Raw genomic sequence first — 230,686 nt, forward strand, 5'->3', positions numbered from 1 at the left:
GCACCAATAGCAACAGCTAAAGCCATCATAAAAGAGGCAATGCTTAAGAAAAGTTTTGTATTATGATTTATATTCATTTATACTTCCTAATTTTTTGCGGAAGTATATCAAAAGTTGGTTAATAAAAATTTAATAAAAATTTAGTCTTTTTTCTCTTTTTTATTAGAAAATCCAGCACCTTTTTTCTCTTTTTTTTGTAAATCCAATTGTTCAATTAATGCTTTATAATCAATTCCTTCTTGATTCATTTTAGCAAAACAAGCTGCAACAGTTGCAATTGCATTTGGTACTTCTTTTTTCTTTTTATATGCTTGGATATTTTTTTCACTTACTTTTATTAAAGCAGTAAACTTTGGAATGGTAAGTTCTGCATCAAGCAGTAGTTTTTTAAACTCAATAAATGTCATTAATTCTTCCCTAAATAGTTAATAAGGTATTATACAAGTAAATTATTTAAAACAAATAAAATTTTTGAAAATTTATATATATAAAGGTTATAAAATATAGATATAAATAAATAGACCAAATTGGTCTATTTATTTACTTTACATCAACTTCCCAGAAAAAGTCAATCCACTCTTTTGCTTCTCTAACTGTATAATCTGGTTGTAATACAGCTGTAGTTTTATAAAAAATTGTAGCTAATTTAAATTCAACAGTTGGAAATTTTTCTCTTAAAACTTTTAAAATTTCTCTCATTGTTTCACCTGAATCAACAATATCATCAATAACTAAAACTCTTTTTGCATGAGATACATCAGGAATATTAAAAATATTAAATGTATCAAGTTTTAATTCACCTTCATAATGAATAGAATTTAAAGAATATAAATTTCTCATATTTAAAGCTTGTGCCATTAAGTGAGATAATGTTAAACCACCTCTTGCAACTGCAAGTAAAATATCTGGTTCATAATCTCTACAACTATCAACTAGTTTTTGAGTATCTTTTTTAAACTCTTCATAACTATAATAAAACTTTTCCAATTTTTTAACCTTGTAAAATAAATACTAATAAACTAATTAGTGTAATTGTAAGAATTCCTATATTTAAATCACTAAATTCTCTTTTTGTTAATTTAATAATTGTATACACTAAAAATCCTGCTGCAATTCCATTTGTAATAGAGAATGTTAAAGGCATTAGAATAACAATAAAAAACGCCCCTGCACTTGTTGCTAAATCAACTTTTTCAAAGTTAATTTTACCAAGTTCTGTAAACATTAAAACCCCAACAACTACTAAAACAGGATAAATTGCATTTGAAGGAATTGCTTTAAATAAAGGTAACATAAATAAAGTACAAACAAAGAACATTGCAGTAAATACAGCAGTTAAACCTGTTCTTCCACCCTCTTCAACACCACTTGCACTTTCAATAAAGGCAGTTGTAGTTGAAACACCAAGTAAACTTCCTGCTGATGTAGCAATTGCATCTGCTTCAAGTGTTTTTTGTAAAGATTTATCCTCTTTAGTTCCATTTTGGAACATATCTGCTCTTGCACCTATACCTGTTAATGTTCCTAAAGTATCAAACATATCTGTAATTAAAAATGTAATAATAACAGGAAGTAAAGATAAAGATAAAGCACTTATAATATCTAGTTTGAAAGCAATTGGAGCGATTGAAGCTGGTGCAGATAAGTAGTTAGTTGGAAAAGGACTTATACCAGACATCCAAGCAACGAAAGAAGTAATAGCAATAGAAAATACAAAAGCACCTTTCAATCTATAAGCATAAAATACAAAAGATAAAACTAAACCTAATACCCCTAATAATACAGTAGGTTGAGAGAAATCACCAAGTTTTACAAAAGTTGCATCACTTGCTGCTATCATTCCCATTTGTTTTAAACCAATAAAGGCAATAAAAGTACCAATACCTGCTGATATTGCTCTTCTTAAATTCATAGGAATTGAAGTCATAATCCAAACTCTAAAGTTTGTAAAAGACAAAATAACAAAAAGTAATCCAGAAAGAAAAACTATACCTAATGCAGTTTCCCAAGGTATCTTCATACCTAAAACTAACCCATAAGAAAAATATGCATTTAACCCCATACCAACACTCATTGCAATTGGAGTGTTTGCCCAAAGACCAGAAAAAAGTGTAGCTAAAATTGTGATAAGAGCAGTAGCAGTAACAACTGCATCCATAGGTAATCCTGCGTCAGCTAAGATAAAACCATTTACAGGAACTATATACATCATTGTCAAAAAAGTAGTAAATCCAGCAGTAAACTCTGTTTTGACATTTGTGTTATGCTCTTTTAATTTGAAGAGGTTCATAACCAATATCCTTAAAAAATGAAATAAAGGCGAAATTATACTATAATTTTTGTAAATAATTTATAAATTAAAGAAGTTATTAAGCCAGTAATAAACGAAAAAATAGTAAAAAGCCCTTTAATAGAACTTTAGAAAGAAATAAAAAATAATGAATATAACAAACACATGTGTAACTTGTATTATAGGTCAAATTGAAAAAGCAACAAAACTTTTAAATTTAAATGAAACATTAGCTACTGAAATTATGAAAGAGGTAAAGCAAAAAGCTTTAAATTTTGATTTTTCTAAAACTCCACCTTATGTGGCAAAGGAAGTTTATGAATTATTAGCACAAAAAACAAATCTAAAAGATCCACTTGAAGATTTAAAACAAGCTTCAATTAAAAATGCTTTAAACTATCAAGAGATTATAAACAAAGAGATAAAAAGTTCACAAGATAAACTTTTTACAGCAATAAAAGGTGCAGTTGCAGGAAATGTAATTGATTTTGCAGTAACAAGAGAGTTTAGTTTAGAAGAAGAAATAAATTCTATTTTTCATACAGATTTTTCAATAAATGATTATAATATTTTCAAAGAAAAACTTCAAAGCTCTAATAGTTTATTGATTTTATCAGATAATGCAGGAGAAAATGTATTTGATAAAATTTTAATAAAAACTATAAAAGAGTTATATCCCCAAATACAAATAACTTATGCCACAAGGGGAAAAGCAATAATCAATGATATTACAATAAAAGAGGCTTTACAAATTGGTATTGATAAATATTGTAGCGTAATTAGTTCAGGAGTTGATACTCCAGGACTTGAAAAATCACAAGCTTCTAAAGAATTTATGCAAATTTTTAATAAAGCACCTTTAATTTTATCAAAAGGCATGGGTAATTTTGAGTGTTTAGAAAGCTATAATGATAATAGAATTTTCTTTTTATATAAAGTAAAATGTGAAGTTGTAGCAGATAAAATTGGTCAAACAGTAGGAGAAATTATTTTAAAAAGAGGCTAAACTAACTACTTAGTTAGTTTAGCCAAGATTTTTATTCCCTCTTTTGTTTTTTCAAAATCACAATTTGTGAAGTTGAATCTTGCTTCATTACTTTTCTTTTCATCAAAATAGAAAACTTCAGCAGGAACAAAAGCAACATTTTGTTCTAATGCTTTTTTTGCTAAAGCCATACTATCTTCTATATTGTTGAACTTTCCATAAATGAACATTCCACCTTTAGGTCTTTTAAATTGGAAATTTGGAAGGTATTTTTCCATACAATCAGCCATATAATTCATTCTTTTTTTATAATTTTTTGCATTTTTATTTATATGCTTAAATATGTTGTTCTCTTCAAGATAAGCATCTAAAAGCATTTGATTAAATGTTGATGTATGTAAGTCTAGTGACTCTTTTACGGCTAAAATATTACCAATTAACTCTTTATTGGCTCTTATCCAACCAACTCTAAGTCCTGGTGCAACAATTTTAGAAAAAGTACCTAAATGATAAGATTTTTCACTATAAAATTTACAGATTGGCTTTTTAATTTTACCTTGAAAGTTTAACAGACTATAAGCTGCATCTTCTATCAAAAAGGCATCTTTTTTTTCTAAAATATTAGCAATTTTTTCTCTTTGCTTTTTTGTATATGTGTATGTTGAAGGGTTTTGGTAATCACTAACACAATAAAAAATCTCATCTTTATTAATAATATTCTCTAATTGTTCTATTGTTTTAAAATCTTTAATATCTTTTTTTAATATTTTAAAAGCAGATAAAGCTCCAATATATGAAGGACTTTCCACTACTAAATTATTTGCATGTAGACTTTTAAGAATAATATCAAAAGCTTGCTGACTTCCTGTTGTAATTAAGATTTCCTCTTTAGTTGTAGGCAAAGCATAGATGTTTGTATAAAAGTTGGCTATCTTTTCTCTTAAACTATCTAAACCTTGTGATTTACTATATTGCAAAGAGTTTTTTTGTTTAAATACCTTCTTAGATGCTTTTTTTAATTGTTTTAATGGAAATAAATCTTCATTTGGTAATCCCCCAGCAAATGAGATTGTATTTTCATTTATAGCATCCAAAATCTCTCTAATATAAGACCTTTTCATTTTTTTCCCTCGATTTTTATTACAAAGCAGATTATATACAAATAAAAAAGATTATTCTTTATCTTAAATTGCAAAATATTTGTCCTATATTGCTTTTTTGGGTATAATTCTTTTATGAAAAAAGATACAAAACAACAAAGAGCAAATATAGTTAATAAAACTTTATTTTATATATATAAAAATATTGATACAAATATTTCTTTAGAAGAATTAGCTAAATTAAATAGTGTATCAAAATACCATTTTCATAGGATTTTTAAAGAAGAAACCAAACAAAATCTTTTTGATTTTATTACTTCAATTAGATTACAAAAAGCTGCAAATTTACTTATAACTAATCAATATTCAACTATTAGTGAAATTGCAAATATGTGTGGGTATTCTTCTCACTCCTCTTTTATAAAAGCTTTTAAACAAAAATTTTCATATACCCCTACTGCATGGAGAAAATCTGGTCATAAGGAGTATTCTAAAAATCTTATAGGTGAACATAGAAGATTTGATAAAATAGATATAAAAATTGAAGTTTCAAAGGAGAGATTTTGCGCATATATTAGGCATAAAGGCTATGATAAATCAATTAGTAAAACTTGGCAAAAACTAAAAGCTTTAGCATATGAATATAATTTAAAAGAGTATAAAGAAATAGCTTTACACCATGATAATCCTACAATTACACCTTTAAATGAGTGCAATTATGTAGCAGCAATTGAAGTTCCTAAAGATTTTAAATCTAATATTTCCACTTTAGAAATACCCAAAACTTTATGTGCTGTATTTAAATTAAAAGGGGTTTATGGAGATGTTTTAGCCTTTTTAAGATATGTGTATCACTATTGGCTTCCAAGTTCTGGATATGAAGCTACAACTTTACCTTCATATGTTATTTATCATAAAAATCATTTTTTAAATGAAGATAATCAATTTGATTTAACTTTTTATCTTCCTGTAAAAGTTATATACTAATCTTTATATTGTTGTTGTATTTTTAAAAATTCATCTAAATTATCAAAAAATATATCTACAAGTTCTGGGTCAAATTGTTTTGCTTTTTCTTCTTTTATAAACTCTAAAATTTTATCAATTTCCCACGCTTGTTTATAGCATCTTTTACTTGCTAACGCATCAAAAACATCACAAAGGGAAGTAATTCTTCCAAAAATATGTATTTGATTTTCTTTTAGTCCCCTTGGGTACCCCATTCCATCCCATCTTTCATGGTGTTCATAGGCAATAGATGCAGCTGCTTTTAAAATCTGTCTATTAGAATTTTTAAGCATTTCATAGCCAAGATTTGTATGCTCTTTCATTTTTTCAAACTCTTTAGGAGTTAATTTTCCGGGCTTTTTTAAAATACTATCTTCTATGGCAATTTTTCCTATATCATGCACAGGAGAAGCAAGTTTTAATAATTCGCACTCTTTTCTTGGTAAACCATAAAGCTTAGCCATCAAAAAAGAGTATTCAGCAACTCTTTTAACATGATTTCCTGTTTCATCAGAACGACCTTCACAAATAGTACCCATAGTATAAAGAACTTCTTTTTGAGTATCTATTATCTCTTTATTTAAATAAATTATCTCACTCACATCATGTTTTATACTAATATATTCAATTATTTCATTGTTAATATCCACTATTGGAATAATAGTAGTATCCATATAGTAATTTTTACCAGCTTTATTTCTATTTTTTAAAATACCTCTCCAAATATTTTTATTTTTAAGTTCACTCCACATTTTTTTATATACAACGGAAGAGACTTCTTCATCTCGCACACATTTAAAAGTGCTTCCTAATAGTTCTTCTTTACTAAACCCAGAAACTTGGCAAAACTTATCATTTACATAAGTTATTACTCCTTTTGTATCTGTTCTTGAAAAAGAAGTGCTAACATCAATTGCTTTTTCAAACTCTTTTATTAAATGAACTTTTTCATCTAAGCCTTTTGAAGTAGTATCTAATTTATCTTTTAATAGCTCTTTATAACTCTCTATTTCAGTTATATCATGTCTAATTCCTAAATATTCAATAACTTCATTATTTTGATTTAAAACAGGAATTATAGTTGCATCAACAATATATACACTTCCATCTTTTGCTTTATTTTTAACTATACCTTTCCAAACTTCTTTTTTATCTTTTATAGTTGTCCACATCTCTTTAAAGATTTCTTTTGGCATCTCTTCATGTCTTAAAATATTATGTTGTTTACCTAGAAGTTCAGGAAGTGTATATTGTGAGATTTTACAAAATTGTTCATTTGCATAGATAATTCTTCCCTTTTTATCAGCTTTAGAAAGAATTGTAGAATTATCAACTGCTATTTTATAGTGTTGTAAAATAGAATTTACAAATTTTATTTCATACTTATTTGAAATTCTTTTTATACATGAATCAAAAATTTCTTTAAACTCTTTTTTATTTATCGGATATTGAATATAGTATCTAATTCTTAATTTTATAGCCTTAACTAAATCCTTTTTTTTATCAAGCTTTGACACTAAGACAAAGATTTGGTCTTCATTGATTTTTCTCATTTTTTCAACCATCTTAGGGCCATCGTCATCAGACATTAAAAAGTTAGTTAAAACTATATCAAAATGGCTTTTTTTATATAATTTATATGCTTCTTTTTTTGATTTGGACACAATTATATTATCTAATTGATATTGCTCTTTTAAAAGCTTAGAAATTGAGGTTATACAAGTGTCATCATTGCATACAAAAAGTATAGATAATTTATTATTTAAATTATTTTTCATTGAAAGTGCCATTTTATAGTTAAGTTTAGATTATTTTATTTAATTCATAAAATAATAATTATATATACTTAAACTTAATTTTTTTTTAAAACTCCGTTTCAAAAATATATGAAGCTATCTCTTCTAAAGTTTTTTTATCATAAGAAAGGTTAGGCATTAAACCATATTTTTTCACTTGGTCAAGCATTAATGAGCCTTGTTCATTAGGGTTATATACCCACTGGCTCATATATTTAATAAACTCTTGTTTATCAAAAAAAGCCTCTTTATACCTTTTTCTTATTAGATTAATAGAAGGTGCAGAGATGCTTTCTCCTATTTTATGGCAAGTTTCACAATTACCACTAAAGAGTAAAGAGGGATATGAAGATGCAAAAAGGTTGTAACTTAATAAAATAATAATTAAAAATTGTTTCATAAACTAATTATATCAAAATCTAAAAATTTACTTTTTGATTAAAATCAAACTTATTTAACTTTAAGTTTTCTTTTCATATGATTACATATTCATATGTACATACTTAAAAGGATACAAATGGCAGAAAATTGTTGTGACCACTCAAAAGAAGTAGAAAAACTAAAACCTACATTGATTTGTGAGGAAACGTTATATGATGTTGCAGAACTTTTTAAAGCTTTTGCAGATACAACAAGAATAAAGATAATTGCTGTATTAAAAGAAGATGAGTTATGTGTAGGAGCAATTAGTGAATTAATAAATGTAAGTCAATCTGCTGTTTCTCATCAACTAAGAGTATTAAAAAACTCAAAAATTGTAAAACATAAAAGAGTAGGCAAACAAATATTTTATTGCCTTGATGATGAACATATTAAAAAAATATATGATATGGGATTAGAGCATATAATAAAAGGATAATTATGCAAAAAGTCAAATTACAAAATCTAGATTGTGCAAATTGTGCAGGAAAAATTGAAAAAGCATTAAATAAGATGAAGGAATTAAATAATGTTAAATTAAATTTTTCAACATCTACACTTAGCTTTGAAACTTCTATTGAAGATAAAAATCTTTTAAATAAAATAGAAAAAGAGATACAAAAAATAGAAAAAGAAGTAGTTATATTAAAAGAAGAACAAAAAATACAAAGAACATTTTGGCAGTTGCTTGATAAAAAACTTTTACTTATTACATTAGTTGCTATTGCTCTTACTTTTATTTCTTATAACTATATTTCAAATACAACATTACAATTTATAACTTATTTAATAGCTTATTTTTTAGTTGGTTGGGATGTTTTATATAAAGCTGTTAAAAATATAGCAAATGGTAAAGTTTTTGATGAACATTTTTTAATGGGAATAGCTACAATTGGTGCATTTGTTTTAGGAGAATATGTAGAAGGTATAGCTGTAATGATATTTTATCAAGTGGGTGAAATGTTTCAAGCAGTTGCTGTAAATAATTCAAGGGATAGTATAAATGCCTTACTTGATATAAAACCAGAATATGCCAATGTAAAAGAAAATGATACTATTATTCAAAAAGCACCTGAAGAGGTAAAACTAGAAGATATAATACTTGTAAAAGTTGGTGAAAAAGTTCCTGTTGATGGAGTTATAATTTCAGATAATTCTTCCTTTGATACAAGTGCTATTACAGGGGAATTTAAACCAAAAACTCTAAATAAAGATGATGAAGTTTTAAGTGGCTATATAAATCTATCAAAAGCTTGCTATATAAAAGTATCTTCACTTTATAAAGACTCAACTGTTGCTAAAATTATTGAATTAATTGAAAATGCTTCATCAAAAAAAGCAAAAGCTGAAAAATTTATTACAAAATTTGCAACAGTTTATACACCAATAGTTGTAGTTTTAGCTGTTCTTTTAGCAATACTTCCTCCACTTTTAATTGAAGGTGCTATTTTTAGAGATTGGGTTGAAAGAGCTTTAATTTTCTTAGTTATTTCTTGTCCTTGTGCTTTAGTTGTATCTGTTCCTTTATCTTTTTTTAGTGCAATAGGTGCTGTTTCAAAAAGAGGAGTTTTAGTAAAAGGAGCAAACTATATTGAAAAACTAACAGAAATTAGAAATATTATTTTTGATAAAACTGGAACTTTAACTCATGGAGTTTTTGAAGTAACAAAAATAGAAAGTTTTGAAAATAAAACAGATGAACTTTTAAAGTTTGCAGCATATGCAGAAAGTTTTTCAACTCATCCAATTGCAAAATCAATTGTAAAAGCTTATAAACAAGAAATAGATTCTCAAAAAATAACAGCACATGAAGAGTTAAGTGGACTTGGAGTTAAAGCAGTTATTGAAAATAAAGAGATTTTAGTTGGAAATGATAGATTACTTAAAAAGTTTAATATACAACTAAAAGATATAAAAGAGAATCTTAATGTGGTATATATTGCTATAAATGGTGTTTTTGCAGGATATATTGTAGTAAGTGATATTATAAAAGTTGAAGCAAAAGAAGTAATAACTGAACTTAAAAAGCTTAATATAGAAAAAATCTATATGCTTACAGGAGATAAAAAAGAAGTAGCTTTAGATGTTGCAAATACTATAGGAATAGATGAAGTAAAATATGAACTATTACCTCAAGATAAATTAACAAATTTTGAAGAGATAAAAAAACAAACAAATAAAGTAACAGCTTTTGTAGGTGATGGTATAAATGATGCTCCAGCACTTGCAAACTCAGATGTAGGCTTTGCAATGGGTGGAGTTGGAAGTGATATAGCTGTAAAATCTGCTGATGTTGTTATTTTAAATGATAATATTACTTGTATAAGTGATGCTATAAAAATTGCAAAAAAGACAAAAGTTATTGTATATCAAAATATTATTTTTATTATGGCTATTAAAGTTGGATTTTTAATACTTGGGGCAGGAGCTATGATAAGTATGAAAGAAGCAATTTTTGCAGATGTAGGAGTTGCCTTACTTGCTATTTTTAACTCTATGAGAATTTTAAAAACTATAAAAGATAAACCTAAAATTTGTAAAGATGATTCTTGTAATACAAGCTCTTTTAAACCAACTTTTAAAGAAGAAACTACAACTTGTTGTAGTGAAGGTTCTTGTTGTTCTAAAAGCTAGGAGGTTTCCTAGTTTTTAGCTACTTTTATTGTAAATAATGCTCCATTATCTACATTTTTCACATTTATATATCCATTCATATTTCTTTCTATAATATTTTTTGACATATAAAGCCCTATTCCTGTACCTTGTGTTTTATATCTAGTTGTAAAATATGGATCAAAAATTTTATCAATAATATTTTCTTTTATTCCCCCTGCATTATCGTGTATTTTTACAATAGCATAATTTTCTCCATTTTTTATCTCAATATTTATCTTAGGATTTTCTATTTGCCGTTCAAGTAAAATATCTTTTGCATTACTTAAAATATTTAATATAACTTGAGAATATTCATTTTTATATCCAAATACATTAATATCTTCTTTTATATCAAAAGATACTTCTATTCCATGATATTTTAAAGAAGATTCAACTATAAAATAAGCTTCTTGACAAGCTTTTTGGATACTAAATTCTTCTTTTTCTCCTTGAGGTTTAAAAAAGTTTTGAAAGTCACTTATGGTTTGAGACATATATGAAGTTAATTTATTTGCTTCTTTTATTTTTGTATCTAAATACTCTTTTGTAAATTTATTAAAATCATATGTAACTTTCATATTCATATGAATAGCTGAAATTTGAGCTAAAGGTTGTCTCCATTGGTGGGCAATATTACCTATCATTTCCCCCATAGAAGCTAATTTACTTTGTTGGATTAAAAGTTGTTCTTGTTCTAATCTTTTACTTATTTCTTCTTGAATTTTAATCTCTAGATTATCAATCATATTATTTATCATACTTTTTAATTCATTTAAGGCTTTATTATTTGTATGTTCACTTAATCTAGTTCCTAAATTTCCACCTTTAATATTTTGTAAAACCTTTGTGGCATTTTTAATTAAGGCTTCATTTTGTTCTATGTTTCTTTGAATATTTGCTACATTTTGATTTATCATTGTAGTCATTTGATAAAATTCATCTTTTGTATTTAATTTTATCTCTTCAACTTTTTTCTTTCTATGATTTAAGTAATTAAAAAAATCACTTAAACCTTTTTGAACTATATAAATTGAATTTATTATATTACTAGTAATAAACCATCCAACCACAATTGCAAAAAGTAAAATAATTACCAAAGAAGCGATAATTTCAATTTTAATTTCTTTTGATTTTAAAACTGCTTCATTATAAGCAAGAGTTGCATTATTTAAAGATTTACTTTGCATTTCTAAAAGAGTATTTACAAGTAGATGAAACTGCATTCTACTTGAAGTGGTTACATTTACATAAGCACCCTCTTCAAACTCCTCTTTTAAATATTTTTTTGTATCTTCTATTAAATTTTTATAATTTTTCCACATTTGTACTAATTGAATATTTGAAGAAGAAAAAGTTTCAAACTCTTTATCAAGTTTAGTTATAAGTATATTTAAATTTTTTTCAATATCAACTCTAATTTGACCATTAGGAGCCATCACTAAAGATTGTGAAATCTCTCTTAATCTATATAAAGGAGTAATTATTCTATCTTGTAGGGATAAAACTGTTTGAGATTTACTATGAACTACTTTTAAAGTCTCTTTATTTTGTTCACTTATATTTATAGATTTATAACCTAATACTGCAATAGAGGCACATAAAATAAAAAATAAAACCCCCAATTTAAACTTTATATTTGTTTTTTTAATTAGTTTCATTTTCTGCTCTTTTTGGTTTTACTGCTTTTTTCAAATATTCATCATACTTTTTATTTCCCCTTAAAGACCAATGATCTTTTGTAAGTTCTATTTCCCATAAAGGAATAATCCCTCCTTTATATGGTTTAAAAATTACTTCTTTATTTACTGCAAATACTTTATTTAGTGAAGGGACTCTTAAAGTATAAGCTTCTTGCTTTGCCCTAAAAAGAATATTTTTTACAACCTCTTCATACTCTTGTGTACCAATTTTTGTAATAAAAAACTTTTCAATATATTTTTGCATTATTTTATCTTCTTTTATAGTTGACCAAACACTATTTGCTTCATAAATAAAAAAGACTGTCCAAGGGTTTTGGTAATACCAATCATCATCTCCCCAAATAAGTAAATCCCATTTTTGAGTATTTTTATTACTATTTGTTGTTAATAATTGCTTATAAATATCTTTTTCACTATTTGTAATTGTATAATGAAACTTTACTGCATATTTTTTTAATTGAAACTCTATTCCTTTAAATAAAAACATAAATCTATCTTGGGTAAAAACCTCTAAAGTTAATCCATTTAACAAATTGGCTAACTCTTTAGGGGTAAAATTTGTATCAGATATTGGATATTTTTTAGCAATTTTTTCAACTATTTTATAATTAATTGAAGTTGTAAAAGCAGAGATTTTACCTTCATTTTTATATACAAATTTCAATAAATTCTCTTGATTTAAAGCTTGATTTAAAGCCTGCCTTACTCTTTTATCTTGAAGTTTATTATTTCCATTTATTAAATTAAAAAAGATTACAAAATTATCTGTTGATTTAGAAATTATTAATTTTGAATAATCAGATAATAAAACCTCTAGTTTTTTATTAAATGGAATTGGCATTAAATCAAGTTTTCCTTCTTTTTTTGTTATATCTTCTATTGCTTCATTTATATTTAATTGTGTATAAACTGTAATTGAATTTATTTTTGGAAACTGTTTATTCCAATAATATGGGTTAGCAATTAGTTCTAGTTTTTCTGTTTGTTTATCTCCTATTGCAAACCCCTCTTTTAAAATATAAGGTCCCATACCAAAAGCACCTGCTGCTTTATTTGCAGTTCCTGTCTCTTTTCCCACAGGATTATATTTTTGAATATACTCTTTTGTATAAAAATATACCCTTGCTAAATCGGTTAAAAACATCTCATATTTTTCTTTTAAGACAAATTTTAATCTATATTCATCTAGTTTAATAATCTCAAAATCTATCTTATCAATATTTGTATACAAAAAAGGATTCTTTCTAAAAAACTCTAAATTATAAATAGCATCATCAATAGTAAAAGGCTCTCCATTTTGAAACTTTAGATTTTCTCTTAAAGTAAAAATATATGTATAATCATCTACTCTTTTATGAGATTTTGCCAAATCATAAACCCAGCCTTGGTCATTGTCATAAGACCTAATAAGACCTGAATTTGTAGATTTTGCAATATATGAATAGGGAATGGAAGGTAAAAAAATATTTATATGAGAGTTTGGTAGAAGTTTAGGGGCAACTCTACTTAAAGAGTCATCTTCCCTAAATTCAAATTTTGAAACAATATTACTATTTGAACTAACAAAAGAAAAAAATAAGCTTAGAAAAAATATTAATTTATACAAGTTTATACCCTACCCCAGATAGATTAAAAATCAAATCTGTTGGAAGTTTTTTTCTAAGATTTCGAACAAGTGAGCGAAGTGCACTATCTGTCATAATATCATCACCCCAAACCTTATCTTGTAATTCTTCATAAGTTACAACTCTATTTTGATTTGCTATTAATACTTCAAAAAACAACATCTCTTTTTTATTTAATATTAAAGCTTCATCTTTATATTTTAACTCTTTTTTATCATAGTCATAACTATAATTTTTATTAACTTTTAGAAATATCTTTTTATTTATAGTTAAAATTTCTACACATTTTTCTAAAACTTCAAATAAAACTTCAAGCTCAATTGGTTTAACAATATACTTTTCCATATGTAATTCAACAGCTTCCAACAGATATTTTTTATCTGTATGGGCTGTTATCATAACTATTGGAATTTCTCTATTTGTTTGTCTTATTTTTTTAACAAACTCTATTCCATTTATAATAGGCATATGAATATCACTTAAAATAATATCTGGATTTTTCTGTTTATAAAGTTCTAAAGCCTCTTTGCCATTTGAAGCTTGAAAAACCTCTTTTACATAATAGCTTAGACTATCAGCAATATTTTCTCTTATACCTACTTCATCTTCTGCATAAAGAATTGTTAAACCTTTTAATTTTTCTAAAACTTCTTTTTGCATAAAGACTCCTTTTTTTGATTATAACAAATTTTTAATGTTTTGTTTTAACCAAACCATCTGAAGAGTTAGATTTTAAATATCTTAGAAGATAAGAAGCTTCTTCCTCATCAAGTTTTGCAAATCCTTTCATAGTACCAAAAATAGCTTCCCATTCCATCATAGTATGATGATTTACTTCAGGACCAGCATGACATTGAGTACACATTTCAAAGTAAAACTCTTCATGCTCACTCCAAATATCTCCTAAGTCAGCAGAAACTAACTCTTTTGAAAGTGTTCCAATTAACTCTACTTGCTCATCTTTTTTATTTACTTTAAAACCATTATCAATTTTCGCAATTAAAAGGTCTTTTGTTTTAGTGTTATAAACCTCATCACCAAAAATATACCCTTTAATTGAAACTTTTACTTCTTTACCTAAATCTTTTACTATTAAAAGAGGAACTCCCACATAAACTTTTGCAGATTTTCCATCTTCACCTTTTAATATTGTATCTTGATATATAAAACTATCTTGTGCATTTACTTGGGCAAAAATCCCAAGTAAAGCTAAGATTGCTATTGATTTTTTAACTAAATTTCTCATCTTAAGCTCCTATAATTTTTGGTGGTTGATACGCTAAGTTTGGCCTAACTGTCCCAGCTTTTCTTATACTTACTAATACTGTATTAGCAGTTGTTGCTTGTGCCATTTGTGATGTAGGTCTTGATGAAGTAAGTACATTTACTTGCCCTGAATTACATCTTGTAATATCTTTTTGATTATCTTCAGGAGAGTACCAAGCACCCTCTTCTATTGCAACAACACCTTCTCTAATTGTATTTGTAATTACAACTCCAGCAAGTAAACTTCCTCTATCATTGTAAACTTCAACAATTTCTCCATCTCTGATATTAAATTTTTTAGCATCATTAGGATTAATTCTAATTGGCTCTCTACCTTGTACTTTGTGTACATTTTGTACCCAAGTGTTATCCAATTGAGAATGAATTCTATATGTTGGATGAGGAGATACTAAATGTAATGGATATTTTTTCACTAACTTTTTATTTCCTAACCACTCTGCTGGTTCAAACCACATAGGATGACCTTTAAAATCTTTATATCCAAAGCTTGCAAATTTATCTGAATAGATTTGAATTTTTCCTGTTTCAGTTTTTAAAGGATTTGCAATAGGATCTTTTCTAAAGGCTTCATGTCTTACAAAGTTTTTAGCATCTTCTGGAATTTCATATTTAATTACACCTTTTTCCCAAAACTCTTCAAAAGAAATACCCATCTCTCTTTTTGCATATGATCTTTTATATAATCTTTCTAACCACTCTTTTACACTTCTATCTCTTGAATATCTTTTTGCTTTTCCAAATTTTTCAGCTAATAGTGTAAAAATTTCATAGTCATCTTTTGATTCATATCTTGGTTTTACTATTTGTTTCATTGCATAAATTCTATCATTTGAATAAGACATACCAGAAGCTATATCATCTCTTTCCATAGTTGTAGTTGCAGGTAATACAATATCTGCCATTTTTGCAGTGGGAGTCCACCAAGGCTCAACTACTACTAAAGTATCTAATGTTCTTAAAGCTTTAATTAACTCATTTACATCAGGTTGATGACCAATAGGTGAACCTCCCGCACTTAACATAAACTCAACTTTTGGATAAACTATCTCTTTACCTTTGTAAGTTACTGTTTGACCTGGTTTATTAATTAAATCACTCATTCTTGAAGCAGGAATTGCAATTTTTACATTATCTCCACCACCTTGGCTCATTCCACCAACAGTAGCTTTACCTGAACTTGCATCTCCTCCACCTTCGTAGTGCATAGAAAATCCAAAACCACCACCTGGTAATCCAACTTGACCAATCATAGAAGCTAAAGTAATAATACACCAATCAACTTGCTCTCCATGATGTGCTCTTTGTAAAGCCCAGTTTCCAGCAATAAATGTTCTATTTGATACCATAATATCAGCTAATTGTTTAATAGTTTTTGCTGGAACTTCTGTTAATTTTTCTGCCCATTGAGGAGTTTTTTCAACACCATCTGTTTTACCTAAAAGGTAAGGTAAAAATTTATCAAAACCATAAGTATATTTATCAATAAAAGCTTTATCATATTTTTTTGATTTATATAAGTAGTTCATCATAGCAAGCATCATTGCCACATCACTACCTGGTCTTATTTTTATCCAATCAGCCTTGAACTCTTGAGCACTCATAGTATAAATAGGGTCAATAGAGATAACTTTAATCCCTGCTTTTTTATACTCTTCATAAGCATCATAACATCTATGATTTGGTACAGAATATCCTGCTCTATTTGTTTTATATAAATCAGCACCCCATAAAATCATAACTTTTGTATTTTTAATAATTTGCTCATGTGCTGTTTGAATAGAATAAACTTCCATATCTCCAACAATTGAAGGGTTTACTTGCCCTGCTGCACCATTACTATACTCACCTGAAGTTCTAACAGCTCCACCAATAATATTAAAAAATCTTCCAGCTAAAGCATTTGGTTTAAAAGCTCCTGGATGAGCCCACCCTCCATAAGAAGCATTATAAAGTGCTTGATTTCCACCATTTGCTTGTGCTTTTTTAATAGCTTTAGCTACTAAATCAATAGCAGTATCCCAAGATACTCTTACAAACTCCTCTTTTCCTCTTAAGTCACCTCTACCTTTTCCTTCAAGGTAACTTTTTCTTACAACTGGATATTTTACCCTTGAGTTTGAGCTATTTCTATCTGCTAAGCTTTTTACCATTACAGTTGGATTTGCATCTGAATCTAATTGAGATGAAATATCTACAATTTTTCCATCCCTAACATGAGCATAAAAAGCTCCAAAGTGTGAAGCACTTGGGATTTTTTTAGTTCTTGTTGCAAACTCTTTTGCTAATACTCCTGAAACACTACCACTTCCTACAACAGCTGCTGATGCAACTGCACCAACTTTAAGAAAATCTCTTCTTGAATTGTTCATGGTTTATCCTTTTTTTCATTTATATTGAAAGTCTAACAACAAAAAATCGAAAAAAAATCGAATAATTATATTATTTGACATATTTTTTAAAAGATTTTGCAAATATAAAATTTCTAAAGTTGGTATAATAAAAAGATGAATAATAAAATTTTAAACGAAGCAAATAAACTTATTAAAGAAGATGGGTTATATAACACTTTTATAAATGATATTAAGTTATATAAAACACAAAGTTTTTGTCCAAGAGGACCACTTATATATGATGTCTGTTTAGTTTTAGTTCTACAAGGAACTAAAATAGGTTATTTAAAAAATAATACTTTTACATATAATAATAAAAAATATTTAGTAGTTCCTACAACTTTACCTTTTGAATGTGAGACTATTGCTTCTAAACAAGAGCCTTATATTTGTATGCTTATTTCTATAAATAAAGAACTTATGTATGAAATAATAGATTTAATAGGAAACCAAAAGAAAAATAAGAAGTATGAGCTTGCTGTTTTTAGTGATGATGTTACTTTAGAAATAGAAGATATTACATATAGACTTTTAAAGACTTTACAAAATAAACAAGACAGTGAAATCTTAGGCACAAATCTTTTAAAAGAACTTTTTTATAGAGTAGCAAAATCCAAAAATGCTTGTTTTTTATATAATATGTTCTTAAATGATAAAAATGAAGCAAAAATTGCTAGAAGTATAAGATATATACATAAAAACTATAATGAAAAACTAGACCTTAATAATTTGGCAAAAAAAGTAGATATGAGTATCTCTTCTTATCATAATTATTTTAAAAAATCTACTTCTTATACACCTTTACAATATATTAAAAATATTAGATTAAATAAAGCAAAAGAGTTGCTTTTAAAAAATTATCAAGTAAATGATTGTGCCTATGAGATTGGGTATGAAAGTGTTTCTCAATTTAGTAGGGATTTTAAAAGCTATTTTGGAAAGCCACCCAAAGAGATTAAATCTCTTTAGGCTTTAAAGCTAAAGTCAAAATTTGCTCAACTTTATCTAAAGTTAAATTACCTTTTTCTCCAAGAGCTGTCATATTGTGATTTTTAAGAGCAGTTGTAATTTTACTAATTACCTCTTTATCCCCATTTATATAATCATTTAAATTTGTAGAAATCCCTACACTATTATATAACTCTTCAATTTTATCTATTACTTTATTTGCATCATCTATATTTAATATATTTTTTCCCATTTGTAAAAGTTTTTCTTTTTTATCTTCAAACATTACTTTAAAAAGCTGTGGTTGAACTATTGCTAAACTTCTTCCATGATCTATTCCATAAAAAGCAGTTAATTCATGCCCTATCATATGTGTTGCCCAATCTTGTGGCACACCAGCACCAATAAAACCATTTAAAGCCTGATTTGCTAAAAGCATCAAATCTTCATGCCAAGAGTACTCTTTTCTTTTATCCCAAGTTTGCATTAACTTTACTAAACCTTTTAGTATTGTTTCACTATATCCATCATGAATTGGCGAATTATTTGGATATGTTATATATTGTTCACATGTATGAACAAAAGCATCAACAACCCCATTTGCAAGTTGTCTATCATCTAAAGTAGCCATTACACTAGGATCTAATACTGCAAATTTAGGGAAAATAAAAGGTGAAAAGAAATATCTTTTTTCATTTGTAGCTTTTTTTGATACTACTGTTCCACTATTTGATTCACTTCCTGTTGCAGGTAGTGTTAAAATAGCTCCAAGAGTAACTGCAGCTTTTGGTTGAGAAGTCCCATCTAAAAAATCCCAACCATCACCCTCATATAAACTAGCAGCAGCAAGATATTTACAACCATCAATAACAGACCCTCCACCAACAGCTAAAATAAAATCTATATTTTTCTCTCTTACTATTTCAACAGCTTTATTCATTGTTTCAACTGTTGGATTTGGCTCAACTCCACTAAATTCAAAAAATGTATAATCTTTTAAAACTTTTACCACTTGTTCATAAACACCATTTTTCTTAATTGAACCACCACCATAAACAAATAATACTTTAGAATCTTTTGGAATATAATTTGTGATTGACTCAATTTTTCCTTCACCAAACTCAATAATAGTTGGATTATGATATGTATATGTCATAGTTTATCCTTTTAAAAATTTTCTATTATTATATAGATAAAAGATGTATTTGCAAATAGCAAATCTTATAAATTATATGTATTTTTCTACAAATTTTAAAATTCGATTTTTTTTCTACAATTTTAATTTATACTTCCCAAACATAAAAAATAAATCTAATAATAAAAGTTAAGTTTATTTTAAAACATACAAAGGATAACAAATGAAAACTCTAAAAATTTCTTTAGTTACAGCTCTTGCTTTAAGTGCTTTTAGTGTAAGTTTAAGTGCTGATACTTTAGAAGAAGCCTTAAAAAATGGAAAAGTAAGTGGTGATGTAAGTATTACTTATGAAAGTAGAAAACAAGATAAAGAGATTTCTGCATATTATTCAGATACTGCTTATAGTGTTGGTTCTATTGGATTAAATTATAAAAGTGCTCAGTTTTATAATTTTAGTGTAAATCTTGGAGTTAGAGGATATAAAACTATATTTGAAGATGATAAAAATTTTAGAACTAATCATGGAAAAGGTGATGCAAGTGAAAGATTTTATAAAGATGGAAAAAATAAAAGTGTAGATTTTGAAACTGCTTATTTAGCATATGATTTAGAAAATTTACATATTAAAGCTGGTAGACAATTTATTTCAACTGAGTGGATTAATAAAACACAAGATGCAATAAGTTTATATTATGATTTAAAAAATACAAATATTGAAGCTATTTGGACAAATAGACATGGTAGAGTTTATGCAAGGGATTATAGACCTATGACTGAGGTTAATAAAGGAAATGGAGGTTTATATAAACTTGGAATTACACATAACCTTACTAATTCATTTGCTATTAAAGCTTATGGTTTAACAGCCCCATCACTTAAAGATATTTATGGAGGAAAAATTACATATAAATCTTCTATAAATGAAGTAAAATTTGGTTCAATGATACACTATGCTTCTACAAACGAAGATGAAAAAAATGTAGAAGATAGCAATATTTTAGAACTAAAAGCTTTTGCTAGTTTAGGTGGATACACTGCAACTTTAGGATATGTACAAATTGATAAAGATGCTGCTTTTAATCATATTGCAGGAGAGACGATTATTCCTTTTGAAGAAGGGGATCAAATGTTTTTAAAAGATGCTAAAACTACATATGCAATGCTTAGTAAATCTTTTGGAGATGTATCTTTAACTGCTTTATATGGAATTACTGATTATGAAAATAAATATGATAAAGACGAGTTTAACTTATGGGTTGATTATAAAGTTAATAAAAACCTTACTTTAAATCTAGGGTATGCCCTTACAAATGAAGACTCAAAAGATGCAAATACTACTGATTTAAATCAGTTAAATGCAACTTTAGTTTATAGTTTTTAACACTTACTCCCTTTTTTAGGGAGTATAAAACTGCCTCTGAAATTTTGTCTGCTTTTGTTTAGTGTTTTCAAATCTTGTGAATTTATTTGAAAACTATAGAGATAGTTTTATATTTCTTAAAAAAATTACTTTTTAGACCCAGTCCTTTTTTTATAATTTGAAAATAAACTTAATTTTAAATATTAGTTTAAATCAAATTAAAGGAAAACAATGAAAACTATCAAATTAAGCCTAATTGCTGCTTTAACATTAGGAACATGTTCATTTGCAAGTGCTGATTCTCTTTTAGAAGCCTTACAAAATGGAAAAGTAAGTGGTGATGTAAGTGTTACTTATGAAACAAGAGATTTTGATAAAAAAGTAGGTACTTATTATCAAGATACAGCTTATAGCGTTGGTTCATTTGCTTTAAAATATGAAACTGGAACTTGGAATAACTTAAGTCTTACTACTAAATTTAGAGCTTATAAAACTCTATTTGAAGACCATAAAAACTTAAGAACTTGGAAAGGTAAAGGTGATGCTAGTGAAAGGTTCTATAAAACAGGAGATGAAAAAGATATAGATGCAGAAGAGTTTTTTGTAAAGTATCAATATGAAAATATTACTGCAAAATTTGGTAGACAATTTATTGTTTCAGATTGGTTTGCAAAAACTCATGATGCTATTAAAATAGATGCAGTTTTTGATAATACTTCAATTGAAGCAATTTGGTCTAAAAAAATTGGTAGAGTTTATGCAAGAGAATATAGACCAATGGAAAATATCAATGAAAGCAAAGGTGCTTATAAATTAGGTATTTCTCATAAATTCAATGAAAATATTAAAGCTACAATATATGATATATATTTACCTGATGACCATTATAAACTTGGTGGAAGAGTTGATTTAAATTATAAAGATTTTAACTTTAGGGCTGATTATGTTCAACAAAAAATGCATAAAGATTTAAATAAAGATGATACTGATTTCTTGCATTTAAAAGCAAGTGTAAATATTCTTGGGTTTAATGCAGCTATTGGATATGCAAAAGTTGGTGATGATGATACACACTTTATTGGATATGGAGCTACAGGAGAATCATTATGTCCTTTTGAAGAAGGAGATGCTTTTTATTATAGAAATGCACAAACATACTATGCAAGTTTAAGTAAATCATTTGGTAATTTAGATGCAACACTACTTTATGGTATTTTTAATAACTATAAAACAGATTCAAATAAAGAGTTTGATGCTGAAGAGACTACTTTATGGTTAGGATATAAAATATCTGATAATTTAAAAGCAAATGTTGGATATACATATTTTAATACAGATGATGTAAATGGATATGTTGGGTCTGATATGAACCAATTAAATGCAACATTAGTTTATAGTTTCTAATTTATACTCCCTTTTTTAGGGAGTATAAAACTGCCTCTGAAATTTTGTCTGCTTTTGTTTAGTGTTTTCAAATTTTGCGAATTTATTTGAAAACTATAGAGGTAGTTTTATGCTTCTTTAAAATATTGAAAAATTAGGATTATAGAGATTATAAATAGTACTATTTTTATAAGTTTTAAATATAAAGCCGTATCTATTTTTCTTTTTACTTTAATACCTAAATATAAAGAAAAAGAGATAAGTAAAATCGAAGCAAAAGAAAAAGTTAATTGTTCAGTATTAAAATTTCCATTAATTGAAAAAAGCACTATTTGAATAATTTTTCCAAGTAAAAAAGATAGATTCATAGCTTGAATTAATTCAGCTTTAGTATATTTTGCTTCAAGGGCATATATCATTAATATTGGACCAATTACATTTGTAAGTCCACCCATAAGCCCTGCAAATAAAGAAAATCCTACAAAAGTTGATTTTGGATGGGTTTTAAAAGTAGGAATAGTTAAATTTATCTTATTTGCAAAAAGATAAAAAAGAATTACAAAAGCCAATAAAAGTTTAAAAATATTTGAATCACTAAAAATAAGTATTTGTGTACCTATTGCACTTCCTAGCATTACAAGTAAAGCCAAGGGTAAAAAACGCTTAAAAGCACTTATTGTATTACCTTCACTTAAAAAACTTACTAAGTTTACTACCAAAGTTGGAATAAGAGTAAGAACTATTGCTGTTTGAATATCAGTAAAAAGTGCTATTAATGGTGTAGGAATTATTGCAAATCCAAAACCTGCAACTCCATGAACAAAAGAAGCAATTAGAAGTATTATAGAGACTAATACTATAAATTCTAAATCCACAATATGCCTTTTTAAAAAAGTTTAAAACACTAACATAATAAAACTTTAGTTTTAAAAAAAGTAAAAGTTTAATTGTAATTTAGTAATTTTTTCTTTAAAAATGTGTTACAATTCATTCCTGACAACTGTCAGGTAAAAAAGGAGTAGAGTTTGACAAAAGAAAAAATAAAAAAAGCAGCTTTAAAAAACTTTGCTATAAATGGATATGAAGCTACCTCTTTAGCAAAAATAGCTCAAGAAGTAGGAATAAAAAAACAATCTATTTCAACATACTTTTCTCAAAAAGAAGAGTTATACTTTGCTGTTTTTCAAGAAATGACAAATGACTATATAACTTATTTAGAAAAAGTAGTAAAACAAATAAGTACAAAACCAGCAGATATAAAAATAAAAACTTTAGTTTATAAAATATATGAATTTGCTGTTACTTATCCTTTATACAATATGTTTTTTAATAGAGCCTTACATTTTTCACCAACCTTTTTACAAGAAAAGATTAAAAATGAAATTCAAAAAATGGAAACTTTATCTTCAAAAATTTATAAAGAAACCTTTAATGAAGGAATTAAAACAGGTCTAATTAAAAAGCAAGAACTTGAAAGTTTAGTGGCTGCTTTTTATTGTTTAATTGATGGAATTTCTATACAAATGTTAATTTATGAAAAAGAAGAATTTCATAAAAGACTTGAAAGTATCTGGAATATTTTTTGGGAAGGAATAAAAAAATGAAAATAAAACTTATAACAACAAAACAAGAGTTAGAAAAAGCTTTTGAAATTAGAAAAAAAGTTTTTGTAGAAGATCAAAAAGTATCTATGAAAGAAGAGTTTGATAAATATGAAACAAGCTGTGAACATATACTTGCTTTTATTGATAATTTAGCCATAGCAACTGCTAGATTAAGAGTAGTTGATAATATAGCAAAACTTGAGAGAATTTGCGTTTTACCTTTATATAGAAAAGATGGTATTGGCAAAAAACTAATTTATGCTTTAGAAGAAATTGCATTAGAAAAACAGCTTAAAAAAGCAAAATTACATGCGCAAACAAATGCCCAAAGCTTTTATGAAAAATTAGGTTATAAAGCAGAAGGAAAAGTTTTTTTTGAAGCAGGAATTGAACATATTTTAATGATTAAAGAGTTAAAAAGTGAAAAAATATAGAAAAGTTTTTTTTTATAATATTGGTATTTTTATACTTGCTTGTGGCTGTATGCTAACAATAAAATCAAATTTTGGAGCAGGACCTTTTGATGCACTATTGGTTGGATTATATAAAACCTTTGGATTAACTATTGGAAGCTGGGAGATTGTTTTAGGGCTTATTTTAGTTTTATTAAATGCCCTAGGAAGTAAATCACGCCCTGAATACTTTGCTCTTGTAACTTCTCTTATTACAGGAGTATGTATAGACTTTTGGATATTTACAGCAGGAGTTTTTATAGAACCACAAAGTTTAGCTTTTCAAACTATATGCTTTTTTATAGGATTAGTATTGATGTGTTTAGGTGTTGCTTTAAATATACAAGCAGATTTTGCTCCAAATCCAATGGATAGGTCAATGATAGTATTATCAAAACTAATAAATTGTAGTTTTTCTATCTCAAGGGCAATTTTAAGTTCTATTTTTGTAATTTTTGCTTTTATTTTTAATGGACCAATTTTAATAGGTACTTTAATAGTTGCAATATTTGCAGGCATAATAATAAAGTTTTTTATTCAATATGTACATAAATTTGATTTAAAATATTTTAGTTGATTAAAAAGGAGTTACTTTAAAAAAGTGGCTCCGAATACTGGATTCGAACCAGTGGCCAAGTGATTAACAGTCACCTACTCTACCGCTGAGCTAATTCGGAACGCAAAAATAGATTTAAATAAGTGGCTCCGAATACTGGATTCGAACCAGTGGCCAAGTGATTAACAGTCACCTACTCTACCGCTGAGCTAATTCGGAACTTATTTAAAAAAGTATTCATTAAAGAAATGGCTCCGAATACTGGATTCGAACCAGTGGCCAAGTGATTAACAGTCACCTACTCTACCGCTGAGCTAATTCGGAATATGTTATTTCCTTTAATGGGCTGGAATTATAGTAAAAATTTGCACTTTTGTCAAGTAAATATCGAGATTTTTACAAAATTTTATAAAATTTTAATCCACTACTATCAATTATAGAAATTTTACCTTCTTTTAAGAGATTTTCTAACTCTTTTTTTGAATTTTCATCATACATATTTTCAATATCTTCAAAAGTTAAAGGACGCCTACTTAACATAGAAATTATCTCTTCTTTTGTGAAACTTTGAAGTAATTTTGGTCTATTTTTATAAGCAATATTTACATTTATACCTTTAAAAGAGTTTGCAATACTTTCTAATGTTTCAAAACTAACAGGTTGCACTTTATATGCAGGTGGTCTATCTATTGTTCCTATATCTACTCTTGTGGGATTAATTTTTTTAATAGCTTCATATAATAAAGCTATCTCTTCTTTATTATCATTTAAATCTTTTACAAAAAGAACTTCTAAAATAAAATCATTTTTAAACTTTTTAGAAAACTCCATCATAGCAGGAACTATTTTATCAATTTCAATACTTTTATGAACCCTATCTAGTTTTTTAAAGCATTTCTCACTTACACAGTCTAAAGATAATTTAACCATATGAAGTTTTAATAAGGCATCAAAAACCTCTTTTTTATAAATAGTACTACCATTTGATAAAATAAGTGTTTTTGTATTAAGTTTTAGCAGCTCTTGTATTAATTCATCCAATTTGGGATATAAAGTTGGTTCTCCATTTGCAGTTAGTGTTATAACATCAATTTTAGGATGCTTTTCAAAGCTTTTTTTAACTTCATTTATTATCTCTTCAACACTTGGGTATTCACTCATTTTATCCATAGTTTTAGCAGGTTTTAATTCACAATATAAACAATCAAAATTACACTGTTTTTTACTAACTGATAAATCTATTCCTAAAGAAATACCAAATCTTCTTGAAGGAATTGGACCAAAAATTATTGAATTTGACATTGATTTTTTTCCTTTTAAATAAAAAAAGAGAAGATCAAACGACCTTCTCTTTTTATTTTTTCTAATTTTTAATAGATTTAAGCTTTTTTTGAAACTCTATGACATTCATTTACAAAGTGTTTTGCATTTTCAACTGGTACATCAGGTAAAATACCATGACCTAGATTAAAAATATGTCTTTTTCCACCCATTATTTCTTGTATTTTTTCAATACAAGCTGTTGTTTTTTCTTTTGAGTATAATCTACAAGGTTCCATATTCCCTTGTAATACATATTTATCTCCAAGTTTTTCTTTTGCCAATGCCATTGGAGTTGACCAATCAACACCAAATACATCAAAATTTCCATAAATATCATCTAAATATTGTCCAATACCTTTAGGGAACATAATAACAGGAATTTCTGGATATTTTTCTTTTAAATATTCTGCAATTTCAACCATATATTTCCATGAGAACTCAAAATATGCATTTTTTTCTAAAGCTGCTGCCCATGAATCAAAAATTTGAACAACATCAGCACCTGCAAGAATTTGATTTTCCATATAATGTTTTACAACTTCAGTAACTTTTGCAAGTAATTTATGCATAAGTTCTGGATTTGAATAGATAAGTTTTTTACAAATATTATATGTTTTAGTTCCTTGTCCTTCAATCATATATGTTGCAAGTGTCCAAGGTGCTCCTGTAAATCCAATAAGAGCCTTATCTTCAGGTAGTTTTTCTTTTAATAGTTTAATTGTTTCATAAACATAAGTTAATTTATCAGCTGCTTCTTTTCCACCTAAAAGTGCATCAATATCAGCCTCAGTTTTAATAGGATCTTTAAAAATAGGTCCTTCACCTTTTACAAACTCTAGGTGCATTCCCATCTCATTTGGTACAACTAAAATATCACTAAATAAAATAGCCGCATCCACTCCAACTATATCAAGTGGTTGAATTGTAACTTCACAAGCCATCTGTGGATTATGACATAAATTTAAAAAGTTTCCAGCTTTCGCTCTAACTTCCATATATTCTGGTAAATATCTTCCTGCTTGTCTCATCATCCAAACTGGAGTATAAGGTGTCTCTTTCCCAAAACAAGCATCAACAAAAATTTTTGACATTTATAAACCTTTTTATTTTTTTCCAACTTTTCCTAAGAAGAAAAGTCCTATTGATAAAGCTGTAACAGCTAAAGCGAAATATAACATCTCTAAAGCCGTTGTATATTCTGTGTGTAAAACTCTTTGAAAAAAGTTTACAACAAGTACCATTACTATAACTTTTGCAATTTTGTCTTTTAATTGATCTAATGTTTTAATTGATAGAATTTTTTGATCATCTAAAGCATGTTGATTACAATCTATGGGAGAGATAAAAAGCTCATACACTCCAAAAGAGAAAATTAGCATAACAACAGCAATTAAATATAAATCAACTGCTCCAATAATACCACTTACAATATCTTCATGGTAGTTTTCAGGATGAGCTCCTGTTGTAATAGTAGTATATGTAAACTTAGCAACTTCAAAAATATCCATACTTGCAACAATAAAAAGAACTAATGCTCCAAGTAATCCAAAAATAACAGCCAAGATTACAAGAAATCTTGACTGCCACATTGCGCTTTCAAAAAGCTTTTCAATCATTAGTTATTATTCTCCATTTCAATCCATTTTAAAGCAATTCTAACAGAATTAGTTGCTGCTCCAACTCTTACTTGATCCGCAACATTAAAATAGTGTACTATATTATCAGCATAAACATCTTTTCTAATTCTACCAACATAAGTAATATCTGTATCAGTAGCAATAATTGGCATAGGATATTGTTTATTTTCTAAATCATCAATAACTTCTACATTTTCAAAGTTATTTAATGCTTCTCTTACTTTTTCAACATCAACTACAACATTATCTTCAAAAGTAACAGTAATTGATTCACTATGACTTCTTAATACAGGAACTCTTACACAAGTTGCTGCAATTTGCATTTTTTTATTCATAATTTTTTGAGTCTCATTTACCATTTTCATCTCTTCTTTAGTGAATCCATTTGGTTGAGCAACATCAATTTGAGGAATAACATTTAAAGCAATTTGATGTGCAAATGCTTCTTTTTCACTCTCTTCTAATTTAAAAGCAAAAAAAGCTTGCATTTGTTTTACAAGTTCTTCCATACCAGCTTTTCCAGCACCACTTACAGCTTGGTAAGTTGATACATCAACTCTTTTAATTCCATATAATTCATCAAGAGGTTTTAAAGATAATACCATTTGAATAGTAGAACAATTTGGATTTGCAATAATTCCCGTTTCTTTCCATTTAGCAATCTCTTCTGGATTAACTTCTGGTACTACTAAAGGAATATTTGGCTCCATTCTAAAATGACTTGTATTATCAATTACAACAGCTCCTGCTTCAACTGCATATTTAGCAAATTTTGCAGAAATACTTCCACCTGCACTAAAAAAAGCAATTTCAACTTCATTTTCTTCAAAAGAAGTTTCAGTTAATTCTAATACTTTATACTCTTTATTTTTATATTCAATTGTTGTTCCAGCACTTTTAGCACTTGCTAAAGGTACTATATTATTTACAGGGAAATCATATGCTTCCATAACTCTAAATAGTTCTTCTCCAACTGCACCTGTTGCTCCAACAACAGCAACATTAAATTTTCTCATTATTCATTTTCTCCATTTTCTAATAAGTTTGAGTTTGTATTTTCTTCATCTAAAGAAGTATTTTCTACTAAATTTGTATCATCAATTATACCAGCTAAATCTGTTGCTGATTCAATATCTAATTCATCATCTTCTTCTTTTGGACACTTAGCAATTGATACAACTTTATCACCTTTATCAACATTTACTATAATTACCCCAGAAGTATTTCTTCCAGCTTTTCTAATAGTTTGCATATCAACTCTAATCATTTTTCCAATTGAAGTTAAAGCCATAAGGTCTTGTGATTCATCAACAATAACAGAACCTACGATATTTCCAGTTTTTTGATGTAATTTCATAGCAATAACACCAGAACCAGCTCTATTTGTAAGTCTATATTCATCTACTGTTGTTCTTTTTCCAATACCTTTTTCAGATACAGTTAATAACTCTTGCTCTTCATTTATAATAACATCAGCATCAACAACAAAATCAGAGTCATGTTTAAACTTAATACCTCTAACTCCCCTTGTACTTCTACCTTGTTCTCTTGTTTTTTCAATTTCAAATCTAATACATTGACCTAAACTTGTAAAAATCATAAAGTATTGTGCACCAGGAATTGTAATTTTTGCTGTAACTATCTCATCAGTATCATCAAGAACAATAGCTCTTACTCCATTACTTCTTATATTACTAAATTCAGCCAATGAAGTTCTTTTTACAATACCATTTCTAGTAAAGAATGCTAAAGATTTAGTTTCATCAAAATCAGTAGTTGGAATAATAGCCATAATTTTTTCTTCAGCTCTTAAGTTGATTAAATTAACTACTGCTTTTCCTTTAGCTGTTCTACTACCTTCAGGAATTTTATATACTTTTAACCAATATAATTGTCCCATATTTGTAACAAACATTAAAGTATCATGCGTATTTGTAACAAAGAATCTTTCAATAAAATCATCATCATGTGTAGTAACTGCTATCTTACCTTTACCACCTCTTCTTTGTTTTTCATATGATTTAATTGGAACTCTTTTTACATATCCATTATGAGTAATAGTAACAACCATTGGCTCATTTGGAATTAAATCTTCAATATCAATTTCATCATATGAATCTTCAATTTCTGTTCTTCTTGCATCAGAATATTTATCTTTAATTTCAGTAATCTCTTCAGTAATTATTTCATTTAATTTTTCTTCAGATCTTAAAATAGCTTCTAATTCAGCAATTAAAATTAATAACTCTTGATATTCTGCTTCAAGTTTATCCCTTTGAAGACCTGTTAATCTTCCAAGTCTCATATCTAATATAGCTTGAGACTGAATAGGAGATAATTCAAATCTACTTTGAAGTTTTTCTTTTGCATCAGTATCATTTGAAGAAGATCTAATAATTTTTACAACTTCATCAATATTATCAACAGCAATTTTTAAACCTTCTAAAATATGCGCTCTAGCTTTTGCTTTTTCTAAATCAAAAATTGTTCTTCTAATAATTACAGTTTTTCTATGAGATAAGAAAAGAGTTATTAATTCTGGAAGATTAAATACTTTTGGTTCTTTATTATGAACTGCAAGTAAGATAATCCCAAAAGTTGTCTCCATTGGAGTTGACTTATAAAGATTGTTTAATACAATTTCACTCATTGCATCTTTTTTAAGTTCAATAACAACTCTAATACCTTCTCTATCAGACTCATCTCTAACTTCAGCAATTCCATCAATATGCTTATCTTTTGCTAAAGTGGCAATTTGTTCAATAAGTCTAGCTTTATTAACTTGGTAAGGTAATTCATCTAATACAATAACTTCTTTTTTACCTCTAGTTTCAATATGGTGCTTTGCCCTTATCTTAACTCTTCCTCTTCCTGTTTTATATGCTTCAATAATTCCTCTTCTTCCAAAGATAATTCCACCAGTAGGGAAATCAGGTCCTTGAACAAATTCCATTAACTCTTCAGCAGTAGCTTCAGGATTTTCAATCATATGTAAAACTGCATCAAGTAATTCTCCTAAGTTATGAGGAGGAATTTTTGTAGCCATACCAACAGCAATACCTTCACTTCCATTTAATAAAAGTGTTGGAACTCTTGTAGGTAAAACAGCAGGCTCTTTTAAAGTGTCATCATAGTTAGCAACAAAATTTACAGTATCTTTGTCAATATCTCTTAATATCTCTTCAGAGATTCTAGTCATTCTAGCCTCTGTATACCTCATCGCAGCCGCATTATCTCCATCAACAGAACCAAAGTTTCCTTGTCCATCAACAAGAGGTGCTCTCATTGAAAAGTTTTGAGCCATCCTAACTAAAGCATCATATACAGAGCTATCTCCATGTGGGTGATACTTACCTATAACATCCCCTACAATCCTTGCAGATTTTTTATAAGGAGATCTTGCACTCATATTTAAATCATGCATTGCATAAAGAATTCTTCTATGAACAGGCTTTAATCCATCTTTTGCATCAGGTAATGCCCGTCCAATAATAACACTCATTGAATAGTCTAAGTAAGAAGCTTTAACGCTATCTTCTATGTTAATATCTATAATATCTTGATTTTCGAAAAGGTTTTCCATAAAAAAACGCCTTTATTTTATAAAATTGATATATTTTAGCTAAAAAGGCCTTAGTATTAGTTAATATGAGAATTTAAGCTAGGAATAAAAAAGGGATTGAAAAAAATTCAATCCCTTTTTTAATAGTTTTAGTTATTTTTATAGTCCATTATCATACTATAAATTTCATCTTTAATTTTAAGCTTTTCTTTTTTCTTTTTTTCTATCTCAAATTGATCAGCCAAAGATTTTTCCATTTCAACAATTTCATCATCTAATTCATTATGTTTTTCAAAGATTTTATGAAAGTGAGCATTTTCTTGCTTTAATTTTGTGATAACATCTCTGTGTTCATGAAACATTTTTCATCCTTTAATTTGAGTTATAACACAATTATAACAGTTAATTTCTTAGAATAGATTTTTTATTTAAAGAAAGTATTAAAAAAGTAGATTTTTAATTTTTAGGGTAATAAAACTACCCTAAAAATAATAGATTTATGTTCTATAATCTGCGTTTATTTCCACATATTTATAACCTAAGTCACAACCATATGCAGTAAAGTTATAAGTTCCCACACCTAAATCACAAACAATTTTAAATTTATCATTTTGTAAAACTGATGCAGCTTTTGCTTCTTGTTCTTTATCAAAGAAGATTTCACCCTCTTTATATACAATTACATCATTATATGAAATAATTAACTTATCTTCATCACAAGTTATTCTACTTGCTCCTATTGTTGAAGCAATTCTTCCAAAGTTTGGATCTTCACCAAAAAGTGCAGTTTTAACTAAAAGTGAATTTGATAAAGCTTTTGCAGCTTTTTGTGCTTCTTCATAAGTTGCTGCATTTTTTACTTCAAAAGCAACTGCTTTTTTTGCACCTTCACCATCAGCTACCATTAACATAGCCATATCATGCATAACCATTCTTAAAGCTTCAAAAAATGCTTCTTTATTATAAGCATTTGATTTTTTATTTGTTAAAAGCAAAACTGTATCATTTGTTGAAGTATCACCATCTACTGAAATAGCATTGAAAGTTGTTTGGCTATTTAATTTTAAAGCCTCTTTCATATCTTCTTTAGGAACAGCAGCATCTGTACAAATAAAACAAAGCATTGTTGCTAAATTTGGGTTTATCATACCTGCACCTTTTGCAACAGAACCTATTTTAAATGAACTTCCATCTTCAAGTTTTACTTCATACATAGAAGTTTTAGAATAAGCATCAGTTGTCATAATTGCTTTTGATAAATTTTCACCATTTTTTGCACTTAAATTAAATGTTTTTGCACCATTTACAATTTTTTCAACTGGAAGTGGATTTGCAATAACACCCGTACTACTCATAATAGGATTTGTTAATTCAAAAGGTAAAGAAGCAAAAACAGTATTTATATTTTCTATTCCTTTTTTACCAGTTAGTGCATTTGCATTTTTTGAATTAATTAAAACAAAATTTGTTTTAAAATCCTTTTCATACATTAAATAGTGTTTTAAAGGTGCAGCTTGAAACTTATTTTCTGTAAAAATAGCTTCAACATCACATAAAGTATCACTATAAATAAAACCTAAATCTAAAGCATTATTTGCTTTTAATCCAGCATGAATCCCATCACAAAAAAATCCATCTATTTGGTCAATATAACCTTTTATTGGCAAAATAGTAAACATCTTATAAATCCTTTGGTTTTTGACTATACGCAAGTATTCTTTTAGATTTTGAAATCCCTTTTTGATTCCCTACTAAAAGCAATTTACAATTTGCTCTAATTATTGTTGTTCCTTTAGGCATTTGGATAAATTTGCCATTTGCTTCAGTAATACCAATAATAGAAACTTTCATTCTATCCCTTAAGTGTAAATCTTGAATTTGTTTATCAACAGCCCAAGATTCTTCACTAACAAAAGCCTCTTCCATATCAATAGGAGTATCTTTTTTATATAAAAATTCATCAAGTACATTTTCCATATCAGGCCTAATAGCCATTGCACTAACTCTTTTAGCCATTAACGATGGAGGAGCAACCACTTTATCTGCTCCAAGTTTTTTTAATCTTACTTTATCATTTTGTGTTTCAGCATTTGAAATAATTAAATATGGACTTCTTCCAAGCTCTTTTTCATATAATCTTACTGATGCAATAAGTGTAATGTTATCTGAAATATTTTTTGATAAAGAAATAGCTCCTTTTGCTGAACTTAAATGAGATTTTAAAAAAGCAATCTCTTTATAAGGTTCTTCTTTTACAAAATATGGATAATTGTGTTCTTTTGCAATTTGTTCCATATCTTCTCTTGAATCAACCACCACAAAAGGTATATGATTTTCTCTAAACTGTTTAGCCAATTGAGAAGTATATTCATTGTGGTGAAATATAACAAAATGTCTTCTAAGCCTAGCAATTTTATAAAGCATATTTCTTTCCTTAATTAACTTGAAAAGTGTTCCATTTGATATTGTATTAATCAAAATCCCCACTGAGAAAGTAAGTACTGCAAACCCTGATAACATCAATGTAACAGTAAATACAATACCTGCATTACTAAAGTTCCCCTCATTTAAAGCACCAAATCCAGTTGTTGTAAATGTATATGCAGATTGAAAAATTGCATGCATTATTGAATAATCTTCAATATATACATATCCAAATGTACCTATCATTAAAATTATTTGAATTAAAATAAGTGGTAGTCTAAAAGGTTTTAATTGAGAATAAATTAAAGGGTTTAAGTCGTATTCAGGCTTGCTTGACCGTATTTCCCAGCCAAGAGCTTTTTTTGTTTTTTTAAAGAAGCTCATGAAAGCACTTTTCTAAGCGCCTTCTTATGAGTGTTTTTTAAGAGTTCTTAACTCTTTAGCTGAGATTCTGATTTTTTGAGTTGTACCATCTTCTAAAGTAACTCTAACTGTTCTTAAGTTTGGTAAAAATCTTCTTTTAGTTCTATTTTTAGCGTGGCTTACGTTGTTACCAACCATTGCCCCTTTTCCTGAAATTGCACATCTTCTTGCCATATCGTTTTCCTTCTTAATTTTTAGTGAAAAATATTCGCGTATTATATCTTATTATTCTTAACCTTTATTTAAAAATCTAAGAATTTATACACTTTGTATTAGGGTGTGCATTTTTTCTAAACTTTTATCTAAAGTAAACTCTTCTGCTGCTTGTTTATTTTGTTTTTTAATTAGTTTTAAATCTTCTTTTCTTCCAAGTAAAGCATCTACTTTAAAAACTGTACTTCCATCACTTGGAGTATTCATTGTTGAAAAAACATCAACAACTTCCCTTGCACTAGAGTAAGAAGAGATAAAAACAGCACATTTAGCAAACATTGCTTTTAAAATATTTGTAGCAAAAGCACTGCTATGTGTTGGCAAAATAAAAATATCAGCTAAATAATATAGTTTATCAAGCTGTTTATAATCTTCTAAAAATAGTATTTTATCTTTTATTGCAAGTTTTGAAACTTGAAATTTTAAAGCTGTTATTTGTTTATTATCACCTGCAATAATAACTTGTATATTTTTATAATTTATATTGCTAATTATATCAATAAACTCTTTTATTCCTGAAGTTTTAAAATTCTTTGCTGTAAAAAATATAATTTTATTTTCACTATTAATTTTTAAATCTAAATATAATTGTTTTTTTATCTCTTTTTCTTTATACAAAGGCATATTAATTGAAGGATAAAGTACTTCAATTTTATTATCAAAATGGGGAAATTTTTCTATAATTTTATTTTTACTAAAGTATGAATTTACAATAGTAAACTTTGAGTTTTCTATTTTTTTTATATCTTTATCTTCTAATTTTCCGCTATGAAAATATATTTGAGCATAATTGTCTTTTTTAAAAGTCAATTTTTCTATTAAAGTCTTTTTTTTAATTACTTTGATATTTTCCTTTTTCAATAAAGCTTCAATTAGATTTGTTTTACTTTTAAAATCAATAGTTATTAGTTTCATTATGTACCTAAAAATTTTTATTAATTTTAGCAAATTTTTTTAAAATCACTATAAAATAAAAGTTTCATTTAGTTTAAAATATTCTTATGTTAAAATCCAGCCTTATAAATAAAAAAGGATTTCTTATATGAAAAAAGTGATTGCAGAAGAGTTTCAATCTCATCTTGAAACAATTAATAATGTAATAAATAGTATGCAAGAAAAACTTGAAGCTGCATCACAACTTGCAGTTGAGACATTAAAAAATGGAAATAAAATATTAATCTGTGGAAATGGTGGAAGTGCAGCAGATGCTCAACATATTGCTGCTGAATTAACTGGAAGATATAAAACAGAAAGAAGAGGACTTCCAGGTATTGCTCTTACAACTGATACAAGTGCCTTAACTGCTATTGGAAATGATTATGGTTATGATAGAGTTTTTGATAGACAAGTTGAAGCTTTAGCAAATAAAGGTGATTTACTAATAGGTATTAGTACAAGTGGAAATAGTAAAAATGTTATAAATGCCTTAAAAGTTGCAAAAGAACTTGGTTGCAAAACACTTGGATTAACAGGAAGAGATGGGGGAGAGATGAATAATATATGTGATATAAATCTTGTAGTTCCTTCAAATAATACACCAAGAATTCAAGAAATGCATATTCTTTTTGGTCATACTATTTGCCAAATTATTGATAATGAACTAAGTTAATTATCAATAACTTTTAAAACATCATTAGAAGTTATAAGCTTCATACAATTATGATGTTTTAAGGGGCAACTTCTTTTCATACAGGGTGCACACTCTAAATTTTTAGTAATTATTTTGCCTTTTTCATTATTCCATTGATTTGTTTCACTAAACTTTGTAGGTCCAAAAATAGCTATAGTTTTAACTTTATAAGCTGCTGCCACATGCATAGGTCCACTATCATTTGTAATAAATAAATCAAGTCCAGCAATTTTTTCTATAAGTTCAGGAATTGTAGTTTTCCCTGCAAGATTTTCATAATTTAAAATACCATTTTTAATTAACTCTTCTTCAATATCTTTAGCAATATCAGTCTCCATGGGACCTCCAAAAATCACTATATTATATTTTGAAGAAAGGGAAATGGCAACTTTAGCAAACTCATTTGGATACCATCTTTTTGCACTTCCATAAGTAGCTCCTGGATTTATACCTAAAGTTGGTTTTAAATAAGTAAAAGGTTTGAAATATAGCTTTAAATCCCCTGCTTTATTATTTAAGTTTAATACTTTATTTACAAAATCATTATATCTTAAAACTAAATGTATCTCTTCTTTTACTAATCTTCTATAATTAAACTTTTTTTTAGCTTTTATAAAAAACATCATAAACTTTGAAGAAAAACTTCTTCTAAAAGAGATAGCTAAATCAACTTTTCCCACTTCTTTTGCAATTTTTATAAGATTTAAATATCTATTATTTTGTTTTTTACTATTATCAATTATTACTTTAGTTACATTTTTAAAGCCTTTAAAAGCTTGTGTTGAAACATAAGAACCAAGAAGAATAATCTTAGCATTTGGGTATGTTTTTATTATATTTTCAATTGCAGGAGTTGTCATTATGGCATCTCCTAACCAAGTAGGTATTTCTATAAATATTGTTTCAATTTTCACTATTAATCATCTCTTTATATGCATAAAATTGTGGTAATTTTACTATTTTACCATCTCTATTATCAACTAAACCATAACCAGGAGCTATTAGTTGATGCCAATAAACTCTATTTATTTTTTTACTCTCTTTTGCTATTTTATGATATTGCATCATATATTTTGTATATAACTCATTTGATACACACTCTTTTTGGCTTGTGGGAGCATAAGGAGCAGTATCTAATATAGGCCAGTTTACTTCAGTAATATATACCTCATCACTGCATTTTGGTGAAAGTTTTACTAAACTATAAAGTAAATCTATTTTATTTTTTGTATCAAAAAAAGCATATTGAGTATTATAAGGGCTTCCCCTTCTATCCACATATAATAGTGAACTTACTTTATCATATTTAATATTTTCTAAATTAAACATCGCTCTTGCATTATAATAATATTCAAAATCTATAACACTAGGCCCTAAAAGTTTTAATTTTGGAAATTTTTCATCTCTTAAAGTTTGTGCTACTTTATAAAAGTCTAAATACTCTTTTACACTAAAAAATCCCCATTTAGCTCTATTTATAGTTGTTGCAATTTGATATTCATCTACTAAAGTATCAAATTTTTTAAAAATAGTATTTAAACTATTTTTTAATAAAGTTGGATTTTCTATATGTTCTCTATCTTGCATAATATTTATTAAAATATTTTTTGAAGAGTTTATGGTAAAACTTTTTGCAAAGTTTACATATAAATCAATATTTTTTATATCCCATAAAGGAACTCTAATAAGTAGGTTTTTAACTCCTAACTCTTCTATTAACTCTTGTTGAGTATTTCCTTTATCTAAATTTACACCTATTGCATAAAAATCTTTGTTTAAAATCTCTTTTTTACCTTTAAAGAACTTCATAACTAAAATTGCAAAAGGTAAAATAAAAAGTGAAGTAAAAAATAGTTTTATATAATCAAAAATATGCTTTTTTCTCATAGCTTTTTTATAAGCTTTATCTTTAATTACATGGGGTTGGTCAGAATAATTATCCCAAATAAATGGTTCTTTATTCATTTTAAAGCCTTGTAAAAGGACGCTTGCCAAGTTCAGCTCTTTTTACATCCTTTTCATACATTTTCATAAATTTTGCCCATTGTCTTTTTATTTTATATTTAGTGTAGCCTTTAAAATTACGATATAACCAAAATTTAAATCCCATTCTTTTTGAACCAAGCCCATCAACTATAATTATTTTATATTTATCTTTTTGTATTTCTTGACAAAAAAGATTTGTTAAACTTGTATCAACAAAAAGTATAAGATTTTTTTCTAAATATTGTTTTAGCTCTTCTATTAATTTTTTTTGTTCTTTTAATGTTAATATTTTATTTGCAACCATATATCTAAATGATTTAGTAGGCTTTCCATCATAATTCAAAGCTCTATCAAAAACAAGACCTTCTCCTAAATTTGTACTAATAAAACCATAACAATCTGTAATATGAGATAAATCAGTTTTTTTTCTTTTTAAATCATTTATATAAATATATTCTAATTTATTTTGATTATTATGATTACCTTGAGTATATAAAATCTTTATAACTTTACTATTATCCAAAGGATGCAAATAACAAGCTCTCTCACCTCCCTTTGCAATTAATAAACTCTCATTTAATTGTATTTGTGACAATTAGACTCCTCTTTTAATACCTTTGCATTAATAGCTGTTGAAAGTAAAACATTTTTACAGTTTTCTAAAGCTTGCTGTGTATTAATATATGTATAAATAATAGAAGGCTTTTCTAAATATATTTTAAAATTTAAGTTTCTATATTTTTTTATATCTCTTTTTGTTAGCTCATCTTTTCTTAATAAAATTGTTTTAGCTTTTGCATCTAAATGAATCTTCCAATAAACTTTTGGAATATAGTTTAAAATTTTTTTCCAGTTTGTTCTTATTTTAGTTTTTTTATCTAAAAAAGATATATTTTCAAGCAAATAATCATTAAAAAATCTATCTATAAAAACAACTTTTTTTCTTAAATATGTATTATATACCAAATAAGGATAATAAAAAAGTCCAGATAAAATTGCTAAAGAATAATATATATCATCATGTTGATCTTTTAGTGGTTTTTCTTTTAGTTTTCTTTTTAATATTGTTTTTGTTATAGGATAAGTAAGATTATAAAGAAAAGACCTTCTTACTATTTTTTTAAATCTTTTATATAAAAACTCTTTTTCATTTATATCAATTGAGTTTGTTAAAAGAGTAGTTTTCCCTACTCCATCAGGACCTATTACAGGAAAAATTTTAAGCTTTTTATACTTTTCTACGATTTTCAAATAGTTTTTTTTATCTATTTCATTAATTAATGAAGGTTCACATAAATAAATATAAACTCTATTTTGAGTTTCCATATCTTTATCATATATATCTACTTTTACAAGTTCAAACTCATCCCTATAAATAGTAAAACAATATGAATTTTTACTACATTTTTTAAAAATAGTTTTTAAAACTATATTTAAATTCTGTTTTTCAATTAAAAATTTATTTTCACTCTCTTCAATATTTTTAGCAATAAGATTTTTACTTTTAAGTTTTTCTAAAACTAATAAATTTAATTCTTCAAAATTATTACAATATTTCATCAACTAATTTTTCTAACCTTTTTTCAATTTTATAATAAAGTTCTTTTGTATAATTATTAGGTATACAATAGTTATTTTGATTTATTTCTTCACTTATAGTTCCCCATCTTTTTGCACTTGCAAAAAGAGAATCTCCAAAAAATGAAATAGTTTTTATATTAACTGCTCCTGCAAGATGCATAGGTCCTGTTGAAGTACTTATAAAAATCTCAAAATTTGATAATAATTTACAAAAATCTATAAGTGATAGTTTTGATTCATATAAAATTGCATCAAAATCAATTTTTTCTTTAATATATTCTAAACTTTTATAATCATCTGGACCAAAAGTAAAAACTATTTTTAAACCTTTTTTATTACTTATTGCTTTTGCTAAATTAATATAATCATCAAGGGTTAAATTTCCATCACTACTTCCTCCAAATCCAGCATGAAAAACAATATATTTAAAATCCTCATTTATTTGAAACTGTTGTTTAAAAATATTTAAAATTTCTAGTTTTTCTTTAGAAGAAAAATTTAAAAGAGGTCTTTTAAAATCTAATGAAATATCTGGTTTAAAATATTTTAATAAATCTAAGTTATACTCAAATTCCCTTTTTTTTACTTGACTTCTTCTTTGAGTTACTCTTTTATTTGAAAAAATTTGTGCAATTTTTGTTGCTGGAGCAATTCTTGTTTTAACTCCTGCTAACATCAAAGCTATTGCAAGTTTTGTATCAGTAAAAGCACTTATACTAACATCAATTTTTTTTTCTTTTATTTTTTTAGCTAAAGTAAAAACACTATCTTCATATAAAATTACATCATCAATAAAATCTAGTTTTTTTGAAAATTCATAATTTACTTTTGAAACTAATACAATAATTTTGGTATCTACTAATTGCTGTTTTGCTATTTTAATCATTGGCAAAGTTAATACATAATCACCAATTTTATCATGCCTAGTAATAAGTAAATTCACTAGTTTTTACCTCTTATTTTTCTTTTAAACTCTACAAAATTTTTTAATTTTTTATCACATTTTTTTAAAATATCAATGGCTTTTTTTTCTTCTACTTGGGCTAAAGAAGCATACTCTTTTGCAATAATATTTAAACTATCTTCATCTAACCAAAGCTTTGCAAAATTATCTAACCCTACTTCTAAAGAAATGGGTTTAAACTGCATTCTATTAATATCAACGATAGAAAAATCATAACTATCTTCTTTTTTTATTACTAAAATATTTCCAGCAGAATAATCTTTATGATAAACATTATTTTTATGTAAGTTATAAGTGAATTGTACAAATTTTTTAATAATAATTTCTCTATGTTTAAAATCTAAATCTCTTAAAGGTTCCCTAATTGTAAAGTTATAATCTAGTTTCTCACTAATAAAAAAACTTTGTTTAAATAAAAAGTTTTTATAAAATTCTATATAACCAATTGGTTTTGGAGTATTTATTCCTAAAGCTGTTAGCTTTATGGCATTTTCATATGATTTTTTAGCTTTTGAATCTCTAAAATATGCATAAACAATTTGATTAACTATATTTGGTATTTTAAATGCTTTAACAACAGTTCGAATACCTTTATACTCAATTACTTTTAATTCATTTCTTGCTTTATGAATAGTATTTGAGTTTTCTTGAAAAAACTCTTTTATATTTATTAAGAACTCTTTTATATTTTTATACTCATTATTTAGTTCAAATTTAATACTCAATTTTTTCCTTAATATTATAATAGATATATTTTATCAAAAGATTGTATATGTTCCTATTAAACTTAGTTGTTTATGACTTTTTAATAATATTTTAAATAATATGCTTGCCTAATTTTTCTTTTTTAAGGGGCCTAATGAAAAACTTTATATCTAAATTTAGTTATAACATTATTTTAGCTGTTATTATTACTTTGCTTTTTATTTGTGTAGAACAAACATACAGAGTATATAATGATATTTTATCATTTAATTTAAATATAAAAAGTATAATTGAACAATTTATAATTAACTTGCTACTTGTATCAATTGTAAAAACAAGAGCAATTTTTATTGTATATTTTATTTTATCTTTATTTGTTTGGTTTCAAATTGCACACTTTGCATATTTTGGAACATGGATTTTTCCTTTAGAATACTACTTATTCTTTACAAAATTTAAAGAGACATATGATACATTTAGAACAGTAACAGAAATTGCGATTTTACCTACGATTATGATTGCTGTACTTATTATTTGTATTTACTTTTTATTAAAATTCAGTGATGAAAAAAGATTAAAAATACCTTTTTTATCTATTATTCTAATTGCTTTTATAATTTTTTTACCAGCAAGAGTTTATATAAAAAATACAAAACAAGGTAATAGACCAAATGTAGAGTATTATGCATTAAAAAATACATTTACAACTTTAGGATATTTATTTGGTAATATTATTCCAAAAAAAATATCAGGACATAGTGGACTAGAACAACCAATAACAGACACACCAGATTTAGTTTTAAAAAATCCAGATATAAATGTTATTATGATTATGGGAGAATCTTTACATAGGGATTATATGTCTTTATTTGGATATAATGTAAATACTACACCTTTTTTAAATTCTTTAAAAAATAACGAAAATTTCATATATAAAAAAGGAATTTCTTCAGGAGTAGTAACAGATGTGGGAATTCCTTCATTTTTTAATATTATAAAAGAACCAGATGGTGTTCCTCAAATAATTTCAACAAATACATGCTTATTTAAGATGGCTAAAAATAATGGATTTGAAACTTATTTTTATAGTGCACAAGCACAAGGACAACTTGCACAGTTAAAAAGTTATTTGTGTACAAAATGGATTGATAAATATGAAGATGGAACAACTATTACAAAAGATATAGATACTCCAACAAAAGATCAATTTTTAGTTGATAAAATTGATTCAGTTGATTTTGAAAAACCAACATTTTTAACATTACATTATCGTTCAGCACATACACCTTTTAAAGAAACATATCCAAAAGAATTTGAAGTTTTTACAAAAGAAAATTCAAATAAAGATACATTACAAAATACTATTGAATATCAAAATGCAGTATATTATATTGATTATATATTATCTGAAATTGTAAAAAAAGTTCAAATGAAAACAAAAAGACCAACATTTTTTGTTTTAACTTCTGACCATGCTACAAACTTAGGGGATAAGGATAGAAATGGACATGGTAGATTAGACTATGATTCAGTTTATCAAGTACCATTTTTTGTATATGGCATAAATAATGCAAAAAATTTAAAAGATAATTTTTCTGATTTTCCTTATATTTCTCATTATCAAATAGGAAAAGTAGTAAGTTATTTATTAGGGTATAAACAAGAAACTCCACATTTCAATAAAAAAGAAGATTATTTTGTTTGTGACTCGGATATTTCTGGATTATCTGGAATTTTAAAAGTCTCTTTTGACGAAGAAAATAATCAAATTCCAACACTTATAGAGTAAATTATTTACTCTTTAAGTATTTATTTACAAACTTATCCCATCTTCTACTAATTCTTCTTCTAGCAAAATAAGGGATTTTATTTGGCAAAGTAAAATGAGAAACATCTCCTAATCCATCTATTAAAACTAAATCAAAATCTGTTTGACTATTTTTTCTAAGTAGAATATTTTTAGGCATCATTCCATAATTAAAAATAATACAATTATCTAAAAAATATTGTTTATATACTTCTAACTCTTTTTCATATGCTTTAGCACCATTTTCTTTTAAATAGTAAGCAAAACTTTTAGAAACTTCACCTGTATAATCTCTTATTAATTCAAGTACAAAACCATCACCTTTATTTGTTTTAACTTCCCCAAAATATTGAGGTAAATGTTTCCAGTTTTTAATACCTCTTTTTTGTAGTTGTTTATAATATAAAATCTCTTTTTGAGATTGTTTACTTATTTGTCTTTTATTTCCAACATAAGTAACTTTAACTGTTTTATTTTTATCATCAGGGTGTAAATAGCAAGCTCTTTCATTTCCCTTTGCTATAAAATCTTTATCATCTAAAATTAACACCTCTACTCCTAAATCATTTCAAATAGTTTATTTAATTTTTCAAATTGTTTATTATTATCAAAACATTCATCAACTTTTATTTTTGCATTTTTAGCAAGAGTTTGTTTTAATTGCATATTAAAATATAATTCTTCAATTTTTAATGCTAAATCATTTGCATTTCCACTTTCAAATAAAAGTCCAGTTTCTCTATCATCTATGATTTCTAAAACTCCCCCACTATTTGCTGCTATTACAGCTGTTTGATTCTTCATAGCTTCAATTGTTACTAAACCAAAAGTCTCATTTTTTGAAGTCATTAAAATAACATCACAAGCTTGCATAAATTTATAAGGTTCTTTTGTAAATCCTACAAATTTTATAAATGCTTCAAGATTATAATCTTTAAGCATTTGTTTTAACTTATCAAGATATTCTTCATTCATTGCATGACCTACAATATATGCTTTTATATCTAAGTTTTTTGATTTTAATACTTTCATTGCTTCAATTAAAAGATATTGACCTTTAAACTCATTTATTCGACCAACTAATCCTACCATAAAAGAATTTTCTACTTTTAATTCTCCTTTAAAAGCTTCAATTTCTTTTTCATTTAGTAATTCAACTTCATTTGCACCTAAATATAAAGTTTTTGTTTTTGGTCTTATCTTATTTGGAATAAACTTAATAATTTGTTCTTCTAAAGCCTTTGTAACACAAATAATAGTATCTATATTTTTATATAAAAATTTATGATAAAAATCATTTTTAAATCTTGTCATTGTCATATGACGAGTTTGAACTATTTTAGGCTTCTTTTTTGAAAATATTTTTGCTAAAACTACAATAGGAATATCTTTTGTCCAATGAAGATGAACTATATCTATATTTTTATCATCTATAATTTTTGCAAGTTTTAAAGAAGAAAAAATAGAAAAACTACTTTTTCTTTTTATCTCAAACTTTTCTAAAGTAGTAATATAATCTTTTAATTTGGAAGTTGTAGATACTACACAAGAAACCTCAAACTCTTTTGAAAGTTCATTTGCACATCTACTCATATAAAGTTCTAATCCACCTAAATCAGGGGATAAACAAACTTCTAAGATTTTTTTACTTTTCATTTCGTTGCATCTCTAACATAAGAGCATATTTCATATAAGAACTAAATGCAGAAATTACAGCAACATTCCAGCCATTTATACCGTGAAAAGCTCCACCTTTTAAAATAAGTGCTTTAAATAAAGCCCCTACTCCATGAATAAAAGGATCAAAAACATTTGCTCTTTTTCCATCTTCATAGGCTAAAACAGCACCTCTTTTTATAAATTTTTCAGTAGTTCTTATCATATGTGCATAATCATCATATGAATAATGTAACATATCAGCTTCCAAATCACATATATTTTGTGTTTGTACTTTTGCATGACCTTTTGCAGTAGAATAACCACATCTTCTTTTATTGTATAATCTTGCAACCCTATCTGGATACCAAAGTTTTATAAAATTTTTACCTACATATGTTTTTCTTGCAAAAGAAAATGCATCATAAGTAGTATTTTCTAAATCTAACTTTTTTATCTCTTCTATTGCATTTAAATCCAATCTTTCATCAGCATCAATACTTAAAATCCACTCATTTTTAGCAAAAGGAGCACCAAAAGCTTTTTGTGGGCCATCACCTAAATATTCTTGCTTTATTACCTTTGCTCCTAAACTTTCTGCAATTTGACAAGTTTTATCTGAACTTAAAGAATCCACAACTAAAACTTCATCACAAACAGTTTGAACTGATTTTATAACTTCTTCAATATTTTTTTCTTCATTTAATGTAATAATATTTGCTGTAATTTTCAAAATTAAAAGACCTTAGTAAGTAAAATAGTCCAAGATTATATAATAAAGTTAATTTAAATGTGATATAATTACGAAAAAAGAAAAGAATATGCTTAAAAATCTAAAATATTTTATAAGGTATTTATTAATTCCTGACCCTTTATATATAAAATACAAATTTAAAAAATATTTGAAATACAATTTAAACTTAAAAAATCCAAAAAGTTTTAATGAAAAACTGCAATGGCTAAAGATAAATGATAGAACTAAATTGCATACAAAATGTGCAGATAAATATTTAGTTAGAGAATATATTGAAGAAAAAATTGGAAAAGAATATTTAATACCTTTAATTTTTGTAACTGATAAAATTGAAGATATTTCAATAGAAAAATTGCCAGATTTTCCAGTTATAATAAAACCTAATCATTCTCGTGGCGCATATATTATAAAGGATAAATTTAAATCAAATTTAAAAAGTATTCAAAAAAAATTAAAAGATGAATTAAAAGTTAATTTTTATTATAGAACAAGAGAATGGCAATATAAGCACATAAAACCTTTAATAATAGTAGAGAAACTTCTTTTAGATGAAAATAATCAAATACCTAGTGACTATAAATTTTTATGTATGAATGGAAAAGTTCAACTAATTCAAGTAGATGTAGATAGATTTGATAAACATGAAAAAACTTTATATAATAAAAATTGGGAAAGACAAGATTTTGAATTTAATTTTCCTAAAGGTAAAGATATAAAAAAGCCTAAGCTTTTAGAAAAAATGATAGAAATTTCAGAAATTCTTTCAAAAGATTTTATTTTTGTACGTGTTGATTTATACACATTACAAGATAAAATTTATTTTGGAGAATTAACATTTCATCCAGCAGGTGGTTTTGGTTGGTTTAATCCTCCAGAATTTGATTTTATATTAGGGGAAAAATTAATTTTAAAAAAAACATGAAACAAAAAACAGTAATTATATGTTTATCAAGAGTAAATGGAGGTATGGAGTTAGCTTCTGTAAAATTAGCAAGATTATTAAGTACTAAAGTAGAAGTAGAATTTATAGCAAGAGATAATAGTTATATTGTAAATAAAAAAGAGCATTTTGAAGGCTATAATATAAAAGTTCATACAGTTAGTTTTTCAAGTAATTTAAGCATAAGTCTAATAAAAAGTGTAAGAAAAATATTAATAGAAAATAAGATTAAAAATATTATATTTCTAGGTGCATCAGAGATGAAATCTTTATACTTTGCAACATTAGGATTAGATATTAATTTTATTATTAGACAAGGTTCTAAAAAAACAACTTCAAAAAAAGATTTTTTTCACAAGATTTTTTATAGTAATGTAGATTATTTTGTTGGAAATTGTGAATATATGAAAAAAAATATTATAGATATTTTACCAATTCCTAAAAAAGCAAAAGTTAGTAGAATTTATTCCTCTTTAAGATTAGAAGAAAATATTTTATTTAAAGAATACAACCAAATTATAGATTTAGTTCATGTGGGTAGAGTTCATCCAGGGAAAGGCCAATTAGAAGCTATTAAAGCTTGTGAAATTCTATATAACAATAATATAAAATTTAATATAAAATTTCTTGGAGATATTCAAGATAAAAACTATTATGAAAATATTAAAAAATATTTAGATACCTTAGAATATAAATCAAGTATAGAGTTTGTAGGATATACAAGTGAAGTAAAAAAATATCTTCAAAAAAGTGATGTATTTATCTTTCCGAGTTTAGGAGAAGGAATGAGTAATGCAATTATAGAATCTCTTGGATTTGGACTAATTCCAATTATTTACAATGATACTTCATCTCCTGAGTTTAAAGATTTGGGCTTTCATATATACTTAACACAAAATAATACTATTGAAGAATTAAAAACTTTAGTTTTAAAAGTAGCAACAAATATAGAAGAAGAGAAAATAAAAGCAAAAACAAATCATAAAAAAGCTTTAGAAGTTTTTGCTTTACAAAGAGAACAAAAAGAGTATTTAGAGCTTTTGGTTTAGCCTTATTTTCTCTTTAACTCTTTTTATATTACTTATAAACTTTTCCCACTGTTTATAAGTTTTATAATTTCTATAACTAGAAAAGTACATACTAAAGAAAAGTTTAATATCTTTTCTTTTACTTCCTAAACCATCAATTATAATTAATTTATAATCATCTTCAGATAATCTTTTACATAATACATTTACAGAAGTTGGATCTGAAAAAATAATTTTATATTTAAATAAATATTTTTTCAAATCATTAAGAAGAGTTTCTACTTTATTATTATCAAATTTATTTAATTTTAAATAATGTCTTAATGTTTTTGAAATATTTCCATCATAATCAATTATTTTTTCAAAGACTAAACCTTCTCCTAAATTTGTATCAATTTTTCCATAACATATTGAGATATTATTATAATCTATATTTTGTTTATTTAAGAAATTATAATAATATAATTCTTGGTCATTTTGATTATTTTTACCTTTTTGATTATATACTATTTTAATTATTTTGTTTTTATCAAAAGGATGTTCATAACATGCTCTTTCACTACCTTTTTGCAATAAATCTTTATTTTGTAATATTATCATCTTTAATATCTTTATTTTCTAAGAAACTTCTATAAGCTATAACAGATAATAAAACAAAAACTGAAATCAATATATAATTAATTGGTTTTTTTGCAAATGTTGCATTAGCTAATGAAATATAAAAAATAGGAACATAAATACAAAGAGAAATAAGATAATACTCTTTATTTATATTTTTTAATTTATAAATTAAATATAAAATACTTAAAACTAATAAAAAGTATCCTATTAATCCATATCTAGTAATTAAATCAAAATGCTCACTATGATAAGTTGAAAAAATCTTTTGATATGTATAATTCTTGTCATTTTCTTGATAGTTTTTTAAATATTCCACATTATCTTCTGGACCAAAACCTAGTAAAGGATGTTCTTTTAAAGCCTCTATACCTACTTTATTAAAATAAATTCTAAGACCTAAACTTCCATCAAATTTATTTGTATAATATATTTTTTTTATTTGATTTAATGCATTTTCAAATCTATCCATTTTATTTGTCTTTTCTATAATAAAAAATGAAATAGTTAAAACACTTACTAAAACAAGTAAACTTATTAATAATTTTTTAATATTAAATAACTCTTTTTTATAATATATGATAAAAATTGTAATAATAGATAATATTAAAGAAACTTGTGCTGTTCTACTATTATTTACAAATAAAGAAAAGAAGCATACAATTGACATTGTATAGTAAAATATTTTATGCTCTTTTTTAGAAAAAATAGCAAATATAAAACTTGCAATTGTACCTATAAGCATATATTGTGTTACTATTGCATAGCCCATAATTCCTTTTGGATTATCTATATTACTACCATTGTCTACTATTTCAAATAATCCTAAAAATATCAATAAAGAAAAAACAGAATATGAGAAAAATGAAAAAACCAATACTTTTATACAATTTTTAGCTTCATTTACATTTAGTGAAGTAAATAATACAGGAATAAATAAAAAGTAGTATTTATGAAAACTATTTACATATGAAAATGCATCTTTAAAAGAAGAACTCCAAAGAGAACTAATATATGTAAAAATTATAAATAAAAACAATATAATAAGTGGACGAAATGAAAAAATTTCTTTTATTTTCTTTGTAATTTCAAATTTATATTTAATTATCCATAATAAAAATAAAATGACAGTTAAAACTCCCATTTGTGATTTAAAAAGATTCCAAGGCATCATAAAAAAATAAAAATATATAAATAAAATATATAAATTTTTTTCTTTTATTCTTTCTTTAATATCTTCAAACATAATTTACCCTCTTTTAAGTTTTATAATTTATAAATAAAGCTTTAATAAAATAGTTATTTATTAGCTTTTTCATATTCACTTTTTATTAAATATTCAACAATTGCTAAATTAGCTTTATAATAGTTTAAAAGCTCACTACTTGTTTTATCTTCTAAATTTTCTAGCTTTTCTATTTTTTCATTATGATTTACAATCATTGAACCATTAAAGCCATAATGTTTTTCATTTTTATCAAAAAGATTTTTCCCAATTGCAACATACTCTTTATCTTTTAATGTTAAATTGTATAAAGTTGGGAAAATATCTTTATGTGAACCTGCAACGTTTGTATTAATTTGCAGTTTTTCTTTTAAACTTTTAGGAATATAAAAATATAAAGGAATATTTTTAGAGTTTAAAAGTTCATTTTCATCATACTTCATAATACCATCTATTGTATTATTATCAGCTGTAATTGCTACTATTGTGTTATCTTTAAACTTACTTTCTTTAAATTTATCTAAAAAAGCTCCCACTTGATCAACAGCATATGCATATGAAGAAAATCTTTGTTTTGCTAGATCTAAATCACCTGTTATATGATTTTTAATATTATCATTAAATACCAAGCTATTTCTTTTATAATCTTTTGGTACATTATAAGGAGGATGATTATTTGTAGTTAATGCTACTATAAACTGCTTTTGTTTTGAAGTTTCAAGCTTATTAAAAATATGTGACATCAAATACTCATCATATATTCCCCAAGGATGAAAATATTCATCTTTTGGTTTTGTTTTATTATTTAAATGTTCAAAAATATTTATTTTACCTTCAATATTTTTATACCCTTGAAATTTTACAAAATTACCTAAGTTTCTCCAAGTTAAATCACCACCATAAATAAAAGTAGTTTCATAACCTGCTTTATTATACAAAAATGCAGGAGTATAAGAAAAAGAAGTCTGTTTATAAATAGATTGAGAAAAAGCAAAAGACTTTGGCCTATGTGTAATATTTAATAATAGTGCTTGTAAACTTGAAATTGTTCCATCACCAGCTGAAATAAAGTTTGTAAAAAGAGTATCTTCATCAAAATGTTTTTTTAATCTTCCTAAGATATTAAACTCTTCACTTTGATATTTTAATATTGGCATACCAAAGCTTTCAACCATAATTACAACTACATTATATTCTTTATCATCTATTTTTTTAGTTTTATATGTAATATTTTTTAATAAATCTTCTTTATTAATATTACTTGAACCTTTATATACTTCAAAGGCTTTTTCGATATTTTTCTCATAGCCAGTTGCTTTAAATAAGTCATATTTTCTACTTAAATATTTTTCTCTTGCATTTAAAGCATTTGTAAATGCCCTAAAACCATTATGTGATACTTTATTTATAAATTCATTAGTAGAAACGTTTGGTATCATTTTTCCTAAAGGATACATTCCAAGTGTTCCTCTTATTACTAAAAAATTTAAAATAAATAAAATTAAGAAAATCAAACCAGAAATTCTTAAACCAAAAAATGAGTTATAATTTTTATTTTTTATAGTAAATATTTTTTTAATTATTAAAAATAAACTAATTAAATATATACAAAAAATTGTTAATATTAAAACAACATTGTAATTTTGCCAAAAAGTAATCATTAAGGCTTTAGTATCGTCATCAAAAAGACCAAAAAATAAAATATTTATATGATCTTTAAAATATGAATAAAAACCAAAATCTGCACCAAGAGATATAGACACAATTAAAAAACAAACAAAAAGGTAATAAACTAAAAATTTACTAAATAACTCTAATAAAAACTCTTTTTTTATATAATAAAATAAAATCAAACCTAATGTTGGCAATACTTGTATATAACCTATAACTGTTAAATCTATTCTAAAGCCTAAAAAAAAGGCATTTAAAATATCTAAATAAAATCCATCTATACTATTTAAAGGTGAGAAGTAATTAAAAAAAACTATTCTAAATAAAGACATTACTACTAAAAATAGCAAATAAGAAAATAGTAGTTTTTTTAAAATATTTAAAACTTTAGACATAATAATATTATTCATAATAACTCTTTTATAAATTTTTTAAAAGTTTAAAAAGTTTAAAAAAACTTTTTACATCTCTGCCAAGAAGTTTATTTATTAGTTTTATATCACTTAAAAAAATTAAAAAAGAGATTTTATTTGCAAGCTTTATTAATCTATTTTTAAAATCATTATTATTTGTTAAAGAGATATATTTATCAATTATATATCTATAATCCAATTGAAAACTTGCTCTTGTTTTAGTAAAAGATAATAATAAAAGTAAAAAATCTCTAAATTGAAGTAATTTTAAATCTATATTATCTTCAAAGCTATCTTCTAAGTCTATTGTAAATATTTTACCCTCATAATAAGTAAAATTTCTAGCTTGTGCACCACCATGAAAATCATTATTATTATGTATTTTTGATAACTCTATTAATAAATTATCAATAAAATAGTACATTTTTTCTTTTGTAATATCTCTTTTTCTAATATATGAATTTACTGTTTTACCACAGTCTTCTAAAACAAAAAAATCTTCATTTTTAAAGACTACTTGTGGAGTATTTACCCCATACTCTTTAAATCTTTCTATTTTTAAAGTTTCAAAAGTCATAGCCTCTTTTGCTGTTTTATTTTTAACAGGTAGCAACACTTCAAAAGGAAAAAGCGAATAATAAAACTTATGTAGTTTTGAAGAAAAAGTTGCTCTTGCTTTTTTTATCCAATATTTCTTATCTTTAAAAATAATAGGAATAATCTCACTACTATTTTTACTATTTTCTTCTATTACAAAATCTTCAAAATTCATATTAATACCAATACCCAACAAACAACATGCAAAATAATAGAAAACATAACAGCAGTTGAGCCTATATCTTTTGCAGTTTTAGCTAAAGGTGCATACTCTTTTGTCACTAAATCAACTACATTTTCAATAGCTGAATTTACCAACTCAATTATTAAAACTAAAATACCACTAACAAGAAGTATTAGCTTATTTGTTAAACTAGCATCAATTATAATAATACCTGCAATTATAAAAATTGCACAAAATAGTTCCAATCTAAATGAACTCTCAGTTTTTAAAACATGCTTTAAACCACTTAGAGCATATTTTGTATTTTTAAATAGGTGATATTTGGGTTTATTATTCATTATTAATTTCTTTTATATAAATCTTTATAATATTTTTTCCATCTTTTATGTTGCCAAAACCATAAATGAGGTAAATCTAAAATTTGCTTTTCTATTATATTAGATTGCATTTGTGTTAATTCTTTTATATGATCTTCTGTTTTAAACTCTATTTTTAAAGGATCAATTGCTTCTCCCACTTTTAAAGTAAAGTTTCTAAAATCATTCATTACTGAAAAAATAGGAATAATTACTGCATCAAATTTTAAAGCTAGTCTTGATGTTGAATCAGTTGCTAATACTTTTTTATTAAAAAATTCTATTTCAATCCCATTTTTCATATGTTGATCAATTACAACAGCAACTGCTTTATTTTCTTTAAAAGCTTTTAACATTCCTTTTGCAGCTACTTTTTTTTCTAACATTGTAATATTATTTTTATTTCTTACTTTTATATACATATCATTAATATATGGATTATCCATTTTTCTATTTACAACGGCTATTTTTCCAAATTTTAATGCCACATAAGGTAAAGCAAATTCCCAACCACCATAATGAGCAGCTATATAGATTATTTTTCTATTATTTTTCATTGCATCTAAAATAACCTGCTCATTTTCAACATTTCCTTTTGAAAATAGTTTTTCTTTTGAAATTGATTGATTTTCAACAAACTCATACATATTAAAGAATAAAGATATATAAGAGTTAAAAATTATATCCTCTTTCTTTTCATCAGAAATAGAATTTCCATAAACTAAATCTAAATTTACTTTTGCAATATGTTTATGCTCTTTATTATATTTATATGCTAATTTAGCCAATAATATTAATATTTTTTTTGTGATAAATTTTGGTGTATATAAAATTATAAATTTAAAAGTGTTATATAAAAAGTACCTAAAATAGTCCTTTATTTTTCTTCCCATTAAAAATTTCCTTTGCCAATTCTACTATTTCATTTTCATTTATATCTTTAATTGAGAAATCATTTCTGTCTAATTTAAAAGGATTTACACTACTTTTAGATTCAATAATTTTATTAATATCTGTAAGATAAGTATTTCTATAACCTGGAGTATTTCCAAAAAGAGTAATAGAAGGTATATTTAAAGCCCAAGCCATATGAGTAGGACCGGTATCATTTCCTATTACTAAATCTACTTTTGATATTAAAGCTTTTAAGCTATTTAAATCTAATTTTGGTAAAACTTTTGCAGTTGAAGTGTTTTTTATAAATAATGCATCATTTTTTTCAGTTTCACTTCCCCAAACTATTAAACAATTTTCATTTAAAGTATTTATTATTTTAGCGAATTTTTCTTTAGAATACATCTTGCTAGGCCAACTAGCACCAATTACAAAAAGAATATTCTTTTTTTTATTATCTAAATAGTCATATATTACTTTATTTTCATTTTTAAAAAATAAAAAAGGTTGTTTTTTTAAAATTTCTTCTTTTGTAATTTCAAACTCTAAAGAAGAAGATAAAACTTTAGCATTTCTTTGAATTGCATTTTTATCATATGCAATATTTACTTTTTTTGTATAAAAAAAGCTTGCTAATTTTTCCCTAGTTGAATCTTTATCAAAACCAGCCCTATTCTTTCCAAGAAATTTAGCAACTATTGCAGACTTTACAAGTCCTTGAGCATCAATTACTAAGTCATAGGAATTTTTAGAATACTCTTTTAATAGTTTTATTTGAGAAAAGATTTGCTTTTTATCTTTTTTTATACTTTTTAAATTTAGTTTTACGATTTTATTTATATGTGGATTATTTTCTAAAACTTGTGCAAAAGCACTTTCTACAAACCAATCAATTTGTATATTTGGATAAGATTTTTTGATATATTGTAAAGCTACCATTGCATGGATTATATCTCCCATTGCAGATAGTTTTACAATAGCTATTTTTTTTATATTATTTAACATACTAGCTTTATTTCTAAATTCTTTGGTAATTCTAATTTATCTAAAGAAGATTCTACTATAAAAGAGTATTCAGGCATCTTAATAGTTAATAACTCATCTTCTAGTAAATACTGAACTTTTGGTTTTGAAAAGTCTTGATTTATAGTAAGATTTAATGAAATCATAAATGACAACCATTGCATTGTTTCAAAAGAGGGTAATAAATCTTTATAAATTTCCATATCTTTTCTTGTTGGCAATGATTTTTTAGAAAACTTAATAATATGAGCTACAATTACTCTTGAACTATGTAAAAAATCATAATTTAAACCATTTAATATAAAGTTAAATGTATTATCATTTACTTTATAATAATTAAGTGTAGTTCCAATTGAATGAAGTTTTGAAGCTATAACCAATAAAGTTTTATATCTATCTTCTAGATTATGTAAAGGTTTTAAAGCTTCAAAAATCTTTGCAGCATTATTTCCATAATATGCACTTTGATTTCCATCTGTTTCAAATCTATCTAATAAAGACCTAACACTTACATTAAAATTTGAAGGGAATCTATGATTTGAATTTCTTAATATATCACAAAGATAAACCCCTTCTCTAACACCAACTCCAGAAGTAATTACTTTTTTAGTTTTTAACTCTTCTAAAATAGTATTAAAAATAAATGTTCCTTCTTTTATTGTGTCAAATCTATCTTTTTTTATACCTAAATCTTTTAGCTTATCACTATCTTTTGATTCAATTATTAAATTAATTAATTTTTTATTTTTAGAAACCTCATAAGTAAAGCCATGCAACACATCTAAAGGATAATCAATACTTTTCATTATTGCTTTAGAAATAGCCCTAATACTTCCACCAATTCCAACTACAACACTAGGTATTTCAATCTCTAATTCAAAAATCTTTTCTAAACTCTTCTTAATATACTCTTTTGCACCATTTATATTGTTTTTATCAAAAAATAGTTCTTTTAGTCTAACTGTTCCAATATCCAAAGAGATTGATTTTTCAATTTTGCCTTCCTTTATAAAACAAAATTCAGTAGAACCTCCACCAATATCAACAGTTACAAACTCATTGTTATGAAGTAAATTTACAGCAGCAACACCACCATAATAAGCCTCTTTTTCACCATTAATTACTTTGATATTTAAACCTAAGTCTTTTTTTACTCTTGATAAAAAAACTTTTGAATTTGGTGCATCACGAAGTGCAGATGTAGCAACACAAATCACTTTTTTTGCTTTTAGTGATTTTGAAATATTTAAAAAAGATTTTAAAGAATTAAAAGCTCTATTCATAGGAATTTCTTGAAGATTGCCACCATTTTCATAACAACCCTCAGAAATTTTCACCCTACTTTTGGTTTCATTTATTAAATGAAATGCAAATCTACTACTTTTTTGTAATACAACCATACGCATTGAGTTTGACCCAATGTCTATAATAGTTGTAATTTTCGCCATAATTATAGCTCTTCTTCTTGTAGTTGCTCGTATTTGAACCTTAACTCTTCCATTGTCTCTTGATTATCAGGATCTACAATGATACAGTCAACAGGACAAACTTCAACACATGCTGGTTCTTCATAATGACCAACACACTCTGTACATCTATCAGCATCAATTATGTATATTGGATCACCCTCTTCAATAGCATAATTTGGACACTCTTCTCTACATGCATCACATGCAATACATTCATCTGTAATAATTAAAGACATTTACTTACCTAAATCCTAAGTTGAAATATTAATCTTGGATTTATAACCTAAAATTAATTAATAATATCTTTAATTAGATTAAAAATATGTATTTTTTTAGCAACTATTAAGAATTTGTCACTTTGGTAAATATTTAAATCTTCACAAATATATACTCCAGCTGCAATATCAAACTCTCTAATTTTTCCATAAAAAAGAACAAAAGAGTAATTTCTTGCATCACATAAACTAAGTGCTATAGCACCTAAACTTCTGTACTTTATATTATTTTCATACAATTTTTCACAAAGCTTTGGATTTGTATAAGCCCTTTCAAAAATTCCAATATTACTATCTTGAAGTTCTAAAAAATCTATATATTTATTTGTTGCTAAATTAAGTTTTTTTATTTTTTTATTTTCATCTTTATAAATAAGTATTCCTGTTGCTAAATTACATACAACAGCAATTATAGTTTTATTATCTTTTTGTAGTGCAATAGAAGTTCCAAAATATGGTAAATTAGAAGAAAAATTATCGCTTCCATCAATAGGATCGATTATAATTTTATAAGAAGAATTTGAAGAGATATAACCACTTTCTTCAGAAAAAATATCCCCATAAGGTTTTAAATACTCTATAAAAATATTTTCAGCAAATAAATCAATATTTAAACTTTTATCTCCACCAAAGCCAATTTGACCACTATAAATATAATCTAAGTTTGATATATGAGTATTTATATACTCATATATCTTTTTATTTGCTTTAATACAATCTTTTATAAAAGCCTTCATCTTACGATAATGCTTTTATAATCTCTTTTGCAGCTTCTCTTCCATCAGCAGCAGCTGTTACAGCAAGGTGAGCACCTCTTTGGCAATCTCCACCTGCATAGAATTTTTCATTAGAAGTTTGGTATTTAGAATTTATTTCAATTCCTCCCCAAGAGTTTATTTCAACATTTGCTTCTTTTAAGAAAGCAGGAACTTCAGGAGAGAAACCTAATGCCATAATTATAATATCAGCTTCTTCTAAGTATTGACTATTTTCTACAACTGTTACTCTTTGTCTTCCACTTTCATCTGGTTCACTTAAAGTTGTCTCTTCTAATTCAATAGCAACAGCAATACCATTTTCTATTTTTATAGATTTTGGAGAAACATTAAAAATAAATTCAACACCCTCTTCTTTAGAGTTTATTACCTCTTTTTTACTTCCTGGCATATTAGCTTCATCTCTTCTATAAAGACACTTAACTGTTTTTGCCCCTTCTCTTACTGATGTTCTAACACAGTCCATAGCAGTATCTCCACCACCAATTACAACTACATTTTTATCTTTTACATCAATAAAATCTTCTACTATATTTCCAAAATTTCTTTTTTGAATTCTTTTTAGAAAATCAATAGCTAAGTGAACATTTGGTGCATTTTCACCTTCTATTTTCGCCCATCTACCAGCAGTTGCTCCAATTCCTAAGAAAATAGCATCAAACTCTGATTCTAAAGATTCAATAGATTTATCTTTTCCAATTTCACAGTTTACATGAAGTCTCATACCAGCTTCTAATAACCAGTTAATTCTTCTTTCCACTGCATTTTTATCAAGTTTAAAGCCGGGAATACCATAAGTTAATAATCCACCAGCTCTATCATCTCTTTCAAACATCTCAACTGCAATTCCTTTTCTTAAAAGAAATGTTGCAGCAGAAATTCCAGCAGGTCCAGAACCAATAATTGCTACTTTTTTATTTAATTTAATTGGAGCAAATTTTGGTTTCATTCCATTTTCAAAAGCTGTCTCATTAATATGAGTTTCAACTGCACCAATTGATACAGCACCATGACCTGTATTTAAAGAACAAGCACCTTCACATAAAACATCATGAGGACAAATTTTTCCTAAAATTTCAGGGAATGGAGAAGTCTCATTTGATAAAGCAAAAGCTAACTCCAAATTCTTTTCTGCTGTTTGTTTAAGCCAAGCAGGTATAAAGTTATGTAAAGGACACTTAGAGTGGCAGTATGGATCTCCACACTGCATACATCTATCAGATTGTTCTCTTGCTTTATTTTTTTCAAAAACTTCATAAACTTCATTATAATCTTTTAATCTTTGTAAAACATCTCTTTTATTAGGATTAACTCTTTCAAATTTTGTAAAATTTAACATTATCTTAGTCTCCATTCTCTGGGTCTAATGGTAATACAGTCATATTTTTTGGTTTTACCATCCAGAAGTTTCTTATTTCTGCTCTAAAATTATCTAAAATTGATTCAGCTTTTTCACTTCCAGTCTCATTTAAATAATCAACTAATAATCTTTTTAAATATAATCTTTCTCTTTCTGTATCATCTGTATCAATTCTTACAGCTTCAATTAATTCTTGGTTCATTTTATCAACAAATGTTTTTTGATCATCATAAATAAATGCTAATCCACCTGTCATACCAGCACCAAAATTAATCCCTGTAGGTCCTAAAATAACAATAATACCACCTGTCATATATTCACAAGCATTATCACCAGTTCCTTCAACTACTGCTGTACATCCTGAGTTTCTAACAGCAAATCTCTCACCTGCTGTTGCTTTAACATAAAGTGTTCCACCAGTTGCACCATATAAACATGTATTACCAATACCAGCAAAGTTTTTACCTTGATGTAATGGATTAATGATGATTTTTCCACCATTCATACCTTTACCAACATAGTCATTTGCAACACCATCTAATTGTAAAGTCATACCTTTACTTAAAAATGCACCAAATGATTGCCCAGCAGTACCTTTTAAATTAATATTAATTGTATCTTCAGGAAGACCTGCATCCCCATAAAATTTAGCAATTTCACCTGAAATTAATGCACCAAAACTTCTGTTTAAGTTACAAATTTCTTCATTTATTTTTACTTTTAAAGTTGGTTTTTCAATTGCTCTATGTACTTTTTTAAGAACTTCTTTTTCAAATTTATTTTTATCAAATGGTTCATTTGATTCTTTTTGACAAGTATCAATTCCCTCAACTCTTCTTAAAATATTTTGAAAATCAAATTTTTGTGCAAATTCATCATCAATAACTTTTAATAAGTCACTTCTACCAACTATTTCTTCCATAGTTTTGTAACCAAGCTTAGCTAGAATTTCTCTAACATCTTCTGCTAAGAATGTAAAGTAAGAGATTAATCTTTCAACTGTTCCAGTGAAGTGTTCTCTTAAATCTTCATCTTGTGTAGCAACACCAACAGAACATTTATTTGTATGACAAATTCTTAAGATTTTACAACCTAATAGTGTTAATGAAGCAGTACCAAAAGCATAAGATTCAGCACCAAGCATAGCAGCCTTAATTACATCAAGACCTGTTTTTAATCCACCATCTGTTTGTAAATGTACAAACTCTCTTAAGTGATTAACTTTTAAAGCATTATGAGCCTCAACTAAACCTAATTCCCAAGGATTACCTGCATGTTTAATTGATGTTAAAGGAGCAGCACCAGTTCCTCCATCTCCACCAGAGATAATAATCTTATCTGCATATGCTTTTGCCACACCAGCAGCAATTGTTCCAACACCTAAAGATGATACTAGTTTTACAGTGATTTTTGCTTCTGGATTAACTTGTTTTAAGTCAAAAATTAATTGAGCTAAATCTTCAATTGAATAAATATCATGGTGTGGTGGTGGCGAAATTAATGTAACACCTGCAACTGTATGTCTAAGTGTTGCAATAAGTGGCGTTACTTTATGTCCTGGTAATTGTCCACCTTCACCTGGTTTTGCACCTTGTGCAACTTTAATTTGTAACTCTTCTGCACTTCTTAAATATCCAGGAGTAACCCCAAATCTTCCAGAAGCAACTTGTTTAATTTTTGAGTTTTTTAAAGTATTAAATCTTTTTGGATCTTCTCCACCCTCACCTGAGTTAGATGAACCTCCAATAGTATTCATAGCCATTGCTAAAGCTTCATGAGCTTCTGGTGATATAGAACCACATGACATAGCAGCAGTTGCAAATCTTTTAAATATCTCTTCTTTTGATTCAACTTCACTAATATCAATAGCTTGTCTATCAGAATTAAAATCTAAGAAATCTCTAATAAATTTTTTATCTCTGTTTTCAACTAACTCTTTTAAACTTTTAAAATCAGAAATATCTTCTTTTTTTGTTGCATTTTTATTATGCATTGCTTTAGTCATTGCTGGACCATAATCGTGATATTCACCACCATCAATATATTTATAAAATCCTCCTAAATCAAGAGGGAACATATGATGATTATCATAAAATGCATTATAATGAGATTTTTCTATTCTTTTTTCAATATCTAAATAGCAAAGCCCACATAATTCACTATGTGCACCTTCAAAACACTCAGTTACGATTTTATCAGATAATCCAATTACATCAAATAATGCTGAATTTCTATAACTTGCAACAGTTGAAATTCCCATTTTAGACATAATTTTTAATAAACCTGCATTCATAGATTTTTGAGTATTTTTAAGTAGTCTTTGTAACTCATATTTTGAAATTTCTTTTCTTTCATATAAAGCTACTACTGTTGCATACATCATATATGGATAAATAGCAGTTACACCAAATGCAAGAAGTACAGCAGCCATATGTGGATCATATACTTCACCTGTAACAGATACTATACAAACACAATGTCTAATTCCCTCTTTTAATAATAATTGATTAACATAACCAACTGCCATTGCCATTGGAATTAATTTTTTAGCTTTAGAAATTTTTCTATCATCTAAAATAACAACTGCAACATTATCATTTTTTACAGAATCAACTACTTTTTTACCTAATGCTTTTAAGCTTGTTTCTAAATCATTTTCAAAAGTTGTAGAGAATATTTTATTTTTATAATATTCATCATATCTTGGAGATTTTGTATTCCCAAAAGAGTAAAGTACATCATATTTTTCTTTCATTAAAATAGGACTTGCAACTTTTAATCTTTTTGCATATTCCTCTTTTTCATCTAAAATATTATGTAGTCTTCCAAACCCAGTTTCTAAAGACATAACAACTTTTTCTCTATAAGGGTCAATTGGAGGGTTTGTAACTTGTGCAAATTTTTGTCTAAAGAAATCTGTAAAATTTCTATTTACTTTTGAAAATGCTGCAAGTGGAGTATCATCTCCCATTGATCCAACTGGTTCTTTTCCATCTTTTGCCATTGGCTCAATAACTTGATCAATTGCTTCATAAGTAATATTAAAATATTTTTGTTTTTTTTCTATTTCTTCTAATTTATAATCATCAATTTCTAAAAATGACTCATCAATATACTCTTGTAAATATCTCATTCCATTATTTAGCCATTTTGAATAGTTTTGAGATGATTTTAAATAGTTGTTAATATCTTCTTCTTTTAATATTTTTCCATATTTTAAATCAAGAGCAATCATTTGACCAGATTGTAGCCTTCCTCTTTCTAAAATATTGTTTTCATCTAAATCTAATGTTCCATATTCAGAAGTAATATATAATTTTTTATCTTTAGTAATAACATATTTAGATGGTCTTAAACCATTTCTATCAATTAAACATCCAATATGTCTTCCATCAGTTAATGAAACTGCAGCTGGACCATCCCAAGCTTCCATTGCTGCTGCTGTATATTCATAAAATGCTCTTAAATCAGAATCCATATGAGGAGAGTTTTGCCAAGGTGCTGGAACTAAACTTCTTGCAGCTTTAAAAAAGTCTACTCCATTTGCTAACATAAACTCAAACATATTATCTAAAGAAGTAGAATCCGAACCATTTTTTTGTAAAATAGGTAAAATTCTTTTTAATTCTTCTTCTGAAAATACTTCAGATTTAATATTCTCAGATTTTATTTCAACACTAAATCTATTTGCTTCAACAGAGTTAATCTCACCATTATGTGCAATAGCTCTAAATGGTTGAGCTAATCTCCATTGAGGTAAAGTATTTGTTGAAAATCTTTGATGAAATAGTGAAAATGAAATTTTAAAATCTTCATCTCTTAAATCAACATAAAAATGTTTAATATGCGTAGGCATAATTAGCCCTTTGTACGCAATTACTTTTGAAGAAAATGTAGGGATATAGAAATCTTTTTTATCTTTTAATTTATGTTCACACTCTTTTCTTGTTAAATATAATAGTGCATCAAATCTCTTTGATGACATTAAAGTATTTGGTGTTACAAATACTTGAATAATATGAGGTAAAGTATCTAAAGCTTGTTGTCCTAAAGCATCAGTATCTATAGGTACAGTCCTTGTCATTAATACTTTTAAATCATTATTTTCACAAAATTCATTAAATACTTCAATATCTTTTAAATCTCTTGTAAAAATCATAGCTACCGCATAAGTTTCAGGTAAATCAATACCTTGCTCACTAGTAACCTTTCTCATAAAATAATCTGGCATTGATAATAATAATCCAGATCCATCTCCCGTTTTACCATCCGCTGCTACTGCACCTCTGTGCATCATTCTCTCTAGCGAAGTAATAGCATCTTCTAAGTTTTCATGACTTGGTTTGTTCTCTAAATGAGCAACTAAACCAAAACCACAGTTATCTTTAAAAGATGTTAATAAGTCTAAATTAGAACCCATCATTTTCCTTTTTATTAATATAGTATAATTATTATATCCCTTAGTAAAAGTCTAATAATATAACAAAATAATATTTAAAAAATGGTTAAAAACAGTGTCTAAGCATAAATTAAGTTTATTTTAGCCTATTTTTTAGGTGGTTACAAGAAGGTACCCAATAAAAAATTACTATTTTTTTATTATGTGTGTAAAAAATTTTATATTTTTTTCATTTTTTCAAGACCTAAAAAAAATTATTTTTTAATTTTTTATTGAAAGTTAATTTATTTTTTTAAGCTAGAGATAATAAATATATATACTTTTTACTTTTTTGCTATTTTATTGCTACTATTTTAAGTTTTTCTTATAATTAACATATGACCAATATACCACAAAATCGGCTACTGTACAATTTTTATACATAAATTTTAAAATTTACATTTTTTTACATAATAATTACATAACTTTACATTATAATTTTCTTGTAAACAAAATCAAGGAGTAAAAATGACAAAAATCATGAAAGGTATAGTATCTAGTGCTGTAGTAGCTTCAGCATTATTTTTTACAGGTTGTGGTGACAACAAAGGTGACTCTAAGGAAACTAAAGCTTCAGCAGAAACTGCAAAGCAAACATATACACTTAAGTTCTCGCATGTTGTAAGTCCAAACACACCAAAAGGAAAAGCAGCTGATTACTTTGAAAAAAGATTAGAAGAGCTAACAAATGGACAAATTGATGTTCAAGTTTATCCTTCTTCTCAATTATATAATGATAATGCAGTATTAAAAGCATTGAAATTAGACTCTGTTCAAATGGCAGCACCAAGTTTCTCAAAATTTGGTAAAATTGTTCCTCAATTAGCTTTATTTGATTTACCATTTTTATTTAAAGATATAGACCATCTACATAGGGTACAAGATGGAGAAGTAGGAAATGCTTTAAAAGGTATGGTAACAGAAAAAGGATATAAAGCATTAGCTTTCTGGGATAATCACTTTAAACAATTCTCTTCTTCTAAAAAAGCATTATTAATGCCAGAAGATGCTGAAGGTCAAAAATTTAGAATTATGTCTTCAAAAGTTCTTGAAGCACAATTTCATGCAGTTGGAGCAAATCCACAAATGATGCCTTTCTCTGAAGTATATTCAGGGTTACAACAAGGGGTTATTGATGCAGCTGAAAACCCAATTTCAAACATCTATACTAAAAAATTCCACGAAGTACAAAAATACTTAACAATTTCTAACCACGGATACTTAGGTTATTTAGTTGTTATGAGTGAAAAATTCTGGAATTCTTTAACACCTGAGTTACAAGCAAAAGTTGAACAAGCTATGAAAGAAGCAACAGATAAAGAAAGAGAATTTGCTGAAGCTTTAAATACTGAGCAATTTAACTTAATTAAAGAATATGCAGAAAAAACTGGTAAATTAGAAATCTTTACATTAACTGAAGAACAAAGAGAAGCGTGGAGAAAAGCTGTAAGTAAAATCTACCCTGACTTCTATGATAAAGAAGTTATTGGTGAAGATCTAATTAAGAAAACTTTAGCAACGGAATAATTTACTATGACTATTTTTAATATTATTAGTAAAATAATAGGTCATATAAATCAAAAAATCGCAGTAGTGGGAATCACTGCTGGGGTTGTTGTAGCTTTTGTAAATGTTGTAGCTAGATACCTTTTTGATGCTTCATTTACTTGGGCAACGGAACTTACTATTTTCTCATTTTTATGGAGTGTATTTTTTGCAGCAGCATATTGCTTTAAAAAAGATGCTCATATTGCTGTAACTGTAGTTTTAGATGTTGTACCTTCAAGAATTGCAAAAATTATGTTATTAATTTCTCACTTAGTTACTTTTATATTTTTATGTGCTGTTGCATATTTTGGATATAAATATCTATTTGTAGTTATTGACTTAGATGAAAAATCAATAGACTTATGGAATACACCTATGTGGATTATTTATTTAGTTATTCCTGTGTCTTTCTCTTTTGGTGCTTACAGAGTTGCTGAGAGAATTCATGGAATTTTAAGTACAAGTCATGACAAAATTTTAAAAGAAACAGAAGCTGAACAAGTACTTGCTGATATGGGTATGGGTGCTAAAGAGCATAAGGATAATGAAAACGTGAAAAAACTAAATGAAATGGTTAAAGAAGTAGAAAAGAAAACAGGAGGACTACTATGAGTGTAGCAGTATTATTTGGTATATTTTTCTTCCTTGTTATTCTTGGAACTCCTATTGCTATTTGTTTAGGTGCAGCAACATTTGTAACATTAGTTTTATTTACACCTATTTCACCTATTGAAATTTCAGCGATGATGTTTGATAAGATTGAGCACTACTCACTTATGGCAATTCCTATGTTTATTTTTGCTGGTAACTTACTAAGTAAAGGAAGTGCAGCACAAAGAATTATTGAGTTTGCTAAATCAGTTGTAGGACATTTACCAGGTGGTTTACCAATTTCTGCAATTTTTGCATCAATTATTTTTGCAGCAGTTTCAGGAAGTTCACCTGCAACAGTTGTTGCAATTGGATCTATTATGTTTGGTGCAATTATGCAAGCAGGTTATCCTAAAAAATATGCTGTTGGAACTATTGCAACAGCAGGTTCATTAGGTATTTTAATCCCTCCTTCAATTGTATTAATTGTATATGGTGTAACTGCAGAAGTTTCTATTGGTAAGCTATTTATGGCTGGAGTTATCCCTGGTATTTTACTAGGTATTATGCTTATGGTTGTAACTTATATTGGTGCAAGAAGATTAGGGTTTGAAAGAACTGAACCACAACCTTTTAAAGTTAGATTAAAGAAAATGAAAGATGCTTCATGGGGACTTTTAACAATTGTTATTGTTATTGGTGGTATCTATGGAGGTGTTTTCACTCCAACAGAAGCAGCAGCTGTTGCTTGTATGTGGGCATTTTTTGTATCAGTATTTATTTATAGAGATATTAAATTTAGTGAATTATATTCAACTGCTTTAGAATCAGCAAAAACAACTGCAATGATTATGTTTATTATTGCAAATGCAATGTTATTTGCTCACTTCTTAACAATTGAAAATATTCCACAAGCAATTACAGAAGCTTTAGTTGAAGCAAATGTAAATAAATATATGTTCCTTTTAATGGTTAATTTACTTCTAATTTTAGCTGGTTCATTTATGGAGCCAAGTGCTATTATTATGATTATGGTACCATTATTACTTCCAGTTGCAATTGCACTTGGAATTGATCCAATTCACTTTGGTATTGTTATTACAATTAATATGGAACTTGGGATGGTTTCCCCACCAGTTGGACTTAACCTCTTTGTTACAAGTGGTTTAACAGGTATGTCTATTAAAGATGTTATTATTGCAGCATTCCCATGGACAATGACAATTTTAGCAGGATTAATACTTGTAACTTATGTTCCAGATATTGCTTTATTCTTACCTAACTTAATGTTTGGATAAGATAAATTAAATTTTCTTCCTAAAAAGTAAGAGTTTTTACTCTTACTTTTTTTTTATCTAAAAGGTTTTTAAATGAATTATGAAGAGTTTACAAATGAACTTATAAGTTTTTCTATTGTTGCTTTAGTAGTTTTATTTCTTGCTTATTTAACAAAGAAAAAACAAGACCAATATAAAGATTAGTCTTTAGGAATAGAGATTGAAAATCTTGCTCCATTTTGAGTATTTTGAGCTTTTAATTCCCCATTTATATTTTTTTCCACAATAATTTTTGACATATAAAGACCAATACCTGTTCCATCACTATCTTTTTTAGTAGTAAAATATGGCTCAAAGATTTTTTCAATTGGAGTTACATCTATACCTTTTCCATTGTCTTCAATAAATAAAATCACTTTATCTTCTAGCTCTTGTGAATAGATTTTTATTTTTGGATTTTTAATTTTATTAAGTATAAGTTCATCTTTTGCATTTGACATTATATTTAAAACAACTTGTTCAAATTCGTTTAAATAAGTATCAAGCTCAATATTTTCATCAATTTGCATTTCAATATTTATATAATTATTTGTTAAAGCACTTGAAAGAATAGTCATAACTGATTCAACTGCCGTATATAGTTGAAATTTTTGTTTATCTTTTTTAGGTAAAAAAAAGTTTCTAAAATCTTCAATTGTATGAGACATATAATCTAAAACCCTTTCTGCTTCTTGTGATTTTTGATCCATTGTCTCTTTATCTAAACTATTCATATTGTATTTAAATTTAATAAACATTAATATTGATGAAAGTTCAGAAAGGGGTTGTCTCCATTGATGTGCAATATTAGAAATCATCTCACCTAAGGCAATAAACCTAGATTTTTGAACTAATAGCTGTTCTTGCTCTCTATTTTTTGCAACCTCTTCTTTTACTCTTCGTTCTAAGCTTTCATTTAATTGCATTAATTCATCAGATTTTGCTTTTACTTTATCTTGATAGTTATTTAATACCTCATCAATTTTTTTTGAAATTAAAATAGAAATAACAATTGCAATTGTTAAAAATAGTAAAAATAATAAAATATTTTGAATAACTTGTTCTTTAATTCGATTTTTTAAATCTTCTCTTTTTAAGCTTATTTCTTTTTCAATATCATCTGTATAAACTCCAATAGCAATTACCCAATTCCATTGCGGATATAATCTAAAATATGACACCTTTTGTTTTATTTCATCTGAATTTGGTTTTTTATAAGCATATTGATTAAATGACTCTCCATTTAATCTAATATTATTCATAAACTCCTCCCGAAACTTTTTGCCATTTTCATCTTTATAATTTGTAGAAATATAAGAACCTAATAAATCAGGTCTATTTGGGTTTACAATCATCCTAGCAAAATCATCTCCACCTTCCATCTTTTTAATTTCATATACAAAAAAGTAATCACTTTTTTTTGCTTGAAAAGAGATATTATTTAAAAGTCTTATAGTATCCTCTTTTAATTCTTTTTCAGAGTGTGTATCCTTAATAAGATTGTAATTTAAAATATCAATTACTGTATCTACTTCTTTTTTTAAAATTGCTTTTTGATTATTATAATATTCATGTACATATTTTTGCATTTGTTTTTCAAAATTTGCATAAGTATTTTTTACATAAAAATAAGAGATCATAAAAATCATTGAAGACATAATTATTATAAAAATATAAATGGTCATTTTTGAAATATTTTTTTCTGTTATAAGTTGCAAAGTTCTTCCTAATATAAACTTCTAAGTATTTTGATTTATGCTGTACTTAGGCTTTTTTTTGATATGATACCATATCTTTTCTAATAAGGATTTTACTATGAATCAAGACTTAATTAAGCAATTAAGTAGCTTCAATTTGCTTTATGTTGAAGATGAAGAAGGTATTAGAAATAATATCTATGAAATTCTAAAACATATGTTTAAAAATTTATATTTGGCAAAAAATGCCCAAGAAGCCTATAAACTTTATCAAGAGAAAAGACCTGATTTAATCATTACTGATATTAGAATGCCAAAAGAGACAGGAATTGAATTAATAAAAAGAATAAGAAAAACTGACTCAAAAGTTAGAGTAATAATTACATCAGCTCATACAGATTTAGAGTATATGTTAGAGGCAACAGAACTTCATTTAGTAAAATATATTATTAAGCCTATTACTGAAGCTAAATTAACAGAAGCTTTAGAGGCCTTTATTAAAAGTTATGAAACTGCACCTGTATATAATCTAATTTCTAAATGGATATATGATGAAAGTAAATCTTGTGTAATTGGACCAGAAGTAGAACATATCTTAACAAAAAAAGAAAATGCCTTTTTAAAGCTTTTAATAAATAAAAATAGAATTATTACATATGAAGAGATGGAAACACAAATTTGGGATGATTCAAATATTATGACTCCAAATGCTATGAGACTTTTTATTAAAAATTTTAGAAAAAAATTACCAGATGGTATTTTAAAAAATATTCAAGGTACTGGCTATAGATTAGTTATTTAAAAACTTATCTATAGCAGTATTATTTCCCTTTATTTTTCCTAACTCTATAAAATATCCATGTCCTAAATATATTACAAAAAAAACGGCTGAAAAAAGTGTAATAAAAGGTACTAATGAAAGCATATATAACAAAAAAGTTCTAATTCTAAAACTATTTTTTTCTTTTTTATAAATTACATTAAACTCTTCATTACTTAAAATTGTTGAAGCCACATCATAATTTAATAGTTTATGAAAAAAGTAATAAATAGGTATATTAAAAGCTATAATATTTATAAAAGGAATAAAATATAAAGGAATTAAAATAATAAATAAAAATACCATTACAAATAAACTTTTTATTAATATAAATAAAGGACTTAATAAACTTCCATGACCACTCATAGGTAAAGAACTATAATGTCTTTTATGAATAACTTTTAAAATAAAAGGTGTTAAAAATCCAATTATTACTAAAGTTAAAAAAACTGAAAACATCATAATAAAAATTATTCCAACTGTATATACTAAAAATCCAACCAACCAAGCCGTAATTGAATATTGAAGTAAAAAATTTGCCCAATCATAATAAAAAGGTGCATTTTCATCAATTATTACATTTTGTCCATTTTGAACCTGAGTTATCATAATATCAAGATTTTCTAAACCATATCCTGCAGCACTAAAAAATAAAATATACATTACTAAAAGAGTAAATAAAAGTGGTAAAAGTGCAAACTTTAACATTTTTTTTGTAAAAAAATCTTTTAAACTAATATTTACTAATTCTACTTCATTCATTATTTTCCTTTCTATCAAATCTAGTTCTATAATCACACTTTTGGCATAATTCTTCAACTACTATACCATTTTTAAAACCATTTTGAATCTCTTTTACTCTTTTTGTATTTAAAATCTCTTCTATTTTACTATTATTTATATTTCCTAAATTAATACATGCATTTTGATCTAAACAACAAGGAATTACCTCCCCACTACTTAAAATACCAAAATGAGAATCTAAACCATAACAAAAACCTTTAGCTGAAACTATATTATTGTTTAAACTTGGCCAATTAAAATACTCATCAAAATTAAAAAATATTTTTTTAGCAACTCTTATATTTTTAGGTTTTGTTTTATAAATCTCTTCCACATCTAAATTTGAATTAAAAAAATCATTTGTATATTTAAAAACTTTTTTATTAAACTCTTTTGCACTTAAACTTTCATCTAAATTCCAAATTCTTAGATTTATAAAGTATTCATGCTGTTTTTCTTGTGCATATTTTATAAAAGAAAAAATTGGTTCTAAATATTGTTCTAAACTCTTTTTATGAGAGTTTGCATTATATGAATTTATAGAGAAATTTATCTGCTTTATTGTTTTATTCATTAAAGCTTTATAGTGTTTAAACGAGATATTATTAGCTGTAGTTGTAAGATTTACTTTTAAATTATATTTATTGCTAATATTTAAATATTCCTCTAAATTTGATAAAACTAAAGGATCACCTACAATATGATATGCCAACTCTTTAGTAATATCTTTTAATTGAAAATTTAATTTATCAAATTGTTCTAAACTCATAGTAGCATTTGGTTTGATTTTGGGAGGACAAAAGGTACATTTTAAATTACAAATATTTGTAATTTCTATATGAACTTTTCTAAATTTTTTTATAATAAAGCCTTTTATATTTTTTCAAAATTGTATCAAAATGTTAATATTTTTAATATAAAAAACCTCCATAGTAACTCACTATGGAGGTAAATAAGGTATATATAGTGTCTAACTGTAAGTATTTTGCTTTTTTCAAAGCACCTTAAGCTTTTGTAATAACTTTTAAGTTAAAAGATTACAATCATAAACCATATTTATGGTGGTGTTGGTTGTTTTTTAACAACATCAACTATAAGTTCAAATACCTTTTAAACCTCTAGTTTTTTTACAGAAAGCTTCTTTATTTAATTGTTTTTGCAATCGCACCTCCTTGTAATCTTTATATAATGTAATTGTATAGCTAATAATATTAAAGTTTGAGAAAGTTTAAAACTAATTAAAAAAATTAATGAAAAAAGGTTAAAGGATTTAATCTCTTTTTTGTTATAAATGCATTCTAAATAAAAAGGATTTTAAATGTTAGATTTTATTAATAATATCCCAAAAGCAGAATTACATTTACATATAGAAGGTTCACTAGAGCCAGAGTTAATGTTTTCTTTAGCACAAAAAAACAATATAAAATTACCCTATAAAAATATACAAGAAGTTAAAGATGCCTATAATTTCACTAATTTACAATCATTTTTAGATTTATATTATAATGGAGCAAAAGTTTTAATTACACAACAAGACTTTTACGATTTAACTTTTGAATATTTAAAAAAGTGTCATAAACAAAAGATTTTGCATACAGAAATATTTTTTGATCCACAAACTCATACACATAGAGGGATTGAATTTAGCACCGTACTAAATGGTATTAAACAAGCATTAAACGACGCCAAAAATGAATTTAAAATAAGCTCAAAATTAATAATGTGCTTTTTAAGACATTTAAGCCAAGAAGATGCTTTTAAAACTTTAGAACAAGCCCTTGAATTTAAAGAAGATATAATAGCAATTGGTCTTGATTCATCAGAAATTGGTAATCCTCCAAGTAAATTTGAAAAGGTTTTTAAAAAAGCAAAAGAGTTAGGTTTTAAACTTGTTGCCCATGCAGGAGAAGAGGCTTCTTATGAATATATAAATGAAGCATTAGATTTATTAGAAGTAAATAGAATAGACCATGGGGTTCAAGCTATACAAAATGAACAGCTAATGAAAAGACTTAAACAAATGCAAATTGCACTTACTGTTTGTCCCTTATCAAATACAAAGCTAAAAGTTTTTGAAACTATGCAAGAACATAATATTAAAAAGATGTTAGACTTTGGGATAAATGTAACTATAAACTCAGATGACCCAGCTTATTTTGGTGGATATTTAAATGAAAATTTTATAGCAGTTTATAAAGCTTTAGATTTATCAAAACAACAAATTATTCAATTGGCTAAAAACTCTTTTAATTCTTCTTTTATATCAATAGAAGAAAAACAAGACTATATAAAACAAATTGATGAATTTGTAAAAAACAATTAAGAAGGGAAACTCCTTCTTAAACTGCACTTAGTTTTTTAAACTCATCTAAAGCAAAATCATCTGTCATTCCAGAAATATAATCAATTATTAATCTTGCTCTATAATACCACTCTAAAAGATTAAATTTTTCAATATCAGTTTTATCTAGTTCTTCAACTGCTTTAGAATAAGCAACAATATGTTTTGAAGATAATCTTCCAATAAGTCTTGCTGAAACAAAACACTGTATTTTTTGTTTTGATACTAGCTTTAAAAACTCCTGGCTTGTAAGTTGCAATATTGGTTTATAACAATTTAAAAGACCATGTAAAATTGCATGTCCTTTTAACTCTAAGGCTTGCTTTTCTTTATTATTATAAATATATTTAATAGAAATATTTTGTAAAATCTCTATTGTTAAAGAGTATTTATTTGTTTTATCATAATCAAGTAAGGCTTTATTAAAAGTTCCTTCAAAAATCTCTTGATGATTTTCTAAATATACCTTTGAGACATATTTAACTAAATGATTTATTAAATTAGCTCTTGTTAAAGTTAGAAATAAGTTAAATTGATAAGGTTCATCTTCTTGTTCTTTAACTTTCTTATAATATTTTTCCACTAAATCTAATAAAAAATTTTCCTCTTTATTATATTTTTTATTTACTATTTTTGATTCTTCTATAATATATTTATATAAATCATCCAAACTAAATACACCTTTATCAACAGCATCTTCAATATCTGCTGTTAAATAAGAAATATCATCAGCTGCTTCCATAATATATGTAAGAGGGAATCTACAACCTTGCTTTATATCTAAAGCTTGACATACTTGTTTTACAAAATCTTTTTCAGAGTAATAAAATCCAGGTTTCTTTTTTAGATAATTTAAGTTATCCTCACCACTTGGTTTTCTTTGAAAAGCCCCTCTTGTATATTTTAAAACAGATGCTATTTGAGAATAAGATAGATTTAATCTTTGAAGATATTTTATTATTCTAATAGCTTGTGCATTTCCATCATAATTTGTAATATCTTCAATAAGTTCTTCTTTTAAAGCAATATTATTTAAAGAAACCTCTCCATAAAGATTATCTAAACACTTAATTGCAACATTTTTCATCCAATCATTTATTGATAACTCTGCAAAATGTCCAAAAGGAGGGTTTCCTATATCATGAAGTAAACTTGACATCTCAGAAATTGAAATAAAAGCAGCTTCTAAACCTTCTAAATGAAACTCTTTTAACTTTCCTTGTATTTTTATTTCTTGTAAAATAGTTCTTGCTATATACCTTGCATTTTGTTGTACTTCAAGAGAGTGAGTTAATCTACTTCTAACTGCTGCATTTAACTCTAAAGGAAAAACTTGAGTTCTTTTTTGTAGTCTTCTAAAAGCTGGAGTTGAAATAATTCTTCCCCTATCACTTTCAACTGAGATTTCTAAATCTTCTATTGGATAATGTTCTCTATGTGTAGTAATCTTTTTTCTATAATCTATCATTACAAAGCTCTTTTTTATTTTTAAAACGAATTATAACTTATTTGCAGTTATAATTGCATTTTGTAAAAAGGAAGATAAAATGGAAATGCTTTTAAATGAATATGATATGGTAGTTGGTGCCAAATTTGAAGAAGGAACTATTCAAGATTATATTGATGATAAAAAAACTTTTGGTTTAATAAGAATAGAAAACTCAACTGCAAATTGGTTTTTATATAATGATTTAGATAGTGATGAAGAAAGTAAAGAGTTATATAATGAAGTTATTAAAAAAAATCACTTTATTCATGATGAATTTGGAGAAAAAATAGTATTATTTAATAAATCTGGACAAATATCATATGAAGAGTTTGTAAAAAAAATAAATGATTATATAGAAGATGGTTTAGGACAAATTATATAAAGCTTAGTTAAAAAACTAAGCTTTATTTTTTCTTATATTTGTAATTGTCTCTCCACCAATAGCATAATTATCAGTATTAACTTCTTCAATTACAACTACAGTGCTTTTTTCACCTCTATTAAAAATCTCACTAAAAGCTTGCGTTAGTTTTTTTGCTAACAGCTCTTTTTGTTCTTTTGTTGCACCACCATCTTCATGGGTCATTTTTACATTAATTATTGGCATATAAATACTCCTTTTTTTTATTTAAAAATAAAATTATTACTCCTAAAAACATTATAAATGCTGTTAGATATAAAGTTGAATCATAATTTTTATATTTTTCTATTAAAGCAATGGCATATAAAGGTGCTACTATTTGCCCTACTCCATAAGAACTAGTTAAAGCACCCATTAAAAATGCAGGATTTGAACTTGCTATTTTTCCACCTAAATTTAAAAACAATCCAACTAAAGCTATAAATGTTCCACCATATAAAATAGCACTTAGAAGATTTAAAAATAAATTTGTAGTATAAATAGGTATTAAAATACTTGCTATTAATAATAACATACAAATAAGTATTATATTTACACTTCCAAAACTATATGCTAATCTCATCCAAATTATACAAGAAGGAATCCCAGAAAGACCCACAAGAAGCCAGGAAATAGAACCAAAACCTTCTAAACCTTTTATACTATTTATAATATCAGGTAAAAAAGTTCCTTGAATTACAAAACCTACTCCAACTGTAAAATATGTAAAAATTAAAACTATTACAAATAAATCAAATTTAAAAGGTTTTCCTTTTATTTTATTAAAATTTATACTTTTTTGTTCATTTAAAATATAAAAAGAATAAGAACCTAAAATTATTACTAAAATAGCCAAAATTATCCAAGCTTTTTCCCAAGTATTATTTTGTAAAACAACTCTATTTATAATATCTGTTACAGCAATAGAAAAACCAATTCCTGAAAAATGTATTCCCATTGCTTTTGTTTTATCTTCAAACTTTAATCTACTCATAACTAATGAAGAACCTACAACCATAAGCATAGCAGAACCAAAACCAGCAATAAATCTTGAAACTATCCAAATAAAATCATTTGTATTTAGTCCCAAAAAAATAGTAGTAAAAAAGCAAATAATTAACCCTATTCTAAAAAATAAAATTTTTTTTGATAGCTCTTTTAAAAAAATTGCAAAAATAGCTCCTAATAAATATCCAAAATAGTTAATTGAAGCTAATAGCCCTGCAAAACTAATATCTATTCTATGTTCTAACATAGAAGGTAAAAGTGAAGTAAAAGCAAACCTAGCTACTCCCATCCCTACAATCAATGCAAATATACCAGCAAGTATAATACTCACATTGTTTTCTCTATTAAAAAAAATCTCTCTCATAGTTAAACCTAAATTTTTCTGTTATAATATCACTAAAAATGATTGATTGTCAAATAATCAATCACTATAAATGATATAAGGATTAGTGATGGATTCAAATTTACTAAAAGTTTTTTTATGCGTTGCAACATTAAAAAGTTTTTCAAAAGCAGCACTTGAACTTGATTGTGCCCAATCAAATGTAACAGCAAGAATTAAACAACTTGAAAAAAATATTGGTTTTAATCTTTTTCATAGAGTTTCAAAAGGTGTAGTTTTAACCGATGTTGCTATAAAACTACTTCCGTTAGCACAAGAAATTATTCAAAAAATACAAAATGCAGAACAATTACTTCTACATATGAAGCATAGTGAAAACTTAAAAATTGGTTCAACAGAATCAAATGCAGCCACAAGAATAATTACTTTATTATCAAAAATAGATAATAAATATCCAAATATGAAACTTGAACTTACAACTGGACCAACACAAGAGATAAAAGAGTTATTATTAGATTATAAAATTGATATTGGCTTTATAAGTGGAAAACCATTAGAAAAAGAGTTTAAGATTTTAAAAGAGTATAAAGAAAAAATAGTTTTATTAAAATCTTTAAAAAAAGAACCTGCAAAAAATATTTTAACTTTTAAAAAAGGATGTACATATAGAAAATATTTAGATGCTTATTTAAAACAACAACAACAATTAGATTATAAAAATATTGAATTTGGTAGCTTGGAGACAATTTTAGGCTGTGTTAAAATGGGAATGGGAATAACTATACTTCCTTTATCTTTTATTCAAAGGTTTGAACATACAAAAGACTTAGAAATAAAATACCTTCCTAAAGAAATAGAAAATATTCATACATATATGATTTGTAGAGTTGATAATGAACCATTAATTTCATCTTTTTTAAAAAAACTAGAGTTATAAAATAATATGTTATAATTTCGCAAACTAATTAAAAAGGACATATTATCGAAAAATTTGGTTCATTACAATTTTCGGAAGAAATTTTAAATGCGATAAATGATTTAGGATATGAAAATCCAACTTCAATTCAAAAAAAAGCTATTGTAAAACTTTTAAATAAACATGATCTAATAGCTGCTGCTAAAAGTGGGACAGGGAAAACTGCTGCTTTTTTATTACCTATTTTAGAACTATTAAAAAATGAAATAGATTATGAAAAACCTAGAGTACCTAGAGTTTTAATTGTTGTTCCAACAAGGGAATTAGTTAATCAAATTTCAAATAATATAAAAGATTTATCAAAATATTTAGATATTAAAAGTGCAGTTGCATATGGCGGTAAAAGTAATAAACAACAAGCTTTAAAATTACAAAAAGGTGTAGATATAATTGTAGCAACACCAGGTAGATTAATTGATTTTATTGAAAATAAAGTTTTAGATATTTCAAGTGTAAATAGAGTTATTTTAGATGAAGCAGATACAATGCTTGAAATGGGATTTTTAGAAGAAATTGAAAAGATTTTACAAAAAGTTTCAGTATCAAGACAAATTGCAATGTTCTCTGCAACAATTTCTCAAAATGTAAAAAAGCTTGCAAAAAAGTTTTTAAAGACTCCTTGTGTTATTGAGCTTACAGATGTTAGACAAAGAGTAGATATTATTGAGCATACTGCTTATAAAGTTGATAGTTTTAGAAAAACAGAAATGTTATCATTTTTAATTGGCTCAAAAAATTATGAACAAGTTTTAGTTTTTGTAAATATGAAAAAAACAGCAGATGAAATAGCAGAACATTTTAATTTAGATGGACTAAAAACTCTTTGTATTCATGGAGATATTAAACAAAGTGCAAGAGCAAAAGCATTAAAAGATTTTAAAAGTGGAAAAATCAGGGTTTTAGTAGCTACTGATATAGCAGCAAGAGGTATAGATATACAAGAACTTCCTTATGTTGTAAACTATGAATTACCACAAAGTACAGATGATTTTACACATAGAGTGGGAAGAACTGGAAGAGCTGGGAAAAATGGAGTTGCTATTACTTTAGCTTGTGCCAAAGAGTATAAACAATTAGAAGAAATTGAAAAAGATTTAATGATTACTTTTAAAAGAGTAGTTTTAGAAGGGTTTGAATTAACAGAAAAACAGCCAAGAGGCTTTAAAAAGAAAAAGAAAAAATTAACAGAGAAAAAACAAGTTGAAAAACCTGTAAAAAAAGTAAAATCTAAAAAAACAACAAAAAGAGATGCAAATAGAAACTTTAGGAAAAAATAGTGAGCTCACTTAATATAGAAATAACAACACCAGCTTTACTTTTTCCTGCCATTTCATTGCTGTTATTAGCTTATACAAATAGATTTTTAACTACAGGACAACTAATAAGAGGTCTTAGTGCAAATGCAAGAGATGGCAAAGTTCCAAAGGCTTCAAAACAAATTAGAAATCTAAAAAAAAGAGTTTCTTTAATAAAAGCTATGCAAATATATGGAGTATTATCATTAATACTTTGTACAATTTCTATGTTTTTGATTTTTTTAGAACAAAACTTTGCTGGAGAGCTTCTTTTTGGGATTAGCTTAGTTGCTATGACTTTATCTTTATTTATTGCATTGTATGAAATTTCTATTTCAGTAAATGCCATAAATTATGAGCTAGAAGGTATTAAAAGATATTCTAAAGCACATAATAAAAAAGAGAAAAAAAGTATAGAAGAAGAAATAGAAGAGGAAGAAGAGTTAAACTCTTAATACCTCATCTTATTAAAATAGTTCATTATTTTTAAAATCTCATATGTTTTAGTAACATCATATGTAGCTGTATGATGTTTTTTGCTATCAAACTCTATTCCATAAAAGTTACAAGTTTCATTAAGCTTTGGATTTTTTATATTACCTCTTGCATCTTTTAAATTTAAAATATATTTATTTTCTCTCATTGTACAAATGTGATTTTTAAAATATATTTTTTTATTTAAATGCCTTAATTCAAAAGAGATATTATGAGCAATTAAAGTATCACTTCCTTTACAAAAAGAAAAGAAATCTTCATCTTCACTAAAATAAGAAGCATAAGACTTATCTTTTCTATAATCTAAGATTAACTCAGGAGTTAATCTATGAATAGCATAAGAGTAAGGATTAACAGGGTATCTTGAAAGATAGTATCTATGAAACTTATCTAAAACCTTATAATCTTCATTTATTTTTACAGCTGCTACTTCTATTACATCACCAACACTAGAACTATTTGTTTCAAAATCTAAAATTATCATTACTCTTTGCCATTTTGTTTTATTATAAGTTGTTTTAACTCTTCAAGTTGAAGTTTTAAAGATTGTATTTCTTTTAGTTCTTCAGATTTTTCTTCATTTTGTGTACCTTTAATTGTAAAAATTGCATCCACAATTAAACCAATAAATAAATTTACCATAATAAAAGTTACAACTAAAATATATATTACAAAGAATATCCAAGCATAAGGATGTTGCTCCATAATTGGTCTTGCTATTCCCATAGACCAACTCTCTAAGGTCATAACTTGAAAAAGAGTATACATACTTTCTCCTAAAGTTCCAAACCATTGAGGAAAAGTATTAGCAAAAAGATTTGTAGCCATTATTGCAAAAACATAAAAGAAAAGTAATAAAACCATAGAAACAGAAGCAATTCCAGGAATTACACCTATAAGTGCTCCTATTATAGTTCTCATTTGAGGAATTATAGTTAAAAGCCTAAATAGTCTTAAAACTCGAAGAACTCTTAAAATTGATAAACCATCATTTGCAGGAATTAAAGAAATTGCAACTACAAAAAAGTCAAAAAGACTCCAGGAATCTTTAAAAAATTTAGCTTTATGCACATAAATTCTTAATATAATTTCAATTGTAAAAATAGAAATTATTACTCTATCAATAAGCTCTAAAATAGTACCATAAGAAGAGACTATTTTAGTAGAAGTACCTAAACCTAAAGTAATTCCATTAAGTATTATTAAAAAAACAATAAAGTTTTGAAACTTTTTTGATTCAATTAGATTTTTTATCAAATTAACCTCTTAATATAAAATTTTTGCAATTTTATATTAAGAATATTAACAATTTACTAATACTATCTCTTCACAATTAGTAAAAATAAATTTTTTTATATATTTTGAAGCTAAGATTTTTAAATAATTTTGTATTTCTAAAGAGATATTATCATATATTTCTATGGTACAATAGGCTTTTTTTGAATTATAAAAAAGTGATTCAATATATTTAGCAAAAGAGTTCTCTTCAAGCTCTATTATAAAATCTTCCATTTGCTTTATCTCTTCATAGTTATTTTCTCTACTTGCATATAAAATATCACTATTTTCTAAAATATAATTTTTTTTCAAATTATCAAACTTATTATATTTATATATTAAATTTAACTCTTTTAATTTTTCTAAATCTAAATTCAAATTAGTAGAAATTTTTTCTTTTTCAAAAAAATCAATTACTTTAATAGTATCCAAAATTAAAATATCATTTAAACTTTTAAAACTATCATCAATAATTCTTGCAAAACAGATATATCTTGGCATCATTACAGGTATCATATTCTTTAAATCTTCATATGACTTTTTTAAATTTAAAATTGAAAGTTGCATAAAATTTGAATCTTCATAAGTAAAAGAAATATTTAAATTTAAATCTTTTTCTTCTTTTTTTATTTTTATAATATTTAATGATAAAAGGTATATTTTATTATCTTTTTCAAATTTTAAAATTAAATCTTTTTTTCTATTATTCCTATCTTTTTTAATAGATATAATTTTACCTTCCACTTCATTTTCAAATGCTTTTTTAACATAAAAGTTGAATTCATCAATAATATTTTCTATAATTTCATTACTACTCATAGTCTCTCCAAGATTATTTACTTTTAAAAAAAGACCTATTTAAATCTTTTATAAATACAACCTGTATTAAAAATCTTTTAATTTAAAAGATTATAACTTTTTAATGTCACAATTCACGTCACAATTCAGAAGTTTTATTCAAATGATAATAATTTAGTTTAGAGTATAATATAACTAAATAATTATAGGTTTTTTCATGTATATTTATAGACTATTATTATTGCTTTGTTTAGTTACTTTTTCTTTTGGGAAAGTTATAGAAATCGATGATAAAACCGATTTTGAAGAACTTTTATCAAAAAGTTCTATTTATTTGGATTATGAAAATACTTTATCTATAAAACAAATACTAAATAATAATATCCAATTTAAAAATAATAATGAAAAGTTATTAGGATTTGGCTATTCTCCAAAGTTTACAGTTTGGATAAAAATTCAGCTGCATAATAAAAGTGAAAAAACTTTACATAAAATTATTGAATATGATAATGCACTTACAACAAATATTACTTTTTATTCTTCAACTAATAATTACAAACCACACAATGAAGGATTAAAACATATAACAAAAGATAGAAAAAGTATTAATCCTATTTTTAAAATAACTTTAGAACCCAAACAAACAGCTACTTACTATATTAAAAGTTTTTCATATATTACTACTTTAATTGTAAAATTAAATCTTTGGGATAATAATAAGTTTTATGAAGAAGAGATACATCATCAAGTAATACTTGCTTTATTTTTTGGAGCAATGTCAATTTTAGGCTTATATAATTTATTTATTTTCTTTTTTACAAAAGATAGAAGTTATTTATATTATGTTTTATATATTTTTGGGATTATGCTTCATCATTTAATGTATGTGGGAGTTACAAATGTCTATTTAATTCCTCACTATTTTCTAATGGATTTTATAAAATATGCAACTTTTATCGTAGGTTTTCCTGCACTAGCATTAGCTCTTTTTACAAAAAGTTTTTTAAGAACATCACAATACCCTATTTTTAACAAAATTTTAAATATCTATTTAATTGCTTTTCCTTTTTTATTAACAATTTTTTTAATTACAGATGAACTTAATAAATATAGAAATATTTTCTCTGTTATTTTACTTATTTTTTTAGTAGTTATTACTGTTTATGCAGCTTTTAAAAAAAATAGACAAGCATATTTTGTACTTTTTGGATGGTTTATATTTCTAACAGCAGGTATGTTTATGTATTTATCAAGTGTTGGCATATTAAATATTTTTACAAAATTTCCATATTATATAGAAATCTCTTTAGTATTAGAAGCAATTATTTTCTCTGTTGCTTTAGCAGATAGAATAAAACAACTACAAAAAGATAAAGAAGAAGCAAATAAAAAATTAATTTTACAACAAAAAAATGAGCAAAAAAGATTAAGAGAAAAAGTAAATGAAAAAACACGAGATTTAAAAATAGCTTTAGATGAGAAGGGTCTTTTATTAAAAGAGCTTAATCATAGAGTAAAAAATAATATGCAAACAATTGTCTCTTTAATAAGACTTCAAAGTGATGATATTGAAGATGAAAAACTTCAAGATGTACTAATTACAATTCAAAATAGAATTAGTGCAATGGGACATTTACATGAGCTTTTATATATGCAAGAAAATATTGTAGATGTAGATGCACATAAATATTTTAAGTTACTAATAGATGAAGTAAGACAAAGTTATAGCAGCATAGTAAATATAAATCTTAATACAAAAACAAATCTACAAATGGGTCAAGCAATATATTGTGGATTAATACTTAATGAACTTATATCAAACTCTTTTAAACATGCCTTTAAAAATAAAGAAGGAAATATAGATATTTTACTTGATAAAAAAAATAATGAATATATTTTAATTGTAGAAGATAATGGAGTAGGATTTGACCAAAATAAACCAACAAATTCATTAGGACTTATTCTAATTAAAACCCTTGCAAAAGAACAATTAAAAGGAAATATAGATATAGACTCTAAAAATAAAGTAAAAGTAGAAATTAGGTGGGCAAATGTATAAACTTAAAATATTAATTTTAGAAGATAATAGTATTGTTGCTTTTGAAATAAAAAGAACAGTTGAAAAACTTGGATATGGTGTTACTGATACTACTTCAAATTTTGAAGAAGCAATAAATAGTATGAAATCAAATCCAGCAGATATTGCAATTATGGATATTGATTTAGGAGAAAATAGTAAAGATGGAATAGAAACTGCAAAAGAAGTTCAAAAAATAAAACATATTCCTATTATTTTCCTTACAGCATTTTCAGATAATACAACACTAAGTAAAGCAATTAAACTTGACCCAATTTTTTATTTAACAAAGCCCTTTAAAAGAGAAGATTTAAAAACAAACCTTTTGATAGCTCAAACAAAAATTAAACAAGAAAAATGTTTAGTAAAAATAAATGAACAATTTTCATATGATTTAATAAATAATCACCTTTTTTGTAATGAAGAACCTATAAAATTAAGTAAACAAGAAAAAAAGCTTTTTAATCTTCTTGTGGAAGCTAAAGGTAATCTAGTCTCCTTTGAAACTATTGAGTATGAAGTCTGGCCTGATGGCCCAGTTTCAAATAGTTCTTTAAGAACTTTGCTTTATAGACTTAGAATAAAACTTCAAGCTGATTTAATCGAAACTATCCAATCTTTTGGATGTAAATTAAAATCTTAATTTACATCCTTTCTTTTTATACATTTTCTAATTATTAATCTCTATTATATTCCACTTGTGACGCTATTCTTGACACTGTTTTTTTAACATATTTTAACTTTAACATAAGGAAAGAAAATATGTTCTACATAAATAAAAATAGTTCACTAAATCAACTGCAAGAATTAGTAAAAAAAAGTATTCAAACAGAAGTTGAGTATCTTCCTGATACTTTTATAAAACAGCAACAAATGGCTTTAGAAATCTTTAGAAAAAGAGCTTTTTTAGAAGAAGTAATTGAAAACTGTATAGCTTTCAATAAAAAAATTATCTGGGAAGAAGGTCATAAAAATCTTTTTCTAACTACAACAGCAGAAGAGTTAATAGAAATCTTTAAACTAAGAAGTGATGTATATACAAAACTAAATTATAATAATGAATTTCCAGAAATAATTGAAGGCTTAAATTTTGATAACTATGATTTTAATTCAGCAATTATCTATACTAAAATAAACAATGAAATTACAGGAACATGCAGACTAATTTTTGATTCAGAAAAAAAATTGCCAATTGAAGAAAAAATTAATATGAGTTATATAAAAAATAAATATTCAAAAATTGGAGAAGTTTCAAGACTAACTGTAAAACATAAAACAGAAGGTTTAAATTTGGAGTTTAAAAATCTTACAAAAGGTATTTATTTAATCTTAAAAAATAACCCAATAGATGCAACAATTTCTGTAATTAGTAAAGAACACTTTAAACTATATTCAAAATTTGGAGGTTTTGAAATTGAAAAAGAACTATTAGGATATGGATATTTAAACTCAACTTTTGTTATCACTTCATGGGATCCTTCAAAGATAACTAATTTTTTTAAAAAAGCCTTTTTAAGTTAAGAAGTAGCAACAGCTACTTCTTAAAGTTCTATAACCTTTTCAAACATCTCTTTTATCTCCATTTCATGGCTTATTAAAAATATTTGTCTATATTGTTCTTTAATTGTATGAAAAGCTTCTAAAATCTCAAGCCTTCTACTTTCATCTTGGCTACCAAAAACTTCATCAAAGGCTAAAAATCCTATTTGTGAAGTTCCATTTAATTCACCTAATGTTTTTGAAATAGCTATTCTTAAAACTAAGTTTGCCAAATCAACTTCCCCACCACTAAACCGTTCAATTGGATATTTTTTACCATCATCATAAATATAAAAATCAAAGTCATTTGAAACCTCAATTAATTGATATTTTCCTTTAGTGATTTTTGAATACATTAAAGAAGCAATTTGAGAGATTTTTGGAGCAACTTTAGAATTTATTTTAGTTTTAAATTCTCCCATAGTGATTTTTAATTTTGTATAATCATTTAAATCCTCTATTTTTTGTTGAAGTTTTGTTTTTTGAAACTCATTTTCTTCTAGCTTTTTATTAATAGAGTTTATTTCACCTTTTATTTTTGACTCTTCTAATTTTTTATTATGAATTAGCTCTAAAAAATCCTCTTTCGTTTTTAAATTTTTTTGATATTCTTCTTTTAAAGCAAAATACTCTTTTTCATTATAAGAAATCTTTTCATACTCTTCTTTTTGTTTTACTAATTCTAAAGCTAATATCTCTTCTTGTTTTTTATATTCACTTATAGATTTAAGTAAACTTTCTTCTCTTTGAAGTTGAACTTCTAAACTTAATATATATTCATACTTTATTTTTACTTCTTCAAACTCTTGCTTTAATTTATTATGTTCTTGTTCTTTATAGATATATTTTTCTAAAAGCTCTATTTGTTCATTATTCTCTTTTCCCCTTAATTCTATATCACTTAAATAAGCTTTTGAATTTATTAAAGCCTTTTTTTTATCATTAAGTAGAGTTATTTTACTATGTAGCTCTTTTTCTTTTAAAATTAAACTATCAAGATATGTTTGTTTTAATTGTATTTTAGAAACATATTCATTTAACTGTTTTTCAAAAACTAAAATATTTTTTTTATTATTAGTTTCAATTTGAGAATATAAAGAATCTAAAACCTTATCATAATCTTCTAATAATTCCCTAGTACAAGTAGGACATTTTGAATTTTTACCTAAGGTTTTAATAGTTTGTATTTTTTCATTTGTATCATTTATTATCTTTTGTTCACCAGCAATTTTATCTCTTAAATCTCTTTCACTTATTTTTTTATCTTGTAACTGCTTTTGAGTAATTTCAATATCTTGTTTTAATTGTTTTTCTTCTTTTTCTAAACTTGGCAAGAAAATAAGTTCATCTTCTAAAGTTTTTATTTGTTCCTTTTGATTTTTATAAGAGTGTCTTAATTCCTCTTGCTGTTTTATTAACCCCTCTTTTTTTAGATATTTTTCTTTTAAAGCCTCTTGTTCTTTTATTTTTTCTTGTAATTTTATATATAAAGTTTTAATATTTTTAGATTTTTCATACTCAATTTTTTTATTATTTAAAATAGTAAGTTCTTCTTGCAACTTTGTATTACTTACTTTTATACTTTGTATTTTTGAGCTATTTACTTTTATTTTAGAATCTAAACTATTTTTTTGTTCTTTTATCTTTTCAAAAATTTCCAATTGCTTTTTTAAAGTCTCTTCTTTTTGCCTAACTTTATCAAGCTCTTTTTGTCTAAATAATATTTTATCTTGAAGAGTTTTTAATACTTCATTATGAATTTTAATTAATTTGTTGTATTCATCAATTTGCTCAATACTTAATAAAAAAGAAGAAAAACTTTTTATATCTCTATTTAAATCTGTGATATTTTCTTGTAAAAACTTCTCTATTAAATCTATTTTTTCTAAACCTAATAGTTTTCTAATCATCTTTTTTCTTTGTTCATTATCCAAACTACTTAAACTAGTAAGTTCTTTTTGAGAAGCAAATAATGTATGAAGAAAAGCATCTCTATTCATCTTAATAAGAGTTATTATACTTGTTGTAACATCTTTGGCTCCTGTTACAACTAATTCATTATTTTTAAAAAATTTTGCATATGCTACTAAATTCTTACCTCTAAATTCCCTTTGAATTATATAAATATTTTCATCAAACTCAAACTCTAATTCAACTTTTACTTCTTCTTTTTCATTGGCATTTACATTTTTTATAAGTTCTTTTGAATCATTATTTTTTAGTTTTCCATATAAAGCAAAACAAATAGCTTCAAAAATAGTTGATTTGCCACTGCCATTTTTACCTATTATTCCGACTAATCCATCATTAAACTCTAAAGAAAACTCTTTATACTTTTTAAAGTTTTTTAAACTAAGCCTAGATAGAATCATCATAATTCTCCTCATACTTAGCAAATAACTCATCAGCTTTTAATTTTAATCTATTAAACTCTTCACTACTACAACTATTTTCTAAAAATTCAGTAAAATAATCTTTTAAACTAATAGCTTGAATATCTTCAAAAACTTGATTTTCTTCTTTTATAAATTCTCTTTTTACAACAACTTGTAAGGCTTGATTAAAATATTGTTTTAATTGTTGGTTTGAAATATCAATTGATTTTAAAGCAGTTAAATTTTTAATTATAATTTCAATAATAAAACCTTTATATTTTTCAGGCTCTATTTTATTTAACTGCTCATCAAAAGTTAAAGCATCTATTTCAAAAGAGATGAAATCTCTTATTTTAATCTTATGAAATTCAACTTTTAACTCTTTAGTTAAATCAGCTAAAATAAACCCTTTATTATTTCTTTTATCTCCTAAAGAAGTTCTTTCACTACTTCCACTATAATATACATTATTAAATTTGCCTACTTTAGAAAAACCATGCCAATGTCCTAAAGCTACATAATCCATTTTTTCAAATAGATACTCTTTTTCTTTAGGATAAACAAATTCACCAAATTCACTCATTAGAAAACTAGCTCCTACACTACAATGAAGCATCATTATATTCTTCTTAGTTTTACTTATACTATTTTCTAAAGTTTCTAAATGCTTATATATGCTATTTTCATCATTTAAATGAGCAATAGTGTGAAATACTATATCTTTAAACTCAAACTTTTCATATTTACAAGAATAAGCACAAAAAATATTTTGAAAGTTATTAAAAATTGATAAAATAGGTTTTGCTTGAATTGTTCTTGGAGTTGAATGGTTTCCTGCAATCAAAATTATGGGAATATTTAAATTATTTAGCTGATTAAATTTTTCTAAAGCAAAAGAAATAGCTCTATTACTTGGGCTACTTCTATGAAATAAATCACCAGTATGTATAATATAGTTTGGCTTAATTACTTCTATTTTTTTTACAATATCATCAAAAGCCTTATAAAAATCAGCTTCCCTTTGATTTATTCCATCACTTGTTAAAACATCTAAATCATTAAATCCCAAATGAGTATCACTAAAATGTACTATTTTCAAACTTCAATTTCCAATCTTTAATTTTATTATATTATTTTGCTATTAAATTTTATAAATGTCACGATTTTATTATATCCAAAAAGTATAATACACCTTTAAAAATTAAGGTGTATTAAATGTTTAGTTTTTCAACAATGATTACTGTAATAGTAGGTTTATTTTTAGCATTAGTTATTAGTGTAATTATCTAATTAAATAAATAAGGAAGGTCTCTTTTTAAACTTTCACATAATTCTTCATTTAAGAAAAGTTTTGCAAAATCTCTTGTTCTATTCTTATATGCAAAAGCACAAATATATCTATTTTTTTGAATAATATTTATTGCATGTTCTAAATTTACTTTATTTTCTTCATTAGAATTATAGTATTTATACATAACTTCAAGTGGTTTTTCAAAATTAGTATCTTTAAAAAATACAACACTTTCATCTAAAAATTCAATAACATTCTCTTTTCCAGATTTTATATTACAAAAGGCTTCTTGAATATCTTCCATTCGTAGTTCAAATTTATAACCTGCTAAAAGAAGTTTTTTTACATTTTCAATATCATTTTGTTGAAAGTAATATTGTAATAATAGTTTAAAATAGTGTTCTTGTAAATCTTCTTCTTGCGTAGATAATTCATCTAAGATAATATCAGCATCTTTTATTTTTCCATTTGCAATAAATTCATTATGAAAAACGCCTATTTGACCGATTATCTCATGTAGTCTATCACTCATATATTTTCCTTAAGTATAATATATATTATAGCTTGATTATATTAATAGCATATTAACATATGACAATTATCTTTATTATAAGATTAATCCTCATATAAAAAAACAACCAAATAAAAACCTTCTTGTGAAAAAAGCCAGACTTTATTTAAGCCAAAAATAGGAAGATAATTTTCGAGAAAGCCTGAGGATTGTTTGAAATAAAAAGAGTGATTTTTATAAGTTATAGCTTATACTTTTTATTTCATTAAAGTTAAATTACTAGATAAAAGGGTGAGCATTTGAAAAATAGCGTAAAGAATATTTTTTAAAATTCGTAAAGAAATTGTAACTTGTTTGAGGCAAGAATTTGCCGAGTCTTACAATTTTAGGATTTAAAAAAAGATTTAGCGTAATTTTTCATCTAGCGAACGATTTTTTTTGTTTACTTTTTTTATAAAAAAAAAGTATTTTAGTCTAAATATTAATTATTGAAATATATATTTATAAGTAGAAAATACAATAAGAGAATAAAACTTTTTATATTTCTTTTTTTAATTACCTTTCTTTATCCGTAAAGAAAGGTACAAAGAAACTCCCAGACAAGTTATTGAAGGCATAAATGCTTCCCAAAAATATTATTCTAATTTTCTGCCTTGCGGAACTTATAAAAAAAGTGAATTTATCACTCTTTTTATTTCAAACAATCCTCAGGCTTTCTCGAAAATTATCTTCCTATTTTTGGCTTCAATAAAGTCTGGCTCTTTTTCTAGTAATCAAAGATAAAAGTAAAATATATATAAAAAAACAAGGTAAAAAAAAAGCCTCTATCGAAATCAACAGTAAATATTGACTTAGATAAAGGCTAAATTGTTATATAAAAAACTCAAGAGCTGGCAGAGACCTACGTTTCCACAACTGAAAGCTGCAGTATTATCAGCGCTGAAGTGCTTGACTTCCAGGTTCGGTATGGGTCTGGGTATTTCCACTTCGCTATATCCACCAGCAAGTTGAGTGATAAAAATAGTTCTTCTATTCTTAACACTCAACTTTGTGAGTTTTTTGTTAAAGTCTTTTACACAACTTTTATATTTAATAAGATAGTAAACCAAAGAATTGTAAAAAAAAAGCCAAACGATCTATTAGTACTAGTCAGCTAAACAACTTTCATTGATTACACATCTAGCCTATCAACCTCTTAGTCTTAGAGGGATCTTCAGGGAAAGTTCATCTTGGAGTTGGCTTCGAGCTTAGATGCTTTCAGCTCTTATCTCATCCGTACGTAGCTACCCAACGATGCTCTTGGCAGAACAATTGGTACACCAGTGGTACGTTCATCCCGGTCCTCTCGTACTAGGGACAAATCTCCTCAACTTTCCTACGCCCACGGAAGATAGGGACCGAACTGTCTCACGACGTTCTGAACCCAGCTCGCGTACCGCTTTAAATGGCGAACAGCCATACCCTTGGGACCTGCTCCAGCCCCAGGATGCGATGAGCCGACATCGAGGTGCCAAACCTCCCCGTCGATGTGAGCTCTTGGGGGAGATCAGCCTGTTATCCCCGGCGTACCTTTTATCCTTTGAGCGATGGCCCTTCCACTCAGAACCACCGGATCACTATGACCGACTTTCGTCTCTGCTCGACATGTACGTCTCACAGTCAGGCTAGTTTATGCCATTATACTCAGCTGGCGATTTCCATCCGCCATGAACTAACCTTTGTAAGCCTCCGTTACTTTTTAGGAGGCGACCGCCCCAGTCAAACTACCCACCAGACATTGTCCTAGTAGAGGTTTACTCTACCTAGTTAGTAACTCAAATATTCAAGGGTGGTATCTCAAGGGTGGCTCCGACTCTACTGGCGTCTAGTCATCTTAGCCTCCCACCTATCCTGCACATGAATATCCAAGCTACAGTGTCAAGCTGTAGTAAAGGTGCACGGGGTCTTTCCGTCTTTCCGCGGGTAGGAGGAATTTTCACCTCCACTACAATTTCACTGGATCCCTGGTTGAGACAGCTCCCATCTCGTTACGCCATTCATGCAGGTCGGTATTTAACCGACAAGGAATTTCGCTACCTTAGGACCGTTATAGTTACGGCCGCCGTTTACTCGGGCTTCAATCAAATGCTTCGATTGCTCTAACATCATCAGTTAACCTTCGAGCACCGGGCAGGCGTCACACCTTATACATCCACTTACGTGTTAGCAAAGTGCTGTGTTTTTGGTAAACAGTCGGGAGGGACTCTTTGTTGCAACCTTTCTAGCTTTTTGAAGCAAGTTCATATACCAGAGGAGGCACACCTTATACCGAAGATACGGTGCTAGTTTGCAGAGTTCCTTAACCAGGGTTCTTCCACGCGCCTTAGAATACTCATCCCACCCACCTGTGTCGGTTTACGGTACGGGCAACATATAATATACTTAGTGGCTTTTCTTGGCACGACAGTATCATCGATTCCAAACGCTCTCCTAAAAGATTGTTCGGCCTGTAAGATCTCGGTCTCGTGATACCCGGATTTGCCTAAGTATCAACCTACTTCCTTCGAGCCACACTTCCATCAGTGACCTCGATTAACTCTATGCGTCCCCACATCGCGCTTATATGCTGGTATTGGAATATTAACCAATTTACCATCGTCTACCCCTTTCGGACTCGACTTAGGTCCCGACTAACCCTACGATGACGAGCATCGCGTAGGAAACCTTGGGTTTTCGGCGTTGAGGATTCTCACCTCAATTATCGCTACTCATGCCTGCATGCTCACTTCTATCCGCTCCAACGCTCCTTACCGGTACATCTTCTACGCTGAATAGAACGCTCTCCTACCACTCATATATAATATGAATCTAAAGCTTCGGTGTACATCTTAGCCCCGTTATATTTTCCGCGCAGAATCACTAGACCAGTGAGCTGTTACGCTTTCTTTAAAGGATGGCTGCTTCTAAGCCAACCTCCTGGTTGTCACAGTAACTCCACATCGTTTTCCACTTAGATGTAACTTTGGGACCTTAGCTGTTAGTCTGGGTTGTTCCCCTCTCGACATATGATTTTATCACCCTACGCCTGACTCCCTAGATTCCACATGTAGTATTCGAAGTTTGATAGGGTTTGGTACCGCGGTGAGCAGCCCTAGCCCATTCAGTGCTCTACCCCTACATGCTACTTCTAGAGGCTATACCTAAATATATTTCGGAGAGAACCAGCTATCACGAAGTTTGATTGGCCTTTCACCCCTATCCACAGGTCATCCGGAGGCTTTTCAACGCCTATCGGTTCGGTCCTCCACTGGCTCTTACACCAGCTTCAACCTGCCCATGGATAGATCACTTCGTTTCGGGTCTGCAGCATCTGACTTAGTCGCCCTATTAAGACTCGCTTTCGCTACGGCTTCGTACTTGACTTAACCTTGCCAGATACCACAACTCGCAGGCTCATTATGCAAAAGGCAGTCCGTCACCCTGTTAAAACATAGGGCTCCGAATGATTGTAAGCTAATGGTTTCAGGTTCTATTTCACTCTCCTCGCTGGAGTACTTTTCACCTTTCCCTCACGGTACTTGTTCACTATCGATCTGTAAGTAGTATTTAGGGTTGGAGGGTGGTCCCCCCGGCTTCAGTCAAAATACCACGTGTTCCGACCTACTCAGGATACCATTTGAGCTATTGATAATTTCGTATACAGGAGTATCACCTTCTATGCTATAGCTTTCCAACTATTTCTACTATCATCTTTAGTCTCTTATTATGGTCCTTCAACCCCCTATGCAAGCATAGGGTTTGCCCTCTTCCGCGTTCGCTCGCCGCTACTTACGGAATCTCGTTTGATTTCTCTTCCTCTGGCTACTGAGATGTTTCACTTCACCAGGTTAGCCCCCCGTAGGGTAACATAATCTTCATTATGCTGGGTTGTCCCATTCGGAAATCTTCGGATCAATGCCTCTTGACGGCTCCCCGAAGCTTATCGCAGTCTAGTACGTCCTTCATCGCCTCTTACAGTCTAGGCATCCACCATTAGCCCTTAATAGCTTTCTTTGTATAAATTAAATATTCCTATTTAATCTACCTTTGATAATTATTCCTTGGCTACTATCTTATTAAACATAAGATAGTTGTGTTTTCTTTTTTGAAATTTTATTTTTTATTAAAACTTTCGTTTCAATAAAACTCTTTCGAAAAATTTAAAGACTTTAACATTGTGTTTTTAAATAACTTTTAGGTTTTTTAAACCTAATATAAAAACTAATCTCTTTTAGTTCTTATATTAAGTTTCTTTTCTCACCTTATTTTCTTCTTTTTTATTTATAAGTTGGTGGAGAATAGCGGGATCGAACCGCTGACCTCCTGCGTGCAAGGCAGGCGCTCTCCCAGCTGAGCTAATTCCCCATAAAGATTATCTTTCTTATGGTGGGCCTAACAGGACTTGAACCTGTGACCTCACGATTATCAGTCGAGCGCTCTAGCCAGCTGAGCTATAGGCCCCTTTCACCTATCTTTAAATAATCTTTATAAACTGAATATATTGACTTTCAGATTAAGAATTGAATCTTAATCTGTTTTTTCTCTGAAAGGAGGTGATCCAACCGCAGGTTCTCCTACGGTTACCTTGTTACGACTTCACCCCAGTCGCTGATTCCACTGTGGAAGGTAGCTATCTTAGCATCCCTGCTTCGAGTGAAATCAACTCCCATGGTGTGACGGGCGGTGAGTACAAGACCCGGGAACGTATTCACCGTAGCGTAGCTGATCTACGATTACTAGCGATTCCAACTTCATGTAGTCGAGTTGCAGACTACAATCCGAACTGGGAGGTATTTTTGAGATTTGCTCCACGTCACCGTATTGCTGCTCTTTGTATACCCCATTGTAGCACGTGTGTAGCCCTGGTCGTAAGGGCCATGATGACTTGACGTCGTCCTCACCTTCCTCCTACTTGCGTAGGCAGTCTCGTTAGAGTTCTCAGCCGAACTGTTAGCAACTAACGACGAGGGTTGCGCTCGTTGCGGGACTTAACCCAACATCTCACGACACGAGCTGACGACAGCCGTGCAGCACCTGTATGTAAGTTCTAGCAAGCTAGCACTATTCTATCTCTAAAATATTCTTACTATGTCAAGACCAGGTAAGGTTCTTCGCGTATCGTCGAATTAAACCACATGCTCCACCGCTTGTGCGGGTCCCCGTCTATTCCTTTGAGTTTTAATCTTGCGACCGTACTCCCCAGGCGGTACACTTAATGTGTTAACTGCATTACTGCCATATCTAGTATGGCAACAACTAGTGTACATCGTTTAGGGCGTGGACTACCAGGGTATCTAATCCTGTTTGCTCCCCACGCTTTCGCGTCTCAGCGTCAGTTATGTTCCAGTAGATCGCCTTCGCAATCGGTATTCCTTCTGATCTCTACGGATTTTACCCCTACACCAGAAATTCCATCTACCTCTCCCATACTCTAGATTGACAGTTTCAAGAGCAGTTCTATGGTTGAGCCATAGGATTTCACTCCTGACTTATCGATCCGCCTACACGCTCTTTACGCCCAGTGATTCCGAGTAACGCTTGCGCCCTCCGTATTACCGCGGCTGCTGGCACGGAGTTAGCCGGCGCTTATTCATATAGTACCGTCATTATCTTCCTATATAAAAGGAGTTTACGCACCGAAATGTGTCATCCTCCACGCGGCGTTGCTGCATCAGGGTTCCCCCCATTGTGCAATATTCCCCACTGCTGCCTCCCGTAGGAGTCTGGACCGTGTCTCAGTTCCAGTGTGACTGATCATCCTCTCAAACCAGTTATGCGTCATTGTCTTGGTAGGCCATTACCCCACCAACTAACTGATACAATACAGGCCAATCCTTTACCGATAAATCTTTCCCTTGCATACTTTAGTATTAAAGGCATATAGGACATTAGCAGTCGTTTCCAACTGTTATTTCCTTGTAAAGGGCATGTTACCTATACATTACTCACCCGTGCGCCACTTAGCTGACAAATATAGCAAGCTATATCCCGTTCTCGTTCGACTTGCATGTGTTAAGCACGCCGCCAGCGTTCACTCTGAGCCAGGATCAAACTCTCCAAAAAGTGTTTGAAACTGACTAATTATGTAACTCTATTTGTTACAAAATTATCACTCATTGTTTTTTAATTAAAATTAATTAATTAAATTTTTGTTATAGACGAAGAATTTTCTATTCTTCTTGTTTTTCATTGTCATATATATTCAGTTTATAAAGATTACTTTTCTTATAAACTTTTTGTTTTTAAAGAACTCAATTTCTATCTCTCCCGCTTCTTAAGCGTTCCAGCGAATTTGGACGGGAATTATAATAGATTTTTTACCCCTTGTCAAGGGTTTTTCCTAAATTCTAACTTAAATTTTTAACTTTTTTAATTTCTTTCTATCTTGTATCTCTATTTTTATTTACTTTATCTATATTTTATGGTCTTTTAAATACTTATATTACTTATGCTTGCATTTTTTGAGGAATTTTTATTTTAAATAAAGCCCCATATAATTCTTTGTTTTCAAAAGTATAAGAGATATTTTCTACACTTATTTCTCCATTCATATGTTTTGTAATTATCTCTTGACTCATATAAAGACCAATGCCTGTTCCTTGTGCCTTATGCTTAGTAGTAAAATAAGGTTCAAAGATTCTATCTTTTATATCTTCACTTATTCCACCTGCATTATCTTTTATTTCTATTATCAAATCTTTTTTACTTTTATATATATCTACAAAAATATATCTATTATCTTCTTTATTATTTAATTCTAAAGCATCTTTTGAATTATTTAAAAGATTTATTATTACTTGAATTAACTCACTATCTAAACCTACTAAATCAACATTTTCTATTTTTTCAATAATATTAATATTTATAGATTCATATTTAGAGTTTATAATATTTTTAATTTTAAAATATACATTCTTAATATTAAAAAAGACAATTGATTTATTTGGTTCATAGAAGTTTCTAAAATCTTCAATTGTTTTAGATAAGTATTGTGCAGTTTCATTTATTGTATCCATTGACTCTATAAGTTTTGTTTCATCTAGAATATCAGCATTTTTTTGCATTGCGATACCACTTGCTGTAGTAGAAATAATAGATAAAGGTTGTCTCCATTGATGAGCAATATTTTCCAGCATTTCTCCCATAGCAGCCATTTTTATTTGTTGAGAAAGTAGTCTATCTTTTTCTCTATTTCTTTCAACTTCTTCTTCAACTCTTTTTTCTAATGATTCATTTAATTTTTTTAGTTCTTTTGTCTTTTCATCAACTTTTTCTTTTAATACTTCATTTATCTTATTTAATAATCTTTGTCTATAAAGTAAAATTAGAAAAACAATAAAAAAGAACAGTAAAATTTTCCAAACTAAAGAATAATCAAAAGTTTTTTTATATTCAATACTTATCCATTTATTAATAATCTTTTGTTTTTCAAAATCATCAATTGAATCAATAGATTTATTTAAAATATTTTTTAAAAAGTTATCATCTTTTTTAACTGCTAAAAATAAAGGTAAATTATCTTTTATTTTTCCAGAAATTTTAATATCAGTTAAATAATATTCTTGAATTTGAGTTGAAATAGTAGCAATTGTATCAATTTGTGCAAATAGTTTTCCTTTTAATACTTTTTCTAATCCTTGTTGAACATTATCAACTTCTACTATATTTAGTTTTGGGTATCTTTTTTTTAAAAACTGTATAAAAGTAATATCTTTTACAACGCCTATTTTTTTATCTTTTAAAGAACTCATATTATCAATAAAAGAAACATCTTTTTTAGTAGCAATTACCAAAGGAATATCTATATATTTTTTTGTAAATACTAAATCATCTTTTAAAATTGAAAATAAAGAAGCAGAAGATAATAAATCACATTTTTTTTGTTTAATAAAAGATATAGATTCATTCCAAGAAGAAGTATTTACTAAATTAAATTTTAAATTACTACTTTTTTGTAATAGTTCTACAATATCTTTTAAAATCCCTTGATACTCTTCATTACCATTTTTTTCTAAAGAGATTAAATTAGGATTTATACAAATATTAACTTCTTTTCTATTTTTTATATACTGTTTTTCACCTTTTGTAAATAAATTATAATTATTATCATATATAAAATCAGAAATTAAAATTGTTTTATTTGTAAGTCCCATTACATTATATAAATCAAAAATTCTTTGAACTTTCTCTTTTTTTATATCACCTAAATTTGCATTTTTATAGTATGCTAATTTTTTAAGTTCTTTTCCTTCATATATTAAAGCATCTAAAGAGATATTTTGTTCATTATATTTTTCAAATATTAGTTTTGCTGTTTCTTCAATATTTGAAAAAGCATATTCCCAACCTCTTAAAGAAGCATTTTTAAAATCTATTACTCTTTGTTCATTATTTTTAATTTCATATTCACTTGTAAATAAAAAATCACTATACATATCAAATCCAAAATCTTTTGGATAAAAAACATTATAACCAATATTCATTTTTTGTAAATCATAAGGTGTTTTAGAAATATATGCAGAAATAACATCTGTTTTTTTATTTACTAAATCCATAATATTATGAGAATGTTTTAAAAAGTTTAATTTTTTAAAATCAACTTTTTGTGAGCTTATCATTGCTTTTATTGATACTTCACTAGCATCATCAATTGTAGTCATAATTCTTTTATTTACAAAATTTCTAATTGAATTAATTCCTGTGTTATCTAAAGAGAGCAATATTAAAGGGGAAGCTTGAAATAAGGCATATAAAGCAACTATATTTTTATTATTACTTCTATCTAAAAGTAAAGTTTCTCGCCCTACTGCAAAAGTAGCTTTTTTATTATGTACTTCATCAGGTGCATTTATTCCAAAATCAAATTTTTTAATTTTAACATCCATGCCAACATCTTTGTAGAAACCTTTTTCTTTTGCAATATAATATCCAGCAAATTGGAATTGATCAAACCATGATAATTGAAGAGATACCTTATCTAGTTCTTTGGCAAATGAATATTGAAAATGAAATAAAATAAATAATAAATAGATTAAATTTTTAAGTTTAAATATCAAATATTAATCCTAATTTTTTTATTTTAGTATAACAAATATAGATTGAATTTTTGATTATTTTTGAAGTATTAAAGTGGATGGGGTAGCAGGATTCGAACCTGCGAATGACGGTACCAAAAACCGTTGCCTTACCGCTTGGCGATACCCCAACAATGGAGCTGGTGAAGGGACTTGAACCCCCGACCTGCTGATTACAAATCAGCTGCTCTAGCCAACTGAGCTACACCAGCTTTATATGTGGTGTCAAGAGAGAGACTTGAACTCTCGACCTCCGGCTTATGAGACCAGCGCTCTAGCCAGCTGAGCTACCTTGACATATAAAGATTTTTTATTAATTTTGGTTGCGGAAACAGGATTTGAACCTGTGACCTTCGGGTTATGAGCCCGACGAGCTACCTGGCTGCTCTATTCCGCGATATGATAATGGAGCGGGAGACGAGACTCGAACTCGCGACAATCTGCTTGGAAGGCAGAAGCTCTAGCCAACTGAGCTACTCCCGCAAAATTGGATTGAAATTATATCAATCAAAACTTAAAATAAAATAATGGAGCGGGAGACGAGACTCGAACTCGCGACAATCTGCTTGGAAGGCAGAAGCTCTAGCCAACTGAGCTACTCCCGCGTATGGTGGGTCATGAAGGACTCGAACCTTCGACCACTCGGTTATGAGCCGAGTGCTCTAACCAGCTGAGCTAATGACCCACTTTCTCATTATTTATTTTAATAAATGGCGGACAGAGAGGGATTCGAACCCTCGGTACCGTTACCAGTACGCTTCCTTAGCAGGGAAGTGGTTTCAGCCAACTCACCCATCTGTCCATAATTCGTTTAGCTTTTAAGTAGTTCCTTAAAAACTGGATGGGAATTATAATGGTTACACACTTAATTTCCACTTAAATTTTTTGATATTTTTTATAAAATAGTCAAATTTTATAAAATTTGACTATTTATATCTGTTTTAATATTTTTTCTACTACTTCTTTTGGTTCATTTGCTTTATATATAGGTCTTCCCACAACTATAAAATCAACTAACTCTTCTTTTGCAAAATTTATATCTGCAACTCTTTTTTGATCACCTGAATCTTCACCAAAAGGTCTAATACCAGGACAAAGAGTTATAAAATCTTTTGAAGTACTATTTTTTATATCTTTACTTTCATATGCAGAACAAACAACACCATCTATTCCAGATATATATGTATCTATTGCAAACTGTGTTGCTTTTGTATTTATATCTTCATTATATACAGCTTTAAAACTATCATTATCAAATGAAGTAAGTGCAGTTACCGCTAATACTAATGGTCTATTTGGAATATCTTTTATTCTTTGCATTACAGTTTTCATAGCTTCTGTTCCTGCACTTGCATGAACATTAAACATATCAACTATTCCAAACTTTGATATTTCTTCAGCTGCATCTGCCATAGTATTTGGAATATCATAAAGTTTTAAATCCAAAAATATTTTAAAATTAGAATTTATTTGTTTTAATTGTTCTAAAAATGCCTTTCCATCTCTTATATAACTTCTAAATCCAACTTTTAACCAAACATTATCAGTTATATTTTCATTATTTATTTTTTTTACTAATTCTAAATTTTCTTTTGCAGTAGGTAAATCCAATGATATACATAATTTCACAATTATGCCCTTTTAACTTTATCTAACACACCATTAATAAATTTAGGTGCATTATCACTTGCAAGTCTTTTAGCAAGTTCAATTGCTTCATTTATAATAATAGGTTTATCTAATTTTTCAAAAAGTGTTTCATATACAGCAAGTCTTAAAATTGCTTTTTCTACATTTCCTAAATCATTTAAGCCACCTTGATTTAAATGACTCTGTATTTCATTATCTATTACTTCTAAATTATTTATAACCCCATTAAAAAGATTTAATGCAAAATCTTTTTGTTTATTTCTAATCTTTTTATCTTCTAAAAGATCATCCACATATTTAATAATTCCATCATTTCCTAAATCTACTGCGTATAATAATCCTATAACTGATTCTCTAGCTTGTGTTCTTGTTGCCATTATTTTCCTAACTCATTGTATAAATCTAACATTTCAATGATAGTTACCATTGCTTCTGCACCTTTATTTCCAACTTTAGAACCTGCTCTCTCAATTGCTTGTTCAATTGTATCAGTTGTTAATACTCCATTTGAAACAGGTTTACCATATTTTAAAGTAACTGTTGCTATACCTTTTGTAGCTTCTGCTGAGATATAATCAAAATGAGGAGTTGCTCCTCTAATTACTGCACCAACACAACATACAGCATCATATTTTCCAGTTTCAAGTGCTTTTTCTAAAGCAAAAGGAATTTCAAATGCACCTGGAACTAAAATTAAATCTAAATTCTCTTCATTTCCACCATGTCTAATAAAAGCATCTCTTGCACCTTCAACTAATCTATCAGTGATAATGTGATTAAATCTTCCATTGATAATAAGGATTTTTTCATCACCTTTTAATCTTAATTTTCCTTCTATTATGTTCATTTTTTCTCCAATAAAATCTTCTTTTTAATTTATTATTTTTTGGATTATATCCAAAAATATATTAATTCGCAGGACTGCTTAATTTTTTAAGGCTTCTTTTATAGCAAATATCTCTTCAACTGTTTTATATAATTTATCAACTTGAAGCATATTAGGACCATCACTTTTTGCAATACTTGGATTTATATGAGTTTCAAAAAAGAAACCATCAACACCAACAGCAGCAGCAGCTTTTGCCATATAAGGAACAAAATCTGAATTACCTCCTGTTGTTCCACCTGTACTTGGAATTTGTACTGAATGAGTAGCATCAAAAATTACAGGAGCATACTCTCTCATTAAAATTAAGTTTCTCATATCTACAACAAGAGCCCCATATCCAAAAGTATTACCTCTTTCACAAAGCCAAACACCATTGTCTTTAGAAACTTGATAATTTAGTTCTTCAACTCCTCTTGTTTGAAGAACTTTTTGAACAGGATGTTTCATAGAATCAGCAGCTAAAAACTGACCTTTTTTAATATTTATTTTTGCATTTGTTTTTGCAGCTGCAACTAATAAATCAGTTTGTCTGCACAGAAAAGCAGGGATTTGTAAAATATCAATAACCTCAGCAGCAGGTTTAGCTTGATATGATTCATGAATATCAGTAATTAATTTATATCCAAATTGTTTTTTAATCTCCTCAAAGATTTTTAATCCTTCATCTAAGCCAGGTCCCCTATATGAACTTATACTTGTTCTGTTTGCTTTATCAAATGAAGCTTTAAAATAAAACTCTACTCTTTTATCTTCACTTAATGGTTTTAATTTTTCAGCAATTTGCATTACTGTATCTCTATCTTCTAAAACACATGGTCCTGTTAATATAATCATTTAAATAATCCTTTTAAAATTGTTCTTTTTTCTTTACCTGTTAAGGCATAATAAAACTCATATATATTTTGTGCAATATATTCCATATCATTTTTAGCATGTAAATCACAAGCAAATAAAATTTTATCATCTAATTTTAATTCAAACTCCCAAGAAGGAAGTAAAATTTCTTCATTATTTCTTAATAATAATAAAGGAACTATATTATTTTTTAGTTCTTTATTATGTAATGATACTCTAAATATATTTAGAGATAACTCTTGCTTTGTTTTTAAATATCTAGTAATTTCTGGTGCATCTTCAAAATTTATTTCAACTTCAAATAATAAAGGATTTTCATCAATTGTTTCAAATAATCTTCGAACTAATTTTGCAGCCCAAGCTTCATCTTTATTTGAAATACTTCTAATAAAAACATCAGAAAGGGGATTTATTAAAGCATTAGTTGTTTTATTTATTAGAATTTTTGCTGGCATAAAAATATGATCAATATTAGCATTTTCAAAAATAGAAAAATCTTCCATTTCATTTTCTCTTACAATAGTCATAATTTTAGGATTTAATTTTTTTGCAGTTGCTAAAATAGATAAATTAGTTGTATCATTATTTGTTGCAGCAATAATTGCCACAGAATCTCTTATTCCAATTTCAATTAAAGTATCTTTATCATCAGCATTTGCATAAGTTAGTGAAGTTGTTCTATTTTTTATATAATCAATATTTTTATTAGAATCTATTTCAATAAAATGAGCTTCAATATTATTAGTTTTTAATTTATCATATACACTTTTTCCCATTCTTCCAAATCCACAAATTATATATTTACCTTTAGGGAAAAGAGGAAGTGCTGAGTTTAAAGTATCAACTTTATATAGCCATTTTTCAAGCTTTAATAAATTTGGGGCATTTAATGCCATATTTATTTCATTTGAAATTATTAAAAAAGGGTTTGCAATTATTTCAACATCCAAATCTTTTAAATTTTCTGAATGATTTTCTGTTGTTGATTTTATGGCAAGTTTTACATTTTTATTTAATAGTTTAGAAGTAAGTGCTATTCTAAGATTTAAAGAATCATCTTCAAATAAAGAAACCAATCCCTTGCAGTTATGTTTTTTAATTCCTGCTTCTTCTAAAGCTACAGAACTATGAGCATCAGCAATTAGTAAAGGAACTGTTGGAGTAAAGTTTTCAAGAAGTAAATCATTTCCTCTTTCTTCACTTTTTTCAATTACAACTGTTCTAATATCTTGTTGAATTGCTCTTTTTATAATTTCACTTGTAATTTGATTATAGCCTAAAACAATAATAAACTTTTGTTTTAATCTTTTAATTTGCCTTCTAAATTTACTTTTTTCTATTTCATTTAAAAAAAGTTTATCTTGTAAAAGTCTAACTAAAGACCCTACTCCATAAAACCATCCAACAACAGTAATATAAATAGAAATACTAACCCAAATTCTTTGAGAATATGTAAATTCATAAGGAGTTTCACCAAAACCTATTGTTGTAGCCATATAACTTACAAAATAAAAAGCATCAAAAATAGACATATGGTAAGGATTACCATTTGCATCCCTACCATCAATAATTAATAATCCTGTAATTGCTATTGTATAAGCAACAATTATTACTAAAAAGGGTATTCTCATCCTATAAAGAATGATGAATAGTGAACTATTTCTCACTTAAAACCCTATCTTTTAGATTTAATTGTTTCACCAACATATAGTGCAACAGATGTGATATTAGCAAGTAAAGCTCCACCTGATAATGAAATAATCATTCCTACTATTTCTTTATCAACACTATAAGCATATTCAGCTACTGTCCAAATAGTTGCAGCAGCAATTAATTGAATATCAGCAACTAATGAAGTTGCCAATAAAACTGAACCCATTTGTGTTTTATCACCAAGTTTCATTGTTGTAGCTATAATATTTATAATAATTGCAGCAAAAAGTTCATATTTGCTATGCATTTCTAAAGAATCCATATCGCCATAAAAAAATCCAAAGTTTAAAGTCATAGCTAAAATAATAAAAAAACCTGCAATTACCTTATCTAGATTCATGGTATTCATCTCCTAAATCTTTACCAATATCAAGTCTTCTTTTAAATACATTATCTATATTATCATGTACTTTAGAGTCTTTATCTACAAATATTAGCCTATGTTGATTTAATTGATTAACATTTTTTAATCCCATTACAGCAAGTAAACTTCTTACACCTTTTAATAGATTATTATGATAGTCTCTTACATATTTTGCATGTTTATATACAAAATATTTTTTTCTTTTTTTCTTATTTTGAGTTGCAAGTCCAACAGGACACTCGTGGCCATTCGTTCCAGAACAGTATCTAGCTCTAATACACCCTGCACTCATCATAAAACCTCTTGCAATTTGTACAAAATCAGCACCCAATGACATAATAATAATTAAATCATCTGGTGTTAAAACTTTTCCACTTGCAACAATTTTTACTTTATCTCTTACCCCATAATCTTTTAAAATTTTATTTACTAAATATATAGAGTCTCTTGCATTTAACCCAATTCTTTCCATCATCTCAATAGGAGCAGTTGCACTTCCACCACTTCCTCCATCAACAGATATAAAATCAGGATAAGCTTTATTTCCCTCATCAATTCTTTTTCTTATTTCTTTTGCAAATGGTTCAATATTTTCAATATCTGAAATTACTATTTTAATTCCAACAGGTTTTCCAGATAACTCTTGTAAAGTCCCTACAAAATCAAATAACTCTTCTATTGAATTTGCATAAGGAAATCTATTAGGTGAAAATAAATCTTTATGTGGTTCAACATTTCTATAATAGGCAATTGCTGGAGTTACCTTTTCAGCAATTAATTTACCACCTGTTTGTTTTGCACCCTGAGCAAGCTTAATCTCTGTCATTTTACAAAATCTCATAGTTTTTTGATACCTATCTGGATCAAAATTTCCTTTTTTATCCCTTGCCCCATATAATCCTGAACTTAATTGTAAAATAATATCAGGCATATCTTCAGGAACTTCAGTTGGAAAGTTTTCTAAAGGTGCTTCCCAATTTGGTCTATGAAAAATTTCTGTTTTTAAATCGAAAACATAAGTTTCTGCTTCTGGGTCCTTTTTAAAAACTAAGCTTCTATAAGCATCAGCAGCCATTGCACCATTAAATAGTTTCTGCACTAATCTTTTAACTAACTTTTGAAATAAAGTTCCATGAACAACAGTCATATATTCAGGTTTATAATTTCTATGTGTAACAAAGAAATTTGATGTTAAACCACCCTCTCCTGAGTTAATAGGAAAATTACCCATAAAAGAACCTCTAACAAAAGCTCTTGTACCCTCAGGTGAAATAGAACCATCACTCATAGCTGATCTTGCAATAATTGATTTAGCTGTATATGGATATTTTCTATTTTCTCCAAATGATACTTCAAAATGAGTATCTACTTCATTTTCATTTAAAACAATTGTTGCATGCCTTAACATAAATTTTGGTTTTGGCAAAGGTTGAGAAGGAGAAAAAGAAGCATAGTTTGGTAAATCTCTTGCAGCTTTATATACCCAATCAAGTTTATCTTTTGACTCATAAAATTTTTCATCACCAAAATATTGTCTAAAAGGTTCTCTAAACTCTTCAAAAAGATACCTTAACCTACCTATAATTGGATAATTAACTAATAATTGATGGTCTCTTTGTACATATTTATCATGTACATACCAAGCAATAATAATAATTACGAAAAGACCAATCATAATATCAATGATTAACACTAAATCATTCATTCTAATCCTTTTTTAACGAAACTAAAAATCCACTCACTACTATTAAAAGTATACCTAAAACAATCCAAATATCAGGAAAAGAATCACCTAGAATCATACCTAAAATTATAGAAAATGCAATATTTGCATATGAAATTGTTCCAATAATTCCTGCTTTTGCACAAGAATAGGCTTTTGTCATATAAATTTGTGCATATGTTGCAAATAATCCCAAAAAAACAATATAAATCCAATCTTCACTCTTTGGCATTACAAAAGAAGCCAACATAAAATCAAAAGTAGGATTTGTATAAAATTGTGAAATTATCATTAAAATTAATGGACCTAAAGTTCCAATTCCCATAAAGGATAAAACTATTGCCCTACTATCATAATATTTTTTAAGTTCTCTAATAGAAGTATATGCTAAAGCAGCACCTACTCCGCATAAAATTCCTAACCAATCAGTTTTATCTAAAGAACTTCCATCAAATTTTGTAATAAATAAAATACCAATAAATCCTATAAATACTCCAAGCCAACCTTTAAAGGCTAATTTTTCTTTTACAAAAATATAAGCAAAAATCGCAGTGAAAATAGTAGAAGTTTTTGAAAAAGTCATAGCTTCAGCCAATGAAATTTCTGAAATATTATAAAAAAACATTAAAAGTGCTATAAAACCTACCATTCCCCTAAAAATTAGAAGTAATGGTTTTCCTCCTTCTTGAACTAAAGGTTTTCTATAAATAGAAAATAAAATCAAAACAACTCCAAATAAATTTCTAAAAAAAACCACTTCAACTGAGCTAATAGAGTCACTAAGTTCTTTTGCACTAGCACCCATAAAAGCAAAAAGAAGTGAAGCTATTAACATATATTTTATACCAAGTGAGACATCTTCTTTCATTACTTATCCTAAAAAATTTAAAAGCAAAATTCTATTAAGTTTCAAATTAAACATTGATTATTATTTATAGCTACTTAGATATACTAATTTTTTTAGCAACAATTTGATAGAATGTACCATCAAAGATAAGTCTATTAGATTAAAAAATAGGAATATAATGAAATATTTAAAAATTTTCGGTAAAAAGAAATTAAATGGAGAAATCTCTATTTCAGGTGCTAAAAATGCTGCTTTACCTCTACTTGCTGCAACAATCTTAGCAAAAAACAAAATAAAAATAGGTAACCTACCTGATGTTGTAGATATAAATACTTTATTAAAACTTTTAGAAAAACTTGGTAGTTCTTATGAAAAAAATAAAAATGAAATATTAATAGAAACTTCAAAAATAAATAATACAAAAGCAACTTATGATATTGTAAAAACTATGAGAGCTTCAATTTTAGTTTTAGGACCATTACTTGCTAGATTTGGTCATTGTGAGGTTTCTCTTCCTGGTGGCTGTGCTATTGGACAAAGACCTGTTGATTTACACTTAAAAGCTTTAGAGCAAATGGGTGCTAAAATTGAAATTAAAAATGGATATATTCAAGCAACTTGTGAAAATGGATTAAAAGGTTCTAAAATTGTATTTGATAAAGTTACAGTTGGTGGAACAGAAAATATATTAATGGCAGCAAGTTTAGCCACAGGAAAAACTACAATTATAAATGCTGCAAAAGAACCTGAAATTGTACAACTTTGTGAAGTATTACAAAAAGCAGGTGTGCAAATAGAAGGTGTAGGAACTTCAAAGCTTGTAATTGAAGGTACTGATGGAAAACTTTTAGAGTTTAAAGATTTTAATATTATTCCAGATAGAATTGAAGCTGGAACATATATGTGTGCAGCAGCTATTACAAACTCAAAACTAACTATTAAAAATATAATTCCATTACATCTTGAAGCAATTATTTCTAAACTTGAACAAATGAATTTTGAGATTATTCAAGCAGAAGATCATCTTACTATTTTACCTACAGATGAAATAAAACCTGTAAATATTATTACTTCTGAATATCCAGGTTTTCCAACAGATATGCAAGCTCAATTTATGGCACTTGCAACACAAGCAAATGGTGTTAGCACTATTGATGAAAGGCTATTTGAAAATAGATTTATGCATGTTAGCGAATTATTAAGATTGGGTGCAGACATACATTTAAATGGAAATATGGCAACTATTATTGGAACACCTAATAAATTAAATGGTACAGATGTAATGGCTACTGATTTAAGAGCTTCTTCTGCACTTGTTCTTGCTGCACTTGTTGCGCAAGGGGAGACAAATATTCATAGAATTTATCATTTAGATAGAGGATATGAAGATCTAGAAGGCAAACTTAGTCAAATTGGTGTTGATATAAAAAGATATGATGAATAAAGGGTGAAGATGAAAATAGAAATATCATTATTTAAATTTGATTATAAATCAGACTATTTACCATATTATAAAAAGTATTTTTTAAAAATTGAAAATGAAAAAACTTTATTGGATATTTTAAATAGTATAAATAATATTGAAGAGTTTTCTTATGAAAATAAACAAAGTTTTGAACTAGTAGTAAATGGTTTATACACTGATTGTTCAGTAAGTATTAAAGAGCTAGTTTTAAAACTTGGAAATGAATTAACAATTGAGCCAATTTCAATTAGAAGAGTTATGAATGACCTTCTTATTAATGAAGATGACTTTAGAAACAAACTATTAATATTAGAAGAGTTTTTAAATGAAGATGATATAAAAAGATATGAAGAGTATAAAAGATACTTTTATGCTTCAAATAGCTTAAGATTAAAAAAAGAGTATATTGGTGATGCCATAATACTTTTAGCAAGTGATATAATAGAAGAAAATGCAAGTTTAAAAGATGATATTTTAGATAAATTCAAACAAGAAGAATGTTCTTTAGAGTTTCATACAAGTTTAGAAAATAAATTATTTAAATTTGATAAAAGTATAGAAAATAGAATTTTAAAATTAAAAGAAGAACTAAATTTAATAAAAGAAATTGAAAAGCAAAATTTTAAAATAAATAAAAGTTCTTCAATACAGTTTGCCTCATTTAAAGAAGAAAAGGAGATTAAACATACTTTTAAAGAGTTTAATATTGCATATTATTCACAAAAAGAGTGTGAAAAAACAACTTCTCTTTTAAATAAACTTAAAGCAAAAATAATCACTTTAAAAAGTAAAAATAATGATTTGGCAAAAACAACTTTTCATATAAATCAAGAGTTTACATTTCAATTGGCTTCAGAAGTTATCTTAGAAGCTTTTGATAATGAAGCTGATTTTTTGGTAGTGGATAATGAAGCTGATTTTTATTTATTTGATTTTAATAGAAAAGAGTTAGAAAGAGTTTCAGGAAGAGAAGTATCTTTACCAATACTTTATACAAATGAACTTTCAAACTTAGCTTATGGCTATTTTGATGAAGCAAAAAAAAGCTTAATAAAACACTATATTAATCCTGAGATAATATAATGAGACTTGAAGCTGACTTTATAATAACAGGAACTTTAATAATTTTATTATTGGTTCCTTTATATATTTATAGAAAAAAAGTATTTAAATTTTTATATAGAAAAGGTGATTTTAAAAGCTTTTTTAATGATGTAAAAAACTATTTAAATTCTGAATATCCTAATATACCTTTTGATTATACTTTGAATAGTAGAATAAAAGAGGAAAAGGATATTAAAATAAAACAAACTTTACTTGTGGAAGATCTTGTATCTCAATTTACTGAGTATGAATATACAATTCAAACTCAAAACTCAATAAATAAAGAGCTTTTATGGAGCACTTACGATCAAAATTGCAAGCCTTTAAAAGATAAACTTCCAAGTGATTGGCCAAAAAGAAAAGAGTTTACTTTTAAAAGAGATAAAGAACAATGTAAAAGATGTGGACATAAAGTAAAATTATATGATGCTTATATTTCTTTTATAAAACCTATTTCAGAAGGTGGAGGATATAATTTTGAAAATCTAATTACTCTTTGTGTAGATTGCAATAAAATTATTAATAAAACCTCATCAAAAAACTCTTTAATTGAAGAACATCTTATGAAAAAAGTAACCCATCATTAAAGGTTAAACATCTCTTTAACCATTTTTTTATGTTCTTGTTTATATTTATTTGTTTTTTGCATTTTAAGTTTTTTTTCTAAATAATCATTTTCTAACTCTTCTAATTTTGAAAGTTCATTTCTTAAATATGTTAAATCTTTATCTTTTGGAACAATATATGGAGTTATAATAACAACTAGATTTTTCTTTATATTTTTACTATTTTTATATTTAAAAAACTCTCCCAAAATTGGTAATAAAGAGAAAAAAGGAATACTTTCATCTATTTTTTCCTTTTTATTTTCTATTAATCCTCCTAAAATAACACTTTCTCCATTTGAAACTATTACTGTTGAAGTTATACTTTTTTTAGTAGTATCTGGTTGATTATTTGTTATTGTATTTTTTACATTTTCTAAAATGGTATTTATTTTTAATCGTATTTTATTATCATTTGCAACTCTTGGTTTAACTTCTAGCTTTAATCCCACATCTTTTCTTTCATAGGAATAAGAAGTATTTCCTCCGGTTGTTGTTTGAGAAGAAGTTTTCAAAGAGATACTTTCACCTATATAAATAGAGCTTGTTTGATTATTTAAACTTAAAATTGAAGGTTCTGAAACTATATCTAAAGCATAATTTTGATGCAATAATGATAAAGTTGCACCTAAAGCAAGTGAAGAGTTTAAAGTTGGAAGAGTTAAACCTATTTTTTTTATATCAAAAGGTATTGCTTCTATTTTATTTAAAGAAGCAACCAAAGAATAGATTCCTGCATTTGTTGTTTTTGCAGAAATTAGGTTATATCTTATCCCTACTTCATTTACTAAATTACTATTTAATTCAACAATTTTTGCTTTAAGATATACTTGGGGTTCATTTTTATCAAGTTTTTGTATTAACTCTTTTATTATTTTTAAAGAGGAGTCTTTCCCTGATAAAATAAAAGAGTTTGATTCAACTTCCATTGAAAAAAATATATTTTCTATATGTTTTTCTTTTATAAATTTTTCTATAATACTATTTAAAATCTTTACTTCTATATTTTTTAAAGAGATAATTTCAGTAATATTTTTTTCTTCTTTTATATCAAGATTCTTAATATAAGAGCTAAACTCCTTAAGTTCATTTACTTCACCAAGGATTAATAAACTATTTGAAGAGTTAAATTTGGTTATTGTTAAATTTTTATAAAATTTTTCTTGAATTTGTTTTATTTTTTTATAATAGTTATTAATATCTGAACTTTTTAAAACTAGGTATTTATATCCTATTTCATCTTTTTTCTTATATTTTTCAATATACAAAATTCCATTTTTATCAACTAAACTATAACCATTTGTTTTTAAAGTATATTTTAATAGCTCAAAAAGTTCTTCTTTTGTTAGTTCTTTATTTGAAATAAAATCAATTTCTCCTTCAATTTGACTATTTAATAAAATATTTTTATTTAATATCTTTGAGCAAATATAAATAAACTCTTTTAGTTGTAAATTTCTAAAGTTTACTTTTGAACTTGCATAAATAAAAGAAGTAAGAAAAATTAAAATAAATATAAACTTTCCCATATTTTATCCAAAATAGTAATATATGAAATTATATTTACTTTAAACTTAAATAATATTAATAATTATTTATTAATATATTTCTTGGTAATTGTTCTAGTAATTTTAAAAATTTTTCTTCTGTTGCTTCTAAAATTAGATTAATTGAAGTTGTAAACTCTTTATTTATTATTTCAATCTCATTTTGATTTAATAAATATTCCACTTTTGATAAATCACTATATTCACAATTTATAAATTTTTTTAATAGTTTTTCATATGAAAATAAAATACTCTTTTCTATAACTTTATTAACTGCATCACTATATGCCCTAACTAAACCACCAGTTCCTAGTTTTATTCCACCAAAGTATCTTACAATTATTACTGCTGTATTTATTAATTCATGTCCAGCTAATACATTTAAAGAAGGTTTTCCACTTGTTCCTTTAGGTTCACCATCATCACTACTATTTTCTACTATTTGTTCAAAGTCATTTAAATATCTATAAGCATATACATGATGTCTTGCTTTTGGATGTTCTTCTTTTAATCTTTTCATTTCCTTATCAAAATCCTTATAAGGAAATAAGTATGCAATAAATTTTGACTTTTTTTCTTCAAAAGTTTCATTAAATTGTTCTTTTACATATTTCAAACATAAACTCTTTTATCTTTATTAATCTTTATATATATTAAAACATTTTTTCTCTTATGAGGTAATAAATAACCATTTTTTGATAAAATTTATAATATAATCCGCCTATGAGATTAGATCTATACCTTACACAAAATTATGATATTCAAAGCAGGAATAAAGCTTGTGAATTAATTAAAGCCAATAAGATTCAAATTAATGGCAAAATTATTTGTAAACCTTCATACCTTGTACAACAAGATGACTTAATAGATATTTTAGAAGATGATTTTTATGTAAGTCGAGCAGCTTATAAACTAAAATATTTTTTAGAAGAATTATCTTTAGAGTTAATAAATAAGCAAGCATTAGATATTGGAAGTAGTACGGGTGGATTTACACAAATTCTTTTGCAAAACAATGTGAAAAGTGTAACTTGCGTTGATGTTGGTTCTAATCAATTACATGAAAAAATAAAAAATGATAATAGAATAAATTTTTATGAAAATACTGATATAAGAAATTTTAGAGTTCAAGAAGCCTTTGATATTGTAACTTGCGATGTCTCTTTTATCTCAATATTAAATATTTTAAATGATATAGATACTTTGGCAAGAAAAGATATTATTATTCTTTTTAAACCTCAATTTGAAGTTGGTAAAGAAGTAAAAAGAGATAAAAAAGGTGTAGTAAAAGATACTAAAGCAATAGCACTAGCTAGGGAAAATTTTTTAGCCTTTACGAAAAAATTAAATTGGAATTTAAATTATAGTTCTTATAGTAAACTACAAGGAAAAGATGGAAATGAAGAAGAATTATTCTACTTTAGTAAATAAAAAAGAGATTACTTCCATTGCAATAGGTGGATTTGATGGAATGCATATAGCACATCAAAAACTATTTGAAAAACTTGATAAAAATGGTGCTGTTGTTGCTATTGAATCAGGATATACAAATATTACACCAAAAAGTTTTAGACAAGAATATACTAATTTTCCAGTTTATTACTACATATTGGAAAATATTAGACATTTAGATGGAGAAAGTTTTGTTAAACTTTTAAAAGAAGAATTTCCAAATCTAAAAAAAATAGTTGTTGGATTTGATTTTTATTTTGGAAAAAATAGAAAATATAGTGCTCAAAATCTTCTTGGACTTTTTAAAGGTGAAGTGGTAATAATAGATGAGATTTGTAATAATAATGTGGCCATTCATTCAAGATACATTAGAGAATTTATAAAAGAAGGAAATATAAAAAAAGCAAATTGCTTTTTAGGTAGAGAGTATAAAATAGCAGGCGCACAAGTAAAAGGACAAGGTTTAGGTAAAACTGATTTTGTTCCTACAATAAATCTAATTGTTGAAGATTTTCTTTTACCAAATGAAGGTGTTTATATTACAAAAACTATTTTAAAAGATGAAGAATTTAATTCTATTACTTTTTTAGGGCATAGAGTAACAACAGACGGAAGTTATGCTATTGAAACTCATATTTTAAATAAAAATATTGAAGATTTTAAAGGAAAAGTTGAAATTAAATTTATAGATAAATTAAGGGAAAATAAAAAATTTAATAGTTTTGAAGAGTTGAAAAATCAAATCAATAAAGATATAGCGCAAGCTGAAAACTATTTTAATACAAATAAATAGTACAAACTCTACTTTTTTTAAATATCCTAAAACTATTCAGACTTTAATTTATACAACGAATCCAATCGAATCATTAAATTCAAATATTAAAAGGAAGACAAAGTCTAAAGGTTCATTTCCAACAGTTGATTCAGCATTTAAACTATTATACTTAGCAACACAGGAGGTTCAAGAGAAATGGAAAAATTCTAGGATTAGAAATTGGAGTGAGGTTTATCCTCAACTTAGCATATTTTTCAGTGAAATTATGGAAAAATATACTAAGTAAGAAAATAGGTTTACACAGTTTATTTTACAGGCTCAAAAGCTCTCCCATTCATCATCATTTTGCTTTGAAGAAATTACCTTAGGTTTTATTTCTTTTTTTTCTTCAAGTTTTTTAACTTTTTTATTAACTTCATAATTTACTTGAAAAGATTTTGAAGAACTTTTTTTCTCTTCAACTACAATATCATCTTTTCCAATAAAATCACTTTTGTTTGCTTCTTCAACTAACTCTTTTGCAATAAAATAAGTTTCTCTTGAAATTTCATTAGTCTTATCAGCAATAGTTGCATTTTCTTGAGTAAATTTATCTAGTTGATTTACTGCATCTGCTATTTGTGTCATCCCTATTGTTTGCTCTTTTGCTGCATTTGTTACATCATCTATTAAACTATTTGTTTGATTTATTTTCTCTTCTAATTGTGAAAACCCTTCTATCATTGAGGTACTTATTGATTTCCCTTCATCTGCTTTTACTGTTGCATTCTCTACTAAATCTTTTATCTCTTTTGCTGCTTCTGCACTTCTACTTGCTAGGTTTCTTACCTCTTGTGCTACTACTGCAAATCCTCTTCCTGCCTCTCCTGCTGTTGCTGCTTCTACTGCTGCATTTAAACTTAAGATATTTGTTTGAAATGCTATTTGATCTATTACTGTTATGGCTTCATTTATTGCATTTACTTGTTCATTTATCTCATCCATTGAGCTTACTGTTTTTGTTGCTAACTCTTTTCCTTTTAATGCTGAGTTTTTTGTATCTGATGAAATTCTTAGCATCTCTTGTGCTTTTTCATTTGTATTTTTTATATTACTTGTTATCTCTTCTATACTTGCTGCTGTCTCTTCTAATGATGCTGCTTGACTTGTGGCATTTTTACTTATTGTCTCTACATTTTGTGATAACTCTTTTGAACTATTTTCTAATTTTAATCCACCAAGCTTATTATCTTTTAACATCTCTGTAATCATTTCATTTAAAGAACTTATCTCTTTACCTATTGTTCCACTATTCTCATCAAGTTTATTTATAAAATTTGCTTTTGAATATTCTAATAAAACAGCTTGTAATTTATTAATATCTTTTCCTACAAAATTTTGTAAAGTATCAAGCATTTGATTAATTAAAACCTTTAACTCATTTAAAGATGCTGTATTTGATGAATTTTCAATTCTTTTTATAAAAAAACCTTTATTAACTTCATTTACTACATTTTTTACATTTTCAATAAGAAGATTTTCTTTATTAATATTTTCTTGAATTGCTTCAACATTTTTATTAATTTGTAAAGCCATTTGACCAAACTCATCTAAACTATTTATTTTTATACTAGTTGTTTGATTTGTTTGTTTATTTAAATATTTAAAAAAATCATCTAAACCATTTTTTATTAAATCTAAATTTCTATTTAAAACTCTTATACTTACTAAAACTACAAGAATAAGAACTAATAAAACTACAATACCAGAAATAATAGAAAAGTTTTTAATAAATTTTGCATTAACTAAAAACTCTTCTTCAGGTGCACTTACTATAAAAGACCAATATTTACCACTATTTCCAAATTCAAAAGCAGATGAATGAAAAAAAGAATCTTTACCTGTTTTTAGATTTTGTGCATAAAAATCATAATTTTCACCTTTTGATGTTTTTTCTAAAACAGCTAACACATCTTTATTTGTAGAAATATCTTTTAAGTTTTTACCTAAATTTTTATCTATTGGATGAGTAATAACACTTCCATAAGAATCAACTAGTATTCCATATCCTGTTTCAAATAGCTTTATTTCATTTACTTTTTTATTAAAAGAATCCAATGAAAAATCAACTCCAACAGCTCCAAGAAACTTTCCATCTTTAAAAACAGGAGCTGAAATAGTAGCCATTAAAACATCTTTTCCATTAACAGGATATTTATAAGGTTTTGTAATAGTTATAGTTTTTTGTTCATAAGGTAGAGCAATCCATTCTGAAGTTATATCAAATTCAGATCCTGGCTGAATTACAAAGTCATTATTACTTCCTCTTGTAACATAAGGCTGAAAAGCACCAGATTTTGTATAATAATTTGGATTTTTTTCATCTATTCCTACTTCATAAAATTTGCTGTTATCTTCAAAAGCAAACCATATTCCAAGAATAAAAGGATTGTGAGTTAATACCGATTTGAAATAACTAATTGTTCCATCTTTAGAAATTTTTTCATTGTGTTCTAAAGCACTTGTGTATTTACTTGAAAGGGAAGTAGTGACTGTAATTGCTTTTTCTAAAGTATTATTTATTTCATGTGCATTTTTACTTGCTAATTCTCTTATATAGGCTTTTGCATCACTTTCAGAGTTTGTATATGAATATGATGAAACTAAAAAAATCATTATTCCTAATGATATTAGAGTTACTGAAATTAAACTTAAAAGTAATTTCTTTCCAAAACTTAGACTTTTCATTTTCTCACCTTTGTGTCATAATAAAAAATTATATTCCTATTATTCTAAATTTAAAATAAATTTAAACACTTTTGACACTATTTTTTTTATTCTTTAATTATTTGATAAATTGTTATTAATAATCATTTTGATAAAATATTGTTATGGTAGATAAAATATTTGAAAAATCAATAAAAAAACAGTTTGAATTTGATGAAGATGTAGCATCAGTATTTGATGATATGTTAAATAGGTCTGTACCTTATTATAAACAAACACAAGAGCTTACAATCAAATTTGCTTTAAACTATTTAAATAAAAATGATGTGGTTTATGATTTAGGTTGCTCAACGGCTTCAACACTTATAGAGTTAGGAAAACATTCAAAATATGATTTAAAACTTATAGGTATTGATAACTCAAGTGCTATGTTAGCTCGTGCTTCTAAAAAATGCAAAGCCTTTGGGATTGATATAGAACTAAGAAATGATGACTTATTAAATACATCTTATGAAAATGCTAAACTTATTATTTCAAACTATACTCTTCAATTTATTAGACCTCTTCAAAGAGAAAAATTAATACAAAAAATATATAATTCACTAGATAAAGATGGTATTTTTATTTTTAGTGAAAAGGTTATTTCATCAAATAAAACTTTAAATAAACAGTGTATTGATATATATTATGACTTTAAAAAACAACAAGGTTATAGTGAATATGAAATTTCACAAAAAAGAGAAGCCTTAGAAAATGTTTTAATACCATATACTGAAGAAGAAAATAAAAAGATGATTCTAGATGCAGGATTTTCTCATTGTGAAACAATTTTCAAATGGGTAAACTTTGCAACTTTTATTGCTATTAAATAATTTAAAAGGATTACAATGTTAGAAATAGGAACAAAAGCCCCAAGTTTTTGTGCAAAAAATCAAGATGATGTTGAAATTTGTTTAAGAGATTTAGCGGGGAAATGGATAGTTTTATACTTTTATCCAAAAGATTTAACTCCTGGTTGTACAACACAAGCTTGTGACTTTAGTGCAAGTGAGCCTGAATTTGATGAACTTGATGCAGTTATTTTGGGAGTTAGTCCAGATGATACACAAAAACATAGAAGATTTATAGAAAAAAAAGAACTTACAATTACACTTTTATCTGATAGTGATAAAAAAATGTGTGAAGATTATAAAGTTTGGCAACTAAAAAAATTTATGGGTAAAGAGTATATGGGAGTAGTAAGATCAACTTTTATTATTAACCCTGATGGTGAAATTGCAGCTTTATGGACAAATGTAAAAGTAAAAGGTCATATAGAGGCAGTAAAAGAAAAATTAAAAGAGTTACAATCAAAATAAGGAATTAAATAATGAAAAGGGTTTCTACTAAAATATTATTAGCAACTACAACTATTTTTTTATCAGCAAATTTAAGTGCAAAAACTACAATTTGTTATAAAAATGAATGGACAAAACCATCAACAATTGGAAAGATGAAACTTGAGGGTGGAGAGTGTAATTCAGAATTTTCTATTCAAGAGATGAAAGAAAAAGGTTGGAATTTAAAAGATATTAAAATTACAAGTGGAGAAAAAGGACTAAATTATCAGTATGTTTTAACAACAGATGAAATTATTAAAATTGATAATAAAAAAATTGTTAAAGATATTGAAAATACAAAAACAGCTGCAACTACTACTGTTGCACAAAATCTTCAAAATACTAAAGATACAAAAAAAGTTGAAAATACTAAAATTGTAAAAAAATATATTGAAACTCCATATGTACAAACTGCTTTTTCTTTTGAAGAGATTTATGCAAAATTAGAAAATGTTCAAAAAAATGAAGCAATTATTAACAAACCTAATTTAAGAATTGGTCAAAGTGGTATTGTTGTACAAAGATATGAAAATGGGAAAAAAATTATTGTATCAAATGCCTATGTTACAAGCTCAAATGGTACTTACTCAAAAGTTAAACTAATCCCATTTACTGACTTAAAACAAGAAGCAATTCCAACTTCAAATGCAGTTGCAAAAGATGGTGATATTCTTATTTTAAACTATATGTATAATAAATCATTATTAATTACACCATCACAAGATGCTTTCCAAGTAGCAAGAGCTAAATTTGGAAAAAATACTTTTTTACATTCTGATATTTTTGCTGCAAAATTAAAAACAATTAGAGAACCTCTTCCATCAAAAGGAACAATTCAACAATTTGCAATTGATCAAAATTTAGGAACAATTTTCTTTATTATTGAAAATAAAGCTTATGTAGTTGATGCTAAAACTTTTGCTATATTAGATACTTATACATTAGCTTATAACTATTTAGATACAGAAAAGATGCCATTTTATACAAGAGTTGAAGATATTGAAAAAGCCCCATTTGATTTAATTTGGAAAAGTGTTAAAGAGTTATCATTCTTAAAAGATTTATTTGGTGATGATGAAAGAAGTGAAGAAGAAATTCTTTTAGAAGGTGAAATGAAACAAGATGATATTGTTACAAAAAACAATATTTATAATGAATATTATAAATCTATATTAGGATTAAATTAATGATTGATGCAAAACATTTAGAAGCATTAAAAAATATTGTTGGGCAAGAAAATGTTAAAGCTGATAAGGCACATTTAATTGCATATTGTTATGATGCAACAAAAGAGAGATTTGAACCTGATGCAGTTGTATTTCCAAAAGATGAACAAGATGTATCAAAAGTTTTAAAATATTGTAATGAACATAAAATAATTATTGTTCCAAGGGGAGCTGGTTCTGGTTTTACAGGAGGAGCTCTTCCAGCAAATGGAGGTATTATTTTATCTTTAGAAAGACATATGAATAAACTTCTTGAAATTGATATGGAAAATATGGTGGGAGTAGTTCAACCAGGTTTAATTAATATGGATTTTCAAAAAGCTGTTGAAGCAGTAGGTCTATTTTATCCACCAGATCCAGCAAGTGAACAATACTCTACTTTAGGTGGAAATGTAAGTGAAAATGCAGGGGGAATGAGAGCAGCAAAATATGGTATTACAAAAGATTATGTAGTTGCACTAAGAGCTGTATTACCAAATGGAGATATTATTGTTGCAGGTAAAAAAACAATTAAAGATGTTGCTGGATACAATACAGCTGGTATTTTAATTGCAAGTGAAGGAACTTTGGCTGTTATTACTGAAATTACTTTAAAACTTATTCCTAAACCAAAATTTAAACAAACATATATGGGTGTTTTCCCTGATGTAAATAAAGCTATGAATGCAGTATTTAAATCTCTAGCAAGTGGAGCAAACCCAGTTGCTATGGAGTTTTTAGATGCACTTGTTATTAAAGCTTTAAAACAAAAATTCCCACAAGTTGAACTACCTGATAATGCAGGAGGAATTTTAGTTGGAGATGTGGATGGTTCTTCTCAAGCAGAAATAGATTCACAACTTGAAACTTTAAAAAATGCCTTTGCACAATATGGTTCAATTGATTTTATTATTGCAAAAGATGACGCTCATGCAAATTCACTTTGGTTTGCTAGAAGAAATGCAAGTCCTGCTACAATGATTTATGGAACTAAAAAATTAAATGAAGATATTTCTGTTCCAAGAAGTAAACTTCCAGTAGCTTTAGATGGAATTTATAAAATTGGTGAAAAATATGGATTTAATGTACCTTGCTTTGGTCATGCAGGAGATGGAAATATCCATGTTAATGTAATGGTAAAAGACAAAACAAATGAAAAAGAGATGGAAGATGGACATAAAGCAATTGAAGAAATTTTCCAATTTGTTGTTGATTTAGGTGGAACATTAAGTGGTGAACATGGAATAGGTCTATCAAAAGCTCCTTTTATGAATATCGCATTTACAAATGCTGAAATAGAGCTATTTAGAAATATTAAAAAAGCTTTTGATCCTAATAATATTTTAAATCCCTTTAAAATGGGTCTTTAAAGTATGAATAAGCAAAGTCTTGTAGCACAATATATAAAAAGTTTTATTGATTTAGTAGATTCTTTTTTTAATGATGATACTACTTATTATGCTGCAAGTCTTAGCTTCTTTACAATTTTTTCTATATTACCAATAATTGCCCTTTTAATTGCAATTATCTCTTCTATGGAGATTTTTCAAGGATATTTAGATATTTTTATTTCATATGTTTTTGATATATTAAACCCTACTCACTCAAAAGATTTTATTAACTCTTTTAAAAATTTTATTTCAAATTCTAATCAATTGGGATATATTGGATTAATTTATATGATTTTTGTATTTGTAATGTTTTTTAAAGATTATGAATATATTGTAAATAAACTTCATAAAACAAAAAGAAGACCTATTTATAAATCATTTTTATTTTATTTGATATTTTTAATTGCTTTACCTTTTTTATTTACAATTTCTGATATTTTATTATCTTTAAATAAAAGCTCTTTTTTAAACTCTCTTACAACTTTTATTATTGCTTGGTTTATCTTTTTTATTCTTTTTAAACTAAGTGTAAATAAGTTTGTATATACAAAAGCAGCACTTATTTCTTCTTTTTTTACTTTAATTATCTTATCAATTACAAAAAATCTATTTGTCTATTATGTAGTTTATAATAAAACCTATTCTACTATTTATGGCTCACTTGCTACTTTGCTTTTTTCATTTTTTTGGATTTATATTTCTTGGATAATCTATCTATATGGAATAAAAATGTGTCATAGACTAAATATTCAAGAACAATTAAAAAAAAGAAAGTTTTTAAATAAATAACTATTTTAGAATTTTACTTGCTATTTATTTTTATTGAAAATATTCACACTTTTATCTAGTATTCAATTTATTAAGGGAAAAAGCCAGACTTTATTGAAGCCAAAAATAGGAAGATAATTTTCGAGAAAGCCTGAGGACTGTCTAAAATAAAAAGAGTGATTTTTATAAGTTATAGCTTATACTTTTTAGTTCATTAAAGTTAAATTACTAGATAAAAGGGTGAGCATTTGAAAAATAGCGTAAAGAATATTTTTTAAAATTCGTAAAGAAATTGTAACTTGTTTGAGGCAAGAATTTGCCGAGTCTTACAATTTTAGGATTTTAAAAAAGATTTAGCGTAATTTTTCATCTAGCGAACGATTTTTTTTGTTTACTTTTTTTATAAAAAAAAAGTATTTCAGTCTAAATATTAATTATAGAAATATATATTTATAAGTAGAAAATACAATAAGAGAATAAAACTTTTTATATTTCTTTTTTTAATTACCTTTCTTTAACCGTAAAGAAAGGTACAAAGAAACTCCCAGACAAGTTATTGAAGGCATAAATGCTTCCCAAAAATATTATTCTAATTTTCTACCTTGCGGAACTTATAAAAAAAGTGAATTTATCACTCTTTTTATTTCAAACAATCCTCAGGCTTTCTCGAAAATTATCTTCCTATTTTTGGCTTCAATAAAGTCTGGCTCTTTTTCTAGTAATAAAAGATAAAAGTAAAATATATATAAAAAAACAAGGTAAAAAAAAAGCCTCTATCGAAATCAACAGTAAATATTGACTTAGATAAAGGCTAAATTGTTATATAAAAAACTCAAGAGCTGGCAGAGACCTACGTTTCCACAACTGAAAGCTGCAGTATTATCAGCGCTGAAGTGCTTGACTTCCAGGTTCGGTATGGGTCTGGGTATTTCCACTTCGCTATATCCACCAGCAAGTTGAGTGATAAAAATAGTTCTTCTATTCTTAACACTCAACTTTGTGAGTTTTTTGTTAAAGTCTTTTACACAACTTTTATATTTAATAAGATAGTAAACCAAAGAATTGTAAAAAAAAAGCCAAACGATCTATTAGTACTAGTCAGCTAAACAACTTTCATTGATTACACATCTAGCCTATCAACCTCTTAGTCTTAGAGGGATCTTCAGGGAAAGTTCATCTTGGAGTTGGCTTCGAGCTTAGATGCTTTCAGCTCTTATCTCATCCGTACGTAGCTACCCAACGATGCTCTTGGCAGAACAATTGGTACACCAGTGGTACGTTCATCCCGGTCCTCTCGTACTAGGGACAAATCTCCTCAACTTTCCTACGCCCACGGAAGATAGGGACCGAACTGTCTCACGACGTTCTGAACCCAGCTCGCGTACCGCTTTAAATGGCGAACAGCCATACCCTTGGGACCTGCTCCAGCCCCAGGATGCGATGAGCCGACATCGAGGTGCCAAACCTCCCCGTCGATGTGAGCTCTTGGGGGAGATCAGCCTGTTATCCCCGGCGTACCTTTTATCCTTTGAGCGATGGCCCTTCCACTCAGAACCACCGGATCACTATGACCGACTTTCGTCTCTGCTCGACATGTACGTCTCACAGTCAGGCTAGTTTATGCCATTATACTCAGCTGGCGATTTCCATCCGCCATGAACTAACCTTTGTAAGCCTCCGTTACTTTTTAGGAGGCGACCGCCCCAGTCAAACTACCCACCAGACATTGTCCTAGTAGAGGTTTACTCTACCTAGTTAGTAACTCAAATATTCAAGGGTGGTATCTCAAGGGTGGCTCCGACTCTACTGGCGTCTAGTCATCTTAGCCTCCCACCTATCCTGCACATGAATATCCAAGCTACAGTGTCAAGCTGTAGTAAAGGTGCACGGGGTCTTTCCGTCTTTCCGCGGGTAGGAGGAATTTTCACCTCCACTACAATTTCACTGGATCCCTGGTTGAGACAGCTCCCATCTCGTTACGCCATTCATGCAGGTCGGTATTTAACCGACAAGGAATTTCGCTACCTTAGGACCGTTATAGTTACGGCCGCCGTTTACTCGGGCTTCAATCAAATGCTTCGATTGCTCTAACATCATCAGTTAACCTTCGAGCACCGGGCAGGCGTCACACCTTATACATCCACTTACGTGTTAGCAAAGTGCTGTGTTTTTGGTAAACAGTCGGGAGGGACTCTTTGTTGCAACCTTTCTAGCTTTTTGAAGCAAGTTCATATACCAGAGGAGGCACACCTTATACCGAAGATACGGTGCTAGTTTGCAGAGTTCCTTAACCAGGGTTCTTCCACGCGCCTTAGAATACTCATCCCACCCACCTGTGTCGGTTTACGGTACGGGCAACATATAATATACTTAGTGGCTTTTCTTGGCACGACAGTATCATCGATTCCAAACGCTCTCCTAAAAGATTGTTCGGCCTGTAAGATCTCGGTCTCGTGATACCCGGATTTGCCTAAGTATCAACCTACTTCCTTCGAGCCACACTTCCATCAGTGACCTCGATTAACTCTATGCGTCCCCACATCGCGCTTATATGCTGGTATTGGAATATTAACCAATTTACCATCGTCTACCCCTTTCGGACTCGACTTAGGTCCCGACTAACCCTACGATGACGAGCATCGCGTAGGAAACCTTGGGTTTTCGGCGTTGAGGATTCTCACCTCAATTATCGCTACTCATGCCTGCATGCTCACTTCTATCCGCTCCAACGCTCCTTACCGGTACATCTTCTACGCTGAATAGAACGCTCTCCTACCACTCATATATAATATGAATCTAAAGCTTCGGTGTACATCTTAGCCCCGTTATATTTTCCGCGCAGAATCACTAGACCAGTGAGCTGTTACGCTTTCTTTAAAGGATGGCTGCTTCTAAGCCAACCTCCTGGTTGTCACAGTAACTCCACATCGTTTTCCACTTAGATGTAACTTTGGGACCTTAGCTGTTAGTCTGGGTTGTTCCCCTCTCGACATATGATTTTATCACCCTACGCCTGACTCCCTAGATTCCACATGTAGTATTCGAAGTTTGATAGGGTTTGGTACCGCGGTGAGCAGCCCTAGCCCATTCAGTGCTCTACCCCTACATGCTACTTCTAGAGGCTATACCTAAATATATTTCGGAGAGAACCAGCTATCACGAAGTTTGATTGGCCTTTCACCCCTATCCACAGGTCATCCGGAGGCTTTTCAACGCCTATCGGTTCGGTCCTCCACTGGCTCTTACACCAGCTTCAACCTGCCCATGGATAGATCACTTCGTTTCGGGTCTGCAGCATCTGACTTAGTCGCCCTATTAAGACTCGCTTTCGCTACGGCTTCGTACTTGACTTAACCTTGCCAGATACCACAACTCGCAGGCTCATTATGCAAAAGGCAGTCCGTCACCCTGTTAAAACATAGGGCTCCGAATGATTGTAAGCTAATGGTTTCAGGTTCTATTTCACTCTCCTCGCTGGAGTACTTTTCACCTTTCCCTCACGGTACTTGTTCACTATCGATCTGTAAGTAGTATTTAGGGTTGGAGGGTGGTCCCCCCGGCTTCAGTCAAAATACCACGTGTTCCGACCTACTCAGGATACCATTTGAGCTATTGATAATTTCGTATACAGGAGTATCACCTTCTATGCTATAGCTTTCCAACTATTTCTACTATCATCTTTAGTCTCTTATTATGGTCCTTCAACCCCCTATGCAAGCATAGGGTTTGCCCTCTTCCGCGTTCGCTCGCCGCTACTTACGGAATCTCGTTTGATTTCTCTTCCTCTGGCTACTGAGATGTTTCACTTCACCAGGTTAGCCCCCCGTAGGGTAACATAATCTTCATTATGCTGGGTTGTCCCATTCGGAAATCTTCGGATCAATGCCTCTTGACGGCTCCCCGAAGCTTATCGCAGTCTAGTACGTCCTTCATCGCCTCTTACAGTCTAGGCATCCACCATTAGCCCTTAATAGCTTTCTTTGTATAAATTAAATATTCCTATTTAATCTACCTTTGATAATTATTCCTTGGCTACTATCTTATTAAACATAAGATAGTTGTGTTTTCTTTTTTGAAATTTTATTTTTTATTAAAACTTTCGTTTCAATAAAACTCTTTCGAAAAATTTAAAGACTTTAACATTGTGTTTTTAAATAACTTTTAGGTTTTTTAAACCTAATATAAAAACTAATCTCTTTTAGTTCTTATATTAAGTTTCTTTTCTCACCTTATTTTCTTCTTTTTTATTTATAAGTTGGTGGAGAATAGCGGGATCGAACCGCTGACCTCCTGCGTGCAAGGCAGGCGCTCTCCCAGCTGAGCTAATTCCCCATAAAGATTATCTTTCTTATGGTGGGCCTAACAGGACTTGAACCTGTGACCTCACGATTATCAGTCGAGCGCTCTAGCCAGCTGAGCTATAGGCCCCTTTCACCTATCTTTAAATAATCTTTATAAACTGAATATATTGACTTTCAGATTAAGAATTGAATCTTAATCTGTTTTTTCTCTGAAAGGAGGTGATCCAACCGCAGGTTCTCCTACGGTTACCTTGTTACGACTTCACCCCAGTCGCTGATTCCACTGTGGAAGGTAGCTATCTTAGCATCCCTGCTTCGAGTGAAATCAACTCCCATGGTGTGACGGGCGGTGAGTACAAGACCCGGGAACGTATTCACCGTAGCGTAGCTGATCTACGATTACTAGCGATTCCAACTTCATGTAGTCGAGTTGCAGACTACAATCCGAACTGGGAGGTATTTTTGAGATTTGCTCCACGTCACCGTATTGCTGCTCTTTGTATACCCCATTGTAGCACGTGTGTAGCCCTGGTCGTAAGGGCCATGATGACTTGACGTCGTCCTCACCTTCCTCCTACTTGCGTAGGCAGTCTCGTTAGAGTTCTCAGCCGAACTGTTAGCAACTAACGACGAGGGTTGCGCTCGTTGCGGGACTTAACCCAACATCTCACGACACGAGCTGACGACAGCCGTGCAGCACCTGTATGTAAGTTCTAGCAAGCTAGCACTATTCTATCTCTAAAATATTCTTACTATGTCAAGACCAGGTAAGGTTCTTCGCGTATCGTCGAATTAAACCACATGCTCCACCGCTTGTGCGGGTCCCCGTCTATTCCTTTGAGTTTTAATCTTGCGACCGTACTCCCCAGGCGGTACACTTAATGTGTTAACTGCATTACTGCCATATCTAGTATGGCAACAACTAGTGTACATCGTTTAGGGCGTGGACTACCAGGGTATCTAATCCTGTTTGCTCCCCACGCTTTCGCGTCTCAGCGTCAGTTATGTTCCAGTAGATCGCCTTCGCAATCGGTATTCCTTCTGATCTCTACGGATTTTACCCCTACACCAGAAATTCCATCTACCTCTCCCATACTCTAGATTGACAGTTTCAAGAGCAGTTCTATGGTTGAGCCATAGGATTTCACTCCTGACTTATCGATCCGCCTACACGCTCTTTACGCCCAGTGATTCCGAGTAACGCTTGCGCCCTCCGTATTACCGCGGCTGCTGGCACGGAGTTAGCCGGCGCTTATTCATATAGTACCGTCATTATCTTCCTATATAAAAGGAGTTTACGCACCGAAATGTGTCATCCTCCACGCGGCGTTGCTGCATCAGGGTTCCCCCCATTGTGCAATATTCCCCACTGCTGCCTCCCGTAGGAGTCTGGACCGTGTCTCAGTTCCAGTGTGACTGATCATCCTCTCAAACCAGTTATGCGTCATTGTCTTGGTAGGCCATTACCCCACCAACTAACTGATACAATACAGGCCAATCCTTTACCGATAAATCTTTCCCTTGCATACTTTAGTATTAAAGGCATATAGGACATTAGCAGTCGTTTCCAACTGTTATTTCCTTGTAAAGGGCATGTTACCTATACATTACTCACCCGTGCGCCACTTAGCTGACAAATATAGCAAGCTATATCCCGTTCTCGTTCGACTTGCATGTGTTAAGCACGCCGCCAGCGTTCACTCTGAGCCAGGATCAAACTCTCCAAAAAGTGTTTGAAACTGACTAATTATGTAACTCTATTTGTTACAAAATTATCACTCATTGTTTTTTAATTAAAATTAATTAATTAAATTTTTGTTATAGACGAAGAATTTTCTATTCTTCTTGTTTTTCATTGTCATATATATTCAGTTTATAAAGATTACTTTCCTTATAAACTTTTTGTTTTTAAAGAACTCAATTTCTATCTCTCCCGCTTCTTAAGCGTTCCAGCGAATTTGGACGGGAATTATAATAGATTTTTTACCCCTTGTCAAGGGTTTTTCCTAAATTCTAACTTAAATTTTTAAATTCTTTACTCTTTTTTCTCTTTGCTTTCTTCTTATTATCCTATTTCTCTATATTTTATAGACACTTTGGTCTCTTCTTTATTTTTAAATAACTTTTTTATCTTCTTCTTTTTTTACTTTTAATCTATAGCTTATATATATTTAATAGATAAAATAAAAATAAATAACTTTTTTTATATTTATATTTATATATTTTTTATATATAGTATATAAGTTAAGATAAGGGTTTTTATAGGTTATATATATTTGAGTATTTTTGAGGTTGAAAATAAATAAAGAGGGATTCTCTTTATTTATTTAATTTTTTTACTATTTGGATTAAGTAATCAGCTGAAATTTTCGCACTTGATTTTAAAAACTCATCAAAATCAAAATTTGCTTCCATATCAGCACTATCAGAAATTGCTCTTAAGATAAAAAATGGAATATTTAAAGAATCACATACAACTGCAACACTAGCACCTTCCATTTCAAGTGCATCAGCTTTAAAAGTATTTAAAATAAAATCTTTTCTTTGTGTTGAGTGAACAAATTGATCTCCAGTAGCAATTGTACCTTCAATTACTTTTAAACCATTTTCTGAAGCTACTTCTTTTGCAACTTCTCTTAACTCTTTTGAAGTTTCTACAAATACATCTCCACCTGGTACATATCCATGAGGATGTCCAAAAGCAGTAATATCTAAATCATGCTGACATAATTTATCAGCAATAATTAAATCACCAATTTTTAATTCACTATTAACTGCACCTGCAACACCAGAAAAAAGAAGTGTATCACATCCAAATTTTTCAATCATTGTTGTTGCAGTTAAACTTGCAAAAACTTTTCCAATTTTTGAATGGGCTATTACAATATCTAAACCATCTAATGAAACTTCATAATATTTATTTTTTGCATACTCAGTAACTTTAACATTTTCAAAGTTTTCTAATAGAGGTTCAATTTCCTCTTGCATAGCTCCCATAATTGCTAATTTATTCATTTAAAGCCTCTATTGTTTTTGCTAAACTGTCCATATCACTAACATTTAGTGTTGGAACTTTAGTAATTTTTCTATTTAAACCTTTTAATACTATACCATTTCCAAATTCAATAAAAACATCAACTTTATCTTCAAAAGCAGAAATTGAATGTTTATATTTTACAGGATTTACAAGTTGCTCAGATAATAACTCAATAGCTTCTTCTTTTGTATTATATGGTTTTGCAGTAACATTTGAAATAACATCTATTACAAACTCTTCTTTTAAATATTCTTCTAAATATGGTTTTAAATTTTCTACTGCACTTCTTAAAAGCTCACAGTGACTTGCAACTGACATATCAAGAACTATTGCTCTTTTTGCACCAGCTTCTTTAAAAGTATCAACTAAACTTTCTAAATCAGCTTTTAATCCAGCTAATACTAATTGTCCATCCATATTATAGTTTGCTGCCCAAACTTTTTTACCACTTTTTCTTTGTTCTTCACAAATTTTTTCTACAATTGAATCTTCAAGTCCAACTAATGCCATCATACCAGCACCTGCACCTGCACAAGCTTCAGTCATAAATAATCCTCTTTTGTGAACCAACTCTAAAGCATCTAAATAATCAATTGCGCCTGCACTAACTAATGCTGAGAATTCTCCTAAAGAATGTCCTAAAACAAATTGTGGTTTTATTTTATATTTATCTTTAAAGATTGCATTAGCTATTGATGAAACTAATAAAATAGCCGGTTGAGTAAATTCAGTTTTTCCTAAATTATCATTCTCTTCAAATAGAAGTTCTTCAAAATCAATTCCTAATCTTTGAGTTGCTTTTGAAATCATCTCTTTTGCTATTTTACTATTTTCAAAAAAATCTTTTCCCATTCCAATTGTTTGACTTCCTTGTCCTGGAAAAATAAAAGCAATTTTTTTCATCCATTTACCTTATTATAAAATTGTAGTTTTAATTTAGTTAAAACTATTTTTTAAAAGTATTTAATACTTCTAAAAAATAGTTTTGCCCAAAAGTATAGACTTCTGGGCAAAATTTCTTATTTTTTTATAAGTAAAATTAGTGGCTACAACCACAACCACCGTGACCATGTCCACCATGTGAATGTTCGTCAGATTCAGTTGAACAACAACCTCCTCCACCATGAGAGTGGCCATGACCACCTCCACCGCAACAACCACCACCCATAGCAGCCATTCCACCAACAACACCAGTTTGAATCTCTTCTTCAGTAGCATCTCTTAAAGATAAAATTGCAACTGAAAACATTAAAGTTCTTCCAGCCATTGGGTGATTATAATCAATAGTTACTTCATTATCATCAAAAGATTTTACAGTAACTTGTACAGTTTCACCATGCTCACCTGTACCATATAAAGTCATACCTTCTTGTAATTCAATACCAGCAAATTGCTCTTTTGGTAAAGTTTGCATAGCTTCTTCATTATACTCACCATAAGCATCTTTTGCTTCTACAAGTACATCTGCTTCTTCATTTAAAGCCATATTAACTAATTTATCTTCTAATCCAGGAATGATTTGACCTTTTCCTGAAATAAACTCTAATGGAGCAGCTCCAACATTACTATCTAAATGCTCACCTGTGTTAGCATCTTTTAATGAATATTCAATTCCTATTACTTTTGACATTTAATAATCTCCTATTAATTTATAATTTTAAAATATTTTTAGTTGCTATCTTCGCTTCTTCAGAGTTTGGATAAACATCTATCAAAGTACCATAAAAAGTCTTCGCATTTGTATAATCTTTTGTCATTTCAAATGAGATAGCACTATGTAATAATAATTTTGGCATCCAAGAAGCCTTATCATATAAAACAGCTGATTTTTTAAAATATGCTATAGCTTTTTCATATTGCTTCCTATAATACCAAATTTCACCTAAATAAAAATTACTTTCCGCAGGTTTATACTTCTGTTCAACTAAAGTTTCAAACATTGGAATAGCTTTTGTAAAGTAATCTTTTTTAAATAATCTCTTAGCTTCATCTAACATATTTTTTTTGTCTGCGGATGATAGCTTATTTGATTTAACTTCACTTTTTGTTTTAGTATTAGTTTTTTGTCCTAAACTTTTTTTAAAAGCTTCAAACTCTTCAAGAGTAACAAATTGTTTCATGTTTTTTTTCATTTCATTAACAGAAACATAATTACTACTAATATCATTTAATTGTGTTGCTAATTTATCAATAGCCTTTTTTAAAGCATCTAAATTTTTTCTATTTTCAGCAGAGATTTCCTCTTGCATAGTTAATAATTGATTTGTTACATTTTTAAGATTTTCTATATCTGTTGAGTGTTGTTTATCAATATTTTCACTTGCTTCAAATTTTTTAACTAATTCATTAACTTGTAAAACAGTAGAATTTAATTTTTGAGAATCACCTTCATAAATAGATTCAAATCCATCTAATCTTTCACTTAAAGATTCAAGTGTAGTTTTTACACCTTTAAATTTAGTATCAATTTTTCCTAATTCTTGTTTATTCTTTAGTATATATTTTTCAGTAGAATTCAAGCCATAAGGCTGTGTTGAGTCTAAGTTTCCTGCACCAAATACAGATACTTCATTAGCAAAAGCTAATGAAGTTGTAAAAATAAAAAAAGTTAAAATTTTATTCATTTAAATATTTAGAACTTAATTATGGTAAAAGCTTATGTTCAGCTCTTCTGTTTTTTTGCCAACAATTAGAGTTTTTATCTGTACAAACAGGATTACTTTCTCCAAAACTTACTAAAGAAATTGCATCAGCATTTAAACCTTCAGCTACTAAAGCATCTTTTGTAGCTTTTGCTCTTTTTAAACCTAAAGCATAGTTATATTCATCAGTTCCCCACTCATCGCAGTTACCTTCAATTTTAACTTTTGTTGTTGCTTTAATTCCTGCTAATTTTTGAGCATTTGATTTTGTTTTTTCTATCATTTCAGTATTTAAAGTATATTTATCAAATCCAAAATAGATATTTTCAATAAATACTTTTTCACCATTTATCATATAATAATATCCATTTTCAGCTTTTTGAGCTAAAGAGTCATTAGCTACATCTTCTTGGATATTACCATTATTAATATTATCTAATGTTGATTCAGAATTACTAGTTTGACTTCCTTGTCCAACAGAGCTTCCATCCATCTCAACATTTTTTTGACTACAACCAGTAAATAACACAGCCGCAACTAAAAAAGAGTAAATACCAATCTTTTTCATAACATTTCCCTTATTTAAAATTTAATTCATTGTACAAAAATAAAACTTAATTATAAATTACAATTTTTCTATCAAAAAATCCCTAAAATAGATATTTTTTAGTTCATTTTTACCAATCAATTGACTGTATTTTCCCATTTTTTAAAGGGAAAGTAAATGATTTATTGTAATTTAATCTAATAACCCCAATATAACTTTTATTTTTAAAAGTTTTTAAATGAAGTATTGATTCACCATCTGAAGAGAACTTAGGAAACTGATTTAATCCTGCTGTAGTTAATCTTCTTAGATAATCACTTTTTGTTGAAATTAAGTATAAATTAAAAGTTCTTTCACCAAATTCATTTATAGCATCTCTACTTGAATATACAACATAATTTTTATATGTAGTTGCAGATGAGTTGTTTTTACCATGATATACTAATCTTTGAACTCCCCTATTTCCTATTGTTTTAGCAAAAATATTTGGGTATCCCAATCTATCTGAAACAAAAACAACTTTTTTATCATTTTCAACAAAATGCCCACCAACATCAATTCCTTTGTATGTAGTTAATCTTTGTTTTGTTTTTGTTCTTAAATCAAATAAATAAATATCAGCATGACCATTTGGAGAAGCAGTAATTAAAAGTTTTGATTCATCAGCACTTACATCAGAAGCTACTAACATACCTTCACTTTTCATTAAAATTTCTTTTTTACCTGTATAGATATTTGTTTTAATTAAAGTTGGAATATTATTGTTATAAGTTGTATAGTAAAAACTATCTTGCTTTTTATTTGCCCATTTTGGGAAAATATTTAAACCACCACTTACTATTTTTTGTTGGTAAGTTAAAGTATAATCACCAATTATTATATCAGCTTTTTTAGAATCTTTATAAACTGAAAAAATTACAAACTTATCCATCCAAGAAATAGAAGGAGCTTTTAAGTAATCATTAACTGAAATTGCAATTCTATGTGCCAAGAAAGGATACCTATTTTCATATTTAGTTGAGAAAGTTTTATCTAAAACTAAATTTTTACTATTTACATCATATAATTTTGTATTTAAAATAAATCCACCAAAACCACTTATTTGTGAATCAACATTTAAGTATAAATCAATTCCTTGATTTTTTAAAGTTACAAGGTTTGGTCTATCGTTAAAAGAAGTTAATACATTTGTTGAAATAACTTCAAAATGTCCACTTACTTTTAAATCATTTTCTATAACACTTTTAACTTTTGATACAAAATTTAAATCTTTGTTATTTGAAGCAATTGAAACTGCAATTTTAGGTAAGCTATTTGCTTCTTTTACTATTTCTAATCTTGCATCAACTGCAAATAAGAAGTTAAAAAAACATAAAATTAATACTATAAATTTTTTCATATTTATCCTTTAGATTTAAATGTTACCTCAATATTAGTTTTACTACCTTTATTGTGAGGAGGGTAAGAAAGAGTTTTTTGTTCTTCTAAAAACTCTTTTAGAAGAGTATCAAATTTTTCATTAGTCGAATATTTTAAAACTCTATAATCAAACTCTCCATCACTATAAATAATAACTAAAATCTTAGCTTCTAATCCATCTTCAATTAAAATGGGATTCCATCTTTGAGCTAATATTTCATGTATCTTTGAATAATATGGATCATTTTCATATTTTGAAGAAGTGGAAATTGACAACTTTCTTTGTTTTGCTTCTACATCCTCTAAGATTTTAGAAACATCAACTTCTTTTGAATTTTTAGACTCTCTTTCAAATTTTGATTTAAATCTACTTGAAGTTGAAGAAGATTGAACATTATTGACTTCTTGTTTTACTGTTTCAATAGCTTTTGTATCCACATTTGCAAATAATGATTTTAAATTTGCTTTTTGTTCAGCACTTTTTGAAGCTGATTTTTCTACAACTTTTTCCTCTTGAGGTTTTGCAGATTTTGAACTTAACTCTTTATTTTGAATATCACTTAAAACAATATCTAATTCTAAAACAGTGACTTTTTTAGATGAGTCATAAATTTTAGCATTTGAACTATCAATATACAAAATAAAAAGTACAAAAACAAAAATATAAATAAATAAAGATAAAAGACCAGATAAATAAAAGTTACTCTTATCTGAAGATGAAAAATTTAACATAAAAATCAACCATCCGTAATAAGAGAAACTTTATAAAAACCTGCTTCTTTTACTGTTTTTAAAACATATATAATATCATCATATAATAAACTTTTATCAGCTCTTATATGTATAGGAGTCTCTCTATTTTTAGATTTTGCATATAAAATAAAGCTATCAGGGAAATTATTCATTTCATAACTGTTTTTATCAATTTTAATAACTCTATTTTTATTTATAAATATAGTAACTTTTTTTATATTTTTAACTTGTTGTGTTTTGCTTCCTGATGGTAGGTTAATAGGTTCTTCAAACTCCAAAACTGGTGCAGTAACCATTAAAATTGCAAGAAGTACAAGCATAATATCTACTAAAGGTGTAATATTTAAATCAGGTTTTTGGTTAAAATCATACATTAGTATTAACCTTTAGCAACTAAAATTTCAGCTTGTGCCTTTATATAAGTATTTAACTCATAAACTTTTCTAACTAATATTTGATGAAAAGTATATGCAAAAATTGCTACAAAAATTCCTGCAGCTGTTGCAACTAAAGCTTCACTTATTGCTGGTGCAATAACTGAAAATCCAACTTTAGAATGAGATGAGAATTTTGCAAATGATTCCAAAATACCAACAACTGTACCAAATAAACCAACAAATGGTGAAGTTGAAGAAATAATAGATAAAGAAGAGATTCCAACACTCGCATCTTTAATTATAGAAATTTCGCAAGCATGTAAAATATGCTTTGAACTACTTCCATTTGAACATTTATATAAAGATGACAATGGGTTTACTGCTGTATTTCTTGAAGTTAAAGATTCTAAAGATTTTTTTTCATTAGTTAAAAGTGCATTTATTGAGATTAATCTATATATAAAAATCCAAAAAACTGCAACTAAGTAAGCAGATAGCAGCACTAACACAAAAATTGTGATAGCACTACTATTACCTAGATAATTTAATATCGTATCAATCATAAGCTTACGCGAATGAGTTAATTTTCGCTTCAACAGAAGCAAGTGAAACGTTAGAATCTTTTACAGAATTAACTAATTCTTTTGCTGCTTCAATATTTTTAGCAGTATTAGAATCTTCACCTTGAGTTAATGCAATAGCACCATCAACTAGTACATCAACAGAACTTTCATTTACTTTAACATGTCCCCAGTTAATAGCAACAGCCTCAGTAGAATTTGCTTTTTCAATAACAATTACACCAACTGTTAAAGAAGAAACTAGTGATGAGTGTCCTGGAAGAACACCGAACTCTCCCTCTTTTCCAGGAAGAGTTACAGTTTTAACGTCATCATTAAAGATTTCTCCGTTTGGTGTAACTATTGATAATCTAATTGTATCCATAGGCTAACCTTATTTTGATTTCATTTCCTCAGCTTTTGCTAAAGCTTCATCAATTCCACCAACCATATAGAATGCCATTTCAGGAATGTTGTCATATTTACCATCTAAGATTCCTTTGAATCCAGCGATAGTATCTTTTAATTCAACATATTTACCTGGGCTTCCTGTAAATACTTCAGCAACGAAGAATGGTTGAGATAAGAATTTTTCAATTTTTCTTGCTCTATCAACTACAAGTTTATCTGATTCTGATAATTCATCCATACCAAGAATAGCAATAATATCTTGTAAATCTTTATATTTTTGTAATAGAGATTGAACACCTCTAGCTACGTTATAGTGATCTTCACCTAATACATCAACACTTAAGATTCTTGAAGTTGAATCTAGTGGATCAACTGCTGGGTAAATACCTTTTTCAGCAATTTTTCTGTTAAGTACTGTTGTTGCATCTAAGTGTGCGAAAACTGATGCAGGAGCTGGGTCAGTTAAGTCATCTGCAGGAACATATACTGCTTGTACAGAAGTAATAGAACCTTTAGAAGTAGAAGTAATTCTCTCTTGTAAAGCACCCATCTCTCTTGCTAATGTTGGTTGGTATCCAACCGCTGAAGGAATTCTTCCTAATAACGCTGACATCTCAGAACCAGCTTGAGCAAATCTAAAGATATTATCAACGAACATTAATACGTCAAGACCTTTTTCATCTCTAAAGTATTCAGCCATTGTAAGACCAGTTAAAGCAATTCTGTTTCTTGCACCTGGAGGCTCATTCATTTGACCATAGCATAAGGCAACTTTGTCAAGAACATTCGAATCTTTCATTTCGTGATATAGGTCATTCCCTTCTCTTGTTCTTTCTCCAACACCTGCAAATACTGAATAACCAGAGTGTTTAAATGCAACATTGTGGATAAGTTCCATAATAATAACTGTTTTACCAACTCCAGCACCACCGAATAGTCCAACTTTACCACCTTTTGAATAAGGAGCTAAAAGGTCAACTACTTTGATACCTGTTTCAAACATTTCTGTTTTTGTTGATTGCTCTTCGAAAGTTGGAGCTGCTCTATGAATTGACCATTTTGGAGTATCAGCAGGAATTGCTTCACCTTCATCTACAGGCTCACCAATTACGTTGAAAATTCTTCCTAAAACGTTTTCTCCTACTGGAACTTGGATTGGTCCACCAGTAGCATTACACTCTTGACCTCTAATTAAACCTTCAGTCATATCCATAGCAATAGTTCTAACTCTACTATCACCGATGTGTGCCGCAACTTCAAGTACTAATCTATCATGATTTGCATCAGCGAACACAACATCAATTGCTTCATTAATTTCTGGTAAATATCCGTCGAACTCTACGTCTACAACAGGACCCATTACCTGAATAATTTTACCTTTCATACGGGTAGCTCCTTTAAAAATTATTTTAATGCTTCAACACCACTGATAATCTCTATCAGCTCTGTTGTAATTGCAGCTTGTCTAGCTTTATTATATTCAACTGTTAAAGAATTAACTCTCTCTTTTGCATTATTAGTTGCAGCTTCCATAGCTTGCATTCTAGCAGAATGTTCTGCTGCTAAAGAGTCTATTAATGAATAATACATATTAAAATCAATATATTTTGCAGTTAATTCATTTAATACTTCTTCATCATCATCAGGTTCAATTTCTAACATAGAACTTTCATTTTCAGAAACAGAAACATTATTTAAACTAATAGGTAATAAGTCTCTTACTTTAAGTTCTTGAGTTAACATATTTAAAAACCCGTTGTATACTAGAACTACTTTATCAGTAACTCCATTATTAAAATCTGCAACAACTTCTTTAATAAAATCTGCTGCTCTATCATAATCAGGTGCAGATGATAAATCTGAAACTTTTTGTGCTAGTTCAACACCTTGAAAAGAGAAGAAATCAATTCCTTTTCTTCCAACTGCTCTAAATCTAACTTTAGCACCTTTTGCCTCATACTGAGCTTTGATTTTATTAACAGTTTTAATTGTAATCATATTAAAACCACCGCAAAGACCTTTGTCAGCTGTAACAAAAACAATATCAACTGTTTTTGGGTTTTCATTAGGAATAAATGCTTTACTAACATTACCATCTTCATGAATTTTGCTAACTCTATTTGCGATATCAGAAAGAACATCATTAATCTTATTTGCATAACTTCTAGCTTGTTCAGATAACTGTCTAGTTCTAGTAAGTTTAGCAGAAGATACAAGCTTCATAGCTTTTGTTGTCTTCTGAGTATTCTTAACACTGTTAATTTTTAATTTAATCTCTTTTAAGTTAGCCATAGCTAATCCTTAATTTGCATTGAATACAGTTTTAAACTCATCTAATGCAGATTTTAATGCAGACTCAGTCTCATCATCAATTTTTTGTTTAGATTTGATTGCGTCTAAAATATTTGAATATTTTTGCTCAAAGAATGCGTGTAATTCATTTTCGAATTTTACAACATCTTTTACAGCTACATCATTTAAGTAACCTTTTGTACCAGCATAAATGATAACAATTTGTTTTTCAATAACTAATGGTTTATTAACACCTTGTTTTAATACTTCAACCATTCTTTGTCCAAGTTCTAACTCTCTTCTTGTTGATTCATCAAGATCAGATGCGAACTGTGCGAATGCTTCAAGTTCTCTATATTGTGCTAATGATAATTTTAGTGTACCTGCAACTTGCTTAGTAGCTTTAATTTGCGCAGCACCCCCAACCCTAGATACTGATAAACCTACGTTAATAGCAGGTCTAATCCCTGAGTTAAATAGATTTGTTTCTAAGAATATTTGTCCATCTGTAATTGAAATTACGTTTGTTGGAATATATGCAGCAACGTCACCAGCTTGAGTTTCAATAATTGGTAATGCAGTCATAGAACCTGCACCTAAATTATCACTCATTTTTGCTGCTCTTTCTAATAGTCTTGAGTGAATATAGAATACATCCCCTGGGAATGCCTCTCTACCTGGAGGTCTTCTTAATAATAAAGACATTTCTCTATATGCAACTGCATGTTTTGATAAATCATCATATACGATTAATGCATGTTTACCATTGTCTCTAAAATATTCACCAATTGTAACACCTGTATATGGAGCTAAGAATTGTAAAGCTGAAGATTCAGAAGCACCAGCATTTACAACGATAGTATAATCCATTGCACCATTTTCTTCTAATGTTCTAACTACTGAAGCAACAGAAGATGATTTTTGTCCAATTGCAACATAAATACAAACAACATTCTCACCTTTTTGGTTAAGAATTGTATCAATTGCAACTGTTGTTTTTCCAGTTTGTCTATCTCCAATGATAAGCTCTCTTTGTCCTCTTCCAATTGGAACTAGTGCATCAATTGCTTTAATACCAGTTTGTAATGGCTCATGTACAGATTTTCTTGCCATAATTCCAGGAGCTTTTTCTTCAACAAATCTTGTTTCAGTTGCTTCAATAGCACCTTTACCATCAATTGGTTCACCTAAAGCATTTACAACTCTTCCAATCATAGCATCACCAACTGGTGTTTCTAATAATTTTCCAAGTCTTTTACAAGATGTACCTTCTCTTAATCCGTCACCTTTTCCAAGAACAACAATACCAACTGAAGACTCTTCTAAGTTAGAAGCTAATCCTCTCTCACCATTTTCAAACTCAACCAGTTCCCCAGCCATAACGTTTTTAAGACCGTAAACTTGTGCAATACCATCTGCTAAAGAGATAATTTTACCTGTTTCGTTTACATCAACGTTTAATTCAAAGTTTTCGATTCTTTCTTTTATAATAGAACTGATTTCATCAGCTTGAATCTTTGCACCCATTCAAATTCTCCTTTATAAGTTCTAAACTGCTTTTAAAATATGATCAATCATTTGAGATTTTAATCTATCTTTAGAGAAAGATATTTCAACCCCAAGTCCATCGATATCAACTTTAATACCATTATAATCACAAACATTTTGTGATAATGATAAATCTACATTAAATTTTTTACTAAATTCTTTTTCAATTGATGAAATATATTCAGCAGCTAACTCTTTATTTGTATAAACAACACCAGTGTAAGAGTTATTTATAATAGAAAGTTGAGCTTTAAGCTCTTTAGCTATTGCTGGAACAATATCTAATCTTTTATTATCACTTAGTAATTTAATTAGATTTTTTAAAGTATTACTACAATTATCCACTAAAGAGATAATTAACTCTACTTTATTACTATTTTTAACTTCAGTAGATGATATAATAGCTACAAATTTTTCATCATTATAAGCCGAAGCGATTAAACTTAATTCATCACTTAAAGAAGAAACAGATGCAACTTCTCTTCCATCTAATAAAGCTTTTACATATCTTTTTGCTACTAAATCAACCATTATGCTACCTTCTTAAGTACAATATTAGATAACTCATCTTGAGTTAATTCTACATCGCCTGAATTAAATAGCTCTTCAAGAACTTCAGCAACTACTTCTTTTTTAGCTTTTCTAGTTTCAATTTTAACTTTTTCATCAAAATTTTTCTCTAGGTGAGCAATTTCAGCATCAACTGCAACAGCAACTTTTTGTTTGATTGAATCAATATCTGCTTTTGCATTTTCTACTATCTCAGCAGCAAGAACTTTTGCATCTTCAAGCTGTTTTGCAGCAGAGTCAATTTTATTTTTTGAAGCTTTTAAAGTATCTTGTACTTTATCAAGTTCAGCTTGAATAGAAAGACTTCTTTCCGCAAAAAAAGCTTTAATTTTATCGGCTAATAAATACCATAAAATTCCAGCAAAAATTATAAAGTTAACGGTTCTTTGAACTATATCTGTTTCCGCACCTTCACTACTAGCAAATAATATTGCAGGAGTTAAAGCTAATAAACTTAATAATAATAATTTTTTCACTATAACTTCCTTTATATTGAGCTAAGCTTAGCTTTTAAGCTCTCATTGAACTGAGGCATAGAAGCCATTAATGAATTTTTTAATGTTTGTGTTTCCACTTGTAAATTTTTTGCAAACTCTTCAGTTTTCACTTCTAAATCTGCTTTTGCATTTGCAAGTTTTGCATCAGCATTAACTTTAGCTTCATTGTAAGCTTTATCTCTAATTGCAGCTGCTTCTTTTTTTGCAGCAGCAATCACATCATTTGCTTCAGCCAGCATGCCATCTACGTTAGCACTGTTTGACTTTGCATTTTCCAAATCTCTTTTAATAGATTCCGCTCTATCATCCATATGCTTAAGTAGAGGCTTGAATAGACAACTGTTTAGTCTAGCAACAACTAACAAAAAGATGATACCAGAGCTAAGCAACAATACAGGACTTATGTCTAACATTCATTCCTCCATATTTTTACAGTTTAGTTTGACTAAAACTGCTTAATTTTATCAAAAATATTTATAAAACTTCATTAAAATGAGGAATAATGTTACTTAAATTTATAAAGTGTTACGAAAGTAATTAGAAATTTTTTCTATATCTTCTTGAGAAGTGATTTCAATTTTAAAATAATTTTTTTCGGCCTTAACTTTCAAATCATTATTTTTTAATGTTTCAAGAACATTTTTTAAAGGATTAAAATCATATGTAGATGTACTTTTTTTATTATTATGTACTTTTTTTGTACTTGGTGTTTTTAAATCTTTTACTAACTTTTCTGTCTCTCTAACTGATAGTTTTTGACCCACTACAGAATCCGCTACTAGCTTTTGTTCAGCTTCATTTAACCCTAACATAACTTTTGCATGTCCAGCACTTATTTTATCATTTGCTAACAATTGTTGTACATAAGAAGTTAATTGTAATAATCTTAAAGTATTAGTAATAGAAGTTCTACTTTTAAATACTTTTTTAGATAATTCTTCATGTGTAATATTATGTTCATTTATAAGTTGAGCATAAGAATATGCTAACTCAATTATATTTAAATCATCTCTTTGAATATTTTCAATAAGAGCCAATTCTCTTAATTTAAACTCTTCAGTATCAAGAATAATTGCTTTAATTGTATCCAATTGAGCCAATTTATGTGCTCTTAATCTTCTTTCACCTGAGATTAAAGTGTAACTATCATACTCATTTTGTATTACAGCTATAGGTTGTAATAAACCATGTGCAACAATAGAATCACTTAATTCTTTTAATTTATCTTCATCAAAAATTTTTCTAGGTTGATTTGGATTTGACTTAATTGAATTTACATCTAATTCAACAATAGAACCTTTTCTTGAATAATCATTTTTATTGCCTTTTTCATAAGCAATTTCAACTTCACCCAGTAATTCTCCTAGACCTCTTCCTAATGCCATATTTTTATCCTGCTATTGCTCTTGCTAAATTTGTATATGCTTTTGTACCTGATGCATTTTCATCATAAAGCATAATTGGTTTTCCAAAACTTGGAGATTCTGCTAATTTAATATTTCTTGGTATAACCACATATGAACTTTCATCAATTTTAAAAAGTTTACTTTCAAAATGTTGAGCTAAATCAGCAAATACTTGTTTTGATAAATTATTAGTAGAACTATACATAGTAGGTAAAAAACCTCTAATTTGTAACTGTCTATTTATAGTTTGCTTAACTAATTTAATAGTATTTAATAACTGTGCCAATCCTTCTAATGCAAAAAATTCACATTGAATAGGGATAAGAACAGAATTTGACGCGCTTAAAGTATTAATTGTTATTGGTCCTAAAGCAGGAGGTGAATCAATAATAATATAATCATAATCTTTTTTTATAGGATCAATTTTTCTTTTTAAAATCAGCTCTCTATCTTTATTATTTTTATAAAATTCTTTTTCAATTCCTACTAAACCAATATTTGATGGAGCTACTTTTAAATTCTCAATTTCTGAGTCTAAAATAATTTCATTTATTTCTTTTGTTCCAAGCATAACATGATAAAGATTGTATTCATAAGTATCCCTATGAAAACCTAAACTTGTAGTAGCATTTGATTGAGGGTCAGCATCAATTAAAAGTACTTTTTTACCTCTTAAAGCTAGTGCAGCACTAAGATTTACAGCGGTAGTTGTCTTTCCCACACCACCCTTTTGATTAGCTATTGATATAATTTCTGTCATCGTAAACTAAAAACCTTTTTATTATCTATATTTATAGAACCATCGCTATTTAAAATGGCATTTTCCAATGATTTTTTTTGATTATCTATTGTTACTTTAAATTTTCTACTCTTTTGAAATTCTATCTTAAACTCACTAAAAATTTGCTTCCATGAAAGTTGTTTTTTCAATTTATCAAAATAGAGTTCCAATGTGTTATCAACATCTAAAGCTATATCTAAATTTCCATATTCACTACTTACACTAATTAAGTTTATTCCTATTCCACAATATACTAATTCTTTTGATAAAGTAGTAATTGTTCCTCCAATTTTTTTATTTTCAATATAAAAATCATTTGGCCACTTTATCCATACTTTTGAACCAAATTTTTCTAAAACTTGCTTTAAAATATATGAAAAATATATTGAATAACTTTGCATAGGTAAATCTAAAGGCAACTCATTTTTATTAAAAACAAAAGAGAAAAAAAGATTACCTTTTACTCCTGTCCAACTGTTTCCCCTACTTCCAATACCATTTGTTTGAAAAGAAGTAACTACACAAGTAGGAGTTGTATATGAATTTTCTTTTATATACTCTTTTAAGTATGAGTGTGTAGAATCTATTTCATTTAATCTTATAATTTTCATAATAAAATTATACCTAAAGAAATTCAAGAATAAATTAATACTATTATTAATATAATAATCATATTTAAAGGATGGAGAGTTAATGCTAGACCCAGTTTTGCCTATTGCATTTTATTTATTATTTGGATACTTATTTAAAGTCTATTTTAAAGACAATTCAAAAGAGTTAATTGAATTTATTATTTACTTTTCGCTACCAGCAATAGTATTTAATAAAATATATCAATTAGAGTTAAGTTTTGAAATATTTAAACTAATAATAATGTTTAATATAATTATACTACTTAACCTTGTTTTGGCATACTTTTTTGCAAAGTTTTTAAAGTTAGAAAAAAAACTATTTGCAACTTTTTTAATTGTTGCAACTTTTGGAAATACTTCTTTTATCGGATTTTCATATATTGATGCTTTTTATGGTCAGGATTATGTGGTATATGCTTTAATATATGATCTTTTTGGTTCATTTTTATTACTTGTTAGTTTAGGAATGATAATTATAAATTGGGGAAGTGGTCAATATGTTAATTTTAAATCAATTACAAAAAGTGTTTTATATTTTCCACCAATTATTATGTTTTTTATAACTATTTTTGCAAAGTTTTTTACAGTTCCTACTTTTATTATAAATACAACTGAGACTTTAGGTGCTACATTAGTTCCTCTTGCCATGGTAGCTATTGGAATGAAGCTTCAAATAAAAAATATCTTTTATAAACTAAAAGAGGTTATAAGTGCAATGTTTTTAAAAATGTTTATTGTACCCATACTTGTATATTTTGCCTTTTTATTTTTTTACAATATTGAAGATACTTGGAGTAAGGTTACTATTATTGAAGCAGCAATGCCACCTATGACTATGGCAGTAGTTTTAGCCATAAAAGGTGGACTTGATGAAACTTTTGCAATTAATGCTTTAGTTTTAGGAGTATTATCAAGTTTATTAACTGTAACTGGATTTTACTATTTTTTAATGTGATACAATACTATTCTATTGTATCACCAATACTTAATCTTTTACCTCTTAAATAATCAGTAATATTAACTTCTTTTTTAGAAGGTGCTTGCACAATACAAAGTTTTATGCTACCTTTTTTACAAGCAATTATTGCAAAATCTTTTTCAATTTTTAAAATCTCACCCTCTTTATTAGTTGAAAAAGTCTCTTCTAAATAAAGTTGCTTTAATTTTAAACCAGAAGATAAAAATACGCCAGGCCAATAGCAATAAGCTTTATATTTTAAATGTAGCTCTTTTGCACAGGAAAAAGATACAATACCATCTTCTTTTTTTATTTTTTTACAAAAACTAACTTCATTTTCATTTTGTTTTTTAGGATTGATTTTATTAAAATTATCTAATGTTGTTATTGTAAGGTTAGCTGCAATAAATGAAAGTTTATTAAATACTTCATCAACTAACATATTATCTTCTAATTTTAAATACTCTATTGCTAAAATATCTCCACTATCAAGTCCCTCTTCCATAAGCATAGAAGTTACACCTGTATAAGTATCATCATTTAAAATTGATTCTTGAATAGGACTTGCACCTCTATATTTAGGTAAAATAGAAGCATGTAAATTTATACAAGGAGCAAGTTCTAAAATCTCTTTTGGTAAAATTTGACCATATGCTGCAACAATTATAAAATCAACTTTTAAATTCTTAATAATCTCAACAACTTCACTATTATTTCTTAACTTTTCAGGTTGAAAAATTGGAAGAGTAAGAGAGTTGTCAAGACAATATTGTTTAATGTGAGGTGGAGTTAGAACTTGCTTTCTACCAACTTTTTTATCTGGTTGAGTAAACAATCCTACCACCTGATAATCTTGTGATTTTATTAATCTATCAAAGATAACTGTAGCATAATCAGGAGTTCCCATAAATAAAATCTTGCTCATTATATTCCTTATTGTGCTTTAAATAATGTTCCACTTTTATGATTTTCTTCAACTAAGAAATCATAAGCATTTGTTAAATCAAATCCTGAAGATAGATACATTGGAATATTGTTATTCATTAAAAATTTAGCAGCTTTTAATTTAGTTACAATTCCACCTGTTGCAAATTCAGAATTTGGAGTATGTTTCATCTCAAGTTCGCAATCATCAATAAATGAAATATTTTTTTGTAAAACTGCATCATCAAACTCTCTTGGATTTTTATTATAATATCCATCAATATCAGATAAAATTGCTAACATATCTGCTTTAAAATGATAAGCAACATGTGCAGCTAATTGATCATTATCTCCAAAAAGTAACTCATAATTTGCAATTACATCATTTTCATTTAAAATTGGAAGAATATTATTTGATAATAAAATTTCCATTACATTTTGAGCATTTTTTGTTCTTTTTCTAGAATCAAAATCATCTGCAATTAAAAGCATTTGAGCACATTTAATATCATACTCTTGAAACTTCTTTTTATAATGTTTCATAAGTAAAGGTTGCCCAATAGCTGCTAAAGCTTGTCTATTTGCAATTTGTTTTTTATCAAGCTTTAATTTTGTAAATCCAGCTCCAACTGCACCTGAACTTACTAAAATTACTTCATAGTTTTTTTCATTTTTTAATTTTGCGATTAGGTCAACTAAGTTTCCTAATCTTTCTAAAGCTAATTCATTATTTTGAGTTAAAACTGCTGTTCCAACCTTAATAACTAATCTTTTCATTTACTTTGTCCTAAAAGTTCATATAAAGCAAATCTAATAGATTTTGTATTTAAATGTGTTACAGAAGATATTGGTAAAATAAAAAATGGTTTACTGCTATCAAATCTTGACATAGTTAAATCTTGGATAAAGTACGGTAAGTTTGAATCAAAACCAAAGTCATTGCTATTTGATACTTCTAAACCTAACTCTTTTATAAAGTTTTTTATATCTTCATGTAAATCTTCACCATAATATGCATCAACTTTTGTTAAAGCAATTGCATAGTTTCTTCCACTTAACTCTTCTGAGAATTTTTTAAGTTCTTCTTTTAATACTGCATATTGATCAACTATTGTTCTATAATTTGCAACATCAATTGTAAATAATAAAGTTTTTGTTCTTTCAATATGTCTTAAAAATTCTAAACCTAATCCTCTACCTTCACTTGCGCCATCAATAATTCCTGGAATATCAGCCATTACAAAGGAACTATATTCACCAACTTCAACAACTCCTAATTTTGGAGTTAATGTTGTAAATTCATAGTTTGCAATTTCAGGTTCTGCATTTGAAACTGTAGAAATCAATGTTGATTTTCCAACATTTGGATAACCTACTAATCCAACATCTGCAATAAGTTTTAATTCTAATCTAATCTCTCTTTTTTCACCTGGAAGTCCTGGTTGAAAATATGTAGGTCTTTGATTTCTTGAGTTTTTAAAGTGAACATTTCCAAGTCCACCTTTTCCACCTTCTAAAAGTTTAACTTTTTGACCCTCTTCTAATAAATCAAATAAAACTTCATCTGTTTGTGCATCAATAACTTGTGTTCCAGGAGGTACAATAAGTGTTAAAGCTGGTGCTGATTTTCCAGTCATATTTCTACCCATTCCTGGTTTACCATTTTCAGCTTTTAATACAGTTCTTCCTTTATACCAAGATAGAGTATCTGTGTTACTATCAACTTGAAAATAAACATCTCCACCTCTTCCTCCATCACCACCATCAGGTCCACCTTTTACAACAAATTTCTCTCTTCTAAAAGAGGCACAACCTTGCCCACCTTTTCCTGATGAAACTGTAAATTCTACACTATCTATAAACACTATTTTTCTCCTAAAACTAAAAAAGGGTGTAGGCAAAGCCATACACCCTTTAAATTTATCATCAATACCTCAATAATTATGAAGCGTAAACTGATACTTTTTTTCTGTTTTTATCTTTAATTTCGAATTTAACAACACCGTCAATTAAAGCATAAATTGTGTGGTCTTTTCCAATACCTACATTGCTACCTGCGTGTACTTTTGTACCTCTTTGTCTGATAATAATATTACCAGCTCTTACAGTTTCTCCACCAAATCTTTTAACACCAAGTCTTCTACCAGCTGAATCTCTATTATTCTGTGTACTACCTTGACCTTTCTTGTGAGCCATACTTATATCTCCTTAAAAATTATGCAGCGATTTTAGTAATTCTGATTTTAGTAAAGCTTTTTCTAAAACCTCTTTTTAATTTACTATCTTTTCTTCTTCTTTTTTTGTAAATGATAACTTTTTTACCTCTATTTACACCTGTACCGTCTAGTACTACTTCTGCTTCAACTTTTGCAGCCAAAATAGCATCACCAGTTTTAAGTTCTCCATTGTTAACTGCAAGAACATCAGTAATTTCTAAAGTTTCTTTTGCAGCTTTTCCTAAATAATCAACATCTAGGATATCACCTTCTTGAACTTTATATTGCTTCCCAGCACATTTAATAATTGCGTACATTCTTTATCCTCTAACTATCTATATCTATCAAATACGTATTTTTTTGTGAAGCGAAATATTATCTTATATTAGTTTAAACTTTGTTTAAGCGAAAATATTTTTTATTGATAATCGTATGGTAACGCAATCACATCCATTTCAATTAGAACATTTTTTGGTAAAGTTCTAACTGCAACTGTGCTTCTAGCTGGTTTATGTTCTCCAAAAGCTTCTGCATATAAAACATTAACTATACCAAAATCTTCCATATTTTCCAAATAAATTGTAACTTTAATTACTCTATCCATACTACTTTGGCAATCTTCAAGTAATTTTCTTATATTTTCTAAAACTTGTCTAGTTTGAGTTTTTATTTCTCTTTCTACTAATTCTCCCTCTTTTGTTAAAGGGATTTGGCCAGATGTATAGATTAAACCATTTGCTTTTACAGCATGAGAATATGGACCAATTGCTGCTGGTAATCTATCAGAATTTAAAAATTCCATTTTTCTTCCTCAATAATTTTTTGCGTATTTTACAAAAAAATGACCGTGATTTCAATTAATTATGCTTTTTAAAAGTCATAACTTACTGCTTTTCCCTGTTTTAATTGAGAAATTTTATCTCTAATTACTCTAATTTTAATTGCTTTATCTTTAAAATCTAAAGTTTTATTATATAAAATAGTATTAAGTTTTTCAGTAAAATATTTACTTAAAAGTAGTAAAACTTCCCTATATAATCTCTCATCATCATAAACTTCAAGTTTATCATTTAATAAAATAGAATTTAAAGAAGGATTTGAAATATCACTTATTAAAAGTTCAAACTCATTTTTATGATATTCAAAAACTTTTGAATCAACCAAGTCTAATACTTTATCTAAAGTTGAAGGCTTTTCCAAAATAGTTTTAATAATGCAAAGTTCAGCAATATCTATTTTGCTTAAATTAACATCTATTTTTCTTTTTGCTTCATTTGCAATTTTTACTAAATTTTCTCTTATATTTAATTTTTGAGCAATATATCTTTTATATTCATCTTGATAAATTAAACTTAAGCTTTTTAAGTATTCGTTGGCTTCTTGTAAAGCTTTTTGTTTTTGCATAGGGTCATTTATATCATATTTCAAAATAATATAATCAATAGCAAACCTAATAAAAGCAATAGGTTCTGCAAAAATTTTATTTAACTTTTCTATTTTTCCATCTTTTACCATATCAGCAGGGTCTAATCCTGCATCAAAAATAACAACTCCACCTTCAAATTCACTTTGACTTAGCATAACAGAAGCTTTAAAAGCTGCATTTAATCCAGCTTTATCACCATCATATGCAACAATTACTTTAGGTTCACCTCTTCTTAAAATTGGTAAATGTTCTTTTGTTAAAGCTGTCCCTAAAGTTGCCACTGCTGTATTAAATCCTGCTTGATGAAGCATAATTACATCAAGATAACCTTCTGTTACAATAATTCTATTTTTTTTATAAATATTCTCTTTTGCAATATTGTAACCATATAGAAGTTTTGATTTATTAAAAAGTTTAGTTTGTGGAGAGTTTACATACTTTGCATTATGTCCACTAATAGTTCTTCCACCAAAACCAACTATTTTATTATTTAAGCCATAAATAGGAAAAGTTATTCTTTCAATAAATCTTGAATATAAGCCATTTTCTCCTGTATCAATAACTCCTAGTTCTTTAGCTTCGGCTAAATTTAGAAAGTTGTCTTTTAAAAAATTTATTGTTTCAAAGGATTTTGGAGCATAACCTATTTCAAATTTTTCAATAGAAAATTCAGAAATTCCCCTACTTTTGATATATTCTTTTGCTTCAAGATTATTTATAAAAAGTTTTTGATAATATTTATTTACTGTTTCTAAAATTTTTAAATCTATTTTAGGTTTATTTTCATTTTCTTCATAATTTAAAGTTACATTATACATTGAAGCTAGTTTTTCAATAGCTTCAGGGTAAGATAATTTTTCATATTCCATTATAAATTTAATAGCATCACCACCTGCACCACAACCAAAACAATGATAGATTTGTTTTGCTGGACTTACTACAAAAGAAGGAGTGTCTTCTCCATGAAAAGGACAACAAGCCTTAAAGTTTGCACCAGATTTTTTAAGCTCTAATGATTGGGAAATTACATCAACTATTTCAAGATGGTTTTTTAAATTATCTATTGATTCTTTTGTTATCATAGTAAAATTATACTCTTTTATTATTTTATATGTGCTTTTATGTTAATATATATCACTTTATTAAATAAAGGTTTTAATTGGATAGCTTAGTATTAGATTATCGAGACCCACTTTTTAGTGTTATAATCTTCTTTACATTGATATTTTTAATTTCATTTATTACATACTCATTTGGTGTGTATAAAGAAAAGAATGCCAGAAAAGATTATAGGGAACTATTAACTAGGTTTGAACTTGGTAAATTAAAAGAAGAGGACTATGTTCACTTATATAAAACATATAATTTACCTTTTGATTCTATACTACTATTAGCTTCTACCTTTGTACATAAAGGAAATTATAATAAAGCAATTTCTGTTTATCTAACTTTATTGGAGCATGTTACTGATAGGGTTAAAAAAGAAGAGCTTTTAGAGTTATTGGGTTCTACTTATTTTAAAGGTGGATTTTTACAACGTTCAAAAGAGATATATTTAAGAATATTAAAATTCTCTTCAAGAAATGAAAATGCTTTAAAACATCTTCTTATTATCTATGAAAAGCTAAAAGAATATGATAAAGCTTTAGAAGTAACACAAGCCTTAGATGAATTGCAAGTGGAAGTTATTAGAGAACGAATCTATATTGAAACTTTAAAAGTTTTAAATAATTCTGATTTATCATATGAAGAAAAAACATCAACTTTATATTCCTCATTTAAATTAAATCATATTATTGAAAGACTTTTTGTTGAGTTTCTTATCCAATTTAATAAAGATTTCTTTTGGAAACATATAGAAGAATTTGATATAACAAAATTTATTGATTTATTATGGTACTTAGATTTTAATGATATTGATTTTGATAAGGTTTCAAAAAATAAACTTTTAAATCAAATATATAATGCAAAAGGCTACTTAAAAACTTGTAATCATAGTAGTGATTTTGTACTTGATATTATGATTATCTTAAATCGACATGAACATAAAGTGCCAGCTACCTTGGATTTTGAGTTTATTTGTACTTCTTGTAAACATATACATCCAATCTATGAATCAAGATGTCCACACTGTCATAATATTCTAACTTTTAAAGTTAAATATAATTTAGCTAAGGATTTAAATGAAGAAAATCAATCTTTACAGTGATGGTTCAAGTTTAGGAAACCCTGGACCTGGAGGTTGGGGAACAATTCTTGAATATAATGGTTATGAAAAAGAACTTTTTGGAGGACAAAAAGATACTACAAATAATCAAATGGAATTAGTTGGAGTAATTGAAGGTTTAAAAGCATTAAAAGAACCTTGTATTGTAAATGTGATTTCTGATTCAACTTATGTTGTAAAAGCAATTAATGAGTGGCTTGAAGGCTGGGTTAGAAATAATTGGAAAAGTGCCTCAAAAAAACCCGTTAAAAATGTAGAGTTGTGGCAAGAGTATTTAAAAGTTTCAAAACCACACAAAATAAATGCAATTTGGGTAAAAGGTCATGCAGGGCATGAGCATAATGAAAGATGTGATATACTAGCAAGAACATTTGCTGAAAACTTAAAAAGTAAAGGGGAAGAAAATGAGTGATTACTCAAAGTTAGAAAAGTGTTTGGGTTATCAGTTTAAAAATAAAGATCTGATAATCGAAGCACTTACACATAAAAGTTTAAAAAAGCCTTATAATAATGAAAGATTAGAGTTTCTAGGTGATGCTGTTTTAAACTTAATTGTAGGAGAATATTTATACTTAAATTTTCCAACTTCAAATGAAGGTGAATTATCAAAAATTAGAGCTTCATTGGTAAATGAAACAGGCTTTACTAAACTAGCAAATGAGATTAGATTAGGTGATTATATCTATATTTCTACAGCTGAAGAGAGAAATAAAGGTAGAACAAAAGCTTCTATTTTATCTGATGCTTTTGAAGCAATTATGGGTGCAATATATTTAGAATCAGGACTTGAAGTTTTAAAGCCAATTATTTTAAATCTACTACGAAGCACTTATGATAAAATCAATTTGGATGTTTTATTTAGTGATTATAAAACTGCTTTACAAGAAATAACACAAGCACAATTTGGAAGTATTCCTGAATATAGAATTGAAGGTTCATATGGTCCTGATCATAAAAAAGAGTTTGAAGTATCAATTTGGATTGATGGGGTTAAATATGGACAAGCAAAAGGTAAAAGTAAAAAATTAGCTCAACAAGCAGTTGCTAAAATTGCTATTGACAAATTTAAGGAAATTAATTAATGAATAGCTTTGGAGTAAAATTTAAATTTACAACTTTTGGTGAAAGTCATGGGAAAGCCTTAGGTTGTATTGTTGATGGAGTACCAGCAGGTATTAAAATAGATGAAGAATTTATTCAAAGTGAAATGAATAGAAGAAAGCCTGGACAAAATAAATATGCAACTGCAAGAAAAGAGAGTGATACAGTTGAAATTTTAAGTGGTGTCTTTGAAGGAGTAACAACAGGAACTCCAATTTCTATGATAATTTTTAATGAAAATCAAAAAAGTAAAGATTACTCAAATGTAAAAGATTTGTTTAGACCAGGACATGCAGATTTTACTTACTTTAATAAATATGAAATTAGAGATTATAGAGGTGGAGGAAGAAGTAGTGCAAGAGAAACAGCAGCTAGAGTTGCAGCAGGAGCTATTGCTAAACTTTTATTAAAAGAGCTAAATATTAAAGTTCAAAGTGGAATTTGTGAAATTGATGGAATTAAAGCTTTAAATATTGATTTTTCAAATGTTGAAACTTCTGAGATTTATGCTTTAGATAAACAAGTTGAAGAAGCCCAAAAAGAAGCTATTTTAAAAGCAAAAAATTCTCACAATAGTGTGGGAGGAGTTGCATTAATAAATATACAAAATTGTCCTGTAGGACTTGGTGAACCACTATATTACAAACTTGATTCTCAATTAGCAAATGCAATGATGAGTATAAATGCAGTTAAGGCTATTGAAATTGGTGATGGAATAAATAGTGTAGCTATTAAAGGCAATGAAAATAATGATGCCATAAGAGCAAATGGCTTTAAATCAAATCATAGTGGGGGAATTTTAGGTGGAATTTCAAATGGTGATGAAATTAACTTAAAAGTATATTTTAAACCAACCCCATCAATTTTTATAAAACAAGAAACAATTGATATTTATAATAATGAAGTTGAATGTGAATTAAAAGGAAGACATGATCCTTGTGTTGCAGTAAGAGGAAGTGTAGTAGCTGAATCTATGGCAGCTCTTGTAATTGCTGATATGTTACTTTTAAATATGAGCTCAACAATTAAAAATATTAAAAAAGTTTATGGGAAGTAAAAAGAAAAGATTAGTTTATAAAGTAAGTTTTACTTAATTTTTTTTATATATAATTTCAAAAGTACCTCTTTGGTCAAGGGGTACTTTTTTTTATATCTTTTTTAATTTATCTTGAACAAAATCACTATATAAAGATAAAACTTTTTTTCTATTTTCTTCAACAAAAATAGATACTCCATTTTTCTTTAATTCTTCAATAGGTAAACCTTCTGTTTGAGAAACAACTATAACATTAAAATTATTCTTCTTAAACTCTTTTACAAGATCTTTTGAAGTTCTTTTTTTATCTAACATCTCTACAGAACTAATTGTTTGTCCAGTAAGATTTAAAATAGTAAAATATGAGGCTTCATTTATATTTGAAGCAACTTGTGACATGTAACTTAGATTTTCAACTGTAGGAAAGACTATTCGCATTTTATACCTTTTATCAAATTTTTAAAACAATAAAAAGGATTTTTGTAAAAACTTAAAAAATTGATTATATATATAAAAAAGTTTTTACAAAAATAATGGTGTTATAATCTTGATTGTCCCAAGAGAGGAGTGTTATTTTGTATGTTAGGCTAGACAACTAAACAAAATGGACAATCAAATTATATGTTAATATATTCTTCAAACCTAACCCCAATTCAAGTTCAACTAAGAATAAATTTGAGAGAGCGGGTTCACTTAGTTTAATTAAAAATTTATGTGCTATTCATAAAATTTTCATTTTGAGTTAAGTCTTATGAACATATGACCGAATAATATCATTTATTTGAGCATATGTCAAGTACTTTTTTAAATTTTTCAATAAAATTATGATAAAATAACCAAATCAAAAGAACACTAAGGAGATAAATGCCTAGAGAAAAATTAGAGAGAAAATTAGATTTAAAACCTGTGTGTAAATACTTTGGACCCAAAGATACAAAAGCTAGTGAAGATGTGGTTTTACTACATGAAGAACTAGAAGCAATACATTTAATGGATTCATTTTGTATGTATCAAGAAGATGCAGCGAAAAAAATGAATGTATCAAGAGCAACATTTGCAAGAATTATAAAAAGTGCAAGAAAAAAAATCTCTTTGGCATTAATAACTGGTAAAAATATAAAAGTACATGAAGTTAAAAATGAATTTCATATAGCAATATGTTCAAATACAAAAGATGAATTTGAATACTCTGAGGCTGAAGCAAAATATATATGGATTATATTTATAAAAGATTATAAAATTAAATCTATTAGTTGCATAAATAATCCAATGTTTGAAAATGAAGAAGAAGCTACATGTAATGTACTGCCTGATGTTTTATATGATTATGGAGTTAATTATTTTATGATAAAAGATATTGATTATGATTTAAAAATTTCTTTAATTGCAAAGGGAATTTATCCTATTTTAAAAGAAGAGATACAAATAGATAATTTAGTAGATATTTTTCAATAGAGACCTTTAAAGTCTCTATATCTGTTTTTTCAACTCTTCTAATCTTGCTATTCTATCTTCTGTTGTAGGATGAGTTCTAAATAAATCAGAAAATTTCATATCTTTTCCACTAAATGGATTTATAATAAACATATGAGCTGTTTGTTCTGTTGCATTATGAACTTCACCTCTTTTTGCAAAACTTTCCAATTTACTTAAAGCACTTTGTAATGCACTAGGATTTCCTGTAAGTCTTGCAGCACCTTCATCAGCCATATACTCTCTACTTCTACTTACTGTCATTTGTATAATTGCAGCAGCTAATGGTAAAACTATTGCTAAAATAATCATAATAATTGGGTTTGAGTTTTGTCTATCATTTCCACCACCAAACATTGCACCAAATTGCATCATATTTGCAATCATTGCAATTGCTCCTGCAAAAACAGCAGCTATTGTTCCAATTAAAATATCATAATGCCTAACATGTGATAATTCATGGGCAATTACTGCTTCTATTTCTTTTTCATTTAATAAATCAATTAACCCTTGAGTTACAGCAATAGCTGCATGCTCATGATTTCTACCTGTTGCAAAAGCATTTGGAGTATGTTCAGGAATTATATAAACTCTTGGCATTGGTAAATTTGCTTTATATGCTAGTTTTTGTGTAATTTGATATATATAATTTCTTTTATCAAGAACTTCAACGGCATTGTATTGTGCAAGAACTTGTTTATCTGAATAATAATAAGCATAAAAGTTCATCCCACCAGCAAGCAAAAAGGCAATAAGCATTCCATTTGCTCCTCCAAAAGAGTAACCAATAAATACAAATAATACAGATAAAAGAGCTAAAAAAAATACTGTTTTTACTTGTTCCATAACTCTACCTTTTAATTAAATTTCATATACTATATTATATTATAATTTATCAAGTTTAACAAACAATTAAAAGCTACTAAATTCTTAAGGAGATATTTTGAAAAAGTTATATTTAATTAGACATGCTAAGTCTTCATGGAAAAATTTAACCCTAGAAGATTTTGATAGACCTTTAAATAAAAGAGGCAAAAAAAATGCACCATTTATGGGAAACTTACTAAAACAATTGGAAATAAAACCTGATTTAATCATAGCCTCTCCTTCATATAGAACTAGAATTACAGCAGAATTAATAGCTTTGGAAATTAATTATGACAAACATAAAATAGAATATTATGAAAATTTATATGAAGCTTCTTTAGAAGATATAGAAGAGGCTATAAAATATTTAGAAGATAAATATGAAACTATATTTTTAGTGGGACACAATCCAAGTTTAAATCAATTTAGTGAAAAATTTGCTTCATTTAAAGATAATATCCCCACTTGCGGAATTATTGAATTAAGCTTTAATTGTCAAAATTGGCAAAAGATTTCACCTAGCAATTGTAAATTAATATCTTTTGAATATCCAAAAAAATATAAATAGTAAAAAATAATGTCATTTTTATTAATTTTCAAGTTAAAACTTTTTACAATTAAAAAAATGATTTAGGGTTAATATGAAAACATTATATTTATTAAGACATGGGGAAAAAGAAGAGAATATTTCTCAAGATGATTATGATATTAATCTAACGCAAAAAGGCAAAGATGATATTGCAAAGTTAGCAAAAAAACTTCTAAAAAGAGAAATAAATCTTGATTTAATAGTTTCAAGTCCAGCAAATAGAGCAAGACAAACTGCTGAAGTTTTAGTAAAAGAGCTAAATTATCCAAGAAATATTATGTATAATGAAGTAATTTATCAAGCTTTTTTAAATGAACTAAATGAAACAATTACTTATACTTTTGACACAGTTAATTCTTTATTAATTGTAGGACACAATCCTTCTTTAGCTGCCCTTGCTTATACTTTTTGTGGTTTTAGAGAACCCTTTGATATGGGAGATATAATAAGAATTGATTTTAATTGTAACTCTTGGGTAGAAATAGGAAAGCATAATGCTAGTTTTAACTTTTTTGAAAAGCCATAAAAATTAGGAACTAGGATTTTATAATAATCTCCTAGTATCCAATTATTTACCTAAACAGAACTCTCCAAACATAACATCTAACATCTCGTCATTGTCATATGGTCTTGTAATATTTGAAATATTATGTAAAGCTTCTGTTATATGATGAGCAAAAAATTCCAATTCTCCTGTTTGTAAAGGGAAAGTTGCTTCATTTATATGATGTAAAGTTAGCTCAACACTTTGAATTTGTCTTTTTGAAATTAGAGTCATCTCATCACTATGAGTATTGGCATCTAAAATTTTTTCTATTTTTTCTATTAAAGGATTAATACTTTGCTTAGTACTTAATTCAATAAAATCATTAAGTTTAGATTTTTCAAAAGAATTTTGTAAATCTGTTTTATTTAATACTTTAATAATTTGCTTATTTGAATTTTCTTTTAATAAAGATAAAATCTTTTCATCTTCACTATCACAAGGTTTACTATTATCAAATAAAGCTACAACAATATCTGCTTGCTCTATTGCTTCAATTGATTTTTCAATTCCAATTTTTTCTATAATATCAGAAGTCTCATCTCTAATTCCAGCAGTATCTACTATTTTTATAATATGAGTTCCTATTTTAACAGACTCTTCAATAGTATCTCTAGTAGTTCCAGCAATATCAGAAATAATAGCTCTATCAAAATTTAGCAATTTATTTAATAAAGAAGATTTACCAACATTTGGTTTTCCAACAATTGCTATTTTAAAACCTTCTATCATCCCTTCTCTTCTCTTACTAGCTTCAAGAGTGTTAGAAAGTTTTTCTTTTATTTTTGTAAGTTTTACATCAATTTTTTCTAAAATATCATCTGGTAAATCATCTTCTGCATAATCAATACTAACTTCTGTATAAGCTAGCATAAAAAGTAAATCTTCTCTAATATCATTTACAAAAAAACTTAATTCACCTTTTAACTGTTTAGCTAAAAGTTTAACTGCATCTTCACTTCTTGCTTCAATAATTTTAGAAATTGCCTCTGCTTTACTTAAATCTATTTTTCCATTTAAAAAAGCTCTTTTTGAAAACTCTCCAGGATTTGCTATTCTTGCACCAAGGGCAATTACTTCATCTAAAATCATATTAGCAATTGCTACTCCACCATGACATTGAAACTCAACAATATCTTCACCAGTAAATGAAAAAGGTGCTTTAAAATAGATTAATAAACCTTCATCAATAGGGTTTTCATCTTTTGAATAAAGTGTTGATAAAGTTACATATCTTGGAGTTAAATTAGTTTTTTTTGAGATTTTAAGAGCTATTGGTAAAGCGTTTTTACCACTAACTCTTACAATAGAGATTGAACCAATACCATTGGCTGTTGCTATTGCAACAATTGTACTATCATCAAACAATTTTACTGCTCTTTACTTCTATATTCATTAACAAGTACATATCTATCACCTCTAATATTTGTTTTAACAGCAACATATTTATTAGGGAATTCATCTCTTAATCTTTTAAGAGCAATATGAACTAAAATTCCATCTAAAGGTTTTGTTTTAAAACTACCTTTTTCTTTTATAATTTCAATTGCAGGTTCTAAATATGTATGAATAGAATCTTCTTGATTTTTTAAAAACTCTGCAACTTCTAATCTTAGCATAAGACCATATTTTTCATTTATCCAATTAAAAAGAATATAAGATAAGGCTTTATACCTATATCCTTCTTTTCCAATTAATAAAGCAGAGTCTACTCCTGTAAATTCAACATAAATTGTTTCATCATCATAAAACTCTACTTTAGTTTCATCAATATCATAACATGTGTTTGAAAACAAAGAATCAATTCCAGCTTTTACTTCTTGTAAAATTTCATCTTTATCTTTTTTTACAATTAATTGAGAAATTTGTTGTTTTTCATCTACCTCATAAAAGTTATCAAAAATATTTTCTTTTGATTCTAAATTAGGAACACTTCTCAATTCTTGTTTTTTATAACTTTTTACTTGTATTTCTTCTTTATTTGAATCTTGTATTTTTTTAGAAACATCTTCGATTTTTATATCTTTTTTTCTAAAAGAGTGTTCTTTATTTTTTCTTGCGTAGCTACTAACTTGTGAGCTTTTTTCAAAAACTCTAATTATGGCATTTTTTTTGCCAATACCAAGAAATCCTTTTCTTGGTTGTTGGTCTATTTCAATTTCTAAATTAGTAATTGAGCACTGAAATTCATTTTTTGCTAATTCATAAGCTTCTTCTAAACTCTTTGCTTCAAACTTTTTCATATTTTTTCCTATTTTTTTATAGCTCTTTTCTTCTCAAACATTCTATTTATTGTGTATTGTTGAGCTATTGTAAATACGTTGTTTACAAACCAATATAGAGTTAATCCTGCAGGGAACCATAAGAAGAAGAATGTAAATACAATTGGTAACATTTGGAAAATCTTCTTTTGCATCTCATCTTGCATTGTATTTGGAGTGATTTTTTGTTGTAACCACATTGAAACACCCATTAAAATTGGTAATACAAAATAAGGATCCATTTCTGCTAAATCATGAATCCAGAAAATCCACTCAGCACCTTTTAACTCAATAGCATTTAATAAAACTCTATAAATAGCAAAGAAAACTGGAATTTGTAATAAAATAGGTAAACATCCACCCATTGGGTTTGCACCATTTTTCTTATAAAGTTCCATCATATGCATTGAAGCTTTTTGTTTGTCATCTTTATATTTTTCTTGTATCTCTTTAATTTTTGGTGCTAAATCTTTAAGCTTTTGCATTGATACCATACCTTTGTATGATAAAGGATATAATACTAACTTAATTAAGATTGTAACAATAACAATTGTCCATCCCCAGTTTCCAACCATATTATGAATATATTGTAATAATACGAACATTGGTTTTGCAATAAACGTAAACCAACCATATTCAATAACATCTGTTAATTCAGGATTTAACGCTTTTAAAGTATTAAACTCTTTTGGTCCTAAATATCCACTAAATGTAATATTATCATTTCCATGAATAAAAGCTTGTGGATTATTTTGTGAATCAGGCATTACTGTAACAGCAAGTGATTGTTGGAAATTATAAATAACTGTTGCATAATATCTATCAAAATTTGATACAAATTTAATACCAGTATAATTATTAGTTTTACTTAAATCTCCATCTTCTACTAATTCCATAGTTCCATCATTTAGTTTTACATACATACCATGATCTGCATACATATCTGCTAATACATTTGGTCTAAATCCATTTGTAATAAAGAATTTTTTATCATTTGTAGAAGATATTTTTAAATCATAATGACCATCTGGATAAAAAGTAAACTCTTTTGTTAAAACTGTATCTGTTAAGTTTTGTGTTAAAACAACTTTTTGTGTAGAAGAAGTTGCATCAACATTACTTTTATCTGCAATTAAATTTACTTTAAAAGCTTCATTATTTACATTTACATCAGCAAATCTTACTTCTAAAGGTCTTAATTGATTAGCTTCAAAAAGTTTTATTTGCTCATGATTACCATCAATATATTGTTTATCTTGTAAAGTAACTTGTGCAATTCTTCCTAAATTATCAATCTCAATTATATTATGTTTAGTTTTAACTTGAGTAATTATTTCATTAGAACCAATTGCTTTAGAAGATAAAGCATTAACTGATTTTGACATATTTTCTGCTGAAGCAGATACATTTGTTCCTTGTTCAACTGCTGGCGCACTATTTTGAGTTGTTTGTGTTTGTGCTTGGGCTTGTTTTGCTTCTTGTTGAGGCTTTAATACCAAAAATTCATATGCAATAAAAAATACAAAAACTACCAATGTCATAATTAACATTCGTTTTTGCATACCACCATTATCTTGATTAAAGTTGTTCATTATTGTTATTCCACTCCCTATTTTTAAGTACCAAATATCTATTATTTTTTATAGGTATATACCAATATTTGATTTTAATTTTTTTATAGTTAATATTATTATGCTTGGCAAGCTTTATAATTGGATAATCAAATCCACCTTCAAAAAGCTGATTACATTTTAATATGCGTGTTATTGTAAAATAAATAGCCTTAAAAAAAGTATTATTTTCAAATTGCCAAACAGCATATTCAGAACATGTTGGGTAATATCTACAACTTCCATATGAAAAAATAGATAAATATTTTTGATAAAATCGAATAAGATATTTAGCTATTAGTCTCATTTTAGAAGTTCTAATCTTTTAAGAGCAAAAAGAAAATCTTTTTCTAACTCTTTAACGTCTCTTTCAAAAATATTTTGTTTGGCAACAAAAATGTAATTTCCAGAAATTACCTTGTTTTCAAAAGAAACAAACATTCCTCTAAGTCTTCGCTTAGCCCTATTTCTTTCAACCGCTTTTCCAACTTTTTTAGAAGCAACAAAGGCAACTTTTAAGTTAGTATTAGGCGAAAAAAAAGCGACAAATGAATGGGTATGCCATTTTTTGTCGCTTTTATATATTTTGTTAAAATCGCTTGAACTATTAATTCGGTGTTTTTTGCTTAAACAGCTAATCTTTTTCTACCTTTAGCTCTTCTAGCTTTGATAATTTTTCTACCGTTTTTAGTAGCCATTCTAACTCTAAAACCATGTGTTCTCTTTCTAGGAGTATTATGTGGTTGATATGTTCTTTTCATCTTTAGTTTTCCTCTTATTGACTAATTAAGTTGCGGATTATAGTTAAATACAGCTTAAACTATCTTTAGTTTAAACAAATCTTAATAATTAGATTTCTTTTGGAAGTCTAATTATAAAACTTGCTCCTTTATACATCTTTTCATTATATTTATATTTTACATTTTGAACTTTTATTTCACCTTTTAAATGCTTAGTTACTATTTCTTTACTCATATAAAGCCCTATTCCTGTACCATTTGTATCTTTTTTAGTTGTAAAGTATGGATCAAATATTTTATCAATAATCTTTTTATCAATTCCCTTTGCATTATCTTTTATCTCTATTAAAACACTATTATTTTCATCTTTTATATTAATAAAAATAAATCTTTCATTTTCTATTTTAATTAATTCATCTCTTGCATTATTTAAAATATTAATTAAAACCTGAACTAATTCATTTTCAAGTGATTTTATTTTTATATCTTCTATATTTTTTATTATTTCAATATCTTTATTTTTATATTGAGCATAAACTAAACTTAAAGTTTTAGTTATTGAATCATTTAAACTAATTTTGCTAGTCTGTTTATTTTTATTAAAAAAGTTTCTAAAGTCATCTATTGTTTTAGAAAGATATTGTACATTTTCATTTATAGAGTCAAGTGTTCTATTTTCAAATTCATCTTCTAAAACTCCAAGTTCTTTTTGTAATTTTATAGCACTTGAAGCAGAACTTATGGCATTTAAAGGTTGTCTCCATTGATGAGCAATATTACCTATCATTTCTCCCATACTTGCCATTTTTGATTGGTATGCAATTAAATTATCTTTTTTTATATTCTCTTTTAATTGGCTATTAATAGCTTTTTTATATCGTAAAAAAATTTTTTCAACTAGTTTTGAAATATATAAAGAAATAAGTAATGAGACAATAGTTGAAATAATAGCTATTTTATAAAAAGCAGAAATCTCTTTTTTATATTCATCTTCTAAAGAATGCTCTTTTTTTTCCAATTCATTATAAAAATCATCTAAATAAAAGCCTGTTCCTATAATCCACCCCCAATCTTTAAAAGCTTTTACATAAGTTGTTTTTCTTATAGTTTTACTTTTATGGGGTTTATTCTTATGCAAATAAGTTATATAACCACCTTCTTTTGCATTTTCATTTAATTGCTCAATAAAAATATCTTTATTTTCATATGCTACATAATCTTTTATATTTTTACCAATTAATTTTTTATTATAATAACTTAAATATTCACCTTTATAATTAGTAACAAAAATATATCCAGATTCATTAAGTTTTATATTAGCAATATAATTTATTACCTCATTTTTTATATTATTTTCAAAATCAAGTATAAACTTTCCTGTTCCAATATAAATTCCAAGATTAGGCATTTTTTTAAAAAAGCCTAGTTTTTTATACTCTTTATCATCTTTTTTAGGCCAATACCAATAATAATACAATTCATCATTAGTTGCAAATAATGCTTTTAATTCTTGTGAAATTAAAGCACCTTTTTTATCCACATAATTCCATAAGTTTTTACCTTCAATATTATTTACTGGATGTAAAATATTTTTGCCTTCTAAATCATAAATAAAAAAATAGCTATCTTCATCTTGGTCATATCTAAAATCCCTAAGAACTTCTTTGATTTTAAAAAGTATCTCTTCTTTTGATTTTTTTTCATTTAGTTTATATATTTTATTAGCAATTATAGTAGCATTTTCAACTGCATTTTTTATTTTGTTTTTAAGTTCTATTTCTGTTGAAAGTTGTTTATATCTAATATAATAAATAATTTCATCCACATTACTTTTTATAAAGTTTTTATTAATTGATATAAAATTCTCTTCTATTTGTAGTTTATTTGACTGGAAAGTAGTTTTTTTATTATTAAAAAAATATAAGTTAATAGCAATACAAAGAGTAAATATAAAAATTACTGGGGTATATTTAATTATAAAAAGAATTTTTTTTTCTTCTTCTTTCATAAATTCTCCTTTGAGAAAGAAATTATAACATAACTTATAATTTTTTCTAAAGGAGAAACTTAAATTTACTTTATATTAATAACTATTCTATCATCTACACAATCAAAATTAATACTATTACCTTCTTTTAGTTTATCTTCTAAAATTAAATCAGCTAATTTATCTTCTACAATTTCATAAAGTGCTCTTTTTAAAGGTCTTGCACCATATACAGGATCAAAACCAGCTTTAGCGATAAACTCTTTTGCACTTTGTGATAAAGTAATAGTTATATCTCTTTCTTCTACTTTTCTTTTAATTTTTTCAAATAATATTTCTACAATATTTGAAATTGCTTCTAAATTTAGTTGTTCAAAAATTATAATATCATCTAATCTATTTAAAAATTCTGGTTTAAAATATGCTTTTAAAATACCTAGAACCTCTTTTCTTCTATTTTCTTTATCCAAAATTTCTATAATTTGAGAACTTCCTATATTTGAAGTTAAAATAATAATTGTATTTTTAAAATCTACTGTTACACCTTTATTATCTGTAAGCCTTCCATCATCTAATACTTGTAAAAGTATATTAAATACATCAGGATGGGCTTTTTCAATCTCATCAAATAAAATTACACTATAGGGTCTTCTTCTTACAGCTTCAGTTAATTGTCCACCCTCATCATATCCAACATAACCTGGTGCTGCACCAATTAGTCTTGAAACTGCATGTTTTTCCATATATTCACTCATATCAAATCTTATAAGTGATCTTTCATCATCAAATAAAAATTTAGCTAAAGTTTTTGCACTTTGTGTTTTTCCAACACCTGTTGGTCCTAAAAACATAAAAGAACCAATTGGTCTATTTGCCTCACTAAGCCCTGCTTTATTTCTTTTTATTGCTCTACTTATTGCTTTTATAGCATCATCTTGTCCAACAACATCTTCTTTTAAAACAGCTTCAACTTTTAAAACTCTTTGCTTTTCACTATCCATCATTTTATTTACAGGAATTCCTGTCCATCTACTTACAATTGAAGCAATTGATTCTTCATCAACGCAATTTCTAAGTAAAGTTCCTGCTTCTTGCATCTGTTTCCATTTTTCTTCATTTTCTTTTATTTGTTTTTCTAAAGTTGGTATTTCACCATATTCAATAGAAGCAGCTTCTTCAAATCTAGATTCTCTTTTCGCAATATTTGCTTTAGTTTTTAGTTCATCTATTTTAGTTTTTAGTGTTGAAGTAGCATTAAAAGTCTCCTTCTCATTTTCAAATCTAGTTTCTAATGTAATTTTTTCTTCATTTTTATTTGCTAATTCTTTTTCAATCTCAGCAATTCTTTGCTCATTTTTCTTACTTTTTTCCATCTTTAATGCTTCTTTTTCCACATTTAAAGATTGTATTTCTCTTTTTATTGATGATAAAGCATAAGGTTCACTTTCAATTTGCATTTTAAGTTCAGCTGCTGCTTCATCAATTAGATCAATAGCCTTATCTGGTAAAAATCTATCTGTTATATATCTATCTGATAATTTTGCAGCAGCAACTAATGCACTATCATTTATAGTTACATTATGATGCGTTTCAAGTCTTTCTTTTATACCTCTTAAAATTTGTAAAGCTTCATTTACACTTGGTTCATCAACTTTAACAGGTTGGAATCTTCTTTGCATTGCAGCATCTTTTTCAAAATATTTTCTATACTCTTTTAATGTTGTTGCTCCAATTGTATGCAATTCACCCCTAGCTAAGCTTGGTTTTAGAATATTTGCTGCATCCATACTACCTTCGCTAGCACCTGCACCAATAATTGTATGAATTTCATCTATAAAAAGAATTATATTTCCAGCTTTTTTTACCTCATCAATAACTGATTTTAATCTATCTTCAAATTCACCTCTATATTTTGCTCCTGCAATTAAAGCACTCATATCTAAAGTAACAACTCTTTTATTTAATAAACTTGTAGGTACATCTTTATTTACGATTTTTTGTGCAAGTCCTTCTGCAATAGCTGTTTTACCAGTTCCTGGCTCTCCCAATAAAATTGGATTATTTTTTGTTTTTCTAATTAGAATTTGCATCATTCTTGTAATTTGTTCATCTCTTCCAATTACAGGATCTAATTGTCCATCTATTGCTTTTTTATTTAAATCAATACCATATTTTTCTAAACTTTCTAAATTTTCATCAGAAGTTGCACTATCAATAGTTGCACCAGCTCTTATCGCTTCTAGCTCTTTTTTAGCGTCTAATAAATTTACATATTTTCCTAAAATATCTTTTAGCTCTTTAGTATCAAAATTTGCTATTAGCCAAGTATCAACTGCAATAAATTTATCTGCATTTTTAGTCATAAGTCCTTGGGCTTTTTCTAAAGATTGCATAAAGTTTCTTGATAATCTAATATTTTCTTTAGAGATATTTGAAACACTTGTTAATTTAGAAGCATAAGATTTTACTTCTAATTCAATAGCTGTTTTATCAATATTCATTTTATTTAATAGTTGATTTAATACTGAGTTTGTATTTGTAATTAAAGCCCATAGAAAATGAACTATTTCAACCTCTTGGTTTTTATTATGTAAGCTAAGAGAGACTGCTGAATCAATAGTCTCTGCTACTTGATTTGTTAATTGTTCAAATATTTTTTTCATTTTTAGCACTCCTTTTTTATAACTGCTAATGAATTATAGCAAGTTGAGTGTATTAATGTCAAGTAATATTTAAATTATAAAGATGAAAAGTAGATTTTAAATTCACATCCATTATAAGTGTTTTCTTTATATTCAAAAGTTACATTTTCAACTTCTATAATCCCTTTCATATGATCAACAATAATTTGATGTGTCATATACAATCCTATTCCTGTGCCTTGAGATTGATGTTTTGTAGTAAAATATGGATCAAAAATTTTAGGTAAAATATCTTTTGGTATTCCTCCTGCATTATCCTTTATAGAAATAACTACATCATCTTTCTTTAAATAAGTTTTTATAAAAATAAATCTATTTTCTTCTTCATTTGTCTTTAAAGCATCTTTTGCATTATTTATAATATTTATAAAAGCTTGAGTTAATTCATTTGCATAACCTTTTATAAATAAATCATCTTCATACTCAGTTTGTACACAAATATAATGATTTTTAAAACTTGAATCCAATAATTTAATAGCTTTATCAACTACATCTTGAATTTTTATATCTTCAATTTCCTTATCAACTTTAAAAAAGTTTCTAAAATCATCAATTGTTTTTGATAAATATTTTGTATTTTTAATAATCATATCCAAGGCAACATCTAAAGTTTCATCATCCAATAATCCAAATTCTTTTTCTATTTTTACACCACTTGCTGCTGTACTAATAGAACTTAATGGCTGTCTCCATTGATGGGCAATATTTCCTATCATTTCTCCCATTGAAATCATTTTTGATTGTTGAGAAAGTAGCTTATCTTTATTTTTTAATTCAGTAATATCTATAAAACTACTTATTTTTACTTTAACACCATTTAACTCAATAAATTTACCTTGAACTAAAGTAGTAAGTTTTTCGCCATTTAGTTTTAATATTTCCAATTCATAAGGTTCAGTATTAATTAATATATTTGTTTTTGCAAGATTCATAAAATTAGGAGAAATTATTTCAAAAATATCTTTTCCAATTAACTGCTCTTTATTTGTAGCACCTAAAAGTTTTAAAGTTACTTCATTTACATCTATACATACTTTTGTATCATGAATAATAATTGCTTCCATTGTAGAATTTAATAAAAACTCAAAGCTATCTCTTGATTTTTTTAGATTATCTTCTCTATTAATAATCTCTTTTTTCATTTTCTCAAAACTTTTAATTAATGAAGAAAACTCTTTATATTCTGATTTTTTTATATTTTGATTATATTCACCATTTGAGATATTTTTAGTTGTTTCTTGTAAATAATCAATTTCATAAAAAACTTTATTAAAAATCTTAAAGATAAAATATAAAGCAAAAAGTATAAATAAAATTACTAAGAAAAAGATTGAAATTAATATTTTTTCTAAGGTATTTATAAATATCTCATAGCTTTCCCTAATAATTAAAATCCAACCTGTTTTTTCAACAATAGTATACATTCCAATATTTTTTTGTTTTTTTACTGCACCATCAAATTGTGTTAAAGTGTATTGGGGTTTATTTTCAATTAGTTGTTTAAATACGCTACTGTTTTTAACATTAAATCTTTGAGTAACAACAGAAGGCTTATCAGAATTTATAATAAAAACTCCATTTTTATCCAACATTCTTATCATATGGCTATCATCACTATTTTTAAACTTTGTAATAAACTCCGATAATTTTTCAAGTTCTAACATAATAACAATAATATTATTTTCATTTGTTTTATATGAATAAGAAACAACTGGCAAATTATTTATAGAAGAAAGATAGATATTTGACCAATAATCTTTATCTTTTACATTTTTAAAAAACTCTTTATTTGAATAATCAAATCCTTTATAAATATTATCATTGTTTTTACTATAAAAATTTTTTAAATATCCTTTATAGTCTAAAATTAAAATTGAAGAAATCTCAATATTTGTTTCAACTAAAGTTTTTAATAGTTCATCTTCATTGCTTTGATTATTTGAAATATATAATGCTGTATTTTCAATATTTTTTATTTGATTTTTTATTTCAAAAGAGACTTGCATTAAAACTTGTTTTAAAGAGTGTTCTACACTATTTATTTTCATATCATAAAAATTTAACATTGATAAAATGCCAATTAATAAAGAAACGATAATTATAGAAAAAATTAGAAAGGAAGAGATTGTACTTTTTATACTTTTCATTAATCTATCTTTTTATATTTTTTATTTTTTATACTCATTATAAAATAATCTCTATAAACATCTCCAAAATCATCAAAAATAATCTTTCCTTGCAAACCATCATAGCTTTTTTTTGACAAAATAATTTTTTTGAATTCATTAGTATCTCTATGCTTTTTAAGTGTTTCTATTAAAATAGATGCCGTTTCATAAGCTTGTGCAGAAAAAACAGAAGGTAAATCGCCATATCTTTTTTGATATTTTTTTACAAACTTCAAATATTTTGGATCTGTTGAATTATCATCATAACCAGTAACAAATATCATATCTTCAACAGCAATACCACCCTCTTCTATAAGCTTTAATTCTTTTGCCCAACCAGAAGAAATTAAAGTTTTTGAAAAATTATTTAATTTAAAAAATTGTGCAAGCTTTGCAGTATCAATTGCATTTGCAATAATAAAAACAGCATTAATTTTATCACTATTTATTTGTTTAAGAATTTCATTAAAATCTAAATTTAAATCTAATTTAGAAACTACTTTCCCATTGTATTGTTTATATGATTTTTCAAAATGTAAAGCAACACCTTTAGAATAATTACTATTTTTTAAATCATAGATTATTGAAATATTTTCAATATTGTTTTTAATTAAATATTTAGATAGTGTATCAAACTTTTTAGAATTATTTGCAACTTGAGTTCTAATAAAATTATCATCAATATTAGTAAATTCATTACTACTTGCTGTTGCAGAAATTAGTAAGATTTCAGGATGAGAAAGAAGTTTATCTCTTGAAACTTTTGTCATAGAACTTGTAGTATTACCAACTATTATTTTTATATTTTCATTAATTAGTTCTTCTACTACTTTTTCATCTTCACTTTGTTCTTGCTTATCATCTTTAATAATTAATTCTATTTTATTTTTATCTATTTTATAATCTATTTCTTCAAAGGCTAATTTAAATCCATTTAATACACTATGTCCCAAAGATGAGTATTTACCACTTAAACTAGAAATAAAGCCTATTTTTATTATTTCTTCATTACTATTCTTTTTTAAAATAGCAAAAAGCAAAATAAGAAATAAAATAAAAATTATTAAAAAAATTGCTATTTTTTTCATAGGTTATACCTTAAAAATAAGTAAAGATTTATAATTATACATAATTATTTATAAAAGGACACATATGTTATGTGGTATTGATGAAGCAGGAAGAGGACCATTGGCAGGACCAATGGTAATTGCAGGTGTTGTATTAAAAAAACAAATAACACAATTAGATGATTCTAAAAAATTAACTCAAAAAAAAAGAGAAGAACTTTTTGAAGAAATTATAAAAAATTCTATTTATCATATTGTTTTTAAAAGTGCAAAAGAGATTGATGAAAAAGGTATTAGTGCTTGTATAAAAAGTTCTATTTTAGAGATAATGAATAATATTAAAGCAGAAGAATATTTAATGGATGGAAATACTTCCTTTGGTATTTTAAATCTTCAACATAAAATAAAAGCTGATGCCACAATAAAAGAAGTTAGTGCAGCTTCAATTTTAGCTAAAGTTAGTAGAGATAAGTATATGTGTGAAATTGCACCAAAATTTCCTAATTATGATTTTGAAAAACATAAAGGTTATGGAACAAAAGCTCATGTTGAAAAAATAAAAGAATTTGGAAGATGTAGGGAACATAGAGTTTCATTTAAATTAAAAAGTTTAAATGAAGATAATATTGGTATTCAAAAAAGCCTTTTTTAGACTATTTTGAAACTTCACCTATATATTCTTCTACTGATTTAACTTTTTTATGTATTCTATCTTTATGATTTGGTCTTATATCAAAGTTTATTGAAGAATATACTCTTAAACAACCTTCTTGTTCCAAAACTTGATAACATCTTCCTATTAAATCCAAAGCTTCACTCATTTTTGAAGTTTCAATTATAGTACACATTGAAGTTAATTGATAGGAAAAACCACTATTTCTAATTACTTCAATAACCTTTGATACATATTTAGCTTTACTTTCACTTTTATCTGTAGGAAACATTGACATTTGAACTAAAACACTCATTTGTAAGCCTTTATCTAAAATAAATAATAATTTTGTCATATTATAAAATAATAAATCAAAAACGCATAAAAATTTAAATTTAAATTTAAATTTTTTTATTAGTTTTTTTATAAAATTAGTCTAAAATATTTAATAAAGTTTTAATTTTTAAGTCTTTTAAAAGATATTAATTGACACTATTAAATTACAATCTTATAATATAATAAACAAAAAAGAGAGCTAATGTTAAAAAATATTTCTTATAAAAATCTATTCGTTTCACTTATAATTATCTTTTCGCTAATTATTACATTTATTGTCTATTTAGTATTTAGTAATATTGAAAAATTTCATATTGACAAACTTTCAAAAGATACTTATAATAGTGAAAAAATTCATATAAAAAGCTTTGTAAAAGAATATTTTGATGTTTACAATAACTTGCTTATTACACTAAGCAATACTAAAGAGATTATTGAATATGAAAATAATATAGAAATAATAGAAAAAATATTTAACTCTTATGAAAAAACTCTACCAAATCTAATTGGAATAATATACCTTGATAAAAATCAAAATGAAATAATAAAAGTTAATAAAGTTTATGAATCAATTAAAGAAGATTATACTTTTTTTAATAGTTTAGATAAAACATTTAAAGCTTATTTAACTAACCAAAAAATCTACCTTGGACAAAATATTTTTAAAGAAAATAAAAAAATTTCTACACTTATTTTAAAAATTGATATTAAGGAATTTATCTCAAAACTTGTAAGTTCAAACCTATATAATCTAACGTTAGTTAATAAAGGTAAGCCTATTTTAAATAAAGAAAATCTTACTTTATCAAAAGAAGAATTTTCTTTAATTTTAAATAATGAAGAATATTTATCAAATAACCTTTATAGCTTTTCAATTAATGATTTTTACAATCAAAATATAAAAATTGTTCTAAAACCAAAACATACTTTAGATGATGAAAAATTAAAAAAGTCACAGGCTATAATTTTTCTAATTTTATTTTTCAGTTTTTTAATTTTAATTCCACTTGCTATGTATTTTTCAAATATTCCAAATAAAATTCTAAAAGAATATGAAGATAAACTTATTACTCATAATATTACTGGATTAAAAAATAGTATCTATTTAGATAAAGAGTTAAATAACAAAACTTTTAATAATTCTATAATAATTCTAGTTTACTTAAATAACTTCAAAAAACTACAAAGTGTCTATGGATACAAAATAATTAATACAATTTTAAAAGAATCTTCAAGATTAATTGAAAGCTATAAACATAAAGATGAAAATTTTGAAGAGTTATATTCTATAGAAAATAATCTTTTTGCAATAAAATATAATTTTACAAATGAAGCAAATCTTATTAAATTTACACAACTTTTATTTACTGATTTAGAAAGAGTAGAAATATTAATTGATAAAAATAGTTCAATATATCTTGATTTAACTTTAGCTATTTCAAATCCTCTTGATGTGAAAAACAATGCACAAAAACTCCATGAAGCTCAAATGGCGCTAGAGTATGCTTTAGAAAATAAAATTGATATTTTAGTTTATGACCCAGAAGTAAAAACTAAAGATATTAATAGTCTAAATCTAAAAATTCTAAAATCAATTAAAAATGCCATTGATAAAAATGATTTAGTTTTACATTATCAACCAATATATAATAATAGAACTCAAAAAATTGAAAAATATGAAACTTTAATGAGAATAAGAAATAGCAATAATGAAATTATTTATCCAAACTCTTTTTTAGATATTGCAAAAAACTCAAGAAAATATAATAAATTAACTTATGCCATGATTGAAAAATCTTTTAAATATTTTCAAAATAAAGAGTATGAATTTTCTATAAACTTAAGTGTCTTAGATATTGTAGAAAAAGGTTTTACTGCTTTTTTAGTTCAAAAAATAAAAGAGTATAATGTTGAAAAAAAATTAGTTTTAGAAATAGTTGAGTCTGAAAGTGTTACAAATTATAAAGAGATTAAAAAGTTTATTGTTGCAATAAAAGAATTAGGTTGTAAGATTGCTATTGATGATTTTGGAAGTGGATATGCTAACTTTCAACATATAATTAGTTTAAGTCAATATATTGACTATATTAAATTTGATGGCTCACTAATTAAAAATATACATAAAAATAGAAAATCTCAACTTCTTGTTGGGGTAATTAAATTTTTATGTGATAGTTTAAATATACAAACTATTGCAGAGTTTGTTGAAGATGAAGATACTTTAAATTTTGTAGATTCAATGGGAATAAATTTTTCTCAAGGTTACTTTATTGGAAAACCTATAGAAAATATATAAAAATAGATTATCAAATATTATTTTTAATATTTTATTTACAGTAAATTTGTTATATTAATTATATTATATATACTAAGGAGAGATAATGCAAATTGAAATGACTGCGGAAGTAGTTTTGTCTCAATTGGGCTACACTAAAAGCGAAAGTTCACTTAAACAAGCTGAAAAAATGATTGAATCAACAAAAAATTTTGATAAGTTTGCAAAGCATATTATTAGTTTAAATGACCATTTAAAAAAAATGAATGCTTATGTTAGTTTATCTAATAAAACAGATCACTTAAAAATCAAATGTGATGAAAATGATGCCGAAGAAATTTTAGAAGAATTTCATAATGAAGTAACACATTGGGCAAATAAATATAATGTAAAGTTACAAAAACTTGATGGAAGACCTATTTATTATATCTTAGGTGTTACAGAGTAATTTATAGTTAAGTATATAAGTTTTTACTTATATACTTAAAAAATCTTATTGTAGCTATGACAATAAGGTGTTTTATTATGTCTTACATAATAATTTTGATGATAATCTTCTGCTTCAAAAAAATGAAAAGCACTATGTAAAGTTGTTGCAACTTTATATCCCATTTCTCCCAAATTATCTAAAACATTCATTGCTATTTGTTTTTGTTTATCATCTGTATAAAAAATAGCTGATAAGTACTGGCTTCCAATATCTGGACCTTGTCCATTTGTTTGTGTAAAATCATGTATTTCAAAAAAATATTTTACTAACTCTTCATATGTTATTTCACAACTATTATATTTTACTTTTACTACTTCTAAATGTCCACTCATTCCACTACAAACTATTTCATATGTAGGATTTACAATATGTCCACCCATATATCCAGATACAACTTTATAAACACCTTTTAGTTTTTGAAAATAGTATTCTACTCCCCAAAAACAACCAGCAGCAAAATAAGCAGTTTCTTGATTATTGCATACTTTTTTCTTAGTATCAAAATTTAATGAAATAGAGTTTACACAATGTCTAGTATTTTTAGCAGTAAAGCCTTCACCTTCAAATACATGTCCTAAATGAGCACCGCAAGAGGCACAAACTATTTCTATTCTTCTTCCATCCCTATCAGGTACTCTTTTTACAGCATCTTTTATCTCATCATCAAAACTAGGCCAACCGCAACCTGAAGAAAATTTATCTTCAGATCTATATAAAGAGGCATTACATTTTTTGCATTTATAAATACCATCTTCATAAAAATCATTATATTTTCCAGAAAATGGTCTTTCTGTTCCTTTTTTTTCTATAACATAAGTCTCTTCTTCTGATAACTCATTATATTTCATTTATTTGCCTTTTTAAGATAAATAAGAAATAATAGCAAATTAAAAAATATTAAGAATTAAGAAAAAAAATAATTTGCAGCTTTAATCTATTTTAAATCTTATTAAAGCACTTCAAAACAACTTTGAAGTAAAACTTCATTTTTATATAAGATTTTACCAAGAAAAATATCTCCAATTTTAAAACTTCCTACTCCACTTGGTGTTCCACTCATCAAAATATCTCCATCTTCAAAATCTAAAAAAGTTTTTGCTTCACTTATAATCTCTTGTGGTTTATTTATCATTAAAGATACACCACCTTTTTGTTTTAATTCATCATTTATATAAAGTTCAACCTCTAAATCTTCAATGTTTTTATTAAAAGAGACAAATTTAGAAAAAACTGCTGATTTTCTAAAAGCTTTTGCTCTTTCCCAAGGTAAACCTTTTGTTTTTAAAATAGTTTGTTTTTCCCTTAATGTTAAATCTAAACCAAACCCAACTGCTGTTATTTTATCTTCTTCAATTAAAAAAGAAATTTCAGCTTCATAATGACAGCTTTTTTCATTTTGAGGGAAAACTAAACTATTACTAATTGAAGAGTTAGGTTTAATAAAAAATACCATTTCTTGTGGAACTTCATTATTTAACTCTTTGATATGATCTACATAATTTCTTCCAATACAAACTACTTTTGATGGAAATATCTCTACATTATCATTTAATAAAATTTTATTCATATTTTTATTCCTAATATTTTTTTAAAAAGTCTTGTAAAATAACAGCTGTCATTCCCCAAATAACTTCATCTTTATATTTATATACCCAAACTTTATGTTTTTTATTTCCCCAAGGCTCTTTATATACTTCTGGAAGACCTAACTCTTCTGCTGGAAAATATATCTCTTTTTCACCTAATTCATTTATTTCATAAGGTTTTACTTCACTTTTTAAGGTATATACTTCTGGCTCTTGCTTTTTTAAATATGATAAAGGAACTAAAATAATCTTTTCAACTTCATTTTTATCAATAACCATATTTTTTAAAGCTTTTTTCTTTATTATTCCTACAAAAACTTCTACAATAGCACCAATAGGAGCAACCATAGTATCAAGTTGCCCTACTATTTTTATCTCTTTTTTATCTATTCCAAGTTCTTCTTTTGTCTCTCTTAAAGCAGTTTGCTTAAAATTTTTATCAATACCTTTTTCAAAACCACCACCTGGAAAACAAATATCTCCACCTTGCCTTATATTTGCTGCTCTTTTTTGAAATAAAAGATAATATTCACCTTTTATTTTTACAAGAGGAATAAGCACTGCTGAGTTAAAAAATCTATCTCTTCCCAATACACTTGGATATTTTGGAAGATTAGAAATCATTTTTTTTAAATCTTCTTTTTTCATTTTAGCTCTTTACAGATTTAATAGCTTCTATCATTACCTTTACAATTTTTCTTAAATCTTCTTCTTTTATTGTATAAGCTACAATAGAATAGATTAACTTACCAAAAGGTCTTATCCATACCCCATTTTTTACACAATAATCTTGTATTTCTTGTGCATATATATTATCTTTTAACTCAATTACTCCAATTGCTCCAATATTTCTAATATTTTCCACTAATTCTAAATTTTTTGCTGCTTCAAGTTCCTCTTTAAAAATAGCTTCGATAGTTAAAACTCTTTTTTGCCAAGGAGTTTCTAAAAGAAGTTTAATACTTTCAATCGCCACACTACAAGCTAAAGGATTTCCCATAAAAGTTGGTCCATGCATTAAAATACCTAGTTGTGAATTAGAAATAGTATCACTTACTTCTTTTGAAGTAATCATAGCAGCCATTGTCATATAACCACCAGTTAAGCCTTTCCCAACTGTCATAATATCAGGTTTTATATTTGCATGTTCCATAGCAAACATTTTTCCGGTATGACCAAATCCTGTTGCTATTTCATCTGCAATAAATAAAATATCATATTTTATACATAATTCTTTAGCTTTTACTAAAAATTTAGGATTATAAATTCTCATTCCTCCAGCACCTTGAACAATAGGTTCAATTATAAATCCTGCAACTTCTTTATGATGTATTTCAAATGTTTTTTCAAGCTCTTCTATTGCTTTAGTACAATCATTATTAAAACCTAGTTCTGGAGCCTTTGTAAAAATATGTTTTGGTAAATATGTACCATAAATATTATGCATTGAATTATTAGGATCACATACACTCATTGCAGCTAAAGTATCTCCATGATAAGAGTGTTCACAAGCTATAAACTTATACTTTTTTAAACCTTTTGCTTCTTGATATTGAATTGCTGTTTTTAAAGCTACTTCAACGCAAACAGAACCACTATCACATAAAAATACACTATTTAATCCTGTTAAATCAACTAATAACTTACATAAAGTTGCTGCATTTTCATGTGCAATACCTCCAAACATAATATGAGGCATAATATCAAGCTGAGTTTTAATAGCTTTTGTTAATCTTGGATTGTTATACCCATGAATTGCACTCCACCATGAACTCATTCCATCAATTAATTCTGTATTATCTTCTAAAAATATTGAGGTTTTATCAGTTCTTTTTACAGGTAAAAGTTTTGTTTTTGACGGCAATGAATTATAAGGATGCCAAACATGAGTTTTGTCAATATCTAACCAATGCAAAAGATTCCTTTATTTTTTTTGTATTTTATCAAAAAGTTATTTTATAACTACTTTTAGATAAAATTAGTCACTTTATTATCATATTACAAGAATATAATATTTAGCAAAATACTCTAGGAGAAAGTTTATGGAACATCATGATTTAGAATTAAAACATATTGCAAGTTTAGGTGATAAAAGATTTTTTGTATCTACTATAAAAATGCATGTAAGACATGCTTGGTTAAATCAACATGATAATGTATATGTGTATGAAACAATGATATTTAAAAAAGAAAATGGGAAAGTTTTATACCACGAACCAATTTATAATAAAAGATATAGCTCATACGATATGGCAATAGAAGGTCATCAAAAAGCAATTGTAAATATTGAAGAAATAGTTAAAAAAGCACAAAATGATAATAACTAATAAAAGAGTTAAAAGTATAAATACTTTTAACTCTTTTTTATTTATATTTTAGTGTAAGAAGTGTCTTTTTCCAGAGAAATAAAGTGCCATATTATATTCATTTGCAGCTTCAATAATCTCATCATCTCTAATAGAACCACCTGGCTCAATTACACATTTAACCCCAGCTTTATTTGCTTCATCAATAGAGTCTCTAAATGGGAAAAATGCTTCAGAAGCCAATACAGCACCAGATACATCAAGTCCCATATCTTCTGCTTTTCTTAAAGCAGCTTTAGAAGCATCAACTCTTGAAGTCATACCCATTCCAACTGCAACCATAGCAGAATTTTTAACATATACAACACAATTTGATTTTGTTAAACTTGCAATTTTATATGCAATTTCCATATCTTTTATCTCTTGTTGCGTTGCTTGTCTTGTTGATTTAAGTTCTGCATTTCTAACTTCATCTTCTTCTACAAAGTCAGCATCTTGATATACAAATCCACCATCAACTCTTTTAAAATCATATGTATCATTTGCAAGTTCTAAATATTGTGTACCTTGCTCAAAAAGTTTAATTCTTTTTTTACTTGCAAATACTTCTTGTGCTTCAGGAGTAATTTGTGCAGCAAATACTACTTCTAAGAAAATTTCATTCATTTTAATAGCTAATTCTTTATCAACTATTCCATTTACAGCAACCACACCACCAAAAGCAGAAACTGGGTCACATTTTAAAGCTTCCACATATGAATCAAATAAATTATCTTTTATGGCAAAACCACAAGGATTTCCATGTTTTACTATACAAACAGCAGGTTCTTTTCCAAACGCAGCAGCAATTTTAGCAGCACCACTAATATCACCCATATTATTAAAACTTGCTTCACCTTTTAAAGTGATAAATTTACTTGTAAATTGGTTATCAAACTCATATAAAGCACCTTTTTGATGTGGATTTTCTCCATATCTTGTATCAAATACTTTAGAACCTACAATAAATTGTTTTGCACCCATTGCATTATTAAATCTTTTATTCATATAATTTGCAATCATAGCATCATATGCAGCTGTATGCTCATATGCTTTAATCATCATATCTCTTCTAAACTCAACTGTATTAGTATTGTTTTTAAGATTATTTAATACTAAATCATAATCTGCAACATCAGTTACAATAATAACTGAATCAAAGTTTTTAGCCGCACTTCTAACCATAGCAGGCCCACCAATATCTATATTTTCAATAATCTCTTCAAAATCATCAGTTTTTTCAATTGTTGCTTTAAAAGGATATAAGTTTACACAAACTAAATCAATACCTTCAACTCCAAGCTCTTTTGCTTGGTCTAAATGAGATTGTTTATCTCTTCTATGTAAAATTCCTCCATGAATATATGGATTTAAAGTTTTAACTCTACCTTCAAAACATTCAGGAAATTTTGTAACTTCATTTGCCTCTATTACAGCAATTCCTGCCTCTTTTAATTTATTATATGTTCCACCAGTTGAGATAATCTCATACCCTAAAGCAACTAATTCTTTTGCAAAATTCTCTATACCACTTTTATCACTAACACTAATTAAAGCTCTCATTTTAAGTATCTTCTCCCCATAATTTATTATTCTAAAATAAAAAAAGCCAAACTCACTTTGAGTTTGGCTTTTAGACTTATTTTAATTATAAGTCTTGTTCAATTACTTTTTTAAATTTATTAAAGTAAATATCACTTGCTGCTTCTAATGAAATAGAAATATCATTAATACAAATTGTATTACCTTCAACTATACCAATTTCCTCACAAGCTATACCATTTTCTTTTGCAATTGCAATAAAGTTTTCTTTATTTTCAGGATTTACTTCAACTAAAGCTCTACTTAAAGTTTCACTGAAAATATCTTTACTATTTGCTAAATTTACATTTACTTTTACACCTTTATTTCCAACAACTGCCATTTTTGCTAATGAAACTGCAATTCCACCAACATTTACATCTTTAGCAGCTACTAAAAGGTCTTGTTTATTAGCTTCAATTACTGTATTCCAAAGTTTTAACTCTTTTTCAAAATCAACTTCAGGATGAACTCCAGCTACTTTATTATACATTTTTTTCATATATAAAGAACCACCGAATTCACTCTTTGTTTCACCTAATAAGAAAATAATATTTCCTTGTTTTTGAACACAAGAAGGTAAAACTTTATTTGCATCATCATTTACTCCAACCATTGCAATTGAAGGTGTTGGGAATACTCCTACCCCATTTGTTTCATTGTATAAAGATACATTTCCACCAATAACAGGAGTAATAAGCTCTCTACAAGCATCTTTAATACCTTCACAAGATTGAGCAAATTGCCACATAACTTCTGGATTTTGTGGATTTCCAAAATTTAAACAATCTGTAATTGCCTTTGGCATAGCACCAGTCATAGCAACATTTCTTCCAGATTCCATAACAGCTGCACTAGCACCTAATTTTGGATTAATATAACAAAATCTTGTATTACAATCAGCACTCATTGCAAGTGCTTTTCCTGTCTCTTTAATTCTAATTGAAGAACCATCTAATTTTCCAGGTCCTTTAATAGTATTTGTTTGTACCATAGAGTCATATTGACTGTAAATCCAAGATTTATCAACAACTTCCATATCACTAAACATTGCATCAAAAGCTTCTTGATTAGCAATATCTTTATCTAAAGTAATATTTGCAATATCTTTTAAGTATTCAGGCTCTTTAACAGGTCTATCTAATACTGGTGCTTGTTCACTTACTGGTTGAACAGGAACTTCAGCAACTTTTTGTCCATGCCAGAATAATTCCATATTACCTGTACTTGTAACTTCTCCAATAACAGCCACATCTAATTCCCATTTTTGGAAAATTTCGATGATTTTTTGCTCACTTCCTTTTTTAGCACAAATAAGCATTCTTTCTTGAGATTCAGAAAGCATAAAATCATAAGGAGTCATTCCCTCTTCTCTTGCAGGAACTTTATCTAAATGCATTATCATACCAGAACCACTTCTTCCAGCCATCTCAAAAGATGAAGATGTAAGTCCAGCAGCACCCATATCTTGGATACCTACAATTAAATCCTCTTTAAATAATTCTAAGCAAGCTTCCAATAGAAGTTTTTCAGTAAAAGGGTCCCCTACTTGTACTGTTGGTCTTTTTGATTCACTATCTTCATCAAAAGAAGCACTTGACATAACCGCTCCACCAAGTCCATCTCTTCCTGTTTTACTTCCAACATACATAACTGGGTTACCAATACCCTCTGCTCTTCCATAGAAAATCTCATCTGCTTTAGCAAGACCTAAAGTAAAAGCATTTACAAGATTGTTTCCTGCATAACACTCTTCAAAAGTTGTTTCTCCACCAATAGTTGGAACTCCCATACAGTTACCATAACCACCAATACCAGCAACAACCCCTCTTAATAAATATCTATGTTTTTGTGCAGTTTCACTATTACCTTCAATTGAAGCAAATCTAATTGAGTTCATATTTGCAATTGGTCTAGCTCCCATTGTAAATACATCTCTTAAAATTCCTCCAACACCAGTAGCAGCACCTTGGTAAGGTTCAATAAATGAAGGGTGATTGTGTGATTCCATTTTAAATACAGCAGCATATCCATCACCAATGTCAATAACACCAGCATTTTCACCTGGACCTTGGATTACCCAAGGGGCTTTTGTAGGGAAACCACTTAAATATTTTTTACTTGATTTATATGAGCAATGCTCACTCCACATAGCAGAAAAGATACCAATTTCTACATAATTTGGTTCTCTTCCTAAGATTTCTCTAATTTGTTCTAATTCCTCAAGCGTTAAAGAGTGCGCTAATGCAATCTCTTCAATATTCATCTCTTTTTGCATCTGTTACCTTAAAAGTTATTTCATAGTTAAGGTGCGATTATATCCAAAAAGGGGTTAAAAAAACTTTTATCCTTCAGATAGTATTTCTATTTTATTATCTTTAAGCTCTATAAATAGCTCTTTTTTCCCATCAAATTTGTAACTATTTGTTCTATAAACTTCATCCATTAGAACCTTATACATTTTTTTATTTAAAGAATTTGGATAAGGAATTATATTTATATTTGAAAAAATTATTGTTTTATCTTGTTTTCTTGAAAAAATTGTTTTTTTATACTCAGCAAAACTATTAAGTTCAACTCCATCATATCTTTTAAACTCTTTTGAGTAAAAAGATAAATAAGCATCAATATCAGACTTTTTCCAAGCATCTTTCCATTTATAAATTGATGATAAAATTAAACTTATTTCATCTTTTGTACTTTTTTTAATTTCATCTTTTGAAATTAGTAATAAAGACTCTTCTAAATCTATTGTTTTATCAAGGTTTTGTAAATTTGGATTATCTAAAGCTATACAACCTTTTGTAAACTCTTCTCTTTGCTGATTTAAAGGCATACCATGAATCCAAATTCCATGACCTTTTTTATTTAAAGCTTTATCAAAAGTATTAGGATATGAAGTAACTAGGGCTAAAGGACCATAAAAAGGATCTAATTTTGTAAGTTTATTTGTTAGTTTATAAACACCTTCTGGAGTTTTTAAATCACCTTCAACTTTTTTATCTCCTTGTTTTTCTCCAATAATTACACTATCTTTTAGAATTTCAGAAAATCTATTATCAACTTTTTTATATACTTTTAACTCTTTTGTATCTTTGTCCACAAAAATTAAAAATTTAGTAGATTCATAATATCCATAATCAATATTTTTATCTTCTAAAAATTTTTCCCAATAACTTTTTTCTTGTAATTTTTTTTCTAATTGTTCTTTTACAGCATCAATTCCTTGTGTTCTATATATATCAACTAAATCAGCAAACAAAAAAGTTATACCAAATAATAAAAGCCCTAAAAATCGCATACATACACCCCAACTATATTTATTTAAGTTTTGCAATTGTATAATAATACCCCTAATTTTTTTATAAAAGAAAGTTTCATGAAAATTATATTAATACTAATCATTTTTATTTCATCAATGTTTGCTTTACAAGTTCAAGAGCTAACTTGGCCAAAGGGAGATAGTTTTTTAACTTTTCTAGATAAATATAATATTTCTCAAAAATTATATTTTGAACTAGAAAAAGAAGATAAAGAGTTGTGTTCAGAGATAGTTGCTGGAACAGAATATAATCTTTTATTAAATGAAGATGGAACATTAAAACAAGTATTAATTCCTGTTTCTGAGGATATGCAACTACATATTTATGAAAGTAATAAGGGTGAATATAAATTTGAAGCCATTCCAATTTCTTATCAAGAAATAGAAGAAACTATTGCAATTGAGATTAAAAAATCTCCTTTTCAAGATATATTTGAAGCAACAGAAAATTTAGCTTTAGCAAATGAAGTTATGAGAGTATATGGAAGAAGTATAAATTTTAGAAGAATTCAAAAAGGTGATTTTGTAGCATTAAAATATAAACAAAAAATTAGAATGGGCAAATATTTTGGAAGCCCTGAATTAACTGCTGCAATGGTTGAAGTTAATGGAAAAAAACATTATAGATTTAAAAATAATAAAAATGACAAATATTATGATGAAAAAGGAAGAGGTTTTTCAAAAACATACTTTTTTAAGATACCATTATCATATAATAGAATTTCATCACAATTTACAAAAAGAAGATGGCATCCAGTTTTAAAAAAATATAGAGCCCACCTTGGAACAGATTTTGCTGCACCAAAAGGAAGACCTATTTACGCTGCGGGAGATGGGAAAATTATCTTTAGAGGTGTAAAAGGTGGTTATGGAAATGTTATAATAATTGATCATAAAAATGGTTATAGAACTTTATATGCTCATCAAAGTAGATTTAAAAGTGGTTTAAAAGTTGGAAGTTATGTAAGTAAGGGAACACATATTGGTTATGTGGGAAATACAGGACTAAGTTCAGGACCACATTTACATTTAGGTTTATATAAAAATGGAAGAGCAATTGATCCATTACAAGTTATAAAAAGAGGAAAAGAAATAAAGTTATCTGGAAAAGAACAAGCTACTTTTATAGCTAATACAAAAGATTATTTTAATGAACTTAATTTAGTAGTTAGTGATGAAAATAGAAAACTTCCTACAAGGTTGGCAAGAAAAGAGAGTTTTACAACAATACAATAACTACAAAAGGAGTTTAAATGCAAAATGAAAATATCATAAAAGATCCTAATGAACTTTTAGAGAAATTAGACAATCTTCACCCCTCTGACATTGCATACTCCCTTAAAAAAATAGAAAATGAAAGCGAAGATGACTTTTTCTATGTACTTAAAACTATGCCAGATGAAATTCTGGGAGAAGTTTTATTAGAATTACCTGACAATTTAAGAGAAGCAGCATATGAAGAGTTATCTATTGAAAAACTTACTGATGCAGTTGATGAATTAGAATCTGATGATGCAACAGATATTATTCAAGAAATTGAAGAAATAGATAGAGAAAAAGCTAAAGAAATTTATGAAGGTTTAGAAGAACAAGATAAAAAAGAGATTGATTGGCTTAGAAGATATGAAGAGGATGAAGCTGGTGCGTATATGCAAACTGAGCTTTTTTCTGCAAAGCTAAAAGAGACAATTGGACAATCAATAAAAAGATTAAAAGAAGCAAAAGCAGAAGATGCTTTAGAAAATATTCACCAAGTATTTGTTGTTAATGATGATAAGTCTTTAATTGCTTCAATTTTATTAGAAGATTTAATTATTTTTGATTTTGATAAAACATATGAAGAAATTTTAAATGAAGCTGATGAGTATAAATATAAACCTTTTAAAGTAAGTGATAAAACACATATTGATGAAGTTGCAAAACATGTTGAACAATATGACTTAAGTGTTGTTGCAGTTGTGGGTTATCAAGATATTTTAATGGGAAGAATTACAAGTGATGATATTTTAGATGTTATTGAACAAAATGCAACTGAACAAATCTATCAATTAGCAGGGGTAGATGAAGAGTTTGAGCATGAAGACAATCTTATTAATACAGCTAAAAAAAGAGCAATATGGCTATTTTTAAATCTAGGTACAGCAATTTTAGCTTCACTTGTTATTGGCTTATTTGACCAAACAATTCAAGCATATGTTGCTTTAGCAATTCTTATGCCAATTGTTGCCTCAATGGGAGGAAATGCAGGAACACAAACACTTGCAGTTATGGTAAGACAATTAGCATTAGGAGATATTGAGTTAGAAAATGCAAAAGATGCAGTAAAAAAAGAGGTTTTTATCTCTTTATTTAATGGATTTTTATTTGCATTAATTATGGGAGTTATTGCTTGGATTTGGTTTGATGAAAAACTACTTGGATTAGTAATTGGTCTTTCAATGATTGTAAATTTATTTAGTGCAGGTTTTTTTGGTGCATCAATTCCTTTAATACTAAAAAAATTTAAAATTGACCCAGCAGTAGGAAGTACAGTTTTACTAACAACTGTTACAGATATAGTTGGCTTTTTTAGTTTTTTAATGCTTGCAAAAATTATACTTTTATAAAAGGACTTTTATGGCACTACTTGATAATGAAAAGTGTATTTTACCTATAAGCAGTATTGCAGAACTTTTAAGTACAAAACCTAGAACTTTAAAAATGTATGAAGAAAAAGGTTTGTTTCCTCAAGCTGAGGGAAAAATAAAAAAGTTATATTCTATAAATGATGTTAGATATATTGCATTTGTTCACTATCTTGCAAGTATAAAAAAAATAAATGCAAATGGTATAAAATATATTTTAGAAATGCTTTTAAATAATATGGATGAAAAAAATAGAAATGATTTTTTAGATATTGTAGAAACAAAACTTGAAAAAATCTCCACAAAAGATGTGGAAGATATAGAAAACTTTTAAAATAAGGAAAAATTCCTTATTTTATAGAAGCTGTTGAAACAATAGATAAAAACTCATCTTTTGTTTTTTTATTTTGCTTAAATAATCCTCTTAAAGCGGAAGTAACAGTTGTTGAACATATTTTTTCAACTCCTCTCATCTCCATACACATATGTCTAGCTTCAATCATAACGGCAACACCTTTTGGATTTAAAGCATTATTAAGTGCATCGCAAATTTGTTCAGTCATTTGCTCTTGAATTTGTAATCTTCTAGCAAATACATCTACTACTCTTGGTATTTTACTAAGTCCTACTACTTTACCATTTGGAATATATGCAACATGAGCTTTACCAATTATTGGCAACATATGATGTTCACATTGTGAATAAAATTCTATATCTTTAATTACAACCATTTCATCATTTGTACTTGTAAAAAGAGCTGAATTTATAATCTCTTCTGGATTTTGTTTATATCCGCCACACATAAACTCAAAAGCTTTTCTTACACGACTTGGAGTTTTTACTAACCCTTCTCTAGTTACATCTTCACCAATATATTCTAAGATATTTTTTATTGAGTTTTCAAACTCTTTTTCGCTAATCATTCTTTTCCTTTAATACTTAATTATTTCACTAATACTCCAAATGGGTACAAATATAGCAAATATAATCCATAAAATTAACCCTAGTATTATTATAAATACAAAAGGCTGTATCCAAAAGCATAGTGACTTAATTTTTCTTTTATAACTATTTTTATAAATCTTCTCAATCTCTAAAGTTGCTTTTTTCAAACAGTTTGAATTTTCACCTGTTTGAATTAAATTTAAAACTACATCATCAAAAATTTTTGTACTTGAAAAAGAGTAGCTTATACTTTTACCACTTTTTAAAAGATTTTCAATTTGCGTTATTTTATCCAAAAGATATTTGTTTTTAATTAAACTACTAAGACTATTTAAACAAGAGTGAAACTCATAGTTTTCTTTTTGCAAAATATTTAAAATAATAAAAAGTCTATACATTTGAAGATTAAGAACTAAAGAACTAAATATTGGAATATTTTGTAAAATAATCTTATCAAACAGATATGCACACCTTTTATTTAATTTATAAAATATATAAACAACTATAAAAGATAGTGAAAATATTATATTTAAATGCATAAAATAGTTCTTCAAAAAATCTTTTAACTTAAATAGTAAAAGAGTTGCTAAATTTTTATTTACTCCCTCTTGAAAAAGAAATAATTCAAAAGAGGGTAAAACTATATAAAAAATACTAAAAATACAAAAAAATAAAGTTATAAGTAAAATAAAAGGATATGAAAAAGCTTTTATTAACTCTTTTTTTATTTTTAAATTAAATTTTAAAAAGTTTGTTAAAGCATTAACTGTTAAATATATATTACCTTTACTATTTGCTATTTTAAAAAAATTTTTAACACTACTATCAAGACTAAAAGAGAGTGAATTAAAATCTATACCTTTCCCACAATTAATATTTTCAAGTAAAACAGAAATAAACTCTTTTATATTTTTATCTTTTTTATTTTTTAAAAGAAGTTCTAAAGCCTCTTTAATATGTATTTTGGCTTTTAACATTAGATTTAATTCTAAAAAGAAATAATAAGCTGTTTGTAAAGTGATTTTTTTCTTAAATAAATTAAAGGTTTTAGACTCTAGCTTTTTTATTTCTATTATATTTTTATTAATTTTTCTAAGTTCTTTTTTCTCTATTATTTCTTTATAAAGTTTAGAGTTTTTTTGATAGGTAATCTCATACTTCATCTTCAAAACCTAAAACTTTATAAACCTCATCTAATGTGGTAAGTGATTTTTTTACTTTCTCTTTTGCATCATCAAGAATATTTTTAAATTTAATAGTATTTAAATAAGTTTTAAAACTATCAAAGGTTTCATTTTTAGATATTAGTGAACTTAAAACTTCATCTATTTTAATAACTTCTGCTATAACTGTTCTTCCTAAATACTTAGTATAGTTGCATTTATAGCAACCTTTAAAATTACAAAAAGGGCAAACTTTTAATACTAATCTTTGATAAAAAATATATTTTAAAGTGGAAGATAATAAAAAATTTTGGCACTTTAAATCTAATAATCTACTTATGGCATTTAAAGCATTACTTGAATGAATAGTTGAAAGAACTAAGTGGCCTGTTAAAGAAGCTTGAATAGCAATTTGCAAAGATAAAGAATCTCTAATTTCTCCAATAAAAATTATATCAGGGTCTTGTCTTAAAATATTTTTCAACACACTATTAAAAGATAAGCCTCTTTTTTTATCAATGTTTATTTGACAAATATTTTTAATTTTATATTCCACAGGTTCTTCAACTGTAATTATCTTTTTATTTTTATAATCTAAACTTTTTAATAAGGAATATAAAGTTGTTGTTTTCCCACTTCCTGTAGGTCCACACACTAAAACTAAGCCCTGAGTTAAACTACTAATCTCTTCTAAACTCTTAAAAATATTAGAAGAAAACTCTAAGGCATTTAACTTTTTATCAATAGTTTTATTATCTAAAATTCTTAAAACAATTGATTCTCCATATAGTGTTGGTAAAATAGAGACTCTAAAATCATAAATACTATTTTGTATAGATTTACTAAATCTGCCATCTAATGCAAGTTTATATTGGGTAATATCCAAGGAAGCTTTTAATTTAATAATTGAGCTTATAACTTTATAAAAATTTTTATGAAAATTTATTATATGTTTTAATTTACCATCTATTCTAAACTTAATACATAAATAATCATTATGTGTTTCAAAATGAATATCACTAGCTCTTTTTTCAATTGAAAAATCTAGTAATAAAGTTAAAAACTCTTCTATACATTCTTGAGTGCTATTTGTTTTTACAACTTCTAAACTTAAATTATATAAAGCTATTCTTTTCTCAATATCACTTAAATAAAAGAGTATCTCTTCACTTTTAAATTCTAAGAATTTTGTAATATTAAAAAAGCAGGTTTTTGCAAATTTTATATCACTTTTTTTGCAAACTGCACAACTTGTATAAATCTCATCTTCAAAAAAAGGCAAAATCAAAGCTTTTTCTAAAGCTTTTACATCATATTTTTTTACAAAATTATAATCTATTATTAGCTCATAAAACTCTTTATTCATAGAAAACCTTTTGAACTTTATTATCTTTTTTAAATTGTATAAAATCATCTGATATGCTTATTATCTTATATGAATTTATATAATCACCCACTGTATACCACCTATTTTCAATAAATACATAATTCATTACTACTGCTTCTATTTTAAAAGCAAATTTTTTATTTTCTTGCTTAAAATCCTTTAACTTAAATCCTTTATTATTTAAATAAAACTTTTCAAAACCTACTTTTAAACTAACTAAAAAACTATTTTCATTTTTTAAAACTTCCATATGTTTAATATAAGAAAAATTATTATAGGTTTCAAGATAATAAATAGTTTTGACAAACTGCATAAAACTTGCAAAAAAGCTTAACTGTACTTCAGTATTTATTTGTTTGATTTCTTGCAAATTTATATTGTTGTCATTAAAGTAGTTTGTAAAATCTTTAATTATTTTTGTTTGATTTTTATTAAATATTCTATTTTCTTTTTGTATAGTAAAATTAAAACTATTATTATCATTTATAAGAATTAAAATTGTGATACTTAGAAGTATTGGAATTGAAAAAAGCTTTATTTTTTCAAAAAAAGAGAGTTTATCAATTTTATTTTCTAGTAGTATAAATACTTCCAAAAAGTTCATAATATTTACTTTCTTCATTAAAAGATACTTCTTTTGTATCCAAATATTTTTTATTGTTATTAATAAACTTATAAAGCGAAACTTGCTCTTTTGAGTAAAAAACCACTTTAAATTCCCCCTTTGTAAAGTTAAGATTTTTTATATAAATATTTGAATTATTTATTTCTTTAAATAGTTTAATTAATTGTGTAGAAAGAAGTTTTTTTTCTTGGTATAAACTAACTTCTTGCTTTTTTAAATTTTTATTTTTAAAAAGAGAAAATAAAGCAAATGAAAAAAGTAAAGTTGCTAAAAATAAAAATAGATATTTAAATTTTATATTTGAAGAAGAATTTATATCTTTTTGAAAAGATAATGAGTTTAAATAAATTGGTTCAACAGAAGAAAAATTAAATCTTTTAAAAAAATACTCTTTTATTTGTTCTTTAGTTAGTTTATATTTTAAATATTGATAATAGTAAAGTTTCTTATTTTTATATAAAATAAGATAATTTTCATATACAAAAAGTGTATAAATACTCTCGTTTTTAATATATTTTTCCAAATTAGAAAAATAGAATTTATTTGTTTTAAAAATAGTAATTTGATAGCTATTAAGCTCTTTTATAAAGGTATAAAATATATTTTCATTTATTTTTACTTTTATACCTTTTAATTTTAATGAAGTATCTATAAACTTATCAAGATTCTTTTGCAAAATCTCTTCATCAACACTAATAAGAACTGTTTTAAAATCAATAAACTTTTCCATAAAAAAGTTTAACCAATAATAACTAAAATTATTATTTAATGCTTTTTGCTTTTTGTAAAAAATTCACTCTTGCTAAACTATGTTTTACTATTGGTTTTACATAATCTTTAATCTCAGTATTAAATAAAAACTCTTCATCATGTAAATTTTTTGCTTCAATATCTTTTAAAATAGGTAAATATTTTTTTATATATATTGCATCTTTATCAAATTTTTTACTTTGTGAATAAGGATTAAATACCCTAAAATATGGTTGTGCATCAACACCTGTACTAGAACTCCATTGCCACGATAAGATATTTGAAGCAGCATCATAGTCCATTAAATACTTAGCAAAAAACTTTTCACCTTCTTGCCACGGTAACATTAAGTGTTTACAAAAAAAACTAGCTACTATCATTCTTACTCGATTGTGCATATTTCCTGTTGTAATTAACTCAGTTACTCCAGCATCAATAATAGGAACTCCTGTTTTTGCACTAATAAAACTCTCATATAACTCTTTATCAAAACTATAAGGAGCAGTTTTTTTAAAATCTTCTTTATGTAATTTAGGAAAATGAAAAAGTAAATAAGCATAAAAATCTCTAAAAACCAATTGCCTAAAAAATCCTTCTGTTTGATGTTTTTGTCTTTTTAATTTTATTAAATATCTTAAAATCTCTCGAACACTAATAATCCCAAATCTAATATCTAAACTTAAATTTGAAGTAGCATCTAAATTTAAAAAATCTCTATTTTCTTCATATTTATCAATTTTAAACTCCAATTGTTCTAATAAAACTTTTGGATTTTTATAGACTATTGAATTGCCATTAAAACCAATTGAGTTAATTTTTAATTCTTTGAAAAGCTTTTTAGTACTATCAAACTCTATAATAAAATTAAAATCACTATAATTATATAAATAATTATTTTGTTTTTTATACTCTAAAGAGTGTTCTTTTACATAAATTCTTTTTGCTTCTTTAAAATATGGACTAAAAACTACATATGGACTTTTATCAGCTTTTAAAATTTCATCTACATTGTAAATATAGTTATCTTGCAAAGGATTAAATTTTATTATTTTAGAGATTTCCAAATCTCTATTTTTTGCATAGTTATCATAATCAATAGAAGCATATACTTCATTAAAACCATAATCTTTTAAATAATTAAAAACTTCTGTTGGTTTTGCATAAAAAATAAGTAAATCCAAGTTAATTTTTCTAAGATTTTCTTTTAATTGTAGAACTCTTTTAAAAATATAATCAACTCTTTTATCTTCTTTTTCTAAAGTATTTAAAATCTCTTTATCAAATATAAATATAGGAAGAACTTCACCTTCAATACTTAAAAGTTGAACATCTTCTACTCTTAAATCTCTTCTATACCATAATATTGTTTTTTTATTTTCCACTTTTAATATCACTTCTTAATGCTAACTCATCTGGATAAGGTTGTAAAAATTTTTGTTTTAATAAAAACTCTTTATTGTATTTTACACTCAATAGTTTAATTAAAGCAATTACTGTTATTAAAGGTATAATTTTATTTTTATAATCATCAATTAGCTTTTTAAGTTCAACTTTTTCTTCTTTTGTAAGTTCTTTTTTAAAAAAACCTACCATATGCTCTAAAACATTAACTGTTTTACTAATCTTACTTTTTGTATTAATTGTTTGAAAAAAAAGCTCTTTATAGTTATTAACTATCTCTTCTAAACTTTTTGATTCTTGATTTGCTACTATTTTGCCCAACTGTCTATATAAAAGTTCATTTTTTGAATGAAGCAAATATTTATATGAAGTATGAAATTCCACTAATTGGCTAATCTTACTAATACTATTACTTAATTTTTGCATATCACTATAAGCAAAAATTTGCATAATAAAGTTTTCCCTAAGCCAAGCATCATTTAGTCTTGCTTCATCTTCTATGGCTAAATATGGGAATTTTTCTTTACATAAAGCAGCAAAAACTCCATCTTTTTTCCCTTGTGGCATACCATTTTCATAATACTTTGCATCACCTAAACCACAGCTTGGCGATTTTGATTTTAGTATGATTCCACAAATAGGAAAATCTTTAAGTTTAGATGCTTCTTTTAAAGAAGATTCCATTATTTTTTCAGTTACATCCTCTTTTGTAAAGACTGTCTTAAGGAAAATTTTATTTTTCTCACTAATTATTCGAATAGTCTCTCTTGGAGTTCCCAAGGCCAAATGTTCTGGACAGAAATGTACAAAATCTGCGTATTTACTTAAAGTATCTAAAATAAACTTATCTTTTTGATTTGTACCATCATATCTTACATTATTGCCTAATAAACAACTTGAAACAGCTAGTAACATACCTTTTCCTTAAATAAAAAATTATAATATATTATAGCAACATTATTTGGTTTTTAATACACAATTTTTGTTCATTTATCATTATATGTTTTTATTATAAATAATATCACTATTTTTTATATTTTTGATTTTTATTACAATAAGTAACATTAAAAAGCATATATACTTATATATTACTTTAATTATATTATTAATATATTTAATAAAGTTTATTAGATAATTTTTATGTGTAGAATTTGCATACTTTATATTTTTACACATTTTTTACATAAATTTATGTTTCAAAATGAAACATTTATTTTTATTATGTGTAAATTTAAGAGAGAGGAGAGAGGATGAACGAAGAATTAGTAAACAAGATTGAAAATCATCCAAAGTATATTGAACTAATTTCAAAAAGAAAAAGTTTCAGTATTAAACTTGGAATTTTCGTATTGGTTATGTTTTATGCATATATTTTAACTATTGCATTTAACAAAGAAATTTTGGCTACAAAAATAGGAGATGGTCTTACAACTATTGCATTTCCAATAGCTTTAGCTATTTTAGTAATTAGTTTTATAACGACAATCATTTATGTAAGAAGAGCAAATGGTGAATTTGAAGATTTAATCAATGCTGTAAAAAATGATGTAAAGGATTCGTTATAATGTTTAAGATTATTGCACTACTACTATTAACTTGTTTTTCAATGTTTGCTGCGGGTGATGCAACATTTGAAGCAACAAAAAGAGAGTTAAATATTCCTGCTATTATAATGTTCTTTATTTTTATTGTTGGAACATTAGGAATTACTTATTGGGCTGCTAGAAAAACTAAATCTGCAAGTGATTTTTATACTGCTGGTGGAGGAATTTCAGGATTTCAAAATGGTTTAGCAATTGCTGGAGATTATATGTCAGCAGCAGCATTTTTAGGAGTTTCTGGACTTATTTACTTAAAAGGGTATGATGGAGTTATCTATGCTGTTTCATTTCTTGTTGGATGGCCAATTATTTTATTTTTTATGGCTGAAAAATTAAGAAACTTAGGTAAATTTACATTTGCTGATATTGCTGCATATAGACTTGGACAAAAAGAGATTAGAACTTTAGCTGCATTTGGTTCATTATCTGTTGTTATTTTATATCTTATTGCACAAATGGTAGGAGCAGGGAAACTTATTCAAGTTCTTTTTGGAATGGAATATGAGTTTGCAGTTATCCTTGTGGGTGTATTAATGATTATTTATGTAACATTTGGTGGTATGCTTGCAACTACTTGGGTTCAAATTATTAAAGCATGTCTATTACTTTCTGGGGTTTCATTTATGGCGGTTATGGTGTTATACCACTTTAATTTTAGCTTCGAAAGCTTAGCTGTTAAAGCAGTGGAAAATCATGCTTCAGGTGAGTCTATTTTAGCTCCTGGTGGATTTATTTCTGACCCTATTTCTGCTATTTCTCTTGGTATGGCACTTATGTTAGGAACAGCTGGTCTTCCACATGTTCTTATGAGATTTTTTACAGTTGGTAATGCTAAAGAAGCTAGAAAATCTGTTGTTTATGCAACTGGTTTTGTTGGTTACTTTTGGATAATTATTACTATTGTTGGATTTGGTGCAATTGCATTTTTAAATAGTGCAGAAGGTGCACAATATTTTGTTGATGGAAAACTATTTGGTGGAAATAATATGGCATCAATTCACTTATCTCATATGTTAGGTGGAAACGCTTTCTTAGGATTTATTTCAGCTGTTGCTTTTGCTACTATTTTAGCAGTTGTATCTGGTTTAACACTTGCAGGAGCAAGTGCTATTTCTCATGATATTTATGCAAATGTTATAAATCCAAATGCTAGTGATGAAAATGTTGTTAAATTATCTAAAATTACTGTTATTATCGTAGGTATATTAGGAGTTATTTTAGGAATAGCATTTGAACAACAAAATATTGCATATATGGTTGGTCTTGCATTTGGTATTGCTGCATCTGCAAACTTCCCTATTTTATTCTTATCTATTTACTGGAGAGGATTAACAACAAGAGGTGCATTTATTGGTGGATTTATTGGTCTTATAACTGCTGTTACTTTAGTTGTAGTTGGACCAATTGTATGGGTACAAATTTTAGGAAATGCTGAGGCATTATTTCCATATAAACACCCTGCACTATTCTCTGTAACTGTAGCATTTGTTGCTATTTGGTTTTTCTCAATTACTGATAATTCACAAAAAGGAAAAGCTGAAAAACAACTGTTTAGAGCACAAAATATTAGGGCTGAAACTGGATTTGGAGCTGCAGGAGCAGTTGATCACTAGAAATATAAAGGGGAAATTTCCTCTTTATATTTTAACTTTATGATTTATTACACCTGTACCTTTACCAATATTTGGAGCAGATAAAATAGCTTCATATACATACTCTTTTGCCTTTTTAATCGACTCTTCTAAAGATTTACCCAAAGCTAAATTTGATGCAATTGCAGAAGATAAAGTACAACCTGTCCCATGAAGATTTTTTGTTCTAATATATGGAGTATGAAAAGATTTTATATCATTTTTAGTATATAAATAATCAATACTATAAATTATATTATTTATCTCTTTTATATGGTTTTTTATAAGAACATTTGTTTTTAATTCTCTAATTTTATTTAAATCATGTTTTTTATCTTCTTCATAATTAAATAATTGTCTTGCTTCATACATATTTGGAGTAATTAACTTAGCATATTTACAAAGTTCTTTTAATTCATTTACTGCTTCTGTTTCAAGTAGAGCTGAACCTGCTTTTGAAACAAAAACAGGGTCTAATACAATTGGTATATCAAGATTTCTAATTGAGTTTTTAACTACTTGTATAATCTCTTTATTAAAAAGCATTCCAATTTTAATAGCTTTTATATCTAAATCTTGTAATAAAGATTCAATTTGAGATTGAATAAATCTTGGGTCTACTTCATATATATCTTTTACTCCGGTTGTATTTTGTGCAGTAAGCACAGTTACAACTGAAGCTCCATATAAACCATGGGCTTCAAAAGTTTTCAAATCTGCTTGTATCCCAGCTCCACCACATGAATCAGAGCCAGCAATAGTAAGAACAGCTTGCATAAAAAAATCCTTTTAATTATCAATAAACTCTCTAAATTTTTTTGCACCATCTTTACTTGAAATTACACTATCTTTTATATTTGTAAAGAAAAACTCTATTTTACTTTGCTCTAAAGTCTTCATACTTTTTACATAATCAAGATTAATTATATATGATCTGTGTATTCTAAAAAAATTTGGTGTTGTAAGAAAATTTTCCATATCTGATATTTTTTTACTATAATAAGAAAAACCATCTTTTGTTCTAAAAATTACTTCATTTAAATCAGCTTGTATATAGACAATATCTTCTGGTTTTAAAAGATAAGCTTCATCACCATTTTTAGTTAAAAACTTAATACTTTTTTCTTGTTTTTTATATGAGATTGCTCTATTTATACTTTTTTGTAAATCATCTTTTGAAAAAGGTTTTAATAAATAATCAATTGCCCCTATTTCAAAAGCTTTTAACGCATACTCTTCATATGCCGTTTGGAAGATTACAAAAGCCTCTTTATTATTTGCAAAAATTTCAGAAGCCAACTCTAAACCACTAATCTCAGGCATATTTATATCAAGTATATAAATATCAAAATTATGTGTATTAGTAAGAGCATCAAATTCTTGTTTATTATTTGCAATTTCGTAATAATATTTTAATTCTTCTAAAAATCTTATCAATCTTTTTATTGCAAGCTCTTCATCATCCATTATTAATATCTTCATTTTTCTTTCCTATTATAATTTTGTATGTGGGTAATTCTTTATTTACTAGCAAAACTTTTCCATTTAAAAGTATTTCCAATCTCTCCTTTAAATTCTTAAGTCCAATTCCAAAACTATCGTTTTTAACGGGTTTACCATTATTTGAAACAATTATTTCAAACTCTTTATTTTTAATACAAACTATATTTATAATTAGTTGTTTTTTATTTTTATCAAAACCATGTTTTATTGCATTTTCTACAAGTAATTGAATAGAAAACTTTGGAATTAAAATTTCAAAATACTCTTTTTTTATATCTAAATTTAAAACTATTTTATTTGAAAATCGAACATTTTCTAAGAAAACATATCTTTTTAGATTATCAATTTCATCTTTTAAACTATTTAAAGCAGACTCTTTCATACTCTGTCTTAAAAATTTTGAAAGTTCAACTAAATTCTCTTCTGCTTTATTTATATCTTCATGCAAAAGTTCAACTAATGAATTTAAAGAATTAAATAAAAAGTGAGGATTTAATTGCCTTTGCAAAGATTTTAGCCTACTATCTAAAAGCAGTTTTTCATTATGCTCTTTTTTATTACTCATTTTTACAAATTGATATAAAAGTGCTGCAACAAAATATGTAAGAAAACCTATAAAAATAGAAAAAAGAATATAGCTATTTTTAAATTTTTCAATTAAATAAATATCAAAAAAAATAGATAAAAAATAAGTTAAAATTGTACCTAGAAAGCCAGATAAAAAAGAAAAAACAATTGCCAATAAAATCCAATATTTTTTTGAAACTTTTGGCAAAATATAGTTATTTAAATAGTTTATAAAAACCATTGAAAACATAAAAATATCAATACCTAAAAGTAATCCAAAATATAAAGCATTTTGTATATTTTCATCTATTAAAAAGTAACTGTAAATAGATAAAATAATAGAAAAGAATATGGCTATTATAAAAATAAAAAACCAATCTTTAACTTTTATTTGTAATTCTAGATTTTTCATATTAACCTTTGAAAATTTTGAACTCCAAGCATAACTCCTGGCCAACCTTGAGCAGCAAATGTTGTATCACCAACATTATACAGACCTTTAATAGGAGTATCATTTGAAGGTAATCTAAAAACAAAATTATTAAATTTTACAGCAATTCCACCCAAACTTGTCCTATTTATATATCTTTTAAAAGTTAAAGGGGTTGCAGCAAAACATTTTATAATTTCATCTTCTTTTATATTTAGCTTTTGACATATTATTTTTTTTATTATATCTTTTAACTCTTGTTTTTTCTCTTTTGTGTTTTCATACCAAAATGAATTTTTTGTATGAATTGAAACTGTTATACTTCCTTTCATTTTTATATCATCATTACTTCCAAAAGAGACAAATAAAGAGTTAGAAATAGTATTTTCTAAAATATTATCTAAAATTATTTGGTAGTGAGAATCAAAAATTCTATTTGTATTTATTTTAAAATAGACCATAAAAGCAGATACACCTAAATCAAACTTTTTATATTTTGAAATATACTCTTTAATTTGTTTATCCTCAAATAAACAACTACTTTCAAATAAGGAACTATTTAAAACAATATTTTTACTTTCTATTGTAGTTTTATTAGAATGTACAATAAAACTATTTTTTGTTCTTTCGATTTTTTGTATAAACTCATTTACTCTTAAATCCTCGATTTTTTCACTCATAGCTTCAAAAATAGAACCCATTCCACCATAAATATAATAATTTGGCATAAATTGATACCCTAATGCTAAAGCACAAGTTAAAAAGTTCACTTCATTTGTTTTTGCTTGAGCAACAATTAAAACTTGATTATCAATAAAGTCTAAATACTCTTTTGAAATTCCTTGAAAAAAGCCATTTATAAATTTATCAGCTTTGATAAATAAGTATGAATAAAATTTTTTAAATAGTGTTTTAAAAGAGTATAAAGAGCTAAGTTTTGAAAATAGATTTTTATTAGAATAATAGTAATCATTAATTTGAAAAAATTCTTTATTTATATTATAAATTAAAGTATAAAATTCTAAATTTTTTTTATTTGGAAAAGCTTGATTTATTTCAAAAATAAAACTATCAAAATCCCTAAGTCGTTTTATTTTTTTATCACCTATTAACACAGTTAAAGAGGAGTCTAAAAGTTTTTTATTAAACTCTATATTATTTTCTTTAAAAAACTTATATAAAAATGTTCCTTCCTTATAACCTGCAAAAGTTGTAGCTCCACTATTGTAAAAGTAGTTACCTCTTTGAAAAGTTGATGCACAACCACCAAGATATGGCTCTTTTTCAAAAAGAGTAGTTTTATATTTTTTAGATAATAAAACTGAACAAGCAGTACCACCAATTCCCGCTCCAATTACAGTATAATCGTTCATTTTTAATCCATAAGTTTTATTATTAGTTTAATGTTTTTTTTTGATAAATTGTAGATTTATAATGTTAGTTAATAAAACACAGTTCTATTATAATATATAAATTAATACCTAAAAAGGTATTAATTTAAAAGTTTGTTCTTATTTATTAGAATTCTTCATCTTCATCATATTCATATTCGTCATAGTCAACAGTAAATATTTTAGGATAACCTAATTTTTGTAATTCTATATCGATATTTTCTTCAGATAGTCTATTTTTAACCCTATCCATAATAATTTCAATATCTTCTTCTTTTACATTATTCGCTCTTAGCTCATAAATAATTGACAATTGCATTATATTCCTTAGTAAATACAATCAATGAATACCGTCTCTAAATTAGTTTTAGATACACCAAACTTACTTAACATTAAAATTATAATAAAAATTTTATTTGTTTTTGTAAAATTGAAAAAATTTTTTTATTTTTTCCCAAAAAATGGTGCTTCGAGTAGTTTAAGAAAAATAGAGTTTTTAAGAAAAAAACTCTATTTTTTTGAAGATTTTTTAAAAAGTTACATCATAACCTAGTTCTTTTAATCCTTTTTTATCTTTTGTCCAACCTTTTTTTATTGAAACAAAAAGTTCTAAAAAGCATTTTCTACCAGTTAATTTTTCTATTTTTGTTCTAGCATCTTTGCCTATTCTTTTAATAGCAGTTGCCCCTTTTCCTATAATCATACCTTTTTGAGTACTTTTTTGTACAATAATAGTAGCTTTTATAACATCAACATTAGGTTTTTCTTCTACTTTATTTACAATAACATCTGTTTCATAAGGAATTTCATCTGAAATATTTTCAAAAATTGATTCTCTAATAAACTCTTTAAATATATCTCTTAAATGCTCAGTTGTCATAATTTCAGGGTCAAATAAATATGGGTGTTCTGGAAGATATTTTACAACTTCATCTAAAATATCAGAATGTTTTGTTGCTTTTTTTATTGAAATTGGAATAATTGCTTCATATTTATCACTATATTTTTCATATTCATGAATTTTTTGTAAAACCTCTTCACCTGATACATTATCTATTTTTGTAAGTAATAAAATATGTTTTACATCTTTTTTATTTTTTTCTAAAAAACTTTCATAGTGAGTCAATTTATCTGTAACTGGTGCTAAAAATAGGATTACATCACAATCCCCCATTGCTTTTAAGGCTTCATCTAACATAAATTGATTTAAAAGTTTTTCTGTTTCATGTAGTCCTGGCGTATCTACAAAAACAATTTGATTATCATTGTGCATTACAATTATATTAGATCTTTTTCTTGTTGCATTAGCTTTGTGTGAAACCATTGCTATTTTTTCACCTACAAGCCAATTTAGAAGTGAGCTTTTACCTGCATTGGGTCTTCCTACTACAGATACATAACCACATTTTGTCATTAATTCTCCTCAAGCTTAAAGCTTTGTTTTATAATTTGATATAATATCATCTTTGTAATTACAAAGTAGTAAAACTATTAAAATCATTTCAATGTGGAATAGTAGTAATTCTTCAATAAATATAAAATAGCCTGCTTAATTTTATTTTTCACAATATTTATATTATTTTCAAATAAATAGATATTTTATAACAATTTATTTATTAACTTAAATAATAATTATCTTTTTCTATAACTTAGTGCAGTAAGGATGGAAGAAGTAGTAATTTGCTCTTGTTCTTCTAAATCTGCAATTGTTCTTGCTACTTTTATAACTTTATTTATACTTCTAAAAGATAGTGCATAATTTTTTGAAGCAGTATGCAAAAGCTCTTCACACTTATCATCTAATGTAATAAACTTTTTTATATCCTTATCACTTAATTTTCCATTTAAGTCTTTTTGGCCTCTTCTCATTTGCATACAAAAAGCATTTATTACTTTTTCATGTAAGACTTTTGAGCTATATATTGCTTTATCTTTTAAATTTGCTTCTAACATAGTAACATATAAATCTATTCTATCAAGAAGCGGTTCAGATAGCTTATTTTTATACCTTTGAATTTCTATATCATTGCATCTGCACTCTTTAGTTGTAGAAAGAAGATTTCCACAAGGGCAAGGATTCATTGCACCTATAAATAAAAACTTTGTTTCATACTCAATTTTATTATTTACTCTACTTATTAATATCTTATAATCTTCAAGTGGTTCTCTTAAAGCTTCTAAGGTATTTTTTGAAAAATGAGGTAATTCATCAAAAAATAAAATCCCTCCATTTGAAAGCGCAATTTCACCTATTTTAGCACTATTTCCACTTCCTCCACCAAAAATAGAAGATTTTGTTGCTGTGTGGTGTGGATTTCTAAATACTCTTACTGGATAAAACTCAATTGGCTTATATTCTAATGCTTGAAGCTTTGCTTTTTCTAAAATTTCATTTAAACTCATTGGAGGCATAATATAAGATAATCTTTTACTAATCATGCTTTTCCCACAACCTGCACTTCCTTCAAATAAAATATTATGATTTCCTGCGGCAGCAATAAGTGCAGCTTGTATTGCATAGTTTTGACCCCTTATCTCTTTAAAATCATTTTCATATTTATTCATATAAAAATAGTCTTTTTTTAAAATAGTTAATTTTTTATAAGGCAAGTTTGCAATTTTAAAAAGTTTTTCTTCTTTATTATTAAAAGTAAAAAACTCAATTGCTTCACTTAAAGTATCCACACTATATATATTTATATTTGGAATATTTGCTAATTTTTTTGCACTTTCTTTACAAACTAAAATATTTTTTAGAAGATTTTGTTTTACTAAAGATAAGACAATTGCAAAAATATGGCTACTATCTTTTATCTTTCCATCTAAACTCAACTCTCCTAAAATAAAAAAATCGTCAAATATAGCCTTTGTTTCATATAAAGCTATTAATAAAGCAATAGGCAAATCAAAATGAGTACCACTTTTTTGGATTTCTGAAGGGGATAGGTTTATGGTTATTTTCTTTGCTGGGAATTTATATTCATTGGATAATAAAGCTGATTTTACTCTATCTTTTGATTCTTGGATTATATTAGATGCAAGCCCCACAATTGTAAAAGAAGGTAGTCCATTTGTAAAACTTGCTTCAACTTCCACACACTTAGCCTCAATTGTTTGTAAAGTAGCAGAATTTACCTTTTTCATATAATTCCTTTTAAATAATATTTTAAATTATATAATTATATAAATAAATTTCTTTAATTTATTGATTGTAATCAAGATAATTTTTATCCTATTTATTTATACTTCCACAAAAAGGAATAAAAATGCAAATATTTAAATCATTATATTTTAGAATGACTATTATTCACTATATTGGTATGATACTTCTACCTTTAAACGCCATATTGTTTTCAGAAGATTTAATTTCAAAATCTATACAAATAATTCTTGCTATTGCTTTAATTTTCCATGAATTAGATGAAAGAAAAAATGGAAAACAGCTCTCTTCTAAATTAATTGAATTTTTAAAAAATATGGATAATAAAAATATAAAATTTAATATAAATACAAATATGGCAAGTGAATATTCAAAAATTAAACAAATAATAGATGAAAGAGAAAAAAAGCTACTTTTATCTCAAGAAGAAGAAAAAATACTTTTAAAAGAATCAAAAGAAGTAATGGCTTTACTAATAAAAGGAGATTATAGTAAACAAATAAACTCTAAAAGCTCAAATATTTCTTTAGAAGAATTAAAAAACTCTTTAAATGATATGATACAAAAAAGTAAATCTCACTTTACAAATATAAATAATATTTTAAAAGAATACACTTCATATAACTATAAAAACTCTTTAAGTATAGAGAATCTGGAAGAAAAAAGTGATTTAAAAAAGATGATTGATGCTATTAATTTATTAAAAGAGTCAATAGTTTTAATGCTAAAAGAAAATAATATAAATGCAAATGCTTTACAAAACTCTTCATTTACTCTTTTAAATAGTGTAGAAAAACTAAATAAAAGTGCTTTAGATACACAAGAAATTTTAAATAACACAAACTCTATTATTACAAATGTTACAGAAAATATTACAACTATTTTTAATAAAAGCGCACAAATGTCAAGCCTTGCAGATTCTGTGACTACTTGCACAAACAATGGTGAAAAACTTGCTAAACAAACCTCTTTATCAATGGATAATATAAATGAAAAAGTTGAAGCTATAAATGAAGCAATAACAATAATAGACCAAATAGCTTTTCAAACAAATATCTTATCACTAAATGCTGCTGTTGAAGCTGCAACTGCTGGTGAAGCAGGAAAAGGTTTTGCTGTTGTGGCACAAGAGGTGAGAAACTTGGCTTTTAGAAGTACTCAAGCAGCAAAAGAGATTAAACATTTAGTCGAAGAAGCCACAACAAAAGCAAATAAAGGTAAAAGTGTAGCCTCACAAATGATAAGTGATTATGAGCAATTAGCTTTAAATATTTCTCAAACAACAACTATGATAGAAGAAGTATCAAATATCTCAAAAAATCAACAGGACAATATTTTAAATATAAATGAAAAAGTTTTTAGTTTAAAAGAGCAAATAAATACAAATATTGAAGTGGCAAATATTACAAATAAAATATCAAATGAAAGCTCATTTATAGCAAATAAAATTGTCCAAGAAAGTAAAAATAAAATTTTTTAAAATATTTTATTAATTTTATTTTTAATACCTTTAAAATCTTTATATTGTATGATTTTACGAAAAAGGATTATATATGCCATTAATCAAATGTAATGAATGTGAGCATCTAATTTTATCAAGAATAGGTACTATTTGTCCAAACTGTGGACATACAGTAAGTTATTTTGAAGGAGATAAAAATAGAAAAAAATATGGTAAATTTTTTGCTATTAGTTTAATAATTCCATTTTTTTCTTTTTTTATGATTTTATTAACTTCAACAAGCTTTATAGCTTTTAATATTGCTGTAATTATTTATGCCATATTAGCTTATATTTCATCACCTTTTAAATTTAAAGAGATATTTTTTACAACATTTGAAAAGTTCTTCTTTTTGGGGATTTGGAGTTTGGCAAATGCCTTATTAGTTACTATGATTTATAATTTATATAATAAATTTTAAGAAAAAAGCTGTAAAACTAATTTTTAGTTTTTAGCTTTTTTTTCCACTCTTTTTCAAATTTTTTTCTTTTTATTATTGATAAATTTTCAATAAATAAATGTCCTGACAAATGTTCCATCTCATGTTGCCAAGCAACAGCTAAAAAGTCTTCAGCTTCCACTTTTTGTTTATTCCCATTTCTGTCAAAATATTCAACTACAATATGCTTAGCTCTTTTAACTTCTTCATTAAACCCAGGTACACTTAAACATCCTTCAACATTAATTTGAACTCCATCTTTATGCGTAATTACTGGATTAATAGCTTCTATTAAATCAGCTTTATCTTGAATATCCTCTTCATTTGGAAGATTGATAATTAAAATATTTAAAGGAACTGCCACTTGTATTGCTGCAAGTCCAACTCCATTTTCAAAAAGCATTGTATCATACATATCATCTAAAAGAGTGTGAAGTTCTTCATTGAAGACTTTCACATCTTTAGATTTAGTTCGAAGTAGTTTATTTGGATATGTTATAACTTCTCTAACCATTTTCTTACTTATGACTTGTTATTACTTTATCAATTAACCCATAGTCATTAGCTTCTTGGGCACTCATAAAGTTATCTCTGTCTGTATCTCTTTCAATAACTTCAATTGGTTGTCCTGTTTGCTCAGATAGTAACTGATTTAAGCTATCTTTCATTCTTTGAATCTCTTTAGCTTGAATTTGAATATCAGTTGCTTGACCTTGTGCTCCACCTAATGGTTGATGAATCATAATTCTTGAATTTGGTAAAGAGTATCTTTTACCTTTTGTACCAGATGATAATAAAAATGCTCCCATAGAAGCAGCTTGTCCTATACAAATAGTACAAACATCTGGTTTAATATAATTCATAGTATCATAAATCGACATACCACTTGTAATAACTCCACCTGGAGAGTTGATATAAAGATAAATATCTTTTTCTGGGTCTTCAGCTTCTAAAAATAAAAGCTGTGCAACAACAGTTGAAGCTACAGGGTCATTAATTTCACCACTAAGCATAATAATTCTATCTTTTAGAAGTCTAGAATAAATATCATAACTTCTTTCACCTCTTCCACTTTTTTCAACTACATATGGTATATAGCTCATTATTTATCCTATTAAATTATTTACCTAATTTTTCGTCTAATAATTTAGTAATTACTTTATCTTCAATCATAGACATTTTAATAGCTGGTAGGTATCCAGCTTCTTGATATTGTTTTAAAATATCTTGTGGATTTTGTCCCATTTGTAATGCTTCATAATAGATAACTTGAGTAACTTCTTGATCAGATACATCAATACCTTCAGCTTTTGCTAAAGCATCTACAATAAATGTAGCTTTTACTGATTTTTCTGCATCTTCTTTTAGTTCATTTCTCATATCTTCAATTTTAGAAGCATCTTCTTGTAATGCTTTAATCTCTTCTTCACTCATAGTTCTTACTTTACTATTTAAAGCAAAGTTAATCTCTTGGTCAATTACTGAAGATGGTAAAGCAAAGTTTAATTCTTCAACTAATTTATCTAAATATGCTGGTTTTAACTCTTCTCTATAGTATTTGCTCATTTCTGCATATTTTAATTGCTCTTTAATTTTTTCTTTTAAAGTTTCAACTGTTGGATTTTCTTCATTTGGTAACATTTTTTTAGCAAATTCATCATCAATCTCTGCTGGAACTTTTTCTTGAATTTCATGTAAAGTTACTTTAAATACTGCTTCTTTACCTGCTAAATCTTTTGATTGGTATTCTGCTGGGAAAGTTACTACCACATCTTTTTGCTCTTCATATTTCATACCAATAATTTGTTCTTCAAATCCTGGGATAAATGCACCTGAACCAATTTGTAAAGGATATTTTTCAGCTTTTCCACCATCAAAAGCCACATCACCAATAAATCCTTCAAAATCAATAACAGCAAAATCACCATCTTTTACAGCTCTTTTTCTTTTGATTTTTTCTAAAGGAGCAGAAGCTTTAGACATCTCTTCTAATCTTTCTGCAATTTCTTTTTCATCAATTTCTTTTTCTACCACTTCAGGAATTAATGATTTATAATCACCTAAATCAATAACTGGTCTGCAAGCAACTTTGATTTCAACATCAATGTCACCATTTTCTTTTTTATCAAATTTTGAAAATGAAGGCTCACCAATTAAATCTTCATTTTTAATTTCTAATTGTGCTAAAGCGTTAGTAATTAATTCTCTTAATGCTTCGCTTTCTGCATCTTGCTCTAATTTATCAGCATATCTTTGTTTTACAACTGCTACAGGAACTTTACCTTTTCTAAAACCTTGAATATCAAGTGTTTTTGCAGCTTGCTTAGCTACTTTATCTAAATTTTTTTCAATTAAGTCTTTTGAAAGTGTTGCAGAAATCACTGCATTTGCTTCATCAACTCTTTGTGCGTTAAATTCCATTAATTCTACTCCGAAAATATAATTTTGTGCGATTTTATCTAACTATTACTAAAGCTTTAATAAAATTGCTTTTTTACTAAGGAGTTAAAAGTTGCAGTTTTTATATCCAAATGTTTTATTTTTTATGTTAATTCCCACTATATTACTAGCATTTTTTATTACAACAAATAAAAAAAACATTGAAAAATATTTTACAAAAGAGGCTTTAAGTAAGCTACAAGTAGCCAATAAATTTCTATCTCAATCAAGTAGAAATATCTTATTTTTTATAGCAATTTTACTAATGATTATCTCCCTTGCAAGACCTGTTTTAGATAAAAAAGAAAAAGAGATAAAACAAGATATAAATTCATATATACTTGCTTTAGATGTTTCTAAATCAATGTTTGCACAAGATTTACCACCAAATAGATATACCTTTGCAAAAACAAAGCTTTTAAATTTTATAGAAAATTCAAAAGATAAAGAAATAGGAATTATTCTTTTTTCTAGTAGTTCTTATATTCTCTCTCCTTTAACACAAGATATTACTTCACTAAAAGAGTTAGTAAAAAATCTTGACAATTCAATTCAACTAGAAAATGGTTCAGAAATTTCAACTGCTATTAAAACAGCTTCAAAACTTTTAAAAAATAAAACAAATAAAAATCTTATTCTTCTTACAGATGGAACTGATAAACAAGAGTTTAAAGAAGAAATAGCTTTAGCAAATAATTTAAATATAAATATCTATACAATAGGAATGGCTACAAATAAAAAAAGTGCCATAAAGCTAAATGAAAACCAATATTTAACAGATGAAAAAGGCAATATTGTAACTGTTGCTTTAAATGAACAGATTAAACACTTAAGTTTAAATACAAATGCAGCTTATATAAACTTTACTTTTAATAACTCTGATATAAACCAAATTTTACAAGTTATTGATGAAAAAAAACAAAAAGAAAAAAATGATATTAAAAAATATAAAGTATATACAGAACTTTTTTATTTTCCTTTAGCTTTAGCTTTGCTTATTTTACTTATAGCTTTTTCTTCTCTTCCAAAACTTAAATATTTACCCTTTGTTTTACTTATATTTATCTCAACAGATACAAAAGCTTCAATTACTGATTTTAAAATAATAGATAAGGCAACAACTCTTTATGAAAATCAAAACTATAAAGAAGCCTCAAAAGAGTTTAAAAAAATAGCAAAAAACTCTGAAGCACACTATAATCTAGCAAACTCTTTATATAAAGAAAAAAAGTATAAAGAAGCCATAGATGAGTATAAAAAAGTAGTAACTTCAAATGAAGACTTAGAGTTTAAAAAACTACATAATTTGGGAAATAGTTATACAAAAATAAATAAGCTACAAGATGCTATAAAAATGTATGAAAAAGCCTTACAAATAAAAAAGGACAAACAAACTAAAGAGAATTTAGAAATAGTAAAAAAAGCTTTAGAAAAAAATAAACAAGAAAATCAAAATAATAAAAATAAACAAGAAGATAAAAACAATCAAAAAGAGAATAAAAAAGATAAACAAAAAGATAAAAATCAAGAAAACTCTCAAAAAAATGAACAAAAAAATCAAGAAGAAAAAAATCAAGAAGAAAAAAATGAAAATCCAAAAGGAAATAAGCAAAAAGAAGAAAAAGATAGTGAAAATTTAAAAGAGAAAAAACAAGAAAATTCTAAAGATAAAAATTCCTCTTTAGAAAAAATAAAAAAAGAAGTCCCTATTTCTGATATAGAAGAGAAAAAATGGCTAAAAGAACTTGAAAACTCTTCTACTGTTTTTTTAAAAAAAGATGAGCAAAAAAACACAAACTCAAAGTGGTAAAACTACCACTTTACTCTTTCCTTTACTATATTTGGAATTTTATCTTCTTTATTTTCTTTTATCATCAATTCAATATATTTTTTATAAGCTTTTTTAGCTTCTTTTGTATTATAGTTACCCCAATAAGCATCTGCTAAATTATAATAAGCCACTATTCTATTTGGATATTTTTCTATTATTTTTTCTAAAAGAAAAATAGCTTCTGTATTTTTATATATTTTTTGTAAATAGTATGCAATATTATTGTATAAAGTAATATTTTTATTTGAAAAAGGAATATACTCTACTAAAGTCCAAAAATAGATAATATCATACCTATAAAGGTCTCTTCTTTTTTTAGTTTTAATCTCATTTTCTATATATTTTAAAGCTTTTAGTTTATCTTTTGGAAGATTTTTTAAAATCTCCCCTGATAACATATCTTTTTTAATATTCTCATAAAAATTTAAATTTGAACACTCTACAATTAACTCTTTATAATAGTTTGTATTTGAATATTGCTCTTTTATTTTATCAAAAAACTCTCCATAACCTTGAGTAATATAAAGTTTATAACTTTCATCATCATTAAAAGAATACACCCTACTAAAAGAATAAGTAGGAGTATATTTAGAAAGATAATAATTTTCAGTTTTTGAATTTTTTAGATCATATAAAGCTAACTCACTTTTTGCAAGCATATATATAACTTTTGCTTTTTCTTCTTTATTTTGTGAGCTTTCTAAAGCTTTTTTATAATATTTTATAGAGGTATTTATTCTTTTTTCTTCTAAATTTTTATCTTTATAATAATAGTTACTTTTATAAACTGTTGTTAAACTAGCTGCATTTCCAAAATAACTTAGATTATAAATTGCAGTTGCATAATCATAATTTAACTCAAAAGAGTTTGGTTCTAATTTTAAAAGATATTGTATTTTTAATAGTTTTTCTAAAGCTTCTTTTAGTGTATAATTAGCCTTTGCTATTCTATTATTACCTTTTATAAAAGCTTGAAAAATATCAAAATTTATAACTTCTTCTAAAGCTTTACTTTTTGTTTCCAAGGCCTCTTTAAACATAAAATTATTGACATATGTTTTTACTTTTACTTCTTCTAAAGAGTTTTCTAATCTTTGTTTTTCTAAAGCTTTTACCATATATTTTTCTAAACTATTATTTTGTTTTGAGTTTAAAAATTCTTCAAGTTTTTTATATTTTTGTAAATCTAAACTATTTATATCAAGATAATTAATTTGAGAACTTAAATAAGCTTTGAAGTTTTGATTATTGTTTTTATATAAACTTTCTAGTTTTGTAAAAGTATAATCATGTATAGCTTTTTTTGTACATTGTTTTTCTAAAAGAGGAGATAATTTAGTATATATTTCCTTTTCTACTTTATTATTTATAGTTTTTAACTCATCTAAATAAATAACATATTCTAAATTTAAAGGCTCAATTGCATTTTGATTTTTTTCTTTTAATTTAGATATATACTCTTTTGATTTTTTAAAATCTTGCCCATAAAAATACAAATAAGCTAAAGTTAGATTAACCATATACTTATCTTCTTTATTTACACTTTCAAGATAATTTATAAAATTTTTGTATTCAAGTTTTTTATCAACTCTTTTTACATAATCATCAAAAAAGATTTGTGATTTTAAAAGGTATCTATATAAAAGCATATCAAAGTATTTGCTATTTATATCTATTGAAGCTATATTTTCTAACTCTAAAGGAATATTTGCATTTTTGTTTAATGCTCTTAAAGTATAGAATCTGATTTTTTCTTCACTATTTTTTGCAAACAACAATAGCTCTTGCCATTGCTTATCAGTTTTAATATATTTAAAATTATAAAAAGCTAAATGCCAATTGATTTTTGAGTTATCAAAAAGCTTACTAAACTCATAAACTCCTTTTACTACTTGTGCTCTTTTTACTAAAGCCCCAGCATATAAACCTTGAACCCAATCATTTATTATTGAATCTTTAAAAGGCTCTAAAAGATACCTATATGCATAATAAACCTCTAAAGAGTTGATATTTTTATAATGAGCAAGTCTAAGCGCTAAGTAAAAATATCTTATTTTCAAATAATTTGATTTGATTGTTGAAATATTTTTTAAAGCTTCATCTATTAAAACTTGTGGTTCAATAGCTTTAGCTTTATCTTTTTTTGAATAATAAGTATAGATAAAATCCACATATATCTCTTGCTTTTTTACAAATTTAATATATTCTAAAAACTCTTTATCTTCTATTTTTTCTAAATTCTTTTTTTTATATAAAAAATCTTCTAATTGTGTTTTTGTATATTTATAATTTAGTTGTTTTTCCCACTCTTTTAAGTTTTCTTCTTTAGCTTTTTTATTATAGTTGTAAAGCAACTCATTATAAACTGAAGAATATTCTAAATTCTCAGCTATATTCATATATGGAAAATCTCTTTTTTCTAAAAATACAAACTTATAATCTTCTTCCCAATATCCAGCACAAGAAAAAAGTGACATATAAAAAAAGAAAATAGAAAAAACTATTTTATACATTAAAATCCTTTTATTAATTTATTTAAATCATATTTATTTTTATAATCAATTGTATAAAAAATCACTTCACTAAAAGAGTTTTTTGAAAGATTATAAAAATCCTTTAAAGCAACTTCTAACTCTTCAAAAGATGAATCTTCAAACCTAAAAATATCATTTTTATAAATATATTTTCCCCTAAAATAAAAACTCTTTGTTGCTTGAAAAATATTTTCATCAAGCTTTTTAAAATTATTTGAAAAATCTTCTATTTTAACCCCTTCAAAAAAATCTAAAGCTCTTTGATTTCTAAACTGTACAGCTTGAGAATATAAAGGAAGAGCAAGTTTTAATTTTAAAGGATATTTATCAAAATTATAGTGATATTTTTTTGCAATAGTATTATCTATAATAGAGTTTTTAACTTGAAAATCTTGAATATTTGACATATTATAATACATTAATACCCCATAATCTACCTTTGGAACACCAGTTTTTGCAAAATACTTTATTTGATGAAGTCTTATAGTAACGCTTAGTTTTTTATTTAGTTTTGTTTTTAATTCTTCAAGTAGTTTAAAATAGTTATATTTTGTATTTAAAGACCAATCACAATCAATTTGTACTTCATCATAGTTGAACTCTAAAGCATCTAAATTTTTTATAAGGCTATTTAAAATAGTATTTAAAGAAGCTACTTTAATTGTCTTATTTGTAATATACACAGTAGGAATAGAACCATCACGAGGTTGCTTTTCAAAAGAGGTTTTTATTATTTCTAGCTTATCCGAATAATCAATATCCAAAACTTTTATATAAAGTTTTTCTTTTACATTTTCTAAAGAATAACTATTTTTCCAATGATAAAAACTATAAGTTAAACTATTATTTTGTTTAAAAAAAAGAAAAGAGACTATAAGAAAAAAGAAAAAGAGAAATATAAATTTTTTCATAAGTAGAAAAAAAAGAGCCGAAGCTCTTTTTTAATAATCTTGAGATTTTCTCATTTGCATAAGCTCTTTTTGAACAGAAATATTTACTTTTTCATTTGGTTGAAAATCTAAAGCATAGTTTCTTCCATCATAATCAACTGAATTTAAAATAATTTTTAATGCTTCAAGTCTAGCTTTATGCTTATCATCACTTCTTACAATATGCCAAGGTGCACTTCTTGAGTTTGTTCTTCTTAACATCTCATATTTTTTATCAGAGAACTCTCCCCATAACTCTTGTGCTTGCATATCAACTTCTGAGAATTTCCATTGTCTTAATGGGTCATTAATTCTTCTATCAAATCTTCTTTTTTGTTCTTCTTTTGATACAGAGAAATATAATTTAATAAGAATCATTCCTTGTCTTACTAAATCTTGTTCAAAATTAACTACATCTTCCATAAAGATTTCATGTTCTTCTGGTGTACAAAATCCAAAGATTGGTTCAACCATAGCTCTATTGTACCAAGATCTATCAAATAAAACTATTTCACCACCTGTTGGAAAATGCTCAATATATCTTTGTAAAAACCATTGGTTTTTTTGAGTTTCTGTTGGTTTACCAAGTGCTACAACTCTATAGTGCTTATTATTCATATATCTAGTGATTCTTCTAATAGCACCACCTTTTCCAGAAGCATCTCTTCCTTCAAATAAAATAATCATTCTTTTATTTTCATTTTCAAGATAGTTTTGAAGTTTGATAAGTTCTATTTGGTATTGTTTTAACTCTTCTGCTTCATATAATTTTTGAATACCATCTTTAATAACTTCAGGGTCATGAATAGAGAAATCTTCACCTAAAATCTCTTTCATTAGCTTATTTTCTTCTTTAAGCTTTATAATTTCATCATTATTTATTGACATAGAATTATTTTCCACTTTTTCTTTTATAATTTTTTTAGGCTCATTTGATATTAAAATAGAGTCTTTAAACTTTTGCATTAAATTTAATGCCATTTTTTTTGTCAATTCATCTTTTTTTGTATATCCCAATACTTTTACATATCTTTTCTTTTCATGCTGAAATCTAGCAATATATTTTTTTCCAAAAGTAGGATGAGCTACTTTTGAAACGTATAATCCACTATAGTTAGTTTTTTCAAAATCACTTAAATTCATCTTTACTCAGCCTTTGCAAATTTATTTTCTTGTTCCATTATTTCTATCTCTTCAGTTCCACTGATAACTATATTTGAATCTACAATAATCTTACTAGAGTCAATCTTATTAGGATACTCTACTTGTGTTAATATATGTTTAATACAATTTATTCTTGCACTTTTTTTATTATCACTTCTAATAACTGTCCAAGGTGCAAGTTCAGTATTTGAAGCCATCAACATAGAAAACTTCGCAACTGTATATTTATCCCATAAATTTTGAGATTCTTTATCTACAGGGGATAGCTTATATTGTTTTAAAGGGTCAATTTCTCTTTTTCTAAATCTTCTAGCTTGTTCTTTTTTTGATACAGAAAAATAAAATTTTAAAAGAGTAATACCAGATTTTACAAGCATTTTTTCAAACTCTGGAACTTCTTTTAAAAACTCATGGTGTTCAGCCGTAGTACAAAACCCCATCACAGGCTCAACCCCTGCCCTATTGTACCAAGACCTATCAAATAAAACTATTTCTCCTGCACTTGGTAGGTGCTTTGTATATCTTTGAAAATACCATTGAGTTTTTTCTATATCACTTGGTTTTTCAAGGGCAACAACTCTTGCTCCCCTTGGGTTTAAATGTTCTGTGATTCTTTTAATAGTTCCACCCTTCCCAGCAGCATCTCTACCTTCAAAAATCATTAATACTTTTAAACCTTTTTCTTTTACAAAGTTTTGAAACTTTAAAAGTTCAATCTGTAAAGTTCTTAACTCTTTTTCATATTCTAAAGTCTCTTTTCTAACCCAAATTTGAACTTTATTTACTTTTTTTCTATTTCTTGAAGATTTTAAATTCTCTTTATCTTTTAACTCACCCTTTATTATTTGTCTATCCTGCCCTAACATTATATATAAATCCTTTAAGATAATCTTGATTTATACTCATTATATCCAAAATTTTTTACAATTTGGTAACAATTATTGTCTTTTTTTATAACAATTGATGGTAACTTAATTCCATTAAAGGTAGTTGTCTTTACCATAGTATAATGAATCATATCTTCTAGAATGATTTTATCACCTACTTTTAAAGGTTCATCAAAAGAATAATCCCCGATAATATCCCCTGCTAAGCAAGTATTTCCACCAAATCTATAAGTATATTTTTTCTCATTTGCTAAGCCACTATTTCTAATTTCTGCTCTATATGGCATAGCTAAAGTATCAGGCATATGTGCCTCAGCAGAGGTATCCAAAATCCCAATATTCATTCCATTATCAATAATATCCAGTACAGTTGCCACTAAATATCCTGTCTTCCAACCTACTGCTTCACCTGGCTCTAAATATACTTCTAAGTGAGGGTATCTAGCTTTAAACTCTTTTAAAAGTTTAATTAAACCTTCCACATCATAATCATCTCTTGTAATATGATGCCCTCCTCCAAAGTTTACCCACTTCATTTGAGGTAAAAATTCACCAAATTTTTCTTCGAAGTTTTTAAGTGCCCCTTGTAATGCATCTACATTTTGCTCACATAAAGCATGAAAATGTAATCCATCAATTCCTTCAAGTTCATCTGCTTCAAAGTTTTTTCTAGTAATCCCCAGCCTTGAAAAAGCTCCACAAGGATTATATAAATCAACTTCAACAGAAGAATACTCTGGATTTACTCTAAGCCCTAAAGAAGTCTTACCAATAGCTTTATGCTTAAACTGCTTTAGTTGAGAAAAAGAGTTAAATACCACATGATTTGATAGTGATACTATTTCATCAAACTCTTCTTCTTTAAAAGCAGGTGAGTAAGTATGAACTTCTTTTCCAAACTCTTCTGAAGCTAAAATAGCCTCATGTAAACCAGAAGCACAACAACCTTTTAGATATTTTTTACATAATTCAAAAGTAGAAAAAAGTGCAAACCCTTTTAAGGCTAAAAGTATATTTACACCAGCTTCATCTTGTACTTTTTTTAGTAACTTTAAATTATTTTCTAATAACTCTTCTTCACACACAAAACTTGGACTTGGCAAGTTTTCAAAATTATTTACTGTTTCAATCATCAAACGGTTCAAAATCCTCTTTTGTTACTCCACAGTCTGGACACTCCCAATCTTCTGGTAATTCCTCAAAAGGTGTACCAGGAGCTATCCCACTATCTGGGTCACCTAAACTTGGGTCATATATATAATCACAAACTGTACAGATATATTTTTGCATAATAAGTCTCCTTAAATTATTTAACTTAATTATACACCTAAAATCAACTTAAAAACCCTTAAGCAAGAGATTAATATTTTAATTTAACTAATAATTTCTTTTTTAAAAAGAATTTTTAAAATTATCCCTTGTCTAAAGCTTTTAATAAAAAAGTATCAAGTAAGAAAGACTTACTTGATAAATAGGTAGTTGAAAGAATTATTCTACTGGTAGTTCAATAATTTTCCAAGGTAAACCTTGTGTCATTAGCTCTTCCATAAATGGTGTTGCATCAAATTCTTCTATATTAAATACGCCTGTTCCATTCCATAACCCTTTATAGAACATCTTAGAACCAATCATCGCAGGAACTCCTGTCGTATAAGAAACAGCTTGAGCACCTGTTTCTTTATAACACTCTTGGTGGTCACAAATATTGTAAATATAAACTTTTTTCTTAACACCATCTTTTATACCTTCGATGATACATCCAATATTTGTAAGACCTACTGTTCTTGGCCCTAAGCTTGCTGGATCTGGTAATAGAGTTTTTAGAAACTCTATTGGAATAATCTTCATTCCTTGATGTTCTACTGGCTCAATACCTAACATTCCAACATTTTGTAAACAATTCATATGCTGAATATAAGAATCTCCAAATGTCATAAAGAATCTAATTCTTTTTAGTCCTTTAATATTTTTTGCTAAAGATTCTAATTCTTCATGGTATAGTAAATATGAAGCTTTTACTCCCACTTCTGGATAATCATGATCAACTCTAATTTCAAGTGGTTTAGTCTCAATCCACTCTCCATTTTCCCAATATCTACCATTTGCAGATACTTCTCTTAAGTTGATTTCAGGGTTAAAGTTTGTAGCAAAAGGGTATCCATGATCACCAGCATTACAATCCATAATATCTATAAAATGAATCTCATCAAAAAGATTTTGTTGAGCATATGCACAAAAAACTCCTGTAACACCTGGGTCAAAACCACTTCCTAATAGAGCTTTAATACCAGCTTCTTTAAACTGACCATCTCTAGCCCATTGTTCTTTGTATTCAAATTTAGCTTCATCTGGGTGCTCATAATTTGCTGTATCTACATAATCTACACCGCATTGTGTACAAGCATCCATAATTGTTAAATCTTGGTATGGAAGTGCCACATTTAAAACTAATTTTGGATTAACTTTTTTAATTAGTTCTACTAATTGTGGTATATCATCAGCATCAACTGATGCAGTATCAATCTCTACACCTTGATTTTCTTTAATATATTTTGCAATCTCATCACACTTAGATTTTGTTCTAGATGCTAATGTGATTTTTTCAAATGTATCAATATTCATAGCACATTTAACTGTTGCAACTCTACTTACACCACCTGCACCAATGATTAAAATACCTTTTTTATCCATAAATAACTCCATTAAAAATATCCGTAATTATAGACTTTTTTTATTGAATAATAATTGAAAGTCTTTGGTATTGTACAAACAAAGAGTAACAAAATAGAAACATTTTTTCAATTAAGCTATTTTTTAAACTTTTGCTTTATAGTAAGTTTAAGGATAATTGGATAGAATTTCGAACTTATCAATGGGGATGATTTGGCTTCGATTAGAGCAGTGAGGATTAGTTGCATGTCGGCCTGAGCATGCCGTTACGCGGCTCATTTTTTTTAGACGCAAACAATACTAATTACGCTCCAGCTTACGCAAAAGCTGCGTAAGTTTATCTTATAATTTGTCTCGCCTAAGGGCTTGAGACTTGGAGGCTCGCACTACTGATTCTATCTAAGTAGATTTTCGCGGGTTCACTCAAGATAGATTATCTTTAAAGAGTTGATTTGGCTTTAAGGAGAAATTTTCAAATCTTAGCTTTTTGGTTGCCTTGCGGATTGAGTTGCTAAAAAGTGAAATTATTCAATCCTTCTAAGCATGTAGACGCTAATAGTAGCTGTTTTAAGACTCCGGTTCAATCCCGGACATCTCCACCAAGATTAATAATTATACTTTCTTATTTGTTCTAAAAAGTTCGATATAATCGGACTTTAATATTCTAAATCGTTCTATATTATTCTTATCATTTTTAATACTTTCTAAGATTTTTAACGGTAATATAATCGGTAATAAATTTTAATAAATGGTTATTACCTTAAAATTGTAAAATCACTAAAGGATTTAAAATAATACAAGTATATGATTATAAAGAATTTCAAAAAGAGATGAGAAGCAAAAAGAAAAGAACTGGAAAAAAAGAAACTTTTACTCCTATTGATTTTTTTACGCAAGAGGAAATAGATGAGTTTAATAGAAAAGGAATTAACAATTTAGAGCCATATTTGCCAATTCCTGATTATATAAGAAAGCATGATGAATTTGTTTTTAGGGTAAGGGATGAGTTGTTAAAGAAATTCCCAAATGATGAGTTTCTAAACTCTTTATATAAAGAAGAAAATATAGAGATATTTTTTACTTACACTTGGTATGAAAAATATGGAATTAAATAATATTAATTTATATGAAAATTTATTTCAACTAAATCACATTATAATTTAATTCCTGTTGAAATATTAGTACATAAATTTCTATTTATAGTTTTTATCTCGAATATTTTTTGCTATTTTAGATAAATCTTTATCATCAGCTCTAAATGAATCATGAGAGGATATATATCCCATATACTTTTTATAATAAATATTAATATTGGATTTTATTTCTTTCCAATTATTTTTATACTCTTTTGTACCATGTAAGGGAAAAAGTTTAACATGTACATGGTCAATTCCAAAACCTTCAAGTACAAGGCCTGTACGAGAAACATCATCGAAACTATTATCAAGCATTAGTGCTACTTTTTTAGCTGCTAAAATTAAATTTAGAAAAACATCTTCTTCAAGTTCAAAAGCATAACTTGAATAATGTTTTTTTGGTATAACTACTGTTACACCTTCACAATTCGGGAATATTGATAAAAATGCTAAATGTTTTTCATCTTCCCAAACTTTATGGCAAGTACTTTTATTTGCTACTATATCACAAAAAATACAATTATTTTTCATTTGATTCCTTAAAATAATATTTTCGAGGATAAAGACTTGAATCCCATACCATTTTAAAGTTATCAATTAAATTTAAATTAGATAATTTAAAAATAGCTAAAGAAGAAATTATTCCTGCTAATTCTACATTTGATGGACCATATAAAATCATCATGCCTTACTCAATTAATATCTTCTTTTGTAGAATCTTTATTAATTAAAAATACTCCTTTAGTTCCTGAAAAATAATAATTTTTTCTGAATTACCAAATAGAACTGAAGGTTGCAAAATTCCTATTGCTAAATTATTAACATATATAATATTATTTTTTAATTTTATAGTTTTGCTATTAAATATTACTTAAATTTAAAATTAAAACCATTGATTGATTTTATAAAAAACATTTGAAGAAAAATTAATTGAAGTTCTTTTTATAATGAATAAGTATCTTTTAAATTTCCTTATTTTTCATTATATAACTTTATATATTAGCATTAAAGAAAGGAGTTAAATAGATATTTCAACTATTTCATCAAGATAAACAAGCGTAAAATCTACATATTTTAATACTTTTGTCTTATTAATCTAAAATTCTACATTAACCTTGTCACAATTGTATTATTTTCCAAATTTCTTTAAAATCTCTCCATATTACAAACTCAAGTAAAAATTCAACCTTTTTCTTAATAAATTATTTATTATAATTGCCAAAGTTTATAAGATAAATTTGGGAAGAGAAAATTAGGCAAGAATAGGTCTTTACACTATTTAAACAAGTGACTTTTTAGTCTTTTATTTTTAGGATTTAGTAGTTTAAAATGGAAGGGTTTTACGATATATTAAAACAGCTTATAAGAGTACCAAGTGTAGTAGGAGCTGAGCACTCTTTTTTTATGTTTTTAAAAAGAGAATTAGAAGATTTAAACATCAAAGTTGAGTACTATGATGGGTTATTAGTAGCAAAAGGAGATAAACCAGAAAGCGGATATATCTCAGCACATGCAGATAGACACGGTCTTATTTGTACAGGACACAATGAGTTTCAATATGCAGCTTTTATCGCAAAAAACAAAGCTGATTTAAGAGGTAACTCAAACTCAGAACAGATGCTAAAAAACTTTGAGATGAGATTTATAAATCAAAAAGTTCAAGCATATGAGCCTTGGTCAGGAAGTTACCTTGGAATTGGTACAATAAAAGATGCTTTTTTATGTGAAAGAAGAAACAATATTATCTTTAAAGTTGATAATTTAGGGCATTTATTACCTGGCACTCCTATTGCTTTTATGGATAGATTAAAAATAAATGACAATATGATTTCAGCTCAAATTGACAATACAATTTCAGTAGCAATAATAGTATATCTATACCAACAAGGATACCAAGGAACAGCCTTTTTCACTGCAGCTGAAGAGGCTGGTAGAAGTTGGAGGTTTTTACTTGAATATTTTAGAAGATTTGATATTTGTACAAATGAACTTTTAGTTTTAGACACAAGTCCATATAAGAGTATAGAAGATATTAACCACTTAGATGTTATATTTAGAAATAGAGATGAAAATGCTTATTTTAGGTCACCTCTAAAAAATAAGATTAAAAAAATTGCTTTAAAAAATAAAATAAAATACCATTATAAAGATGAGTACATTAAAAATATTATGAAACAACAAAATATCAAAACTTCATTAGGAGTTACTGAACTTGGAAGAATAATAAATGCAAGTAAAAGCACAATCCAAGGTACAACATTACAAATACCAACTATTGGTTATCATACTATTGAAGAAACAGCTTCTAAAAGTTCAGTTGAAGCAATGGTTGATATTTTAAGAAATATATATTTAATAGAATAATAGGAAGATTATGGAAGAGTTAAGAAATGCCCAAGAGATAAAAGATTTTTTATTACAAATTATCAACGACCATAAAAATAAAGAGAGTATTTTACACCCATTTGATATTTCAAAGGAGCTTGAAGCTTTAAGAAAATTAGATGAAGAGTCATATAAATTTATCTGTAAAAAGATGCCAAGTGAACTTTTTGCTGAGATTTTATGTGAAATGCCAACTTATATTCAAGAAGAGATACCAAGTATTATTAGTGATACAAAAATCGCAAATATTACTTCAAAAATGGATAGTGATGATGCTTCAACACTTATTTATAATATCTCTCAAATAGATGAAGAAGTAGCAGAAAATATCCTTTCAAAACTTGATAAAGAAGACCAAAAAATCATTGAGCAACTTAACTCTTATGAAGATTATGAAGCCGGTTCATATATGCAAAGTGAACTTTTTTATGTTTCTATTGATGAAAATATAGGAAAAGCTTTAAAAAGATTAAAAAAACAAAAAGAAGAAAATATTTTAGATAATATTTTTCATGCGTATTTGATAGATAACAATAGAAAATTTTTAGGTGCAATTGGACTTGAAGAACTAATCTTATACGAACACTCTCAAAAATTTGATGAAATAGCAAAAGATAAAATAACTGAATACAGTATAAACCACAAAGAAGATATTTCAGAAGTTGTTGAGATGTTTGCACACTATAACTTAAGTGCCTTAGCTGTTGTTGATGATGAAAACAGACTTATTGGAAGAATTACACATGATGATATTCATGATATAATTCAACAACAAGATACAAAACAGCTATACTCACTTGCTGGGGTAAATGATGAAGCAGAACAAGAAGAAAGCCTTTATCTTATTGGTAAAAATAGAGCTTTTTGGTTAGGAATAAACCTAATAACAGCTATTTTAGCCTCTATTGTTATAGGTTTATTTGATGCGACTATTCAATCTTTAGTTGCTTTAGCTGTTCTTATGCCAATAGTTGCTTCTATGGGTGGAAATGCAGGTACACAAACTCTTACTGTTACGGTAAGACAGATGGCTTTAGGAGAGATTAGTTATACAGATGCAAAAAAAACCATCTATAAAGAAGTTATAATTTCACTGGTAAATGGATTTTTATTTGCATTGGTAATAGGAATAATTGCCTATTTTTGGTTTAAAATACCACTTTTAGGTTTAGTAATAGCTATGTCTATGATAATAAACTTACTTAGTGCAGGTTTTTTTGGTGCTGTAATTCCTATAATTTTAGAAAAATTTGAAATTGACCCTGCTATTGGTTCAACAGTTATACTTACAACTGTTACAGATGTAGTTGGTTTTTTTAGTTTTTTAGGATTAGCAACTTTAATACTTTTATAATATTGAGGAAATATGTTAAATAATATTCATTTTATTTCTGTTGAAATACCAAGTGTAATAACAAAAAAAGACTTAGAAAATGAATTTCCAGGTTTAGTTTTAACAACTATTGAAAAATCTTTTGTTGGTGAGATTTCAAATGATAAATATATCTTTGTAACAACATTTGGAATTATCACCTTTTGTAATTTTACAAATGATGAAATAAAATCTTTTCTTTCAAGATTAAATATAAAAGAAGCAAATAGTTATACCACTGCTTTAATAAATCAAGACTACAAAATGATAATTGATAAAAGTTGTGAAAAACCAATAATTGATGACCAAATTATTAGATACAACGAATTTAATAAAGCAATAGCTTCTATTATTTCTTTAGCTTTATCTCAAAGTGTAGGCTTAGAAATTAGTGAAAAATCACTTGAAATAAAAATGGAAGAGAGTGCTAAAATCTATGAAAAATTAGAAAAACTAAAAATAAAAGATAGAAAAAATCTTATGGGCTTTGCAGCTAAAATTGCAAAAGAGAGATTTCATATTTTAAATAAGCTTTATTTACTTGATAAACCAGATATTATTTGGGATGATGTGGAGTTAGAGTCTTTGTATAATCAGCTCTCTTTTCAACTGGATTTAAAATCAAGATTTGAAGTAATTGAACATAAAATTTCATATTTAAAAGAATCTATTGATTTTGCTATAGATAAAGTAAATCAAAAATCTAGTGAATTTTTAGAGTGGATTATTATTTGGTTGATTGTTATTGAAGTAATATTTTCTATTTATGCTTATATTATTAAACCTGTATTTTTAGAGTAGGAAGCTTAAAAGCTTTCCCACTCATCATCATCTTTTGTTTTAGACACAAATACTTCTTGTTTTTTTGGTTTGTTATCTATATAAATATCTTTTTCATATGAAGCTTCATATTTAGCCTTTGGCTCTTCATATTTTTTTGTTTGTACTTTTTCAACTTTTGCTTCTTTTTTACCTAAAAACTCTTTTGCATTTGCATCACTTACTATCTCTTTTGCAATTGTATCAGTTTGAACTGCTATATCATGTGTTTGTGTTGCTATTGCTGCATTTTGTTGTGTTTGTTGGTCTAATTGTGTTACTGCATCATTGATTTGTGTAATTCCTGCTTCTTGCTCTTTACTTGCACTTGCAATTTCACTTATCATTTGTGTAGATTTATCAATATTTTCAAGTAACTTATCATACCCACTTATCATCTCAGCACTGATATTTTTACCTTCATTTGCTTTACTTGTTGCATTTTCAACTAGCTCTTTTATCTCTTTTGCTGCTTCTGCACTTCTTGAAGCAAGATTTCTCACCTCTTGTGCAACAACGGCAAACCCTTTACCAGCCTCACCTGCTGTTGCTGCTTCAACAGCAGCATTTAAACTTAAAATATTTGTTTGGAAAGCAATTTGATCAATTACAGTAATTGCTTCATTTATAGCTGTTACTTGAGTATTTATCTCATCCATTGCTACTGTTGTTTTACTTGCTAAACTTTGTCCATTTCTTGCTGAGCTACTTAACTCTTGTGCATAACTACTCATTTTTGATACATTTTCAGAGTTATTTACAATAGTACTTGTAATCTCTTCCAATGCCGCTGCTGTTTCTTCTAAAGAAGCTGCTGCTTCATTTGCACTTGTATTTAATTTATCAACATTTATAATTAATTGATCAGAAGCTTCATCTAATGTAAGACCAATAGTTAAAGATTGTTTTAATAAACCAGAAATTTCATCTGTAAGAAAGTTCACACTATCAATTAAAGCTGCCATATCCCCTTGCATACCTTTATTATCAACTTTGCTTGTAAACTTATAATTACTAAACTCTTTTAATACAACAGAAATAGAATCAACATTTCCTTTTATATTTTTAATCATTGAGTTTAAAGCTTCACTTAATTGAACCAATTGAGGATTATTTGGTTTTGCAGTTAATTGTAGATTTAAATATCCAAGTTTCGCTTTTTCAACTATTAATAAAGCCTCTTTTACAGCTTCATTATCTTTTTTTAAGCCTTCATTGATTTTAGTAATATTTTCATTTACTACTTTTGCCATTTGTGCAAATTCATCTTTACCATTTGCTTCTAAAGATTTTACATTATCACTTTCTTTATTTAAAAAAGCAAAAAATGACAATAATCCATCTTTAAAATGATTTAATGTATTAACTATCATTGAAGATAAAGCGATAGAAAAAACAACAAATACAATTGCAGAAAAAATTGCAAGTACCAATAAAGCCCTATTTAAATTTGTATCTGCTTCATTTTTAAGAGCAATGGCATTTTTATTTATTACTAAAAGTTTATCTTCTAAAACTAAACCTGTTTGAGCCATCTTTTTAACAATAGCTGATACCTCTGATGATTCTTTTTCAATTCCTAACTTAAGTTCATCAATTCTTTTTTGTGAAAAATTATCAAATAAAGCTATATAGTCACTTGATAGTCCTAAAATATCATCACAAAGTTTTTTATTTTCAGGAACTTCTAATGTTCCTTTTAAAGCTTTTACTTCATCATCAAGCTTTTTAAAATCCTCTCTTACTTTTTGAGCTGTATTATCATTGGGATTTCGTAAGAATTGATATACAGAAATTCTTCCCTTTAATACATCTTGTATAAAAATCTCTGTTTCAAGTTCTGCTTGTGCAGTATGTTTTACTTTACCATTAAAATAAGAAAATAAGAAGCCAGCTACTATTATATTCACAATAAATAATACTGGAAAAAACATCAACTTCGTTCTTGTTGTTACATTATTTAACATATGTCTCCCTGAGTAAAAATATTAGTAGAAAATTATATAAAAATTAGCCATAGTTTTTTATTATTTTTTTACTTTTTTACACAAAATGTGACTGTATTGTGGCTTTTTTACTCATTATGACACTTTATTTTTAATTATTTTTCTCTACATTTTTCTTTTATATCTTTAAAAACATACTCATCTTGAATCACTTGAACAAAAATATCATTTGCTTCACAAACAAACTCTTTATTATCTTTTTTAACTATATAAATAAATCTATAAAAGTATTCATTTAGGCTTAAATTCTTACCTTTATTTATAATATTTGAAGAAAGTTTATCTATTTTATATCCAAATTCTTTTTTATATTTTGCTTTAAAAGCTTTATTTATTCCAACTTCATTATTATTTGAAATATATATACCCAACCAAATAATTCCAATTATAAAAAGTGTCCCAAAAGTTATAGTTTTTTTAGAATAGAATTGATTTAATTTATAAAAAATATAGCCTACTAATAATATAACTACCAATGAAAAAATTAAAATTTGCATTTTTTCTCCTTTTATCTTTTAATTTTATTATTAGATTTGTTAACTCTTTATTAACTTTTGATTTTCCTTTAGTTAATTTGTAGATGTCATAATTTCTTTATGAGTAAATAGAAACCGCGAACTTCTATTTATTTTTTTCATTGTTCTTCTAAAAGAGTAGAGTTTTCTACTCTTTTTTTTTATCTAATTATAACTTTCCAATAAATTAACTTTTAGTATAATATTAAAATAGATACTAGAAAGGATTTAACATCAAAACAAATATTTTAAAATTACTGTTTTTACTGATATTTGCAAGCTATGCTTTTGCAAATACTACACTAATTAAAGCAGCAACTGCACAACAAGATAATACAACACAAACAACAGAAGTAAAACAAGATGATATAACAAACCCTATAAAAGAAGATGATTTAAACTATTATGATATAGGGATTATTATCAAACTTATTCAAAGTAAAGATTTTAAAAACCATGTAACTAAACAAATAGAAAAAGTTGAAAGTGAAATTAAAAAAATCACAAAAAATATAAATGATGAAGTTTTATATCCTTTTGATAATATTGAATTTCAAAAAGAGTTAAGATTTTTAAATAGCAAAATTAATATTAACTCTAAATATGATAATAATTTAGCTATTTCAAGGGATATGCTAAAAGTAAAAATCTTAGAAAATAAAAAATATTTTGCAGATACTATTAACTCTATAATTGATGGTAAAAATTCTTTTAAAGATAAAAAATATTTTATTCATCTTTTAGATGCACAATTAAAAAGATTAAAAAGAATTGATTTAAGTGGTTTTGAAAAAACATATAATGAAGTAATAACACAAGAAGACCCTATTGCAAGTGCTTTTAGAGACTCTTTTTTAGTATTATCAAATCAAATTAAAGCAAATAAACTTATCTATAACTATTTAAAAACAAATATGAATGAATATAGACCAAGTAATTTTATACTTGATGAGTTAAGTTTAAAATATGTTATTAAAAAAATAGATACAAATAAATATATAAAAAATCTATCAGAGAGTTTGGATTACTATTTTCATATCTCTATTGGAAAAATAGTAATTTTAATTGCTGTATTTTTTATTTTTATGTTAATAAATAAAAAAGTTCTTCCTTTTTTAGCAAAAATTTTAACTGAAAAATTATCTAAAAAAATAGAAGTTTTAAATATAACTATTTTAGAGATTATTCCAAATAGTTTTAGATTTACAGTTTCTATTATAGTGTATCTTTTTGCACTGCAACTTTCACTATTTTTATTAATTGAAGATGCAGAAAGAATCAATAACTTAGTACCTTGGTTTAATACAACATATTTAGCAATATTTAGTTTTATGTTTTATAGAATTCTTACAAACTATATAAATCAATCTTCAGATAGGATATTTAGCCAATATCCAAATATGAGAAAAGAGATGGTTGATTTTATATTAAGAATTATAAAAATACTAATTCTTATTTTTGTTGCACTTTTCTTGTTGGTTCAATTAGGTTTTGATATAAAAGCTATTATTGCTTCTTTGGGAATAGGAGGTATTGCAGTAGCACTTGCAGCAAAAGATACTCTTTCTAACTTTTTTGGTTCATTAAATATTATTACAGATAACTCTTTTTCTCAAGGAGATTGGATACAAGCAGGAAATGTAGAAGGAACTGTTGTAGATATAAGAATGAGAACTACAAGAATTAGAACTTTTGCAAATGGTATGATTACTATTCCTAATGCAGAATTGGCAAATATGGCAATTTTAAACTGGTCAAAAAGGGTAATAGGAAGAAGAATTAAGATGTCTATTGGAGTTACTTATAATAGTAAAATGAGTGATATTGAAAATTTAGTTATTGATATTAGAAAAATGCTTCAAGAACACCCTGCAATTGCATCAAATAAACTAAATATAGATAAAAAGCCATATTTACTTAAAAAAGAGGATTTAATGGGAATTAAAAATAATCTTTTAGTATATATAGATGAATATGCAAGTAGTTCTATAAATATTTTAGTATATTGCTTTAGTAGAAGCCCAGTTTGGGAAGAGTGGTTAGAGACAAAACAAGATGTAATTGTAAAGATTTCACAATTAGTTGAAAAAAACAATTGTGCTTTTGCTTTCCCTACTCAAACTATTTATTTAGAAAAAGAAGAGAAATAATCTCTTCTTTTTTACTTTATTAAATAGCTTTTTAGCTTTTGTCTATTTAAAATTGATAAGGTATTGTATTCATCCATACTAATTAATTTTTGCTCTTTTAATTTTGTTAGAGTTCTTGATAAACTTTCAGCAGATATACCCAAATCTTGTGCAACTTTCCAATGTTTTTTTTCATTTAATATAGAAATATCTTCCAAAATCAAACTTACAACTTGTTCTAAAATTGATAGTTTTCGAATAGGTCTAAAACTATTTAAATTTACATGATAATAAAGTTTTTTAGAAATTGAATCCATTAATACTTTTTGAGCTAAAAGCATTTCCTCTTTATTTTCAAAAAGAGTAATATACTTTTTATAATCTATTATGATAACTTTAGATTCTTTTTCACATTTGCCAGTGGCTGGATATGGTATTTCATCTACATTGGCAAGTTCAGCTATTAAACATAAGGGTTTAAAATATCTTAAAACTTGCGTAGAACCATTTTCATTTGTTTTATAAACACAAATTTCTCCATCAACTAATAAAAAAAGATTAAAAGCCTTATCCCCTTCATAAAAAACAATTTTATCTTTGGGATAAGTAATCATTTTGCAAATATTAAGAATCTCTTCTATCATCTCATCAGTAAAAGTAGAAAAATACTCTTTTATATATTTTTTCATTATCTTAGTTCTAAATAATTAATAAAATTTGCAGTCATTCTATCAATGCTATAAATTTTTTTACCACTTTGCTTTTCTAAAAAATCTTGTGCATCTACTTTTTTTGAAAAAGGAATAATATCATCTCCACCAACAGACATAATCTTACTTCCAAATACATAAAAAGCAGTTTGTGAATCAATAATTTTTCCAGTTTTATAATCAGTTATATAAACCTTATAAATATCCTCTTTTTTATTTTGTAAAGAGTAAGCAAAAGTATATTTAGGTGAACTTAGTGCAACAACTACTCCATTATTAAACTGTACATAGCCTAACCATAATTTATGTTTAGAAATAGATACTTTTTTTATAGGACAACTCTCTTGCTTAAGCTTTAAATCTTCATACTTTTTACCAACTAAAGAAATAGGTGTTGCAAAAACAAAATTTACAAAAAATAAACAATATAAAAAAATTCTCATACTAAATCCTTCTTTTTAAAAATTTTATATCCAATAAAACTAAAAATACATCCTAATAAGATTGGATAAACAAGACAATAAACCATTAAAAAGTTTTTTCCAAATTCATCTAAAATAAAATAACTTGCAGGACCAATAACTGAAAGTTGAGGGTCAAATAAAACAATAGCTCCTATTCTAAAAACTTGTAGAGGATTTACTAAAGCTATACTATAAATTAGTTCTGCATTTGCAGTGGTTTTAATTAAAGCACCTATTAATAAAATATCTAAAAAAGCCAAGAAAAAAAGCCATAAAAAAAATGCAATTGCAAGGGCGATTTCTTGTGTTTTTACTAAACTTGAAATAAAAAAACTAAAACCTAAAAAACATATATTTACTGAAATAATCAATAAAATAAAGTAAAAAAACACTTCCCAAGGAATTTGTACACTTTTAAAAATACTCCAAACTAAAGCAAGAGCTAATGCTCCTAAAATAGGAAGAGTAGTACTAAATAGCTTTCCTAAAATTTTCCCAAAAAAATACTCTTTTAAAGAAATAGGAAAAGATAAAAGATACTCTAATACATTACTATCTCTATCTGCTGCAATTGTTCTTACAGTATTTATTAAAATAAAAATTGGAACTATAACTATACAAATTTCTATAAAAATAAGTAAAACTCTACTTAGTCCACTAAAACCTTGTACCCTTGATTCAGTTACACCTGTAATAAAAAATAGGGCAATAATTCCTCCAAAAACTAAAGTATAAAATAAAAACCATTTAGAACGCAAAGACTCTTTTATATCAGTTGAAAAAACTAAAATTAAATTTTTCATTATAAACTTCCTAATATTTTTTCTTTTACATATGAAAACTTATGATTAGTTTTTCCTTCAACTTCAAACTTATAAGCACTAAATCCAAAAGCCATAGGAGTAATAGCTCCATATACCCAATAAGCCTCTTTTGCATTTAACCACTCTCCTGTTGTTGCATCAGAGATATAAATAATAGCTTCATTTTCCCAATTTAGTTTTTCTTCTTTAAACCATACTACCATACAACCAATATCATCAAAATAAAATCTTTCCCCATTTGTAGGATTGATAATTTGAACTGCATAATTTCTATTGCTTATTATCATCTTACATCTTTGGCAAATTTCCCTATCCCACTTTATCTCTTTTGCAGTAGTATCAACTTTTACTTCACAGCCCATACTAAAAAAAACTAAAAGTAATAATATTAAATAGTTATATTTTTTCATCACTAATTACCTTTCCTAAATCCATTTGTATTTTTCTATTTACAATATGAGAAACCTCATCTATTCTATGACTTACAAAAATCATAAGTTTTTTTTCATTGTACTCTTCAAGTAAAGAGTAAAACATCTCTCTACCCTTTGGGTCTAAGTTTGCAGTTGGTTCATCAAATATAAAAATATCAGGATTTTTAGCAATAGCAATTGATATTAATAATTTTTGTTTCATTCCCCCTGAGAGTTTAAAAAAGACTTTTTTTAAATGACTTTGTAAATCCAAATCCATTTTTTTACAAAGTCTAAAAATATCATCTATATTTACATTGCTTGAAACTTTAGCATATAAGATAAGTTCTTCTACTGTTAATCTAATAGGAGGAGGAAGCTGAGGAACAAAGCCTATAAGATTTAAAGTATTTACCCTATCTTTAAAAGGGTCTTTATTAGCTATTAAAATCTCTCCTTTAGTTGGTAAATATTGCCCTAAAATACTTCTTATAAGTGTGGTTTTACCTGCACCATTTTGCCCCATAATAATTATGTTTTCACCTTTATTTAACTCTAAAGAGACATTATCTAAAGAGATTTGATTGGCAAATTTTTTTGTTAGATTATTTATTTTTATCATATTAACTTCTTTAATTTAGTTTCATATCTTAAAGCATCTTGATGACATACTTCTATGCATCTTCCACACAAAGTACAATCACCACTTAAAATAAAGCTTTCTTTTTCATTTTTATTATTTGCATTTTTTTTAGTAATTTCAAGAACATGAGGTACTAAACATACATTACTACAAACCTGACAATGATCACATTTATCATCCCAAACTATTTTAGTAGCACTAGGCCAACCAATTAAAGCATATGTAGTTCCAATAGGACAAATATATCTACACCAAGCCCTTTGTGAAAAAAACACTTCTACTAAAAAAACAGCTAAAACCAAAGATAAAGCTACACTATATCCATAAACAATAGCCCTACTTAAAATACCTACAATATTAAAAGTTTCAAAAACTAAATATCCACTAATAAAACTAAGTAATAAAAAAATAAACCAAAAAATATATTTTATTTTTTCATTAAAACTATATGATTTTATAAGTTTTGCTTTTAAAAGTTTTCTATGTATTTTTTCAGCAATTTCTCCTATAATAGTATAAGGACATACCCAAGAACAGTAAGCTCTACCTCCAATTAGAAGGTAAACTATTACTATTGTTGCTGTACCTATTATTAGATTTATTGGTATTTTATGATGAGCTAAAAAAACCTCTAAAGTTATAAAAGGATCAATTAAATGAAATCCTAAAAACCTAGAGCCACTTAAAGTTCCTTCTAAAACTTGTAAATCAATATTATAAGAAAGAAAAAAAATAAGGTGTATTAAAATTACACTAAGCCATCTATAAAATCTAATGCCCAATCTCTTTTTCCCATCTTTAGAAGTACTAATAAAAGTATCAAAAAAGGACACAGTTTCTATTGTAGCTCTTGTATTATATTTATTCATAATTAGCCTTAACTATTTAAAATTTGAAATCTCTTTAGCAAGTTCTTCCAACTGTAAAGCAGTAGCATTATTTAATAATCCTTTCATTAAAGAATTAGAAACCCTATCATTTTTATAATCATCAAGTTTTTTTAAAATATACTCTTGAGATTTTCCCATAATACTTGGAGCCACTCTTGTACCTTCACCTTTTTTCCCATGACATGAAGAACATCTAACTACATATAAATTACTTACTTTTAATGTAGAACCAGCTTGTTTTTTTAAATCCTCTAGCTTTTGCTCCTCTTCACTTTTTATAACTACTTTAGCTATAGGTTTTTCTTGTGATATTTGCTTTTTTTCAACAACTACATTTGTACTTTCTTGTGAAATTAAATATCCCATTAGTACAATAATAAGAGTTGCTAGTATTAGTGCAATTACTCTATTTATACTCATCTTTTTGCCTTTGTATCTCTTTATTTAAATTAGAAATCTCTTTTGCTAAAGATTCAATCTCTTTATCATCCATTTGAGAAACTAGATATTTCATTAGCTCATTAACTTTTGTTTTAGCTCTATATGCTTTTATCATATCACTTATCTCTTTTTCACTCTTTTCTATTAAAGAAGGACCCACTACTCCATTTGCATAATCATCATGACATGCTGAACATTTAACAATATAGTTTTTACTTAAAGACTTTGACAAAATAGCTATATTTAACCTTTCATAGTTATTTTTAATAGTTGCTAAAGCTGCTATTTCTTTTGTTAAGTTTGTTTCAACACCATCAGGAGAGATACTAACTTTTTTATTACCATCTAAATCATAAGTAATAAAAGGATTTTCCTCTTTTATTTTTTCTCCCTCAATTATCTTAATTTTAGGAGTTTGTTCTACTGCTTGAGTAGTTGTTGTTTCTTTTGTTTGCTTCTCTTCACAACCACTAAATAAAAAAACTAATGTTATTAAAAATAGTAAATATTTCATCCATATATCTCCTTATATTCTGCTCTTGGAACTATTACAATAGCAGCTTCATCTTTTGAAGGACATAACTCCTCACATACACCACAACCTACACATTCACTTCTAACCTCAGGATACCAACGACCTTGTTTATCCTGCATCATTTTTATAGCTTTTTCTTTTTCTAAATAAGGGCATAAATCAGCACATATCGTACAGGCTTTGCCCACATAACTTTGCACATCTTTTAAAACTTTTTCTTCTCTTTCATTTTTATTTGAATGAGTTAAAATCTCTTCTATATGCTCTTTAGTTACTTTTTCATTTAATAAAGCCAAACATTTATTTGGATTTTTTAAAACTGCAACTCCCATTTTTACATCTTTTGCTTCTGTTATGGCATGGTTTAAAGAGCCACTTGGACAAGCTAATACACAAGGAAGTAGATCACATAAATAACAACCTCTTTGTCTTGCATCAACATAAGGAGTTCCCGCACTACTTCCAGTATTTATATCAAGTAGTGATAAAGTATGATAAGGGCATACTTGAACACACTGCCCACATTTAATACAAGTAGATAAAAAATCTTTCTCATCTAATGCCCCAGGAGGTCTTAAAAAGTTTGTTTTTGCATTTAACTTAGGAAAAAGATATATTCCTGAAGAAAATACAGAACCAAAAAAAAGTGTTCCTACTCCTAATTTAACAAAATCTCTTCTATCTTTCATCTTTTTGGCTCCATTGTATTAAAGGTTCATTATCACTTGCTAATAAAGAAGGCTCTGAAAAAGGTGCAAATTTTGCTAAAAAATTCAATAAATCAATTACCACTGAACCATAAAAGAATTTAACATTTGGGTTATATAACCACAACTTATCTGCATAAATATAGTGATTAAAAGGAATATCTCCAACACCATCTTTATTTCTATCAAAGCCTTCATAATTATCCCAATAGTTCCTATGCCAAAGATTTAAACTTAAATTATTTCTTGGAGAATCATTTACTATAGGTTCCATATTCCCTTTGATAATATTTTCTTGAAAAATATTTTTTTCTCTTAAAGCTTGAAATTGAATTGCACTTGAATTATAAAGGATTTTATTATTCTTATAGATATTTGTAGTATTTGGTTGAAAAGGAGATTGGTCTATATAAATACCTCTTGCATTATAAATAATCTTATTATCTATTAAAGTAAAATTAGAACTATCCTTCATCCCTATTCCAACCCCAAAAGCACCAGTTGAATTTTTAATAGTATTATTAATAGCAGTTGTTCCACTACTATACATAAAAAATATCCCAACTGAACTATGCTCAAAAAGATTGTTTTGAACTAAGTTTCTACCTGCATACATAAAGTGTAAAGAGTATCTATTATAACTTCCATGATTTTGTTCAATAACATTTCCACTTGAATACCAAATAACAAAATCTCTTGATTTATAAATTTTATTACTAAGAAGTTGATTATCATGGCTATACCACAACCTAATAGCATCACCTCTTAAGCCCAAATCATAATTTTTAGAAGTAATAAAGTTATCAATAATTAAAGACCTATTTACTTTTTGAAAATTTATTCCAAATAAAGAGTCTTCAATATGATTATTTTTTATTTTAATATTATTTACATTTTGGGCCAAAATGGCACTATCAATTTTTTCATGGCTACTACCACTTCCTTTAATTGTTAGATTTTTTAATGTAACATTTGAACTATTAATAGTAATAACTGTACCCTTACCATCTCCAACTATTTTTGCACTTTTATCTAAGCCATCTATTGTTAAGGGTTTATTTATTACTATATTTCCATAATATTCACCTTTTTGAAGTTGAATAATAGAACCCTCTGAAGCTTTATTTATAGCTTCTTGAAGTGGGGATGCAAAAGATGCTATAGTTAAACATATTACTAAAAGAAGTTGTTTCATAATATTATTTTCTTTGCTCTTTTAATTTTGAAAAAACTGCTAATATACTTAAAATACTAACAATAACTAAAATATAATAACCAACTGTAGGGTATGAGTGAGTTGTAAATTGTGCAACTTTCCCATCTCCAAAAACTGTAGGCATAAATGGTTTTATTGTAAAAGCACCCCACTCTTGCATATTATGCCCATACCAATATAACCAACCTGCATAATCAGCTAAAAAAGCAATTGGCAAGATAATAGGAACTACCATTAAAAGCCAAGAATACTTATTTTTTAAATATAAATATCCAAGCATCATCAAAGTTAAAAGTAAAAAGAAATAAGGTACTATTTTTCTTTCAAATTGCCCTCCGTGTTCCATAGGATACATACCTATATAGTGATTAATTGTATTCATTTCTTGTACATCTCCACTATATCCATCAAAATGAAAGAATACAGGTATTCCATCTGGAAAAGCCTCTTTTGGATAGTTTGGAGCTTCAAGAGATACTTTCCAAACAGGGATACTTGCAACCCCTATTTCTGCTCTTGCTTG

216 protein-coding genes, 15 tRNA genes, 6 rRNA genes and 1 other RNA gene (2 of these 238 running past the window's edge) are annotated in these 230,686 nt (G+C 26.9%); 63 read left to right on the forward strand and 175 right to left on the reverse strand.

Annotation, left to right across the window (positions count from 1 at the left end):
• The 4 genes from AMYT_RS09555 to AMYT_RS09570 form a co-directional block, all read right to left on the reverse strand.
• Nucleotides 1-77: the start of a DUF423 domain-containing protein gene (locus tag AMYT_RS09555; protein ID WP_114842325.1), read on the reverse strand. The gene continues 310 nt to the left of window position 1, outside the view; only the first 77 of its 387 coding nucleotides appear in the window; it begins with the start codon at nucleotides 75-77; the stop codon falls past the left edge of the window.
• Between the two features lie 63 nt (nucleotides 78-140).
• Nucleotides 141-407, reverse strand: a complete 267-nt coding sequence (locus AMYT_RS09560) for a hypothetical protein (protein WP_114842326.1) — start codon at nucleotides 405-407, stop codon at nucleotides 141-143.
• Between the two features lie 133 nt (nucleotides 408-540).
• The gene (locus tag AMYT_RS09565) at nucleotides 541-987 is read right to left on the reverse strand and encodes a phosphoribosyltransferase (protein WP_114842327.1); all 447 of its coding nucleotides are present in this window, start codon (nucleotides 985-987) and stop codon (nucleotides 541-543) included.
• Between the two features lie 4 nt (nucleotides 988-991).
• Nucleotides 992-2,290 (reverse strand): NCS2 family permease, encoded by a 1,299-nt coding sequence (locus AMYT_RS09570; protein WP_114842328.1) that lies wholly within the window; start codon nucleotides 2,288-2,290, stop codon nucleotides 992-994.
• Nucleotides 2,291-2,438: 148 nt separating this feature from the next.
• On the opposite strand from AMYT_RS09570, the gene AMYT_RS09575 reads away from it, so the two are divergent.
• Nucleotides 2,439-3,296: a damage-control phosphatase ARMT1 family protein gene (locus tag AMYT_RS09575; RefSeq protein ID WP_114842329.1), complete on the forward strand. Its 858-nt coding sequence runs from the start codon at nucleotides 2,439-2,441 to the stop codon at nucleotides 3,294-3,296.
• Nucleotides 3,297-3,301: 5 nt separating this feature from the next.
• Here the strand turns inward: AMYT_RS09575 and AMYT_RS09580 are convergent, their stop codons facing one another.
• The gene (locus AMYT_RS09580; RefSeq protein ID WP_114842330.1) at nucleotides 3,302-4,396 is read right to left on the reverse strand and encodes an aminotransferase-like domain-containing protein; all 1,095 of its coding nucleotides are present in this window, start codon (nucleotides 4,394-4,396) and stop codon (nucleotides 3,302-3,304) included.
• A 114-nt stretch (nucleotides 4,397-4,510) separates the two neighbouring features.
• Here AMYT_RS09580 and AMYT_RS09585 point away from each other — a divergent pair, with 114 nt between their 5' ends.
• Nucleotides 4,511-5,362, forward strand: coding sequence for an AraC family transcriptional regulator (locus AMYT_RS09585; protein WP_114842331.1), 852 nt, complete (start codon nucleotides 4,511-4,513; stop codon nucleotides 5,360-5,362).
• On the opposite strand, the gene AMYT_RS09590 is transcribed toward AMYT_RS09585, so the two are convergent.
• Both AMYT_RS09590 and AMYT_RS09595 read right to left on the reverse strand, forming a co-directional pair.
• Nucleotides 5,359-7,161 (reverse strand): HD domain-containing phosphohydrolase, encoded by a 1,803-nt coding sequence (locus AMYT_RS09590; protein ID WP_162919500.1) that lies wholly within the window; start codon nucleotides 7,159-7,161, stop codon nucleotides 5,359-5,361. The two genes, AMYT_RS09585 and AMYT_RS09590, sit on opposite strands and share 4 nt — an antisense overlap.
• Before the next feature lie 85 nt (nucleotides 7,162-7,246).
• Nucleotides 7,247-7,579: a cytochrome C gene (locus tag AMYT_RS09595; protein ID WP_191287663.1), complete on the reverse strand. Its 333-nt coding sequence runs from the start codon at nucleotides 7,577-7,579 to the stop codon at nucleotides 7,247-7,249.
• Between the two features lie 117 nt (nucleotides 7,580-7,696).
• On the opposite strand from AMYT_RS09595, the gene AMYT_RS09600 reads away from it, so the two are divergent.
• A complete protein-coding gene (locus tag AMYT_RS09600; RefSeq protein ID WP_114842333.1) occupies nucleotides 7,697-8,038 on the forward strand; it encodes an ArsR/SmtB family transcription factor in 342 nt (113 codons plus the stop codon).
• Nucleotides 8,039-8,040: 2 nt separating this feature from the next.
• Complete coding sequence (locus AMYT_RS09605; protein ID WP_114842334.1) at nucleotides 8,041-10,233, forward strand: heavy metal translocating P-type ATPase; 2,193 nt, start codon at nucleotides 8,041-8,043, stop codon at nucleotides 10,231-10,233.
• 8 nt (nucleotides 10,234-10,241) lie between these two features.
• Here AMYT_RS09605 and AMYT_RS09610 read toward each other — a convergent pair whose 3' ends face one another.
• From AMYT_RS09610 to AMYT_RS09630, 5 genes are read right to left on the reverse strand one after another with little or no spacing between them, the layout of a single operon-like run.
• On the reverse strand, nucleotides 10,242-11,912 hold the full coding sequence (locus AMYT_RS09610; RefSeq protein ID WP_114842335.1) for a sensor histidine kinase: 1,671 nt from the start codon (nucleotides 11,910-11,912) through the stop codon (nucleotides 10,242-10,244).
• A complete protein-coding gene (locus AMYT_RS09615) occupies nucleotides 11,899-13,560 on the reverse strand; it encodes an ABC transporter substrate-binding protein (RefSeq protein ID WP_162919501.1) in 1,662 nt (553 codons plus the stop codon). Before AMYT_RS09615 ends, AMYT_RS09610 begins: the two co-directional genes overlap by 14 nt.
• Nucleotides 13,553-14,239 carry a response regulator transcription factor gene (locus AMYT_RS09620; RefSeq protein ID WP_114842337.1) on the reverse strand — a complete coding sequence of 229 codons (687 nt, stop codon included), beginning with the start codon at nucleotides 14,237-14,239 and terminating at the stop codon, nucleotides 13,553-13,555. Before AMYT_RS09620 ends, AMYT_RS09615 begins: the two co-directional genes overlap by 8 nt.
• Nucleotides 14,240-14,270: 31 nt before the next feature.
• Entirely contained in the window at nucleotides 14,271-14,825 is a 555-nt protein-coding gene (locus AMYT_RS09625) for a hypothetical protein (RefSeq protein ID WP_114842338.1), read from the reverse strand.
• 1 nt (nucleotide 14,826) lies between these two features.
• Complete coding sequence (locus AMYT_RS09630; protein ID WP_114842339.1) at nucleotides 14,827-17,235, reverse strand: molybdopterin-dependent oxidoreductase; 2,409 nt, start codon at nucleotides 17,233-17,235, stop codon at nucleotides 14,827-14,829.
• A gap of 135 nt (nucleotides 17,236-17,370) precedes the next feature.
• Here AMYT_RS09630 and AMYT_RS09635 point away from each other — a divergent pair, with 135 nt between their 5' ends.
• On the forward strand, nucleotides 17,371-18,225 hold the full coding sequence (locus tag AMYT_RS09635) for an AraC family transcriptional regulator (RefSeq protein ID WP_114842340.1): 855 nt from the start codon (nucleotides 17,371-17,373) through the stop codon (nucleotides 18,223-18,225).
• Here AMYT_RS09635 and AMYT_RS09640 read toward each other — a convergent pair.
• Nucleotides 18,212-19,360 carry an iron-containing alcohol dehydrogenase gene (locus AMYT_RS09640; RefSeq protein ID WP_114842341.1) on the reverse strand — a complete coding sequence of 383 codons (1,149 nt, stop codon included), beginning with the start codon at nucleotides 19,358-19,360 and terminating at the stop codon, nucleotides 18,212-18,214. The genes AMYT_RS09635 and AMYT_RS09640 overlap by 14 nt on opposite strands.
• Nucleotides 19,361-19,562: 202 nt before the next feature.
• Between AMYT_RS09640 and AMYT_RS09645 the strand changes: the two genes are divergently transcribed.
• Nucleotides 19,563-20,723 (forward strand): Opr family porin, encoded by a 1,161-nt coding sequence (locus AMYT_RS09645; RefSeq protein WP_114842342.1) that lies wholly within the window; start codon nucleotides 19,563-19,565, stop codon nucleotides 20,721-20,723.
• Between the two features lie 210 nt (nucleotides 20,724-20,933).
• Nucleotides 20,934-22,106 carry an Opr family porin gene (locus AMYT_RS09650; protein ID WP_114842343.1) on the forward strand — a complete coding sequence of 391 codons (1,173 nt, stop codon included), beginning with the start codon at nucleotides 20,934-20,936 and terminating at the stop codon, nucleotides 22,104-22,106.
• Between the two features lie 107 nt (nucleotides 22,107-22,213).
• Here the strand turns inward: AMYT_RS09650 and AMYT_RS09655 are convergent, their stop codons facing one another.
• On the reverse strand, nucleotides 22,214-22,960 hold the full coding sequence (locus AMYT_RS09655; protein ID WP_114842344.1) for a sulfite exporter TauE/SafE family protein: 747 nt from the start codon (nucleotides 22,958-22,960) through the stop codon (nucleotides 22,214-22,216).
• Nucleotides 22,961-23,110: 150 nt separating this feature from the next.
• Here AMYT_RS09655 and AMYT_RS09660 point away from each other — a divergent pair, with 150 nt between their 5' ends.
• From AMYT_RS09660 to AMYT_RS09670, 3 genes are read left to right on the forward strand one after another with little or no spacing between them, the layout of a single operon-like run.
• A complete protein-coding gene (locus tag AMYT_RS09660; RefSeq protein ID WP_114842345.1) occupies nucleotides 23,111-23,689 on the forward strand; it encodes a TetR/AcrR family transcriptional regulator in 579 nt (192 codons plus the stop codon).
• Nucleotides 23,686-24,123 (forward strand): GNAT family N-acetyltransferase, encoded by a 438-nt coding sequence (locus AMYT_RS09665; RefSeq protein WP_114842346.1) that lies wholly within the window; start codon nucleotides 23,686-23,688, stop codon nucleotides 24,121-24,123. The genes AMYT_RS09660 and AMYT_RS09665 overlap by 4 nt, the downstream gene beginning before the upstream one ends.
• A complete protein-coding gene (locus AMYT_RS09670; RefSeq protein WP_114842347.1) occupies nucleotides 24,110-24,718 on the forward strand; it encodes a YczE/YyaS/YitT family protein in 609 nt (202 codons plus the stop codon). The genes AMYT_RS09665 and AMYT_RS09670 overlap by 14 nt, the downstream gene beginning before the upstream one ends.
• Nucleotides 24,719-24,743: 25 nt before the next feature.
• On the opposite strand, the gene AMYT_RS09675 is transcribed toward AMYT_RS09670, so the two are convergent.
• From AMYT_RS09675 to AMYT_RS09735, 13 genes are all read right to left on the reverse strand, one after another.
• Nucleotides 24,744-24,818: transfer RNA gene (locus AMYT_RS09675), tRNA-Asn, on the reverse strand.
• Between the two features lie 23 nt (nucleotides 24,819-24,841).
• Nucleotides 24,842-24,916: transfer RNA gene (locus tag AMYT_RS09680), tRNA-Asn, on the reverse strand.
• 30 nt (nucleotides 24,917-24,946) lie between these two features.
• Nucleotides 24,947-25,021, reverse strand: a tRNA-Asn gene (locus AMYT_RS09685).
• Nucleotides 25,022-25,093: 72 nt separating this feature from the next.
• Nucleotides 25,094-25,999, reverse strand: coding sequence for a radical SAM protein (locus AMYT_RS09690; protein WP_114842348.1), 906 nt, complete (start codon nucleotides 25,997-25,999; stop codon nucleotides 25,094-25,096).
• A gap of 77 nt (nucleotides 26,000-26,076) precedes the next feature.
• Nucleotides 26,077-27,111, reverse strand: coding sequence for a uroporphyrinogen decarboxylase (gene hemE, locus AMYT_RS09695; protein ID WP_114842349.1), 1,035 nt, complete (start codon nucleotides 27,109-27,111; stop codon nucleotides 26,077-26,079).
• Between the two features lie 12 nt (nucleotides 27,112-27,123).
• Nucleotides 27,124-27,636, reverse strand: a complete 513-nt coding sequence (locus AMYT_RS09700) for a YqhA family protein (RefSeq protein ID WP_191287664.1) — start codon at nucleotides 27,634-27,636, stop codon at nucleotides 27,124-27,126.
• Nucleotides 27,636-28,673 carry an aspartate-semialdehyde dehydrogenase gene (locus AMYT_RS09705; RefSeq protein WP_114842350.1) on the reverse strand — a complete coding sequence of 346 codons (1,038 nt, stop codon included), beginning with the start codon at nucleotides 28,671-28,673 and terminating at the stop codon, nucleotides 27,636-27,638. The genes AMYT_RS09700 and AMYT_RS09705 overlap by 1 nt, the downstream gene beginning before the upstream one ends.
• Entirely contained in the window at nucleotides 28,673-31,240 is a 2,568-nt protein-coding gene (gyrA, locus tag AMYT_RS09710) for a DNA gyrase subunit A (RefSeq protein ID WP_114842351.1), read from the reverse strand. The genes AMYT_RS09705 and gyrA overlap by 1 nt, the downstream gene beginning before the upstream one ends.
• A 128-nt stretch (nucleotides 31,241-31,368) precedes the next feature.
• A complete protein-coding gene (locus tag AMYT_RS09715) occupies nucleotides 31,369-31,581 on the reverse strand; it encodes a YdcH family protein (protein ID WP_114842352.1) in 213 nt (70 codons plus the stop codon).
• A gap of 135 nt (nucleotides 31,582-31,716) precedes the next feature.
• Nucleotides 31,717-32,898, reverse strand: coding sequence for a bifunctional glutamate N-acetyltransferase/amino-acid acetyltransferase ArgJ (gene argJ, locus AMYT_RS09720; RefSeq protein WP_114842353.1), 1,182 nt, complete (start codon nucleotides 32,896-32,898; stop codon nucleotides 31,717-31,719).
• A 1-nt stretch (nucleotide 32,899) separates the two neighbouring features.
• The gene (locus AMYT_RS09725) at nucleotides 32,900-34,027 is read right to left on the reverse strand and encodes a potassium channel family protein (RefSeq protein WP_114842354.1); all 1,128 of its coding nucleotides are present in this window, start codon (nucleotides 34,025-34,027) and stop codon (nucleotides 32,900-32,902) included.
• Between the two features lie 24 nt (nucleotides 34,028-34,051).
• Nucleotides 34,052-34,240 (reverse strand): 50S ribosomal protein L28, encoded by a 189-nt coding sequence (gene rpmB / locus AMYT_RS09730; RefSeq protein ID WP_114842355.1) that lies wholly within the window; start codon nucleotides 34,238-34,240, stop codon nucleotides 34,052-34,054.
• Between the two features lie 84 nt (nucleotides 34,241-34,324).
• Nucleotides 34,325-35,194 (reverse strand): glycosyltransferase family 4 protein, encoded by an 870-nt coding sequence (locus AMYT_RS09735; RefSeq protein WP_114842356.1) that lies wholly within the window; start codon nucleotides 35,192-35,194, stop codon nucleotides 34,325-34,327.
• 127 nt (nucleotides 35,195-35,321) lie between these two features.
• Here AMYT_RS09735 and gmhA point away from each other — a divergent pair, with 127 nt between their 5' ends.
• Entirely contained in the window at nucleotides 35,322-35,888 is a 567-nt protein-coding gene (gmhA, locus tag AMYT_RS09740; RefSeq protein WP_114842357.1) for a D-sedoheptulose 7-phosphate isomerase, read from the forward strand.
• Here gmhA and AMYT_RS09745 read toward each other — a convergent pair.
• From AMYT_RS09745 to AMYT_RS09770, 6 genes are read right to left on the reverse strand one after another with little or no spacing between them, the layout of a single operon-like run.
• A complete protein-coding gene (locus AMYT_RS09745; RefSeq protein WP_114843183.1) occupies nucleotides 35,885-36,769 on the reverse strand; it encodes a glycosyltransferase family 9 protein in 885 nt (294 codons plus the stop codon). The two genes, gmhA and AMYT_RS09745, sit on opposite strands and share 4 nt — an antisense overlap.
• Before the next feature lie 43 nt (nucleotides 36,770-36,812).
• Nucleotides 36,813-37,874 (reverse strand): hypothetical protein, encoded by a 1,062-nt coding sequence (locus AMYT_RS09750; protein ID WP_114842358.1) that lies wholly within the window; start codon nucleotides 37,872-37,874, stop codon nucleotides 36,813-36,815.
• Nucleotide 37,875: 1 nt separating this feature from the next.
• Nucleotides 37,876-38,490, reverse strand: coding sequence for a YrbL family protein (locus AMYT_RS09755; protein WP_114842359.1), 615 nt, complete (start codon nucleotides 38,488-38,490; stop codon nucleotides 37,876-37,878).
• Complete coding sequence (locus tag AMYT_RS09760) at nucleotides 38,472-39,455, reverse strand: hypothetical protein (RefSeq protein WP_114842360.1); 984 nt, start codon at nucleotides 39,453-39,455, stop codon at nucleotides 38,472-38,474. The genes AMYT_RS09755 and AMYT_RS09760 overlap by 19 nt, the downstream gene beginning before the upstream one ends.
• A complete protein-coding gene (locus AMYT_RS09765; protein ID WP_114842361.1) occupies nucleotides 39,442-40,419 on the reverse strand; it encodes a glycosyltransferase family 9 protein in 978 nt (325 codons plus the stop codon). Before AMYT_RS09765 ends, AMYT_RS09760 begins: the two co-directional genes overlap by 14 nt.
• A complete protein-coding gene (locus AMYT_RS09770) occupies nucleotides 40,419-41,165 on the reverse strand; it encodes a lipopolysaccharide kinase InaA family protein (protein WP_114842362.1) in 747 nt (248 codons plus the stop codon). The genes AMYT_RS09765 and AMYT_RS09770 overlap by 1 nt, the downstream gene beginning before the upstream one ends.
• 134 nt (nucleotides 41,166-41,299) lie before the next feature.
• Between AMYT_RS09770 and AMYT_RS09775 the strand changes: the two genes are divergently transcribed.
• A complete protein-coding gene (locus AMYT_RS09775; protein ID WP_114842363.1) occupies nucleotides 41,300-42,934 on the forward strand; it encodes a sulfatase-like hydrolase/transferase in 1,635 nt (544 codons plus the stop codon).
• 1 nt (nucleotide 42,935) lies between these two features.
• On the opposite strand, the gene AMYT_RS09780 is transcribed toward AMYT_RS09775, so the two are convergent.
• Genes AMYT_RS09780 through AMYT_RS09790 form a run of 3 tightly spaced genes read right to left on the reverse strand, consistent with a single transcriptional unit; the run spans nucleotide 42,936 to nucleotide 45,341 of the window.
• Nucleotides 42,936-43,502 carry a YrbL family protein gene (locus tag AMYT_RS09780; RefSeq protein WP_114842364.1) on the reverse strand — a complete coding sequence of 189 codons (567 nt, stop codon included), beginning with the start codon at nucleotides 43,500-43,502 and terminating at the stop codon, nucleotides 42,936-42,938.
• 8 nt (nucleotides 43,503-43,510) lie between these two features.
• On the reverse strand, nucleotides 43,511-44,608 hold the full coding sequence (locus tag AMYT_RS09785) for a glycosyltransferase family 4 protein (protein ID WP_114842365.1): 1,098 nt from the start codon (nucleotides 44,606-44,608) through the stop codon (nucleotides 43,511-43,513).
• Complete coding sequence (locus tag AMYT_RS09790) at nucleotides 44,598-45,341, reverse strand: glycosyltransferase family 2 protein (protein WP_114842366.1); 744 nt, start codon at nucleotides 45,339-45,341, stop codon at nucleotides 44,598-44,600. The genes AMYT_RS09785 and AMYT_RS09790 overlap by 11 nt, the downstream gene beginning before the upstream one ends.
• A 169-nt stretch (nucleotides 45,342-45,510) precedes the next feature.
• On the opposite strand from AMYT_RS09790, the gene AMYT_RS09795 reads away from it, so the two are divergent.
• Nucleotides 45,511-46,284, forward strand: a complete 774-nt coding sequence (locus AMYT_RS09795; protein WP_196782913.1) for an ATP-grasp fold amidoligase family protein — start codon at nucleotides 45,511-45,513, stop codon at nucleotides 46,282-46,284.
• Entirely contained in the window at nucleotides 46,281-47,351 is a 1,071-nt protein-coding gene (locus AMYT_RS09800) for a glycosyltransferase (RefSeq protein WP_114842368.1), read from the forward strand. Before AMYT_RS09795 ends, AMYT_RS09800 begins: the two co-directional genes overlap by 4 nt.
• Here AMYT_RS09800 and AMYT_RS09805 read toward each other — a convergent pair.
• From AMYT_RS09805 to gltB, 12 genes are read right to left on the reverse strand one after another with little or no spacing between them, the layout of a single operon-like run.
• Nucleotides 47,334-47,930, reverse strand: coding sequence for a YrbL family protein (locus AMYT_RS09805; protein WP_114842369.1), 597 nt, complete (start codon nucleotides 47,928-47,930; stop codon nucleotides 47,334-47,336). The genes AMYT_RS09800 and AMYT_RS09805 overlap by 18 nt on opposite strands.
• The gene (locus AMYT_RS09810; RefSeq protein WP_114842370.1) at nucleotides 47,911-49,194 is read right to left on the reverse strand and encodes an O-antigen ligase family protein; all 1,284 of its coding nucleotides are present in this window, start codon (nucleotides 49,192-49,194) and stop codon (nucleotides 47,911-47,913) included. Before AMYT_RS09810 ends, AMYT_RS09805 begins: the two co-directional genes overlap by 20 nt.
• Before the next feature lie 53 nt (nucleotides 49,195-49,247).
• Nucleotides 49,248-51,254, reverse strand: a complete 2,007-nt coding sequence (locus AMYT_RS09815; RefSeq protein WP_114842371.1) for an LTA synthase family protein — start codon at nucleotides 51,252-51,254, stop codon at nucleotides 49,248-49,250.
• Between the two features lie 10 nt (nucleotides 51,255-51,264).
• Nucleotides 51,265-52,029, reverse strand: a complete 765-nt coding sequence (locus AMYT_RS09820) for a BUD32 family EKC/KEOPS complex subunit (RefSeq protein WP_114842372.1) — start codon at nucleotides 52,027-52,029, stop codon at nucleotides 51,265-51,267.
• A complete protein-coding gene (locus AMYT_RS09825) occupies nucleotides 52,026-52,376 on the reverse strand; it encodes a diacylglycerol kinase (RefSeq protein WP_114842373.1) in 351 nt (116 codons plus the stop codon). The genes AMYT_RS09820 and AMYT_RS09825 overlap by 4 nt, the downstream gene beginning before the upstream one ends.
• 2 nt (nucleotides 52,377-52,378) lie before the next feature.
• Nucleotides 52,379-53,287 carry a lipid A biosynthesis lauroyl acyltransferase gene (locus tag AMYT_RS09830; RefSeq protein ID WP_114842374.1) on the reverse strand — a complete coding sequence of 303 codons (909 nt, stop codon included), beginning with the start codon at nucleotides 53,285-53,287 and terminating at the stop codon, nucleotides 52,379-52,381.
• Complete coding sequence (waaC, locus tag AMYT_RS09835) at nucleotides 53,259-54,293, reverse strand: lipopolysaccharide heptosyltransferase I (protein ID WP_114842375.1); 1,035 nt, start codon at nucleotides 54,291-54,293, stop codon at nucleotides 53,259-53,261. Before waaC ends, AMYT_RS09830 begins: the two co-directional genes overlap by 29 nt.
• Nucleotides 54,287-55,759, reverse strand: coding sequence for a Ppx/GppA phosphatase family protein (locus AMYT_RS09840; RefSeq protein ID WP_114842376.1), 1,473 nt, complete (start codon nucleotides 55,757-55,759; stop codon nucleotides 54,287-54,289). The genes waaC and AMYT_RS09840 overlap by 7 nt, the downstream gene beginning before the upstream one ends.
• A 2-nt stretch (nucleotides 55,760-55,761) precedes the next feature.
• The gene (locus AMYT_RS09845) at nucleotides 55,762-56,016 is read right to left on the reverse strand and encodes a YfhL family 4Fe-4S dicluster ferredoxin (RefSeq protein ID WP_114842377.1); all 255 of its coding nucleotides are present in this window, start codon (nucleotides 56,014-56,016) and stop codon (nucleotides 55,762-55,764) included.
• A gap of 53 nt (nucleotides 56,017-56,069) precedes the next feature.
• Nucleotides 56,070-56,792 carry an inositol monophosphatase family protein gene (locus tag AMYT_RS09850; RefSeq protein ID WP_114842378.1) on the reverse strand — a complete coding sequence of 241 codons (723 nt, stop codon included), beginning with the start codon at nucleotides 56,790-56,792 and terminating at the stop codon, nucleotides 56,070-56,072.
• Between the two features lies 1 nt (nucleotide 56,793).
• Nucleotides 56,794-58,170 (reverse strand): glutamate synthase subunit beta, encoded by a 1,377-nt coding sequence (locus AMYT_RS09855; RefSeq protein WP_114842379.1) that lies wholly within the window; start codon nucleotides 58,168-58,170, stop codon nucleotides 56,794-56,796.
• Between the two features lie 4 nt (nucleotides 58,171-58,174).
• Complete coding sequence (gene gltB / locus AMYT_RS09860; protein WP_114842380.1) at nucleotides 58,175-62,611, reverse strand: glutamate synthase large subunit; 4,437 nt, start codon at nucleotides 62,609-62,611, stop codon at nucleotides 58,175-58,177.
• Nucleotides 62,612-63,097: 486 nt separating this feature from the next.
• Between gltB and AMYT_RS09865 the strand changes: the two genes are divergently transcribed.
• Genes AMYT_RS09865 through AMYT_RS09875 form a run of 3 tightly spaced genes read left to right on the forward strand, consistent with a single transcriptional unit; the run spans nucleotide 63,098 to nucleotide 66,066 of the window.
• Complete coding sequence (locus AMYT_RS09865) at nucleotides 63,098-64,156, forward strand: TRAP transporter substrate-binding protein (protein WP_191287665.1); 1,059 nt, start codon at nucleotides 63,098-63,100, stop codon at nucleotides 64,154-64,156.
• A gap of 6 nt (nucleotides 64,157-64,162) precedes the next feature.
• Nucleotides 64,163-64,789: a TRAP transporter small permease gene (locus tag AMYT_RS09870; protein ID WP_114842381.1), complete on the forward strand. Its 627-nt coding sequence runs from the start codon at nucleotides 64,163-64,165 to the stop codon at nucleotides 64,787-64,789.
• Complete coding sequence (locus AMYT_RS09875; RefSeq protein WP_114842382.1) at nucleotides 64,786-66,066, forward strand: TRAP transporter large permease; 1,281 nt, start codon at nucleotides 64,786-64,788, stop codon at nucleotides 66,064-66,066. The genes AMYT_RS09870 and AMYT_RS09875 overlap by 4 nt, the downstream gene beginning before the upstream one ends.
• Before the next feature lie 179 nt (nucleotides 66,067-66,245).
• Here the strand turns inward: AMYT_RS09875 and AMYT_RS09880 are convergent, their stop codons facing one another.
• Nucleotides 66,246-67,802, reverse strand: a complete 1,557-nt coding sequence (locus AMYT_RS09880) for a sensor histidine kinase (protein ID WP_114842383.1) — start codon at nucleotides 67,800-67,802, stop codon at nucleotides 66,246-66,248.
• A gap of 97 nt (nucleotides 67,803-67,899) precedes the next feature.
• On the opposite strand from AMYT_RS09880, the gene AMYT_RS09885 reads away from it, so the two are divergent.
• Nucleotides 67,900-68,583, forward strand: a complete 684-nt coding sequence (locus AMYT_RS09885) for a response regulator transcription factor (RefSeq protein ID WP_114842384.1) — start codon at nucleotides 67,900-67,902, stop codon at nucleotides 68,581-68,583.
• On the opposite strand, the gene AMYT_RS09890 is transcribed toward AMYT_RS09885, so the two are convergent.
• Both AMYT_RS09890 and AMYT_RS09895 read right to left on the reverse strand, forming a co-directional pair.
• A complete protein-coding gene (locus AMYT_RS09890) occupies nucleotides 68,572-69,363 on the reverse strand; it encodes an EI24 domain-containing protein (protein WP_114842385.1) in 792 nt (263 codons plus the stop codon). The two genes, AMYT_RS09885 and AMYT_RS09890, sit on opposite strands and share 12 nt — an antisense overlap.
• On the reverse strand, nucleotides 69,356-70,261 hold the full coding sequence (locus AMYT_RS09895; protein WP_322934332.1) for a radical SAM/SPASM domain-containing protein: 906 nt from the start codon (nucleotides 70,259-70,261) through the stop codon (nucleotides 69,356-69,358). Before AMYT_RS09895 ends, AMYT_RS09890 begins: the two co-directional genes overlap by 8 nt.
• A gap of 441 nt (nucleotides 70,262-70,702) precedes the next feature.
• On the opposite strand from AMYT_RS09895, the gene AMYT_RS09900 reads away from it, so the two are divergent.
• A complete protein-coding gene (locus AMYT_RS09900) occupies nucleotides 70,703-71,707 on the forward strand; it encodes an adenosine deaminase (RefSeq protein WP_114842387.1) in 1,005 nt (334 codons plus the stop codon).
• 16 nt (nucleotides 71,708-71,723) lie between these two features.
• Here AMYT_RS09900 and dgt read toward each other — a convergent pair whose 3' ends face one another.
• A complete protein-coding gene (gene dgt, locus AMYT_RS09905) occupies nucleotides 71,724-73,193 on the reverse strand; it encodes a dGTPase (protein WP_114842388.1) in 1,470 nt (489 codons plus the stop codon).
• Nucleotides 73,194-73,272: 79 nt separating this feature from the next.
• On the opposite strand from dgt, the gene AMYT_RS09910 reads away from it, so the two are divergent.
• The gene (locus AMYT_RS09910; protein WP_114842389.1) at nucleotides 73,273-73,596 is read left to right on the forward strand and encodes a hypothetical protein; all 324 of its coding nucleotides are present in this window, start codon (nucleotides 73,273-73,275) and stop codon (nucleotides 73,594-73,596) included.
• 15 nt (nucleotides 73,597-73,611) lie between these two features.
• Here AMYT_RS09910 and AMYT_RS09915 read toward each other — a convergent pair whose 3' ends face one another.
• A complete protein-coding gene (locus AMYT_RS09915; RefSeq protein WP_114842390.1) occupies nucleotides 73,612-73,821 on the reverse strand; it encodes a tautomerase family protein in 210 nt (69 codons plus the stop codon).
• Nucleotides 73,808-74,986 carry a YbfB/YjiJ family MFS transporter gene (locus tag AMYT_RS09920; RefSeq protein WP_114842391.1) on the reverse strand — a complete coding sequence of 393 codons (1,179 nt, stop codon included), beginning with the start codon at nucleotides 74,984-74,986 and terminating at the stop codon, nucleotides 73,808-73,810. Before AMYT_RS09920 ends, AMYT_RS09915 begins: the two co-directional genes overlap by 14 nt.
• An 88-nt stretch (nucleotides 74,987-75,074) precedes the next feature.
• Between AMYT_RS09920 and AMYT_RS09925 the strand changes: the two genes are divergently transcribed.
• The 3 genes from AMYT_RS09925 (at nucleotide 75,075) to AMYT_RS09935 (ending at nucleotide 77,691) form a co-directional block, all read left to right on the forward strand.
• Nucleotides 75,075-75,902, forward strand: coding sequence for a LysR family transcriptional regulator (locus AMYT_RS09925; protein ID WP_114842392.1), 828 nt, complete (start codon nucleotides 75,075-75,077; stop codon nucleotides 75,900-75,902).
• Nucleotides 75,903-76,027: 125 nt separating this feature from the next.
• Nucleotides 76,028-77,218: a DEAD/DEAH box helicase gene (locus tag AMYT_RS09930; RefSeq protein WP_114842393.1), complete on the forward strand. Its 1,191-nt coding sequence runs from the start codon at nucleotides 76,028-76,030 to the stop codon at nucleotides 77,216-77,218.
• Nucleotides 77,218-77,691, forward strand: a complete 474-nt coding sequence (locus AMYT_RS09935) for a DUF2721 domain-containing protein (RefSeq protein WP_196779008.1) — start codon at nucleotides 77,218-77,220, stop codon at nucleotides 77,689-77,691. Before AMYT_RS09930 ends, AMYT_RS09935 begins: the two co-directional genes overlap by 1 nt.
• Here the strand turns inward: AMYT_RS09935 and AMYT_RS09940 are convergent.
• Genes AMYT_RS09940 through AMYT_RS09950 form a run of 3 tightly spaced genes read right to left on the reverse strand, consistent with a single transcriptional unit; the run spans nucleotide 77,688 to nucleotide 79,828 of the window.
• Nucleotides 77,688-78,215 carry a 3'-5' exonuclease gene (locus AMYT_RS09940; RefSeq protein WP_114842394.1) on the reverse strand — a complete coding sequence of 176 codons (528 nt, stop codon included), beginning with the start codon at nucleotides 78,213-78,215 and terminating at the stop codon, nucleotides 77,688-77,690. The two genes, AMYT_RS09935 and AMYT_RS09940, sit on opposite strands and share 4 nt — an antisense overlap.
• On the reverse strand, nucleotides 78,215-78,988 hold the full coding sequence (locus tag AMYT_RS09945) for an ion transporter (RefSeq protein ID WP_114842395.1): 774 nt from the start codon (nucleotides 78,986-78,988) through the stop codon (nucleotides 78,215-78,217). The genes AMYT_RS09940 and AMYT_RS09945 overlap by 1 nt, the downstream gene beginning before the upstream one ends.
• Before the next feature lie 45 nt (nucleotides 78,989-79,033).
• Nucleotides 79,034-79,828: a hypothetical protein gene (locus AMYT_RS09950; protein ID WP_114842396.1), complete on the reverse strand. Its 795-nt coding sequence runs from the start codon at nucleotides 79,826-79,828 to the stop codon at nucleotides 79,034-79,036.
• A 196-nt stretch (nucleotides 79,829-80,024) separates the two neighbouring features.
• Here AMYT_RS09950 and AMYT_RS09955 point away from each other — a divergent pair, with 196 nt between their 5' ends.
• From AMYT_RS09955 to AMYT_RS09965, 3 genes are all read left to right on the forward strand, one after another.
• A complete protein-coding gene (locus tag AMYT_RS09955) occupies nucleotides 80,025-81,866 on the forward strand; it encodes a 7TM diverse intracellular signaling domain-containing protein (protein WP_114842397.1) in 1,842 nt (613 codons plus the stop codon).
• Entirely contained in the window at nucleotides 81,859-82,527 is a 669-nt protein-coding gene (locus AMYT_RS09960) for a response regulator (RefSeq protein WP_114842398.1), read from the forward strand. Before AMYT_RS09955 ends, AMYT_RS09960 begins: the two co-directional genes overlap by 8 nt.
• Nucleotides 82,528-82,646: 119 nt before the next feature.
• Nucleotides 82,647-83,405 (forward strand): N-acyl amino acid synthase FeeM domain-containing protein, encoded by a 759-nt coding sequence (locus AMYT_RS09965; protein WP_114842399.1) that lies wholly within the window; start codon nucleotides 82,647-82,649, stop codon nucleotides 83,403-83,405.
• 20 nt (nucleotides 83,406-83,425) lie between these two features.
• Here AMYT_RS09965 and AMYT_RS09970 read toward each other — a convergent pair whose 3' ends face one another.
• From AMYT_RS09970 to AMYT_RS10090, 25 genes are all read right to left on the reverse strand, one after another.
• Nucleotides 83,426-85,798 carry an AAA family ATPase gene (locus AMYT_RS09970; protein ID WP_228197857.1) on the reverse strand — a complete coding sequence of 791 codons (2,373 nt, stop codon included), beginning with the start codon at nucleotides 85,796-85,798 and terminating at the stop codon, nucleotides 83,426-83,428.
• Nucleotides 85,782-86,897 (reverse strand): metallophosphoesterase family protein, encoded by a 1,116-nt coding sequence (locus AMYT_RS09975; protein ID WP_114842400.1) that lies wholly within the window; start codon nucleotides 86,895-86,897, stop codon nucleotides 85,782-85,784. Before AMYT_RS09975 ends, AMYT_RS09970 begins: the two co-directional genes overlap by 17 nt.
• Nucleotides 86,898-87,084: 187 nt before the next feature.
• Nucleotides 87,085-87,621, reverse strand: a complete 537-nt coding sequence (locus tag AMYT_RS09980) for a hypothetical protein (RefSeq protein WP_114842401.1) — start codon at nucleotides 87,619-87,621, stop codon at nucleotides 87,085-87,087.
• 867 nt (nucleotides 87,622-88,488) lie between these two features.
• Nucleotides 88,489-88,604: ribosomal RNA gene (gene rrf / locus AMYT_RS09985) — 5S ribosomal RNA — on the reverse strand.
• A gap of 114 nt (nucleotides 88,605-88,718) precedes the next feature.
• Nucleotides 88,719-91,632 (reverse strand): 23S ribosomal RNA (locus tag AMYT_RS09990).
• A gap of 275 nt (nucleotides 91,633-91,907) precedes the next feature.
• A tRNA-Ala gene (locus AMYT_RS09995) sits at nucleotides 91,908-91,983 on the reverse strand.
• 19 nt (nucleotides 91,984-92,002) lie between these two features.
• Nucleotides 92,003-92,079 (reverse strand) — tRNA-Ile (locus AMYT_RS10000).
• An 85-nt stretch (nucleotides 92,080-92,164) separates the two neighbouring features.
• Nucleotides 92,165-93,681, reverse strand: a 16S ribosomal RNA gene (locus AMYT_RS10005).
• The 16S, 23S and 5S rRNA genes sit together here with 2 tRNA genes alongside, the layout of an rRNA operon.
• 383 nt (nucleotides 93,682-94,064) lie before the next feature.
• Nucleotides 94,065-96,674, reverse strand: coding sequence for an ABC transporter substrate-binding protein (locus tag AMYT_RS10010; RefSeq protein ID WP_114842402.1), 2,610 nt, complete (start codon nucleotides 96,672-96,674; stop codon nucleotides 94,065-94,067).
• 74 nt (nucleotides 96,675-96,748) lie between these two features.
• Nucleotides 96,749-96,823 (reverse strand) — tRNA-Gln (locus tag AMYT_RS10015).
• Between the two features lie 4 nt (nucleotides 96,824-96,827).
• Nucleotides 96,828-96,904, reverse strand: a tRNA-Thr gene (locus AMYT_RS10020).
• 8 nt (nucleotides 96,905-96,912) lie between these two features.
• Nucleotides 96,913-96,989 (reverse strand) — tRNA-Met (locus AMYT_RS10025).
• Nucleotides 96,990-97,012: 23 nt separating this feature from the next.
• Nucleotides 97,013-97,089, reverse strand: a tRNA-Met gene (locus AMYT_RS10030).
• 9 nt (nucleotides 97,090-97,098) lie between these two features.
• A tRNA-Gly gene (locus AMYT_RS10035) sits at nucleotides 97,099-97,175 on the reverse strand.
• A gap of 45 nt (nucleotides 97,176-97,220) precedes the next feature.
• Nucleotides 97,221-97,297: transfer RNA gene (locus AMYT_RS10040), tRNA-Gly, on the reverse strand.
• 3 nt (nucleotides 97,298-97,300) lie between these two features.
• Nucleotides 97,301-97,377 (reverse strand) — tRNA-Ile (locus AMYT_RS10045).
• Nucleotides 97,378-97,403: 26 nt separating this feature from the next.
• A tRNA-Ser gene (locus tag AMYT_RS10050) sits at nucleotides 97,404-97,494 on the reverse strand.
• A gap of 128 nt (nucleotides 97,495-97,622) precedes the next feature.
• Nucleotides 97,623-98,321, reverse strand: a complete 699-nt coding sequence (pyrF, locus tag AMYT_RS10055; RefSeq protein ID WP_114842403.1) for an orotidine-5'-phosphate decarboxylase — start codon at nucleotides 98,319-98,321, stop codon at nucleotides 97,623-97,625.
• 2 nt (nucleotides 98,322-98,323) lie between these two features.
• Complete coding sequence (gene nusB, locus AMYT_RS10060) at nucleotides 98,324-98,719, reverse strand: transcription antitermination factor NusB (protein WP_114842404.1); 396 nt, start codon at nucleotides 98,717-98,719, stop codon at nucleotides 98,324-98,326.
• Complete coding sequence (ribH, locus tag AMYT_RS10065) at nucleotides 98,719-99,189, reverse strand: 6,7-dimethyl-8-ribityllumazine synthase (RefSeq protein WP_114842405.1); 471 nt, start codon at nucleotides 99,187-99,189, stop codon at nucleotides 98,719-98,721. Before ribH ends, nusB begins: the two co-directional genes overlap by 1 nt.
• A gap of 78 nt (nucleotides 99,190-99,267) precedes the next feature.
• Nucleotides 99,268-100,065: a 3-deoxy-8-phosphooctulonate synthase gene (gene kdsA / locus AMYT_RS10070; RefSeq protein ID WP_114842406.1), complete on the reverse strand. Its 798-nt coding sequence runs from the start codon at nucleotides 100,063-100,065 to the stop codon at nucleotides 99,268-99,270.
• Complete coding sequence (locus AMYT_RS10075; protein WP_114842407.1) at nucleotides 100,062-101,753, reverse strand: potassium channel family protein; 1,692 nt, start codon at nucleotides 101,751-101,753, stop codon at nucleotides 100,062-100,064. The genes kdsA and AMYT_RS10075 overlap by 4 nt, the downstream gene beginning before the upstream one ends.
• 8 nt (nucleotides 101,754-101,761) lie before the next feature.
• Nucleotides 101,762-102,139: a DUF6394 family protein gene (locus AMYT_RS10080; protein WP_114842408.1), complete on the reverse strand. Its 378-nt coding sequence runs from the start codon at nucleotides 102,137-102,139 to the stop codon at nucleotides 101,762-101,764.
• A complete protein-coding gene (locus AMYT_RS10085) occupies nucleotides 102,126-103,868 on the reverse strand; it encodes an FMN-binding glutamate synthase family protein (RefSeq protein ID WP_114842409.1) in 1,743 nt (580 codons plus the stop codon). The genes AMYT_RS10080 and AMYT_RS10085 overlap by 14 nt, the downstream gene beginning before the upstream one ends.
• Before the next feature lies 1 nt (nucleotide 103,869).
• Nucleotides 103,870-104,754, reverse strand: a complete 885-nt coding sequence (locus AMYT_RS10090; RefSeq protein ID WP_114842410.1) for a DMT family transporter — start codon at nucleotides 104,752-104,754, stop codon at nucleotides 103,870-103,872.
• Nucleotides 104,755-104,911: 157 nt separating this feature from the next.
• Here AMYT_RS10090 and murA point away from each other — a divergent pair, with 157 nt between their 5' ends.
• Genes murA through AMYT_RS10105 form a run of 3 tightly spaced genes read left to right on the forward strand, consistent with a single transcriptional unit; the run spans nucleotide 104,912 to nucleotide 107,889 of the window.
• Nucleotides 104,912-106,177, forward strand: a complete 1,266-nt coding sequence (murA, locus tag AMYT_RS10095; RefSeq protein WP_114842411.1) for a UDP-N-acetylglucosamine 1-carboxyvinyltransferase — start codon at nucleotides 104,912-104,914, stop codon at nucleotides 106,175-106,177.
• Between the two features lie 9 nt (nucleotides 106,178-106,186).
• Complete coding sequence (locus AMYT_RS10100) at nucleotides 106,187-107,281, forward strand: hypothetical protein (RefSeq protein ID WP_114842412.1); 1,095 nt, start codon at nucleotides 106,187-106,189, stop codon at nucleotides 107,279-107,281.
• Nucleotides 107,281-107,889, forward strand: coding sequence for an HNH endonuclease (locus AMYT_RS10105; RefSeq protein WP_114842413.1), 609 nt, complete (start codon nucleotides 107,281-107,283; stop codon nucleotides 107,887-107,889). Before AMYT_RS10100 ends, AMYT_RS10105 begins: the two co-directional genes overlap by 1 nt.
• Here the strand turns inward: AMYT_RS10105 and AMYT_RS10110 are convergent.
• Nucleotides 107,886-109,436, reverse strand: a complete 1,551-nt coding sequence (locus AMYT_RS10110; RefSeq protein WP_114842414.1) for a type II secretion system protein GspD — start codon at nucleotides 109,434-109,436, stop codon at nucleotides 107,886-107,888. The two genes, AMYT_RS10105 and AMYT_RS10110, sit on opposite strands and share 4 nt — an antisense overlap.
• Nucleotides 109,437-109,491: 55 nt before the next feature.
• On the reverse strand, nucleotides 109,492-110,070 hold the full coding sequence (locus tag AMYT_RS10115; RefSeq protein WP_114842415.1) for a YigZ family protein: 579 nt from the start codon (nucleotides 110,068-110,070) through the stop codon (nucleotides 109,492-109,494).
• Between the two features lie 107 nt (nucleotides 110,071-110,177).
• On the opposite strand from AMYT_RS10115, the gene tlyA reads away from it, so the two are divergent.
• From tlyA to AMYT_RS15255, 3 genes are read left to right on the forward strand one after another with little or no spacing between them, the layout of a single operon-like run.
• Complete coding sequence (gene tlyA / locus AMYT_RS10120; RefSeq protein WP_114842416.1) at nucleotides 110,178-110,885, forward strand: 23S rRNA (cytidine-2'-O)-methyltransferase TlyA; 708 nt, start codon at nucleotides 110,178-110,180, stop codon at nucleotides 110,883-110,885.
• Entirely contained in the window at nucleotides 110,854-111,699 is an 846-nt protein-coding gene (locus AMYT_RS10125) for a bifunctional riboflavin kinase/FAD synthetase (RefSeq protein ID WP_114843187.1), read from the forward strand. The genes tlyA and AMYT_RS10125 overlap by 32 nt, the downstream gene beginning before the upstream one ends.
• A complete protein-coding gene (locus AMYT_RS15255; RefSeq protein WP_407657358.1) occupies nucleotides 111,692-111,967 on the forward strand; it encodes a transposase in 276 nt (91 codons plus the stop codon). The genes AMYT_RS10125 and AMYT_RS15255 overlap by 8 nt, the downstream gene beginning before the upstream one ends.
• Nucleotides 111,968-111,999: 32 nt before the next feature.
• Here AMYT_RS15255 and AMYT_RS10135 read toward each other — a convergent pair whose 3' ends face one another.
• Entirely contained in the window at nucleotides 112,000-114,408 is a 2,409-nt protein-coding gene (locus tag AMYT_RS10135; protein WP_114842417.1) for a methyl-accepting chemotaxis protein, read from the reverse strand.
• A gap of 143 nt (nucleotides 114,409-114,551) precedes the next feature.
• Here AMYT_RS10135 and cmoA point away from each other — a divergent pair, with 143 nt between their 5' ends.
• From cmoA to AMYT_RS10160, 5 genes are read left to right on the forward strand one after another with little or no spacing between them, the layout of a single operon-like run.
• The gene (gene cmoA / locus AMYT_RS10140; protein WP_114842418.1) at nucleotides 114,552-115,259 is read left to right on the forward strand and encodes a carboxy-S-adenosyl-L-methionine synthase CmoA; all 708 of its coding nucleotides are present in this window, start codon (nucleotides 114,552-114,554) and stop codon (nucleotides 115,257-115,259) included.
• Nucleotides 115,260-115,274: 15 nt separating this feature from the next.
• Complete coding sequence (gene bcp / locus AMYT_RS10145) at nucleotides 115,275-115,745, forward strand: thioredoxin-dependent thiol peroxidase (RefSeq protein ID WP_114842419.1); 471 nt, start codon at nucleotides 115,275-115,277, stop codon at nucleotides 115,743-115,745.
• Nucleotides 115,746-115,756: 11 nt separating this feature from the next.
• Nucleotides 115,757-116,953: a plasminogen-binding N-terminal domain-containing protein gene (locus tag AMYT_RS10150; protein WP_114842420.1), complete on the forward strand. Its 1,197-nt coding sequence runs from the start codon at nucleotides 115,757-115,759 to the stop codon at nucleotides 116,951-116,953.
• Nucleotides 116,953-118,341, forward strand: coding sequence for an FAD-binding oxidoreductase (locus AMYT_RS10155; RefSeq protein ID WP_114842421.1), 1,389 nt, complete (start codon nucleotides 116,953-116,955; stop codon nucleotides 118,339-118,341). Before AMYT_RS10150 ends, AMYT_RS10155 begins: the two co-directional genes overlap by 1 nt.
• Nucleotides 118,342-118,344: 3 nt before the next feature.
• Nucleotides 118,345-119,151 (forward strand): YihY/virulence factor BrkB family protein, encoded by an 807-nt coding sequence (locus tag AMYT_RS10160; RefSeq protein ID WP_114842422.1) that lies wholly within the window; start codon nucleotides 118,345-118,347, stop codon nucleotides 119,149-119,151.
• Nucleotides 119,152-119,967: 816 nt separating this feature from the next.
• On the opposite strand, the gene rrf (AMYT_RS10165) is transcribed toward AMYT_RS10160, so the two are convergent.
• The 24 genes from rrf (AMYT_RS10165) to AMYT_RS10280 form a co-directional block, all read right to left on the reverse strand.
• Nucleotides 119,968-120,083: ribosomal RNA gene (gene rrf / locus AMYT_RS10165) — 5S ribosomal RNA — on the reverse strand.
• Between the two features lie 114 nt (nucleotides 120,084-120,197).
• A 23S ribosomal RNA gene (locus AMYT_RS10170) occupies nucleotides 120,198-123,111 on the reverse strand.
• Between the two features lie 275 nt (nucleotides 123,112-123,386).
• Nucleotides 123,387-123,462, reverse strand: a tRNA-Ala gene (locus AMYT_RS10175).
• Between the two features lie 19 nt (nucleotides 123,463-123,481).
• Nucleotides 123,482-123,558: transfer RNA gene (locus AMYT_RS10180), tRNA-Ile, on the reverse strand.
• 85 nt (nucleotides 123,559-123,643) lie between these two features.
• Nucleotides 123,644-125,160 (reverse strand): 16S ribosomal RNA (locus AMYT_RS10185).
• A 590-nt stretch (nucleotides 125,161-125,750) separates the two neighbouring features.
• Nucleotides 125,751-126,446, reverse strand: a complete 696-nt coding sequence (locus AMYT_RS10190; RefSeq protein ID WP_114842423.1) for a 5'-methylthioadenosine/adenosylhomocysteine nucleosidase — start codon at nucleotides 126,444-126,446, stop codon at nucleotides 125,751-125,753.
• Nucleotides 126,439-127,371, reverse strand: coding sequence for an ACP S-malonyltransferase (fabD, locus tag AMYT_RS10195; RefSeq protein ID WP_114842424.1), 933 nt, complete (start codon nucleotides 127,369-127,371; stop codon nucleotides 126,439-126,441). The genes AMYT_RS10190 and fabD overlap by 8 nt, the downstream gene beginning before the upstream one ends.
• A gap of 136 nt (nucleotides 127,372-127,507) precedes the next feature.
• Nucleotides 127,508-128,098 (reverse strand): FKBP-type peptidyl-prolyl cis-trans isomerase, encoded by a 591-nt coding sequence (locus AMYT_RS10200; protein WP_114842425.1) that lies wholly within the window; start codon nucleotides 128,096-128,098, stop codon nucleotides 127,508-127,510.
• A 19-nt stretch (nucleotides 128,099-128,117) separates the two neighbouring features.
• Nucleotides 128,118-129,092 carry a tetratricopeptide repeat protein gene (locus AMYT_RS10205; protein ID WP_114842426.1) on the reverse strand — a complete coding sequence of 325 codons (975 nt, stop codon included), beginning with the start codon at nucleotides 129,090-129,092 and terminating at the stop codon, nucleotides 128,118-128,120.
• A gap of 19 nt (nucleotides 129,093-129,111) precedes the next feature.
• Nucleotides 129,112-129,678: an OmpA family protein gene (locus AMYT_RS10210; protein ID WP_114842427.1), complete on the reverse strand. Its 567-nt coding sequence runs from the start codon at nucleotides 129,676-129,678 to the stop codon at nucleotides 129,112-129,114.
• Between the two features lie 109 nt (nucleotides 129,679-129,787).
• Nucleotides 129,788-131,056, reverse strand: a complete 1,269-nt coding sequence (gene tolB / locus AMYT_RS10215; RefSeq protein WP_114842428.1) for a Tol-Pal system protein TolB — start codon at nucleotides 131,054-131,056, stop codon at nucleotides 129,788-129,790.
• 2 nt (nucleotides 131,057-131,058) lie between these two features.
• Nucleotides 131,059-131,808, reverse strand: a complete 750-nt coding sequence (locus tag AMYT_RS10220; protein WP_114842429.1) for an energy transducer TonB — start codon at nucleotides 131,806-131,808, stop codon at nucleotides 131,059-131,061.
• Between the two features lie 5 nt (nucleotides 131,809-131,813).
• Nucleotides 131,814-132,203 carry a biopolymer transporter ExbD gene (locus AMYT_RS10225; RefSeq protein ID WP_114842430.1) on the reverse strand — a complete coding sequence of 130 codons (390 nt, stop codon included), beginning with the start codon at nucleotides 132,201-132,203 and terminating at the stop codon, nucleotides 131,814-131,816.
• Nucleotides 132,204-132,208: 5 nt separating this feature from the next.
• Entirely contained in the window at nucleotides 132,209-132,769 is a 561-nt protein-coding gene (locus AMYT_RS10230) for a MotA/TolQ/ExbB proton channel family protein (protein WP_114842431.1), read from the reverse strand.
• Nucleotides 132,770-132,773: 4 nt separating this feature from the next.
• A complete protein-coding gene (gene atpC / locus AMYT_RS10235) occupies nucleotides 132,774-133,151 on the reverse strand; it encodes an ATP synthase F1 subunit epsilon (RefSeq protein WP_114842432.1) in 378 nt (125 codons plus the stop codon).
• Between the two features lie 9 nt (nucleotides 133,152-133,160).
• Nucleotides 133,161-134,561: a F0F1 ATP synthase subunit beta gene (atpD, locus tag AMYT_RS10240; RefSeq protein ID WP_114842433.1), complete on the reverse strand. Its 1,401-nt coding sequence runs from the start codon at nucleotides 134,559-134,561 to the stop codon at nucleotides 133,161-133,163.
• Nucleotides 134,562-134,581: 20 nt separating this feature from the next.
• Nucleotides 134,582-135,469: an ATP synthase F1 subunit gamma gene (gene atpG / locus AMYT_RS10245; RefSeq protein ID WP_114842434.1), complete on the reverse strand. Its 888-nt coding sequence runs from the start codon at nucleotides 135,467-135,469 to the stop codon at nucleotides 134,582-134,584.
• 9 nt (nucleotides 135,470-135,478) lie between these two features.
• Entirely contained in the window at nucleotides 135,479-136,996 is a 1,518-nt protein-coding gene (gene atpA, locus AMYT_RS10250) for a F0F1 ATP synthase subunit alpha (protein ID WP_114842435.1), read from the reverse strand.
• Between the two features lie 21 nt (nucleotides 136,997-137,017).
• Complete coding sequence (locus tag AMYT_RS10255; protein ID WP_114842436.1) at nucleotides 137,018-137,548, reverse strand: F0F1 ATP synthase subunit delta; 531 nt, start codon at nucleotides 137,546-137,548, stop codon at nucleotides 137,018-137,020.
• Entirely contained in the window at nucleotides 137,548-138,063 is a 516-nt protein-coding gene (locus AMYT_RS10260; protein WP_114842437.1) for a F0F1 ATP synthase subunit B, read from the reverse strand. The genes AMYT_RS10255 and AMYT_RS10260 overlap by 1 nt, the downstream gene beginning before the upstream one ends.
• Before the next feature lie 11 nt (nucleotides 138,064-138,074).
• Nucleotides 138,075-138,497, reverse strand: coding sequence for a F0F1 ATP synthase subunit B family protein (locus AMYT_RS10265; RefSeq protein ID WP_114842438.1), 423 nt, complete (start codon nucleotides 138,495-138,497; stop codon nucleotides 138,075-138,077).
• Nucleotides 138,498-138,599: 102 nt separating this feature from the next.
• Nucleotides 138,600-139,469, reverse strand: coding sequence for a ParB/RepB/Spo0J family partition protein (locus AMYT_RS10270; RefSeq protein ID WP_114842439.1), 870 nt, complete (start codon nucleotides 139,467-139,469; stop codon nucleotides 138,600-138,602).
• 4 nt (nucleotides 139,470-139,473) lie between these two features.
• Complete coding sequence (locus AMYT_RS10275) at nucleotides 139,474-140,250, reverse strand: ParA family protein (RefSeq protein WP_114842440.1); 777 nt, start codon at nucleotides 140,248-140,250, stop codon at nucleotides 139,474-139,476.
• Nucleotides 140,247-140,882, reverse strand: coding sequence for a biotin--[acetyl-CoA-carboxylase] ligase (locus tag AMYT_RS10280; protein ID WP_114842441.1), 636 nt, complete (start codon nucleotides 140,880-140,882; stop codon nucleotides 140,247-140,249). The genes AMYT_RS10275 and AMYT_RS10280 overlap by 4 nt, the downstream gene beginning before the upstream one ends.
• A gap of 82 nt (nucleotides 140,883-140,964) precedes the next feature.
• Here AMYT_RS10280 and AMYT_RS10285 point away from each other — a divergent pair, with 82 nt between their 5' ends.
• Entirely contained in the window at nucleotides 140,965-141,858 is an 894-nt protein-coding gene (locus AMYT_RS10285) for an AEC family transporter (RefSeq protein WP_114842442.1), read from the forward strand.
• Nucleotides 141,859-141,865: 7 nt separating this feature from the next.
• On the opposite strand, the gene fmt is transcribed toward AMYT_RS10285, so the two are convergent.
• The 7 genes from fmt to dnaG form a co-directional block, all read right to left on the reverse strand.
• Nucleotides 141,866-142,786 carry a methionyl-tRNA formyltransferase gene (fmt, locus tag AMYT_RS10290; protein ID WP_114842443.1) on the reverse strand — a complete coding sequence of 307 codons (921 nt, stop codon included), beginning with the start codon at nucleotides 142,784-142,786 and terminating at the stop codon, nucleotides 141,866-141,868.
• A gap of 8 nt (nucleotides 142,787-142,794) precedes the next feature.
• A complete protein-coding gene (gene proB / locus AMYT_RS10295) occupies nucleotides 142,795-143,562 on the reverse strand; it encodes a glutamate 5-kinase (RefSeq protein WP_114842444.1) in 768 nt (255 codons plus the stop codon).
• Complete coding sequence (gene obgE, locus AMYT_RS10300; RefSeq protein ID WP_114842445.1) at nucleotides 143,559-144,650, reverse strand: GTPase ObgE; 1,092 nt, start codon at nucleotides 144,648-144,650, stop codon at nucleotides 143,559-143,561. The genes proB and obgE overlap by 4 nt, the downstream gene beginning before the upstream one ends.
• Nucleotides 144,651-144,726: 76 nt before the next feature.
• The gene (rpmA, locus tag AMYT_RS10305) at nucleotides 144,727-144,981 is read right to left on the reverse strand and encodes a 50S ribosomal protein L27 (protein WP_114842446.1); all 255 of its coding nucleotides are present in this window, start codon (nucleotides 144,979-144,981) and stop codon (nucleotides 144,727-144,729) included.
• A gap of 19 nt (nucleotides 144,982-145,000) precedes the next feature.
• Nucleotides 145,001-145,318, reverse strand: a complete 318-nt coding sequence (gene rplU, locus AMYT_RS10310) for a 50S ribosomal protein L21 (protein WP_114842447.1) — start codon at nucleotides 145,316-145,318, stop codon at nucleotides 145,001-145,003.
• Between the two features lie 101 nt (nucleotides 145,319-145,419).
• Nucleotides 145,420-145,803: a Rid family detoxifying hydrolase gene (locus AMYT_RS10315; RefSeq protein ID WP_114842448.1), complete on the reverse strand. Its 384-nt coding sequence runs from the start codon at nucleotides 145,801-145,803 to the stop codon at nucleotides 145,420-145,422.
• A 68-nt stretch (nucleotides 145,804-145,871) separates the two neighbouring features.
• Nucleotides 145,872-147,509, reverse strand: coding sequence for a DNA primase (gene dnaG / locus AMYT_RS10320; RefSeq protein ID WP_114842449.1), 1,638 nt, complete (start codon nucleotides 147,507-147,509; stop codon nucleotides 145,872-145,874).
• Between the two features lie 77 nt (nucleotides 147,510-147,586).
• Here dnaG and AMYT_RS10325 point away from each other — a divergent pair, with 77 nt between their 5' ends.
• The 4 genes from AMYT_RS10325 to aroC are packed head-to-tail and all read left to right on the forward strand — an operon-like array spanning nucleotide 147,587 to nucleotide 150,812.
• A complete protein-coding gene (locus AMYT_RS10325) occupies nucleotides 147,587-148,636 on the forward strand; it encodes a tetratricopeptide repeat protein (RefSeq protein ID WP_114842450.1) in 1,050 nt (349 codons plus the stop codon).
• Complete coding sequence (gene rnhA / locus AMYT_RS10330; RefSeq protein ID WP_114842451.1) at nucleotides 148,611-149,066, forward strand: ribonuclease HI; 456 nt, start codon at nucleotides 148,611-148,613, stop codon at nucleotides 149,064-149,066. The genes AMYT_RS10325 and rnhA overlap by 26 nt, the downstream gene beginning before the upstream one ends.
• A complete protein-coding gene (gene rnc, locus AMYT_RS10335; protein ID WP_114842452.1) occupies nucleotides 149,059-149,736 on the forward strand; it encodes a ribonuclease III in 678 nt (225 codons plus the stop codon). Before rnhA ends, rnc begins: the two co-directional genes overlap by 8 nt.
• A complete protein-coding gene (gene aroC / locus AMYT_RS10340) occupies nucleotides 149,736-150,812 on the forward strand; it encodes a chorismate synthase (RefSeq protein WP_114842453.1) in 1,077 nt (358 codons plus the stop codon). The genes rnc and aroC overlap by 1 nt, the downstream gene beginning before the upstream one ends.
• A gap of 90 nt (nucleotides 150,813-150,902) precedes the next feature.
• On the opposite strand, the gene AMYT_RS10345 is transcribed toward aroC, so the two are convergent.
• On the reverse strand, nucleotides 150,903-151,229 hold the full coding sequence (locus AMYT_RS10345; protein ID WP_114842454.1) for a hypothetical protein: 327 nt from the start codon (nucleotides 151,227-151,229) through the stop codon (nucleotides 150,903-150,905).
• Between the two features lie 426 nt (nucleotides 151,230-151,655).
• Between AMYT_RS10345 and AMYT_RS10350 the strand changes: the two genes are divergently transcribed.
• A complete protein-coding gene (locus tag AMYT_RS10350) occupies nucleotides 151,656-152,246 on the forward strand; it encodes a DUF134 domain-containing protein (protein ID WP_114842455.1) in 591 nt (196 codons plus the stop codon).
• A 15-nt stretch (nucleotides 152,247-152,261) separates the two neighbouring features.
• On the opposite strand, the gene htpX is transcribed toward AMYT_RS10350, so the two are convergent.
• Nucleotides 152,262-153,110, reverse strand: a complete 849-nt coding sequence (gene htpX, locus AMYT_RS10355; protein WP_114842456.1) for a zinc metalloprotease HtpX — start codon at nucleotides 153,108-153,110, stop codon at nucleotides 152,262-152,264.
• A 97-nt stretch (nucleotides 153,111-153,207) separates the two neighbouring features.
• On the opposite strand from htpX, the gene AMYT_RS10360 reads away from it, so the two are divergent.
• Together AMYT_RS10360 and AMYT_RS10365 are read left to right on the forward strand one after the other, a co-directional pair.
• Nucleotides 153,208-153,699 carry a SixA phosphatase family protein gene (locus AMYT_RS10360; RefSeq protein ID WP_114842457.1) on the forward strand — a complete coding sequence of 164 codons (492 nt, stop codon included), beginning with the start codon at nucleotides 153,208-153,210 and terminating at the stop codon, nucleotides 153,697-153,699.
• A 73-nt stretch (nucleotides 153,700-153,772) separates the two neighbouring features.
• Nucleotides 153,773-154,246, forward strand: coding sequence for a SixA phosphatase family protein (locus AMYT_RS10365; protein ID WP_114842458.1), 474 nt, complete (start codon nucleotides 153,773-153,775; stop codon nucleotides 154,244-154,246).
• A gap of 42 nt (nucleotides 154,247-154,288) precedes the next feature.
• On the opposite strand, the gene mnmE is transcribed toward AMYT_RS10365, so the two are convergent.
• From mnmE to AMYT_RS10415, 10 genes are all read right to left on the reverse strand, one after another.
• Complete coding sequence (mnmE, locus tag AMYT_RS10370; protein WP_114842459.1) at nucleotides 154,289-155,632, reverse strand: tRNA uridine-5-carboxymethylaminomethyl(34) synthesis GTPase MnmE; 1,344 nt, start codon at nucleotides 155,630-155,632, stop codon at nucleotides 154,289-154,291.
• 2 nt (nucleotides 155,633-155,634) lie between these two features.
• Nucleotides 155,635-156,507, reverse strand: a complete 873-nt coding sequence (locus AMYT_RS10375; protein WP_114842460.1) for a Jag N-terminal domain-containing protein — start codon at nucleotides 156,505-156,507, stop codon at nucleotides 155,635-155,637.
• 8 nt (nucleotides 156,508-156,515) lie between these two features.
• Nucleotides 156,516-158,117 (reverse strand): membrane protein insertase YidC, encoded by a 1,602-nt coding sequence (gene yidC / locus AMYT_RS10380; protein ID WP_114842461.1) that lies wholly within the window; start codon nucleotides 158,115-158,117, stop codon nucleotides 156,516-156,518.
• Nucleotides 158,104-158,442, reverse strand: a complete 339-nt coding sequence (yidD, locus tag AMYT_RS10385) for a membrane protein insertion efficiency factor YidD (protein ID WP_114842462.1) — start codon at nucleotides 158,440-158,442, stop codon at nucleotides 158,104-158,106. The genes yidC and yidD overlap by 14 nt, the downstream gene beginning before the upstream one ends.
• The gene (rnpA, locus tag AMYT_RS10390) at nucleotides 158,439-158,774 is read right to left on the reverse strand and encodes a ribonuclease P protein component (protein ID WP_114842463.1); all 336 of its coding nucleotides are present in this window, start codon (nucleotides 158,772-158,774) and stop codon (nucleotides 158,439-158,441) included. Before rnpA ends, yidD begins: the two co-directional genes overlap by 4 nt.
• Complete coding sequence (gene rpmH / locus AMYT_RS10395) at nucleotides 158,762-158,896, reverse strand: 50S ribosomal protein L34 (protein ID WP_099342439.1); 135 nt, start codon at nucleotides 158,894-158,896, stop codon at nucleotides 158,762-158,764. The genes rnpA and rpmH overlap by 13 nt, the downstream gene beginning before the upstream one ends.
• Nucleotides 158,897-158,984: 88 nt before the next feature.
• A complete protein-coding gene (locus AMYT_RS10400; protein ID WP_114842464.1) occupies nucleotides 158,985-160,883 on the reverse strand; it encodes a sensor histidine kinase in 1,899 nt (632 codons plus the stop codon).
• Between the two features lie 65 nt (nucleotides 160,884-160,948).
• Nucleotides 160,949-163,525: an ATP-dependent Clp protease ATP-binding subunit gene (locus AMYT_RS10405; RefSeq protein ID WP_114842465.1), complete on the reverse strand. Its 2,577-nt coding sequence runs from the start codon at nucleotides 163,523-163,525 to the stop codon at nucleotides 160,949-160,951.
• Nucleotides 163,526-163,599: 74 nt separating this feature from the next.
• Nucleotides 163,600-165,711 carry an ATP-binding protein gene (locus AMYT_RS10410; RefSeq protein ID WP_114842466.1) on the reverse strand — a complete coding sequence of 704 codons (2,112 nt, stop codon included), beginning with the start codon at nucleotides 165,709-165,711 and terminating at the stop codon, nucleotides 163,600-163,602.
• The gene (locus tag AMYT_RS10415; RefSeq protein ID WP_114842467.1) at nucleotides 165,711-166,820 is read right to left on the reverse strand and encodes an ABC transporter substrate-binding protein; all 1,110 of its coding nucleotides are present in this window, start codon (nucleotides 166,818-166,820) and stop codon (nucleotides 165,711-165,713) included. Before AMYT_RS10415 ends, AMYT_RS10410 begins: the two co-directional genes overlap by 1 nt.
• Nucleotides 166,821-166,884: 64 nt before the next feature.
• On the opposite strand from AMYT_RS10415, the gene AMYT_RS10420 reads away from it, so the two are divergent.
• On the forward strand, nucleotides 166,885-167,451 hold the full coding sequence (locus AMYT_RS10420) for a ribonuclease HII (RefSeq protein WP_114842468.1): 567 nt from the start codon (nucleotides 166,885-166,887) through the stop codon (nucleotides 167,449-167,451).
• Between the two features lies 1 nt (nucleotide 167,452).
• Here the strand turns inward: AMYT_RS10420 and AMYT_RS10425 are convergent, their stop codons facing one another.
• On the reverse strand, nucleotides 167,453-167,767 hold the full coding sequence (locus AMYT_RS10425; RefSeq protein ID WP_114842469.1) for an MTH1187 family thiamine-binding protein: 315 nt from the start codon (nucleotides 167,765-167,767) through the stop codon (nucleotides 167,453-167,455).
• A gap of 222 nt (nucleotides 167,768-167,989) precedes the next feature.
• On the opposite strand from AMYT_RS10425, the gene AMYT_RS10430 reads away from it, so the two are divergent.
• Together AMYT_RS10430 and AMYT_RS10435 are read left to right on the forward strand one after the other, a co-directional pair.
• Nucleotides 167,990-170,083 carry an EAL domain-containing protein gene (locus AMYT_RS10430; RefSeq protein WP_114842470.1) on the forward strand — a complete coding sequence of 698 codons (2,094 nt, stop codon included), beginning with the start codon at nucleotides 167,990-167,992 and terminating at the stop codon, nucleotides 170,081-170,083.
• Nucleotides 170,084-170,168: 85 nt separating this feature from the next.
• Nucleotides 170,169-170,510: a hypothetical protein gene (locus tag AMYT_RS10435; protein WP_114842471.1), complete on the forward strand. Its 342-nt coding sequence runs from the start codon at nucleotides 170,169-170,171 to the stop codon at nucleotides 170,508-170,510.
• Between the two features lie 35 nt (nucleotides 170,511-170,545).
• Here the strand turns inward: AMYT_RS10435 and AMYT_RS10440 are convergent, their stop codons facing one another.
• The 4 genes from AMYT_RS10440 to bioA all read right to left on the reverse strand — a co-directional run bounded on the left by AMYT_RS10440 (nucleotide 170,546) and on the right by bioA (nucleotide 174,053).
• Nucleotides 170,546-171,400, reverse strand: a complete 855-nt coding sequence (locus AMYT_RS10440; RefSeq protein WP_114842472.1) for a bifunctional methionine sulfoxide reductase B/A protein — start codon at nucleotides 171,398-171,400, stop codon at nucleotides 170,546-170,548.
• A 101-nt stretch (nucleotides 171,401-171,501) separates the two neighbouring features.
• Complete coding sequence (locus tag AMYT_RS10445; protein ID WP_114842473.1) at nucleotides 171,502-172,119, reverse strand: fumarylacetoacetate hydrolase family protein; 618 nt, start codon at nucleotides 172,117-172,119, stop codon at nucleotides 171,502-171,504.
• A 10-nt stretch (nucleotides 172,120-172,129) separates the two neighbouring features.
• A complete protein-coding gene (locus AMYT_RS10450) occupies nucleotides 172,130-172,786 on the reverse strand; it encodes an NUDIX hydrolase (protein ID WP_114842474.1) in 657 nt (218 codons plus the stop codon).
• Between the two features lies 1 nt (nucleotide 172,787).
• Nucleotides 172,788-174,053, reverse strand: a complete 1,266-nt coding sequence (gene bioA / locus AMYT_RS10455; RefSeq protein ID WP_114842475.1) for an adenosylmethionine--8-amino-7-oxononanoate transaminase — start codon at nucleotides 174,051-174,053, stop codon at nucleotides 172,788-172,790.
• Nucleotides 174,054-174,180: 127 nt separating this feature from the next.
• Here bioA and AMYT_RS10460 point away from each other — a divergent pair, with 127 nt between their 5' ends.
• Nucleotides 174,181-174,465, forward strand: coding sequence for a hypothetical protein (locus AMYT_RS10460; RefSeq protein ID WP_191287666.1), 285 nt, complete (start codon nucleotides 174,181-174,183; stop codon nucleotides 174,463-174,465).
• A gap of 48 nt (nucleotides 174,466-174,513) precedes the next feature.
• Here the strand turns inward: AMYT_RS10460 and purH are convergent, their stop codons facing one another.
• The 3 genes from purH to AMYT_RS10475 all read right to left on the reverse strand — a co-directional run bounded on the left by purH (nucleotide 174,514) and on the right by AMYT_RS10475 (nucleotide 179,401).
• Nucleotides 174,514-176,046, reverse strand: a complete 1,533-nt coding sequence (purH, locus tag AMYT_RS10465) for a bifunctional phosphoribosylaminoimidazolecarboxamide formyltransferase/IMP cyclohydrolase (RefSeq protein WP_114842476.1) — start codon at nucleotides 176,044-176,046, stop codon at nucleotides 174,514-174,516.
• An 85-nt stretch (nucleotides 176,047-176,131) separates the two neighbouring features.
• Entirely contained in the window at nucleotides 176,132-178,342 is a 2,211-nt protein-coding gene (gene purL / locus AMYT_RS10470) for a phosphoribosylformylglycinamidine synthase subunit PurL (RefSeq protein WP_114842477.1), read from the reverse strand.
• Between the two features lie 66 nt (nucleotides 178,343-178,408).
• Nucleotides 178,409-179,401, reverse strand: a complete 993-nt coding sequence (locus AMYT_RS10475; RefSeq protein WP_228197858.1) for a L,D-transpeptidase family protein — start codon at nucleotides 179,399-179,401, stop codon at nucleotides 178,409-178,411.
• 42 nt (nucleotides 179,402-179,443) lie between these two features.
• Here AMYT_RS10475 and AMYT_RS10480 point away from each other — a divergent pair, with 42 nt between their 5' ends.
• The 3 genes from AMYT_RS10480 to AMYT_RS10490 are packed head-to-tail and all read left to right on the forward strand — an operon-like array spanning nucleotide 179,444 to nucleotide 182,344.
• Nucleotides 179,444-180,622, forward strand: a complete 1,179-nt coding sequence (locus tag AMYT_RS10480; RefSeq protein WP_114842478.1) for a M23 family metallopeptidase — start codon at nucleotides 179,444-179,446, stop codon at nucleotides 180,620-180,622.
• Nucleotides 180,623-180,639: 17 nt separating this feature from the next.
• Nucleotides 180,640-181,992 (forward strand): magnesium transporter, encoded by a 1,353-nt coding sequence (gene mgtE, locus AMYT_RS10485; RefSeq protein WP_114842479.1) that lies wholly within the window; start codon nucleotides 180,640-180,642, stop codon nucleotides 181,990-181,992.
• 10 nt (nucleotides 181,993-182,002) lie between these two features.
• Nucleotides 182,003-182,344, forward strand: coding sequence for a MerR family transcriptional regulator (locus AMYT_RS10490; RefSeq protein ID WP_114842480.1), 342 nt, complete (start codon nucleotides 182,003-182,005; stop codon nucleotides 182,342-182,344).
• Between the two features lie 16 nt (nucleotides 182,345-182,360).
• On the opposite strand, the gene folE is transcribed toward AMYT_RS10490, so the two are convergent.
• Genes folE through AMYT_RS10525 form a run of 7 tightly spaced genes read right to left on the reverse strand, consistent with a single transcriptional unit; the run spans nucleotide 182,361 to nucleotide 189,196 of the window.
• Nucleotides 182,361-182,933 (reverse strand): GTP cyclohydrolase I FolE, encoded by a 573-nt coding sequence (folE, locus tag AMYT_RS10495; protein WP_114842481.1) that lies wholly within the window; start codon nucleotides 182,931-182,933, stop codon nucleotides 182,361-182,363.
• 9 nt (nucleotides 182,934-182,942) lie between these two features.
• Complete coding sequence (locus AMYT_RS10500; protein WP_114842482.1) at nucleotides 182,943-184,118, reverse strand: type II secretion system F family protein; 1,176 nt, start codon at nucleotides 184,116-184,118, stop codon at nucleotides 182,943-182,945.
• Nucleotides 184,108-185,484 carry a GspE/PulE family protein gene (locus AMYT_RS10505; RefSeq protein WP_114842483.1) on the reverse strand — a complete coding sequence of 459 codons (1,377 nt, stop codon included), beginning with the start codon at nucleotides 185,482-185,484 and terminating at the stop codon, nucleotides 184,108-184,110. The genes AMYT_RS10500 and AMYT_RS10505 overlap by 11 nt, the downstream gene beginning before the upstream one ends.
• The gene (locus tag AMYT_RS10510; protein WP_129085762.1) at nucleotides 185,477-186,109 is read right to left on the reverse strand and encodes a hypothetical protein; all 633 of its coding nucleotides are present in this window, start codon (nucleotides 186,107-186,109) and stop codon (nucleotides 185,477-185,479) included. The genes AMYT_RS10505 and AMYT_RS10510 overlap by 8 nt, the downstream gene beginning before the upstream one ends.
• The gene (locus AMYT_RS10515; protein ID WP_114842485.1) at nucleotides 186,072-186,860 is read right to left on the reverse strand and encodes a hypothetical protein; all 789 of its coding nucleotides are present in this window, start codon (nucleotides 186,858-186,860) and stop codon (nucleotides 186,072-186,074) included. Before AMYT_RS10515 ends, AMYT_RS10510 begins: the two co-directional genes overlap by 38 nt.
• Nucleotides 186,861-186,891: 31 nt before the next feature.
• The gene (locus AMYT_RS10520) at nucleotides 186,892-188,262 is read right to left on the reverse strand and encodes a cryptochrome/photolyase family protein (RefSeq protein ID WP_114843190.1); all 1,371 of its coding nucleotides are present in this window, start codon (nucleotides 188,260-188,262) and stop codon (nucleotides 186,892-186,894) included.
• Complete coding sequence (locus AMYT_RS10525) at nucleotides 188,252-189,196, reverse strand: YbgA family protein (protein WP_114842486.1); 945 nt, start codon at nucleotides 189,194-189,196, stop codon at nucleotides 188,252-188,254. The genes AMYT_RS10520 and AMYT_RS10525 overlap by 11 nt, the downstream gene beginning before the upstream one ends.
• A 335-nt stretch (nucleotides 189,197-189,531) precedes the next feature.
• Here AMYT_RS10525 and AMYT_RS10530 point away from each other — a divergent pair, with 335 nt between their 5' ends.
• Nucleotides 189,532-189,846 carry a DUF485 domain-containing protein gene (locus AMYT_RS10530; RefSeq protein ID WP_114842487.1) on the forward strand — a complete coding sequence of 105 codons (315 nt, stop codon included), beginning with the start codon at nucleotides 189,532-189,534 and terminating at the stop codon, nucleotides 189,844-189,846.
• Complete coding sequence (locus AMYT_RS10535) at nucleotides 189,846-191,495, forward strand: cation acetate symporter (protein ID WP_114842488.1); 1,650 nt, start codon at nucleotides 189,846-189,848, stop codon at nucleotides 191,493-191,495. The genes AMYT_RS10530 and AMYT_RS10535 overlap by 1 nt, the downstream gene beginning before the upstream one ends.
• Nucleotides 191,496-191,519: 24 nt before the next feature.
• Here the strand turns inward: AMYT_RS10535 and thiD are convergent, their stop codons facing one another.
• The 7 genes from thiD to AMYT_RS10570 form a co-directional block, all read right to left on the reverse strand.
• Nucleotides 191,520-192,290 carry a bifunctional hydroxymethylpyrimidine kinase/phosphomethylpyrimidine kinase gene (gene thiD / locus AMYT_RS10540; RefSeq protein ID WP_114842489.1) on the reverse strand — a complete coding sequence of 257 codons (771 nt, stop codon included), beginning with the start codon at nucleotides 192,288-192,290 and terminating at the stop codon, nucleotides 191,520-191,522.
• Between the two features lie 12 nt (nucleotides 192,291-192,302).
• Nucleotides 192,303-192,995 carry a LytR/AlgR family response regulator transcription factor gene (locus AMYT_RS10545; RefSeq protein ID WP_114842490.1) on the reverse strand — a complete coding sequence of 231 codons (693 nt, stop codon included), beginning with the start codon at nucleotides 192,993-192,995 and terminating at the stop codon, nucleotides 192,303-192,305.
• Nucleotides 192,973-193,995, reverse strand: a complete 1,023-nt coding sequence (locus AMYT_RS10550; protein WP_114842491.1) for a sensor histidine kinase — start codon at nucleotides 193,993-193,995, stop codon at nucleotides 192,973-192,975. The genes AMYT_RS10545 and AMYT_RS10550 overlap by 23 nt, the downstream gene beginning before the upstream one ends.
• Entirely contained in the window at nucleotides 193,992-195,386 is a 1,395-nt protein-coding gene (locus AMYT_RS10555) for a phytoene desaturase family protein (protein ID WP_114842492.1), read from the reverse strand. The genes AMYT_RS10550 and AMYT_RS10555 overlap by 4 nt, the downstream gene beginning before the upstream one ends.
• Nucleotides 195,387-195,531: 145 nt before the next feature.
• A complete protein-coding gene (locus AMYT_RS10560) occupies nucleotides 195,532-195,723 on the reverse strand; it encodes a hypothetical protein (protein WP_114842493.1) in 192 nt (63 codons plus the stop codon).
• Between the two features lie 210 nt (nucleotides 195,724-195,933).
• Entirely contained in the window at nucleotides 195,934-196,818 is an 885-nt protein-coding gene (era, locus tag AMYT_RS10565; RefSeq protein ID WP_114842494.1) for a GTPase Era, read from the reverse strand.
• Between the two features lie 218 nt (nucleotides 196,819-197,036).
• Nucleotides 197,037-198,548: a YifB family Mg chelatase-like AAA ATPase gene (locus AMYT_RS10570; protein WP_114842495.1), complete on the reverse strand. Its 1,512-nt coding sequence runs from the start codon at nucleotides 198,546-198,548 to the stop codon at nucleotides 197,037-197,039.
• Between the two features lie 122 nt (nucleotides 198,549-198,670).
• On the opposite strand from AMYT_RS10570, the gene AMYT_RS10575 reads away from it, so the two are divergent.
• A complete protein-coding gene (locus tag AMYT_RS10575) occupies nucleotides 198,671-200,044 on the forward strand; it encodes a methyl-accepting chemotaxis protein (RefSeq protein WP_114842496.1) in 1,374 nt (457 codons plus the stop codon).
• Nucleotides 200,045-200,117: 73 nt separating this feature from the next.
• Nucleotides 200,118-200,486 carry a hypothetical protein gene (locus tag AMYT_RS10580; protein WP_114842497.1) on the forward strand — a complete coding sequence of 123 codons (369 nt, stop codon included), beginning with the start codon at nucleotides 200,118-200,120 and terminating at the stop codon, nucleotides 200,484-200,486.
• A gap of 16 nt (nucleotides 200,487-200,502) precedes the next feature.
• On the opposite strand, the gene def is transcribed toward AMYT_RS10580, so the two are convergent.
• From def to tig, 3 genes are read right to left on the reverse strand one after another with little or no spacing between them, the layout of a single operon-like run.
• Nucleotides 200,503-201,018 (reverse strand): peptide deformylase, encoded by a 516-nt coding sequence (def, locus tag AMYT_RS10585; protein ID WP_114842498.1) that lies wholly within the window; start codon nucleotides 201,016-201,018, stop codon nucleotides 200,503-200,505.
• Between the two features lie 4 nt (nucleotides 201,019-201,022).
• Complete coding sequence (gene clpP, locus AMYT_RS10590; protein ID WP_114842499.1) at nucleotides 201,023-201,607, reverse strand: ATP-dependent Clp endopeptidase proteolytic subunit ClpP; 585 nt, start codon at nucleotides 201,605-201,607, stop codon at nucleotides 201,023-201,025.
• Nucleotides 201,608-201,623: 16 nt separating this feature from the next.
• Complete coding sequence (gene tig, locus AMYT_RS10595) at nucleotides 201,624-202,925, reverse strand: trigger factor (protein ID WP_114842500.1); 1,302 nt, start codon at nucleotides 202,923-202,925, stop codon at nucleotides 201,624-201,626.
• Between the two features lie 91 nt (nucleotides 202,926-203,016).
• Here tig and AMYT_RS10600 point away from each other — a divergent pair, with 91 nt between their 5' ends.
• Nucleotides 203,017-204,753: a VWA domain-containing protein gene (locus AMYT_RS10600; protein WP_114842501.1), complete on the forward strand. Its 1,737-nt coding sequence runs from the start codon at nucleotides 203,017-203,019 to the stop codon at nucleotides 204,751-204,753.
• A 2-nt stretch (nucleotides 204,754-204,755) separates the two neighbouring features.
• Here AMYT_RS10600 and AMYT_RS10605 read toward each other — a convergent pair whose 3' ends face one another.
• The 7 genes from AMYT_RS10605 to AMYT_RS10635 all read right to left on the reverse strand — a co-directional run bounded on the left by AMYT_RS10605 (nucleotide 204,756) and on the right by AMYT_RS10635 (nucleotide 212,979).
• Complete coding sequence (locus AMYT_RS10605) at nucleotides 204,756-207,287, reverse strand: hypothetical protein (RefSeq protein ID WP_114842502.1); 2,532 nt, start codon at nucleotides 207,285-207,287, stop codon at nucleotides 204,756-204,758.
• Nucleotides 207,287-208,219 carry a hypothetical protein gene (locus AMYT_RS10610; protein WP_114842503.1) on the reverse strand — a complete coding sequence of 311 codons (933 nt, stop codon included), beginning with the start codon at nucleotides 208,217-208,219 and terminating at the stop codon, nucleotides 207,287-207,289. The genes AMYT_RS10605 and AMYT_RS10610 overlap by 1 nt, the downstream gene beginning before the upstream one ends.
• Before the next feature lie 30 nt (nucleotides 208,220-208,249).
• Nucleotides 208,250-209,380 (reverse strand): polyphosphate kinase 2, encoded by a 1,131-nt coding sequence (gene ppk2 / locus AMYT_RS10615; RefSeq protein ID WP_114842504.1) that lies wholly within the window; start codon nucleotides 209,378-209,380, stop codon nucleotides 208,250-208,252.
• 2 nt (nucleotides 209,381-209,382) lie between these two features.
• Nucleotides 209,383-210,267: a polyphosphate kinase 2 gene (gene ppk2 / locus AMYT_RS10620; RefSeq protein ID WP_114842505.1), complete on the reverse strand. Its 885-nt coding sequence runs from the start codon at nucleotides 210,265-210,267 to the stop codon at nucleotides 209,383-209,385.
• A 14-nt stretch (nucleotides 210,268-210,281) separates the two neighbouring features.
• Complete coding sequence (gene nspC, locus AMYT_RS10625) at nucleotides 210,282-211,421, reverse strand: carboxynorspermidine decarboxylase (protein WP_191287667.1); 1,140 nt, start codon at nucleotides 211,419-211,421, stop codon at nucleotides 210,282-210,284.
• Entirely contained in the window at nucleotides 211,414-211,578 is a 165-nt protein-coding gene (gene rd / locus AMYT_RS10630; protein WP_114842507.1) for a rubredoxin, read from the reverse strand. Before rd ends, nspC begins: the two co-directional genes overlap by 8 nt.
• Nucleotides 211,579-211,776: 198 nt before the next feature.
• Nucleotides 211,777-212,979, reverse strand: a complete 1,203-nt coding sequence (locus AMYT_RS10635; RefSeq protein WP_114842508.1) for a saccharopine dehydrogenase family protein — start codon at nucleotides 212,977-212,979, stop codon at nucleotides 211,777-211,779.
• 183 nt (nucleotides 212,980-213,162) lie between these two features.
• Here AMYT_RS10635 and ssrA point away from each other — a divergent pair.
• Nucleotides 213,163-213,560, forward strand: a transfer-messenger RNA (tmRNA) gene (gene ssrA, locus AMYT_RS10640).
• Nucleotides 213,561-213,788: 228 nt separating this feature from the next.
• On the forward strand, nucleotides 213,789-214,073 hold the full coding sequence (locus tag AMYT_RS10645) for a hypothetical protein (RefSeq protein WP_114842509.1): 285 nt from the start codon (nucleotides 213,789-213,791) through the stop codon (nucleotides 214,071-214,073).
• 78 nt (nucleotides 214,074-214,151) lie between these two features.
• On the opposite strand, the gene AMYT_RS10650 is transcribed toward AMYT_RS10645, so the two are convergent.
• Together AMYT_RS10650 and AMYT_RS14975 are read right to left on the reverse strand one after the other, a co-directional pair.
• Nucleotides 214,152-214,625, reverse strand: coding sequence for an HIT family protein (locus AMYT_RS10650; RefSeq protein WP_114842510.1), 474 nt, complete (start codon nucleotides 214,623-214,625; stop codon nucleotides 214,152-214,154).
• On the reverse strand, nucleotides 214,615-214,779 hold the full coding sequence (locus AMYT_RS14975) for a hypothetical protein (protein ID WP_162919502.1): 165 nt from the start codon (nucleotides 214,777-214,779) through the stop codon (nucleotides 214,615-214,617). The genes AMYT_RS10650 and AMYT_RS14975 overlap by 11 nt, the downstream gene beginning before the upstream one ends.
• A 644-nt stretch (nucleotides 214,780-215,423) precedes the next feature.
• On the opposite strand from AMYT_RS14975, the gene AMYT_RS10655 reads away from it, so the two are divergent.
• The 3 genes from AMYT_RS10655 to AMYT_RS10665 are packed head-to-tail and all read left to right on the forward strand — an operon-like array spanning nucleotide 215,424 to nucleotide 218,652.
• Nucleotides 215,424-216,458, forward strand: coding sequence for a zinc-binding metallopeptidase family protein (locus AMYT_RS10655; RefSeq protein ID WP_114842511.1), 1,035 nt, complete (start codon nucleotides 215,424-215,426; stop codon nucleotides 216,456-216,458).
• Nucleotides 216,459-216,468: 10 nt separating this feature from the next.
• A complete protein-coding gene (gene mgtE, locus AMYT_RS10660; RefSeq protein WP_114842512.1) occupies nucleotides 216,469-217,833 on the forward strand; it encodes a magnesium transporter in 1,365 nt (454 codons plus the stop codon).
• Between the two features lie 12 nt (nucleotides 217,834-217,845).
• On the forward strand, nucleotides 217,846-218,652 hold the full coding sequence (locus AMYT_RS10665; RefSeq protein WP_114842513.1) for an RMD1 family protein: 807 nt from the start codon (nucleotides 217,846-217,848) through the stop codon (nucleotides 218,650-218,652).
• Between the two features lie 5 nt (nucleotides 218,653-218,657).
• Here AMYT_RS10665 and AMYT_RS10670 read toward each other — a convergent pair whose 3' ends face one another.
• Nucleotides 218,658-220,637, reverse strand: coding sequence for a methyl-accepting chemotaxis protein (locus AMYT_RS10670; RefSeq protein WP_114842514.1), 1,980 nt, complete (start codon nucleotides 220,635-220,637; stop codon nucleotides 218,658-218,660).
• A gap of 134 nt (nucleotides 220,638-220,771) precedes the next feature.
• Nucleotides 220,772-221,173 carry a hypothetical protein gene (locus AMYT_RS10675; RefSeq protein WP_114842515.1) on the reverse strand — a complete coding sequence of 134 codons (402 nt, stop codon included), beginning with the start codon at nucleotides 221,171-221,173 and terminating at the stop codon, nucleotides 220,772-220,774.
• Between the two features lie 650 nt (nucleotides 221,174-221,823).
• Here AMYT_RS10675 and AMYT_RS10680 point away from each other — a divergent pair.
• Nucleotides 221,824-223,341 carry a mechanosensitive ion channel family protein gene (locus AMYT_RS10680; protein WP_114842516.1) on the forward strand — a complete coding sequence of 506 codons (1,518 nt, stop codon included), beginning with the start codon at nucleotides 221,824-221,826 and terminating at the stop codon, nucleotides 223,339-223,341.
• An 11-nt stretch (nucleotides 223,342-223,352) separates the two neighbouring features.
• Here AMYT_RS10680 and AMYT_RS10685 read toward each other — a convergent pair whose 3' ends face one another.
• The 11 genes in view from AMYT_RS10685 to AMYT_RS10735 are tightly spaced (at most 12 nt apart) and all read right to left on the reverse strand, a layout consistent with a single transcriptional unit that may run on beyond the window.
• Entirely contained in the window at nucleotides 223,353-224,009 is a 657-nt protein-coding gene (locus AMYT_RS10685; RefSeq protein ID WP_114842517.1) for a Crp/Fnr family transcriptional regulator, read from the reverse strand.
• Entirely contained in the window at nucleotides 224,009-224,473 is a 465-nt protein-coding gene (locus AMYT_RS10690) for a nitrous oxide reductase accessory protein NosL (RefSeq protein WP_114842518.1), read from the reverse strand. Before AMYT_RS10690 ends, AMYT_RS10685 begins: the two co-directional genes overlap by 1 nt.
• Nucleotides 224,470-225,297 (reverse strand): ABC transporter permease, encoded by an 828-nt coding sequence (locus AMYT_RS10695; protein ID WP_114842519.1) that lies wholly within the window; start codon nucleotides 225,295-225,297, stop codon nucleotides 224,470-224,472. The genes AMYT_RS10690 and AMYT_RS10695 overlap by 4 nt, the downstream gene beginning before the upstream one ends.
• Nucleotides 225,297-225,728 carry a nitrous oxide reductase accessory protein NosL gene (locus AMYT_RS10700; RefSeq protein ID WP_114842520.1) on the reverse strand — a complete coding sequence of 144 codons (432 nt, stop codon included), beginning with the start codon at nucleotides 225,726-225,728 and terminating at the stop codon, nucleotides 225,297-225,299. Before AMYT_RS10700 ends, AMYT_RS10695 begins: the two co-directional genes overlap by 1 nt.
• Nucleotides 225,715-226,353: an ABC transporter ATP-binding protein gene (locus AMYT_RS10705; protein WP_114842521.1), complete on the reverse strand. Its 639-nt coding sequence runs from the start codon at nucleotides 226,351-226,353 to the stop codon at nucleotides 225,715-225,717. The genes AMYT_RS10700 and AMYT_RS10705 overlap by 14 nt, the downstream gene beginning before the upstream one ends.
• Entirely contained in the window at nucleotides 226,350-227,243 is an 894-nt protein-coding gene (locus AMYT_RS10710; RefSeq protein WP_114842522.1) for a NapH/MauN family ferredoxin-type protein, read from the reverse strand. Before AMYT_RS10710 ends, AMYT_RS10705 begins: the two co-directional genes overlap by 4 nt.
• 12 nt (nucleotides 227,244-227,255) lie before the next feature.
• Complete coding sequence (locus AMYT_RS10715) at nucleotides 227,256-227,684, reverse strand: c-type cytochrome (RefSeq protein WP_114842523.1); 429 nt, start codon at nucleotides 227,682-227,684, stop codon at nucleotides 227,256-227,258.
• Nucleotides 227,671-228,219, reverse strand: a complete 549-nt coding sequence (locus tag AMYT_RS10720; RefSeq protein ID WP_114842524.1) for a c-type cytochrome — start codon at nucleotides 228,217-228,219, stop codon at nucleotides 227,671-227,673. The genes AMYT_RS10715 and AMYT_RS10720 overlap by 14 nt, the downstream gene beginning before the upstream one ends.
• Nucleotides 228,216-228,929, reverse strand: coding sequence for a 4Fe-4S dicluster domain-containing protein (locus tag AMYT_RS10725; protein WP_114842525.1), 714 nt, complete (start codon nucleotides 228,927-228,929; stop codon nucleotides 228,216-228,218). Before AMYT_RS10725 ends, AMYT_RS10720 begins: the two co-directional genes overlap by 4 nt.
• Nucleotides 228,919-230,142, reverse strand: coding sequence for a nitrous oxide reductase family maturation protein NosD (nosD, locus tag AMYT_RS10730; RefSeq protein WP_114842526.1), 1,224 nt, complete (start codon nucleotides 230,140-230,142; stop codon nucleotides 228,919-228,921). Before nosD ends, AMYT_RS10725 begins: the two co-directional genes overlap by 11 nt.
• Nucleotides 230,143-230,146: 4 nt before the next feature.
• On the reverse strand, nucleotides 230,147-230,686 hold the 3' portion of the coding sequence (locus AMYT_RS10735) for a cytochrome C (protein WP_114842527.1). It continues 222 nt past the right edge of the window; only the last 540 of its 762 coding nucleotides appear in the window; the start codon falls outside the window, past its right edge; it ends in the stop codon at nucleotides 230,147-230,149.

Source organism: Malaciobacter mytili LMG 24559 (genome assembly GCF_003346775.1).
Lineage (GTDB): Bacteria > Campylobacterota > Campylobacteria > Campylobacterales > Arcobacteraceae > Malaciobacter > Malaciobacter mytili.

Excerpts from the sequence above, each read along its gene's own strand:
- AMYT_RS09630 (WP_114842339.1), bottom strand. The coding sequence starts at position 17,235 with ATGAACAATTCAAGAAGAGATTTTCTTAAAGTTGGTGCAGTTGCATCA.
- htpX (WP_114842456.1), bottom strand. The coding sequence starts at position 153,110 with ATGGAACAAGTAAAAACAGTATTTTTTTTAGCTCTTTTATCTGTATTA.
- AMYT_RS10090 (WP_114842410.1), bottom strand. The coding sequence starts at position 104,754 with ATGAAAGAAGATGTCTCACTTGGTATAAAATATATGTTAATAGCTTCA.
- AMYT_RS10725 (WP_114842525.1), bottom strand. The coding sequence starts at position 228,929 with ATGAAAGATAGAAGAGATTTTGTTAAATTAGGAGTAGGAACACTTTTT.
- AMYT_RS09610 (WP_114842335.1), bottom strand. The coding sequence starts at position 11,912 with ATGAAACTAATTAAAAAAACAAATATAAAGTTTAAATTGGGGGTTTTA.
- mgtE (WP_114842479.1), top strand. The coding sequence starts at position 180,640 with ATGCAAAATGAAAATATCATAAAAGATCCTAATGAACTTTTAGAGAAA.
- purH (WP_114842476.1), bottom strand. The coding sequence starts at position 176,046 with ATGAGAGCTTTAATTAGTGTTAGTGATAAAAGTGGTATAGAGAATTTT.
- mgtE (WP_114842512.1), top strand. The coding sequence starts at position 216,469 with ATGGAAGAGTTAAGAAATGCCCAAGAGATAAAAGATTTTTTATTACAA.
- AMYT_RS10580 (WP_114842497.1), top strand. The coding sequence starts at position 200,118 with ATGCCATTAATCAAATGTAATGAATGTGAGCATCTAATTTTATCAAGA.
- AMYT_RS10160 (WP_114842422.1), top strand. The coding sequence starts at position 118,345 with ATGAATAAGCAAAGTCTTGTAGCACAATATATAAAAAGTTTTATTGAT.
- hemE (WP_114842349.1), bottom strand. The coding sequence starts at position 27,111 with ATGTCAAAAATTTTTGTTGATGCTTGTTTTGGGAAAGAGACACCTTAT.
- AMYT_RS09585 (WP_114842331.1), top strand. The coding sequence starts at position 4,511 with ATGAAAAAAGATACAAAACAACAAAGAGCAAATATAGTTAATAAAACT.
- AMYT_RS09825 (WP_114842373.1), bottom strand. The coding sequence starts at position 52,376 with ATGAATAATAAACCCAAATATCACCTATTTAAAAATACAAAATATGCT.
- AMYT_RS09665 (WP_114842346.1), top strand. The coding sequence starts at position 23,686 with ATGAAAATAAAACTTATAACAACAAAACAAGAGTTAGAAAAAGCTTTT.
- AMYT_RS09830 (WP_114842374.1), bottom strand. The coding sequence starts at position 53,287 with ATGGGAAGAAAAATAAAGGACTATTTTAGGTACTTTTTATATAACACT.
- AMYT_RS10525 (WP_114842486.1), bottom strand. The coding sequence starts at position 189,196 with ATGTTACTAGCTGTTTCAAGTTGTTTATTAGGCAATAATGTAAGATAT.
- AMYT_RS10675 (WP_114842515.1), bottom strand. The coding sequence starts at position 221,173 with ATGCAAATTTTAATTTTTTCATTGGTAGTTATATTATTAGTAGGCTAT.
- AMYT_RS09650 (WP_114842343.1), top strand. The coding sequence starts at position 20,934 with ATGAAAACTATCAAATTAAGCCTAATTGCTGCTTTAACATTAGGAACA.
- AMYT_RS09800 (WP_114842368.1), top strand. The coding sequence starts at position 46,281 with ATGAAACAAAAAACAGTAATTATATGTTTATCAAGAGTAAATGGAGGT.
- AMYT_RS10655 (WP_114842511.1), top strand. The coding sequence starts at position 215,424 with ATGGAAGGGTTTTACGATATATTAAAACAGCTTATAAGAGTACCAAGT.
- AMYT_RS09590 (WP_162919500.1), bottom strand. The coding sequence starts at position 7,161 with ATGAAAAATAATTTAAATAATAAATTATCTATACTTTTTGTATGCAAT.
- AMYT_RS10200 (WP_114842425.1), bottom strand. The coding sequence starts at position 128,098 with ATGTCAAAAGTAATAGGAATTGAATATTCATTAAAAGATGCTAACACA.
- AMYT_RS10190 (WP_114842423.1), bottom strand. The coding sequence starts at position 126,446 with ATGAATAAATTAGCAATTATGGGAGCTATGCAAGAGGAAATTGAACCT.
- proB (WP_114842444.1), bottom strand. The coding sequence starts at position 143,562 with ATGAAAAGATTAGTTATTAAGGTTGGAACAGCAGTTTTAACTCAAAAT.
- gyrA (WP_114842351.1), bottom strand. The coding sequence starts at position 31,240 with ATGGAAAACCTTTTCGAAAATCAAGATATTATAGATATTAACATAGAA.
- AMYT_RS09960 (WP_114842398.1), top strand. The coding sequence starts at position 81,859 with ATGTATAAACTTAAAATATTAATTTTAGAAGATAATAGTATTGTTGCT.
- argJ (WP_114842353.1), bottom strand. The coding sequence starts at position 32,898 with ATGTTTACTATTTTGCCAATAAAAGGTTATATTGACCAAATAGATGGA.
- AMYT_RS10680 (WP_114842516.1), top strand. The coding sequence starts at position 221,824 with ATGCTAAAAGTAAAAATCTTAGAAAATAAAAAATATTTTGCAGATACT.
- ppk2 (WP_114842504.1), bottom strand. The coding sequence starts at position 209,380 with ATGAATTTAAGTGATTTTGAAAAAACTAACTATAGTGGATTATACGTT.
- AMYT_RS10510 (WP_129085762.1), bottom strand. The coding sequence starts at position 186,109 with ATGAACTTTTTGGAAGTATTTATACTACTAGAAAATAAAATTGATAAA.
- thiD (WP_114842489.1), bottom strand. The coding sequence starts at position 192,290 with ATGCAAGCTGTTCTTACTATTGCTGGCTCTGATTCATGTGGTGGAGCT.
- AMYT_RS10505 (WP_114842483.1), bottom strand. The coding sequence starts at position 185,484 with ATGAATAAAGAGTTTTATGAGCTAATAATAGATTATAATTTTGTAAAA.
- AMYT_RS10110 (WP_114842414.1), bottom strand. The coding sequence starts at position 109,436 with ATGGGAAAGTTTATATTTATTTTAATTTTTCTTACTTCTTTTATTTAT.
- AMYT_RS10315 (WP_114842448.1), bottom strand. The coding sequence starts at position 145,803 with ATGGAATTTTTAAATTCTGATAGATTACCAGCAGCAATTGGTCCATAT.
- AMYT_RS10415 (WP_114842467.1), bottom strand. The coding sequence starts at position 166,820 with ATGAAAAAAATAGCAATTTTTTTAATAATTTTTATTTTATTTCTTATT.
- tolB (WP_114842428.1), bottom strand. The coding sequence starts at position 131,056 with ATGAAAAAATTTATAGTATTAATTTTATGTTTTTTTAACTTCTTATTT.
- AMYT_RS09750 (WP_114842358.1), bottom strand. The coding sequence starts at position 37,874 with ATGAATAAAGAACCATTTATTTGGGATAATTATTCTGACCAACCCCAT.
- AMYT_RS10100 (WP_114842412.1), top strand. The coding sequence starts at position 106,187 with ATGAAAATAGAAATATCATTATTTAAATTTGATTATAAATCAGACTAT.
- AMYT_RS10085 (WP_114842409.1), bottom strand. The coding sequence starts at position 103,868 with ATGAATGATTTAGTGTTAATCATTGATATTATGATTGGTCTTTTCGTA.
- AMYT_RS09625 (WP_114842338.1), bottom strand. The coding sequence starts at position 14,825 with ATGAGAAATTTAGTTAAAAAATCAATAGCAATCTTAGCTTTACTTGGG.
- AMYT_RS10605 (WP_114842502.1), bottom strand. The coding sequence starts at position 207,287 with ATGTATAAAATAGTTTTTTCTATTTTCTTTTTTTATATGTCACTTTTT.
- AMYT_RS09940 (WP_114842394.1), bottom strand. The coding sequence starts at position 78,215 with ATGATAATTTTAGATTTTGAAACAAATAGTTCTAGTGTTGGTGATGTA.
- AMYT_RS09645 (WP_114842342.1), top strand. The coding sequence starts at position 19,563 with ATGAAAACTCTAAAAATTTCTTTAGTTACAGCTCTTGCTTTAAGTGCT.
- dgt (WP_114842388.1), bottom strand. The coding sequence starts at position 73,193 with ATGATAGATTATAGAAAAAAGATTACTACACATAGAGAACATTATCCA.
- AMYT_RS09775 (WP_114842363.1), top strand. The coding sequence starts at position 41,300 with ATGAAAAACTTTATATCTAAATTTAGTTATAACATTATTTTAGCTGTT.
- ribH (WP_114842405.1), bottom strand. The coding sequence starts at position 99,189 with ATGAACATAATAGAAGGAAAATTAAGATTAAAAGGTGATGAAAAAATC.
- AMYT_RS10365 (WP_114842458.1), top strand. The coding sequence starts at position 153,773 with ATGAAAACATTATATTTATTAAGACATGGGGAAAAAGAAGAGAATATT.
- era (WP_114842494.1), bottom strand. The coding sequence starts at position 196,818 with ATGACAAAATGTGGTTATGTATCTGTAGTAGGAAGACCCAATGCAGGT.
- AMYT_RS09865 (WP_191287665.1), top strand. The coding sequence starts at position 63,098 with ATGACAAAAATCATGAAAGGTATAGTATCTAGTGCTGTAGTAGCTTCA.
- AMYT_RS10275 (WP_114842440.1), bottom strand. The coding sequence starts at position 140,250 with ATGACAGAAATTATATCAATAGCTAATCAAAAGGGTGGTGTGGGAAAG.
- AMYT_RS09815 (WP_114842371.1), bottom strand. The coding sequence starts at position 51,254 with ATGAATAATATTATTATGTCTAAAGTTTTAAATATTTTAAAAAAACTA.
- AMYT_RS09910 (WP_114842389.1), top strand. The coding sequence starts at position 73,273 with ATGGAAATGCTTTTAAATGAATATGATATGGTAGTTGGTGCCAAATTT.
- AMYT_RS09915 (WP_114842390.1), bottom strand. The coding sequence starts at position 73,821 with ATGCCAATAATTAATGTAAAAATGACCCATGAAGATGGTGGTGCAACA.
- dnaG (WP_114842449.1), bottom strand. The coding sequence starts at position 147,509 with ATGATAACAAAAGAATCAATAGATAATTTAAAAAACCATCTTGAAATA.
- nusB (WP_114842404.1), bottom strand. The coding sequence starts at position 98,719 with ATGGCAACAAGAACACAAGCTAGAGAATCAGTTATAGGATTATTATAC.
- AMYT_RS10530 (WP_114842487.1), top strand. The coding sequence starts at position 189,532 with ATGAACGAAGAATTAGTAAACAAGATTGAAAATCATCCAAAGTATATT.
- folE (WP_114842481.1), bottom strand. The coding sequence starts at position 182,933 with ATGATTAGCGAAAAAGAGTTTGAAAACTCAATAAAAAATATCTTAGAA.
- yidD (WP_114842462.1), bottom strand. The coding sequence starts at position 158,442 with ATGAGACTAATAGCTAAATATCTTATTCGATTTTATCAAAAATATTTA.
- AMYT_RS09855 (WP_114842379.1), bottom strand. The coding sequence starts at position 58,170 with ATGTTAAATTTTACAAAATTTGAAAGAGTTAATCCTAATAAAAGAGAT.
- AMYT_RS10700 (WP_114842520.1), bottom strand. The coding sequence starts at position 225,728 with ATGAAAAAATATAACTATTTAATATTATTACTTTTAGTTTTTTTTAGT.
- AMYT_RS09925 (WP_114842392.1), top strand. The coding sequence starts at position 75,075 with ATGGATTCAAATTTACTAAAAGTTTTTTTATGCGTTGCAACATTAAAA.
- AMYT_RS09745 (WP_114843183.1), bottom strand. The coding sequence starts at position 36,769 with ATGACAACTCCTGCAATTGAAAATATAATAAAAACATACCCAAATGCT.
- AMYT_RS10270 (WP_114842439.1), bottom strand. The coding sequence starts at position 139,469 with ATGGCATTAGGAAGAGGTCTAGGAGAATTACTGGGTGAAGTTGAAATT.
- AMYT_RS09635 (WP_114842340.1), top strand. The coding sequence starts at position 17,371 with ATGAATAATAAAATTTTAAACGAAGCAAATAAACTTATTAAAGAAGAT.
- AMYT_RS09820 (WP_114842372.1), bottom strand. The coding sequence starts at position 52,029 with ATGAATTTTGAAGATTTTGTAATAGAAGAAAATAGTAAAAATAGTAGT.
- AMYT_RS09885 (WP_114842384.1), top strand. The coding sequence starts at position 67,900 with ATGAATCAAGACTTAATTAAGCAATTAAGTAGCTTCAATTTGCTTTAT.
- rd (WP_114842507.1), bottom strand. The coding sequence starts at position 211,578 with ATGCAAAAATATATCTGTACAGTTTGTGATTATATATATGACCCAAGT.
- AMYT_RS10435 (WP_114842471.1), top strand. The coding sequence starts at position 170,169 with ATGCAAATTGAAATGACTGCGGAAGTAGTTTTGTCTCAATTGGGCTAC.
- AMYT_RS10570 (WP_114842495.1), bottom strand. The coding sequence starts at position 198,548 with ATGAAAAAGGTAAATTCTGCTACTTTACAAACAATTGAGGCTAAGTGT.
- atpG (WP_114842434.1), bottom strand. The coding sequence starts at position 135,469 with ATGGCTAACTTAAAAGAGATTAAATTAAAAATTAACAGTGTTAAGAAT.
- AMYT_RS10430 (WP_114842470.1), top strand. The coding sequence starts at position 167,990 with ATGTTAAAAAATATTTCTTATAAAAATCTATTCGTTTCACTTATAATT.
- AMYT_RS09955 (WP_114842397.1), top strand. The coding sequence starts at position 80,025 with ATGTATATTTATAGACTATTATTATTGCTTTGTTTAGTTACTTTTTCT.
- AMYT_RS10285 (WP_114842442.1), top strand. The coding sequence starts at position 140,965 with ATGCTAGACCCAGTTTTGCCTATTGCATTTTATTTATTATTTGGATAC.
- AMYT_RS09640 (WP_114842341.1), bottom strand. The coding sequence starts at position 19,360 with ATGACATATACATATCATAATCCAACTATTATTGAGTTTGGTGAAGGA.
- AMYT_RS09560 (WP_114842326.1), bottom strand. The coding sequence starts at position 407 with ATGACATTTATTGAGTTTAAAAAACTACTGCTTGATGCAGAACTTACC.
- tig (WP_114842500.1), bottom strand. The coding sequence starts at position 202,925 with ATGGAATTTAACGCACAAAGAGTTGATGAAGCAAATGCAGTGATTTCT.
- AMYT_RS09785 (WP_114842365.1), bottom strand. The coding sequence starts at position 44,608 with ATGAAAAGTAAAAAAATCTTAGAAGTTTGTTTATCCCCTGATTTAGGT.
- AMYT_RS09965 (WP_114842399.1), top strand. The coding sequence starts at position 82,647 with ATGTTCTACATAAATAAAAATAGTTCACTAAATCAACTGCAAGAATTA.
- AMYT_RS09890 (WP_114842385.1), bottom strand. The coding sequence starts at position 69,363 with ATGAATGAAGTAGAATTAGTAAATATTAGTTTAAAAGATTTTTTTACA.
- AMYT_RS09705 (WP_114842350.1), bottom strand. The coding sequence starts at position 28,673 with ATGAGAAAATTTAATGTTGCTGTTGTTGGAGCAACAGGTGCAGTTGGA.
- AMYT_RS09605 (WP_114842334.1), top strand. The coding sequence starts at position 8,041 with ATGCAAAAAGTCAAATTACAAAATCTAGATTGTGCAAATTGTGCAGGA.
- AMYT_RS09690 (WP_114842348.1), bottom strand. The coding sequence starts at position 25,999 with ATGTCAAATTCAATAATTTTTGGTCCAATTCCTTCAAGAAGATTTGGT.
- AMYT_RS10280 (WP_114842441.1), bottom strand. The coding sequence starts at position 140,882 with ATGAAAATTATAAGATTAAATGAAATAGATTCTACACACTCATACTTA.
- AMYT_RS09715 (WP_114842352.1), bottom strand. The coding sequence starts at position 31,581 with ATGTTTCATGAACACAGAGATGTTATCACAAAATTAAAGCAAGAAAAT.
- AMYT_RS10685 (WP_114842517.1), bottom strand. The coding sequence starts at position 224,009 with ATGAAAAAATATATAAAAGAGTATTTTTCTACTTTTACTGATGAGATG.
- atpD (WP_114842433.1), bottom strand. The coding sequence starts at position 134,561 with ATGAAAGGTAAAATTATTCAGGTAATGGGTCCTGTTGTAGACGTAGAG.
- AMYT_RS09700 (WP_191287664.1), bottom strand. The coding sequence starts at position 27,636 with ATGATTGAAAAGCTTTTTGAAAGCGCAATGTGGCAGTCAAGATTTCTT.
- AMYT_RS10490 (WP_114842480.1), top strand. The coding sequence starts at position 182,003 with ATGGCACTACTTGATAATGAAAAGTGTATTTTACCTATAAGCAGTATT.
- AMYT_RS14975 (WP_162919502.1), bottom strand. The coding sequence starts at position 214,779 with ATGATGATTTTATATGGTCCATCAAATGTAGAATTAGCAGGAATAATT.
- aroC (WP_114842453.1), top strand. The coding sequence starts at position 149,736 with ATGAATAGCTTTGGAGTAAAATTTAAATTTACAACTTTTGGTGAAAGT.
- AMYT_RS09580 (WP_114842330.1), bottom strand. The coding sequence starts at position 4,396 with ATGAAAAGGTCTTATATTAGAGAGATTTTGGATGCTATAAATGAAAAT.
- AMYT_RS10560 (WP_114842493.1), bottom strand. The coding sequence starts at position 195,723 with ATGCAATTGTCAATTATTTATGAGCTAAGAGCGAATAATGTAAAAGAA.
- AMYT_RS10080 (WP_114842408.1), bottom strand. The coding sequence starts at position 102,139 with ATGAATCTAGATAAGGTAATTGCAGGTTTTTTTATTATTTTAGCTATG.
- AMYT_RS10420 (WP_114842468.1), top strand. The coding sequence starts at position 166,885 with ATGTTATGTGGTATTGATGAAGCAGGAAGAGGACCATTGGCAGGACCA.
- AMYT_RS10515 (WP_114842485.1), bottom strand. The coding sequence starts at position 186,860 with ATGGAAAAGTTTATTGATTTTAAAACAGTTCTTATTAGTGTTGATGAA.
- AMYT_RS10550 (WP_114842491.1), bottom strand. The coding sequence starts at position 193,995 with ATGAAAAATCTAGAATTACAAATAAAAGTTAAAGATTGGTTTTTTATT.
- waaC (WP_114842375.1), bottom strand. The coding sequence starts at position 54,293 with ATGTTAAATAATATAAAAAAAATAGCTATTGTAAAACTATCTGCAATG.
- atpC (WP_114842432.1), bottom strand. The coding sequence starts at position 133,151 with ATGGATACAATTAGATTATCAATAGTTACACCAAACGGAGAAATCTTT.
- AMYT_RS09875 (WP_114842382.1), top strand. The coding sequence starts at position 64,786 with ATGAGTGTAGCAGTATTATTTGGTATATTTTTCTTCCTTGTTATTCTT.
- AMYT_RS09600 (WP_114842333.1), top strand. The coding sequence starts at position 7,697 with ATGGCAGAAAATTGTTGTGACCACTCAAAAGAAGTAGAAAAACTAAAA.
- AMYT_RS10440 (WP_114842472.1), bottom strand. The coding sequence starts at position 171,400 with ATGAAATATAATGAGTTATCAGAAGAAGAGACTTATGTTATAGAAAAA.
- AMYT_RS10450 (WP_114842474.1), bottom strand. The coding sequence starts at position 172,786 with ATGAAAAAAGAAGATTTAAAAAAAATGATTTCTAATCTTCCAAAATAT.
- AMYT_RS10405 (WP_114842465.1), bottom strand. The coding sequence starts at position 163,525 with ATGAAAAAAATATTTGAACAATTAACAAATCAAGTAGCAGAGACTATT.
- AMYT_RS09970 (WP_228197857.1), bottom strand. The coding sequence starts at position 85,798 with ATGATGATTCTATCTAGGCTTAGTTTAAAAAACTTTAAAAAGTATAAA.
- AMYT_RS09850 (WP_114842378.1), bottom strand. The coding sequence starts at position 56,792 with ATGAAGGCTTTTATAAAAGATTGTATTAAAGCAAATAAAAAGATATAT.
- AMYT_RS09920 (WP_114842391.1), bottom strand. The coding sequence starts at position 74,986 with ATGAGAGAGATTTTTTTTAATAGAGAAAACAATGTGAGTATTATACTT.
- AMYT_RS09760 (WP_114842360.1), bottom strand. The coding sequence starts at position 39,455 with ATGAAATATTGTAATAATTTTGAAGAATTAAATTTATTAGTTTTAGAA.
- cmoA (WP_114842418.1), top strand. The coding sequence starts at position 114,552 with ATGGTAGATAAAATATTTGAAAAATCAATAAAAAAACAGTTTGAATTT.
- AMYT_RS10715 (WP_114842523.1), bottom strand. The coding sequence starts at position 227,684 with ATGAGTATAAATAGAGTAATTGCACTAATACTAGCAACTCTTATTATT.
- AMYT_RS10105 (WP_114842413.1), top strand. The coding sequence starts at position 107,281 with ATGAGACTTGAAGCTGACTTTATAATAACAGGAACTTTAATAATTTTA.
- murA (WP_114842411.1), top strand. The coding sequence starts at position 104,912 with ATGAAATATTTAAAAATTTTCGGTAAAAAGAAATTAAATGGAGAAATC.
- AMYT_RS09725 (WP_114842354.1), bottom strand. The coding sequence starts at position 34,027 with ATGAGCTTCTTTAAAAAAACAAAAAAAGCTCTTGGCTGGGAAATACGG.
- AMYT_RS09840 (WP_114842376.1), bottom strand. The coding sequence starts at position 55,759 with ATGGCGAAAATTACAACTATTATAGACATTGGGTCAAACTCAATGCGT.
- AMYT_RS10350 (WP_114842455.1), top strand. The coding sequence starts at position 151,656 with ATGCCTAGAGAAAAATTAGAGAGAAAATTAGATTTAAAACCTGTGTGT.
- ppk2 (WP_114842505.1), bottom strand. The coding sequence starts at position 210,267 with ATGTTAGGGCAGGATAGACAAATAATAAAGGGTGAGTTAAAAGATAAA.
- rnhA (WP_114842451.1), top strand. The coding sequence starts at position 148,611 with ATGAAGAAAATCAATCTTTACAGTGATGGTTCAAGTTTAGGAAACCCT.
- AMYT_RS10645 (WP_114842509.1), top strand. The coding sequence starts at position 213,789 with ATGAGAAGCAAAAAGAAAAGAACTGGAAAAAAAGAAACTTTTACTCCT.
- AMYT_RS09845 (WP_114842377.1), bottom strand. The coding sequence starts at position 56,016 with ATGTCTTTAATTATTACAGATGAATGTATTGCATGTGATGCATGTAGA.
- AMYT_RS09810 (WP_114842370.1), bottom strand. The coding sequence starts at position 49,194 with ATGTTTGAAGATATTAAAGAAAGAATAAAAGAAAAAAATTTATATATT.
- AMYT_RS10665 (WP_114842513.1), top strand. The coding sequence starts at position 217,846 with ATGTTAAATAATATTCATTTTATTTCTGTTGAAATACCAAGTGTAATA.
- AMYT_RS10720 (WP_114842524.1), bottom strand. The coding sequence starts at position 228,219 with ATGAAATATTTACTATTTTTAATAACATTAGTTTTTTTATTTAGTGGT.
- tlyA (WP_114842416.1), top strand. The coding sequence starts at position 110,178 with ATGAGATTAGATCTATACCTTACACAAAATTATGATATTCAAAGCAGG.
- AMYT_RS10375 (WP_114842460.1), bottom strand. The coding sequence starts at position 156,507 with ATGAAAAAGTTTGAAGCAAAGAGTTTAGAAGAAGCTTATGAATTAGCA.
- AMYT_RS10255 (WP_114842436.1), bottom strand. The coding sequence starts at position 137,548 with ATGGTTGATTTAGTAGCAAAAAGATATGTAAAAGCTTTATTAGATGGA.
- def (WP_114842498.1), bottom strand. The coding sequence starts at position 201,018 with ATGGTTAGAGAAGTTATAACATATCCAAATAAACTACTTCGAACTAAA.
- AMYT_RS10135 (WP_114842417.1), bottom strand. The coding sequence starts at position 114,408 with ATGAAAAGTCTAAGTTTTGGAAAGAAATTACTTTTAAGTTTAATTTCA.
- AMYT_RS10635 (WP_114842508.1), bottom strand. The coding sequence starts at position 212,979 with ATGGATAAAAAAGGTATTTTAATCATTGGTGCAGGTGGTGTAAGTAGA.
- rpmH (WP_099342439.1), bottom strand. The coding sequence starts at position 158,896 with ATGAAAAGAACATATCAACCACATAATACTCCTAGAAAGAGAACACAT.
- AMYT_RS10710 (WP_114842522.1), bottom strand. The coding sequence starts at position 227,243 with ATGAATAAATATAATACAAGAGCTACAATAGAAACTGTGTCCTTTTTT.
- AMYT_RS10610 (WP_114842503.1), bottom strand. The coding sequence starts at position 208,219 with ATGAAAAAATTTATATTTCTCTTTTTCTTTTTTCTTATAGTCTCTTTT.
- AMYT_RS10345 (WP_114842454.1), bottom strand. The coding sequence starts at position 151,229 with ATGCGAATAGTCTTTCCTACAGTTGAAAATCTAAGTTACATGTCACAA.
- AMYT_RS10230 (WP_114842431.1), bottom strand. The coding sequence starts at position 132,769 with ATGATTGATACGATATTAAATTATCTAGGTAATAGTAGTGCTATCACA.
- AMYT_RS10220 (WP_114842429.1), bottom strand. The coding sequence starts at position 131,808 with ATGTTAAATTTTTCATCTTCAGATAAGAGTAACTTTTATTTATCTGGT.
- rplU (WP_114842447.1), bottom strand. The coding sequence starts at position 145,318 with ATGTACGCAATTATTAAATGTGCTGGGAAGCAATATAAAGTTCAAGAA.
- AMYT_RS10545 (WP_114842490.1), bottom strand. The coding sequence starts at position 192,995 with ATGAAGATATTAATAATGGATGATGAAGAGCTTGCAATAAAAAGATTG.
- yidC (WP_114842461.1), bottom strand. The coding sequence starts at position 158,117 with ATGAACAACTTTAATCAAGATAATGGTGGTATGCAAAAACGAATGTTA.
- AMYT_RS10650 (WP_114842510.1), bottom strand. The coding sequence starts at position 214,625 with ATGAAAAATAATTGTATTTTTTGTGATATAGTAGCAAATAAAAGTACT.
- AMYT_RS09595 (WP_191287663.1), bottom strand. The coding sequence starts at position 7,579 with ATGAAACAATTTTTAATTATTATTTTATTAAGTTACAACCTTTTTGCA.
- kdsA (WP_114842406.1), bottom strand. The coding sequence starts at position 100,065 with ATGATTATATTAACAGGACCATGTGTTTTAGAAGATAGAGATACAGTA.
- AMYT_RS10155 (WP_114842421.1), top strand. The coding sequence starts at position 116,953 with ATGATTGATGCAAAACATTTAGAAGCATTAAAAAATATTGTTGGGCAA.
- AMYT_RS10535 (WP_114842488.1), top strand. The coding sequence starts at position 189,846 with ATGTTTAAGATTATTGCACTACTACTATTAACTTGTTTTTCAATGTTT.
- AMYT_RS10575 (WP_114842496.1), top strand. The coding sequence starts at position 198,671 with ATGCAAATATTTAAATCATTATATTTTAGAATGACTATTATTCACTAT.
- AMYT_RS10425 (WP_114842469.1), bottom strand. The coding sequence starts at position 167,767 with ATGAGTGTTTTAGTTCAAATGTCAATGTTTCCTACAGATAAAAGTGAA.
- AMYT_RS09980 (WP_114842401.1), bottom strand. The coding sequence starts at position 87,621 with ATGAGTGATAGACTACATGAGATAATCGGTCAAATAGGCGTTTTTCAT.
- fabD (WP_114842424.1), bottom strand. The coding sequence starts at position 127,371 with ATGAAAAAAATTGCTTTTATTTTTCCAGGACAAGGAAGTCAAACAATT.
- AMYT_RS10460 (WP_191287666.1), top strand. The coding sequence starts at position 174,181 with ATGGAACATCATGATTTAGAATTAAAACATATTGCAAGTTTAGGTGAT.
- AMYT_RS10480 (WP_114842478.1), top strand. The coding sequence starts at position 179,444 with ATGAAAATTATATTAATACTAATCATTTTTATTTCATCAATGTTTGCT.
- AMYT_RS09900 (WP_114842387.1), top strand. The coding sequence starts at position 70,703 with ATGTTAGATTTTATTAATAATATCCCAAAAGCAGAATTACATTTACAT.
- rpmA (WP_114842446.1), bottom strand. The coding sequence starts at position 144,981 with ATGGCTCACAAGAAAGGTCAAGGTAGTACACAGAATAATAGAGATTCA.
- AMYT_RS10500 (WP_114842482.1), bottom strand. The coding sequence starts at position 184,118 with ATGAAGTATGAGATTACCTATCAAAAAAACTCTAAACTTTATAAAGAA.
- AMYT_RS09735 (WP_114842356.1), bottom strand. The coding sequence starts at position 35,194 with ATGAAACTAATAACTATTGATTTTAAAAGTAAAACAAATCTAATTGAA.
- AMYT_RS10125 (WP_114843187.1), top strand. The coding sequence starts at position 110,854 with ATGAAGAAGAATTATTCTACTTTAGTAAATAAAAAAGAGATTACTTCC.
- AMYT_RS10705 (WP_114842521.1), bottom strand. The coding sequence starts at position 226,353 with ATGATAAAAATAAATAATCTAACAAAAAAATTTGCCAATCAAATCTCT.
- gmhA (WP_114842357.1), top strand. The coding sequence starts at position 35,322 with ATGAAAAAAGTGATTGCAGAAGAGTTTCAATCTCATCTTGAAACAATT.
- AMYT_RS09620 (WP_114842337.1), bottom strand. The coding sequence starts at position 14,239 with ATGCAAAAAGAAGTTTTAGAAAAATTAAAAGGTTTAACAATTCTTTAT.
- AMYT_RS10265 (WP_114842438.1), bottom strand. The coding sequence starts at position 138,497 with ATGTTAGACATAAGTCCTGTATTGTTGCTTAGCTCTGGTATCATCTTT.
- AMYT_RS10555 (WP_114842492.1), bottom strand. The coding sequence starts at position 195,386 with ATGAACGATTATACTGTAATTGGAGCGGGAATTGGTGGTACTGCTTGT.
- AMYT_RS09870 (WP_114842381.1), top strand. The coding sequence starts at position 64,163 with ATGACTATTTTTAATATTATTAGTAAAATAATAGGTCATATAAATCAA.
- AMYT_RS09570 (WP_114842328.1), bottom strand. The coding sequence starts at position 2,290 with ATGAACCTCTTCAAATTAAAAGAGCATAACACAAATGTCAAAACAGAG.
- AMYT_RS10150 (WP_114842420.1), top strand. The coding sequence starts at position 115,757 with ATGAAAAGGGTTTCTACTAAAATATTATTAGCAACTACAACTATTTTT.
- AMYT_RS10205 (WP_114842426.1), bottom strand. The coding sequence starts at position 129,092 with ATGAATAAAATTTTAACTTTTTTTATTTTTACAACTTCATTAGCTTTT.
- clpP (WP_114842499.1), bottom strand. The coding sequence starts at position 201,607 with ATGAGCTATATACCATATGTAGTTGAAAAAAGTGGAAGAGGTGAAAGA.
- gltB (WP_114842380.1), bottom strand. The coding sequence starts at position 62,611 with ATGGGTTCTAATTTAGACTTATTAACATCTTTTAAAGATAACTGTGGT.
- AMYT_RS10690 (WP_114842518.1), bottom strand. The coding sequence starts at position 224,473 with ATGAGAATTTTTTTATATTGTTTATTTTTTGTAAATTTTGTTTTTGCA.
- AMYT_RS10400 (WP_114842464.1), bottom strand. The coding sequence starts at position 160,883 with ATGAAAGAAGAAGAAAAAAAAATTCTTTTTATAATTAAATATACCCCA.
- AMYT_RS10410 (WP_114842466.1), bottom strand. The coding sequence starts at position 165,711 with ATGAAAAGTATAAAAAGTACAATCTCTTCCTTTCTAATTTTTTCTATA.
- nosD (WP_114842526.1), bottom strand. The coding sequence starts at position 230,142 with ATGAAACAACTTCTTTTAGTAATATGTTTAACTATAGCATCTTTTGCA.
- rnc (WP_114842452.1), top strand. The coding sequence starts at position 149,059 with ATGAGTGATTACTCAAAGTTAGAAAAGTGTTTGGGTTATCAGTTTAAA.
- bcp (WP_114842419.1), top strand. The coding sequence starts at position 115,275 with ATGTTAGAAATAGGAACAAAAGCCCCAAGTTTTTGTGCAAAAAATCAA.
- AMYT_RS10445 (WP_114842473.1), bottom strand. The coding sequence starts at position 172,119 with ATGAATAAAATTTTATTAAATGATAATGTAGAGATATTTCCATCAAAA.
- AMYT_RS09805 (WP_114842369.1), bottom strand. The coding sequence starts at position 47,930 with ATGATAATATTACAAAATAAAGATTTATTGCAAAAAGGTAGTGAAAGA.
- AMYT_RS10225 (WP_114842430.1), bottom strand. The coding sequence starts at position 132,203 with ATGTATGATTTTAACCAAAAACCTGATTTAAATATTACACCTTTAGTA.
- AMYT_RS10210 (WP_114842427.1), bottom strand. The coding sequence starts at position 129,678 with ATGAAAAAGATTGGTATTTACTCTTTTTTAGTTGCGGCTGTGTTATTT.
- purL (WP_114842477.1), bottom strand. The coding sequence starts at position 178,342 with ATGCAAAAAGAGATGAATATTGAAGAGATTGCATTAGCGCACTCTTTA.
- atpA (WP_114842435.1), bottom strand. The coding sequence starts at position 136,996 with ATGGGTGCAAAGATTCAAGCTGATGAAATCAGTTCTATTATAAAAGAA.
- AMYT_RS09575 (WP_114842329.1), top strand. The coding sequence starts at position 2,439 with ATGAATATAACAAACACATGTGTAACTTGTATTATAGGTCAAATTGAA.
- AMYT_RS09950 (WP_114842396.1), bottom strand. The coding sequence starts at position 79,828 with ATGAGTAGTAATGAAATTATAGAAAATATTATTGATGAATTCAACTTT.
- AMYT_RS10695 (WP_114842519.1), bottom strand. The coding sequence starts at position 225,297 with ATGAAAAATTTAATTTTAGTTTTTTCAACTGATATAAAAGAGTCTTTG.
- rpmB (WP_114842355.1), bottom strand. The coding sequence starts at position 34,240 with ATGGCAAGAAGATGTGCAATTTCAGGAAAAGGGGCAATGGTTGGTAAC.
- fmt (WP_114842443.1), bottom strand. The coding sequence starts at position 142,786 with ATGAGCAAGATTTTATTTATGGGAACTCCTGATTATGCTACAGTTATC.
- AMYT_RS10670 (WP_114842514.1), bottom strand. The coding sequence starts at position 220,637 with ATGTTAAATAATGTAACAACAAGAACGAAGTTGATGTTTTTTCCAGTA.
- nspC (WP_191287667.1), bottom strand. The coding sequence starts at position 211,421 with ATGATTGAAACAGTAAATAATTTTGAAAACTTGCCAAGTCCAAGTTTT.